This is a genomic window from Inquilinus limosus DSM 16000, assembly GCF_000423185.1.
In the GTDB taxonomy this organism is placed as follows: Bacteria; Pseudomonadota; Alphaproteobacteria; order DSM-16000; family Inquilinaceae; genus Inquilinus; species Inquilinus limosus.
The window spans coordinates 1-226,385 of the sequence record NZ_AUHM01000010.1 but is presented as its reverse complement, the minus strand read 5'-3'; the positions used below and the strand labels follow the sequence as shown (position 1 = coordinate 226,385).

At 69.0% G+C, this 226,385-nt stretch carries 207 protein-coding genes, 5 tRNA genes and 1 pseudogene; 137 read left to right on the top strand and 76 right to left on the bottom strand.

Going from position 1 to position 226,385, the window contains the following annotated elements:
• Positions 1–332: transposase (locus G537_RS0113340; RefSeq protein ID WP_026870550.1), on the top strand; the 332-nt coding region annotated here is incomplete at its 5' end.
• A gap of 12 nt (positions 333–344) precedes the next feature.
• On the opposite strand, the gene G537_RS0113335 is transcribed toward G537_RS0113340, so the two are convergent.
• Both G537_RS0113335 and G537_RS37790 read right to left on the bottom strand, forming a co-directional pair.
• The gene (locus G537_RS0113335; RefSeq protein WP_026870549.1) at positions 345–815 is read right to left on the bottom strand and encodes a peroxiredoxin; all 471 of its coding nucleotides are present in this window, start codon (positions 813–815) and stop codon (positions 345–347) included.
• 35 nt (positions 816–850) lie between these two features.
• A complete protein-coding gene (locus G537_RS37790) occupies positions 851–3,835 on the bottom strand; it encodes a bifunctional [glutamine synthetase] adenylyltransferase/[glutamine synthetase]-adenylyl-L-tyrosine phosphorylase (RefSeq protein WP_034851635.1) in 2,985 nt (994 codons plus the stop codon).
• A gap of 80 nt (positions 3,836–3,915) precedes the next feature.
• On the opposite strand from G537_RS37790, the gene G537_RS0113325 reads away from it, so the two are divergent.
• On the top strand, positions 3,916–7,128 hold the full coding sequence (locus G537_RS0113325) for a YhdP family protein (RefSeq protein ID WP_026870548.1): 3,213 nt from the start codon (positions 3,916–3,918) through the stop codon (positions 7,126–7,128).
• Here the strand turns inward: G537_RS0113325 and ggt are convergent, their stop codons facing one another.
• From ggt to G537_RS0113305, 4 genes are all read right to left on the bottom strand, one after another.
• Positions 7,129–8,898, bottom strand: a complete 1,770-nt coding sequence (gene ggt / locus G537_RS0113320) for a gamma-glutamyltransferase (protein ID WP_034851633.1) — start codon at positions 8,896–8,898, stop codon at positions 7,129–7,131.
• A 122-nt stretch (positions 8,899–9,020) separates the two neighbouring features.
• A complete protein-coding gene (gene tyrS / locus G537_RS0113315) occupies positions 9,021–10,265 on the bottom strand; it encodes a tyrosine--tRNA ligase (RefSeq protein ID WP_026870546.1) in 1,245 nt (414 codons plus the stop codon).
• A gap of 90 nt (positions 10,266–10,355) precedes the next feature.
• Positions 10,356–11,207 (bottom strand): class I SAM-dependent methyltransferase, encoded by an 852-nt coding sequence (locus G537_RS0113310; RefSeq protein ID WP_026870545.1) that lies wholly within the window; start codon positions 11,205–11,207, stop codon positions 10,356–10,358.
• Positions 11,208–11,243: 36 nt separating this feature from the next.
• Positions 11,244–11,906 (bottom strand): alpha/beta hydrolase, encoded by a 663-nt coding sequence (locus tag G537_RS0113305; protein ID WP_026870544.1) that lies wholly within the window; start codon positions 11,904–11,906, stop codon positions 11,244–11,246.
• Between the two features lie 401 nt (positions 11,907–12,307).
• Here G537_RS0113305 and G537_RS0113300 point away from each other — a divergent pair, with 401 nt between their 5' ends.
• Entirely contained in the window at positions 12,308–12,775 is a 468-nt protein-coding gene (locus G537_RS0113300; protein WP_026870543.1) for an Rrf2 family transcriptional regulator, read from the top strand.
• Positions 12,776–12,786: 11 nt separating this feature from the next.
• On the top strand, positions 12,787–13,884 hold the full coding sequence (locus G537_RS0113295) for a cysteine desulfurase family protein (protein ID WP_245579016.1): 1,098 nt from the start codon (positions 12,787–12,789) through the stop codon (positions 13,882–13,884).
• A 116-nt stretch (positions 13,885–14,000) separates the two neighbouring features.
• Here G537_RS0113295 and G537_RS0113290 read toward each other — a convergent pair whose 3' ends face one another.
• On the bottom strand, positions 14,001–15,488 hold the full coding sequence (locus tag G537_RS0113290) for a calcium-binding protein (RefSeq protein ID WP_026870541.1): 1,488 nt from the start codon (positions 15,486–15,488) through the stop codon (positions 14,001–14,003).
• A 250-nt stretch (positions 15,489–15,738) separates the two neighbouring features.
• On the opposite strand from G537_RS0113290, the gene G537_RS0113285 reads away from it, so the two are divergent.
• From G537_RS0113285 to G537_RS0113240, 10 genes are all read left to right on the top strand, one after another.
• The gene (locus G537_RS0113285) at positions 15,739–16,065 is read left to right on the top strand and encodes a ferredoxin family 2Fe-2S iron-sulfur cluster binding protein (RefSeq protein ID WP_026870540.1); all 327 of its coding nucleotides are present in this window, start codon (positions 15,739–15,741) and stop codon (positions 16,063–16,065) included.
• A 233-nt stretch (positions 16,066–16,298) separates the two neighbouring features.
• Positions 16,299–17,753 (top strand): Fe-S cluster assembly protein SufB, encoded by a 1,455-nt coding sequence (gene sufB / locus G537_RS0113280; protein WP_026870539.1) that lies wholly within the window; start codon positions 16,299–16,301, stop codon positions 17,751–17,753.
• A gap of 103 nt (positions 17,754–17,856) precedes the next feature.
• Positions 17,857–18,606, top strand: a complete 750-nt coding sequence (gene sufC, locus G537_RS0113275) for a Fe-S cluster assembly ATPase SufC (protein WP_026870538.1) — start codon at positions 17,857–17,859, stop codon at positions 18,604–18,606.
• A 7-nt stretch (positions 18,607–18,613) separates the two neighbouring features.
• Positions 18,614–19,945 carry a Fe-S cluster assembly protein SufD gene (gene sufD, locus G537_RS0113270; protein WP_026870537.1) on the top strand — a complete coding sequence of 444 codons (1,332 nt, stop codon included), beginning with the start codon at positions 18,614–18,616 and terminating at the stop codon, positions 19,943–19,945.
• Between the two features lie 5 nt (positions 19,946–19,950).
• Entirely contained in the window at positions 19,951–21,204 is a 1,254-nt protein-coding gene (locus G537_RS0113265) for a cysteine desulfurase (RefSeq protein WP_051248378.1), read from the top strand.
• A 2-nt stretch (positions 21,205–21,206) separates the two neighbouring features.
• Positions 21,207–21,659, top strand: coding sequence for a SufE family protein (locus G537_RS0113260; RefSeq protein WP_034851590.1), 453 nt, complete (start codon positions 21,207–21,209; stop codon positions 21,657–21,659).
• Entirely contained in the window at positions 21,656–22,093 is a 438-nt protein-coding gene (locus tag G537_RS0113255; protein WP_026870534.1) for an iron-sulfur cluster assembly protein, read from the top strand. The genes G537_RS0113260 and G537_RS0113255 overlap by 4 nt, the downstream gene beginning before the upstream one ends.
• A 234-nt stretch (positions 22,094–22,327) precedes the next feature.
• Positions 22,328–22,708: a HesB/IscA family protein gene (locus G537_RS0113250; RefSeq protein WP_034851588.1), complete on the top strand. Its 381-nt coding sequence runs from the start codon at positions 22,328–22,330 to the stop codon at positions 22,706–22,708.
• 18 nt (positions 22,709–22,726) lie between these two features.
• Positions 22,727–24,052 (top strand): chloride channel protein, encoded by a 1,326-nt coding sequence (locus G537_RS0113245; protein ID WP_034851586.1) that lies wholly within the window; start codon positions 22,727–22,729, stop codon positions 24,050–24,052.
• 43 nt (positions 24,053–24,095) lie between these two features.
• Complete coding sequence (locus tag G537_RS0113240) at positions 24,096–24,410, top strand: hypothetical protein (RefSeq protein WP_155888604.1); 315 nt, start codon at positions 24,096–24,098, stop codon at positions 24,408–24,410.
• 281 nt (positions 24,411–24,691) lie between these two features.
• Here the strand turns inward: G537_RS0113240 and G537_RS0113235 are convergent, their stop codons facing one another.
• Positions 24,692–25,078, bottom strand: a complete 387-nt coding sequence (locus G537_RS0113235) for a nuclear transport factor 2 family protein (RefSeq protein WP_051248376.1) — start codon at positions 25,076–25,078, stop codon at positions 24,692–24,694.
• 188 nt (positions 25,079–25,266) lie between these two features.
• On the opposite strand from G537_RS0113235, the gene G537_RS0113230 reads away from it, so the two are divergent.
• The 10 genes from G537_RS0113230 (at position 25,267) to G537_RS0113185 (ending at position 33,204) form a co-directional block, all read left to right on the top strand.
• Entirely contained in the window at positions 25,267–26,250 is a 984-nt protein-coding gene (locus tag G537_RS0113230; protein WP_026870529.1) for an aliphatic sulfonate ABC transporter substrate-binding protein, read from the top strand.
• On the top strand, positions 26,247–27,062 hold the full coding sequence (locus G537_RS0113225; protein WP_026870528.1) for an ABC transporter permease: 816 nt from the start codon (positions 26,247–26,249) through the stop codon (positions 27,060–27,062). The genes G537_RS0113230 and G537_RS0113225 overlap by 4 nt, the downstream gene beginning before the upstream one ends.
• Positions 27,059–27,859, top strand: coding sequence for an ABC transporter ATP-binding protein (locus G537_RS37785; RefSeq protein WP_064742125.1), 801 nt, complete (start codon positions 27,059–27,061; stop codon positions 27,857–27,859). Before G537_RS0113225 ends, G537_RS37785 begins: the two co-directional genes overlap by 4 nt.
• Positions 27,860–27,868: 9 nt before the next feature.
• Positions 27,869–28,378 (top strand): OsmC family protein, encoded by a 510-nt coding sequence (locus G537_RS0113215; protein ID WP_026870527.1) that lies wholly within the window; start codon positions 27,869–27,871, stop codon positions 28,376–28,378.
• A 215-nt stretch (positions 28,379–28,593) separates the two neighbouring features.
• The gene (locus tag G537_RS0113210; RefSeq protein WP_026870526.1) at positions 28,594–30,192 is read left to right on the top strand and encodes a flavin monoamine oxidase family protein; all 1,599 of its coding nucleotides are present in this window, start codon (positions 28,594–28,596) and stop codon (positions 30,190–30,192) included.
• A 26-nt stretch (positions 30,193–30,218) separates the two neighbouring features.
• Positions 30,219–30,614, top strand: coding sequence for a c-type cytochrome (locus G537_RS0113205; protein WP_026870525.1), 396 nt, complete (start codon positions 30,219–30,221; stop codon positions 30,612–30,614).
• A gap of 23 nt (positions 30,615–30,637) precedes the next feature.
• Complete coding sequence (locus G537_RS0113200; RefSeq protein WP_245579015.1) at positions 30,638–31,138, top strand: RidA family protein; 501 nt, start codon at positions 30,638–30,640, stop codon at positions 31,136–31,138.
• A gap of 89 nt (positions 31,139–31,227) precedes the next feature.
• The gene (locus G537_RS0113195; protein WP_034851583.1) at positions 31,228–32,346 is read left to right on the top strand and encodes a catalase family peroxidase; all 1,119 of its coding nucleotides are present in this window, start codon (positions 31,228–31,230) and stop codon (positions 32,344–32,346) included.
• Positions 32,343–32,843: a cytochrome b gene (locus G537_RS0113190; RefSeq protein WP_026870522.1), complete on the top strand. Its 501-nt coding sequence runs from the start codon at positions 32,343–32,345 to the stop codon at positions 32,841–32,843. Before G537_RS0113195 ends, G537_RS0113190 begins: the two co-directional genes overlap by 4 nt.
• Before the next feature lie 61 nt (positions 32,844–32,904).
• Complete coding sequence (locus G537_RS0113185) at positions 32,905–33,204, top strand: putative quinol monooxygenase (RefSeq protein WP_026870521.1); 300 nt, start codon at positions 32,905–32,907, stop codon at positions 33,202–33,204.
• A gap of 17 nt (positions 33,205–33,221) precedes the next feature.
• On the opposite strand, the gene cysW is transcribed toward G537_RS0113185, so the two are convergent.
• The 5 genes from cysW to G537_RS37775 all read right to left on the bottom strand — a co-directional run bounded on the left by cysW (position 33,222) and on the right by G537_RS37775 (position 37,460).
• Positions 33,222–34,121 (bottom strand): sulfate ABC transporter permease subunit CysW, encoded by a 900-nt coding sequence (gene cysW / locus G537_RS37780; RefSeq protein WP_081688781.1) that lies wholly within the window; start codon positions 34,119–34,121, stop codon positions 33,222–33,224.
• A complete protein-coding gene (gene cysT, locus G537_RS0113175) occupies positions 34,105–34,959 on the bottom strand; it encodes a sulfate ABC transporter permease subunit CysT (RefSeq protein ID WP_051248375.1) in 855 nt (284 codons plus the stop codon). The genes cysW and cysT overlap by 17 nt, the downstream gene beginning before the upstream one ends.
• Positions 34,960–34,961: 2 nt before the next feature.
• The gene (locus G537_RS0113170; protein ID WP_026870519.1) at positions 34,962–35,963 is read right to left on the bottom strand and encodes a sulfate ABC transporter substrate-binding protein; all 1,002 of its coding nucleotides are present in this window, start codon (positions 35,961–35,963) and stop codon (positions 34,962–34,964) included.
• Between the two features lie 22 nt (positions 35,964–35,985).
• Complete coding sequence (locus tag G537_RS0113165; protein WP_026870518.1) at positions 35,986–37,047, bottom strand: sulfate/molybdate ABC transporter ATP-binding protein; 1,062 nt, start codon at positions 37,045–37,047, stop codon at positions 35,986–35,988.
• 215 nt (positions 37,048–37,262) lie between these two features.
• Complete coding sequence (locus G537_RS37775) at positions 37,263–37,460, bottom strand: DUF3553 domain-containing protein (protein WP_245579014.1); 198 nt, start codon at positions 37,458–37,460, stop codon at positions 37,263–37,265.
• An 89-nt stretch (positions 37,461–37,549) separates the two neighbouring features.
• Between G537_RS37775 and G537_RS0113155 the strand changes: the two genes are divergently transcribed.
• The 3 genes from G537_RS0113155 (at position 37,550) to G537_RS0113145 (ending at position 40,605) form a co-directional block, all read left to right on the top strand.
• The gene (locus G537_RS0113155) at positions 37,550–38,695 is read left to right on the top strand and encodes a trans-sulfuration enzyme family protein (RefSeq protein ID WP_026870517.1); all 1,146 of its coding nucleotides are present in this window, start codon (positions 37,550–37,552) and stop codon (positions 38,693–38,695) included.
• A 172-nt stretch (positions 38,696–38,867) separates the two neighbouring features.
• Positions 38,868–39,962 (top strand): ABC transporter ATP-binding protein, encoded by a 1,095-nt coding sequence (locus G537_RS0113150; protein ID WP_026870516.1) that lies wholly within the window; start codon positions 38,868–38,870, stop codon positions 39,960–39,962.
• Between the two features lie 79 nt (positions 39,963–40,041).
• On the top strand, positions 40,042–40,605 hold the full coding sequence (locus G537_RS0113145; RefSeq protein ID WP_026870515.1) for a GNAT family N-acetyltransferase: 564 nt from the start codon (positions 40,042–40,044) through the stop codon (positions 40,603–40,605).
• Here the strand turns inward: G537_RS0113145 and G537_RS0113140 are convergent.
• From G537_RS0113140 to G537_RS0113130, 3 genes are all read right to left on the bottom strand, one after another.
• On the bottom strand, positions 40,597–41,877 hold the full coding sequence (locus G537_RS0113140) for a sensor histidine kinase (protein WP_026870514.1): 1,281 nt from the start codon (positions 41,875–41,877) through the stop codon (positions 40,597–40,599). The two genes, G537_RS0113145 and G537_RS0113140, sit on opposite strands and share 9 nt — an antisense overlap.
• On the bottom strand, positions 41,874–42,431 hold the full coding sequence (locus G537_RS42050; RefSeq protein ID WP_155888603.1) for a putative pterin-binding protein: 558 nt from the start codon (positions 42,429–42,431) through the stop codon (positions 41,874–41,876). The genes G537_RS0113140 and G537_RS42050 overlap by 4 nt, the downstream gene beginning before the upstream one ends.
• Before the next feature lie 88 nt (positions 42,432–42,519).
• Complete coding sequence (locus G537_RS0113130; RefSeq protein ID WP_026870513.1) at positions 42,520–43,164, bottom strand: response regulator transcription factor; 645 nt, start codon at positions 43,162–43,164, stop codon at positions 42,520–42,522.
• A gap of 340 nt (positions 43,165–43,504) precedes the next feature.
• Here G537_RS0113130 and G537_RS0113125 point away from each other — a divergent pair, with 340 nt between their 5' ends.
• Entirely contained in the window at positions 43,505–43,819 is a 315-nt protein-coding gene (locus G537_RS0113125) for a DUF736 domain-containing protein (RefSeq protein ID WP_026870512.1), read from the top strand.
• A gap of 39 nt (positions 43,820–43,858) precedes the next feature.
• Here G537_RS0113125 and G537_RS0113120 read toward each other — a convergent pair whose 3' ends face one another.
• Both G537_RS0113120 and G537_RS0113115 read right to left on the bottom strand, forming a co-directional pair.
• A complete protein-coding gene (locus G537_RS0113120; RefSeq protein WP_026870511.1) occupies positions 43,859–45,070 on the bottom strand; it encodes a lytic murein transglycosylase in 1,212 nt (403 codons plus the stop codon).
• A gap of 97 nt (positions 45,071–45,167) precedes the next feature.
• Positions 45,168–45,812 (bottom strand): flavodoxin family protein, encoded by a 645-nt coding sequence (locus tag G537_RS0113115; protein ID WP_026870510.1) that lies wholly within the window; start codon positions 45,810–45,812, stop codon positions 45,168–45,170.
• A 90-nt stretch (positions 45,813–45,902) separates the two neighbouring features.
• Here G537_RS0113115 and G537_RS0113110 point away from each other — a divergent pair, with 90 nt between their 5' ends.
• Positions 45,903–46,304, top strand: coding sequence for a winged helix-turn-helix transcriptional regulator (locus G537_RS0113110; RefSeq protein ID WP_051248373.1), 402 nt, complete (start codon positions 45,903–45,905; stop codon positions 46,302–46,304).
• 19 nt (positions 46,305–46,323) lie between these two features.
• Here the strand turns inward: G537_RS0113110 and G537_RS0113105 are convergent, their stop codons facing one another.
• On the bottom strand, positions 46,324–47,310 hold the full coding sequence (locus tag G537_RS0113105; RefSeq protein WP_026870508.1) for a D-2-hydroxyacid dehydrogenase: 987 nt from the start codon (positions 47,308–47,310) through the stop codon (positions 46,324–46,326).
• A 185-nt stretch (positions 47,311–47,495) separates the two neighbouring features.
• Between G537_RS0113105 and G537_RS0113100 the strand changes: the two genes are divergently transcribed.
• Both G537_RS0113100 and G537_RS0113095 read left to right on the top strand, forming a co-directional pair.
• Positions 47,496–50,006 carry a GcvT family protein gene (locus tag G537_RS0113100; RefSeq protein WP_026870507.1) on the top strand — a complete coding sequence of 837 codons (2,511 nt, stop codon included), beginning with the start codon at positions 47,496–47,498 and terminating at the stop codon, positions 50,004–50,006.
• Positions 50,007–50,302: 296 nt separating this feature from the next.
• The gene (locus G537_RS0113095) at positions 50,303–50,899 is read left to right on the top strand and encodes a PAS domain-containing protein (protein ID WP_026870506.1); all 597 of its coding nucleotides are present in this window, start codon (positions 50,303–50,305) and stop codon (positions 50,897–50,899) included.
• Positions 50,900–50,920: 21 nt separating this feature from the next.
• Here the strand turns inward: G537_RS0113095 and G537_RS43635 are convergent, their stop codons facing one another.
• Positions 50,921–51,076 carry a hypothetical protein gene (locus G537_RS43635; RefSeq protein WP_155888602.1) on the bottom strand — a complete coding sequence of 52 codons (156 nt, stop codon included), beginning with the start codon at positions 51,074–51,076 and terminating at the stop codon, positions 50,921–50,923.
• A gap of 413 nt (positions 51,077–51,489) precedes the next feature.
• Between G537_RS43635 and G537_RS0113085 the strand changes: the two genes are divergently transcribed.
• From G537_RS0113085 to G537_RS0113070, 4 genes are all read left to right on the top strand, one after another.
• The gene (locus G537_RS0113085) at positions 51,490–53,067 is read left to right on the top strand and encodes a DegQ family serine endoprotease (protein WP_026870505.1); all 1,578 of its coding nucleotides are present in this window, start codon (positions 51,490–51,492) and stop codon (positions 53,065–53,067) included.
• A gap of 131 nt (positions 53,068–53,198) precedes the next feature.
• Positions 53,199–55,331, top strand: a complete 2,133-nt coding sequence (bglX, locus tag G537_RS0113080; protein WP_026870504.1) for a beta-glucosidase BglX — start codon at positions 53,199–53,201, stop codon at positions 55,329–55,331.
• A 368-nt stretch (positions 55,332–55,699) separates the two neighbouring features.
• On the top strand, positions 55,700–56,881 hold the full coding sequence (locus G537_RS45405; protein WP_081688779.1) for a calcium-binding protein: 1,182 nt from the start codon (positions 55,700–55,702) through the stop codon (positions 56,879–56,881).
• A 108-nt stretch (positions 56,882–56,989) separates the two neighbouring features.
• Complete coding sequence (locus tag G537_RS0113070; protein ID WP_026870503.1) at positions 56,990–58,309, top strand: hypothetical protein; 1,320 nt, start codon at positions 56,990–56,992, stop codon at positions 58,307–58,309.
• Between the two features lie 195 nt (positions 58,310–58,504).
• Here G537_RS0113070 and G537_RS0113065 read toward each other — a convergent pair whose 3' ends face one another.
• Positions 58,505–59,413, bottom strand: coding sequence for an AraC family transcriptional regulator (locus G537_RS0113065; protein WP_026870502.1), 909 nt, complete (start codon positions 59,411–59,413; stop codon positions 58,505–58,507).
• A 105-nt stretch (positions 59,414–59,518) separates the two neighbouring features.
• Between G537_RS0113065 and melA the strand changes: the two genes are divergently transcribed.
• From melA to G537_RS0113035, 6 genes are all read left to right on the top strand, one after another.
• Positions 59,519–60,982, top strand: a complete 1,464-nt coding sequence (gene melA / locus G537_RS0113060; protein ID WP_026870501.1) for an alpha-glucosidase/alpha-galactosidase — start codon at positions 59,519–59,521, stop codon at positions 60,980–60,982.
• Positions 60,983–61,029: 47 nt separating this feature from the next.
• Positions 61,030–62,280: an ABC transporter substrate-binding protein gene (locus G537_RS37760; protein ID WP_034851576.1), complete on the top strand. Its 1,251-nt coding sequence runs from the start codon at positions 61,030–61,032 to the stop codon at positions 62,278–62,280.
• Positions 62,281–62,444: 164 nt separating this feature from the next.
• Positions 62,445–63,407: a carbohydrate ABC transporter permease gene (locus tag G537_RS0113050; RefSeq protein ID WP_081688778.1), complete on the top strand. Its 963-nt coding sequence runs from the start codon at positions 62,445–62,447 to the stop codon at positions 63,405–63,407.
• A 3-nt stretch (positions 63,408–63,410) separates the two neighbouring features.
• Positions 63,411–64,256, top strand: a complete 846-nt coding sequence (locus tag G537_RS0113045; RefSeq protein ID WP_026870499.1) for a carbohydrate ABC transporter permease — start codon at positions 63,411–63,413, stop codon at positions 64,254–64,256.
• Positions 64,257–64,382: 126 nt separating this feature from the next.
• Complete coding sequence (locus G537_RS0113040) at positions 64,383–64,715, top strand: ArsR/SmtB family transcription factor (RefSeq protein WP_026870498.1); 333 nt, start codon at positions 64,383–64,385, stop codon at positions 64,713–64,715.
• Entirely contained in the window at positions 64,712–65,188 is a 477-nt protein-coding gene (locus tag G537_RS0113035; RefSeq protein ID WP_026870497.1) for an SRPBCC family protein, read from the top strand. Before G537_RS0113040 ends, G537_RS0113035 begins: the two co-directional genes overlap by 4 nt.
• A gap of 4 nt (positions 65,189–65,192) precedes the next feature.
• Here G537_RS0113035 and G537_RS37755 read toward each other — a convergent pair whose 3' ends face one another.
• From G537_RS37755 to pepN, 6 genes are all read right to left on the bottom strand, one after another.
• The gene (locus tag G537_RS37755; RefSeq protein ID WP_155888601.1) at positions 65,193–66,644 is read right to left on the bottom strand and encodes a sensor histidine kinase; all 1,452 of its coding nucleotides are present in this window, start codon (positions 66,642–66,644) and stop codon (positions 65,193–65,195) included.
• Entirely contained in the window at positions 66,631–67,311 is a 681-nt protein-coding gene (locus tag G537_RS0113025; protein WP_026870496.1) for a response regulator transcription factor, read from the bottom strand. The genes G537_RS37755 and G537_RS0113025 overlap by 14 nt, the downstream gene beginning before the upstream one ends.
• Positions 67,312–67,381: 70 nt before the next feature.
• Positions 67,382–67,813: a YbaN family protein gene (locus tag G537_RS0113020; RefSeq protein WP_064742123.1), complete on the bottom strand. Its 432-nt coding sequence runs from the start codon at positions 67,811–67,813 to the stop codon at positions 67,382–67,384.
• Positions 67,800–69,548 (bottom strand): thiol reductant ABC exporter subunit CydC, encoded by a 1,749-nt coding sequence (cydC, locus tag G537_RS37750; RefSeq protein ID WP_034851573.1) that lies wholly within the window; start codon positions 69,546–69,548, stop codon positions 67,800–67,802. Before cydC ends, G537_RS0113020 begins: the two co-directional genes overlap by 14 nt.
• Complete coding sequence (cydD, locus tag G537_RS0113010) at positions 69,548–71,239, bottom strand: thiol reductant ABC exporter subunit CydD (protein ID WP_026870494.1); 1,692 nt, start codon at positions 71,237–71,239, stop codon at positions 69,548–69,550. Before cydD ends, cydC begins: the two co-directional genes overlap by 1 nt.
• 237 nt (positions 71,240–71,476) lie before the next feature.
• The gene (pepN, locus tag G537_RS0113005; protein ID WP_034851570.1) at positions 71,477–74,128 is read right to left on the bottom strand and encodes an aminopeptidase N; all 2,652 of its coding nucleotides are present in this window, start codon (positions 74,126–74,128) and stop codon (positions 71,477–71,479) included.
• A gap of 306 nt (positions 74,129–74,434) precedes the next feature.
• On the opposite strand from pepN, the gene G537_RS42045 reads away from it, so the two are divergent.
• Positions 74,435–76,231, top strand: coding sequence for a calcium-binding protein (locus G537_RS42045; protein WP_211230369.1), 1,797 nt, complete (start codon positions 74,435–74,437; stop codon positions 76,229–76,231).
• Positions 76,232–76,276: 45 nt separating this feature from the next.
• Here G537_RS42045 and G537_RS37740 read toward each other — a convergent pair whose 3' ends face one another.
• The 3 genes from G537_RS37740 to G537_RS0112985 all read right to left on the bottom strand — a co-directional run bounded on the left by G537_RS37740 (position 76,277) and on the right by G537_RS0112985 (position 82,308).
• The gene (locus G537_RS37740) at positions 76,277–79,174 is read right to left on the bottom strand and encodes a phosphoenolpyruvate carboxylase (RefSeq protein WP_051248371.1); all 2,898 of its coding nucleotides are present in this window, start codon (positions 79,172–79,174) and stop codon (positions 76,277–76,279) included.
• A 486-nt stretch (positions 79,175–79,660) separates the two neighbouring features.
• Positions 79,661–80,059: a hypothetical protein gene (locus G537_RS0112990; protein WP_026870491.1), complete on the bottom strand. Its 399-nt coding sequence runs from the start codon at positions 80,057–80,059 to the stop codon at positions 79,661–79,663.
• A 254-nt stretch (positions 80,060–80,313) separates the two neighbouring features.
• The gene (locus G537_RS0112985) at positions 80,314–82,308 is read right to left on the bottom strand and encodes a PhoX family protein (RefSeq protein WP_026870490.1); all 1,995 of its coding nucleotides are present in this window, start codon (positions 82,306–82,308) and stop codon (positions 80,314–80,316) included.
• A 235-nt stretch (positions 82,309–82,543) separates the two neighbouring features.
• On the opposite strand from G537_RS0112985, the gene G537_RS42040 reads away from it, so the two are divergent.
• Entirely contained in the window at positions 82,544–83,389 is an 846-nt protein-coding gene (locus G537_RS42040) for a peptidoglycan-binding domain-containing protein (RefSeq protein WP_051248370.1), read from the top strand.
• 39 nt (positions 83,390–83,428) lie between these two features.
• Here the strand turns inward: G537_RS42040 and G537_RS0112975 are convergent, their stop codons facing one another.
• From G537_RS0112975 to G537_RS0112965, 3 genes are all read right to left on the bottom strand, one after another.
• A complete protein-coding gene (locus G537_RS0112975) occupies positions 83,429–83,821 on the bottom strand; it encodes a PAS domain-containing protein (protein ID WP_026870489.1) in 393 nt (130 codons plus the stop codon).
• A 4-nt stretch (positions 83,822–83,825) separates the two neighbouring features.
• The gene (locus G537_RS0112970) at positions 83,826–84,800 is read right to left on the bottom strand and encodes a threonine ammonia-lyase (RefSeq protein ID WP_026870488.1); all 975 of its coding nucleotides are present in this window, start codon (positions 84,798–84,800) and stop codon (positions 83,826–83,828) included.
• Positions 84,801–84,926: 126 nt separating this feature from the next.
• The gene (locus tag G537_RS0112965; RefSeq protein ID WP_155888600.1) at positions 84,927–86,891 is read right to left on the bottom strand and encodes a lytic transglycosylase domain-containing protein; all 1,965 of its coding nucleotides are present in this window, start codon (positions 86,889–86,891) and stop codon (positions 84,927–84,929) included.
• 51 nt (positions 86,892–86,942) lie between these two features.
• Between G537_RS0112965 and dapA the strand changes: the two genes are divergently transcribed.
• Both dapA and smpB read left to right on the top strand, forming a co-directional pair.
• Positions 86,943–87,818, top strand: coding sequence for a 4-hydroxy-tetrahydrodipicolinate synthase (gene dapA / locus G537_RS0112960; RefSeq protein ID WP_026870486.1), 876 nt, complete (start codon positions 86,943–86,945; stop codon positions 87,816–87,818).
• 19 nt (positions 87,819–87,837) lie between these two features.
• Positions 87,838–88,308 (top strand): SsrA-binding protein SmpB, encoded by a 471-nt coding sequence (smpB, locus tag G537_RS0112955; RefSeq protein WP_026870485.1) that lies wholly within the window; start codon positions 87,838–87,840, stop codon positions 88,306–88,308.
• Positions 88,309–88,354: 46 nt separating this feature from the next.
• Here smpB and G537_RS37730 read toward each other — a convergent pair whose 3' ends face one another.
• Positions 88,355–88,978: a LabA-like NYN domain-containing protein gene (locus G537_RS37730; protein WP_051248368.1), complete on the bottom strand. Its 624-nt coding sequence runs from the start codon at positions 88,976–88,978 to the stop codon at positions 88,355–88,357.
• A 215-nt stretch (positions 88,979–89,193) separates the two neighbouring features.
• On the opposite strand from G537_RS37730, the gene rpoZ reads away from it, so the two are divergent.
• The 9 genes from rpoZ (at position 89,194) to G537_RS0112905 (ending at position 99,434) form a co-directional block, all read left to right on the top strand.
• Positions 89,194–89,634, top strand: coding sequence for a DNA-directed RNA polymerase subunit omega (rpoZ, locus tag G537_RS0112945; RefSeq protein ID WP_026870484.1), 441 nt, complete (start codon positions 89,194–89,196; stop codon positions 89,632–89,634).
• A 186-nt stretch (positions 89,635–89,820) separates the two neighbouring features.
• A complete protein-coding gene (locus G537_RS0112940) occupies positions 89,821–91,983 on the top strand; it encodes a RelA/SpoT family protein (RefSeq protein ID WP_026870483.1) in 2,163 nt (720 codons plus the stop codon).
• An 87-nt stretch (positions 91,984–92,070) separates the two neighbouring features.
• Positions 92,071–92,841 (top strand): signal peptidase I, encoded by a 771-nt coding sequence (lepB, locus tag G537_RS0112935; protein WP_026870482.1) that lies wholly within the window; start codon positions 92,071–92,073, stop codon positions 92,839–92,841.
• On the top strand, positions 92,793–93,533 hold the full coding sequence (rnc, locus tag G537_RS0112930; protein WP_081688776.1) for a ribonuclease III: 741 nt from the start codon (positions 92,793–92,795) through the stop codon (positions 93,531–93,533). Before lepB ends, rnc begins: the two co-directional genes overlap by 49 nt.
• Positions 93,530–94,435, top strand: a complete 906-nt coding sequence (gene era / locus G537_RS0112925; RefSeq protein ID WP_026870480.1) for a GTPase Era — start codon at positions 93,530–93,532, stop codon at positions 94,433–94,435. Before rnc ends, era begins: the two co-directional genes overlap by 4 nt.
• Before the next feature lie 64 nt (positions 94,436–94,499).
• Positions 94,500–95,234 carry a DNA repair protein RecO gene (gene recO / locus G537_RS0112920; protein ID WP_026870479.1) on the top strand — a complete coding sequence of 245 codons (735 nt, stop codon included), beginning with the start codon at positions 94,500–94,502 and terminating at the stop codon, positions 95,232–95,234.
• 10 nt (positions 95,235–95,244) lie between these two features.
• On the top strand, positions 95,245–97,461 hold the full coding sequence (parC, locus tag G537_RS0112915; RefSeq protein WP_026870478.1) for a DNA topoisomerase IV subunit A: 2,217 nt from the start codon (positions 95,245–95,247) through the stop codon (positions 97,459–97,461).
• Positions 97,462–97,613: 152 nt separating this feature from the next.
• Positions 97,614–98,195, top strand: coding sequence for a biotin transporter BioY (locus tag G537_RS37725; RefSeq protein ID WP_081688775.1), 582 nt, complete (start codon positions 97,614–97,616; stop codon positions 98,193–98,195).
• A gap of 147 nt (positions 98,196–98,342) precedes the next feature.
• A complete protein-coding gene (locus G537_RS0112905) occupies positions 98,343–99,434 on the top strand; it encodes a TRAP transporter substrate-binding protein (RefSeq protein ID WP_026870477.1) in 1,092 nt (363 codons plus the stop codon).
• Positions 99,435–99,494: 60 nt separating this feature from the next.
• Here the strand turns inward: G537_RS0112905 and G537_RS37720 are convergent, their stop codons facing one another.
• The 6 genes from G537_RS37720 to G537_RS37715 form a co-directional block, all read right to left on the bottom strand.
• Positions 99,495–101,075, bottom strand: coding sequence for a TRAP transporter large permease (locus G537_RS37720; protein ID WP_051248367.1), 1,581 nt, complete (start codon positions 101,073–101,075; stop codon positions 99,495–99,497).
• 32 nt (positions 101,076–101,107) lie between these two features.
• Positions 101,108–101,656 (bottom strand): TRAP transporter small permease subunit, encoded by a 549-nt coding sequence (locus G537_RS0112895; protein ID WP_026870476.1) that lies wholly within the window; start codon positions 101,654–101,656, stop codon positions 101,108–101,110.
• A 175-nt stretch (positions 101,657–101,831) separates the two neighbouring features.
• The gene (locus tag G537_RS0112890) at positions 101,832–102,566 is read right to left on the bottom strand and encodes an arginyltransferase (protein ID WP_026870475.1); all 735 of its coding nucleotides are present in this window, start codon (positions 102,564–102,566) and stop codon (positions 101,832–101,834) included.
• 124 nt (positions 102,567–102,690) lie between these two features.
• Complete coding sequence (locus G537_RS0112885; protein WP_026870474.1) at positions 102,691–103,179, bottom strand: AAA family ATPase; 489 nt, start codon at positions 103,177–103,179, stop codon at positions 102,691–102,693.
• 8 nt (positions 103,180–103,187) lie between these two features.
• Positions 103,188–104,420, bottom strand: a complete 1,233-nt coding sequence (locus G537_RS0112880) for a threonine ammonia-lyase (protein ID WP_245579013.1) — start codon at positions 104,418–104,420, stop codon at positions 103,188–103,190.
• Positions 104,421–104,439: 19 nt separating this feature from the next.
• Positions 104,440–106,818, bottom strand: a complete 2,379-nt coding sequence (locus tag G537_RS37715; protein ID WP_034851567.1) for a penicillin acylase family protein — start codon at positions 106,816–106,818, stop codon at positions 104,440–104,442.
• A gap of 218 nt (positions 106,819–107,036) precedes the next feature.
• Here G537_RS37715 and G537_RS0112870 point away from each other — a divergent pair, with 218 nt between their 5' ends.
• Together G537_RS0112870 and G537_RS0112865 are read left to right on the top strand one after the other, a co-directional pair.
• Positions 107,037–108,191: a type III PLP-dependent enzyme gene (locus G537_RS0112870; RefSeq protein ID WP_051248366.1), complete on the top strand. Its 1,155-nt coding sequence runs from the start codon at positions 107,037–107,039 to the stop codon at positions 108,189–108,191.
• A gap of 1 nt (position 108,192) precedes the next feature.
• Positions 108,193–109,038: an alpha/beta fold hydrolase gene (locus G537_RS0112865; RefSeq protein WP_026870471.1), complete on the top strand. Its 846-nt coding sequence runs from the start codon at positions 108,193–108,195 to the stop codon at positions 109,036–109,038.
• A gap of 1 nt (position 109,039) precedes the next feature.
• Here G537_RS0112865 and G537_RS0112860 read toward each other — a convergent pair whose 3' ends face one another.
• Positions 109,040–110,467 carry an alanine/glycine:cation symporter family protein gene (locus tag G537_RS0112860; RefSeq protein ID WP_026870470.1) on the bottom strand — a complete coding sequence of 476 codons (1,428 nt, stop codon included), beginning with the start codon at positions 110,465–110,467 and terminating at the stop codon, positions 109,040–109,042.
• A 118-nt stretch (positions 110,468–110,585) separates the two neighbouring features.
• Positions 110,586–111,587 (bottom strand): porphobilinogen synthase, encoded by a 1,002-nt coding sequence (gene hemB / locus G537_RS0112855; RefSeq protein WP_034851564.1) that lies wholly within the window; start codon positions 111,585–111,587, stop codon positions 110,586–110,588.
• A 335-nt stretch (positions 111,588–111,922) separates the two neighbouring features.
• On the opposite strand from hemB, the gene G537_RS0112850 reads away from it, so the two are divergent.
• Positions 111,923–112,399, top strand: coding sequence for a MarR family winged helix-turn-helix transcriptional regulator (locus G537_RS0112850; protein WP_026870468.1), 477 nt, complete (start codon positions 111,923–111,925; stop codon positions 112,397–112,399).
• Positions 112,400–112,481: 82 nt separating this feature from the next.
• Here G537_RS0112850 and G537_RS0112845 read toward each other — a convergent pair whose 3' ends face one another.
• Both G537_RS0112845 and G537_RS0112840 read right to left on the bottom strand, forming a co-directional pair.
• Positions 112,482–113,696, bottom strand: a complete 1,215-nt coding sequence (locus G537_RS0112845; RefSeq protein WP_026870467.1) for an acyl-CoA dehydrogenase — start codon at positions 113,694–113,696, stop codon at positions 112,482–112,484.
• Positions 113,697–113,814: 118 nt separating this feature from the next.
• A complete protein-coding gene (locus tag G537_RS0112840) occupies positions 113,815–114,192 on the bottom strand; it encodes a Ros/MucR family transcriptional regulator (protein WP_281171471.1) in 378 nt (125 codons plus the stop codon).
• 268 nt (positions 114,193–114,460) lie between these two features.
• On the opposite strand from G537_RS0112840, the gene rpiB reads away from it, so the two are divergent.
• The 9 genes from rpiB (at position 114,461) to G537_RS0112795 (ending at position 122,949) form a co-directional block, all read left to right on the top strand.
• Positions 114,461–114,913 carry a ribose 5-phosphate isomerase B gene (gene rpiB, locus G537_RS0112835; protein ID WP_026870465.1) on the top strand — a complete coding sequence of 151 codons (453 nt, stop codon included), beginning with the start codon at positions 114,461–114,463 and terminating at the stop codon, positions 114,911–114,913.
• A gap of 43 nt (positions 114,914–114,956) precedes the next feature.
• On the top strand, positions 114,957–116,240 hold the full coding sequence (gene glyA, locus G537_RS0112830) for a serine hydroxymethyltransferase (RefSeq protein ID WP_026870464.1): 1,284 nt from the start codon (positions 114,957–114,959) through the stop codon (positions 116,238–116,240).
• Positions 116,241–116,347: 107 nt separating this feature from the next.
• The gene (gene nrdR, locus G537_RS0112825) at positions 116,348–116,806 is read left to right on the top strand and encodes a transcriptional regulator NrdR (protein WP_026870463.1); all 459 of its coding nucleotides are present in this window, start codon (positions 116,348–116,350) and stop codon (positions 116,804–116,806) included.
• A gap of 124 nt (positions 116,807–116,930) precedes the next feature.
• Positions 116,931–117,545: a riboflavin synthase gene (locus tag G537_RS0112820; protein WP_026870462.1), complete on the top strand. Its 615-nt coding sequence runs from the start codon at positions 116,931–116,933 to the stop codon at positions 117,543–117,545.
• Positions 117,542–118,675 (top strand): 3,4-dihydroxy-2-butanone-4-phosphate synthase, encoded by a 1,134-nt coding sequence (ribB, locus tag G537_RS0112815; RefSeq protein ID WP_026870461.1) that lies wholly within the window; start codon positions 117,542–117,544, stop codon positions 118,673–118,675. The genes G537_RS0112820 and ribB overlap by 4 nt, the downstream gene beginning before the upstream one ends.
• A 1-nt stretch (position 118,676) precedes the next feature.
• On the top strand, positions 118,677–119,159 hold the full coding sequence (locus tag G537_RS0112810) for a 6,7-dimethyl-8-ribityllumazine synthase (protein ID WP_051248365.1): 483 nt from the start codon (positions 118,677–118,679) through the stop codon (positions 119,157–119,159).
• Between the two features lie 3 nt (positions 119,160–119,162).
• Positions 119,163–119,639 (top strand): transcription antitermination factor NusB, encoded by a 477-nt coding sequence (nusB, locus tag G537_RS37710; RefSeq protein WP_034851561.1) that lies wholly within the window; start codon positions 119,163–119,165, stop codon positions 119,637–119,639.
• 25 nt (positions 119,640–119,664) lie between these two features.
• Positions 119,665–120,639 (top strand): thiamine-phosphate kinase, encoded by a 975-nt coding sequence (thiL, locus tag G537_RS0112800; RefSeq protein ID WP_026870459.1) that lies wholly within the window; start codon positions 119,665–119,667, stop codon positions 120,637–120,639.
• A gap of 195 nt (positions 120,640–120,834) precedes the next feature.
• A complete protein-coding gene (locus tag G537_RS0112795; RefSeq protein ID WP_026870458.1) occupies positions 120,835–122,949 on the top strand; it encodes a sodium-translocating pyrophosphatase in 2,115 nt (704 codons plus the stop codon).
• A gap of 66 nt (positions 122,950–123,015) precedes the next feature.
• Here G537_RS0112795 and G537_RS37705 read toward each other — a convergent pair whose 3' ends face one another.
• A complete protein-coding gene (locus G537_RS37705) occupies positions 123,016–123,546 on the bottom strand; it encodes an outer membrane protein assembly factor BamE (protein WP_081688773.1) in 531 nt (176 codons plus the stop codon).
• 111 nt (positions 123,547–123,657) lie between these two features.
• Between G537_RS37705 and G537_RS0112785 the strand changes: the two genes are divergently transcribed.
• From G537_RS0112785 to G537_RS0112750, 7 genes are all read left to right on the top strand, one after another.
• Positions 123,658–124,209: a ubiquinol-cytochrome C chaperone family protein gene (locus G537_RS0112785; protein ID WP_034851559.1), complete on the top strand. Its 552-nt coding sequence runs from the start codon at positions 123,658–123,660 to the stop codon at positions 124,207–124,209.
• A complete protein-coding gene (locus G537_RS0112780) occupies positions 124,209–124,739 on the top strand; it encodes a YceD family protein (RefSeq protein ID WP_026870456.1) in 531 nt (176 codons plus the stop codon). The genes G537_RS0112785 and G537_RS0112780 overlap by 1 nt, the downstream gene beginning before the upstream one ends.
• Before the next feature lie 96 nt (positions 124,740–124,835).
• Complete coding sequence (gene rpmF, locus G537_RS0112775) at positions 124,836–125,024, top strand: 50S ribosomal protein L32 (protein ID WP_026870455.1); 189 nt, start codon at positions 124,836–124,838, stop codon at positions 125,022–125,024.
• A 21-nt stretch (positions 125,025–125,045) separates the two neighbouring features.
• A complete protein-coding gene (gene plsX / locus G537_RS0112765; protein ID WP_034851556.1) occupies positions 125,046–126,146 on the top strand; it encodes a phosphate acyltransferase PlsX in 1,101 nt (366 codons plus the stop codon).
• Positions 126,143–127,120 carry a beta-ketoacyl-ACP synthase III gene (locus tag G537_RS0112760; protein ID WP_026870453.1) on the top strand — a complete coding sequence of 326 codons (978 nt, stop codon included), beginning with the start codon at positions 126,143–126,145 and terminating at the stop codon, positions 127,118–127,120. Before plsX ends, G537_RS0112760 begins: the two co-directional genes overlap by 4 nt.
• Before the next feature lie 131 nt (positions 127,121–127,251).
• Positions 127,252–127,569: an integration host factor subunit alpha gene (locus G537_RS0112755; protein WP_026870452.1), complete on the top strand. Its 318-nt coding sequence runs from the start codon at positions 127,252–127,254 to the stop codon at positions 127,567–127,569.
• A 3-nt stretch (positions 127,570–127,572) separates the two neighbouring features.
• Positions 127,573–128,094, top strand: a complete 522-nt coding sequence (locus G537_RS0112750; RefSeq protein WP_051248364.1) for a MerR family transcriptional regulator — start codon at positions 127,573–127,575, stop codon at positions 128,092–128,094.
• Positions 128,095–128,155: 61 nt separating this feature from the next.
• Here the strand turns inward: G537_RS0112750 and rodA are convergent, their stop codons facing one another.
• The 3 genes from rodA to betA all read right to left on the bottom strand — a co-directional run bounded on the left by rodA (position 128,156) and on the right by betA (position 132,614).
• Positions 128,156–129,307 carry a rod shape-determining protein RodA gene (rodA, locus tag G537_RS0112745; RefSeq protein WP_034851553.1) on the bottom strand — a complete coding sequence of 384 codons (1,152 nt, stop codon included), beginning with the start codon at positions 129,305–129,307 and terminating at the stop codon, positions 128,156–128,158.
• A 170-nt stretch (positions 129,308–129,477) separates the two neighbouring features.
• Entirely contained in the window at positions 129,478–130,947 is a 1,470-nt protein-coding gene (betB, locus tag G537_RS0112740) for a betaine-aldehyde dehydrogenase (protein WP_051248363.1), read from the bottom strand.
• A 14-nt stretch (positions 130,948–130,961) separates the two neighbouring features.
• The gene (gene betA, locus G537_RS0112735) at positions 130,962–132,614 is read right to left on the bottom strand and encodes a choline dehydrogenase (protein WP_026870448.1); all 1,653 of its coding nucleotides are present in this window, start codon (positions 132,612–132,614) and stop codon (positions 130,962–130,964) included.
• 211 nt (positions 132,615–132,825) lie between these two features.
• Between betA and G537_RS0112730 the strand changes: the two genes are divergently transcribed.
• The 3 genes from G537_RS0112730 (at position 132,826) to choV (ending at position 135,879) form a co-directional block, all read left to right on the top strand.
• The gene (locus G537_RS0112730) at positions 132,826–133,767 is read left to right on the top strand and encodes a choline ABC transporter substrate-binding protein (RefSeq protein WP_026870447.1); all 942 of its coding nucleotides are present in this window, start codon (positions 132,826–132,828) and stop codon (positions 133,765–133,767) included.
• A 73-nt stretch (positions 133,768–133,840) separates the two neighbouring features.
• The gene (gene choW, locus G537_RS0112725) at positions 133,841–134,698 is read left to right on the top strand and encodes a choline ABC transporter permease subunit (RefSeq protein ID WP_026870446.1); all 858 of its coding nucleotides are present in this window, start codon (positions 133,841–133,843) and stop codon (positions 134,696–134,698) included.
• Positions 134,698–135,879, top strand: coding sequence for a choline ABC transporter ATP-binding protein (choV, locus tag G537_RS0112720; protein WP_026870445.1), 1,182 nt, complete (start codon positions 134,698–134,700; stop codon positions 135,877–135,879). The genes choW and choV overlap by 1 nt, the downstream gene beginning before the upstream one ends.
• Positions 135,880–136,097: 218 nt before the next feature.
• Here the strand turns inward: choV and G537_RS45010 are convergent, their stop codons facing one another.
• Positions 136,098–136,352, bottom strand: a complete 255-nt coding sequence (locus G537_RS45010; RefSeq protein ID WP_245579020.1) for a hypothetical protein — start codon at positions 136,350–136,352, stop codon at positions 136,098–136,100.
• 29 nt (positions 136,353–136,381) lie between these two features.
• On the opposite strand from G537_RS45010, the pseudogene G537_RS37700 reads away from it, so the two are divergent.
• A pseudogene (locus tag G537_RS37700) lies at positions 136,382–136,870 on the top strand (sugar transferase); the annotation flags it as partial.
• Positions 136,871–137,028: 158 nt separating this feature from the next.
• Complete coding sequence (gene dacB, locus G537_RS37695) at positions 137,029–138,465, top strand: D-alanyl-D-alanine carboxypeptidase/D-alanyl-D-alanine endopeptidase (protein WP_051248361.1); 1,437 nt, start codon at positions 137,029–137,031, stop codon at positions 138,463–138,465.
• 9 nt (positions 138,466–138,474) lie between these two features.
• Here dacB and G537_RS0112705 read toward each other — a convergent pair whose 3' ends face one another.
• Positions 138,475–139,764 carry an NAD(P)/FAD-dependent oxidoreductase gene (locus tag G537_RS0112705; protein WP_026870444.1) on the bottom strand — a complete coding sequence of 430 codons (1,290 nt, stop codon included), beginning with the start codon at positions 139,762–139,764 and terminating at the stop codon, positions 138,475–138,477.
• Between the two features lie 207 nt (positions 139,765–139,971).
• On the opposite strand from G537_RS0112705, the gene G537_RS42035 reads away from it, so the two are divergent.
• Positions 139,972–141,762: a sensor domain-containing diguanylate cyclase gene (locus G537_RS42035; RefSeq protein ID WP_162146103.1), complete on the top strand. Its 1,791-nt coding sequence runs from the start codon at positions 139,972–139,974 to the stop codon at positions 141,760–141,762.
• Here G537_RS42035 and zigA read toward each other — a convergent pair.
• From zigA to G537_RS0112685, 3 genes are all read right to left on the bottom strand, one after another.
• Positions 141,759–142,973, bottom strand: coding sequence for a zinc metallochaperone GTPase ZigA (gene zigA, locus G537_RS0112695; RefSeq protein ID WP_026870442.1), 1,215 nt, complete (start codon positions 142,971–142,973; stop codon positions 141,759–141,761). The two genes, G537_RS42035 and zigA, sit on opposite strands and share 4 nt — an antisense overlap.
• A gap of 2 nt (positions 142,974–142,975) precedes the next feature.
• Positions 142,976–143,260 (bottom strand): hypothetical protein, encoded by a 285-nt coding sequence (locus tag G537_RS0112690; protein ID WP_026870441.1) that lies wholly within the window; start codon positions 143,258–143,260, stop codon positions 142,976–142,978.
• A 111-nt stretch (positions 143,261–143,371) separates the two neighbouring features.
• Positions 143,372–143,623, bottom strand: coding sequence for a DUF1272 domain-containing protein (locus tag G537_RS0112685; protein WP_026870440.1), 252 nt, complete (start codon positions 143,621–143,623; stop codon positions 143,372–143,374).
• A gap of 187 nt (positions 143,624–143,810) precedes the next feature.
• Here G537_RS0112685 and G537_RS37685 point away from each other — a divergent pair, with 187 nt between their 5' ends.
• On the top strand, positions 143,811–144,338 hold the full coding sequence (locus G537_RS37685; protein ID WP_162146102.1) for an AP2/ERF family transcription factor: 528 nt from the start codon (positions 143,811–143,813) through the stop codon (positions 144,336–144,338).
• 137 nt (positions 144,339–144,475) lie between these two features.
• A complete protein-coding gene (locus G537_RS42030; protein ID WP_026870439.1) occupies positions 144,476–145,213 on the top strand; it encodes a class I SAM-dependent methyltransferase in 738 nt (245 codons plus the stop codon).
• A 129-nt stretch (positions 145,214–145,342) separates the two neighbouring features.
• Here the strand turns inward: G537_RS42030 and G537_RS0112670 are convergent, their stop codons facing one another.
• Positions 145,343–146,713: a glutamine synthetase family protein gene (locus tag G537_RS0112670; protein ID WP_051248359.1), complete on the bottom strand. Its 1,371-nt coding sequence runs from the start codon at positions 146,711–146,713 to the stop codon at positions 145,343–145,345.
• A gap of 184 nt (positions 146,714–146,897) precedes the next feature.
• Between G537_RS0112670 and G537_RS0112665 the strand changes: the two genes are divergently transcribed.
• From G537_RS0112665 to G537_RS0112640, 6 genes are all read left to right on the top strand, one after another.
• On the top strand, positions 146,898–148,238 hold the full coding sequence (locus G537_RS0112665) for a glutamine synthetase family protein (RefSeq protein WP_026870437.1): 1,341 nt from the start codon (positions 146,898–146,900) through the stop codon (positions 148,236–148,238).
• A gap of 60 nt (positions 148,239–148,298) precedes the next feature.
• On the top strand, positions 148,299–149,270 hold the full coding sequence (speB, locus tag G537_RS0112660) for an agmatinase (protein ID WP_425402291.1): 972 nt from the start codon (positions 148,299–148,301) through the stop codon (positions 149,268–149,270).
• Between the two features lie 46 nt (positions 149,271–149,316).
• Complete coding sequence (gene cutA / locus G537_RS0112655; protein WP_026870435.1) at positions 149,317–149,664, top strand: divalent-cation tolerance protein CutA; 348 nt, start codon at positions 149,317–149,319, stop codon at positions 149,662–149,664.
• Positions 149,665–149,740: 76 nt separating this feature from the next.
• Entirely contained in the window at positions 149,741–150,760 is a 1,020-nt protein-coding gene (locus tag G537_RS0112650) for an LLM class flavin-dependent oxidoreductase (RefSeq protein ID WP_026870434.1), read from the top strand.
• Between the two features lie 127 nt (positions 150,761–150,887).
• Positions 150,888–154,244: an adenylate/guanylate cyclase domain-containing protein gene (locus G537_RS0112645; RefSeq protein ID WP_026870433.1), complete on the top strand. Its 3,357-nt coding sequence runs from the start codon at positions 150,888–150,890 to the stop codon at positions 154,242–154,244.
• A gap of 115 nt (positions 154,245–154,359) precedes the next feature.
• A complete protein-coding gene (locus G537_RS0112640; RefSeq protein WP_026870432.1) occupies positions 154,360–155,613 on the top strand; it encodes an Hsp70 family protein in 1,254 nt (417 codons plus the stop codon).
• Here G537_RS0112640 and G537_RS0112635 read toward each other — a convergent pair.
• From G537_RS0112635 to G537_RS37670, 3 genes are read right to left on the bottom strand one after another with little or no spacing between them, the layout of a single operon-like run.
• On the bottom strand, positions 155,601–156,188 hold the full coding sequence (locus G537_RS0112635) for a cytochrome b (protein WP_051248358.1): 588 nt from the start codon (positions 156,186–156,188) through the stop codon (positions 155,601–155,603). The genes G537_RS0112640 and G537_RS0112635 overlap by 13 nt on opposite strands.
• Complete coding sequence (locus G537_RS37675) at positions 156,185–159,394, bottom strand: efflux RND transporter permease subunit (RefSeq protein ID WP_064742120.1); 3,210 nt, start codon at positions 159,392–159,394, stop codon at positions 156,185–156,187. The genes G537_RS0112635 and G537_RS37675 overlap by 4 nt, the downstream gene beginning before the upstream one ends.
• Before the next feature lie 13 nt (positions 159,395–159,407).
• Complete coding sequence (locus G537_RS37670; RefSeq protein WP_034851548.1) at positions 159,408–160,595, bottom strand: efflux RND transporter periplasmic adaptor subunit; 1,188 nt, start codon at positions 160,593–160,595, stop codon at positions 159,408–159,410.
• 271 nt (positions 160,596–160,866) lie between these two features.
• Here G537_RS37670 and G537_RS37665 point away from each other — a divergent pair, with 271 nt between their 5' ends.
• The 7 genes from G537_RS37665 to aguA all read left to right on the top strand — a co-directional run bounded on the left by G537_RS37665 (position 160,867) and on the right by aguA (position 169,066).
• Complete coding sequence (locus G537_RS37665) at positions 160,867–161,712, top strand: phosphodiester glycosidase family protein (RefSeq protein WP_051248356.1); 846 nt, start codon at positions 160,867–160,869, stop codon at positions 161,710–161,712.
• A 206-nt stretch (positions 161,713–161,918) separates the two neighbouring features.
• Complete coding sequence (locus G537_RS0112615; RefSeq protein WP_026870430.1) at positions 161,919–163,304, top strand: aspartate aminotransferase family protein; 1,386 nt, start codon at positions 161,919–161,921, stop codon at positions 163,302–163,304.
• Positions 163,305–163,514: 210 nt separating this feature from the next.
• Positions 163,515–164,612, top strand: a complete 1,098-nt coding sequence (locus G537_RS0112610; protein ID WP_026870429.1) for a polyamine ABC transporter substrate-binding protein — start codon at positions 163,515–163,517, stop codon at positions 164,610–164,612.
• A gap of 68 nt (positions 164,613–164,680) precedes the next feature.
• A complete protein-coding gene (locus tag G537_RS0112605) occupies positions 164,681–165,826 on the top strand; it encodes an ABC transporter ATP-binding protein (RefSeq protein WP_026870428.1) in 1,146 nt (381 codons plus the stop codon).
• A complete protein-coding gene (locus G537_RS0112600) occupies positions 165,823–166,791 on the top strand; it encodes an ABC transporter permease subunit (RefSeq protein ID WP_026870427.1) in 969 nt (322 codons plus the stop codon). The genes G537_RS0112605 and G537_RS0112600 overlap by 4 nt, the downstream gene beginning before the upstream one ends.
• A complete protein-coding gene (locus G537_RS0112595; protein WP_026870426.1) occupies positions 166,788–167,624 on the top strand; it encodes an ABC transporter permease subunit in 837 nt (278 codons plus the stop codon). The genes G537_RS0112600 and G537_RS0112595 overlap by 4 nt, the downstream gene beginning before the upstream one ends.
• 422 nt (positions 167,625–168,046) lie before the next feature.
• Positions 168,047–169,066 (top strand): agmatine deiminase, encoded by a 1,020-nt coding sequence (gene aguA, locus G537_RS0112590; RefSeq protein WP_026870425.1) that lies wholly within the window; start codon positions 168,047–168,049, stop codon positions 169,064–169,066.
• A 21-nt stretch (positions 169,067–169,087) separates the two neighbouring features.
• Here aguA and G537_RS0112585 read toward each other — a convergent pair whose 3' ends face one another.
• The 12 genes from G537_RS0112585 to G537_RS0112530 all read right to left on the bottom strand — a co-directional run bounded on the left by G537_RS0112585 (position 169,088) and on the right by G537_RS0112530 (position 180,104).
• Entirely contained in the window at positions 169,088–169,507 is a 420-nt protein-coding gene (locus G537_RS0112585; protein ID WP_026870424.1) for a DoxX family protein, read from the bottom strand.
• 251 nt (positions 169,508–169,758) lie between these two features.
• Positions 169,759–170,373 carry an NAD(P)-dependent oxidoreductase gene (locus tag G537_RS0112580; RefSeq protein ID WP_026870423.1) on the bottom strand — a complete coding sequence of 205 codons (615 nt, stop codon included), beginning with the start codon at positions 170,371–170,373 and terminating at the stop codon, positions 169,759–169,761.
• A gap of 127 nt (positions 170,374–170,500) precedes the next feature.
• Positions 170,501–171,064 (bottom strand): YcbK family protein, encoded by a 564-nt coding sequence (locus G537_RS0112575; RefSeq protein ID WP_026870422.1) that lies wholly within the window; start codon positions 171,062–171,064, stop codon positions 170,501–170,503.
• Positions 171,054–171,689 carry an ATP-dependent Clp protease proteolytic subunit gene (locus G537_RS0112570; protein WP_026870421.1) on the bottom strand — a complete coding sequence of 212 codons (636 nt, stop codon included), beginning with the start codon at positions 171,687–171,689 and terminating at the stop codon, positions 171,054–171,056. Before G537_RS0112570 ends, G537_RS0112575 begins: the two co-directional genes overlap by 11 nt.
• 120 nt (positions 171,690–171,809) lie before the next feature.
• Positions 171,810–172,862, bottom strand: coding sequence for an extracellular solute-binding protein (locus G537_RS0112565; RefSeq protein ID WP_026870420.1), 1,053 nt, complete (start codon positions 172,860–172,862; stop codon positions 171,810–171,812).
• Between the two features lie 70 nt (positions 172,863–172,932).
• The gene (locus G537_RS0112560; protein ID WP_245579017.1) at positions 172,933–173,928 is read right to left on the bottom strand and encodes an extracellular solute-binding protein; all 996 of its coding nucleotides are present in this window, start codon (positions 173,926–173,928) and stop codon (positions 172,933–172,935) included.
• Positions 173,929–173,991: 63 nt separating this feature from the next.
• On the bottom strand, positions 173,992–174,780 hold the full coding sequence (locus G537_RS0112555; protein WP_026870418.1) for an ABC transporter permease: 789 nt from the start codon (positions 174,778–174,780) through the stop codon (positions 173,992–173,994).
• Complete coding sequence (locus G537_RS0112550; protein WP_026870417.1) at positions 174,777–175,667, bottom strand: ABC transporter permease; 891 nt, start codon at positions 175,665–175,667, stop codon at positions 174,777–174,779. Before G537_RS0112550 ends, G537_RS0112555 begins: the two co-directional genes overlap by 4 nt.
• Positions 175,668–175,678: 11 nt before the next feature.
• The gene (locus tag G537_RS0112545; RefSeq protein WP_245579010.1) at positions 175,679–176,707 is read right to left on the bottom strand and encodes an ABC transporter ATP-binding protein; all 1,029 of its coding nucleotides are present in this window, start codon (positions 176,705–176,707) and stop codon (positions 175,679–175,681) included.
• Between the two features lie 232 nt (positions 176,708–176,939).
• Positions 176,940–178,352 (bottom strand): type I glutamate--ammonia ligase, encoded by a 1,413-nt coding sequence (glnA, locus tag G537_RS0112540; RefSeq protein ID WP_026870415.1) that lies wholly within the window; start codon positions 178,350–178,352, stop codon positions 176,940–176,942.
• Between the two features lie 73 nt (positions 178,353–178,425).
• A complete protein-coding gene (locus G537_RS0112535) occupies positions 178,426–178,764 on the bottom strand; it encodes a P-II family nitrogen regulator (protein WP_026870414.1) in 339 nt (112 codons plus the stop codon).
• A 158-nt stretch (positions 178,765–178,922) separates the two neighbouring features.
• Positions 178,923–180,104 carry a pyridoxal phosphate-dependent aminotransferase gene (locus tag G537_RS0112530; RefSeq protein WP_026870413.1) on the bottom strand — a complete coding sequence of 394 codons (1,182 nt, stop codon included), beginning with the start codon at positions 180,102–180,104 and terminating at the stop codon, positions 178,923–178,925.
• A 151-nt stretch (positions 180,105–180,255) separates the two neighbouring features.
• Between G537_RS0112530 and G537_RS0112525 the strand changes: the two genes are divergently transcribed.
• From G537_RS0112525 to G537_RS0112470, 12 genes are all read left to right on the top strand, one after another.
• Positions 180,256–180,331 (top strand) — tRNA-His (locus G537_RS0112525).
• 57 nt (positions 180,332–180,388) lie between these two features.
• Positions 180,389–181,174 carry an HpcH/HpaI aldolase family protein gene (locus G537_RS0112520; RefSeq protein ID WP_026870412.1) on the top strand — a complete coding sequence of 262 codons (786 nt, stop codon included), beginning with the start codon at positions 180,389–180,391 and terminating at the stop codon, positions 181,172–181,174.
• Positions 181,171–182,622 carry a bifunctional ADP-dependent NAD(P)H-hydrate dehydratase/NAD(P)H-hydrate epimerase gene (locus G537_RS0112515; RefSeq protein ID WP_026870411.1) on the top strand — a complete coding sequence of 484 codons (1,452 nt, stop codon included), beginning with the start codon at positions 181,171–181,173 and terminating at the stop codon, positions 182,620–182,622. The genes G537_RS0112520 and G537_RS0112515 overlap by 4 nt, the downstream gene beginning before the upstream one ends.
• A 134-nt stretch (positions 182,623–182,756) precedes the next feature.
• A tRNA-Leu gene (locus G537_RS0112510) sits at positions 182,757–182,841 on the top strand.
• A 61-nt stretch (positions 182,842–182,902) separates the two neighbouring features.
• On the top strand, positions 182,903–184,360 hold the full coding sequence (gene tig, locus G537_RS0112505; RefSeq protein WP_026870410.1) for a trigger factor: 1,458 nt from the start codon (positions 182,903–182,905) through the stop codon (positions 184,358–184,360).
• Between the two features lie 84 nt (positions 184,361–184,444).
• Positions 184,445–185,062 (top strand): ATP-dependent Clp endopeptidase proteolytic subunit ClpP, encoded by a 618-nt coding sequence (gene clpP / locus G537_RS0112500; RefSeq protein ID WP_026870409.1) that lies wholly within the window; start codon positions 184,445–184,447, stop codon positions 185,060–185,062.
• 192 nt (positions 185,063–185,254) lie between these two features.
• The gene (gene clpX, locus G537_RS0112495; protein ID WP_026870408.1) at positions 185,255–186,520 is read left to right on the top strand and encodes an ATP-dependent Clp protease ATP-binding subunit ClpX; all 1,266 of its coding nucleotides are present in this window, start codon (positions 185,255–185,257) and stop codon (positions 186,518–186,520) included.
• A 272-nt stretch (positions 186,521–186,792) separates the two neighbouring features.
• Positions 186,793–189,198 carry an endopeptidase La gene (gene lon / locus G537_RS0112490; RefSeq protein WP_026870407.1) on the top strand — a complete coding sequence of 802 codons (2,406 nt, stop codon included), beginning with the start codon at positions 186,793–186,795 and terminating at the stop codon, positions 189,196–189,198.
• Positions 189,199–189,405: 207 nt separating this feature from the next.
• A complete protein-coding gene (locus G537_RS0112485) occupies positions 189,406–189,699 on the top strand; it encodes an HU family DNA-binding protein (RefSeq protein ID WP_026870406.1) in 294 nt (97 codons plus the stop codon).
• Positions 189,700–189,795: 96 nt separating this feature from the next.
• Positions 189,796–189,871, top strand: a tRNA-Val gene (locus G537_RS0112480).
• A 150-nt stretch (positions 189,872–190,021) separates the two neighbouring features.
• Positions 190,022–190,098, top strand: a tRNA-Asp gene (locus G537_RS0112475).
• Between the two features lie 72 nt (positions 190,099–190,170).
• A tRNA-Asp gene (locus tag G537_RS0112470) sits at positions 190,171–190,247 on the top strand.
• Between the two features lie 74 nt (positions 190,248–190,321).
• Here G537_RS0112470 and G537_RS37660 read toward each other — a convergent pair.
• The 4 genes from G537_RS37660 to G537_RS44270 form a co-directional block, all read right to left on the bottom strand.
• Complete coding sequence (locus G537_RS37660) at positions 190,322–190,948, bottom strand: SCO family protein (protein ID WP_211230368.1); 627 nt, start codon at positions 190,946–190,948, stop codon at positions 190,322–190,324.
• Positions 190,949–191,076: 128 nt separating this feature from the next.
• Positions 191,077–191,322, bottom strand: a complete 246-nt coding sequence (locus G537_RS37655) for a hypothetical protein (protein ID WP_034851543.1) — start codon at positions 191,320–191,322, stop codon at positions 191,077–191,079.
• Positions 191,323–191,356: 34 nt separating this feature from the next.
• Positions 191,357–191,797 (bottom strand): DUF411 domain-containing protein, encoded by a 441-nt coding sequence (locus G537_RS0112455; protein ID WP_026870405.1) that lies wholly within the window; start codon positions 191,795–191,797, stop codon positions 191,357–191,359.
• Positions 191,798–191,905: 108 nt separating this feature from the next.
• On the bottom strand, positions 191,906–192,271 hold the full coding sequence (locus G537_RS44270) for a hypothetical protein (RefSeq protein WP_026870404.1): 366 nt from the start codon (positions 192,269–192,271) through the stop codon (positions 191,906–191,908).
• Between the two features lie 132 nt (positions 192,272–192,403).
• Between G537_RS44270 and G537_RS0112445 the strand changes: the two genes are divergently transcribed.
• From G537_RS0112445 to G537_RS0112325, 25 genes are all read left to right on the top strand, one after another.
• Positions 192,404–192,727: a BufA1 family periplasmic bufferin-type metallophore gene (locus tag G537_RS0112445; RefSeq protein WP_026870403.1), complete on the top strand. Its 324-nt coding sequence runs from the start codon at positions 192,404–192,406 to the stop codon at positions 192,725–192,727.
• 31 nt (positions 192,728–192,758) lie between these two features.
• Positions 192,759–193,685: an MNIO family bufferin maturase gene (gene bufB, locus G537_RS0112440; protein WP_026870402.1), complete on the top strand. Its 927-nt coding sequence runs from the start codon at positions 192,759–192,761 to the stop codon at positions 193,683–193,685.
• A gap of 7 nt (positions 193,686–193,692) precedes the next feature.
• Complete coding sequence (locus G537_RS0112435) at positions 193,693–194,508, top strand: HvfC/BufC N-terminal domain-containing protein (RefSeq protein ID WP_026870401.1); 816 nt, start codon at positions 193,693–193,695, stop codon at positions 194,506–194,508.
• Positions 194,477–194,977, top strand: a complete 501-nt coding sequence (locus G537_RS0112430) for a DoxX family protein (RefSeq protein ID WP_034851542.1) — start codon at positions 194,477–194,479, stop codon at positions 194,975–194,977. Before G537_RS0112435 ends, G537_RS0112430 begins: the two co-directional genes overlap by 32 nt.
• A 265-nt stretch (positions 194,978–195,242) precedes the next feature.
• Positions 195,243–195,611: an NADH-quinone oxidoreductase subunit A gene (locus G537_RS0112425; protein WP_026870399.1), complete on the top strand. Its 369-nt coding sequence runs from the start codon at positions 195,243–195,245 to the stop codon at positions 195,609–195,611.
• A complete protein-coding gene (locus G537_RS0112420; RefSeq protein ID WP_026870398.1) occupies positions 195,602–196,162 on the top strand; it encodes a NuoB/complex I 20 kDa subunit family protein in 561 nt (186 codons plus the stop codon). Before G537_RS0112425 ends, G537_RS0112420 begins: the two co-directional genes overlap by 10 nt.
• A gap of 18 nt (positions 196,163–196,180) precedes the next feature.
• A complete protein-coding gene (locus G537_RS0112415) occupies positions 196,181–196,816 on the top strand; it encodes an NADH-quinone oxidoreductase subunit C (RefSeq protein ID WP_034851539.1) in 636 nt (211 codons plus the stop codon).
• A 5-nt stretch (positions 196,817–196,821) separates the two neighbouring features.
• On the top strand, positions 196,822–198,003 hold the full coding sequence (locus tag G537_RS0112410; RefSeq protein WP_026870396.1) for an NADH-quinone oxidoreductase subunit D: 1,182 nt from the start codon (positions 196,822–196,824) through the stop codon (positions 198,001–198,003).
• Entirely contained in the window at positions 198,000–198,860 is an 861-nt protein-coding gene (gene nuoE, locus G537_RS45560) for an NADH-quinone oxidoreductase subunit NuoE (protein WP_064742119.1), read from the top strand. Before G537_RS0112410 ends, nuoE begins: the two co-directional genes overlap by 4 nt.
• Positions 198,860–200,158, top strand: coding sequence for an NADH-quinone oxidoreductase subunit NuoF (gene nuoF / locus G537_RS0112400; protein ID WP_026870395.1), 1,299 nt, complete (start codon positions 198,860–198,862; stop codon positions 200,156–200,158). Before nuoE ends, nuoF begins: the two co-directional genes overlap by 1 nt.
• A 10-nt stretch (positions 200,159–200,168) precedes the next feature.
• Positions 200,169–202,223 (top strand): NADH-quinone oxidoreductase subunit NuoG, encoded by a 2,055-nt coding sequence (gene nuoG / locus G537_RS0112395; RefSeq protein ID WP_026870394.1) that lies wholly within the window; start codon positions 200,169–200,171, stop codon positions 202,221–202,223.
• 7 nt (positions 202,224–202,230) lie between these two features.
• Positions 202,231–203,238, top strand: a complete 1,008-nt coding sequence (gene nuoH, locus G537_RS0112390; protein WP_026870393.1) for an NADH-quinone oxidoreductase subunit NuoH — start codon at positions 202,231–202,233, stop codon at positions 203,236–203,238.
• A 13-nt stretch (positions 203,239–203,251) separates the two neighbouring features.
• Entirely contained in the window at positions 203,252–203,740 is a 489-nt protein-coding gene (nuoI, locus tag G537_RS0112385) for an NADH-quinone oxidoreductase subunit NuoI (RefSeq protein WP_026870392.1), read from the top strand.
• 185 nt (positions 203,741–203,925) lie between these two features.
• Positions 203,926–204,522, top strand: a complete 597-nt coding sequence (locus G537_RS0112380; RefSeq protein WP_026870391.1) for an NADH-quinone oxidoreductase subunit J — start codon at positions 203,926–203,928, stop codon at positions 204,520–204,522.
• A 4-nt stretch (positions 204,523–204,526) separates the two neighbouring features.
• Positions 204,527–204,838, top strand: coding sequence for an NADH-quinone oxidoreductase subunit NuoK (gene nuoK / locus G537_RS0112375; protein ID WP_026870390.1), 312 nt, complete (start codon positions 204,527–204,529; stop codon positions 204,836–204,838).
• Positions 204,839–204,848: 10 nt separating this feature from the next.
• Complete coding sequence (gene nuoL / locus G537_RS0112370) at positions 204,849–206,795, top strand: NADH-quinone oxidoreductase subunit L (RefSeq protein WP_026870389.1); 1,947 nt, start codon at positions 204,849–204,851, stop codon at positions 206,793–206,795.
• A gap of 9 nt (positions 206,796–206,804) precedes the next feature.
• On the top strand, positions 206,805–208,325 hold the full coding sequence (locus G537_RS0112365; RefSeq protein WP_026870388.1) for an NADH-quinone oxidoreductase subunit M: 1,521 nt from the start codon (positions 206,805–206,807) through the stop codon (positions 208,323–208,325).
• Positions 208,326–208,343: 18 nt separating this feature from the next.
• Positions 208,344–209,819 (top strand): NADH-quinone oxidoreductase subunit NuoN, encoded by a 1,476-nt coding sequence (gene nuoN, locus G537_RS0112360; RefSeq protein WP_026870387.1) that lies wholly within the window; start codon positions 208,344–208,346, stop codon positions 209,817–209,819.
• Entirely contained in the window at positions 209,819–210,577 is a 759-nt protein-coding gene (locus tag G537_RS0112355) for a biotin--[acetyl-CoA-carboxylase] ligase (RefSeq protein WP_026870386.1), read from the top strand. The genes nuoN and G537_RS0112355 overlap by 1 nt, the downstream gene beginning before the upstream one ends.
• A 1-nt stretch (position 210,578) precedes the next feature.
• Positions 210,579–211,364: a type III pantothenate kinase gene (locus G537_RS0112350; protein ID WP_026870385.1), complete on the top strand. Its 786-nt coding sequence runs from the start codon at positions 210,579–210,581 to the stop codon at positions 211,362–211,364.
• Positions 211,361–213,037 carry a ribonuclease J gene (locus G537_RS0112345; RefSeq protein WP_026870384.1) on the top strand — a complete coding sequence of 559 codons (1,677 nt, stop codon included), beginning with the start codon at positions 211,361–211,363 and terminating at the stop codon, positions 213,035–213,037. Before G537_RS0112350 ends, G537_RS0112345 begins: the two co-directional genes overlap by 4 nt.
• Position 213,038: 1 nt before the next feature.
• Positions 213,039–213,443, top strand: a complete 405-nt coding sequence (gene mce / locus G537_RS0112340; RefSeq protein WP_026870383.1) for a methylmalonyl-CoA epimerase — start codon at positions 213,039–213,041, stop codon at positions 213,441–213,443.
• A gap of 78 nt (positions 213,444–213,521) precedes the next feature.
• On the top strand, positions 213,522–213,788 hold the full coding sequence (locus G537_RS0112335) for a DUF1467 family protein (RefSeq protein ID WP_026870382.1): 267 nt from the start codon (positions 213,522–213,524) through the stop codon (positions 213,786–213,788).
• Positions 213,767–214,342, top strand: coding sequence for a DNA-3-methyladenine glycosylase I (locus G537_RS0112330; RefSeq protein WP_051248354.1), 576 nt, complete (start codon positions 213,767–213,769; stop codon positions 214,340–214,342). Before G537_RS0112335 ends, G537_RS0112330 begins: the two co-directional genes overlap by 22 nt.
• A gap of 95 nt (positions 214,343–214,437) precedes the next feature.
• Positions 214,438–214,935, top strand: coding sequence for a twin-arginine translocation signal domain-containing protein (locus G537_RS0112325; RefSeq protein WP_162146101.1), 498 nt, complete (start codon positions 214,438–214,440; stop codon positions 214,933–214,935).
• A gap of 320 nt (positions 214,936–215,255) precedes the next feature.
• Here G537_RS0112325 and G537_RS0112320 read toward each other — a convergent pair whose 3' ends face one another.
• Positions 215,256–216,545, bottom strand: a complete 1,290-nt coding sequence (locus G537_RS0112320) for an NCS2 family permease (protein WP_026870379.1) — start codon at positions 216,543–216,545, stop codon at positions 215,256–215,258.
• Positions 216,546–216,695: 150 nt separating this feature from the next.
• Here G537_RS0112320 and proS point away from each other — a divergent pair, with 150 nt between their 5' ends.
• The 4 genes from proS (at position 216,696) to G537_RS0112300 (ending at position 221,389) form a co-directional block, all read left to right on the top strand.
• The gene (gene proS / locus G537_RS0112315; RefSeq protein WP_026870378.1) at positions 216,696–218,009 is read left to right on the top strand and encodes a proline--tRNA ligase; all 1,314 of its coding nucleotides are present in this window, start codon (positions 216,696–216,698) and stop codon (positions 218,007–218,009) included.
• Between the two features lie 172 nt (positions 218,010–218,181).
• Entirely contained in the window at positions 218,182–219,444 is a 1,263-nt protein-coding gene (locus G537_RS0112310) for a lipoprotein-releasing ABC transporter permease subunit (RefSeq protein ID WP_026870377.1), read from the top strand.
• Positions 219,437–220,138: an ABC transporter ATP-binding protein gene (locus tag G537_RS0112305; protein WP_026870376.1), complete on the top strand. Its 702-nt coding sequence runs from the start codon at positions 219,437–219,439 to the stop codon at positions 220,136–220,138. Before G537_RS0112310 ends, G537_RS0112305 begins: the two co-directional genes overlap by 8 nt.
• Before the next feature lie 3 nt (positions 220,139–220,141).
• Positions 220,142–221,389: a lipoprotein-releasing ABC transporter permease subunit gene (locus G537_RS0112300; RefSeq protein WP_026870375.1), complete on the top strand. Its 1,248-nt coding sequence runs from the start codon at positions 220,142–220,144 to the stop codon at positions 221,387–221,389.
• 25 nt (positions 221,390–221,414) lie between these two features.
• Here G537_RS0112300 and G537_RS0112295 read toward each other — a convergent pair whose 3' ends face one another.
• Positions 221,415–222,641: an MFS transporter gene (locus G537_RS0112295; protein ID WP_026870374.1), complete on the bottom strand. Its 1,227-nt coding sequence runs from the start codon at positions 222,639–222,641 to the stop codon at positions 221,415–221,417.
• Between the two features lie 122 nt (positions 222,642–222,763).
• Between G537_RS0112295 and G537_RS0112290 the strand changes: the two genes are divergently transcribed.
• On the top strand, positions 222,764–223,576 hold the full coding sequence (locus G537_RS0112290; protein WP_026870373.1) for an AraC family transcriptional regulator: 813 nt from the start codon (positions 222,764–222,766) through the stop codon (positions 223,574–223,576).
• Positions 223,577–223,940: 364 nt separating this feature from the next.
• On the opposite strand, the gene G537_RS0112285 is transcribed toward G537_RS0112290, so the two are convergent.
• Positions 223,941–224,867: an SDR family oxidoreductase gene (locus G537_RS0112285; RefSeq protein WP_245579007.1), complete on the bottom strand. Its 927-nt coding sequence runs from the start codon at positions 224,865–224,867 to the stop codon at positions 223,941–223,943.
• 916 nt (positions 224,868–225,783) lie between these two features.
• Here G537_RS0112285 and G537_RS37645 point away from each other — a divergent pair.
• Positions 225,784–226,385, top strand: a 602-nt coding sequence (locus tag G537_RS37645; protein ID WP_026873051.1) for a hypothetical protein, incomplete at its 3' end; no start/stop codon positions are given.

Sequence of the window (226,385 nt, the reverse complement as noted above, 5' to 3'; positions counted from 1 at the left end):
ACGGCCCCGCCTTCCTGGCCTATGTCGAGCAGGTCCTGGTCCCGACGCTGAACCCGGGCGACATCGTCGTCATGGACAACCTGCCCGCCCACAAACCTGCTGCCGTGCGCAGCGCCATCGAAGGCACCGGCGCCAAGCTGCGCTTCCTGCCGGCCTATAGCCCAGACTTCAACCCGATCGAGATGGCCTTCTCCAAACTCAAGGCCTTCCTCAAGAAGCTCGCCCCCAGGACCGTCGACGACCTCTGGCAGGCGATCGCACTGGCCGTCGACGCCTTCACACCTGACGATTGCCAGAACTACTTTACTGCTGCCGGATATGACCGCGACTGATCGGAAAATGCTCTAGCTCGACCGGCCCTGCGTCGCGGCCAGCACGGCCTCGACATGGCCCGGCACCCGGACGCCGCGCCACAGGCCGCGGACGATGCCCTGTTCGTCGACCAGCACGGTCGAGCGGTCGATACCCATGTATTTCCGGCCGTACATCGACTTCTCGACCCAGGCGCCGTAGCGCTCGACCGTGTCGTCGTCCTTGGCCGAGGCCAGGGTGAAGGTGAGGCCGTATTTCGCGGCGAAACGCTCCAGCGCCGGCACCGGGTCCTTGGAGATGCCGATCACCGTGGCGTCGACGTGCTCGAATTCCGGCAGCGCGTCGTTGAAGCCGCAGGCCTCCTTGGTGCAGCCGGAGGTGTCGGCCTTCGGATAGAAGTAGACGATCACCTTCCGGCCCCGCAGGGCCGACAGCGAGACGGTCCCGCCGCCGGCCTTGGGCAGGGTGAAATCCGGGGCGGGCTTGCCGATCTCGACGGTCATTCGGGTCTCTCCACGCGCGGTTCTCTGCGTTCTGCCTAAGACGCCGCGGCCTCGGGGGCAAGGGGCGGCGACCCGATCAGCCGGTCGAACACCGCCATGACTTCGGCCGCCTGCCGCCGCATCCCGGCCGCGGCGGCGTCGAGGTCGTCCGGCGGGGCGGCGGCATCCTCGCCGACGGCGCGGAGCAGGCCGCGGATCATCGCGTCGGAAGCCTCTGCCGGGTCGAACCGGTCTTCGACGGCGAAGCGCAGGAAGGCCTGCACTCGCTGCCAGGTCGCCAGCGCCCGCAGCAGTGAGTCCGCCTCCGCCGCAGGCAGCAGGCCGGCGGCGGCGGCCCGGCGCAGCACTTCGGCCGTGGCCTGGTGCAGGATCTGCGGGTGATCGGCGGCGTGCCGCAACTGCAGGTACTGGGCGATGAACTCGACATTGACCAGCCCGCCGCGGAAGTGCTTGATGTTCCAGATGTCGGCAGTGTCGCGCTGGCGCGCCATCCGGCTGCGCATCTCGGCGATATCGCGCCGCAGCTTGTCGGGATCGCGCGGCAGGCACAGCACGGCACGGATCTCGGCCTCGATCCGCTCGCGCAGCGGCCCGGACGCGTGGATCACCCGGGCCCGGGTCAGGGCCATGTGCTCCCAGGTCCAGGCGTCGCTGTGCTGATAGGCACGGAAGGCCTCCAGGCTGGTCGCGAGCGGCCCGGCATTGCCGGAGGGCCGGAGCCGCATGTCGACCTCGAACAGCGCGCCCTGCGCCGTCGGCGCGGTGATCGCCGAGACCAGGCGCTGGATCAGCCGGGTGTAGTAGACCATCGGCCCGATCGGCTTCTCGCCATCCGACATCTGATCGGCGCCGGCGTCGTGGATCATGATCAGATCGAGGTCGGAGCGGATGGTCATCTCGCGGCCGCCGAGCTTGCCCATGGCGAGCAGGGCCAGCCCGCCCTCCGGGAAGCGGCCGTGCCGCCGCGCGAATTCCTCCTCCACCCGGGGCACCAGGGCCTGCAGCGCCACCTCGGTGACGTCGGACAGGAAGGTGGCGCAGGACGGCGTCTCCGACAGCCGGCGCAGGATGTGCACCGCGGCGCGGAAACGCTGGTCGTTGGTCCAGCGCCGCAGCAGATCGAGCGTGTCCTCGAAGTCCCGCGCGGTCGCCAGCTCCGCCGCCAGCCGCTCCTGCAGCCGCTCACGCCCCGGCAGGGTGCTGAAGAAGCCCGGCGCCAGCACCGCTTCGAGCTGGCCGGCATGGGCCGTCAGATAATCCGCGATCCGGCCGCCGAATCCGAGTATATCGATAAGCAGATCAAGGAGATCGGGGTTGACGTTAAACAAGGAGAAGAGCTGGACGCCCGCCGGCAGCCGGGCCAGGAACCCGTCCAGCCGCTGCAGCGTCGCGTCCGGGTCGGCGGTGCCGCCGACGATCGACAGCAGCCGCGGCACCAGCCCGGTGATCAGGCTGCGCGCCCGTTCGCTGCGCAGGGCCCGGTAGCGGCCGTGCAGCCAGCCGCGGACTACGCCGATCGCCTCGGACGGGCGGGCGAAGCCCAGACGCTGCAGCGTCTCGACCGTGCCGGGATGGTCGTCGACGCCGGCGAAGACCAGGGTGATGCTGCCCTCCGGCGGTCGGTCCTCCTGGAACAGCTCGGCGTAGCGGCCTTCGACCAGCCGCAGCGTGTCGGTCAGCGTGGCGCGGAACGAGGCCGGGTCCGGGAAGCCGAGGAAGCGGCCCAGTGCGTCGACCTCCCGCGGATCCTCCGGCAGCGCGTGGGTCTGATGGTCCTCCAGCATCTGGATGCGGTGCTCGACCCGGCGCAGGAAGCGGTAGCATTCGGCCAGGCTGACGGCGGTGCCGCGGTCGACCCGGCCGGCCTCGGCCAGCGCGTCCAGCCCGGCGACGGTGCCGCGCAGGCGCAGCTTCGGCTCGCGGCCGCCGAAGATCAGCTGCTGCATCTGCACGAAGAACTCGATCTCGCGGATGCCGCCGCGGCCGAGCTTCAGGTCGTGGCCCTCGATCGCGACCGTGCCATGGCCGTGATGATGATGGATCTGCCGCTTGATCGCGTGGATGTCCTGGATCGCCGCGAAGTCCAGGTTGCGGCGCCAGATGAAGGGCGTCAGGAAGTCGAGGAAGGCGTCGCCGGCGGCGCGGTCGCCCGCCACCGGCCGCGCCTTGATCATCGCCGCGCGCTCCCAGCTCTGTGCCAGGCTGGTGTAGTAGCTCTCGGCCGCCGCCAGCGACACGGCGGGCGGCGTCGCGCCGGGGTCCGGCCGCAGCCGCAGATCGGTGCGGAAGACATAGCCGTCGACCGTCCGCTCCTCCATGATCCGCACCAGGTCGCGGGCCATCCGGGTGAAGGTCTGGCCGAGGTCGTCCGGCCGGTCGGTCGGCACCTTGTCGGCGTCGTAGAAGATGATCAGGTCGACGTCGCTGGAGTAGTTGAGCTCGCGCGCGCCCAGCTTGCCCATGCCCAGCACGATCAGCCCGGACGCATCCGGCGCCGCCACGGCCTCGGGCCGCAGGAGGCCGCGCGCCGCGGCGCGGGCCAGGAGATGGGCGGTGGCGAGATCGAGGGTCGTCTCGGCGAGGTCGGAAAGGGCGCCGGTCACCCGCTCCAGCGGCCACAGCCCGCCGATATCGGCCAGCGCGATCAGGAGGGCGACGCGCCGCTTGGCCAGGCGGAAGGCCTGCATCAGCCGGGTGGTGTCGGCCTCGGCCGCGGTGTCGGCGCGCAGGGCCGCCAGCTCCGCCGCGACGGCGGCGTCGGGGCCTTCGGCGAGGAAGCGCCGGACGGTCGCCGGGGTCCGCAGCGCCAGCTCGGTCAGATAGGGGCTGCCGCCGAACACGGCGTCGAGCAGGGCGCGTCCCTGCAGGTCGTCGGGCAGCGCCGCGATGAAATCGCGAAGCCCGGGATCGGATTGCTCGGTCGCGCGTTCAAGCCACCGTTCGACTCCGCGCCGGGCACGGTCGGGATCGCCCGCGCGGGGCCAGACGGCTTCTGTCTGATTGGCTTCGGAACGTGGCATCGCGCTGTCCATGTGCCTAAGGTGCGGGCGCAGCATCGGAGTCCCGTGGGGACGGGTCAAGCGAGGGTGAAACGTTCGGGATGAGGGCGCTGAAGATCCTGGCCGAGATCGTCGGGCTGGCGGTCGCCGGCGTCGCCCTTGCCGCCGTCGTGCTGGCTTGGCGGCTTTCCTCCGGGCCGATGGAGATCGATTTCCTCACCCCCTATGTCGAGCAGGCGATCTCCGACAACGAGGCCTCGGTCGAGATCGGCGCGCTCGCCCTGCGCTGGGAGGGGTTCGACCGGCCGGTGGTGCTGGCCGCGCGCAACGTGCGGGTGCGGCAGAAGGACGGGGCGCTGATCGCGATCGTTCCGGAGAGCTCGGCCAATGTCAGCATGCCGAAGCTGCTGCGCGGGGTGGTGGCGCCGTCGCGGATCGACCTGATCCGGCCGCATCTGCGGGTGACCCGGACCGAGGCGGGCGAGTTCAGCTTCGGCCTGGAGGCGAGCGAGAGCGGGGAGGGTGGAGCCTCGACCCCGGCCGAAGGGGCGCCGACCCGCGACGTGGTCAAGGACCTGCTGGCCGCGCTGGACGCCCGGATCGGCAGCGAGGACAGCCCGATCGCCTCGCTCACCCGCCTCACCCTGGTCGACGGCAGCGTCCGCATCGACGACCGCCTGCTGGGGCGAAGCTGGCTCGCGCCCAAGGCCTCGGCCGACCTTCGCCGCACCCCGACCGGCGTCGACGGCCGGGCATCGCTCGCCGTCGTCTCCGGTGGCGGCACGGCGCAGTTCGGCGCCGAGATCCACTATCTGCGGGCCAGCCGCAGCGGCCGGGCGACCGTGACCTTCGCCAATGTGGTTCCGGCGGCCCTGACCCGGATCTCGCCGGTTCTGGCGCCGCTGGAGGCGATCGAAAGCCCGGTGTCCGGCCGGGTCGAAGCCGATTTCGACTCCCGCTTCCAGCCGACGGGCGGCCGGTTCTCGCTGACCAGCATCAACACGACGCTCCGGCTGCCGCCGCTGTGGACCGCGCCGTTCAGCGTCGCCCGGACCAGCCTGTCGGGCACGGTCGACCTGCCGAAGCGGCGGCTGACGCTCGATGATTTCAGCATCGATTTCGGCGGGCCGAAGATCTCCCTGTCCGGCCAGGTCGACGCGGTCGGCGACACCATCGAGCTGGTGACGGCCGGAACCGTCGCCGGCGTGCCGGTCGATCTGCTGGACAGCCTGTGGCCCCCCGGCCTGCCCAGCGGCGCCCGCGCCTGGATCACCACCAATCTCCGCGACGGCGTGATCGACCGCACCGAGTTCAGCCTGCATGCGCGGGCGCCCATCTCAGATCCTGAGGCGGTGACCCTGGTGTCGGCCGACGGCACGATCCAGGCGCGCGACATGACGGTGCACTATTTCGACGGGCTGCCGCCGATCACCGGCCTCAACGCCGCGGCCAGCTTCAACCAGTCGACCATGCGCATCGCCACGGCCGGCGGGCGGCTGCAGGATGTCGAGGTACAGCCTTCCGAGATCACCATCACCGGCCTCGACCTGCGCGACCAGGTGATCGATATCGACGCCCGGGTCGAAGGGCCGGTGAAGGCGATCATGTCGGTGCTCGACGTGCCGCGGCTCGGCTACGCCCGGAAGATGGACCTCGTGCCCGACCGCATGTCCGGTCGGGCGTCGGCGCGGCTGCACTTCGGCTTCTCGCTGCTGGCCGACCTGCCGTTCGAGGCGGTCCGCATGGCCGTGGAGGGCCAGCTCAGCAATGTCGGCATCGCCGCCGCCAAGCCGGGCTACGACCTGACCGGCACCGACGCCAGGCTGACGCTCGACAAATCCGGCATGACGCTGCAGGGCAAGGGGCAGGTGAACGCCGTGCCGCTCACCTTCTCCTGGCGCGAAGCCTTCGATGACTCGGCGATCGAGACCAGGGTGTCGGCCCAGGCGACCTTGAACGCGGAGGCGCGGGCGGCGCTGCGCCTGCCCGAATTCGAGCCGGTCGGCGGCACCATCGGCGCCGATCTCGACTACGCCAGACGCTCCGGCGGGGCGGCGACGCTCGACGCCAAGCTCGACCTCACCGACACCCGGCTCGCCATCGACCCGATCGGCTGGGTCAAGCCGCCGGGCGGCAGGGCGAATGCGACGGTCAGCCTGGCCCTGGCCGGCGACCGCGTCACCAAGGTCTCGCAGTTCAGCGTCTCGGGCGGCGACATCACCGCTTCCGGCAGCGCCGACTTCGCCCGCGACGGATCGCTGGCCCAGCTCTCCATCGCCTCGTTCCGGCAGGGTCCGAACGACGTGAAGGGCCAGGTCGAGGTGCTGGGGCCGGACCATTATCGCCTGGCGCTCAGCGGCACGCATCTCGACGTCTCGGGCATCCTGGGACAGCGGCGCACCGCCGCGGGGCAGGGGGGCGCGTCGTCCGATAGATCGGCGACCGACCCGGCGCCGGGCCCGCGGATCGACGCCACCTTCGACGTCGCGGAACTGTCCTTCGGGGACAACCGGTCGCTGCGCTCGGTGCACGGCCGGGCGATCGGCCGCACCACCAACCTGCAGGACGTGACCCTGGCGGCGCAGCTGCCGGGCGGGCGGCCGATCGACCTGCGGCTGACGCCGCAGCAGGGGCAGCCGGACCGGCAGATCCTGACCCTGCGCAGCGAGGATGCGGGCGAAGCCCTGCGCGTGCTCGACATCGCCGAGAACATCACTGGCGGCAGCCTGCTGGCCACCGGCACCCGGAACGGCGTCACCGGCGCGATCGACGGCCGGGTGGACGCCCGCGGCTTCGTGCTGCGCGAGGCGCCGGGCATGGCGCGGCTGCTGGCCGCCACCTCGCCCTCCGGCCTGCAGGACCTGTTCGGCACCAGCGGGCTGACCTTCAACCGGCTCGACGCCGACTTCACCTACGCCGCGGCGCAGCGGCGGATCACGCTGAAGCAGGGGCGGGGGGCCGGCGGCGACCTGGGGCTGGCATTCGACGGCGTGATCGACCTCAGGGCCGAGACCATCGACCTCGCCGGCACCATCGTGCCGATCTACCACATCAACAGCGTGATCAGCTCGATCCCGCTGATCGGCGACATCCTCACCGGCGGCGAGGGCGGTGGGCTGTTCGCCTTCACCTACACGATCCGCGGCTCCTTCGCCGACCCCTCGGTCTCGGTCAATCCGCTGTCGGTGCTGGCGCCGGGCTTCCTGCGCCGGCTGTTCTTCGAGGAGACGCCCTCGGCGGACGGCGCCGCGCCGCGGCCGCCGGCGCAGCCGCGGCCGCAGCAACCGCCGCGCGAGCGCAGCGGCGGCCGATAGCTACTCGCCCACCGCCAGCCCGGCCGGGCGGCGGTTGTCGTTGGCGCCGTAGACGAAGCCGGGCCGCATCTTGCCACCGAAGGCGCGGTCATTGCCGGAGGAGGCGACGCCGGATCCCGCCGCGGCAGCCGAGGGCTGCAGCGCGATCAGCTCGGCCGCGCCCCAGGGCGACTGCACCGTCACCTTGTGGCCCATCTGCTCCAGCAGCTTCACCGTGTCGGGCGACAGAGCGCGGGGCTCCGCGAAGATCTCGTCCGGCAGCCACTGGTGGTGGATGCGCGGCGCATCCACCGCCTCCTGCGGCTGCATGCCGAAATCGATCATGTTGAGAGCCGCCTGCAGCGTGATGGTGATAATGCGCGCCCCGCCGGGGCTGCCCAGCACCAGCACGACCTCGCCGTCCCTGGTCACCAGCGTCGGCGCCATCGAGGACAGCGGCCGCTTGCCGGGCGCGATGGCATTGGCCTCGCCCTGCACCAGGCCGAACAGGTTCGGCACGCCGGGCTTGGCCGTGAAGTCGTCCATCTCGTCGTTCAGCAGGAAGCCGGTGCCGGGCGCGATCACCCCGGCGCCGAACAGCCCGTTGATGGTGTAGGTGACCGAGACCGCGTTGCCGTCCTTGTCGACCACGGAGTAGTGCGTCGTCTCCGGCTTCTCGTGGGGCGGCACGCCCGGCTGCACCTCCTTCGACGGTGTCGCCTTGTCGGGCAGGATCTTCGACCGGATCTGGGCCGCGTACTCCTTGCTCAGCAGCCGGTCGAGCGGGTTCTTCACGAAGGCCGGGTCGCCGAGATAGGTGTTGCGGTCCATATAGGCGTGGCGCATCGCCTCGACCATCAGATGGACGCCTGCGGCCGAATGCCAGCCCAGCGCATTCAGGTCGTAGCCCTCGAGGATGTTCAGGATCTCGCACATCGTCGTGCCGCCGGAGGAGGGTGGCGGCGAGGACACGAAGACGTAGCCGCGATAGCTGCAGGTGACGGGATCCGTCTCGGTCACGGTGTAGTCGGCGAAGTCCCGGGCGGTCATGATGCCGCCATTGGCCTCCATCGCCGCCGCGACCTTCTGCGCGACCGGGCCCTTGTAGAACGCGTCCGGCCCGCTCTTGGCGATGGCTTCGAGGGTGTCGGCCAGGTCCGCCTGCACCAGCCGGTCGCCCGGCTGCAGCGCCGAGCCGTCGGGGCGGAAGAAGATCTTAGACGCCACCGGGTCCTTCTTCAGCAGGGCGGCGCCGGCGTCGAGGATATCGGTGTCGCCGCGGGTCAGGACGAAGCCCTCGCGGGCCAGCCGGATCGCGGGCGCCATCACCTGCTCGCGCGGCAGGGTGCCGTAGCGCTGCAGCGCGGTGTCGAGGCCCAGCACGCTGCCGGGCACGCCGACCGCGAGATAGCCGTACAGGCTGGCGCCCTTGATCGGGTTGCCCTCGGCGTCGAGATACATCGTCCTGGTCGCGGCGGCCGGCGCGGTCTCGCGGAAGTTCAGGAAGGTGTCGCGCTTCTCCTTGGCCAGGTGGATGACCATGAAGCCGCCGCCGCCGATATTGGCGCAGCAGGGGTTGGTCACCGCCTGGGCGTAGCCGACGGCGACGGCGGCGTCGACCGCATTGCCGCCGGCCCGCAGGATCTCGGCCCCGGCGTCGGAGGCGAGGTGCTGGGACGATACCACCATGCCGTCCGGCGCCTCGACCGCGGGCGGCGACGCGGCCTGTGCCCCGGTCGCGCCCAGCGCGCAGGCCGCCACTGCCAACCATGCCCATGCATGCCGGATCATCATGCCCCTCCTGTCTGACTGGCCGCGCGGTCTTCGCGGCGCGGGCGAGAGGAGGTCATGCTGCCCGGAGCTGTGATCCCTCGCAATGGTGGCACTTTGCCACCATTGCGAGGGATCCATCCTCAGGCAGGCCGCACCAGCACGTGCTTCTTGCGGCCCGCGGAGAGCTTGATCACGCCGTCGGCGCCGATGTCGCGGTCGCCGACCGGCTGCTCCGGATCGGCGATGGCGACGTCGTTGACGCGGCCGCCGCCGCCCTGGATCAGCCGCCGGGCCTCGCCGTTCGAGGTGGCGAGGCCGGCCCGGGCGAACAGCCGGAAGGCCTGGATGCCGGCCGCCAGCTCGGCCCGCGGCACCTCGATCGACGGCAGCCCCTCGGCCGACACGCCCTGCTCGAAGGCCTGGCGGGCGGTCTCGGCCGCCGCCTCGGCCTTGTCGCGGCCATGCACCAGCGCGGTCGCCTCGGTCGCCAGGATCTTCTTGGCCTCGTTGATCTCGGCTCCGCCCAGCGCCGCCAGCCGCTCGATTTCGTCCAGCGGCAGCTCGGTGAACAGCTTGAGGAAGCGGCCGACATCTGCGTCCTCGGTGTTCCGCCAGTACTGCCAGTAGTCGTAGACCGGCAGCCTGTCCTCGTTCAGCCAGACGGCGCCGGCCGCGGTCTTGCCCATCTTGGCGCCGGAGGCGGTGGTGAGCAGCGGCGAGGTCAGGCCGTACAGCTCGCGCCCGGCGATGCGGCGCGCCAGGTCGATGCCGTTGACGATGTTGCCCCACTGGTCCGAGCCGCCCATCTGCAGCACGCAGTCGTAGCGCCGCGACAGCTCCAGGAAGTCGTAGCCCTGCAGGATCATGTAGTTGAATTCGAGGAAGGTCAGCGGCTGCTCGCGGTCCAGCCGCAGCTTCACCGAATCGAAGGTCAGCATGCGGTTGATGGTGAAGTGCCGCCCGATCTCGCGCAGGAACGGGATGTAGGCCAGGCCGTCCAGCCAGTCGGCGTTGTTGGCCATGATCGCGCCGCGCTCGAAATCGAGGAAGCGCGCGAACACCCGGCGGATCGAGGCGATGTTGGCCGCGATCGTGGCGTCGTCGAGCAGCGGCCGCTGGTCGTCGCGGAAGGACGGGTCGCCGATCTTGGTGGTGCCGCCGCCCATCAGCGCGATCGGCCGACCGCCGGTCTTCTGCAGCCAGCGCAGCATCATGATCTGCACCAGATGCCCGACATGCAGGCTGTCCGCCGTGGCGTCGTAGCCGATATAGGCCGTGACCGGTCCCTTGGCCGCCAGGGCGTCCAGGCCCTCGGCATCCGTCACCTGATGGATGAAGCCGCGCGCCTCGAGGGTGCGCAGGAAGTCGGAGCGGAATCCGGTCATGGTCGGTCGAACGTCGATCAAAGGTCGGGAGCAGGGCTGTAGCATGCCGGCCGCCCCGGCCTCAAATCGAACCTCCCATGCGCCGGCGGATCACGCCGCGGCGGTGACGATCCAGGTGGCGGCATCGAACTGCACGCCTGCCGCCGTCTCGTAAGGCGCCAGCGCCTTGCGGACGGCCGGGGCGACGACCTCCCGCTTGTCGGGGTTCTGGCGCAGCAGGGCGCCGAGCGGGCCGCTGCGAAGCGTCAGGGCCAGCGTCTCCTCGAGACCGCCGACCCCGGTCTTGGTGTCGAGCGGCTTGACCTCGATCCGCCCGAAGCCGGCGCGTCCAAGGATGTCGCGGATCCGGTCGGCATCGGCGAGGGCGAACGGACCCGGCGCGCCCGGAGCCGGCGGTTCCGGCGCCGGCAGGTAGGGCAGCCCCGCCTGCAGCGGCACGGTCGCCCAAGTGTTCTCGGCGAGCGGGCGCCAGCAGACGAAGGCGAGCCGGCCGCCGGGCTTGAGCGCGCCGCGCAGATTGGCGAAGGCCGCGGCCGGATCGGCGAAGAACATCACGCCGAAGCGGGAGAACAGCCCGTCGAAGCGGCCGGGCTCGAAATCGGCGGTCTGCGCATCCGCCTCGCGGAAACGGGCATTGGCCAGGCCGGCCTCGGCCGCACGGCGCCGCGCGACCTCCAGCATCGGCGCCGAGACGTCGACGCCGAGGACGGCGCCGTCCGGGCCGACGCGCCGCGCCAGCTCCAGCGTGCTGCCGCCGCAGCCGCAGCCGATATCGAGCAGATGCTCGCCCGGCCGCGGCGCCAGCGTCTCGATCGCGTGCCGGCCGATCGGGGCGGTCAGGCGGTCGAGCGGCTCCTGCAGTTCCACCCAGGTCGGCCCGACGGCCTCGTTCCAATAGGCGATCTGGTCGGCGTTCGGCGTCTCGGGTCCGGTCGTCGCCATCGCGTCCTCCCCTGGTCCGGCCGCGAGGCCGCGCGGTCAGTCCGCGGGCTGCTGCGGCGACAGTTTCACCATCTTGCTCAGATAGTCGTCCATATGGGCCAGCAGCTGGTCGTTGTGCAGCGTGAAGTAGTGGTTCGCCCCCGGGATCAGCCGGTAGTCGATCTTGATGTCCTTCTGCTGCGACAGCTTGTTGACCAGCTTCTGCACCGAGTCATGCGGTACGAGGTCGTCCTTGTCGCCCTGGATGATCAGGCCGGAGGACGGGCAGGGCGCCAGGAAGGTGAAGTCGTATTTGTTGGCCGGCGGCGACACCGAGATGAAGCCGTCGATCTCCGGTCGGCGCATCAGCAGCTGCATGCCGATCCAGGCGCCGAAGGAGAAGCCGCCGACCCAGCAGGCCTCGGCGTTCGGGTTCAGCGCCTGTAGCCAGTCCAGCGCCGAGGCGGCGTCGGACAGCTCGCCCTCGCCGCGGTCGTGCACGCCCTGGCTGCGGCCGACGCCGCGGAAGTTGAAGCGCAGCACGGTGAATTCGTGCTTCTTGAAGGCCTGGTACAGCGTGTGCACCACCTTGTTGAACATCGTCCCGCCGCCAAGCGGGTCCGGGTGCAGGAGGAGCGCGATCGGCGCGTTGGTGCGCTTGCTCGGGGTGTAACGGCCTTCGAGGCGTCCCTCGGATCCGTTGAAGATGACATCCGGCATCGGCCGTTAAGCTCCTCGAAGTTGCGACGGGGCGGGCCAGATCATCGGCACCGCATCCGGCGATGCCGACGGGCGGCGCGTGGGGGCGGCTTTCTTGACCATGACACTCGGATATCTATATCTAAGCGGTCACTCTTGAGCGGTCACTCACCCTGCCATGGCGCGGACCGTGCCGGCCACCGCCGTCCACACGATCCACGCGAAATGTTCGTATAGCATCGGGACGGGCTTCGTGTTCAAGCGTCTTCGCGATGATCGAGGCACGCCGGTCGGGCAAGGGTGAGGATCGCGTATGGCGCCGCAGGTCCGGCCGCCGGATCTGTCCGGCATCCGGTCCGCGGTGCGGGCAGCAGTTGCAATTCCGGTCCGGCGGGCAGGCCGGGCCGTTGGGGGCGCAGAAGATGCGTTTGAGCACCAAGGGACGCTACGCCGTCATGGCGATGGTCGACCTGGCGCGGCACGGAGCCGAAGGCCCGGTGGCGCTCGCCGACATCGCCCTCCGCCAGGAAATCTCCCTCCCGTATCTGGAGCAGCTCTTCGCCAAGCTGCGCCGCGGCGGCCTGGTCCGCAGCGTGCGCGGGCCCGGCGGCGGCTATCTCATGGCCCGACCCTGCGGCACGGTGCGGATCTCGGACATCATCTTCGCGGTGGACGAGCCGATCCAGGCGACCCGCTGCGAGAAGCACAGCCCGCTCGGCTGCCACAGCGACAAGAGCCGCTGCCTGACCCACGACCTGTGGGAGGAGCTGGGCAACCAGATCCATCTCTACCTGTCCTCGGTCACGGTCGAGGACGTGGTCAACCGCCGGGTGCTCGGCTCCAGCCATCTGTTCCCCTCCGGGCAGGGCGTGACCGTCGCCGCCGAATGAGGGGAGGGGCCGTGACCCCCGTCTATCTCGACCACAACGCCACCGCGCCGCTGCTGCCGGAGGCGCGCGACGCCATGCTCGCGGCGCTCGGGATCGTTGGCAATCCGTCCTCCGTGCACCGCTTCGGCCGCGAGGCCCGGCGCCTGGTCGAGGCCGGCCGCGCCCGGGTCGCGGCCCTGGCCGGCGTCGCGCCGGCCCAGATCGTCTTCACTGGCGGCGCCACCGAGGCCAACGCCCTGGCGCTGACCGGGCTCGGCCGCCGCCGCGTCCTGGCCTCCGCCATCGAGCATGACAGCGCCCTGGCCTGGGCCACGGAGCGCATCCCGGTCGACGGCGCCGGCCGGGTCGACCTCGACGCGCTCGACCGCCTGCTGGCGGCCGGTGCCGAGCCCGCGGTCGTCTCGGTCATGGCGGTGAACAACGAGACCGGCGTGATCCAGCCGGTGGCCGAGGCCGCGGCCATCGCCCGCCGCCACGGCGCGCTGGTGCATTGCGACGCGGTCCAGGCTGCCGGGCGGATTGCGCTGCCCTCGGTCGGGGTCGATGTCGATACGCTCAGCCTCTCCGCCCACAAGCTGGGCGGGCCGCAGGGCATCGGCGTCCTGGTCCTGCGCGACGGGCTGCCGCTGGCGCCGCTGCTGCGTGGTGGGGCGCAGGAGGGGCGGCGCCGCGCCGGGACCGAGAACGTCGCCGGCATCGCCGGCTTCGGCGCCGCGGCCGCCGTGGTGGCCGACCGCGCCGACCAGCCGCGGATCGCGGCGCTGCGCGATGGGTTGGAGGCGCGGCTTGTCGACGCCGGGGCCGTCGTAATCGGCGCCGCCGCGCCGCGCGTCGCCAACACCAGCTGCGTCGCCATGCCCGGCGTCACCGCCGAGACCCAGGTCGCGGCGCTCGACCTCGCCGGGATCGCGGTCAGCGCCGGCTCGGCCTGCAGCTCGGGCAAGGTCCGGCGCAGCCACGTGCTGGAGGCGATGGGCCTGCCGGCCGAGCTGGCCGAAAGCGCGATCCGGATCAGCCTGGGGCCGACGACCGACGCCGCGGCGGTCGACCGCTGCGTCGCCGCCTGGATCGCGCTGGCCGAGCGGAAGCGCGGACGCGCGGTGGCCTGAGAATTCTGGGCCACCAACGATGTGAGGCATCCCCCTCCTGGTGAACCCTGAGCGGGCTCGCCCGTCCAGCATCTCAGACGCCTGGATCGCCGCGAATGCCGGCCGGTCCTTCTCCCCTACAGCACGAAGTCCGTCGCCTGCAGGGTGATGGCGCCGGTCAGGATGATGTGGAAGTCGGACGTGCCGTCGCCGTCGACGTCGCCGGCGACGGTGGTCTGGCCGTTGCTGATGGCGAAGCGCAGTTCGCCGGCATGGTGGGTGTACGAGCCGGAGCCGATGAAGGTGAAAGTCTGATTGCCCGATGCTCCGGCGTCGGCGTCGATCGCCGACAGGTCGATCTTGTCCCGTTGGGTTTGGCTGAAGTCGGCGATCCGGTCGGCATTGGCGCCGGCGGCCAGGCTGTCACCAACCGGGTCATAGCTGTCGTCGACCGAGCGATAGACGAAATGGTCGATGCCATCGCCGCCGCGCATGGCGTCTTTCCCGGCGCCGCCGACCAGCCGGTCATGACCGACGCCGCCGATGAGGGTATCATTGCCGTCGCCGCCCTCGATAATGTCGGCGTGAGCGTGGCCGTCCAGGACGTCGTCGCCGTTGCCGCCTTCGAGGACATCATTGCCGGAGAAGCCGACAATCCTGTTGGCTCCGGCGTCGCCGATGAGGTGGTCGCGCTCGGAGCTGCCATAGATATTCTCGATGCCGATCAAGGTGTCGCCTTGGGCATCGCCGCCGCGGCCTGTGCCGGTAGAGAGGTCCACGGTGACCCCGACCGCCGGCCGATACGGGGTGGGGGAGAACCAGTAGTTGGCGAGGTCGGTGCCGCCACCGCCGTCGAGGCTGTCGGCGCCCTCGCCGCCGTCGAGCACATCGTTGCCGTCGCGGCCGGCGAGAGCATCGTTGTCGCCAAGCCCTCGCAACACGTTGCTGCCACGATCCCCTCGAACGGTGTCGTCGTAGCTCGTGCCGTCGACATTCTCGACATTGGTGTATTCACCGAACTGGAGATCTGCCGAGAAACCCCAGTGAACGAAATCGTTGCCCAGGATGACGGTATCGACCCCGGCGCCGCCGTCGACCCGGACACCCTGGTAGATGCGGTCGTCGCCGCCACCGCCGAAGACAACATCGTTGCCGTTGCCGCCGTCGATCCATTCGTTGCCGTTGCCGCCGAACAGGGCATCGTCGAACGTCGTGCCATTGACAGAGCGCGGAGTGGTGGAGGTGTCGAAGACGAAGTCGTCGGCGCTCAGGCTGTCCAACGAGACGTTCTTGAGACGGATGACCTCATTGTTGGGCCATGGCGGATCTGGGGGAATGGCCTCCATCATGCCGTAGCCGAAGGTGATGACGACATCGTCGCCGTCCTGCTTCATGAAGTGCTTCAGCGTGTCGAAATCGGTGATGTAAAGAGGCGACAGGTCGATCTTGTCGCCGTCGTTGAAGTCGGTGATGGTGTCCTGGCCGAACGCGCGCGCGTCGAAGACGAAGATGTCGTTGCCGCCGCCACCCGTCAGCGTATCGTCGCCGCCCCGGCCGAAGAACCGGTCGTTTCCGGCGCCGCCGACGAGGGTGTCCTTCCCATCGGTGCCAACATAGTCGGTCATCGTTTCCCCCTCCGTGATGCTGCGGTTCAATGAGTGCTGCCTTGAGGATCCCATACCTCGGTATTAGGAGGCCAATTGTCGCGGCCGGATGCCTCGACCTTCTATTCGCTATTTGTTTCAAATGGGACCATATCGAGGCCATCCTCCGGCCGGTGGTTCCGGCGGCTTCTCGTGGGAATCGACATCGCCATTGCCCCCTTTTTCGAGCTTGCGTAGAACACCTCGTTTCGAGCAGGAGCACGGGTCCGGAATGCCCAGGATCATCTTCATCGAGCCGGACGGGAACCGGCGCGAGATCGACGCCCCGGCCGGGCTGTCGATCATGGAGATCGCGCACAAATACGACGTCGATCTGGAAGGCGCCTGCGAGGGCTCGCTGGCCTGTTCGACCTGCCATGTGATCGTCGAGCCGGAATGGTACGACCGGCTGCTGCCGGCGCGCGAGGACGAGGAGGATATGCTCGACCTCGCCTGGGGCCTGACCAAGACCTCGCGCCTCGGCTGCCAGATCATCATGAGCGACGAGCTCGACGGGCTGACGGTGCGGCTGCCCGCCGGCACCAACAACATGATGTGATACAAGGGGCCCCGGCATGAGCGGTCCGCATGCCGGGGTCCAGCGGAGCGCGGCTGAGAACGACTCTCGCAGTCGGGTTTTCGCTGGCATTCGCCGCCGAAACGCCTATCTATGGCGAAAGAAGGGCGGCAGCACAGGCCTCCCAAGGGAACGTCCTTGGGGCCTTCCGCATCGGAGTACCCGACTAGCCCACTCGGTTAATCGGTTCTGGCACAGGGGTTGAGGAGCGAGGCATGGCGGCGGTCCAGGAGACGGTCCGGCAGGTCGAAGAGATCACGAACAGCCGCTACAAGCACGGCTTCTTCTCGGTCATCGAGACGGAGACCGCGCCCAAGGGGCTGACCGAGGACACCGTCCGCTTCATCTCCGCGAAGAAGAACGAGCCCGAATGGCTGCTCGAATGGCGGCTGCGCGCCTTCCGTCTGTGGCAGACCATGGAGGAGCCGAACTGGGCGCGGATCAGCCACCCGCCGATCGACTATCAGGACGCCTACTACTACGCCGCGCCGAAGAAGAAGCCCAAGCTCGGCAGCCTGGACGAGGTCGACCCCGAGATCCTGGCCGTCTACGAGAAGCTGGGCATCCCGCTGCGCGAGCAGGAGAAGCTGGCCGGCGTCGCCGTCGACGCCGTGTTCGACAGCGTCTCCGTTGCCACCACCTTCAAGGAGGCGCTGGAGAAGGAGGGCGTGATCTTCTGCTCCATCTCCGAGGCGGTGCAGAAGTACCCCGAGCTGGTGCGCCAGTATCTCGGCTCGGTGGTGCCTTATTCCGACAACTTCTTCGCCACGCTGAACTCGGCCGTCTTCACCGACGGTTCGTTCGTCTACATCCCCAAGGGCGTGCGCTGCCCGATGGAGCTGTCGACCTATTTCCGCATCAATGCGGAGAATACGGGCCAGTTCGAGCGCACCCTGATCATCGCCGACGAGGGCAGCTACGTCTCCTATCTGGAGGGCTGCACCGCGCCGCAGCGCGACGAGAACCAGCTGCACGCCGCGGTGGTCGAGCTGGTGGCGCTGGACGACGCCGAGATCAAGTACTCCACCGTCCAGAACTGGTATCCGGGCGACGAGGAAGGCAGGGGCGGCATCTACAACTTCGTTACCAAGCGCGCCGCCTGCCGCGGCCGCAACTCCAAGGTCAGCTGGACCCAGGTCGAGACCGGCTCGGCCATCACCTGGAAGTACCCGAGCTGCATCCTGCAGGGCGACAACTCGGTCGGCGAGTTCTACTCGGTGGCGATCACCAACAACCGCCAGCAGGCCGACACCGGCACCAAGATGATCCATATCGGGAAGAACACCAGCTCCCGGATCATCTCCAAGGGCATCTCGGCCGGGAAGTCGGACAACACCTATCGCGGGCTGGTGCGGATCCTGCCTGGCGCCGACGGGGCGCGCAACTTCACCCAGTGCGACAGCCTCCTGATCGGTGACAAGTGCGGCGCCCACACGGTGCCCTATATCGAGAGCCGCAACCCGACGGCGCAGGTGGAGCACGAGGCGACGACCAGCAAGGTCAGCGAGGACGTGCTGTTCTACTGCCGCCAGCGCGGCATCGGCGAGGAAGAGGCGCTGGGCCTGATCGTCAACGGCTTCTGCCGCGAGGTGCTGCAGGCGCTGCCGATGGAGTTCGCGGTCGAGGCGCAGAAGCTGGTCGGGATCAGCCTGGAAGGCTCGGTCGGGTGAGACCCCGCCGCGCTTGCGCGGCGAGATCGTGACGAGATTGCCGCCGTCGCGCGGCCGCATGGTTTCGAGGACAGGCCGCGGTGAAGCGGCGAGGGAACGCGGAATGCTGGAGATCAAGGACCTGCACGTTGCCGTCGACGGCAAGGAGATCCTCAAGGGGCTCTCGCTCACGGTGAACAAGGGCGAGATTCACGCCATCATGGGGCCGAACGGCTCCGGCAAGTCGACGCTCAGCTACGTCATCGCCGGCCGCGAGGGCTATGACATCACCGAAGGGTCGATCACCTTCAACGGCGAGGACCTGCTGGAGCTGGAGCCGGAGGATCGGTCGCGCGCCGGCCTGTTCCTGGCCTTCCAGTACCCGCTCGAGGTCGCCGGCGTCGGCACCGTCACCTTCCTGCGCACCGCCTACAACGCCCATCGCAAGCATCGCGGCGAGGCCGAGCTGGACCCGATGCAGTTCACCAAGTTGCTGCGCGAGAAGGCCAAGGGCCTGGGCATCGACACCGAGATGCTGAAGCGCTCGGTCAATGTCGGCTTCTCCGGCGGCGAGAAGAAGCGCAACGAGGCGCTGCAGATGGCGCTGCTCGAGCCCAGCCTCGCGGTGATGGACGAGACCGACAGCGGCCTCGACATCGACGCGCTCAAGGTGGTGGCCGAGAGCGTGAACAAGCTGCGCTCGCCCGACCGCGCCTTCCTGGTGATCACCCACTACCAGCGCCTGCTCAGCCACATCATCCCCGACCACGTCCACATCATGGCCGACGGCCGGATCGTCCGCTCCGGCGGCAAGGAGCTGGCGCTGGAGCTGGAGGAGAAGGGCTACGCCGGCATCGTTCCGGCCGCCGCGTGAGGCCGCGATGAGCGAAGGGATCACCATCTCGCCCGTCGTCGCCGCCCAGCGCGACCGTTTCGCCGCCAGCCGTGCGGCGCTCCCCGGCGTCGGCCGCAACGCCGTCGCCCGCCGCCGCGAGGCGGGCATCGCCCGGTTCGAGAGCCTGGGCCTGCCGACGCGCAAGCTGGAGGCCTGGAAATACACCGACCTGCGGCGGCTGGAGAAGCTGGGCCTCAACGGTGCCACGGCGCCCGCCGACGTCGCGCTGCCCGAGGCGCTGCGCGCCTTCGTGCCGGCGCAGGGCCCGTCCATGGTCTTCGTCAACGGCCGGCTGCGGCCGGAGCTGTCGCATCTCGACAGCCTGCCCAAGGGGCTGCGCCTCGACGGCTACGCCGCGGCGCTGGAATCGGGTGATGCCGAGGTCGAATCCCGCTTCGCCGGGGCCGCGGATGCGGCGCCGCTGGTCGAGCTGAACACGGCGCTGGTCGAGGACGGCGCGGTGCTGCGCATCGCCCCCGGCGCGGTGATCGAGACGCCGGTCCGCCTGGTCTTCCTGACCGCGCCCGGCGCGGCGCCGGTCGCGAGCCATCCGCGCATCTTGATCCTGGCCGGCGCGAACAGCCAGGCGACGGTGATCGAGGCCTATCACGGCGCCGACGGCACAGGCTACTTCACCAATGCGGTGGTCGAGGCCGAGGTCGGCGACGGCGCCCGGCTGCGCCACTACCGGCGGCAGAGCGAGGGGCTGCATGCGGTGCATCTGCTGAACGGCACCGCCCGGATCGGCCGCGACGCCACCTATGACAGCTTCACCCTCAGCCTCGGTGCCGACCTGGCGCGGACCGAGGTGGTCGCGACCTTCACCGGCCGCGGCGGCAACGGCCACGTCACCGGCGCCTATCTGGCCGACGGCACCCGCCACATCGACACCACCACGCTGATCGACCATGCCGTGCCGGACTGCCGGTCGCGCGAGGTGTTCAAGGGCGTGCTGGACGGCAAGGGCCGGGGCGTGTTCCAGGGCAAGATCATCGTCCGGCGCGACGCCCAGCGCACCGACGGCTACCAGCTGAACCGGGCGCTGATGCTGTCGAAGACGGCCGAGATCGACAGCAAGCCCGAGCTCGAGATCTATGCCGACGACGTCAAGTGCAGCCACGGCGCCACGGTCGGCGAGATCGACGCCGAGGCGTTGTTCTACCTGCGCAGCCGCGGCATCGAGGAGCGCGCGGCCCGGGCCATGCTGGTCGAGGCCTTCCTGCGCGAGGCGCTTGAGGAGGTCGCCGACGAGGCGATCCGTGAGGAGTTCGGATCCGCGGTCGAGCACTGGCTCGCCACACGGCACCAGGAGGGTTGAAGCCGATGGACACGCGGCTGCATTCGAGCGGCATCAACGCCTATGACGTGAACGCCGTGCGGGCGGATTTCCCGATCCTGTCCCGCACCGTCTACGGCAAGCCGCTGATCTATCTCGACAACGCCGCCTCGGCCCAGAAGCCGCGCGCGGTGATCGACGCCGAGCGCCGCGTCTATGAGGAAGAATACGCCAACGTCCATCGCGGCCTGCATTATCTCAGCGGCGCCGCGACCGACGCCTTCGAGGCGACGCGCGAGGCGGTGAAGCGCTTCATCAACGCCGCCTCGATCAAGGAGATCATCTACACCCGCGGCACCACCGAGGCGATCAACCTGGTGGCCCAGAGCTATGGCCGCGCCTTCCTGAAGGAAGGGGACGAGATCATCGTCTCGGTGATGGAGCACCATTCCAACATCGTGCCCTGGCAGCTGCTGGCGCAGGAGAAGGGGCTGGTGCTCAAGGTCGCCCCGATCGACGACGACGGCAACTTCCTGCTCGAGGAGTTCGAGAAGCTGCTGTCGCCGTGGACCCGGCTGGTCTCGGTCACCTACATGTCGAACGCGCTGGGCACCATCGTCCCGGTCAAGGCGGTGATCGAGCGGGCGCATGCGGTCGGCGCCAAGGTGCTGCTGGATGCGGCCCAGGCGGTCACCCACATGCCGGTCGACGTGCAGGCGCTGGGCTGCGACTTCCTCGCCTTCTCCGGCCACAAGCTGTACGGCCCGACCGGCATCGGCATCCTCTACGGCCGGGAGGCGCTGCTGGAGGCGATGCCGCCCTGGCAGGGCGGCGGCGAGATGATCCGCACCGTCAGCTTCGCCGGCACCACCTTCGCCGACCTGCCGGCGAAGTTCGAGGCCGGCACCCCGGCCATCGCCCAGGCGATCGCGCTGAAGGCGGCGATCGACTACGTCACCGCGCTCGGGCTCGACACCATCGCCGCGCATGAGCGCGAGCTGCTGGACTATGGCGTCGAGCGGCTGTCGCACGTGCCGGGCCTGACCATCGTCGGCCGGGCGCAGGAGCGCGCCTCGATCATCTCCTTCACCATGGATGGCGCCCATCCGCACGACATCGGCACCATCATCGACCACCACGGCGTTGCGGTGCGGGCGGGCCATCACTGCGCCCAGCCGCTGATGGAACGGCTGAACCTGCCGGCCACGGCGCGCGCCTCCTTCGGCCTTTACAACACCAAGGCGGAGATCGATGTGATGGCCGAGGCGTTGGACAAGGTGGTCAAGCTGTTCGCGAAATGACGATGCCCCCCTCCCAAGCACGACTGTCCCCGGAAGAGCTCGAGGAGAACTTCTCCCTGCTGGACGACTGGGAGGAGCGCTACGCCTATATCATCAGCCTGGGCGACGCCCTGCCGCCGTTCCCGGAGGCCGAGCGGATCGAGGCCAACAAGGTGCATGGCTGCCAGAGCCAGGTCTGGCTGATCGCCCGGCCCGAGGACCAGGCGCCGGACCGGATCGTGTTCCAGGGCGACAGCGACGCCCGCATCGTCAAGGGGCTGATCGCCATCGTCACCGGCGTGTTCTCCGGCCGGCGGCCGGAGGAGGTGGCGGCGATGGACCTGCGCGGACTGTTCAACCGGCTCGGCCTCGACACCCATCTGACCAGCGGCCGCCGCAACGGCCTGGCCTCGATGGTCGAGCGGATCAAGGAGATCGCGCGGCGCCACATCGCCGCGCCGGAGGCGACATCATGAACCGTCCCGCCTATTTCCCCGATGACGGCCTCGGCCTGAACGACTTCATGCGCGCCGGCACGCTGGACGTGCCGGAGCCGGACTGGATCCATGTCCGCACCCCGCTGTCGAAGATCGAGTATCCGCTCGATGTCGAGGCGACGCGGTCGGCCATCCTCGACAACCTGACCCTGGTCTTCGACCCGGAGCTGCCGGTCAACATCGTCGAGCTCGGACTGATCTACCGGATCGAGGTGTCGCCGGAGGGCAAGGCCGAGATCGACATGACCCTGACCGCGCCGAACTGCCCGGTGGCGGGCTCGATGCCCGCGATCGTGGAGAAGGGCGTGCTGGCCGTGCCGGGCGTGACCGAGGCCAAGGTCAGCCTGACCTGGGATCCGCCCTGGTCGATCGAGCGCGCCAGCGAGGATGCCCGGCTGGCGCTGGGGATGTAGCGAGCCGTACTCGGCCGTCTTCCGGCCACCTCCATTGTCATCCTCGGGCTTGACCCGAGGATCCAGGGGCTTCCAGAGCGGCTCTCCGTGGCCCCTGGATTGCCGGGTCAAGCCCGGCAATGACAGAAAAGGGAAAGGGTGAGGTCGCCGGAGAACGTCTGCGTTGCACCGCAGGCCGTTGAAGTCTTTTCCGGATCGGCCCATCTTGTGGGTCGAGGACAAGAGGTGAACAGGATGCGCGCCCTACCGCCGCCGATTACGCTGACCGACCGCGCCGCCGACCGCGTGCGCGAGCTGATCGCGAAGTCGCCCAAGCCGATCCTCGGCCTGCGGGTCGGGGTGAAGGCCCGCGGCTGCTCCGGCCTCAGCTACTTCATGGAATACGCCGAGGAGCGGAAGAAGTTCGAGGACGTGGTCGAGAGCAAGGGCGTCACCGTCCTGATCGACCCCTCGGCGATCATGTTCCTGCTCGGCACCGAGATGGACTACGTCCAGGAAGAGTTCGGGGCCCGCTTCGTGTTCAACAACCCGAACGAAGTCGATCGCTGCGGCTGCGGCGAGAGCTTCCGGGTGGCCCAGCCCGAGGGCAAGGAACCCGCCCCCGCTGGTGTCTGACACCGCCCGGCGGTCGCCATGGCGCATCCAGCCGGCGACGCGCCGGACCTGACCCTTCGAACTCTCCGCCGCCTGCTGTCGCCGCCACGCCTGCGACGGATGGTGCGCTTTGCCATCGGCGGCATCCTGGTTGGCTGCATGGCCGTCGCCTTCGCCCGCGCTGCGGATGAGGCGCAGCAGTTCTTCTTCTGGCTGACCGATGGCCGGCTGTGGCTGGCGCCGATCCTGGGCGCCGTCGGCTTCGGCGTCTCGGCCCTGGCGGCGCAGCGGCTGTTCCCGGCGGCGCCGGGCAGCGGCATTCCGCAATGCATCGCGGCGATGCGCCGGCCGCTGGAGCTGGTGCCGAGCCAGCTGAACGCCCGCACCGGCATCGGCAAGATCCTGCTCTGCCTGTTCGGCCTCGCCTGCGGCGCCTCGATCGGGCGCGAGGGGCCGACCGTGCAGGTTGGGGCCGTGATCCTCGCCGGCCTGACGCCACGCGCCAACCCGGCGCGGCTCAGGCGGGTGATCACCGCCGGCGGCGCGGCGGGCCTGGCCGGCGCCTTCAACACGCCGCTCGCCGGCATCGTCTTCGCGCTGGAGGAGCTGGTCGGCGGCTTCGACATCCGCAACCGCATGGCGGTGCTGGCCGCGATCTTCCTGTCCTCCGCCGTCGCCATCGCCGTGCTCGGCGACTACACCTATTTCGGCCGCCATCCACTGGACGCTACGGCGCAGGCGGTCCCGATCTTCCTCCTGGTCGCGCTTCTGGCCGGGATCCTCGGCGGCGTGTTCGGCCGCTGCGTCCTGGCGCTGACCCGGCTGCTGCCGCTTCTGTTCGGCCGTTTCGGCCGCTGGTCGGTGCTGATCGCAGCCGCCAGCTGCGGCCTTCTCGCCGGGCTGATCGGCCTCGCGGCCGGCGGCGCCACCTTCGGCACGGGCTACGAGCCGACGCGCCTTGCCCTCGAAGGCGGCCAAACCCTGGCCTGGTGGTTCTTCCCGGCCAAGTTCGCCGCCACCGCCCTGGCGTCCTCCGCCGGCATCCCGGGCGGGCTGTTCGCGCCCTCGCTGTCGGTCGGCGCCGGATTCGGCGCGATCTTCGCGCCGCTGGTCGGCCCCGACCTCGTGCCGTCGCTGATGCTGGTCGGCATGGCCGCCTATCTGACCGGCGTCACGCATTCGCCGGTTACCGCCCTGGTGCTGCTGACCGAGATGACCGGCGAGGCCCGCGGCCTCGCCATCCTGATCCCGGCGGTCGGCCTGGCCTGGGCCGGATCGCGGCTGGTGCTGCGGCACGGCCTCTATCACCTGCTGGCCGAGCGAATTCTTGCGCGTGCCGGCTGGAATCCTTCAGCGACAACCTGATATCGTCTGCCCACAAAGGAATAAAGGCCTTGTGGGGGTTCAGGTGAGATACGGTCTCCCGGCGCTTGCTGCGCTGGCGCTTCTCGGCTGTGCGCAGAAGCCGCCGCCGAGCGAGCCGCCCGCCGTGTTGTCGCGGACGGTGACGGTGAACGGCCTCAATATCGGCGTGACCCGGCTGACGGAGTCGAGCTGGGGGGCCTGGCTGGTGGGGCCGAGCCTGATCGGCCCGTCCCCGGCGAAGGTCCGCGCCGCCGAGCGCAAGGCGATCGAGCAGGTGTCGGCCTGCAAGATCACCTCGGTCACCCCGCGCGACAACCCGATGCGGGCGGAGTATGTCGAGCTGACGGTGGCGTGCTGAAGCGGATGAGCTTAGGCCAGATCGATCATCCGATTGAACGGAAACGCTGTTTTTGCCTCTCCCGCTTGCGGGAGAGGTCGGAGACGCGAAGCGGCTCCGGGTGAGGGGAGTTTGTCGAGGCCTGGGCCAGCCCTCACCCGGTCTCGCTGCGCGAGCCCGACCTCTCCCGCGTCCGGCGGGAGAGGCAATGCGTGAAGACGCTCGACATTCTATGAACCCTGCCCGAGGGCACCGAAGTGACCTGACCTCAATTCATGAGCAGGCTTCGCGGCGCTCCTGCCTCACCCGGTCGGCAGCTTCAGCTCGTAGCGTTCGGCCCAGCGGCTGCGGTCGTAGGGTGGCTCGCCCGCATCGGCGAAGACTTCCACCGCCTCCGTGATCTGGCCGTCGCGCAGGCGGTACAGCGAGACCGCATGCACGATGTCGTTGCCATTGGTGATCAGCACGCGGGAGACCGCGCGCTCGCCCGCCGGGATCAGCTCTTGCAGATGGCAGCGCCAGCGGCCGGGATAATTGGCGTTCAGGGCAATGAAGGCATCGGCGCCACGGATGCGCTCGCAGGTCTGCGGCCAATCCGCCACAAAGTCATCGGACAGCAAACCGAGGGCGCTGGCCCAGTCGCGCGCATCGAAGGCGCGCCACAGGGCGGCGACGATGTGGACGTCCATGGCATTTCGGTCAATTTGTTCCTAATTTGTTCATTATGCCGAAGCGATTGCCGGCTGTCGAGTGGCCTATTATAAACAACAAAAGTGAGTAAATTAAGTCATTTGACATATCCGATCCCTGAAATATCGTATTTAACTGACAATCAACGGGTCGGCGTCGTGGATCCTGCCGGCCGAAAGGACCGATCATGATCACCCTGTCGCGCCGCCTGCTGCTCGCGGGCTCGATCGCCGCCGCGGTCTCTCTGCCGGCGCCCGGCCGGGCCGCCGAGCCGGTCTCCGGCATCACCCTCGACTGGGCCTATTACAACCCGGTCAGCCTGGTGCTGAAGGAGAAGGGCTGGCTGGAGGAGGCGCTGACGCCGCAGGGCGTGTCGGTGACCTGGGTGCAGAGCGCCGGCAGCAACAAGGCGATCGAGTTCCTGAACTCCGGCAGCGTCCAGTTCGGCTCCACCGCCGGGGCTGCGGCTCTCCTTGCGCGGATCAACGGCAGCCCGATCAAGGCCGTCTATTCCTACTCCCGGCCGGAGTGGACGGCGCTGGTGACCAACGGCGACAGCCCGATCCAGTCGGTCGAGGAGCTGAAGGGCAAGCGCGTCGCCGTCACCCGCGGCACCGATCCCTACATCTTCCTGCTGCGCGCCCTGGCCGATCACGGCCTGACCGAGCAGGACATCGAGGTGGTGCTGCTGCAGCATGCGGACGGCCGTAACGCCCTGATCGGCCGCCAGGTCGACGCCTGGGCCGGGCTGGACCCGATGATGGCGCAGGCGGAGCTGGAGCAGGGCGCGCGGCTGTTCTGCCGCAAGCCCGAGCTGAACACCTATGGCGTGCTGAACGTCAACGAACAGTTCGCGGCCGACCACCCGGAGATCGTTGAGACCGTGATCCGCGCCTATGAACGGGCTCGGCGCTACGCGCTCGAGCATCCGGAGGATCTGCGCGCCGCCCTGGTCCAGGCGGCCGGCCTGACCGAGGCGGTGGCGGCGAAGCAGCTGGAGCGCACCGACCTGTCCGGCCCGGCGATCGACGCGCCGAAGCGCGACACCATCCTGAATGCCGGGCTGGCGCTGCAGCTGGCAGGCGCGATCGACGCCGGGGTTGACGTCGCGGCCACCGTCGACGCGCTGCTCGATGCCCGCTTCAAGACCGCGCTCGCCGCCCAGCCATGACCAGCGCCGCCGAAGCCGCCGTCCGGGAACCGCGCGCTGCCAACGCGCTCGGCACCGTCGCGGTCGGGCTGATCTTGCCGGTCGGGCTGGCCCTGGGCTGGGAGGTGCTGGCGGCGCTGGGGCTGGTCTCGACCCGCCTGCTGCCGCCGCCCTCGCAGATCCTGCGCACGCTCGGCGACCTGACGGCGCGCGGCGTGCTGCTCGATCATGTGCTGGCGACGCTGTGGCGGGTGTGGTGGGGCTTCCTGCTGGGCGCCGCCGCCGGCACGGTGTTCGGCGCCGCGACCGGCGTCTGGCCGCTGGCCTGCCGCCTGCTGGACCCGACCATCCAGGCGCTGCGCAGCATCCCGTCGATCGCCTGGACGCCGCTGTTCATCCTGTGGTTCGGCATCTTCGAGACGCCGAAGGTGCTGCTGATCGCGGTCGGCGTGTTCTTCCCGGTCTACCTGACGCTGGCCGGCGCCATCGCCTCGGTCGACCGCAAGCTGGTCGAGGTCGGGCGGATCTACCGCTTCGGCACCTGGGACCTGGTTCGCCGCATCCTGCTGCCGGCGGCGCTGCCGACCTACATCACGGGCCTGCGCGGCGGGCTCGGTCTCGGCTGGATGTTCGTGGTGGCGGCGGAGTTCATGGGCGCCAGCAAGGGGCTGGGCTATCTGCTGGTCGACGGGCAGATGACAGGCCGCCCGGCCACCATCCTGGCCGCGATCCTGCTCTTCGCCGTGCTCGGCAAGCTCAGCGACCTGGCCCTGGCCTCGCTCGGCGCCCGGCTGGTGCGCTGGCAGGACGGCTTCAGGCCGGAGGGGGCATGACCATGCTGTCGCTGAAGGGCATTGCCAAGCGCTACCCGAACGGGCTCGACGCCCTGTCCGGCATCGACCTGGAGGTGGAGGCCGGTGCCGTCGTCGCCGTGGTCGGCGCCAGCGGCTGCGGCAAGAGCACGCTCTTGCGCCTGATCGCCGGGCTGGAGCGGGCGACGGCCGGCACGCTCTCGGTCGCCGGCCATCTGGTGGACGGGCCGGGCGAGGATGTCGGCGTGGTGTTCCAGGAGCCGCGGCTGATGCCCTGGCTGACGGTCGAGGCCAATGTCCGCTTCGGCCTCGGCCGGCTGCCGCGGGCCGAGGCGGCGCGGCTGGCGGCCGAGGCGATCGCCCGGGTCGGCCTCACCGGCTTCGCCCGGGCCTGGCCGCGCCAGCTCTCCGGCGGCATGGCCCAGCGCGTGGCCATCGCCCGGGCTTTGGTCGCCAGGCCCAAGGTGCTGTTGCTGGACGAGCCGTTCAGCGCGCTCGACACCTTCACCCGGCGCGACCTGCACCGGCATCTGCTGGAGATCCGCGACTGGCTCGAGCCCACCCTGATGCTGGTGACGCACGACATCGACGAGGCGCTGGCGCTGGCCGACCGCGTGGTGGTGCTGGCCGGCCGCCCGGGCCGGATCGCCGCCGATATCGCCGTGCCGGTGCCGCGGGCGGAGCGGGATGGGGCACCGGAGCTGCTGCGGCTGCGCGAGGCCGTGCTATCCTCGCTGGCGCCGCCGCGCGACGCGGCGGTCGGCCGCGATGCGGGCGCCGCAGGGGCCCGGGCTTCGGCCGTGCCCGTCACGATCTGAGAGACGACGATGGATGCCGAGATGCTGCGCGCCCTGCAGGCGCCGCTGAAGGACAAGTATCGCGAGGCGCCGGACGCGGCCCTGATCACCCTGCGCGCCAAGGGGCGGCTGGGCGAGGAGGGCGTGACCTGCAAGGTCGAGACCGGCCGCGCCCTGGCCGAGGCCGGGCTGCACCCTGCGACCGGCGGCGACGGCCTGTCGCTGTGCTCCGGCGACATGCTGCTGGAGGCGCTAGTCGCCTGCGCCGGGGTGACGCTGAAGGCGGTGGCGACGGCGCTTGCTCTGCCGATCACCGGCGGCACCGTCTCGGCCGAGGGCGATCTCGACTTTCGCGGCACGCTCGGCGTGGCCAAGGACGCCCCGGTCGGCTTCCGCGCCATCCGCCTGCGCTTCACGGTCGAGGGCGACCTGACCGAGGAGCAACGCGCCACCCTCTTGAAGCTGACCGAGCGCTACTGCGTCGTCTACCAGACGCTGCGCCGGCCGGCGGAGTTCTCGGTCGATCTGGCAAATGCTTGAATCGTTATCGATTTGGCGAAAATTCGTGCCGAATCCTTGAATTGATTGCTGCCTAATATTTGCCTGACCCGGTGCCTTTTGCTTCGGCACCGGGCGGCAGCCTGATCGGCCCCGCGGTGCCGGGAGACGCGGCTTTCCCGTTCTGGCATCGTTCTTGCTGCTGTCGCCATCCGCGGCCGGATCGCTCCGCCGCGACTGTCGAAGGGGCACGATCGATGCAAGAGGAACAGGGGGACGGCGTCACCCGCCGCGGCCTGCTGTCGCTGATCGGGATGGCGGCGGGCAGCGCCGCCATGTACCAGGCGATGACCAGCCTCGGCCTGGCGGCGGAGTCCGGCTACAACGGGCCGGTCGATCTCAGCGGCGATCCCAGGGGCGCTTCGGTGCTGGTGCTCGGCGCCGGCCTCGCCGGGCTGACCGCGGCGCTGGAGCTGCGCCAGGCCGGCTACAAGGTCCAGCTGCTGGAGTTCAACGACCGGCCGGGCGGGCGGAACTGGACCCTGCGCGGCGGCGACCGATACGCCGAGCTGGGCGGCGCCGCCCAGACCTGCGAGTTCGACGAGGGGCTGTACCTCAACCCTGGCCCCTGGCGCCTCCCGTACCACCATCACGGCGTGCTGGCCTATTGCCGGCGCCTGGGCGTGGCGCTGGAGCCGTTCCAGCAGCTCAACCACAACGCCTTCCTGCACAACAGCAAGGCCTTCGGCGGCAAGCCGCAGCGCGTGCGCGACATCAAGACGGATTTCCAGGGCCACGTCTCCGAGCTGCTGGCCAAGGCGACGCAGCAGGGCAGGCTGGACGAGGCGGTGTCGAAGGAGGATCGCGAGATCCTGCTGCAGGCGCTGAAATCCTGGGGCGCCCTCGACAAGGACTACGCCTACAAGGCCGGCGAGATCTCGGCCGAGTTCCGAGGCTACGCCAAGGACGCCGGCGGCGGGCTGGGGGCCGAGCCGGTGCCCGGCGAGCCGATCGGCCTGTCCGACATCCTCAGCTCGCGGCTGTGGCGCAGCCTGCAGAGCTTCGCCCTCTACGAGTTCCAGACCACCATGTTCCAGCCGGTCGGCGGCATGGACATGATCGGCAAGGCCTTCGCCGGGCAGCTCGGCGATCTGATCCGCTACAACTCGAAGGTGACCCGCATCCAGCAGGGCGAGGGCGGGGTGACCGTGACCTATGAGGACACCAAGAGCCGAGGCAGCGCGCTGCAGGCCAAGGCCGACTGGTGCGTCTGCACCATCCCGCTGACGGTCCTCAGCCAGATCCCGATCGATGTCGGCCCGAGGATGCAGGCGGCGATCGAGGCCGTGCCCTACGCCTCCTCGGTCAAGGTCGGGCTGCAGTTCAAGCGCCGCTTTTGGGAGGAGGACGAGGCGATCTACGGCGGCATCAGCTACACCGACCTGCCGATCCGCCAGATCTCCTACCCCAGCACCGGCTACAACCTCGGCGGCAAGGGCGTGCTGCTCGGCGCCTATAGCTGGAACGGCCCGAACTCCTACGAGTTCACGGCCATGGACCCGGCCGAGCGGGTGCGCCGCGCGGTCGAATACGGCAAGCAGATCCACCCGCAGTACGAGACGGAGTTCGAGACCGGGATCTCCGTGGCATGGCATCGCGTGCCCTTCAGCCTGGGCTGCGCCGGCGACTGGACCGACGAGGCTCGGGCGCAGCACTACAACAACCTGTGCCAGATCGACGGCCGCATCGTGCTGGCCGGCGAGCACGCCTCCTACATCCCGGCCTGGCAGGAGGGGGCGATCCTCTCGGCGCTGGACGCGATCGAGCGGCTGCACCGCCGGGTGATCGCCGCATGACCGCCCTGTCGATGAGGAGCCCCGCCATGATCCTCCGTCCCGTGGCCGCGATCCTGTTCGCCCTGCTGCCGGCCGCGGCCGGCGCCCAGGACGCGCCGTCGCCGATGCTCAGCCCGGCCTCGAGCTTCGCCGAGACCGACGGCGCCGCGCTGTTCGCCAATGTCTGCCAGGCCTGCCACATGCCGGCGGGGCAGGGGGCGGCCGGCGCCGGCCATTACCCGGCCCTGGCCAAGAATGCGAATCTCGAGACCGGGGCCTATCCGGTCTATGTCGTCGTCCACGGCCTGAAGGGCATGCCGCCGGTCGGGAAGATGATGACCGACGACCAGGTGGCCGCCGTGGTGAACTACCTGCGCACCCATTTCGGCAATTCCTACGCCGATCCGGTGACGGCGAAAGACGTCGCCGACGCCCGCAACTGATTGACCTCGAGGGGGAGAGACCCGTGAACAGGACGACGATGACCACCGCCATCGGCCTGGCGGCGCTGCTGACGACCGGCCCGGCCGCGGCGCAGGACGTGATCCGCCACAAGATCCCGAACTCCGACTTCCCGATCGCGCGGGCGGTGGAGATCCCGGCCGGCAAGACCACGGTCTATGTCAGCGGCGCGGTGCCGCCGGTCGCCGATCCGAACGCGGCCAAGAACACGGTCGCCGCCTATGGCGACACCAAGACGCAGACCGTCGCGGTGCTGACGTCGATCGAGAAGACCTTGAAGGATCTCGGCCTCGGCCTGGGCGACGTGGTGAAGATGCAGGTGTTCCTGGTCGGCGACCCTGGCAAGGACGGGAAGATGGACTTCGCCGGCTTCATGGAAGGCTACCGCCAGTTCTACGGCACGGCGGAGCAGCCGAACCTGCCGGCGCGCTCGGCCATGCAGGTCGCCGCCCTGGTCAATCCCGGCTACCTGGTCGAGATCGAGGTAACCGCCGTGCGGCCATAGGCGAACGGAAGGGCGGGGCTCGCGACAGCGCCCCCGCCGGTCCGCATCGGTCCGGTGGCATTCCCCGAATCCCAACGGCCGAGGAGCGGATGGTGTCCGGCAATCCTGAATCGTCGACGGGGCAGGCGCCGCCGCCCCTGGGCCCCGTCGCGGCGCTGGTCCGGCTCGGCGCAATCGGCGCCGTGCTGCTGGTCGCCGCAGGCGGTTTCGCCTATGCCGGCGGCTGGCTGTCGCCCGGCCGCCTGACCCAGGACCGGGTGATCGACGCGTTCGAACGACAGAACGGAGCCCATCCGGGATTCCGGCGCAATCATTCCAAGGGCGTCTGCATCGCCGGGTCCTTCGACAGCAACGGGCAGGGCGCCCAACTGTCCAAGGCCGTGGTGTTCGCGCCCGGCCGCGTCCCGGTGACCGGGCGCTTCGCCCTTGCCGGCGGCATGCCCTACGCCGTCGACAGCGCCGCCTCGGTGCTCAGCATGGCCCTGCGCTTCGCGCTGCCGGACGGCGAGGAGTGGCGGACCGGGATGAACGACATCCCGGTCTTCCCGGTCGACACGCCGCGGGGCTTCTACGACCTGCTGGTGGCCTCGACGCCCGATCCGGCCACCCATCAGCCCGACCCGGCGAAGATGCAGGCGTTTTTCGCCGCCCATCCCGAGACGCCGCCGGCCCTGGCCCTGATCAAGGCCAAGCCGCCTGTCTCCGACTTCGCCGGCGCCACCTACAACAGCCTCAACGCCTTCCGCTTCGTCGACGCCGCCGGCGCCTCCACCCCGGTGCGCTGGGCCATGGTGCCGGACCAGTCCCCGGCCGCCCCGGATCCCGGCCAGGCGGCCCCGACCGACAAGAACTACCTGTTCGACACCCTGGCCGCCCAGGTCGGCAAGGGGCCGCTGAGCTGGCGGCTGGTGATCACCGTCGGGCAGCCGGGGGACCCGACCGCCGACGCCACGATTGCCTGGCCCGCGGACCGGCGGCAGGTCGAGGTCGGCACCTTGACGATCGACCGCGTCGAGGCCGAGGCGGCAGGCAATTGCCGGGACATCAACTTCGACCCGCTGGTGTTGCCGTCGGGCATCGAGCCGTCCGACGATCCGCTGCTCAGCGCCCGGTCGGCGGCCTATGCCGAATCCTTCCGGCGCCGTGCCGGCGAGCCGAAATCGCCCAGCGCCGTCCAGGTCGATGCCGGGCAGGAGTCGGGATCATGACCGACGGGCCGCGCTTCACCGTCGTATCGCGGATCCTGCACTGGGGGATGGCGGTGCTGATCCTGGCGATGCTGTTCATCGGCATCGGCATGGTGGCCACCGTGTCCGAGCGCTACGAGCTGCTGGTGGTGGTGGTCCGCATCGCCAACCGGCTGTTCAACCCGCCGCCGCCGCTGCCGCGCCACTTGCCGGCCTGGCAGAAGCTGGCGGCGAAGGCGAGCCATTTCGTGCTGTACGCCCTGATGCTGACGATGCCGCTGGTCGGATGGGGGATGCTGTCGGCGGCAGGCTACCCGATCGTGCTGTACGGGCCGCTGCACCTGCCGCCGATCCTGCCGCACGACGCGGCGCTCTATGCCGCGCTGCGGTCGGCGCACACGCTGCTCGCCTATCTGCTGTTCGCGACCATCCTCGCCCATCTCGGCGCGGCGCTGATGCATGCGCTGATCCATCGCGACGGCGTCTTCGCCAGCATGGCGTCGTGGAAAAGACCGTAGCGAAAGCTGGCGGTCCGGCGGATCAGGGCGATAAGATCGGACAAAACGACGGAGTCTCGACGTGATCCATGTCATCGCCCTGATCACCGCCAAGCCGGGGAAGCGCGCCGCCTTGCTGGAGGAGTTCCGGAAGATCGTCCCGGAGGTCCATGCCGAGCAGGGCTGCATCGAATATGGGCCCGCGGTGGACGCCGAGGGCAGCCCCGACCGCTTCGGCGACGACACCTTCGTCGTGGTCGAGAAGTGGGAGAGCCCGGAGGCGCTGAAGGCGCATTCGGTCGCCCCGCATATGAAGGCCTATGGCGAGCGCACCAGGGACCTGGTCGCCGGCCGGGCCATCCACGTCCTGACGCCGGCCTGAAGGCGACCGGCCGGGGCTCAGTGTCCCGGCCGTCCCGTCCTGCGGCTGTGGCGCTCCACCAGCGCCTTGGCCGCCAGCGTCACCAGGGCCAGCAGGGTCAGGGTCGAGGCGGCGGCGAAGGCGCCGACGGCGTTGTAGTCGTTGTAGAGCAGCTCGATCTGCAGCGGCAGCGTGTTGGTCTGGCCGCGGATGTGGCCGGAGACGACCGAGACGGCGCCGAACTCGCCCATCACCCGGGCGTTGCACAGCACCACGCCGTACAGCAGCGCCCATTTGATGTTCGGCAGGGTGACGCGGAAGAAGGTCTGCCAGCCATTGGCGCCCAGCGTCGCCGCCGCCTCCTCCTCCTCGCGCCCCTGCGCCTGCATCAGCGGGATCAGCTCGCGTGCCACATAGGGCGAGGTGACGAACAGGCTGACCAGCACGATCGCCGCGGGGGTGAACATGATGCGGATGTCGTGCTCCTGCAGCCAGGGGCCGAACAGGCCGTTGGCGCCGTAGAGGAACAGGTACACGACGCCGGCCACGATCGGCGACACCGAGAACGGGATCTCGACCAGCGTGGTCAGCAGGCGCCGGCCGCGGAACTGGAACTTGGCGATGGCCCAGGCGGCCATGATGCCGAACACGGTGTTGACCGGCACCACGATCAGCGCCGTGGTCACGGTCAGGCCGATGGCGTGCAGCGTCTCGCGCTCGCCGATGTTGCGGGCGAAGACGGCGATGCCGGCAGAGAAGGCCTGGGCGAAGATCACCACGATCGGCGCCACCAGCACCAACGCGGCAGCCAGCAAGGCGAGGCCGATCAGGATGCGGCGGGTCCAACGTCCCTCGCCGATGCGCGGCGACCGCAGCGGGCGGGCTCCGGCCGGGGCGGCCTGCGCGGCCGGCGGCGCGCTGTCAACGGCGATCGACATGGCGCAGGAACCGGGCTTGCAGCAGGTTGGTGGCGAGCAGCAGGACGAAGGCGGCGGCCAGGATGGTCATCGCCAGCGCCGCGGCGGCGGCGTAGTCGTATTCCTCCAGCCGGATGAAGACCAGCAGTGCCGTGATCTCTGTCTGCATCGGCCGGTTGCCGGCGATGAAGATGACGGCGCCGAACTCGCCGAGGGAGCGGGCGAAGGCCAAGCTGCAGCCGGCCAGGAAGGCGGGCAGGATCGCCGGCCAGACCACATGGCGCAGCGTCGACCAGTCGCCGGCGCCCAGCGTGCGCGCCGCCTCCTCGACGCCCTCGTCGAGATCCTCCAGCACCGGTTGCACGCTGCGCACCACGAAGGGCAGGCTGGTGAAGGCCATGGCCACAGCGATGCCGATCGGGGTGTAGGCGACGGGGATGCCGATCGCGGCCAGCGGTGCGCCGAACCAGCCGTTCCTGGCGAACAGCGCGGTCAAGGCGATGCCGGCCACCGCGGTCGGCAGGGCGAAGGGCAGGTCGACCATGGCGTCCAGCAGCCGCCGTCCGGGGAAGCGGTAGCGCACCAGCACCCAGGCCAGCAGCAGCCCGACGACCCCGTTGAACAGCGTCGCCGCCAGCGCCATGCCGAGCGTCACCTCATAGCTGGCGAGGGCGCGGGGCGAGGTGACGATGGCCAGGAACTGGGCCGGCGACAGGCTGGCCGCCTTCAGCGCCAGGGCGCCGAGCGGCAGCAGCACGATCAGCACCAGGTAGACCAGCGTGCAGCCCAGCGTCAGCCGGAATCCCGGCAGCACCCGGCGCCGGGCCGGGCGGGGGGCGGCGAGGGCGGCGGCGGTCATGCTCACCGGTTCACGAACACGGTGTCGAGGATGCCGCCCGACGCGAAATGCTCGGCATTGACCTTGTCCCAGCCGCCGAACACCTCGTCGACCGTGGCCAGCGTCACCGCCGGGAACCGGTCGGCATGCTTGGCCGCGACATCGGCCGAGGTCGGGCGGTAGAAATGCTCGGCCAGGATCTCCTGCGCCGCCGGCTGGTACAGGAAGTCGAGATAGCCCTTGGCGACCTCCGCCGTGCCGCGGGCCTCGACGACCTTGTCGACCACCGCCACCGGGAAATCGGCCTTCAGGCTGGTCGGCGGCACCACCACCTCGAAGCCCCGGTCGCCGTATTCCTTCTGGATGCCGCGGGTCTCGGCCTCGAAGGTGATCAGCACGTCGCCGGTCTCGCGCTCGACGAAGGTGGTGGTGGCGCCGCGGCCGCCGGTGTCGAACACCGGCACATGCGACAGCACGGTCTTGACGAAGTCCTGTGCCTTCTCCTGGTCGCCGCCATTGGCCTTCAGCGCCCAGGCATAGGCGGCGAGATAGGTGTAGCGGGCGTTGCCGGAGGTCTTCGGGTTGGGGAACACGACCTGCACGTCGTCGCGCGCCAGGTCGCCCCAGTCCTTGATCCCCTTCGGGTTGCCCTTGCGCACCAGGAAGGCGGGGAAGGAGTAGTAGGGCGAGGCGCCGTTCGGGAACGCCGACTGCCAGCCCGGCTTGACCGCTCCGCCCTTCTCCAGCGCCGTGATATCGGTCGCCTGGTTGAAGGTCACGACATCGGCCTGCAGCCCCTCCAGGATCGAGCGCGCCTGCTTCGAGGTGCCGGCATGCGACTGCTCGACCGTCACCTCCTGGCCGGACTTGTCCTTCCAGTAGGTCTGGAAGGCCGGGTTGATATCGGCATAGAGCTCGCGCCCGACATCGAAGGAGGCGTTGAGGATGGTGGTCTGGGCCTGCGCCGCGGCGGCGACGCCGAACAGGCCGGCCGCGACCGCCAGCGCCAGGAGGGAACGCTTCATCGGAAACTCCACGGAGAACTTGTCAGGCCGCGCGTGCCGGGAACAGGCCGAACTGGGCGGCGGCGACGCGCAGCGTCTCGCCCGGGGCGGGCAGGCGGGTGGCGAGCTGGCGCCGGTGCCACTCCAGGTCGATCGGGATGGCGCCGTGCTGGGTCACCGCCTCGACCCGCACCAGCGGTCCGATGACGTTGACGGCGCGGACAGCGACCGGAAAGGCGCCGGCGGCGCCATCGTGCGGCAGCAGGTCGTGCGGCCGGACGAAGATCTCGCCTTCGCCCTCGGGACCGGCATAGAAGGCCGGGCGCGGCAGCACCGCGCCCTCGACATCGACCCGGTCGGGGCCGATACGGCAGGGCAGGCGCACGGCCTGGCCCAGGAACTCGTAGACGAAGGGCGTCGCCGGCCGCTCATAGACCTCGGCCGGGCTGCCGATCTGCTCGATCCGGCCGTGGTCCATCACCACCACTTGGTCGGCCAGCTCCAGCGCCTCCTCCTGGTCGTGGGTGACGAAGACGGTGGTCAGCTTCAGCGTCTGGTGCAGCTCGCGCAGCCAGCGGCGCAGATCCTTGCGCACCCGGGCATCGAGCGCGCCGAAGGGTTCGTCCAGCAGCAGGATGCGCGGCTCGATCGCCAGCGCCCGCGCCAGGGCCACGCGCTGGCGCTGGCCGCCGGACAGCTGGTCCGGGTAGCGGTCGCCGAACTTCTCGAGCTGCACCAGGGCCAGCAGCTCCTTCGCCCGGGCGCGGATCGCCTCCGCCTCCGGCCGGGTCTGGCGCGGCCGGACCTTCAGGCCGAAGCCGATATTGTCCAGCACGCTCATGTGCCGGAACAGGGCGTAGTGCTGGAACACGAAGCCGACCTGGCGGTCGCGAACATCGACCGCCGACATGTCGGTGCCGCCGATCCTGAGCGTGCCGGCATCGGCATGGTCGAGCCCGGCGATGATGCGCAGCAGCGTCGTCTTGCCCGAGCCGGAGGGGCCGAGCAGGGCGCAGAGATGCCCCGCCTCGATGTCGAGGCCGATCCCCGACAGGGCGGTGAACTCCTGAAACCGCTTCTCGATCCCGCGAAGCTCGACGCGCATCGATTTTGCTCGTGATTAATGTAAATAATGGGCTTCCATCATAGCGAAGCGTAGAAACTGCGCCAGCGGAAAATCCGGAATTTCTCGGATAGGACTGTAGGATTGAACTGAAGAGTTTTGTCATTGCCAGGCTTGACCCGGCAATCCAGTGGGTTTCGACGCTCTCTGGCTGCCCGGGTCAAGCCCGGGCATGGCAGCGAGGCAGGGATAGCCCGCTATTCGTCCTCGGCCGGCTCCAGCCGGATGACCGAGCCGTCGATCAGCACCTTGCCGCGGTTCTCGAAATTCACCGTGATCCGGCTGCCGATCACCGACTGCACCTGGCCGGGGCCCCAGTCGGGCTGGTCGGGGTGCCGCACCCACATGCCGGGCGCCAATCCCAGATCAATCCCGAATCCATTCTCGATCATCATCGATGTGCTCCCGCGGCCTTCCGGCACGTTGCCATGGATTGCAGGGCCGCGTCAGGGGAGTTACACCCGGAAGGCACCTCGGAGTTCCCATGGTCGATCGGCCGCCCTGCCGCCCCGAAACCCTCGCCGCCCGCCTCGACGGCTATCTCTGCGGCGACACCGGTGCGATCGTGCCGCCGATCCACCCGTCCTCGACCTATGCCCGCGACGCCGCCTACGCCCAGGTCGGCGGCCGCGGCTACAGCCGCGACGACAACCCGACCTATCTCCAGGCCGAGGCGCTGCTGGCGCGGCTGGAGGGCGGAGCCGGGGCGATGCTGTTCGCCTCCGGCATGGCGGCGATCGCGGCCCTGTTCCAGGCGCTGGCGCCGGGCGACCATGTCGTGGTCTCCCGCGACATGTATTTCGGCACCGGCAAGCTGCTGCGGGAGGTGCTGATCCCCTGGGGCCTCGCCTGCGAGATGGTCGACACGACCGACCCCGACGCCCTGCGCGCCGCGGTCCGGCCAGGGAAGACGAAGCTGGTCTTCGTCGAGACCCCGGCAAACCCCACCTGGTCGGTGACCGACATCGCCGGCGCCGCGGCCATCGCCCATGCCGCCGGGGCGCTGCTGGCGGTCGACAACACCGCGGCCTCGCCGGTTCTGTGCCGGCCGATCGCGCATGGCGCCGACCTCGTCGTCCACTCCGCCACCAAATACCTGAACGGCCATTCCGACGTGGTCGCCGGCGCGGTCGTGACCGCGGCCGACGGCCCGCTGTGGCAGCGCATCGGCCGCATCCGCTTCCTGGCCGGCCCGGTGCTGGGGCCGTTCGAGGCCTGGCTGCTGCTGCGCGGCATGCGCACGCTGTTCGTGCGGGTGCGCGCCGCCAGCGCCAACGCCCAGCGCATCGCCGAGCATTTCGACGGCCACCCCGCGGTGGCGCAGGTCTGCTACCCCGGCCTGCCCGGCTTTCCCGGCCACGCCGTCGCGGCGCGCCAGATGGAGGGTGGCTTCGGCGGCATGCTGTCGCTGCGCCTGGCCGGCGGCCGCGACGCCGCGCTGCGCGCCGTCTCCCGGGTCCGGATCTTCATCCGCGCCACCTCGCTGGGCGGGGTCGAGAGCCTGATCGAGCACCGCGCCACAATCGAGAAGGAGGACGGCACGGTTCCGGACGACCTGCTGCGCCTGTCGGTCGGCATCGAGGCGGCCGAGGACCTGATCGCGGATCTGGGGCACGCGCTGGTGGGGTAGGGCTGCGGCAAGCCGAAGCTTGACCCGAACGTTTCTTCCTTCTGTCATGCCCGGGCTTGACCCGGGCATCCAGAGAGCGTCAACACCTTCTGGATTGCCGGGTCAAGCCCGGCAATGAGAGCTGGAGAGCTGTCATCGAGCCGGTCAAAACCGAACGAAGAACAGGGACGGCATGACGGACAGGGAAGCGGAGGCCTTCGTCGAATTCGTCGACGTGGCCAAGACCTATGACGGCGAGACGTTGGTGGTGCGGGGGCTCGACCTCGCCATCCGCAGGGGCGAGTTCCTGACCCTGCTCGGCCCTTCCGGCTCGGGCAAGACCACGACGCTGATGATGCTGGCCGGCTTCGAGACGCCAACCCGTGGCCGCATCCTGCTGGAAGGCAAGGCGATAGATGCGCTGCCGCCCTGGCGCCGCGACATCGGCATGGTGTTCCAGAACTACGCCCTGTTCCCGCACATGACCGTGCGCGAGAACGTGGCCTTTCCCTTGACCGTGCGCGGGATCAGGGGGGCGGAGGCCGAGGGGCGGGTCGAGCGCGCGCTCGACATGGTCAAGCTGGGCGGCTTCGGCGGCCGCCGGCCGGCGCAGCTCTCCGGAGGTCAGCAGCAGCGCGTGGCGCTGGCCCGGGCGCTGGTGTTCGAACCACGCCTGGTGCTGATGGACGAGCCACTCGGCGCGCTCGACAAGCAGTTGCGCGAGCACATGCAGCTCGAGATCAAGCATCTGCACCGCTCGCTCGGCGTCACCGTGGTCTATGTCACCCACGACCAGGGCGAGGCGCTGACCATGTCCGACCGCATCGCCGTGTTCCACGAAGGCGCCATCGACCAGCTGGCCGCGCCGGACGACCTGTACGACCGGCCGGAGACCGCCTTCGTCGCCCAGTTCATCGGCGAGAACAACCGCCTGGCGGGCACGGTCGAAGCGCTGGCGGAAGGGCGGTGCACGGTCACGGTCGACGGCGGCGGCACCGTGCTGGCGACGCCGGTCGGCCGGGCCGGGCAGGGCGTCCGCGCCACCCTGTCGATCCGGCCGGAGCGGGTGCGCCTGTCGCCGGGCGACGAAGCCGGGCCGAACCGCTTCCCGGCCCGGATCGAGGAGCTGATCTTCCACGGCGACCACACCCGGGCCCGGCTGTCGCTGCTCGGCCGCGACGACTTCGTGCTCAAGCTGCCGAACGCCGACGGCCGCCCGGCCGTGGCGCAGGGCGAGGCGGTGACCGTCGGCTGGTCCGCCGCCGACTGCCGGGCGCTGACCGCGTGACTTGCTCGAAATTATTGGGTGTCCGGCCGTTCCGGTTGTAGGACGGATCATTCCCGCCGAATCATCCAGGGACGCCGCGATGCCGGACCCGATCGTGCCGGTCGAGACCGAGAGGCTGCTTCTCCGCCGCTTCACGCCGGAGGATTTCGAGGCCTTCCACGGCTATCACCGCCTGCCGGAGGTCGCCCGGTACCTGTACCGGAATCCCCGCACCCCGGAGCAGTCGCGGGCGGCGCTGGAGCGGATCGGCACGCTGAAGTTCGAAGGCGAGGGCGACGAGCTGGTTCTGGCGGTCGAGGCCCGCGACGGCGGCGCCCTGCTCGGCGAGGTGCTGCTGAAATGGGTCAGCCGCGAGGCCCGGCAGGCGGAGATCGGCTACATCTTCGCGCCGGAGGCCGGCGGGCGCGGCTACGCCACCGAGGCGGCGCGGGCGATGCTCGCCCTCGGCTTCGGCCGGTTCGGCTTCCACCGCATCTTCGCCCGCTGCGACGCGCTGAACGCCGGGTCGATCAACGTGCTGCGGCGGCTCGGCATGCGGCAGGAGGCGCATCTGATCCAGAACGACCGCTTCAACGGCGTCTGGGGCGACGAGCTGATCTTCGCCATGCTGCAGGAGGAATGGGCCCGGCGGGTCTCAGGCTGACGCCCGCCCGGTCCCCGTTGCCTTCCGGCGGAGCGGGTAGAGGATCCGCACCGAGGTCCCGCGGCCTTCCGCGGAGTCGATCCGGAAGCGGCCGCCCAGCGCCTTCACCATCTCGGCGCAGCCGGTCAGCCCGAGCCCGACATGGCTGCCGGCCCGCATCGAGAAGAACGGCTCCGCCGCCTTGGCGCGCACGGCGGGCGCCATGCCGACGCCGTTGTCGATGACCTCGAGCACCAGCCGACGCCCGAACGGGAAGCGCCGCGTCAGCCGGGCGCGGAGGACGACCTGCGGGTCCGGCTTCCCGGCGGCGGCGACCGCCTGCTCGGCATTGCGGATCAGCTCGTCCAGGATCAGGTGGAACTGCGGCGACGCCACCAGCGCCGCCCGGGCCTCCTCCGGGACGTCGAACCGGATCCGACCGTCATGGTCCTGCGACAGCGCGTCCAGGATGCTCTGCAGCGCCACGTTCCGCGACGGCTTCGCCGAATAGGCGATCTTCAGCAGCCCGTCATTGATGGTGTCGAGTTCCTTCGCCGCCCGCGTGGCCGCGGCGACCATCTCCGGATCGGGTGCTTCCCCGTCGCGCAGGCTGCTGATGAACAGCGACAGCGCCGCGACCCGCGATCGCGTCATATGCGCGAACAGCGACGCGAAGGATCGGATCTGCTGATCCTTCCGCCGGACCATCAGCGACTGCTGGTGGATGATCACGCCGACCACGATGACGGCCGCGAGCGCCAGCACGAAGATCGCGATGTTGCGCAGCGCATTCTCGGCGATCAGCGCGGTCTCGTTCAGCGTGCGGCTGTGGGAGCCCGTGGTGCCCGAGACCTGGAACATGTCCTGCTGGATGCCGGTCAGCAGCGACAGCGTCTCCTGGTCGTTCGCCGGGGAACCGAGATTCGGCAGGATCCGGGTCCGGATCGTCTGGATGCTGCGGTCGAGCCGGGCGAAGTCCTGCGGGTCGAGGAAATGGTCGATGTATTGCAGGTTGCGCAGCGCCACCATGTTGAACTGCAGCAGGCCGACCTCCTGCGCCAGCTGCGGCTCGCGCTCGCCCGTGGCCATCGACAGCCGCAGCAGCCCGACGATGTTGGCCAGCCTCTCGCGGATCTGCGAGCCCCGCCACTGCACCTCGTAGGACTGCATGAGGAGGATGTCGGTCTCCTCGCGGTAGTGCTCGGACCGCATGAACGACCAGGAGCCGAGCAGGATGGCGACGACCAGCCCGAGATAGGGCACGAGGTCCAGCCAGCGTCGCCAGCGCTTCATCGGCCGGGCCGGAGCGCCACCACGAACCAGACCCAGATCGCGTTGCGCCCGGCCGCATAGGATTTGGGCAGCTGGTCGAGCGGCCAGATGATCGAATAGGGCCCGGAATCCGCCAGCTCGAGCGGCCTGAACTCCTGACCGTCCGTGCACCGGCCGCTCTTGTGGTCCGCAGGCGAGCAGGCCTGCTCGATGGCGAGGATCGGCTGGTAGTCCCTGATCTCGTCCATCCGGAGGGTGGTGATGAAATCGTCATAGGCGAAGACGTCGATCGAGGCGGCGTCGTCCAGACCGCTTCGCGCCAGGACCTCCTTCAGGTCCGGGCCGCGGTAGCGGATCTTCTCGCCGCCTTCGCTCCACGGCGTGTCGGTCTCGATCTCCCGCTGCGGGAAATCGGCCTTGATCTGCTCCGGCGTGTAGGTCGCGATCGCATGGCCCGGCGAGCTCTCGATCCGGAGGATGTGCGGGTCCTCGTAGCCGACCGGGGCCGCGGCCGCGCCGCAGATGCTGGCCAGCATGGCGGCGGCGGTCATCGCCATGCGGAGGGGGCGGAGCATCAGTCCGGCCGATGCCGGGACGGCCGGGCGGCCTGGGCTGCCGATGGCCGGGCAGGGAGGGAAGGGCGGTCGGGCGGGACGGTCATCCTCAGGCGCCTTTCGGGAAAAGGCCGTTCTTCAGCAGCTTGGCGCGCGCCTGCTTGTAGTATTTTTCCACCGTATACGGGTCGATGCCGAACCGGTCGCCCATCTTTTCGTAGATCTCCTTGCGCTTGACCCCCTTCGGCCGGCTCCGCATGAAATCGATGATCTCCTGCTCCCGCGGCGTCAGGCCGGAATAGTAGAATTCCGGCGTCACGGCCTTGACGGCGGAGAGCGACAGCGAGAACCGCGTGTCCGAGATCTTGTCGATGATGCTGGCGAGCGTGTCCCGGTCGAGGCCGGTCTTGCCGACATAGGCGTTGGCCCCAAGCATCCGGCAGGCCTCGCCCTCCTCGACCGAGTCCGACCCGGTGACGACGATGTGCAGGGCGTTGGGCGAGGCGTCGATGACCGCCTTCACCACGGCGAGCCGGTGCTGCGGCGAGGTCGGGTCGAAGCCGGGCAGGCCCGGGTCGATGATCACCAGATCGAAAGTCTGCTCCCGCAACAGGCCGGCCGCAATCTCCCAGGTCGCGGCGCCCTGGACGATGCAGTTCCGCAGGGCGGCCTTCAGCTCGTTGATCAGGGCCAGGCGCATCAGATCCTGGTCCTCGATCACCAGCGCCCGTGAAGTCTGTTCACCAGCCGTCATGGCCAAATCTTCCACGATGGAAACGGCATGAATCCTAGACCGGCTGTCCACCGCGCGCTAGGCCAGGGTTTGGCTCGAATGCCATTGAATGCGCCACCGAAAAAGGGGTGGCCTCACCCCTTTCTTTGACTCCGGAATCGGTCCTGAAGTGTTCAACTGATCGCGGTCCCGATTCCGCATGTTCATCGTCTGTGGAAGTGTCACGCGGATGCAAAATTTACTAAAAAATCCGACATCTTTTGTCAACTGGAACCTTGGGGCGGAGGCGGAGTTCCTGAGTGGCGTCTTGCGCCCGCAGCCGGACCGGCCGGACGCGCAGTTCTGCCACTGAGGACCTGTCATGACCACGATCGGCATCGGCACGCTGTACCGCAACCGCGACGTCATCGAAGGTCCGGTCAAGACGCTGCTGTTCCAGGACCGCATCCGGCTGGTTCCGAACCCAAGGGCCGCGGACAGCCCGAAGGCGCCCGATCTCCTCGTCCTGTCGTCGGGAGAGGACGAGATCGGCGGCGCCTGGGCCTGCCGGCGGGAGGACCGGTCCGTGTCCTACAACGTGCAGATCCATGATCCGCACATCTCCCGGCCGATCCATGCGACGCTGTGCCAGTCGGAACAGGACGGGGACCGGTTCGACCTCTACTGGTCGCACTGAGGGGGCCGGCTCCGCGCCGGCCCCGGCGCCCCGCCGCGGCTACTGCCCGCCCAGGGCGCGATAGATCCTCGAGCCCGCCCGGCCGGTCTGCGGCAGTCCGAGGCGCTGCTCGGCGGCCGAGATGGCGGCGCGGGTGGCCGGGCCGATCTTGCCGTCCGCCTGGCCGCCGATGTCGTAGCCCTGGGCCAGCAGCAACTGCTGCAGCCGGAAGCGCTGGGCGCGCGACAGGCCGGGATCGTCGGTCGGCCAGGGCGTGCGCAGTGCGGGCCGGCCGGCCAGCCGGTCGGCGAGATAGGAGATCGCGATCGCGTAGGATTCGGCCGCGTTATACGAGTAGATCGCGTCGAAGTTGCGGAACACCAGGAAGCCCGGCCCCTGCGGCCCGGCCGGCAGCAGCAGGCCGGTCTGGGCGTCGCCCGACAGCGGCGCGCCGTCCGCCCGGGTCACGCCCCGCCGGGCCCAGGCCGACAGCGGCTCCTTCTCCTTGCGTCCGGTCGGTCCGCTGTAGCCGGCCGGCACCTTGACTTCGATCATCCAGGGCTGGCCCTGCCGCCAGCCGGAGCGCTTCAGGTAGTTGGCAGTGGAGCCGAGCGCGTCGGCCACGGAATTGACCAGGTCGCGCCGCCCGTCGCCGTCGAAATCGACCGCCAGGCGCTGATAGGTCGAGGGGATGAACTGGGTCTGGCCGAAGGCGCCGGCCCAGGAGCCGTACAGCTCGTCCAGCCGCAGGTCGCCGGCGCTGACCAGCTTCAGCGCCGCCATCAGCTCGCCGCGCCAGAAATCGGTGCGCCGCTCGCCGGCGCAGACCAGCGTGGCCAGGGCGTGCGGCAGGAAGTAGCCGCCGCGCTCCTTGCCGTAGTCGCTCTCGACGCCCCAGACCGCGGCGATCACCGTGCGATCGACGCCATAGCGCTGCTCCGCCTGCCGCAGAACGCGGTCGTATTTCGCCATCATCGCCCGGCCGTCGGCGATGCGCTGGTCGTCGACCAGGAAGGCGAGATAGTCCCAGATCGGCGTCACGAATTCCGGCTGGGCCTGCGAGAAGCGCAGCACCTTCTCGTCCGGCTGGGTCAGCCCGTCGAAGGCACGGGCGGCGACGTCGCGGCCGACCCCGGCCTTCACCGCGGAATCGGCCAGGCCGGCGACGCAGGAGTCGAAATCGGCCAGGGCCGGGCCCGCGGCCAGGAGCGGGAGGAGCCCGAGCAGCGCCGCCCCGACATTCCGGCCGGATCCGAACAGGCGAGACGTCATCTGTACCCTTCCTCCACGCGATGGAACCGCTGCGCCCCGATGCGGCGCGGCGCGATCCTGTCCCATCCGGGCGCCGGGGACAACCCGGGCGTCGGACTCAGACCGCCTCCGGCAGCGGCCAGACGCGGGCCGGGCGGTCGGTGTCGATCTCGTAATCCGTGGCGTAGCGGTCGAAGAAGCCGTGCCCCAGCCGGCGGGCCTCGGCCAGCGGGTCCAGCGGGTCGCGGCGCACCTCGCCCCGGGCATTGCCGTGGCCGTGCACCACCCCGACGAAGCGCGACCGGGTGTAGCGGCTGTATTCCCGGATCTGCTGGACGATCGCCGCCGAGACGGTGGGGTAGGCCTCCTCGGAGCTGAGGACGAGACCGATCCGCTTGCCGGTCATTCGCGCCTTCACCGTTTCGGACTCCGGGTAGGAGGCGGCCACGTAGCAGAACATCCGGTCGAAGAAGGCCTTGAGCTGGGCCGACATGCCGTACCAGTAGATCGGCGTCGCCAGGACGATGCCGTCGGCGGCGAGGAACCGGTCGAGGAACAGGGGCCGATATCCGTCGTCGATGGCGCAGCTGCCGTCGGGCCGGCGGCACTGTCGGCAATCGCGCAGGAAGCCGCCGACCGCGTCGGCCAGATGGACCGTCTCGGCGGCATGGCCACCCTCGGCCAGGCCGGCCGCGACCGCCTCGGCAAGGACGGCGGAGTTTCCCTCGCGCCGGGGGCTGGAGCTGAGGATGAGGACCTTCATCTCGTTTCCTCGATGGGCTTGCAATCCGCGATACGATTCCATGTATCGGGAATGGGGCTGCGGCCCGCAATTACGCACCTCGAGGTAACCATGGCGCCTCCGGACCGGCCCGAACCGGCCCCGGCCTCCGTGCCGGATGTCTTCGACGAGACCTGCTCGGCCCGGCACGCGCTGGAACTGATCGCGTCGAAATGGTCGGTGCTGATCCTCTCGGCGCTTGCGGATGGGCCGGTCCGCAACGCCGAACTGCTGTGCCGGATCGGCGGCATCTCGCAGAAGATGCTGACCCAGACCCTGCGCGACCTGGAGCGCAACGGCCTGGTGCTGCGCCGCGACTTCCACACCGCCCGGCCCTGCGTCGAATACCGGCTCAGCCCGCTCGGCGAATCGCTGAGCGAGACCCTCACGGCCCTGGACCGCTGGGCCGAGCGCAACTTCCCGGCGCTGGATGCGGCGCGGGAGGCGTTCGATGCGCGGGAGAAGGAGCGGTAGGGAAGGGCGCGGCCCTTGATCAGGCGGCCTTCGCCCCCGCCACCAGGTTGAACGGATTGCCCTGCTGGAAGGCGTCGATGATGTCGATCAGCTGGTCGGCCAGGGTCTGCATCGCGCCGCGGCCGGCCCAGGCGACATGCGGGGTCAGGATGAAGTTCGGCAGGTCCAGCAGCCGCATCAGCGGCGCGTCGGCCGGCGGCGGCTCCGGCATCGCCACGTCGAAGCCGGCGCCGCCGATGCGGCCCGACCGCAGCGCCTCGGTCAGCGCCGCCTCGTCCACCAGCCCGCCGCGGGCGGTGTTGATCAACAGGGCCTCCGGCTTCATCCGGGCGAACTCCGCGGCGCCGATCAGGCCGCGCGTCTCCGGCCGCAGCGGGCAATGCAGCGAGATCACGTCGCTGGTCGCGATCACCTCGTCGAACGGCACACGGCCGCCGGCCGGGGCGGCCTCGCCCTTGCGGCCGGCGAAGACCACGTCCATGCCGAAGGCCCGGCCGATCGTCGCCACCGCGCTGCCCAGCGACCCGCCGCCGATCAGCCCCAGCCGGGCGCCGTGCAGGTCGAGGATCGGGTGGTCGAAGAAACAGAACTGCCTGGCCTCCTGCCAGCGGCCGGCCTCGACCGAACGGCGATAGGGCAGGAGCGACCGGCGCAGCGCCAGGATCAGGGCGAAGACATGCTCCGGCACCGTGTGCACGGCATAGCCGCGGATGTTGCAGACCGCGACGCCGTGCCGGTCGCACCAGGCGGTGTCGACGCAGTCCGTGCCGGTGGCGGCGACCGCGATCAGCCGCAGCTCCGGCAGCTGCTCCAGCACCGGCTCGCGCAGCGGCACCTTGTTGATCACGGCGACGCTGGCGCCGCGCAGCCGGTCCAGCACCTGCTCCGGCGCGGTCCGCTGATGCTCCTCCCAGCGGTGCGGGAAGGCGGGCGGGCGCAGGCGCACCGAGGGCGCCAGGGTCTCGCGGTCGAGGAAGACGATCTTGGGGTCGGGCGGCAGCGTCATGGTCGGCCTCGCAGGAATCCGTCGCCAGCATGCCGATCCGGACGCGGCCGGCCAGTCCGATTGCGACATGGCAGATGTTTGGCGGGCCTGCGACATCTCAGGTCGCGGCTGGGTTAGCCGGGAGCCGGCCCCGCCCGGACACTTCGCCAGGATGGCCGTGTGGGCCGGCAGGGAGCGGTTCGAAGATGAAGTCGACAGCGCGCGTGGTGGTGATCGGCGGCGGCGTGGTGGGCGTAGGCACGCTCTATCACCTGGCCAAGAAGGGCTGGTCGGACGTCGTCCTGATCGAGCGCAGGGAGCTGACCTCGGGCTCGACCTGGCATGCCGCCGGGCTGCTGCCGCTGTTCAACATGAGCTACTCGGTCGGCCAGATCCACAAATACTCGGTCAAGCTCTACAACTCGCTCGAGGCCGAGACCGGCCAGCATGTCGGCTTCCGCCAGGTCTCCAACATCCGCCTCGCCCGGACGAAGGACCGCTGGGACGAGTTCATGTATTACAAGGGCGTGGCCGACACGATCGGGGTCAAGGTCAACGTCCTGACCCCGGCCCAGGTCAAGGAGATCTGGCCGCTCTGCGAGACCGACGGCATCATCGGCGCGATCCAGCACCCGGATGACGGCTACATCCAGCCGGCCGACCTGACCCAGGCCTTCGCCAAGGGCGCCCGGGCGATGGGGGCGGAGATCCACCGCTTCACCACCGTCCTCGGGATCGAGCAGACCCCGTCCGGCGAATGGAAGGTGAAGACCGACAAGGGCGACATCACCTGCGAGCACGTGGTCTCGGCCTCAGGCAACTTCGCCCGCCGCACCGGCGCCATGGTCGGGCTCGACGTGCCGGTGATCCCGGTCGAGCACCAGTACATCGTCACCGAGCCGCACCCGCTGGTGCAGGAGCGGCATCGCCAGGGCCTGCCGGAGATGGGCGTGCTGCGCGAGGCCGACAGCTCCTGGTACCTGCGCGAGGAGGCCGGCGGCTTCATCCTCGGCCCCTACGAGCCGGGCGCGCCCTGCTGCTATGTCGACGGCCCCGACGATCAGTCGGAATACGAGCTGTTCCAGGAGGATCTGGAGCGGCTGGCGCCGCATATCGAGACCGCGATCGCCCGCGTGCCGGCCTTCGGCGAGGTCGGGGTGAAGAAGGTCTACAACGGCGCCATCGCCTATACCCCGGACGGCAGCCCGATCATCGGCCCGGCCTGGGGCTTGCGGAACTTCTGGCTGAACGAGGGCCACAGCTTCGGCGTCACCGCCGCCGGCGGCGCCGGCTGGCAGCTGGCGGAGTGGATCGTCGAGGGCGAGCCCTCGATCGACATGATGGGCGTCGACCCGCGCCGCTTCGGCCCCTACGCCTCGCGCGGCTATCTGCGGGTCAAGAACGAGGAGGCCTACGCCAACGTCTTCACCGTGCACTACCCGGACGAGGAGCGGGCGGCGGCGCGGCCGCTGAAGCGGGCGCCCTGCTACGACCGGATGAAGGCGCTCGGCGCCGTGTTCGGCACCGTCTATGGCTGGGAGCGGCCGAACTGGTTCGCGCCCGAGGGCTACGGGCTGGGCGAGGCGGAGCTCGCCAAGCCGGACACGCTGCTGCACGAGAACCACCCGCCGGTCGCGCCGGGCGAGAAGCCGCGCGAGAAGTGGAGCTTCCGCCGCTCCAACTACTTCGAGTTCGTCGGCCGCGAGGCCCGGCACGTGCACGAGGCGGTCGGCCTGCTCGACATGTCGGCCTTCGCCAAATACGAGGTCAGCGGGCCGGGCGCCGCCGCCTGGCTGGACGGCCTCGTCGCCAACCGGGTGCCGAAGAAGCCGGGCCGCATGGCGCTGGCGCATCTGCTGTCGCGGAACGGCGGCGTGCGGTCGGAGTTCACCATCTACTGCGAGGCGCCGAACCAGTACTATCTCGTCGGCGCCGGCGCCTTCGAGCGGCACGACTGGGACACGCTGCAAAAGCTGCGGCCGCGCGACGGCTCGGTCGACCTGCAGAAGGTCACGACGCAGCACGGCGTCTTCGTGCTGGCGGGGCCGCGCTCGCGCGACCTGCTGCAGAAGCTGACCGACGCCGACCTGTCGAACGGCGCCTTCCCCTGGCTGTCCGGGCAGGCGATCAATATCGGCATCGCCCAGGCCCGGGCGCTGCGCGTCAACTTCGTCGGCGAGCTGGGGTGGGAGCTGCATCACCCGATCGAGATGCAGAACACCATCTTCGACCTGCTGATGGATGCCGGCCGGGAGTTCGACCTGAAGCCCTTCGGCATCCGCGCCATGGACTCGCTGCGGCTGGAGAAGTCCTACCGCCTGATCCCGCGCGAGCTGTCGATCGAATACGCGGCGCTGGAATCCGGGCTCGACCGCTTCGTCCACCCGAACAAGGGCGACTTCATCGGCCGCGACGCGCTGGTGGCCTGGCGCGAGCGCGGCTTCCGGAACCGTTTCGTGACGCTGGAGGTGCTCGACGTCGGCGATGCCGATGCCCGCGGCAACGAGCCGATCACCAGGGACGGCGAGCTGGTCGGCCGCTGCACCTCGGGCGGCTATGGCTGGCGCCTGGGCAAGTCCCTGGCCCTGGCGATGGTCCGGCCGGATCTCGGCGGGATCGGCACCGAGCTGGACGTCACCATCCTGGGCAAGCCGCACCGTGCCGTGGTGATCGAGGAATCGCCCTTCGACCCGAACAACGAACGGTTGCGGGCCTGACGGGCCTCTGAGCCGCGGTCGATCTCCCCCGCCACCCGGGTCTGCGCGCGCCACGGAGCGAGCGCCGCAGACCCGGAATCCGTGGCAGCGGCGCCGCGTCAAAATCCGGAAACGCCAAGTGAACGATAGCCGGTGCCGTCACGCCGCCGTTGCGCGGCGGTGACGGTTCCGGCGAATCGTCGTCGCCGATCCGAAAACTTTCGATGTCATCCTCCAATTGGGGGATGCATAGTTTAGGATGTGAGGGCAAATTTTTCTCGCGTGTGCGGCGAGCTTCCTGTGGGGGGATGGTTAGCGTGGCGTTCGACGAGGCGATCGCGGACCGGCAGCTTCGGACGGTCTACCGGATATGGGCCCAGCTCGCGGCGAAAGGCGGGCGCCTTCCGGCTTGTGACGACATGATCTTCGCCAGCCTCAGCCGGCTTCCGCCGCCGATCCTGCTGTGGGCGTGGATGCCGTGCGAGGGAACGTTCCGCTTCGCCCTGGACGCCCAGGGCGCCGGGCTGGCGTCGGACCGCAACCTGCCCGGACGGCCGCTGGAGGATCTGTGCGGCGGCGAGCGGTATGAGGCGCTGCGCCGGGCGCTGATGTCGGTCCAGCTCTCCGAACGGCCGCTCTATGCCGAATTCGCGCTGTCCGACGGTCTCGACAGCGTCCGCAAGCGGACCCTGCTGCTGCCGCTCTCCGACGCGACGGACGATCTCGCCTTCGTGCTGATGCTGGTGGCGACGGTCTGGCCGGTCGACGCCGCGGTGCAGCAGCGGATCGACGGCTGCCCCGACGTCAGGGTGCATGTCCTGAACCAGGTGTCGGACGAGGTGCCGGTGTATTGGGGCGATCCTCAGCCGGAGATCGATCCGGCCGAGCTGCAATCCCTTCTGACCATCCTCTGACGGCGCGGCCGGCGGTCCGGCTCAGCGCACGCCCAGCGACGGCTCTGTGGGCGGCAATGCATGGCGGGCGGCGAGGCGCACCGGTTCCTCCCGCTCCCGGCTGCACCACCAGGCGCCGGCGGCCAAGCCGACGGAAGGGCCGATCACGGCCCAGACGACCAGGAACGTTGTCAGCATCGCATCTCTCTCCCGCCACCGATCGGCAGCGTCGGGACCAGTCCTCGACTGTCGTTCTCTACAATTCGGCAGGCCGGGGCCGGCGGAACGAAGACGATCCGCTTTGGTGCCCCAGTCGCCGGCTGGAACGGCACTTGGCAGTGCCATCTCCTGGTGGCCGGTTTCTGACGACGCCGGCGGGCGCAGCCACGGGCTCTCGCCGAAACCATGCTCTGGTTCTGCTCTTCAGGGTCGAGGCCGGCAACATACTTTTCGTTAAGCTTCGGGACAGGATCCCGACAGCTGCGGCCGCAGCTTCAGATTAAATCGAATTAACCGCGGCGAAACAGCAGTTTAAACGCCGGCACTCCATCTTCGTCAGCATACGCCGACCGATTGCGGCGGCGCTTTGGACAGTGGTGGAGATGATGCAGATGAAGACCCCCCTCGGTTCCGACGATCGCGGCCCGCGGACCGGCCTCCGCCGGATGACGGCGGCGCTGCTGCTCGGCACGGCCCTGATCGGCGTGCCGGTCGGGGCTGTCCTGACCTTCGACCGTCCTGCCGTGGCCCAGAACCAGGCCGAGGCGCCGACCTCGATCGTCCCGGCCGCCCCCGGTTCCTTCGCCGGCCTGGTGCGCCAGGTCATCCCGGCCGTGGTCAATGTCTCGACCACCGAGCACCCGTCGGCGGCGCAGATGGCCGACGAGGATGAGGGCGGCGGCCGGATGCGCCAGTTCCCGCCCGGCTCGCCCTTCGACGAGTTCTTCAAGCGCTTCTTCGACGAGCAGCAGCCCGGCCGCCGTGGGCCTCGTGGTGGTGGGGGCGGCGGCGACAGCGACCAGGTGATCCATGGCGCCGGCTCCGGCTTCATCATCGACCCGGCCGGCTACATCGTCACCAACAACCATGTGGTGAAGGACGCCGACAACATCACCGTCACCCTCAACGACGGCACCGTGATCCCGGCCAAGGTCGTGGGCACCGACGAGAAGACCGACCTCGCCCTGCTCAAGGTCGACACCGACAAGAAGCTGACCGCCGTCGAATGGGGCGACAGCGACGCCGCCCAGGTCGGCGACTGGGTGATCGCCGTCGGCAACCCCTTCGGCCTCGGCGGCAGCGTTACGGCCGGCATCGTCTCGGCCCGCGGCCGCGACCTGCATTCCGGCCCGTTCGACGACTTCCTGCAGATCGACGCGCCGATCAACCGCGGCAATTCGGGCGGCCCCAGCTTCGACATCAGCGGCAAGGTGATCGGCATCAACAGCGCGATCTATTCGCCCTCGGGCGGCTCGGTCGGCATCGGCTTCGCCATCCCGTCGAACCTGGCCAAGACCGTGATCGCCCAGATCCGCGAGCACGGCAGCGTCCAGCGCGGCTGGCTCGGCGTGCAGATCCAGCAGGTGACGCCGGAGATGGCCGACGCCCTCGGCCTCGACAAGGCCCGGGGCGCGCTCGTCGCCGACGTCCAGGACGACAGCCCGGCGCTGAAGGCCGGCCTGCATCAGGGCGACGTGATCACCTCCTATGACGGCAAGCCGGTGAACCAGCTGTCGGACCTGCCGCGCCTGGTCGCCGACACCGCCGCCGGCAAGACCGTGCCGGTCGAGGTGATGCGTAACGGCAAGACCGAGACCATCTCGGTCGACATCGCCAAGCTGCCGGATTCGCAGCAGGTCGCCAGCGCCGAGGAGAGCGGCCCGGCGGTCGACGACCAGCTCGGCCTGTCGCTCTCGGCCCTGACGCCGAAGGTGCGCCGCGAATACAGCGTGCCGGACGATGTCGAGGGCGTGCTGGTCACCGGCATCCGTGAGGACGGACCGGCGCGCGAGACCGGGGTCGGCCCCGGCGACGTCATCGTCCGGGTCGGCAGCGAGGCGGTGAAGACCCCGTCCGAGGTCGCCAAGCAGGTCAAGGCGGCCAAGGAGGCGGACCGCAACGCCGTGATGCTGCTGATCAACCGCCAGGGCGACCAGCGCTTCGTCGCGCTGAAGCTGCCGAAGGCCTGATCCTACCCCTCGAGCCTTCTTCATCCCTTCCCTCAACTCGGGCGCCGGTTTCCCCTTTCCGGCGCCCGTTTTTTTTGCCTTCATCCCGGGCGGGCCTCCCGGGGAGGCGGCAGGCAAAGGCGGAATCGGCTGTGGATCGGATCGAGACCCTGCTCGCGGCGATGACGCTCGACGAGAAGATCGGCCAGCTCACCATGATGTCCTCGACGCTGGCGGTGACCGGGCCGGTGCTGCCGGGCGACGTCACCGAGGGCATCCGCGCCGGCCGCATCGGCAGCCTGTTCAATCATTGGGGGCCGGATCGGGTGCGCGAGACCCAGCGCATGGCGGTGGAGGAGACGCGGTTGAAGATCCCGCTACTCTTCGCCTTCGACGTCATCCACGGCCACCGCACCGTCTTCCCGATTCCGCTGGCCGAGGCGGCGCTGTTCTCGCCCGAGCTGTGGGAGCACACGGCGCGAGAGGCGGCGATGGAGGCGGCGGAGGACGGGCTCGACCTCGTCTTCTCGCCGATGCTCGACATCGCCCGCGACCCGCGCTGGGGCCGCATCTCCGAGGGGCCGGGCGAGGATCCCTGGCTCGGCTCCCGCATCGCCGAAGCCAAGGTCCGTGGCTACCAGACCGCCGACCTCTCGGCGCCCGACGCGGTGGCGGCCTGCGCCAAGCACTACCTGGCCTATGGCGCGGCGCTCGCCGGGCGGGACTACAACTCGGCCGAGGTGTCGGACCGGGCGATCCGCGAGGTCTACCTGCCGCCCTTCGCCGCCGCCGTCACCGCCGGGGCGGCCACGGTCATGCCGGCCTTCAACGACATCGCCGGCGTGCCGATGACCGCCAGCGTCCGTCTGCTGCGCGGCACGCTGTTCGGCGAGCTCGGCTTCGCGGGCGCGGTGATCAGCGACTACAACGCGATCATGGAGCTGCTGGCCCATGGCGTCGCCGCCGATGCGGTCGAGGCCGCGGCGCTGGCGCTGAAGGCCGGCGTCGACATGGACATGATGAGCGGCGCCTACGCCGCCGGCCTGCCGACGGCGCTGCAGCGCGGCCTGGTTACGCAAGCGGAGATCGACGACGCGGTCCGCCGCGTGCTGCGGCTGAAGGAGCGGCTCGGCCTGTTCGACGACCCGTATCGCCGCGTCGTCGCCGTGCCCGACGCCTTTCACGCGGCGGAGCGGCGGCGCCTGGCGCGGGAGGTGGCGGCGAAGTCGATCGTGCTGCTGACCAACACGGGGGTGCTGCCGCTGGCGCCGTCCGTCAGGCGCATCGCCGTGATCGGTCCGCTCGCCGATGCTCGGACGGAGATGCTCGGCTCCTGGGCCGGCGCGGGGCGGTGGGAGGAGGCGGTGACGATCCTCGAGGGCATCAAGGCGGCCTTGCCGCAGGCCGAGATCACCTATGTCCCCGGCACCGAGATCGAGACCGGCGGCGACGCCGGCATCGCCGCGGCGGTCGAGGCCGCGCGGGGTGCCGAGGTGGTTCTGCTGTGCCTCGGCGAGGCGGCGATCATGAGCGGCGAGGCGGCCAGCCGGGCCCGGCCCGAGCTGCCGGGCCGCCAGCGCAACCTGGCCGAGGCGGTGCTCGACCTCGGCGTGCCGGTGGTGGCGCTGCTGACCTCCGGCCGGCCGCTGACGCTGCCCTGGCTGTTCGAGCGCGCGGCGGCCGTCGCCGCCACCTGGTTCCTCGGGCACGAGGCCGGCCACGCCGTCGCCGATGTGCTGACCGGCGCGGTCAACCCCTCCGGCCGGCTGCCGGTGACCTGGCCGCGCGATGTCGGCCAGGTGCCGATCTTCTTCGGCGAGCGCAACACCGGCCGGCCGACCGACCCGAACCAGCACTACACCAGCAAATACATCGACATCCCGGCCACGCCGCAATTCCCCTTCGGCCACGGCATGTCCTACAGCCGCTTCGACCTCGGCGACCTGCGCGTCTCCGCCCCGGTGCTGCGCCCGGGCGAGACGCTGATCGTCGAGGTGGCGGTGACCAACACCGGGACGGTGGCGGGTGAGGAGACGGTGTTCCTGTTCATCCGCGACCCGGTGGCCAGCGTGGCCCGGCCGCTGCTGGAGCTGAAGGGCATGGCCAAGGCGGCGCTGGCGCCCGGCCGGAAGCTGGTGCTGCGCCTGCCGCTCGCCGCCGAGGCGCTGATGTTCCCGGGCCTCGACCTCAAGCCGGTGCTGGAGGCGGGTGAGATCGAGATCCTGGTCGGGACGAAGGCCGATCGGAAGGAACTACTGTCGACAAGGATCCGGGTCGAGGTCTGAGGCCGCCCTGCAGAATCGCCATCGCGAGCCCGCAGGGGCGTGGCGATCAGGACACTAGCCGATGGCCTCCACGTTGCTCTTCGTAACCGTTACGTACCCTCCGTCATAGGCACTTCTAACCCATAACGGTATCGCCTAGCCCGGTCTGGTGTCCCGAGCCAGGAGCTCGGCGGCTGGCCTGGACCGGCAGACGGTCGGCGATCGGTGCCGACGCTTCGTCGAGGATCGACTGGAGGAGGTGACGCGGGACGAGCCGGTCGTGGCGCGCGGCGCCGACGAGGTAGGAGTCCTGTCTCCGCCCATCTTGGCTCTTCCGCCAGCCACCGTCACTGCATCCCGTTCCGATATCTGACTGGAGGCTGATCACCATGGCTGCCATTAACGGAACATCAGGTGACGACAATCTCGTAGGCACGCCTGACGACGATGAGATCAATGGCCAGCCAGGGAACGACACCATGGAAGGCTTGGCGGGTGCCGACCACTTCAATGGCGGGCCGGACACAGACACGGTGGTCTATTCCCTCTCGCCCGGTGCCGTCTCGGTCGATCTCGCCGCCGGTACGGGCGGTAGAAGCGATGCGGCCGCAGACACCTATGTCGGCGTCGAGAATGCAACCGGGTCGGCCTTCGACGACTACCTGGCGGGCGACACCGGCACGAACGTCCTATCCGGCGGCCTCGGAAGCGACAACCTGGTCGGCGGAGCAGGCGCCGATGTCCTGGACGGCGGCGGCGGCACCCAGGACATGGCGGACTACATCCTCTCGGGCGCCGGGGTGACGGTCAGTCTCGTCACCGGCAGCGGCACCGGCGGCGACGCCGAGGGCGACTCCCTGGCCGATATCGAGTGGCTGCGCGGCGGTGCCTTCAGCGACAGTTTGACCGGCAACGGCGGCGACAACCGTCTATCGGGCCTAGCCGGCATCGATACGCTGGTTGGCGGAGCTGGCGATGATCAACTGATCGGCGGCGCCGGGGCCGATGTCCTGACCGGCGGCACCGGCTTCGATACCACCCTGTACGACAATGCGTCCACCGGCGTGACGGCGAGGCTGGCCAATCCCTCGGCGAACACCGGGGACGCCGCCAATGATATCCACAGCAGCATCGAGAATCTCGTCGGCAGCCCGTTCGATGATGTCCTGACCGGCGACAGCGGCTCCAACTATCTGGTCGGCTGGGGTGGCGACGACACACTCAACGGTGGCGGCAGTGGAGACATCCTGGAAGGCGGTGCCGGTGCGGATACCTTCGTCATCTCCACCGTCGCAGACACCTTCTCCCTCGTCGGCTCCGTCAAGGCGCTCGACCGGATCAATGACTTCTCGCGGGGCCAGGGCGACAGGATTGACCTGTCGGGGATCACTCACGGCGCCGGCAGCTTCATTGGCACGGGTGACTTCACCCATCACGCCGGCGAAGTCCGCATCCTCGTGGGCGTGACCCAGACCGCCGTCTACATCGACACCAATGGCGACGGCACGGCCGATGCGCAGTTCCGCCTCCTCGGTGCCATCACACTGACGGAAGGCGATTTCGTCCTGTAGCGGCAGGGCCCATCGAAGGGCTGTGCCTCTGGGGCAGCCTCGTTGTTGTTTCTCGGTGTTATGATATAACATAAATTGAAATCACGGATTTCCCACGAGGCCGCCCATATGACCGGAACCCGATTGTCCGCCGCGGCGCTGCTGGCCGCGCTTTCCGCCGACGCTTCCGCCCATGAGCATGTGTCGCGTGGCCGACTGGTCTTCGCCGATCACGAGAAGCCCGTCGTCGGCGTGCTCGACCTGGACACGGCGAAGGTGACCCACAGTTTCGATGTTTCGAGGCCCGATCCGACCCTGATCGCCACCGAAGGCGGGCGGTTCGTCGTGATCCGCACGGGCGACGACGCGGGCACCATCCGGGTCCTGGACAGCGGGCTGTTCTATGAGTCCCATGAGGACCATTTCGACATCGAGAAGGGCGAGGTGAAACTGCTCGACCTGGTCCTCACGGGCGACAGGCCGTCCCATGTCGTCTCGGATCACGGCTGGCTGACCGTCTTCTACGACGGGCAGCGGCCCTGGCTCGGCAGAAGCGACCCGAAGACGGTCGTGATCCGGCTCGACGACCTGGACGACGGCACGGCCGAGCCGACCGTCTGGCCGGCGCCCGCGCCGCAGCACGGCATCGCCGTGCCGCTCGGCGACGACCGGTTCCTGATCTCGGTCTCGAAGGAGGCCTATGCCAGGGGCGACGACAAGTCGGTCTCGTCGCGGCCGAACGGCTTTCAGATCCTCGACAAGGCCGAGGGATGGAAGACCATCGCCAGCTTCAACGACACCGCGGACCCGGACCGCTCCTGCAAGGAATTCCACGGCCACGCCTCGCTGCAGGATGTCCATGTCTTCGGGTGCCATGTCAGGATCGAGAACGACCCCGCCGGCGACGGCGGGGTCCTGGTCGTGGGCAAGGGGCCGGACGGGGCCTGGGGTTCGCGCAAGCTCGCCTATCCCGACGGCCGCCGTGCGAGCACGATCAAGGCCGGCCCGGCCGGCCGGTATCTGATCGCCAACTACGGCGGCGACCACGGCCGCCCCTATGACGCGCTGCTCCGGATCGATCCGGCGGCCGAGGCCCTGACAGCCGGAGACGTGTTCCAGATCCCCGACGGTCAGTCGGTCTGCCAGTACGAGGTGACCGGGGACGGCAAGCGCGTCGTCAACCTGACCCAGGACGGCAGGCTGCGTGTCTACGACATCGCGCCGGAATGGAAGGTCGTGGCCACCTTCGATGCGGTCCCGGCCTTCGACTGCGCCTGGGACGCGGCAACGCCGGCCCCGACCGTCGCGATCATCGGCAACAGCGCCTTCGTCAGCGACCCGGAGAACGGCCGCATCCGCGAGTTCTACCTGAACAGCCTGAAGCAGGGGCTCGACATCCCGGTCGGCGGCAAGCCCTCCGCCATCGCCGGCGGCGGCAACGCCGGGTAGCTTATCGGCGCTGGGACAAGCGGCCGGGCTGGAGCCGCCCCTCCCCCGAAATCGCTGCGCGATTTCGACCTCTCCCCAAGGAGAGGTGTAGGAAGGCGCGGCTCGTATTCCCCTTTCCTCGGGGAGAGGGAGGGGCCCGGCGCCGCAGGCGACGGGAGGGTGAGGGGGACGGCCGCGCCGTCGCGCCGGTGTCGTTCAGGCGTCGGCCCGGCCGGCCCGCACCGCTCCGGCATACATGCCGCTGCGCCGGAAGTCGCGCGGCCCGATGCCGTAGAAGCGGCGGAACACCTTGGCGAAGTAGTTGGCGTCGTCGAAGCCGCAGCGCTGGGCGATCACCTTGACCGGCGCCTCCTCGACATGCAGCAGCCGCGCCGCCTCCTCCATGCGCAGGCGCAGCAGGTAGCGGGCCGGCGTCGTGCCCTCATGCGCGGCGAAGACCCGGCTGAAATGATAGCGGCTGTAGCCTGCGGCCCTGGCCATGCGGGCGACGTCGATCCGCTCGGCCGGCTGGCCCGTGCACAGCGAGACGGCGCGCTCGATCGCGGCCGGCCTCGGCGAGGCCGCCGGCATCTCGCCCCAGGGCAGCAGATCGTCCGCCACCGTCATTGACGCGGCATAGGCGAGGGCGGAGGCGCGGGCCGGGCTGCCGGCCTCGCCGCGCAGCGCCGACAGGCAGAGGCCCGCCAGCCGCTCGACCGCGGCCTCCGGCAGCGCCACCACCGGGCCATGGACCGCCGTCACCTCGCGCCACACCCGCAGCACCTCGCGGCCGTTCAGGCACAGCCAGAAGAACTCCCATTCCGGGTTGCGGCCCAGCCAGTAGCGGTTGTCCTGCGGGAAGCGCAGCAGCATGGTCTGGCCCGGCCGCAGCTCCCAGCGCTTGCGCTCGACCCGCAGATGGCCGCGGCCGCCGATCGTGTGCTGCAGCAGCACGAAAGGCGCGTCGCCGCGCTTCAGCCCGTGCCAGTCGTAGCCGGGGTCGGTGCAGCGGTCGTAGCCGGCGCTGGTGACCATGGCGTGCAGCCGGTAGCGGTCCTTCGGGAAGACGACCGAGACCCCGCCGGGAGTCCGGTCGCGCAGCGCCGACAGCATGGAATGCCCCATGATCGCACGAAATTCCTCTTTCGCCGGTTTTCCCGGCTTCTTAGACCATAGCACGAAACTGCTTGCCGAGGGGGCCGGGCGGGAACGGGCTCCGGGGAGGATGCGATGAAGGTTGCCGTGATCGGCGCGGGCAGCGTCGGCTTCACCCGGAAGCTGGTGCGCGACATGCTGAAGGTGCCCGAGCTGCAGGACACCGTATTCGCGCTGCACGACATCAACCCGGACAATCTCGACATGGTGGCGCAGATCCTGCGCCGCGACATCGAGGCCAACCGCCTGCCGGCGAAGGTCACCACCTCGCTGGAGCGGCGTCGGGCCTTGGAGGGCGCGCGCTACGTCATCAGCTGCGTCCGCATCGGCGGCCTGCGGGCCTTCTCGAGCGATATCGAGATCCCGCTGAAATACGGCGTCGACCAATGCGTCGGCGACACCATCTGTGCCGGTGGCATCCTGTACGGCCAGCGCAACATCCCGCAGATCCTCGATTTCTGCCGCGACATCCGGGCGGAGGCGGAGGAGGGGGCGTGGTTCCTGAACTACGCCAACCCGATGGCGATGAACACCTGGGCCGCGATCGAACACGGCGGCGTCGCCAACACCATCGGCCTGTGCCACGGCGTGCAGCACGGCTGGCACCAGATCGCCGAGGTGCTGGGGGCGGAGGACCCGCGCGAGGTCGACTATATCTGCGCCGGCATCAATCACCAGACCTGGTACATCGACATCCGCTTCCGCGGGCGGAAGATCGAGGCGGCGGAGCTGCTGGAGGCGTTCGAGCGCCACCCCCGCTACAGCCGGGAGGAGAAGGTCCGGATCGACGTGCTGCGCCGCTTCGGCTGCTATTCGACCGAGAGCAACGGCCATCTCAGCGAATACCTGCCCTGGTACCGGAAGCGGCCGGACGAGATCAACCGCTGGATCGACCTGTCGAACTGGATCAACGGCGAGACCGGCGGCTATCTGCGCCACTGCACCGAGCAGCGGAACTGGTTCGAGACCGACTTCCCGCGCTGGCTGTCCGAGGCCGGGGCGCCGCTGTCCGAGTACCGCCGCTCCGAGGAGCACGGCAGCTACATCATCGAGGCGCTGGAGACGGGGCGGGTCTATCGCGGCCATTTCAACCGGCGCAACGAGGGGCTGATCACGAACCTGCCGCAGGACTGCATCGTCGAGACGCCGGGCTTCGTCGACCGCTTCGGCCTGAACATGACGGCGGGGCTGGAGCTGCCGCTGGGCTGCGCCGCGACCTGCAGCGCCTCGGTCAACGTCCAGCGCATGGCGGTGCAGGCGGCGGTCACCGGCGACCTCGACCTGCTGCGCCTGGCGGTGCTGCACGACCCGCTGGTCGGCGCCGTCTGCAATCCGGACGAAGTCTGGCAGATGGTCGACGAGCTGCTGGTGGCCCAGGCCGAATGGCTGCCGCAATACGCCCACGCCGTCGACGGCGCGCGGCAACGCCTGGCCCGCGGCGGCGTCGCGACGCGCGACTGGGGCGGCGCCGCGCGCCTCTCGGTGCGCAGCGTCGACGAGCTGCGCGAGGCACGGGCCCAGGCTAAGGCCGCGAACTGACCCGGGCGGTCAACGCCCCGGCGGACCACACTCGAGGGGAGGCGACCATGAGGTTGACGAAGATCGCACTCGTATTGGCGGGGCTGCTGCTGGCGCTGCCCGCCATGGCCGAGCCGGTGACCCTGCGCTTCTGGGTGGCGTGGGACCCGGCCCAGCCCGACGCCAAGGCGATGCAGGCGCAGATCGCCGCCTTCGAGCAGGCGCATCCGGACATCAGGATCGAGACCCAGAACATCTCCTACGGCGCCCTGCACGACAAGCTGATCACGGCCGTGGCCGGCGGCGACGCGCCCGACATCTCCTGGGGCCTGCCTGAGTGGTTCGGCGAGCTGTACCGGATGGGCGCGCTGCTCGACGTCACGCCCTACGCCGCCGACTGGCCGGACCGGGAGCAGGTCTACCCGAACGTGCTGGAGGCGCTGACCATCGACGGCAAGCTGATGGCGATGCCGCACTATCTCGGCATCCGGGCGCTGCTCTATCACGAGGAGACGCTGAAGAAGGCCGGGATCGCGGAACCGCCCAAGACCTGGGACGAGCTGATCGCGGCCGCCCAGAAGGTCAAGGCGGCGACCGGGCAATACGGCTTCGGCATCGCCGGCACCGGGGTGCGGGCGCCGCAGGAGCTGATCATGTACCTGGCCCAGAACGACGTCGCCATCGCCCGGCGCCAGCCGGACGGCGGCTACAAGAACAGCTGGGCCGACAATTCGGCGGAGCTGGCGCGGGCGGCCGAGGTGTTCGCCTTCTACCGCCGCCTGCTGGACGAGGGCGCGATCGCGCCCGAAGCCGCCGGCTGGGGTTGGGAGGAGGAGGACAGCAACTTCGCCCTCGGCAAATACGCCATGGTGATCGACGGCGCCTGGATGCAGTCGCGCTCCCAGCAGAACCCGCAGACCATGGCCGATGTGAAGGTGGCGCCGCCGCCCTTCAAGCTGAAGCCCGCGACCTTCTTCGAGATCAACCCGATCTACCTGTTCAAGGCGACCCAGCATCCGAAGGAGGTCTGGACTTTCGCCGCCTTTATCGCCGGCCGCGACTACCAGGCGGCGGGGCGGCCGACGACCTCGGTGCGCAAGGACGTGGTCAGCCCCGGCGTCTGGGGCGAGGGCTTCACCTCGCTGGCCCCGACCGGCGTGGTCTTCCCGCCGGTGGCGCTGGGCCAGATCACCCGGGCGATGGAGGAATCGATCGGCCGGGTGCTGCTGAAGAAGGAGGATCCGGCGGAGGTCGCCGCCTGGCTCGGCAAGCAGGTCAACCGCGCCCTGCGCCAATCCGGCGAGCTGAGCTCGTCGTGAGGATATGCAAGGAGGGGGGCGAGTGTCTCAGCCCACTCCCTGTCATGCCCGGGCTTGACCCGGGCATCCAGGAGATGTCGAGGCCCTCTGGATTGCCGGGTCAAGCCCGGCAATGACAGTGAAATGAGGCGAGCCCGTTACCAGTGTCGACGGTGGGGAAGGGAATGGCATCGATGAAGGCCGCCGCCGAAGCCGCAGCGCGGGCGCCGATCCTCCCCGTCCGGGCCGCGGGCCGGGTGCCGACCCGCGCCGCCCGGATCCGGCGCACCGCGCTGGTCTTCCTGGCGCCGGCCGGGATCCTGTTCCTGGTGCTGGTCGCCTATCCGCTGCTGCGGGTGCTGTGGGACAGTCTGCACACCGTCAACCTGGTGAACCCCTCGGCCACAGGCTTCGCCGGCTGGGACAACTACTTGACCGTCTGGGAGGATGGGGACTTCCTGCCCGCCCTGTGGAACACCGCGGTCTGGACCGGGCTGTCGGTGACCGGGGAATACGCGCTCGGCCTCGCCTCCGCCATCGCGCTGGCCCAGCCGGTGCGGTTCCGGGCGGTGTTCCGCGGCCTGATCATCATCCCCTGGGTGATCCCGATCGCCGTCGCCGGGCTGAACTGGACCTGGATGCTGACGCCGGATTACGGGATCCTGAACATCTGGATGGTGAAGCTGGGCCTGCTCGACGCGCCCTATCCCTGGCTCGGCCAGATGGACACGGCGCTGCTGACCGTCACCTTCGTCAACATCTGGCGCAGCTATCCCTTCTACACCCTCAGCCTCTTGGCCGCGCTGCAGGCGATCCCGCGCGAGTTGCACGAGGCCGCGGCGGTGGACGGGGCAGGGGCCTGGCGGCGCTTTTGGGTGATCACCCTGCCGCATCTGCGTGCCGTGTCGCTGACGCTGATCTTCATCCACATCGTCTGGACCGCGATCAATTTCGACTTCATCTGGGTGATGACCGAAGGCGGCCCGCTGAACGCGTCGGAGACGCTGCCGATCATGATCTACCAGTATGCGATGCAGGATTTCGACGTCGGCGCCGCCTGCGCCGTGGCCTCGATGTCGATGGCGTTCCTGGCGACCCTGTTCTTCGTCTACCACTACGGCGTTGCCCGGCGCCGGCGGGAGGGCTGAGCCATGGTCGTCGGCGCCTCCCAGCGGTCGCTGCGCAGCATCCTGACTTACGGCACGCTGGTCCTGTTCGCCGTCTACAGCCTGTTTCCCTTCCTGTGGATGGTCGACACGGCCTTGAAGCCGGTGGAGGAGGTGCGAAGCGCCGATCCCGGCTTCTGGATCGCCAACCCGACCCTGTCGAACTTCTCCCGGGTGCTGCTGGACAGCGAGTTCCTGACCTATGTCCGCAACAGCCTGATCGTCGCCGCCGGATCGACCATCCTGACGATCACGATCTCGGTGTTCTGCAGCTACGCGCTCAGCCGCTGGGCCTATCTGCCGCTGTCGCGCCTGGTCGGGGGCGCGCTGCTGCTGTCGCAGATGATCCCGGGCGTGCTGCTGCTGGTGCCGCTCTACATCCTGATGCAGCGCCTCGGCCTGCTGTCGACCTATGCGGCGCTGATCATCGTCTACTGCACCTTCACCATCCCGCTCTGCACCTTCATGCTGAAGGGCTTCTTCGACGCCGTGCCGCGCGAGCTGGAGGACGCGTCGGAGATCGACGGCTGCTCCCGCACCGGCTTCATCCTCAAGGTGCTGCTGCCGGTCTCGGCGCCCGGCATCTTCGCCACCGCCGTCTTCGCCTTCGTGACGGCGTGGAACGAGTTCATGTTCGGCTATGTGCTGATCAACAGCGACGCCCGGCGGACGCTGACCCCCGGCATCATGCTGTTCAAGGGCGCGCATCTGACCGACTGGGGCGGGCTGATGGCCGCCTCGGTGCTCGCCGTGGTGCCGATCGCGCTCGGCTTCGTCTACCTCCAGCGCTTCCTGGTGGAGGGGCTGTCGGCCGGGGCGGTGAAGGGCTGACGGTTTCCGAGAGCGGAAACTGTTGTTGTCATCAGCGTCGGCTTCGGATAGTTTCCGCATAAGGAAACTGTTTGAGCGGGACGATGGCCCTGATCCTTCCTTCGCGACGAGCCGGAGGCCTGAGGCATGCAGGCCCTTGACCGCATCTTCGTCGCGCTGTCGGATCCGAACCGGCGGCGCATGGCCGAGCGCCTGAGCCGCGGCCCGGCCACCGTCAAGCAGCTGGCCGAGCCGGTGGAGATGCGGCTGCCTTCGGCCGTCAAGCACCTCAAGGTCCTGGAGGACAGCGGCATCGTCGTGTCGCGGAAGGATGGCCGCGCGCGCACCTACAGCCTGCAGCCCGCCGCCCTGATGCTGATCGCCGACTGGGTGCGGGACCGCGAAGCCGCCCTGAACGCCGCCTTCGACCGCCTGGAGGCGGCGATGCGCGAGATCCCCGAAGAGGAGACCGGGCCATGATCCCGACCATCGACCACTCCACCTTCGTCGTCGAGCGCGAGCTGCCCGGCGGTCCGGCGCACGCCTTCCGCTTCTGGGCGGAGCCGGAGCTCAAGCGGCGCTGGACCGACTGCCACCCCGACTGGGCCGTGCTGGAGGACCTGTTCGACTTCCGGGTCGGCGGCGTGGAAGCCAAGCGCTGGCGGACGCCCGAGGGGCACGAACAGACCTTCCGGGCCCATTACCTCGACATCTTGCCCGGCCGACGGGTCATCTACGCCTATGAGATGGGCTTCCGCGGCCAGCGGGTCTCGGCCTCGCTGGCGACGGTCGAGCTGTTCCCGGAAGGCGACCGGACCCGGATGAAGTTCACCGAACAGGCGGCGTTCCTCGGCGGCGGCGATGATGCGCGCCGCCAGCGCGTCGGCGGCACCGAGGCTGCCTTCGACGGGCTGGCCGACGTGATCCGGAAGGATCTTGCCGGCCTGCTGTAGCCGCTCAGGACGACGCGATCCTGCCCGCCGGGCCGGAGTTCGGAGCGGCGCCTTGCTGCGCGTCCCGATGACCGGCCGGCACCGTCTGCGGGAAGCGCATCGCGATGTGCAGGCCCGGCGCGTTGTCGGTCAGCGTCAGCGTCGCCCGGTGCAGCCGGGCCACGGCCGAGACCAGGGCCAGGCCGAGCCCGGCGCCCGGGGCGCTGCGGCTGGCGTCGAGCCGGACGAAGCGGTCCAGCACCCGGCCGCGCGCCTCCGCCGGAATGCCGGGGCCGGTGTCGCGGATGCTGAGGATCGCGCCGTCGCCGTCGCGCCGGACAGCCAGCGTGATCCGCCCGCCCTCCGGCGTGTACTTGGTCGCGTTGTCCAGCAGATTGGCCGTGGCCTGGGCCAGCAGGTGGCTGTTGCCGGGCACGGTGATGCCCGGCTCGATCTCGGTCGCCAGCGTCTGGCCCTTCTCCTCCGCCACCGGGCCGTACAGCTCGCCGGCATCGGCGGCCAGCGCCGACAGGTCGATCGGGCTGAAGCGGTCGCGCACCGCCCCGGCTTCGGCCAGTGCGATCTCCAGCAGCGCGTTGAAGGTGGCGAGGATGCCGTCGGCCTCGCGGATCGCGTCCTCCATCGCCCGGCGATAGCCGTCGGCGTCGGTCTCGCTCATCATCGAGACCTCCAGCCGGCTGCGCAGCCGCGAGATCGGGCTGCGCAGGTCGTGCGCGATGTTGTCGGCGACACCGCGCATCCCGGTCATCAGCCCGTCGATCTGGTCGAGCATGGCGTTCAGGCTGGTGGCCAGGCGGTCGAACTCGTCGCGGTTGCCGCGCACCGGCATGCGCCGGGTCAGGTCGCCCTGCAGGATGCCCTCGGTGCCGCGGTTGATGCCCTCGATCCGGGCCAGAAGGCTGCGGCTCATCAGGATGCCGCCGGCGATGCCCAGCGCCGCGGTCAGGATCAGGCCGCCGATCAGCGCATCCGTCATCAGCTTGGTGAAGTCGGTGCGCTCGGTCATGTCGCGCCCGACCAACAGGTTGAAGCCGCCGGGCACGGCGAGGGTGCGGGCCCGCGCCACCTGGGGCTTGGCGTCGCCGCCGACCTCGGTCGCGACCAGGAAGTCGATCGTGCTTTCAGGGGCACCGCGCGCGATCGGCGGCCAGGAGGACAGGTTGCCCTCGATCCGGTTGTAGTTTCGGTCGGCCAGGAGATAGAGGCCGCGCCGCCCCGGGACGGCCTGGCTGCGCTCGCGGATGATGCGCACCAGGCCGATCAGGCCGAACTGGCGGTACTGCTCGGCCAGGCCGATGATCTCGGCCTGGATGGTGTCGTCGGTCTGCGAGCCGATCACCCGCACCGTCTGCCAGTAGACGAATCCCAGCACGCCGGCGACGGACACCCCGAACACCAGCATGTAGATGATCGCGTAGCGGAAGGTGGAGCTGCGAAGGACCCTAATCAGGTGCACGGAGGCAATATCCCGCACCACGCACGGTCTGCAGCAGCGGCGTGTCGAAGTCCCGGTCGATCTTCTGCCGCAGCCGGCTGATGTGGACGTCGATCACGTTGGTCTGCGGATCGAAGTGATAGTTCCAGACATTCTCCAGCAGCATGGTCCGGGTGACCACCTGGCCGGAATGGCGCATCAGATACTCCAGGATCTGGAACTCGCGCTGCTGCAGGTCGATCTTGCGGCCGGACCGGGTGACCGAACGCGACAGCAGGTCCATCCTCAGGTCGCCGATCTGCAGCTCGGTCTGCGCCGCCGCGGGCGCGGCGCCGCGGCGCAGCAGCGCCTCCAGCCGGGCCAGCAGCTCGGTGAAGGCATAGGGCTTGGTCAGATAGTCGTCGCCGCCGGCGCGCAGGCCGCGGACACGGTCGTCGACCTGGCCCATGGCGCTGAGGAACAGCACCGGCGTCTGGTTGCCGTTGCGCCGGATGGTCTCGACGATCAAGAGGCCGTCCATGCCCGGCAGCATGCGGTCGACGATCATCGCGTCGTAGGTCTCGCTGGTCGCCAGGAACAGGCCCTGCGGCCCGTCCGGGGCGTGGTCCACGACGAATCCGCTCTCCCGCAGCCCCTTGGTCAGGTACTGCGCGGCCTGGGCGTCGTCTTCGATCACAAGGATTCGCATGATCGTAACTTTAAGCGGAGCAGGGGCGGTTCGGAAATGACAAGCGTGTCATGGCGCGCCCATGCCGTCGTTAGGATTTGTCGCCCGGCGCGGCGTTCGGGCGGGTCAGGATGTAGAGGATCAGGACCGCGAACAGCGCCGCGACGATCCCGACCACGATGCGCGAATGCACCGCGATCACCACGAGCGCCAGGCTGGCGCCGAGGCTGACCACCGCCAGCAGCTTGGCCCAGGGCGGGATCGCGCCGTGCCGCTCCCACGCCTGCAGCGGCGGCCCGAAACGCCGATGGGTCAGAAGCCAGTTGTGCAGCCGCGGCGAGGAGCGGGCGAAGGCCCACAGCGCCAGGATCATGAAGATCGTGGTCGGCCACAGCGGCACGAACAGGCCGATGATGCCGGCGACGACGCAGAGCGTGCCGAACAGCTGCAAGGCCAGGCGCAGCGTCGTCGGGCCCAGCACGCCGATGCGGCGCAGGCCGATGCGGGGCTCAGACCGCGGCATGGCGCTTCGGCCGCCCCGGCAGGGCGGCGTCGAGGATGTCGGCCGGCACACCCTGGACGGCGATCCGGCCTTCGGCCATCAGCACGGCGCTGTCGGCGAGGCGCAGCAGCGCCGGGCGGTGGGTGATCACCAGCGTGGTGCGGCCGGCGGTCAGCCGCTCCAGCGCGTCGATGATCTGGGCCTCGGTGTCGGCGTCCAGCCCTTCGGTCGGCTCGTCCAGCACCAGGATCGGGGCATCCTTCAGGATGCAGCGGGCCAGCGCGATGCGCCGGGCCTGGCCGCCGGAGACCTGGACCCCGGCCTCGCCGACCCAGGTGTCGAGGCCGCGCGGCAGGGCGGCCACCCAGGCGCCGAGGCCGGCGGCGTCGACCGCCGCGGCCAGCCGGTCGTCGCCGGCCTCCGGATCGCCGATCAAGAGGTTGTCGCGGATCGTCCCGGCGAAGATCTGGCTGCGCTGCGACAGATAGGCGATGCGGCGCCAGATCTCGGCCTGCGGCAGGCGGCGCAGCTCGACGCCGCCGAGCGCGACCGTGCCCGCATCCGGGTCGCGGAAGCGCAGGATCAGCGCGGCCAGCGTGCTCTTGCCGCTGCCGCTGGGGCCGACCAGGGCCAGCCGCTGGCCCTCCGGCAGCTCCAGGTCGATGTCGTGCACCGCCGGCCGGTCGCCGGCCCGGTAGCGATAGGACACGCCGGACAGGGTGATGGTGTTGCCGGCCGGCGCCGGGGCCGGCGCCTCCGGATCACGGACCAGCGGCGCCAGCCCGGCGAAGTCGAGCAGCCGGCGGGCGGCGGCGCGGGTGCGTCCGAGATTCTGGAAGGCGAGGGGCAGCGGCACCAGCGCGTCGAACAGAGCCAGGGCGCCCAGCATCATCAGCGCCACGGCCGGCCCCGGCAGGGCGCCGGCGGCCACACCGGCCACGCCCAGCGCCAGGATCGCCAGCGCCGCCAGCTGCCCGGCCAGGCCGGACAGCGCGGTCGAGATGCCGGACAGCCGGGCCATGCGCCGCTGCGCCGCCATCAGCTCCTCGTTCTCGGCCAGCACCGCCTCGGCGTGGCGGCTGTCGGCCTGGTAGACCTTCAGCTCGGCCAGGCCCTGCACGCCCTCGACAATGCGGGTGCGCAGCCGCGCCGTCGCCAGCGCGATCGCCCGGCCGGCGGGGGCGCCGATCCGGCCCATCGTCCAGGGCAGGGCGAGGCCGACCAGCAGCGCCAGCGCCACCACGATCGCCGCCGCCGTCGGGTCCAGCCACAGCAGCACGCCGCCGACCAGCAGCACCGCGACCACGGCGACGACGGCGGGCACGATCACCCGCAGATAGACGGCGTCGAGCGAATCGACATCGGCGGTCATGCGGTTCAGCAGGTCGCCGCCGCGCTGCTCCTCCAGCCGCGCCGGGGCCAGCGGAATGGCGGCGCGGAACAGCCAGACGCGCAAGCCCGCCAGGAAGCGGAAGGTGGCGTCGTGGGTCACCAGCCGCTCGGCGTAACGCGACCCGGTGCGCAGCACGGCGAGGCCGCGGATGCCGGCCGACGGGCTGGCGAAGTTGAAGGCCACGGCGGTCGCCGCCGCAGCGCCGGCCACGGCCGAGGCGGCGATGAACCAGCCGGACAGCACCAAGAGGCCGAGGCCGGCGAGGGCGGTGACGACGGCGAGCAGCAGGCCCAGCGCCATCTTCCGCCGCTGCGGCCGCGCCAGGCGCAGGATGGCGAGGAGGGGCCGATCGCGCCGATCCATCACGCCGCCTCCGCCTGCACCCGGCCCTGCTCCAGCAGGATCCGGCGGTCGGCGATCGCCATCGCGGCCGGGCTGTGGGTGGCGACGATCACGGTGCGGCCGCGGGCCAGGCGGCGGATCGAGTCCAGGATCTCCGCCTCGGTGTCGCGGTCGAGCGAGGCGGTCGGCTCGTCCAGCAGCACCAGCGGCGCGTCCTTCAGGAAGGCGCGGGCCAGGGCGACGCGCTGGGCCTGGCCGCCGGACAGGCCGACGCCGCGCTCGCCGACCGGCGTGTCCAGCCCTTGCGGCAGCGCCGCCGCGAACTCCGTCACCCGCGCCTCGGCCGCGGCGCGCTCGACCGCCGCGTCGTCCGCTTCGGGCCGGCCCAGCCGGATGTTGTCGCGCAGCGTGCCGTGGAACAGCACCGGCGCCTGGCCGATCCAGGCGATGCGGCGACGCAGCTCCTCGGGATCGATCTCCGCCAGGTCGACTCCGTTGACCAGGACGCGGCCGGCATCCGGCCGGCGGAAGCCCAGCAGCAGCGACAGCAGCGTCGATTTGCCGGCGCCGCTCATGCCGACCAGCGCCACATGGTCGCCCGGGCCAATCCGCAGGCTGGCGTTGCGGATGGCGCTGCGGGCGCCGCCCTCGAAGGCGACCGAGACATTGTCGAAGACGATGTCGAGATCACCCTCCGGCATCCGCCGGGAGCCGCCGGAGGCCGCCTCCGGCGCATCCAGCACCTCGGCCAGGCCCTCGGCGGCGCCGATCGCCGCCACCCGGTCGTGGTAATAGGCCGCCAGCATGCGCAACGGCTGGAAGAAGTCGGGCGCCATCAGCAGCACGAAGAGGCCGCTGAACAGGGTCAGATGGGGCGCGGTGCCCCAGCCGATATGGCCGAGCAGCCCCAGCCCGACATAGGTGGCGACGATGGCGACCGCGACCGAGGCGAAGAACTCCAGGCTGGCCGAGGACAGGAAGGCGATGCGCAGCACCCGCATGGTGCGGTCGCGGAAGGCGTCGGCGGCCAGCGCGATACCCTCGACCTCGGCCTCGGCCCGGCCGAACAGCCGCAGCGTCGCCAGGCCCTGCAGCCGGTCGAGGAAATAGGCGCTCATCCGCGCCAGGGTGCGGAACTGGCGGCGGCTCTCATCCGCCGCCTTCATGCCGATCAGCGCCATCAGCAGCGGCACGAAGGGCCCGGCGATGGTCAGGATCACGCCCGACACCCAGTCGACCGGATAGACCGCGGCCAGGATCAGGATCGGCAGGATCGCCGCCACCCGGCTCTGCGGCAGGAAGCGGGCATAGTAGCCGTCCAGCGCCTCGATTCGCTCGATCAGGGTCACGGCCAGGTCGCCGGTCTGCCGCTCCGCCCGCCAGGCGGGGCCGAGGGTGTGGACACGGTCGAGGATCTGCCGCCGCAGCCGGGTCTTGACCTGCGTCGCCGCCACGGCGCCCAGCGCCTCCCAGGCCCAGGCGGCGCCGGCGCGCAGCAGGATCGCCGCCAGCAGCGCCGCGAACAGCGGCCAGAAGGCGGAGAGTGCCGCCCCCTCCATCACCGCGCGCTGCAGGATCCAGGCGATCAGCCCGGCCTGGGCGACGCCGCACAGGCCCTGGGCGATCCCGGCCGCCGCGGTCAGCCCGATCGGCCCGCGCGCCAGCCCGGCCTGCCGCTTCAGCCAGCGGCCGGCGGTGCGGTCGTCGTCCAAACCAGATGGGGCCGGACCGGACGAGGGCGAGCGGGGCGGGGTCGGGGCCAAGGGCTCAGTGCTCCAGAAGCTGCCAAGGCGAGGTAGGCCGGCGATCCGGTCCGGTCAACGGCACGAAATGAAGCAGCACTTTCGCACCGGCGCGAAGGACCGACCCGCAGACGATAGCGTCATCCCGACCTTCCTCCCCCTGTTCCTTCGGCCGAATTCCCGGCCGGCGCTACCGCGGGCGTCGCCTCACGCCCGGCTCTTGGCCGCGATCTCGTAGACGTCGCGCGACAGGTCGGGCGCCGCCAGGATGCGGTCGAGCTGGGCCTTCATCGCCGCCTGCCGGCCGGCATCGTGCCGCTGCCAGCGGCCGAGCGGCACCAGGATGCGCGCCGCCAGCTGCGGGTTGGGGCCGTTCAGCGCCAGCACCTGGTCGGCCAGGAAGGCGTAGCCGGAACCGTCCGCGGCGTGGAAGTGCAGCGGGTTGCTCATCGCTAAGCTGGAGATCAGTGCCCGCGCCCGGTTCGGGTTGCGCAGGGTGAAGGCCGGGTGGCGGGTCAGCGCCTTGACCGCGTCGAGCGTGCCGGGGAGGGCGGAGGTCGCCTGCAGCGCGAACCACTTGTCGACCACCAGCGGCTCGTCCCGCCATTTGTCGTAGAACGCGTCCAGCGCCTGCTTCCGCTCCGGCATGTCGCGGTCGCGCAGCACGGTCAGCGCCGCCAGCACGTCGGTCATGGTGCCGTCGGTCCGGGCCTGGGCCAGGACTAGGCCGGTGGCCTCGGCGTCGTCCTCCAGCAGGCCGAGAGCGGCCAGGCAGGCGTTCTTCAGCGCCCGCCGGCCCATCGCGGCGGCGGAGACGTCGAACGGCCCGCGGTCGTCATTGGCCCGGTAGACCGCCAGCAGCCGGTCGCGCAGCGCCGCGGCGATCGCCTGCCGCGCCGCCTCGCGCACCGCATGGATGCCCTCGACATCGATCACCGCCATCTGGTCGGCGAGGAAGGATTCGCTCGGCAGCGCCATCGCCTCGGCAATGAAGGCGGCGTCGAGCGCCGGGTCGTCCAGCAGCCGGCCGACGGCGGCGACGAAGTCCGGGTCCAGCCGCCACTCCCGCCCGGCCTTGCGGGCGGCGACGCCCTCCAGCAGCAGCTGGGTCGCCAGCTGCTGGCCGGCCTCCCAGCGGTTGAACGGGTCGCTGTCATGGGCGAACAGGAAGGCCAGCCGCTCGCGCGGCTGCGGCGCCAGCTTGATCGGGGCGGAGAAGCCGCGGAACAGCGACGGCACCGGCCGCTCGGACAGGCCCTCGAACACGAAGGTCTGGCGCGCCTCGGTCAGCGACAGCACCCGGGTGCCGGGCGCGACCTCGGCGTCGCCGGCGAGGCGCACCGGCAGGTCGCGCCCCTGCGCGTCGAGCAGGCCGAGCGCGACCGGGATGTGCAGCGGCTGCTTGTCGGGCTGGCCCGGGGTCGGCGGGGTCGACTGGCCGAGGGTCAGGCTGTAGCGGCCGGCGGCGGCGTCCCAGCTCTCCTCGACGGTGATCTCGGGCGTGCCGGCCTGGGAGTACCAGCGGCGGAACAGCTTGAGGTCGACGCCGCTGGCATCCTCCATCGCCGCGACGAAGTTCTCGCAGGTCGCGGCCTGGCCGTCATGGCGCTTCACATAGAGGTCGATGCCCTTCCGGTACCGCTCCGGCCCGATCAGGGTGTGGATCATGCGGATGACCTCCGCCCCCTTCTCGTACACCGTCGGCGTGTAGAAGTTGTTGATCTCGATATAGCTCTCCGGCCGGATCGGATGGGCGATCGGGCCGGCATCCTCCGGGAACTGGATGGCGCGCAGGCGTCGGACATCGGCGATGCGCTGCACCGGCCGGCTGTTCATGTCGGCCGAGAATTCCTGGTCGCGGAAGACGGTCAGGCCCTCCTTCAGCGACAGCTGGAACCAGTCGCGGCAGGTGATGCGGTTGCCGGTCCAGTTGTGGAAGTACTCGTGCGCCACCACGGATTCGACGCGCTGGAAGTCGCCGTCAGTCGCGGTCTCGCGGCTGGCCAGGACGAGGGCCGTGTTGAAGATGTTGAGGCCCTTGTTCTCCATCGCCCCCATGTTGAAGTCGGAGACCGCGACGATCATGAACAGGTCGAGGTCGTATTCCAGGCCGTAGACCTGCTCGTCCCAGGCCATCGACGCCTTCAGCGACCGCATGGCATGGCCGACCTTGGTCTCGTCGCCCCGGCGGGTGAAGATCCTGAGCGCGACCTCGCGGCCGGAGCGGGTGGTGAAGCTGTCCTCGACCGCCACCAGGTCGCCCGCCACCAGGGCGAAGAGGTAGGACGGCTTGGGGAAGGGGTCCTCCCATTTCGCCCAGTGCCGGCCGCCTTCGGCCTCGCCGGCACCCACCGGATTGCCGTTCGACAGCAGCACCGGGACTTTCGCCTTGTCGGCGACGATGGTGGTGGTGTAGCGGGCCAGCACGTCCGGCCGGTCGAGATAATAGGTGATGTGGCGGAAGCCCTCGGCCTCGCACTGGGTGCAGAAATTGCCGCCGGAGGTGTAGAGCCCCTGCAGCGAGGTGTTCTTCTGCGGCTCGATCTCGGTGGTGATCTCGAGGGTGAAGGCGTCCGGCAGGCCGGGCAGGGTCAGGTGCTCGGCATCCACCGAGTAGCGGTTGTCGCCCAGCGGCTCGCCGTCGAGGGCGATCGCGGTCAGCTTCAGCCCCTGGCCATCCAGCACCAGCGGCGCCGCGGGATCGGAGACCGCCGGGTTGCGCCGCATGGTCAGGCGCGACCGCACCGTCGCCCCGTCTTCGCGCAGGTCGAAGACCAGGTCGACCGTGTCGATCAGGAAGTCCGGCAGCCGGTAGTCGGCGAGGCGGATGGTGCGCGGGGCGCTGGTGGAATCGGCCATGATCTCGATCGGTCGCTGAGGCGGTTGATCCCGTTCTAAAGGGTTCCGGCCCCTGGTGAAAGGAAGGGATGGCGCACGCTCCGACGCCACAACACAGATCCGATCGTCCGACTGGAATAGGTTGGTATGTCGAGACTGGCATCCATGACGGACCAGGATTATTGTCGGAGAGTTGGTTTCGAGATCGGCGGCGCGCGACCCCGGTTCGGCCGGGCGGCGTCAGCATGCATGCTGATAGCGCTGTGGGATCTGATAGATAAAAGAAGATCTGTTTACGCATAAAAATATCGATTGAGGAGAATGGATGTGTCCAGCCCGATTCCACCAGATCTCGATCTCAGCGACTATATCATCGGCCCGGATGGGGTCGGCGTGACCATATTCTGGAGCGAGGATAGAATCGCAGCGAACATTATCATCGAGCTTCTCAATTACAGCCAATACCTGACGTTTCAGGGAAAGACCACGAATATCGGATTCTATAGCGAGTGGTTCAGCACCTACGACGGCTCGTACGGGGTCACTGACGCGGGGAAGTACGATCTCATCCTGACGAACGGGAGCGATCGTGTCGACGGGGGGTATCGCTGGCCCCATAGCGTGTACGGCCTGGGCGGCGACGACGTCCTGATCGCCACGACCTTCCTGGACGGCGGGGACGGCAACGACACGCTGACTGCGGCCAGCACCATGATCGGCGGCGCTGGCGACGACGTGCTGAGGGGACCCGGCGTCATGATCGGGGGCGATGGCAATGACCGGCTCAGCGGCGGCATCGGCGCCCAGACGCTCGACGGCGGCAGCGGCGTCGATGTGCTCAACGGCGACGGCGACAACGATGTGCTCACCGGCGGCAGCGGCGCCGACCGGATCGATGGCGGCGACGGCATCGACCGGGCGGATTACCTGGGCTCCGCGGCCGGTGTCACGGTCAACCTCGCCACCAACGCCAACAGCGGTGGCGACGCGGTCGGCGATGTGCTGACCGGGATCGAGACGGTCGGCGGGTCGGATTTCGCCGACAGCCTGACCGGCGACGCCGGTGCCAACAAGTTGTGGGGCCGGGCCGGGAATGATGTGCTCGCCGGCGGCGCGGGCGACGATTCCCTCTATGGCGAGGCCGGGGCCGATACCCTGCAAGGCGGCGATGGCCAGGACTGGCTGATCGGCGGCGCCGGCGGTGACGTGCTGAATGGCGGCGGCGGGACTGATACGGCCAACTATGCCGAGGCGACCGGCGCGGTCGCGCTCAGCCTTCTGGATGGTGCCGGGACCGGCGGAGACGCGGCCGGGGACGGCTTTGTCAGCGTCGAGAACGTGCTCGGTTCGGCCTTCGGCGACCAGATCAAGGGCGATGCCGGCGCCAACGGGCTCTGGGGCATGGCCGGGGCGGACCGGCTGTACGGCGCCGGAGGTAACGATGCGCTCAGCGGCGGCGACAATGACGACGCCCTTTATGGCGAAGCCGGCGCCGACACCCTGACCGGCGGCGAAGGGAATGATTCCCTGACCGGTGGGGCCGGGGCGGACGCGCTGTCCGGCGGCAACGGCATCGATATCGCCCTGTACGATTCGGCGACAGGGGCGGTGACGGTCAATCTGGCGACCGGCGCGGGAACGGCCGGCGATGCCGCCGGCGATACCTACAACAGCATCGAGAACGTGCTGGGCTCGGCCTACAACGACACGACCACCGGCAATGCCGGGGCGAATGCCTTCTGGGGCATGGCCGGGAATGATGTGCTCACCGGGGGCGGCGGGGCCGATGCGCTGAAGGGTGGCGCCGGGGCCGACCGCTTCGTCTATCAGGCGGTCTCCGACAGCACCGCCTCGGCCCGGGACGGAATCAACGACTTCTCCCACGCCGACGGTGACCGGATCGATCTTTCGGCCATCGACGCCGACGGCAATGCCGGCAACGGCAACACCGCCTTCACCTTCCTCGGCACTGGCGCCTTCACCGGCGCCGGGCACGAGCTGCGGGTGACGGTCAGCGGCGGCGTTCAGATCGTGCTGGCCGACCTGAACGGCGACAAGGTGGCCGACATGGCCCTCGGCGTCGTCAGCGCCACCACCCTGGTGGCCGGCGATTTCGTGCTCTGACGAAGGAACGCCGGGCGAAGGAGACGCCTCTCGCCCGGCCTTCTCTCACCCGAAGAACCCGACCCGGTGCACCACCGCGGCCGAGACCCGGCGCAGCAGGCCGTAGAGCTGCCGCATCGGCCGGAAGATCCGTTCGTTCTCGAACTGGTAGTTCTGGCTCTCGTCCGAGCGGTAGGTCGCGGCCTCGCCGAAATCGGCCACGGCGATGGTGTCCTCGGTCAGCGGGAAGATCTCCTCCAGCGACTGCACGGCCGACAGCACGTCGAGATGCAGGATGCGGGCGATCACCTGCTTCAGCGTCAGGTTGTGCCGGCTGGAGAATTCCGGGATCCGCATCGCCAGCAGGAAGATCTCCTGGATCAGCGCCAGGCGCACCGCGTGCAGCACGGCCAGCGCGTCGCGGCTGGCGGGGTCGACGAACGGCGCCTGGTTGTCGATGCCCTCGAGGCCGTCGCGCAGCAGGATGAAATCCTTGTGCAGAGCGCGGAACACCCGGCTCTGCCGCTCCCACACCGGCATCGGCTCGAGATGGCCGGACAGGGCCACCATCCGGTCGGCCTGCTCGCGGTCGGCGGTGGCGGCGGCGCGGGTGATCCAGGCGCCGGGGTCGAGCGCGTCGATATAGGCCTTCATCGCCGCCGGGCTGCTGGCCGAGGCGCCGTAGGTGACGATGCCGAGCAGCTGCCGGAACCGCGGCGAGGCGGCGTAGAGCTGGCGGAACCGTTCCGGGTCCTTGGCAATGGCGGCGCCGGCGCCACCGACGCTGTTGGCCAGCAGGCCGAGCTGCATCAGCACCGCATTGTGCGGGATGGCGCGCAGCTGCGACGGCATGGCGTGGTCCAGCTCGCTCGGGTCCTCGTGCTGCCGCTTGGTGGCGCGGCTGCCGGAGGGGAACAGCAGGTTCGGGCCCAGCGCCTGCAGCAGCACGCCGTAGTCGCGGTCCTGCATCAGCCGGACCTGGAACTCCTTCACCGTGGTGAAGAACTCGCGGATATAGGCGGCCTCGTCGTAGAACGGGTCGTCCCTGGTGTCGTCGATCTCGGGCAGGATGTGCTCGAGGATCCGCGTGACCACGGCGTACGCCATGTCGGGATGGGCGAAGTACAGGTACCCGTCGCCGCCCTGGAAGCTGACCTCCTGCTTAAAGCCGACGCCCTGGCTGGCCATGAAGGCCCGGGTCGCCGGCGGGTCGACATAGGACAACCGGTCGGCGATGCCGCCGGGATGGCAGCCGCGGCCGATCGACTCGCCATGGGTGTCGAAGATCAGCAGCTGCACGTCCGGCAGCCCGGCCTTGGCCATCACCCGGATCAGCCTGAGCCGCAGCCGCTCGATCGAGGCGCCGGCCGGGGTCTGGCCGAGATAGCGCCCGGCATCGGAATAGCCGGTCTGGACGCAGACCCGGCCGCGCCGCTGCACATAGGCGCGGTAGTGCGGGTTCTCCAGCAGCTGCTCGATGATCCGGCTGCCGTTCTCCAGCGCCTTCTCGGTCTCGAACAGGGGCGAGATGTCGACCATCCCGTCGACCCCGAACAGCCGGGCGTAGTACAGCGCGGTCAGGCAGGTGAAGGCGCTCTCGCTCTCGGCGATCAGGAAGCGGATCGGCGCCGAGCGGTCATTGTATTTCAGCATCTGCGCCAGCAGCATGAACAGGCGCTTGACCGAGGTGCGCTCCGCCAGCAGCGAGCCGAAATTCACCGTCACCGGCTCGACCGCGTCGAGCAGGGCGTTCAGCCGGTCGAGATAGGATTGCCGGTAGCGCGGATCGTTCGGGTCGGACACCATGCCGACCGCCTTGCGGATCGCGTTGTGCACCTGGGTGGCGTTGATCCGCACATGGGTGTGGGCGGCGCCCAGCCCGTGCGTCGCCAGCTCGGCCCGCAACAGGCAGAAGCGGCGCGACAGGTCGGGATCGTCGGTGCGCTCCAGAGCGCGGTCGACGATCGCGATCAGGCTGGCGGATTCGGTCAGGCGCAGCGCCTGGCCGGCATGGATTCGCTGGCTGATGACGCGGATCTGCTCGCGCCCCGCGGCGGAGGCAGGGTCGGCGACGGCGAAGGCAGCGACCTCGTCCCGGATCTGGGCGATGGCCAGCGCGATCCGGCTCTCCAGCAGGTCCAGCGTCTCCAGCAGGTCCAAGGCGCTGCGCGGCACGCCGGACCGGATCGCCCGCACCTCGGACAGGTAGTGGTCCAGCTGCGCCGCCTGGACCAGCAGGCGCTTGTGCAGCGTGTCGGTCCAGCGGATGTCGGAGCGGCCGTCGAGGTCGTAGCCGACCCAGGAGGCCAGCGTGACCAGCCGCGGGGTCAGGCTGCGCCAATCCTCGGGATAAGCCTCGCGGGCGACGTCCAGCAGGATGCCCCAGGCACGGGCCAGGGCGGTGCGCGCATTGGCGATGGCCTCGAGCGACAGGGCGTGCTCGCGCGCCAGGCTCAGATCCTCGTCCGGCCGGTGCTCGACCGCGGCGGCGCGGGCCAGCAGGGCGGCCCTGGCGTCATCGTCCAGCGGGGCGCCGTCGGCGCTGCGGCCGACCGCCAGCGCCGCCAGGTCCGCCATCAGCGCGCCGGACAGGTTGAAGGTCGGATGGGCGGTGAAGACGGCGCCGAAGGTCTCGCTCTCGACCCGGCGGCGGAAGGCGGCAAAGGGCAGGGGGCCGCCCCCGGCATCCTGGGTCAGGCCCTGGAACAGGGCGCGCAGCCGCGCGTCGTTGGCCTCGGGCGCGGTCTCGCCGAGATAGTGGCCCAGCCGGGCGGCGCGGTGGCCGAAGCCCTCGACCGTCAGATGGCCGATCAGCGCCTCGACGTCGCGATAGTCCAGCTTGCCGTCGGCCAGCCGCCGCGACAGCTCCAGCGCCAGATGCTGGATCGGGTTGGCGAAGGGATCCTCGCGCTGGGACTTCTCGTAGCGCTTGAGCAGCTGCGTCAGTTCACGGGCGAGGGGCATCGTCCGATCCTCCGGCCGAGGCGTGGCTTGACGCGTATCCGGCATGGTGCCTCCCCGTGCGGCAGCCGCGAATGCTGCAACTGCGTGACGCATCCATGTTGCGCTGCAATGGGCTTGTCAATCGCTTTGGCGAAGCATTCCGGTCCAAGAGCGACAGAAACGAAAGCGGAGCGTCTCTGCGCAATGCGGTGGATTTTGCCAAAAGCCGTTGCTATTCAATGGCCTGGAATGCGATCCCGAACCGGAAAAGAAGTGGCCCCGACGCGGGGGGAAGCGCCGGGGCCTTTCTTCGCCTGGGTCCGATCCGCTCGGAGGGGAGGGAGCGTCCGGCCCGGCTGACGGCTAATTCGATCCCATCGGAAGGATCTTGGCGATGGCTGGGGGGACGAACCATCGCCGGCCGCACTATGGATTTGGGGGCGAACTCGAAATTGTCAAGCAAGCACATGCCGGAAGTTGTGCCGCGACCGTCCGTCGCATAGCCGGCTAATGCGCGTCGGCATGGTCCCGGGTGCGGCTGCGGTCGATCAGGTCGTAGCCCCGTTTCAGGGCGGCGCCGGCGCCGATGACGCTGATCACGAACACGCCCAGCCCGACGCGGTACAACCCCGGCGCCGTCGCCGCGACCAGGCCGATCACGGCCAGGAGGCCGAGCAGGAAGGTCACGGCGAAGCAGGAGTCCGGCTCGGTCGGCAGGAAGGCGCGGCTCGGCCGCTCCTCGCGGGCGTCGAAATGCTGCTTGATCAGCAGCATGACGATGCCGATGCAGGCGATAAACAGAGCGATGCCAAGCACATAGAGGTCGTTGCTCTGCGCCCGGGCGGCGCTGACCAGCCCCAGCAGGGCGATGATGGCGGCCGCGGCGGCCGCATTCAGGCGTCTCATGATCCGTGGTCCGATCGTCTCGCGAACTGCGGGTCACTATCGATATGGCCCCGCCCGGCCGCAAGACGGAGCGCAGGGCGGCGACAAAAAAACCTCCCCGAGGAGCAAGGAGGTTCGGGGCCACACCGTCATTGCGAGGAGGCGAAGCCGACGAAGCAATCCAGGGCGGCTCGCACTGGTCCCTGGATTGCTTCGCTGCGCTCGCAATGATGCCTGTGTAAATTTATCAGTCAGTTACACGTTCTTCTTGAACCTCAAGCTCCAATCTTTCCGCCGCCCTGCTTGGTGATCACCACGACCGAGGGCCGCGGCGGCACGCCGTCCTGGAAGTCGGGCCAGCGGGTCGACGGGTCGGCGAAGGTGCTGGCGCGGCCGAATTCCGGCCACTCCTTGCCGCCTTCGCCCGGATGCTGCACCGCGACGAAGAAGGTGGCCATGTCCGGAGTGATCTTCGGGCCGCACATCTCGGCACCGACCGGGACGCGGAAGAACAGCTTGCCGGTGCCGCGGGCCTCGCCTTCGGTCTCCAGGCCCCAGATGCCGTCGGCGCGGCCGCTGTATTTGAAGTTGTTGCCGTCGGTCGAGATCCACAGCCGGCCGTCAGCATCGATCTCGCAGTTGTCGGGCGACCCGAACCAGCCGTTCTTGCTGGTCGCGGGGTTGAAGGTGGCCCCGACCTCGGCGACGCTCGGATCGCCGCACTTCACCAGCAGGTCCCAGGCCGAGGCGGTGGCGGCGTGGTCGCCGTCCGCCGGCGTGATCTCGATGATGTGGCCGAACTTGTTCTCCGGCCGCGGGTTGGCGGCGTCGACCTGGTCGGCCTTGCGCCGGTCGTTGTTGGTCAGGATGACATAGACCTTGCCGTTCACCGGGTTCGGCTGCACGTCCTCCGGCCGGTCCATCTTGGTGGCGCCGAGAAGGTCGGCGGCCCGGCGGGTCTCGATCAGCACATCGGCCTGGCTCTTGAAGCCATTCGCCTCGGTCAGCGGGCCTTGGCCGAACACCAGCGGCATCCAGGCGACCTTGCCGTCGGCGTCGAACTTGGCGACGTACAGCGTGCCCTCGTCCAGCAGTTCCATGTTCGCCGCGCGGTTGTTCGGGTCGAACTTGCCGGCGGTGACGAACTTGTACAGGTAGTCGAAGCGCTGGTCGTCGCCCATGTAGACGACCACGCGGCCATCCTTGTTGACGATGCTCTCGGCGCCCTCGTGCTTGAAACGGCCCAGGGCGGTGCGCTTCTTCGGCACGGAGTTCGGGTCGGTCGGGTCGATCTCGACGATCCAGCCGAAGCGGTTCGGCTCGTTCGGCTCCTTGGTCAGGTCGAAGCGGTCATGGTGCAGGCTCCAGGCGTACTCCGCCTCGCCCAGGCCGTAGCGCTTGTAGTTGCGCGCCTCCGGATGGTCGTCCTTCAGCTCGCCGCCGAAATAGCCGTTGAAGTTCTCCTCGGCATGCACCGTGGTGCCCCAGGGGGTGGTGCCGCCGGCGCAGTTGTTGAGGGTGCCGATCACCTTGGTGCCGGTCGGGTCGGCCTTGGTCTTCAGCCGGTCGTGGCCGGCCGCCGGGCCGGTGACCAGGAACTCGGTCGAGCGTGCGGTGATGCGGCGGTTGTAGGGGCTGTCCGCCACCACCGCCCATTTGCCGTCGGCGCCGCGCTTGACCTCGATCACCGACTGGCCGTGCGCGGCCATCTCGATCTCGACCTGCTCGCGGGTCAGCTGCGACAGCTCGAACTCGCCCTTCTCGTCGGCGAGGCCGGGGAACATCAGGTTGGCGTCGGTGTATTCGTGGTTGATCACCAGCAGGCCGTGATCGCTGCTGGTCGAGCCGAGCGGCAGCGGCACATAGCCGATGTAGTCGTTGTTGTAGCCGAACTGCTTCTCCTGCGCGTCGGCGGTCTGGTTCCGCACGTCGAAGGCGGGGGCGCCCTTGACCACCGGGTCGCCCCAGCGGATCAGGATGTCGGCGTCATAGCCCTGGGCGACGTGGTGCTTGGCGTCGACGCCGGCCTCCAGCTCGTCGAAGGCGAAGCGCGTCGGCGCGGTCGCCTGCGCCGGGCGGCTGGACAGGAACGCCGCCGGGCCGACCACGGCACTGATCGCCGAGACCGCCAGAGCGCCGCGCAGCATGCCGCGCCGGCCGAAGCGGGCGTTGATCATGTCGCCCATCGTGGGGTTGTCGGAGAGGTTGCTGCTGCGGTCGTCCTGCTGCTCGAAGCGCTGAACGCGCGACAGGGTGGAATCCTGGTCCATCTCGATCCCCTCTGGGCTGGCTGCCGTGGCGGCGGGCATGAAATCCGGCGGGACCTTACCGATCGGTAATGTTGGATTTGTTTCTGTTAAGTGACGCTTCGATGACAGCCGGCGCCGGCGCGACGGCGGCCGATGCCCGCCGACAAAATTCCCGGTTCCGGCCCCGTCCCGGCCATGATCCGGGCGGATGATGCCGCCCAGGCCCGCGATGCGGCGCTGAGAAGGGGAGGGGCTGATGGGCAGATTGCTCACGATCGGATCGCAAGGGGCCGACGTCCGCGCCGTTCAGGACGTCCTGAACTTCCATCTCCGCAACACGGTCCCGCTGCAGCTCGACGGGATCTTCGGTTCGAAGACGAAGGCGCGGGTGGAGCAGTTCCAGCGCGTCAACAAGCTGAAGGTGGACGGCATCGTCGGCCCGAAGACCTCCGCCCTGCTGTTCGAGGTGTCGGTGGTGAAGGCGCAGCTGCTGCTCGTGCCGCGAAGCCTGACCCTGCCGGTGATCGGCGCCCGGCCCGGACTCCAGCCGCCGCGGCTGATCCCGCCGCTGCAATGGCCGGCGCCGCCCGGCCGGCTGGTGACGCCGCCGCTGATCCTGGGGCCGCGGCTGACCCTGACCAGCGGAGGGACGGCGCCGCTGCCGGATCTCAACCGCCCGAACGTCTTCGACTTCACCCTGACGGTGCCGACGCGGCAGGACCCGGAAGACCCCTTCGTCCGGTCCAGGAAGGCCATCCTCGGCCTGATCGACGACCTGCCGGTCAACTCCAGGTTCCGGGCCTTCCTGGGCTCGCTGGTCCCGGATCCGGTGACGAAGATCAGCAACCCCGAAACCGGCTTCAAATGGGGCGTGGGGATTCCGAGCTTCAACCCGTTCGACCCGAACAAGATCAGCGACACCGCCGAGGCCGCCTTCACCATCCGGGTGACGGGCCGGGAAGGATCGCCGCTGCCTTTCGTGACCTTCGGCGCCTGGGGCGACGGCAAGGCCGAGCTCAACTACGGCTCCCGGAACGGGCGGGCCGGTTTCACCGTGCAGCTCGAAGGCAGCTTCGGCCTCGGCTTCCAGGGCACCTTCTAGCCGGTCCCGCCAGCCGCCGCATGTCGCGGCGGATCCGTGTCAGGGATCCGTCGGGGCCAGGCCGACCAGCGCAGCCGCGACGGCCTGGCCGTCGTCGAGGAGCGGGCACAGCAGCGCCGGCCGGCCGCCCAGCACGGCCTCCACCGGCCGTGCCTCCGCGATCATCCGGGCGATCGCGGCCTCGGCCTCGGGCCCGCCGAGCGGCGTGCGGTCGAGCGGCTGGTCGCCCGGATTGCCGCCCAGCGTCTCCTTCACCGCGGTGCCGGCCCACAGCACTCGCGCCGGGCCGGCGAGATCGAGCATCAGCAGATGCGGCAGCATCGGCATGATCTCGATCGGGCTCAGCGCGTCGCGATGCGGCGGCCGGCCGCCTTCGGCACGGCCGTCCCACCAGCCCTGCAGGCGGTCGAAGAAGGCGGGCCGTCCGGTCATCGGCTCAGAGGGTGGCGAGCGCGTCGCGGAAGGTCGCGGCGTCGACATTGCCGCCGGAGCAGACGATGACGATGCTGCGGATGTCGTCCGGGATCCGGTTCTCCAGCGTCGCCGCCAGGCCGACGGCGCCGCCGGGCTCGACCACCAGCTTCAGCGTGTCGAAGGCGACCGCCATCGCCCGCAGCGCCGCGTCGTCCGGGGCGGTGACGCCGCCCGACAGCGTCTCGCGCGCGATCGAGAAGGTGATCTCGCCGGGGGTGGGCGACTGCAGCGCGTCGCAGATCGACCGTGCCTCGGGATCGTTGCGGACGCGCTCGCCGGCGGCCAGCGACCGCCGCATGTCGTCCAGCGCTTCCGGCTCGGCCGAATAGATCCGCACGCCCGGCATCCGCGCCTTGACCGCCACCGAGATGCCGGAGACCAAGCCGCCGCCGCTGCAGCTCACCAGCACCGCGTCCGGGCGCACGCCCAGCTCGGCGCATTGCTCGGCGATCTCCAGGCCGATCGTGCCCTGGCCGGCGATGATGCGGGGATCGTCATAGGGCTTCACCAGCGTGGCGCCGGTCTCGGCCACGATCTTCGCCGCCACCGCCTCGCGGTCCTCGCCGAAGCGGTCATAGGGCACCACGGTGGCGCCGTAGGCCTCGGTGTTGCGCCGCTTGATCACCGGGGCGTCGGCCGGCATCACGATCGTCGCCTTGATGCCGAACAGCCTGGCCGCCGCGGCCACGCCCTGGGCGTGGTTGCCGCTGGAGAAGGCGACCACGCCCTTCGCCCGGTCGGCTTCCGGGATCAACGCGATCCGGTTGTAGGCGCCGCGGAACTTGAACGACCCGGTGCGCTGCAGCGGCTCGGCCTTGACCAGCACCTCGCGCCCGGCCCGGGCGTCCAGCAGCGGTGACCGCAGCAGCGGCGTGCGCACCGCTTGGCCGCGCAGGCGTCCGGCAGCGGCCTCGATGTCGGTGACGGAGACGATCATCGTTCATTCTCAGATGGATGGAGAAGATTTTTGAACTTATCTGTAGCGCGCGCGTCCCAACATATTGATCCGTCATGGCGAGGAAGGGGCCGGAGAGCCGAAAGATGGCCGGAACGGCAGCCTTCCTCACCGCAGCAGATCCGCCTCCAGGGCTCCGGGCTTCGGCGCCTCGCCCAGGCGCAGGCGGTAGACCTGGGTGTTCTCCAGCACGCGCTGGACATAGCTGCGGGTCTCCGGCAGCGGGATGGACTCGATCCAGTCCACCACCTGCTCCGGCGACTTGGACGGCGTCGGCGCCCAGCCGTCGACCCGGCCGAAGCCGGCATTGTAGGCGGCGATCGCCCGCGGCCAGTTGCCGTCGTAGCGCCGGATCAGGTCGGCCAGGTAGCGGCTGCCGAGGCGCAGATTGTGCACCGGATCGCCGCTGAGCATTCCGGTGGTGTGCTCGATGCCGAGCGATTGGGCGACGTCGCGGGCCGTGCCGGGGCGCAGCTGCATCAGCCCGATCGCCCCGGCACTGGACTCGGCGCTGGGGTTGAACTCGCTTTCCTGCCGCGCCAGGCCCAGCACCAGGGCCGGCGGCAGGCCGCTCAGATCGTCCGGCATCGCCACCAGCGGATAGGCGGCATCGATCACCACGCTGCCGTCCCGCGCCGCGGCCTTGGCGGCGCGGACGGCGACGAAGGAGTATTTCATCGAGTTCGCCAGCATCGCCAGCAGCCGGTTCTTCTCCGGCGTGTCGGCGTCGACCATCAGCTTGCGCAGGAACAGATCGGCCCGGTCGCGCTGGCCGACGGCGTCGAGCAGCCGGGCGGCGCGGGCCAGATCGCCGCCATAGGAGGCCAGCACCTGGGCGCTCGGCGTCGCCGACACCGGCAGCGCCGCGATCGTGGGCTGGCCGAGCTTGTCGGCGGCGAGCTGGCCGTAGAAGGTCAGCGGCTGCTTCGCCGCCAGCCGGTACCAGTCGGCCGCCTTCTGCTTGTGGCCCGCCGCCTCGTGCGCCCGGCCGGCCCAATAGGCGCCGCGGGCCAGGCTGATCGGCATGCTGACATCGCCATACAGCTTCTCGAAATGCTCGATCGCGTCGTTCGGCCGGTCGAGGAAGCGCAGCGCCAGCCAGCCGGCCAGGAAGTCCTTGTCGGCCCGGTCGACCGGGTCGCTCTGCTCGCGCGCGGTGATCAGCCGATAGGCCTGGCGGTAGGATTTCTCGTCGAACAGCCGGCGGGCAATGATGTGCCGCTCCAGCCACCAGGCGCGGGCGTGCTGTGTGGTCCGTGGCTGCTGCGACAGCATCTCGATGGTGCCGGCATTGTCGTCGTTGCGCCGCCGCCAGCGGGCACGCTCGTACAGGATGCCCTCGTCCTGCAGCAGCTTCGCCGGCAAAGCCCGCACCGCGGCCGAGGCGTCCGGCGTGCGCAGCATCAGCTTCAGCCGGGCATCGGCCAGGAGCCGCCGGTCGCCGGAGACGCGGGGCAGCATGCGGCGCGCCTCGTCCGTCCGCTCGGCCCAGAGCAGCGCGTCCAGCCGCGCCCAATGGTCGTCCGGCTCCAGCAGGCTGCCGAAACTCTGCAGGAACTGGCTCTCCTGCCCGGCGGTCAGCGACAGGCTGCGCCAGGTGTCGCGGGCCCAGATCCGCGCGCGGATCGGATCCGTGGTCTGCAGCGCCGTGCCGAAATGCAGCGCGCCCTCGACGGTCAGCGGGGCGAAAGCGTCGAACCACGCCACCACCGCATCGGCCGGCAGCCCGTCCGGCATCGCCCGCTCGGCGCGGCGGCGCAGGGCCTGGACGTTCGGCCAGTCCGGGTTGCGGACGATGAAGGCCGCCAGCTCCTCGAAGCCGGCGGTGCTGTCGGGGCGCGACAGGTCGGCCCAGATCGCCAGCCGGCCGACCAGCGTGTCGCCCATCTGGCCCTTGACCGTCCGCACCACGTCCCAGGCGTTGCGGTCGGCGGCGGAGAACAGGGCCTGCGCGGCCTTGATCTCGGCCGGCGTGGCCGGCTGGGCGAGGGCCGGGACGGTGGTGCCGAGCAGCAGCGCCCCCCAAGTCGTTAGAAAGGCCGCCGCCAAAGCCATGCGCTTGCCGGCCCGCACCACAGCCGCTATGACACTGCGTTCACCACCCCAACGCCCACGGAAGCTTCCATGTTCAAGGGATCGATCGTCGCCCTGATTACGCCTTTCACCGAGAGCGGGGTGGACGACAAAGCCTTCCAGAGCTTCGTCGACTGGCAGATCCGCGAGGGCACCCAGGGCGTGGTGCCCTGCGGCACCACCGGCGAGTCCCCGACGCTGAGCCACCCCGAGCACGAGCGGGTGGTCGAGCTGTGCATCGAGGTGGCCAAGGGCCGCGTCCCGGTGATCGCGGGCACCGGCTCGAACTCGACCGAAGAGGCGATCTCCCTGACCCGGCACGCGCAGAAGGCGGGCGCGGACGCCGCGCTGGTCGTCACGCCCTACTACAACAAGCCGACGCAGGAAGGTCTCTACCAGCATTACAGGGCCATCCATGACGCGGTCGATCTGCCGATCGTGATCTACAACATTCCGGGCCGCAGCGTGATCGACATGTCGATCGACACCATGGCCCGCCTGGCCGAGCTGCCGCGCATCGTCGGGGTCAAGGATGCGACCGCCGACCTGGTGCGGCCGCTGGCCACGCGGCTTCGGATCGGTCCGGAGTTCTGCCAGCTTTCGGGCGAGGACGCCACTGCCACGGCGTTCCTGGCGCAGGGCGGCCATGGCTGCATCTCGGTCACCGCCAATCTCGCGCCGCGGCTGTGCGCCGAGATGCACGACGCCTGGGCCGCGGGCGACCTCGCGCGCATGGTGGAGATCCGCGACCGGCTGATGCCGCTGCACCGGGCGCTGTTCCTGGAGACCAGCCCGGGGCCGGTGAAGTACGGGGCGAAGCTGCTCGGCCTCGCCGACGACCGCCTCCGGCTGCCGCTGGTGCCGCCGGGCGAGGCGACGCGGACGGCCGTGCGCGAGGCGATGGCCTTCGCCGGGCTGCTCAACTGACCGGAGCGGATTCAGGGATATGGCACAGCCGCGGACACCCGGCCGCATCGTCGCGCAGAACCGGCGGGCCCGGCACGACTATTTCATCGAGGAGAACGTCGAGGCCGGCATCATGCTGGCCGGGACCGAGGTGAAGGCGCTGCGCGAGGGGCGCGGCAACCTGCAGGACGCCTATGCCGGCGAGATGCAGGGCGAGCTGTACCTGTTCAACGCCCATATCCCGGAATACGGGCCGGCCAACCGCTTCAACCACGAGCTGAAGCGGCCGCGCAAACTGCTGGTGCACCGGCGCGAGCGGGACAAGCTGCTGGGCAGGGTGAAGCGGGAGGGCGTGACCCTGATCCCGCTGTCGATCTATTTCAACGACCGAGGCATCGCCAAGGTCGATCTCGGTCTCGCCCGCGGCAAGAAGGCGCACGACAAGCGCGAGACCATCAAGGCGCGGGACTGGCAGCGCGAAAAGGCGCGGGTCCTGCGCGACCGCGGCTGACGCCGCTCGACGGCAGGCCGGCCCCCACGAGCCGGCCTGATCCGGATCAGGCAGAGCGGGCGTAGGCCCCGGCCTGCTGCACCGGTTCCTCGACGGTGCCGTCCTCGCCCTCGGCCGGCACGGCCTGGGTGCGATTCGGCGCATTCATCCGCTGGATGTGCGGCGCCAGTTCCATCAGCTCGACGAAGTTGTCGGCCTGGCGGCGCAACTCGTCCGACACCATCGGCGGGCTCGACTTGATGGTCGAAACCACGGTGACGCGGACGCCCTTGCGCTGAATCGCCTCGACCAGGCGCTTGAAGTCGCCGTCGCCCGAGAACAGCAGGATGTGGTCGGCCCGATCGGCCATCTCCAGCGCGTCGATCGCGAGGTCGATGTCGACATTGCCCTTCACGCGGCGCCGGCCCTGGCTGTCGGTGTACTCGCGCAACGGCTTGGTCACCATGCTGTAGCCGTTGTAGTCCAGCCAGTCGATCAGCGGCCGGATGGGAGAGTATTCCTGATCCTCGATCAGCGTGGTGTAGTAGAAGGCGCGGATCAGGCGACCCTTCTTGGCGAACAGGTCGAGCAGCCGGCGATAATCGATATCGAAGCCAAGCGAACGGGCGGCACCGTAGAGATTGGCACCGTCAATGAATATTGCGAGCCGTTCTTCCTTATAGAAAATCATGTGCGTTCCTTTGCGGCAGGGGACAGGTTGACAGATTGGGTTCGCTACCCAGTTTGCAAGGAGCGGTCAACGGTGCGCGACGAGGCTTGCGCATTCGCCGCATCTGCGCTACGTGGTCCGCCCTTCGGTATAACAAAGATGCGGCCGTTGCGTTGCATCCATCCTGTCACGATTTTATGGTCGTGACAGTTTTCGTGTGTAGGAGCGGTTAGCCCATGGCTCGCGTCACCGTCGAGGATTGCGTCCTCAAGGTTCCCAACCGGTTCGATCTCGTCCTGATGGCGGCTCAGCGCGCCCGCGACATTTCGTCCGGCGCTTCGCTGACCGTCGACCGCGACGACGACAAGAACCCGGTGGTGGCGCTGCGCGAGATCGCCGATGAGACGGTCCCGCTCGAAGGCCTCCGGGAAGCCCTGGTCAAGGGCCATCAGAAGCTGGCCGAGATCGACGAGGCCGATGAGGAGATCATCGAGCTGATGGCCGGCGAGGAGGAGTGGCTCAAGGCCGGCGTGGCGCCGCAGACCGCCGTCGGCTCGGACCAGGAATCGACCTACGGGATCGAATCCGCCGACGAGGAAGAGGAGGCGGAGGGCGAGTCCGGGGAGGAGGACGGCCGCAGCGACCTGGAAATCGGCGCCTCCGACGACGACATCTGATCCGAGCGGAACTGCCCGGCATGGTGTCAGGCCGCCAGCCGGGAGATCGATGATGCGGTTTGGCATGGCTGCCGCGCGCCTGCCGATTTTGATCCACAATACAACGGATTGTGGTTCAGCATATTATCCGGATGGGCGCTCGGTCGCCCATTCGGGAGAACGGCTTATGGATCGGTGGCGCGCGGCATGATCCGCCAATATGAGCTGGTCGAGCGTGTCAAGGCTTACGACCCCTCGGCGGACGAGGATCTGATCAACCGCGCCTACGTCTATTCGATGAAGGCGCACGGGTCGCAGAAGCGCGCCTCGGGCGACCCCTATTTCGTCCATCCGATCGAGGTCGCCGGCATACTCGCCGGCATGAAGCTCGACACCGGCTCGATCGTCACCGGCCTCCTGCACGACACGGTGGAGGACACCGGGGCGACGCTGAGCGAGCTCGAGGCCCTGTTCGGGCGCGAGACGGCGCAGCTGGTCGACGGCGTCACCAAGCTGTCGAAGCTGGAGCTGCAGAGCGACCAGTCCAAGCAGGCGGAGAACTTCCGCAAGCTGGTGCTGGCGATGTCGAAGGACATCCGCGTGCTGCTGGTCAAGCTGGCGGACCGGCTGCACAACATGCGCACCCTCGGCGCCTTCAACAACGAGGAGAAGCGCCGCCGGATCGCGCGCGAGACGCTGGAGATCTACGCGCCGCTGGCCGAGCGCATCGGCATGCACGGCATGCAGGAGGAGCTGGAGGACCTGGCCTTCGCCCAGCTCCATCCCGACGCGCGCGAGAGCATCGTCCGCCGCCTGGCCCAGCTGCGCGAGGAAGGCCACGACGTCGTCTCGAAGATCATCGCCGAGCTGCAGCGGGTGCTGGAGGAGGGGGGGCTCAAGGCCAACGTGCTCGGCCGCGAGAAGCGGCCCTATTCGATCTGGCGCAAGATGCAGCGCAAGAACATGGCGTTCGAGCAGCTGACCGACATCATGGCGTTCCGTATCGTGGTCGACACCGAGGGCGACTGCTACCACGCGCTCGGCCTGATCCATGGCCGCTACGCCTCGCTGCCCGGCCGCTTCAAGGACTACATCTCGACCCCGAAGCCGAACGGCTACCGGTCGCTGCACACCGCCGTGATCGGGCCGATGCGGCAGCGCATCGAGGTCCAGATCCGCACCCGCGACATGCAGGAGATCGCGGAGCTCGGCGTCGCCGCGCACTGGGCCTACAAGCAGGGCGAGCAGAACCCGGACGGCACCCAGTACCGCTGGCTGCGCGACCTGCTCGACATCCTCGAGCAGGCCCAGAAGCCCGAGGAGTTCCTGGAGCACACCAAGCTGGCCCTGTTCCAGGACCAAGTGTTCTGCTTCACCCCGAAGGGCGCGGTCATCGCCCTGCCGCAAGGCGCGACGCCGGTCGATTTCGCCTATGCCGTGCACAGCGAGATCGGCAACACCTGCGTCGGCGCCCGGGTCAACGGCCGGATGGTGACGCTGCGCCATCTGCTGCAGAACGGCGACCAGGTCGAGATCATCACCTCGAAGACCTCGACGCCGTCGCCGGAATGGGAGCGCTTCGTCGCCACCGGCAAGGCGCGGGCCTGCATCCGGCGCTTCATCCGCGCCCAGCAGCACGACGAGCACGCCAAGCTCGGCCGCTCCATGCTGCAGGGGGTGTTCCGGCAGGAGGGCTACGAGTTCTCCGACAAGGCGCTGGAAGGCGTCCTCAAGATCTTCAAGGCCAGTGAGCCCGACGACATCCTGGCCAATGTCGGCGCCGGGGTGCTGGGCGCGCGCGACGTGTTCCACGCCGTGTTCCCGGGCCATCGCGCCCAGGTCCAGCAGGAGAAGGAGCGCTCGGGCAAGGTCGTGCCGCTCAGCCGGGCGCGCAAGGCCGCCTCGGGCGGCCCGGGCGCGATCCCGATCCGCGGCCTGATCCCGAACCTCGCGGTGCACTATGCCCGCTGCTGCCACCCGATCCCGGGCGACCGCATCGTCGGCATCGTCACCACCGGCAAGGGCGTGACCATCCACACCATCGACTGCGACACGCTGGAGAGCTTCTACAACGCGCCGGAGCGCTGGCTCGACGTCAGCTGGGACGCCGGCGTCGACGCGGCGGAGGACCATGTCGGCCGGATCCAGGTGACGATCAGCAACGAGCCGGGCAGCCTCGGCACGCTGACCACGGTGATCGGCAAGAACGGCGGCAACATCACCAATCTCAAGATCACCAGCCGCTCGGTCGACTTCTTCGAGATCCTGATCGACATCGACGTCAAGGACGTCAAGCACCTCACCAACATCATCGCGGCCCTCCGCGCCATGCCGGTGATCAGCGCGGTGGACCGTGCGCGCAGCCGCTGACCGCCGTCCCGGATCGACCGGGCTGCGACCAAAGTCGCCCTTGCCGGCGATTGATTTCCCTCCGTCGCCGGACCATACAGGGGCGCCATGAGCCAGAACCAGAAGACGATCGAGATGTCGAAGAAGAAAGGTGGGGTGGTCGAGACCATCCTGACCGTGGTCTATGCGATCGCGATCGCCTTCGGCATCCGCACGGTCGCCTTCGAGCCGTTCAACATCCCGTCCGGCTCGATGATCCCGACGCTCCTGGTCGGCGACTATCTGTTCGTGTCGAAATTCTCCTACGGCTACAGCAACCAGACGATCGCCTTCGGCCTGCCGCTGTTCGACGGCCGGATCCTCGGCAGCCCGCCGGAGCGCGGCGACGTCGCCGTGTTCCGCCTGCCGAAGGACACCTCGGTCGACTACGTCAAGCGCGTGATCGGCCTGCCCGGCGACCGGGTCAAGGTCACCGGCGGCCGGCTCTACATCAATGGCCAGATGGTCGAGCGCCGTGAGATCGAGCCTTACGCGATGACCGCCCAGTTCGGCCAGCGCATCGTCTATCACCAGTATATCGAGACGCTGCCGGGCTCGGACGGCAACTCGCCGGTCGAGCACCGGATCCTGGAGGTCGGCGACAACCAGCCCTATGACGACACGCCGGAATATCTCGTGCCGCCGGGCCATTACTTCATGATGGGCGACAACCGGGACAACAGCTTGGACAGCCGGGCCGATGTCGGCTACGTCCCGGTCGAGAATTTCGTCGGCCGCGCCGAGTTCCTGTGGTTCAGCCTCGAAGACGCCAGCTTCTGGCAGGTCTGGAAATGGCCGTTCGCGCTCCGCTTCAGCCGCATGTTCACGGGGATCCACTGATCGCCGGGACCGACGAGAGCCTCGACGCGTTCGCCCGGCGGCTCGGCCACGAGTTCCGTGAGCCGATGCTGCTGGTCGAGGCGCTGACGCATCCGAGCGTCAGCGGCCAGAAGCGGCGCATCGCCCGGCACGGCTACGAGCGGCTGGAGTTCCTGGGCGACCGGGTGCTCGGCCTAGTCATCGCCGAATGGTTGCTCGAGCGCTTCCCGAAGGAGAACGAGGGCGCCATCGCCAAGCGCCACGTCGCCCTGGTGCGGCGCGAGGCGCTGGTCGAGGTGGCGGCGGCGATCGGCCTCGGCCGCCATCTCGTCCTGTCGCCGGGCGAGGAGGTGGTCGGCCGCGAGAACCCGACCATCCTGGCCGATGCCTGCGAGGCGGTGATCGGCGCGCTCTACCGTGACGGCGGGCTGCCGGCCGCGACCCGCTTCATCCGTGGCGCCTGGTCCGCCTTCATCGACCGCCACGCGGCCCCGCCGCAGGACCCGAAATCGGCGCTGCAGCAATGGGCGCTGGCCCGCGGCCTGAAGCTGCCGCGCTATGTCGAGGTGTCACGCGGCGGCAGCGACCACCTGCCGGTCTTTGAGATCCGGGTCGAGATCGAAGGCCAACCCAGCGCCACCGCCCGCGGCCCGTCGAAACGGGTGGCGGAGCGGGACGCCGCCGCCGCCCTTCTGCAAAGGCTTTCGTCATGACCGAAGACGCGACGCGCTGCGGCTTCGTCGCCCTGATCGGCGCCCCAAACGCCGGCAAGTCGACCCTGCTCAACACCCTCGTCGGCACCAAGGTGGCGATCGTCTCGCCGAAGGTGCAGACCACGCGCAGCCGTGTGCTCGGCATCCTGACCGAGGGCCGGACCCAGATCGTGTTCGTCGACACGCCCGGCATCTTCAGGCCGCGCCGGCGCCTCGATCGCGCCATGGTCGCGGCGGCCTGGGGCGGGGCGGCGGAGGCCGACCTGGTGGTGCTGCTGGTCGACGCCGCGCTGAAATCCGTGCGCGAGGACACCCGCGGCATCATCGAGAAGCTGGGCGAGTCCGGGCGCCAGGCGATTCTGGTCCTCAACAAGGTCGACGCCGTGCCGCACGAGAAGCTGCTGGTGCTGGCCGCCGACCTCAACGCCACCGGCGTGTTCACCGACACGTTCATGATCTCGGCCCTGACCGGCGACGGGGTCGACGACCTGCGCCGGGTCGTGGCCGAACGGCTGCCGGAAGGGCCGTGGCTGTTCCCGGAGGACCAGGTCTCCGACATGCCGATGCGCCTCCTGGCGGCGGAGATCACGCGCGAGAAGCTGTTCCTGCGGCTGCAGCAGGAACTGCCCTATGCGGTTGCGGTCGAGACCGAGAGCTGGGAGGAGCAGAAGGACGGCAGCGTCCGCATCTCGCAGGTGATCTATGTCCAGCGCGACGGCCAGAAGGCGATCGTGCTGGGCCGCGGCGGCCAGATGATCAAGGCGATCGGCACCGCCGCCCGGCTGGAGCTGGAGGAGATCACCGAACAGCGGGTGCATCTGTCGCTGTTCGTCAAGGTGCGCGAGAACTGGCTCGACGACCCGGCCCGCTACGCGATCTGGGGCCTGGACTTCGAGGCGTAGACGGGAGTCCTTGGCGTTCCTGTTTCGTGCTATAGGGACAGGATGAACGCGGACAGGGCATGACGTGGACTGGCGCGACGACGGTATCGTCCTGAGCGTCCGCCCGCATGGCGAGGCGGCGCTGATCGTCGGGCTGCTGACCCGCGAGCATGGCCGCCATCTCGGAATCGTCCACGGCCAGCGCCGGCGCGCGCAGCTGCCGCCGGGCACGCTGGTCTCGGCGTTGTGGCGCGGCCGGCTGGCCGAGCATCTCGGCACCTGGACGCTCGAGGTCGACCGCACCCCGGCCGCCGCGATCATGGACCAGCCGCTGCGGCTGCTGGCCCTGGTGTCGGCCTGCGCCGTGCTCGACGCCGCCTTGGCCGAGCGGCAGCCGCTGCCGCCCGTGTTCGACGGCACGCTGGCCTTCCTCGACACGCTGCCGACGCCGCATTGGGACGCCGCCGTTGTGCAGTGGGAGGTCGGGCTGCTCGGCACCCTCGGCTTCGGCCTCGACGTCTCGCGCTGCGCCGTCACCGGCACCAACGACCGGCTCGCCTTCATCAGCCCGCGGACGGGAAGGGCGGTGTCGCTGTCCGCGGCCGGGCCGTATCGCGACCGGCTGCTGCCGCTGCCCGGCTTCCTGATCGGGCAGGAGCCGGCGACGCCGGCCGCGGTGGCCGATGGCCTGACCTTGACCGGGCATTTCATCGAGCGCCACTTGTTCGCCCAGGCCGGGAAGACGCCCCCCGAGGCGCGGGCGCGATTTGTCGAGGCCTACCGCCGAAGCGCGCTTCGGTCAGCCGCGCCGTTGCGCTAGACTCTTCGTTATGACCAGCATGCCTTCCGAGTCGATCCTGCCGGTGCCGCTGCACGACGCGCTGAGCACCCGTTATCTCAACTACGCGCTCTCGACCATCACCTCGCGCTCGCTGCCCGATGTCCGCGACGGGCTGAAGCCGGTGCATCGCCGGCTGCTCTACGCCATGCGGCAGCTGCGCCTGGCCTCGACCACGCCGCCGAAGAAGTCGGCCCGCGTCGTCGGCGACGTCATCGGCCAGTACCATCCGCATGGCGACGCCTCGATCTACGACGCGCTGGTGCGCATGGCCCAGGATTTCGCCCAGCGCTACCCGCTGGTCGACGGCCAGGGCAATTTCGGGAACATCGACGGCGATAACGCCGCGGCGATGCGGTACACCGAGGCCCGGCTGACCGCCGTCGCCGAGGCGCTGCTGGAAGGCATCGACGACGATGCGGTCGATTTCCGCGAGACCTATGACGGCGAGGGGCGCGAGCCGGTGGTGCTGCCGGCCGCCTTCCCGAACCTGCTGGCCAATGGCAGCCAGGGCATCGCGGTCGGCATGGCGACCTCGATCCCGCCGCACAATGTCGGCGAGATTTGCGACGCCCTGCAGATGCTGATCAAGCGGCCCGCGGCCACGGTCGACGACCTGCTGACCGTGGTCCAGGGGCCGGACTTCCCGACCGGCGGCGAGCTGGTCGAATCCGCCGCGGCGATCCGCGAGGCCTACGCCACCGGTCGCGGCGCCTTCCGCGTCCGGGCGCGCTGGGAGATCGAGAAGCTGCCGCTCGGCCTGTACCAGATCGTGGTCACCGAGATTCCGTACCAGGTGCAGAAGTCGCGGCTGATCGAGAAGCTGGCCGACATCGTCACCTCGAAGAAGCTGTCGACGCTGGAGGATGTCCGCGACGAATCGGCCGAGGACGTGCGCATCGTCCTGGTGCCGAAGAGCCGCAACGTCGAAGCCGACATGCTGATGGAGCAGCTGTTCCGGCTGACCGAACTGGAGACCCGCTTCAGCCTGAACATGAACGTGCTGGACGCCGCGAACGTCCCGCGCGTCATGGGCCTGAAGGACGTCTGCCGCGCCTTCCTCGACCATCGGCACGAGGTGCTGGAGCGGCGGTCGCGCCATCGCCTCGGCAAGATCGAGCGGCGGCTGGAGATCCTCGGCGGCTACCTGATCGTCTTCCTCGATCTCGACGAGGTGATCCGGATCATCCGCGAGGAGGACGAGCCGAAGCCGGCGCTGATGGCGCGCTTCAGCCTGACCGAGGTGCAGGCCGACGCCATCCTCGACATGCGGCTGCGCAGCTTGCGCAAGCTCGAGGAGATGGAGATCAGGCGCGAGTTCGACGGGCTGTCGGCCGAGCGCGACGATCTGCTGGCCCTCCTCGCCGACGAGGGCAAGCGCTGGAAGGCGATCTCGGCCGAGATCGCGCAGATCAAGAAGCGCTTCGGCCCGGACACCGAGCTGGGCCGCCGCCGCACCAAGATCGGCGAGCCGCCCTCGGCGGTGGTGGTGTCGATCGAGCCGCAGATCGAGCGCGAGCCGATCACCGTCTTCCTGTCGGAGAAGGGCTGGATCCGGGCCCTGCGCGGCCACGGCCACGACCCAGCCGAGATCAAGTACAAGGACGGCGACGCCGAAGGCTTCGTGCTGCAGGCCGAGACCACCGACAAGATCCTGCTGTTCGGCAGCGACGGTCGCTTCTACACGATCGGGGCGGACAAGCTGCCGCGCGGCCGCGGCTTCGGCGAGCCGGTGCGGATGATGGTCGACCTCGCCAACGACGCCGACATCGTCGCCCTCCTGGCCCATGTGCCAGGCCGCAAGTTGGTGCTGGCCTCAACCGACGGCCGCGGCTTCGTGGTGCCGGAGAGCGACGTGGTCGCCCAGACCCGGGCGGGCAAGCAGGTGCTGAACCTGAACGAGGGCGCCAAGGCCGCGGTGTGCCGCCCGGTCACCGGCGACACCGTCGCGGTGGTCGGCACCAACCGGCGCCTCCTGTGCTTCCCGCTGTTCGAGCTACCGGAGATGTCGCGCGGGAAGGGCGTGATGCTGCAGAAGTACCACGGCGCACAGCTGTCGGACCTGACCACGTTCAAGCGCGAGGAGGGGCTGACCTGGCAGATGGGCGGCGGCCGCACCCGGACCGAGCCGGAGATCCCGGTCACCGCCCGCGGCCGCAGCGGCAACCTGCCGCCGCGCGGCTTCCCGCAGAACAACAAGTTTTCGTGACCATGTCAGGTCTCCCCGTCTGTCATGCCCGGGCTTGACCCGGACATCCAGAGGGCGGCGGCATCTTCCGGATTGCCGGGTCAAGCCCGGCAATGACATGAAGGGGGCCGGAAACGGCCGGAGACCGGCAAGCAAGCAGATGGAGTCCTGAGATGACCACCCGCACCCTTCCCCCGATGCTCTCGCTGTGGCGCGCTGACGGCCAGCCCGGCCTGCTGCGTGCCGCCGTGCTGGTGGTGCTGGGCACGGCGCTGATGGCGCTGTCGGCCAAAGTCCAAGTGCCGTTCTTCCCGGTGCCGATGACGATGCAGACCGCGGTCGTGCTGCTGATCGGCGGCGCCTATGGCTGGCGCCTGGGCGGGCTGACCATGCTGGCTTATCTGGCGGAGGGTCTCGTCGGCCTGCCGGTCTTCGCCGGCCTCGCCGCCGGCCCGGCCTATTTCGCCGGCCCGACCGCTGGCTACCTGGTCGGCTTCGTTGCCTCCGCCGCGGTGATGGGCTTGGCGGTGGAGCGTGGCTGGACCCGCAGCCTGGCGGGGATGGCCGCGGCCGTGGCGGTCGCCTCGCTGATCCCCTTCGTCACCGGCGTGGCCTGGCTCGCGGTGCTGGTCGGCCCGACGGCGGCGATCTCCGGCGGCCTGGTGCCCTTCATCCCGGCGGCGATCCTCAAGGGCGCACTGGCCGGCGTGCTGCTGGCCAAGATCGACGGTGCCGCCCAACGCCGCGAGGCCTGAGCGCAAAGGACGCGGCGGCGCAGCAGCGCCGTTGCGTCCCGCGCCTGAGTTTCATTAGATGGCAGCAGCGCCGCGGCGGGCGAATCCCGCCGCGGCGTCATGCGGAAACCATGCTCCACGATGCGAACAGGGGGGAGAGCCCGAGAGATGAAGCGGCGGAACTTTATCGCGACCGCGGGTGTCGGCCTGGCGGCCGCGCCGCTGGCGGCGCCGGCGATCGCGCAGGACAGGCCCGAGATCAAATGGCGCCTGGCCTCGAGCTTCCCGAAATCGCTCGACACCATCTATGGCGGCGCCGACGTGCTGTCGAAGACGCTGTCCGACCTGACCGACGGCAAGTTCCAGATCCAGGTCTTCCCGTCGGGCGAGCTGGTGCCCGGCCTGCAGGCCCTGGATGCGGCGCAGAACGGCACGGTCGAGGCGGCGCACACCGTCGCCTACTACTATGTCGGCAAGGATCCGACCTTCGCCATCGGCTCGTCGATCCCGTTCGGCCTCAACGCCCGCCAGCAGAACGCCTGGCTGTATCACGGCGGCGGCAATGAGCTGCTGAACACCTTCTTCGCCAACTACAACGTGGTCGGCTTCCCCGGCGGCAACACCGGGGTGCAGATGGGCGGCTGGTTCCGCAACGAGGTCAAGTCGCTGGCCGACCTCAAGGGGCTGAAGATGCGCATCGCCGGCCTCGCCGGCCGGGTGGTGGAGCGGATCGGGGTGGTGCCGCAGCAGATCGCCGGCGGCGACATCTACCCGGCGCTGGAGCGGGGCACGATCGACGCCACCGAATGGGTCGGCCCCTATGACGACGAGAAGCTCGGCTTCTACCAGGTCGCCAAGTTCTACTACTACCCGGCCTTCTGGGAGGGCGGCCCGACCGTGCATTTCCTGTTCAACAAGGAGAAGTACGAGGCGCTGCCGGAGGCCTACAAGAAGGCGCTGGCCGTGGCGACGGAGTTCGCCAACTTCAACATGCTGGCGCTCTACGACGTGAAGAACATCGCGGCGATCCGCAGCTTGGTCGGCAAGGGCGTGCAGCTGCGCCCGCTGCCGCGCGACGTGCTCGACGCCGCCTACACCGAATCCTTCAAGCTCTACGACGAACTGTCGGCCTCGAACGCCAACTGGAAGGCGATCTACGAGCCGTGGAAGAAGTTCCGCGGCGAGGCCTATCAGTGGTTCCGCGTGGCGGAATACACCTATGACAGCTACGTCTACGCCCAGCAGGCGGCCGGCAAGTAGGCCGGTCGTTCGTTGAGACGATAAGGGCCGGTCCTCCGCGGGACCGGCCCTTTTTATTGCCTATTTGAACTCGGGCGGGGGCAGAGGATCGCCGGGCTGCGGGGCGGGCGCCGGCGCGGGCTGGCCGCCGCCCGGGGCCGGCGGGGCGCCGAAATCCGGCGGCGGCGGCGTGCCGAAGTCGGGCGCGGCCGGGGTGCCGAACGGATTGGCGCCGTCGGCCCCCGGCATCGGCACGTTGATGTTGATCGAGGCGGGATCGACCTCGACCTGGCCCGACTTGTAGTGCGTCACCAGCTCCGGGAAGGCGATGACGATCGCCACCATCAGGATCTGGATCGCCACGAAGGGGATCGCGCCCATGTAGATCTGGCCGGTCGTCACCGGCGCGATCGTCTTCCCCGTCACCTTGTCGCGATAGGCCCGCGTCGGCGCCACCGAGCGCAGGTAGAACAGCGAGAAGCCGAAGGGAGGGTGCATGAAGGAGGTCTGCATGTTGGCCGCCAGCAACACGCCGAACCAGATCAGGTCGATGCCCAGGGCGGCGGCGACCGGCCCCAGCAGCGGCACGATGATGAAGGCAAGCTCGAAATAGTCGAGGAAGAAGGCCAGGACGAAGACCAGGATGTTGGCGACGATCAGGAAGCCCAGCACGCCGCCCGGGATCGAGGTCATCAGATGCTCGACCCAGACATGGCCGTCGACGCCGTAGAAGGTCAGCGAGAAGACGCGGGCGCCGAGCAGGATGAAGATGACGAAGGCGGACAGCTTGGTCGTGGTGTCCAGCGCCTGGCGGATCATCGTCCAGTTCAGGCGCCGGTTGATCGCCGCCAGCACCAGCGACCCGACCGCGCCCATGGCGCCGCCTTCGGTCGGCGTGGCGATGCCGAGGAAGATCGTGCCCAGCACCAGGAAGATCAGCACCAGCGGCGGGATCAGCGAGGTGACCACCTTGCCGGCCAGAGCCAGGCCGCGCAGCGACCGCGCTTCCAGCGGCAGGGCCGGGGCGGCGTTCGGCCGGACGATCGACATGATCAGGATGTAGCCGGCATAGAGGCCGGTCAGCACCAGCCCGGGCAGCAGCGCGCCCTGATACATGTCGCCGACCGAGCGGCCGAGCTGGTCGGCCATGATGATCAGCACCAGGCTGGGCGGGATGATCTGGGCCAGCGTGCCCGAGGCGGCGATGGTCCCGGCCGCGAGCGACCGGTCATAGCCGTAGCGCAGCATGATCGGCAGCGAGATCAGCCCCATCGAGATCACCGATGCCGCCACCACGCCGGTGGTGGCGGCCAGGAGCGCGCCGACGAAGATCACCGCATAGGCCAGGCCGCCGCGGATCGGGCCGAACAGCTGCCCGATGGTGTCGAGCAGATCCTCCGCCATGCCGCTGCGCTCGAGGATCAGCCCCATGAAGGTGAAGAACGGGACGGCGAGCAGCGTCTCGTTCGACATCTGGCCGAAGAACCGGTCCGGGATCGCGCCGAACAGGCTGGCCGGCAACAGGCCGAGCTCGATGCCCAGCAGGCCGTAGCCGAAGCCGACGGCCGCCAGCGAGAAGGCCACCGGGTAACCGAGCAGAAGCACGATCACCAGCGAGGCGAACATGATCGGCGCCATGTTCTCGATCAGGAACTGCGTCATGCGGACGGACCTTCAGGTGCGGAGTGGCCGGCTCAGAGCGGGTCGGCTTCGTGGCCGTGCGCTTCGACGATGTCGGGGATGCGGCCCGACAGGATGGCGATCCGCTTGATCAGCTCCGACAGGCCCTGCAGCGCGAGCAGAACGAACCCGGCCGGGATCAGGGCCCAGACCGGCCACCGGATCAGGCCGCCGGCGTCCCCCGACATCTCGCCGCTGACGTATTTGCCCGCCACCACCGGCCAGGTGAACAGGATGGTCACGACGCAGAAGGGCAGCAGGAAGAAGACGATGCCGAAGATCTCGATCCAGATCTGGGTGCGGCGCGACCGGCGGCTGTAGAGGATGTCGACCTTGACATGCTCGCCCCGCAGCAGAGTGTAGCCGGCGGCCAGCAGGAACACGGCGGAGAACAGGTACCATTGCAGCTCCAGCCAAGCGTTGGAGCTGATCGAAAAGGCCTTGCGGATGATGGCGTTGCCGGCGCTGACCAGGACGGCGATCAGGACGAGCCAGGAGACGGTCCGTCCGACCCAGCCGTTGACGGCGTCGATGACGCGGCTGGCACCCAGCAAAGCCCCCATATGACCTCCCCGTACTTTCCGTTTCTGCGTTGCGGATTGGATCGATGCAATTGGTCGAATTCGCCGCCGCGAAATATCAGTTTTCGCGCGCCAGACCAACAGGCGATTGGCTTCGGCCCGCCTTCGCGCGGGCCGAGGGTGCGATTCTTGCTGCGGCGCGGCAGAGGCGGGCGGCTCACCCGGCCGGGTCGAGCGGCATCCAGCCGTTGTCGGTGAGGGCTTCGAGCGGCTGGAAGCGAGCCTTGTAGGCCATCTTCCGGCTCTGTGCGATCCAGTAGCCGAGATAGACGTGGTCGAGGCCGTTGCGGCGGGCCTCGTCGACCAGGGCCAGGATCACATAGGTGCCGAGGCTGCGCTCCGGCACGTCGGGGTCGTAGAAGCTGTAGACGGCGGACAGGCCGTCCTCCAGCACGTCGACCAGCGCCGCCGCGCGCAGCGCGCCGGCCGGGTCGCGGAACTCGATCAGCGCGGCGCTGCCGCTGCCCTCCTCGATCATGGCGCCGTAATCGGCGCGCGACATCCGCGCCATGTCGCTGTCGCCGTGCCGGTGCCGCTGGTAGTGCAGGAACAGGGCGTACTGCTCGTCGGTGCCGATCGGCAGCATCGACCGGCGGGCGAGGTCGAGATTGGCGTTCCAGGCCCGGCGCATGCTGCGCCCCGGCGTGAAGCGCGCCACCGGGATGCGCACCGGCACGCAGGCGCGGCAGCCGGGGCAGACCGGCCGGTAGACGATGTCGTGGCTGCGCCGGAACCCGGCCTGGGACAGGGTGGTGTTCAGCGCCCGGGCGTCGCCGCCGTTCAGCCGGGTGAACAGCTTGCGCTCGACACGGCCGGAGATGTAGGGGCAGGGCAGGGGGCCCGACCGGTAGAAATGCTGCAGACGACCGAGCGTGCCGTCGATGACGGACATCCAGTGCTCCTGGGCCGAGGCACCAACCTCACTTCCCATACTGCACCACAGTGCCGAACCGTCGGCAAGCGACTCGGACGGCATCTGTCCGCTGCGAGGCATGCGGACAGATGCTATCGCGGCCTCATGTCAGCCGGAGGATTTCGTCGACGGTGGCGGCGACCGGCCGTCGCGTGTCGATCTCGTGGTCGGCGGATTCGCGCAGCAGCGGCTCGATGGACGCGACCAGCTCGACCACCTTGCGCCGCTCCTCCTCGGTGTGGCCGTAGCCGTCGGGCCCCCGCGCCGCCAGCCGCTCCAGCAGCGTCCCGACCGGGGCGGAGAGCAGGATCACGACGTCGATCAGGGGCAGAAACCGGCCCATGGTCTCGCAGGTGCCGCTGACGAACAGCGGCCTGTCGCGCGGCGCGGACAGCAGCGCGCGGACGCGGTCCTCGCGCCAGACCCAGTCCTGGCCCTCGCCGGGGGTCAGCGTGTCGGACGGATCGGCGTCGACCCATTCGGACCATTCGGGCGTGTCGAGGTCGCAGGCGTCGTGCCCCCGCGCCGCCAGCTCGCGGACCACCGCGGACTTCCCGGTCCCGGACATGCCGGTGATCAGGATGCGCTTCATGTGTCGCGTCACGCGCCGACGTCGCTCAGCAGCGTCGCCGGATAGCCGGCCTCCATCAGCTTGCCGAGGATGGCGTCGACATGGGCGCGGTCGCGGGTCTCGACCACCACGTCGATATCGGCGCGCTTCACCGGGATCTGGAAGAACAGGCGCTGGTGGTAGGTCTCGATGATGTTGCCGCCGGTCGCGCCGATGATGCCGGCGATGCGGCTCAGCACCCCCGGCACGTCCTCGATCTCGATGCGGAGGCGGGCGATCTGGCCGTTGCGCACCAGGCCGCGCATCAGGATCGAGGCCAGGATGCGCGGGTCGATGTTGCCGCCGCACACCACGACGCCGACCCGCCGCCCGGCGAAGCGCTCCTGATTCGCCAGGATGCCGGCGATGCCGGCGGCGCCGGCGCCCTCGGCCACCAGCTTCTGCTGGGTCATCAGCTGGTGCACGCCCTGCTCCAGCACAGTCTCCTCGACCGCGACGATGTCGTCGACCAGCTCGGCGATGACCTGCCGGGTCAGCACGCCCGGGCTCTTCACCGCGATGCCCTCGGCGATGGTGGCGCCGCCGTAGACGCCGGTGCGGCCGGCGACGGCGTCGCGCATCGAGGCGTAGAGCTCGGCCTCGACCCCGGTGATCCGGATCGACGGCTTGATCGCCCGGGCGGCGATAGCGATGCCGGAGATCAGCCCGCCGCCGCCGATCGGCACCACCAGGTCGTCCAGATCCGGCACGTCGGCCAGGATCTCGAGGCCGATCGTGCCCTGGCCGGCGATAATGTGCGGGTCGTCATAGGGATGGATCAGGGTCAGCCCCTGCTCGTCCACCAGCCGGCGGGCATGGCCCATGCTGTCGTCGAGGGTCTGGCCGACCAGCTCCACCTTGGCGCCGTAGCCCTCGGTCTTCGCTACCTTGGTGAAGGGGGTGAAGGTCGGCATCACGATGGTCGAGGGGATGCCGAGGCGCGTGGCGTGATAGGCCACGCCCTGGGCGTGGTTGCCGGCCGACATGGCCACCACGCCGCGCTTGCGCTCCGCCTTGCCCAGCGAACGCAGCTTGTTGTAGGCGCCGCGGTCCTTGAACGACCCGGTGCGCTGCAGCGTCTCCAGCTTCAGCGCCAGCTCGCAGCCGAGGACGCCCGAGAGCTGCGGCGCCGGGATGGTCGGCGTCCGCGCCACCTGGCCTTCCAGGGCGGCGGCGGCGGCGCGGATGTCGTCGATGGTGACCGGCAGCGGGGCGGAGCTCATCTGGGCGTGTTCCGGAATGTTATTGTTGGCGCGGTTGCAGGGTCGTCAGCGACGCCCCGGCGGCAGCGAGATCAGCCTCGCCACCGGACAACGTCAAGTATCGTCCGTCTCGCCAATCCGCGACCAGGTCGCCCCAATGCGGCGACAGGGGATGGCCGGACTGGCCGGTGGCGATCATGAAACGCGAGCGGCCGCGGTCGGCCAGGTCGTAGACGGCGCGGTAGCCGGCGCCGTGCCGGTCGGCGAAGGGCGCCTCCGCATCGCGGGTGTTGGTCGCGGCGCGGTTGAGGGTATAGGGGCCGCCGTCGGTCGGGACCGCCAGCGAGATCAGGTCGCCGATCACCGGCACGCGCGACAGCACCTGGGCGGTCAGCGGCGCGACATGCTCGGCGCCCCAGCGCCAGGTCGTCATGTCCGCGCCTTGGCGCTGCGCCAGCGCGTCCAGCGCCTCGCCCAGGGTCCGGCGCAGCAGGGCCTTGCAGTCCGGGGGCGGAGCCGCGGCGTCGCCGCACCAGGACGGGTCGCGGGTCAGAATCGTGGTCAGCACCGCCGGGTGCAGCCCGAGATAGTCCTCGGCCAGGGGGCCGAGCGGCGGATCGAACACGGCATGGGCGAAGCGCCGCAGCCATTCCATGTAGATCAGCGGCTCCGACCGGTTGCGGTCCATCCGCAGGTTCCAGCCGCGCAGCAGCGTCAGCGCCCCCGCCATGCGGTCGTCCGCCGGATCGATGTCCGCCATCAGCGGCAGCAGGTCGCGCGCTTCCGGGGTCAGCGTGTCGGCCTGCATCGCCTGGCTGCGCTCCACGGTGTGCGGCCCGTCGGCCTCCAGCAGCTCGACGATTCGGCGGGCGCGGTAGGGCTCGTCGTAGCCGTCGCCGAGATAATAGGGATAGCCGGGCCCGACCACCGGGTTGTTGGCGTTGGCGATGAAGCCACCGCGCGGGTTCAAGGCCTGGGGCAGGCCCTCGAAGGGGATGGTGCCGGTCCAGTCCTGGGCGCCCGACGCGCCGTCCGCCGGCAGTTCGCCATGGCCGGAGCGGCGGATCGGGATCGCTCCCGGCGTCAGGAAGCCGATATTGCCGTCGCCGTCGGCATAGGCGACGTTCTGGATCGGGGCGCGGTACTGCCGCATCGCCGCCAGGAACTCCTGCCAGTTGCCGGCCCGGTTCAGTCGGTACACGGCTTCGGCCGAGGTGTCGCCGGGCGCCAGCGCGGCGAAGGCGAGGGCGACGACCTTGCCGTCGCCGGCCAGCTTGGCCATCCCCGGGTCGAGGTCGGACAGCACCGGCCCGTGCCGGGTGCTGCGGATGGTCCAGGTCACCGGATCGCCGCCGGAGACGGCGATGGTTTCCGTCCGGGTCTCGAAGGCGGCGCTGCCCTCCGGTGTCCGGTAGCGGTTCGGATCGGCCGGGTCGACGGTCTCCACGAACAGGTCCTGGACGTCGGCCCCGGTGGTGGTGAAGCCCCAGGCGATCCGCCGGTTCTGGCCCAAGAGGGTCAGCGGCACGCCGGGCACGGTGGCGCCGGCGATCGACAGGGTCGGCGTCTCGATCCGCGCCAGGTACCACAGGATCGGTGCGCTCAGCCCCAGATGCGGGTCGTTGGCCAGGATCGGGGCGCCGGTGCCGGTGCGGCCGGGCCCGACCACCCATTCATTCGACGCGGTGCGCGGGCCGAGCGGCGGCGGCAGCGCCTCGGCCAGCGCCGTCAGCATCGGCGCGGCGCGGTCGAGGGCGGAGAGAGTGGCGGGCGGCAGGGCGCCGAGGTCCGGGAACAGGGTGCGGGCGCGGTCCGGCCCCAGCCGCGCGATCACCTGGGTGCGCAGGATCTCGTCGCGGTAATTGGCCGAGAGCTGCAGCGCCATCAGCTTGCTCCAGACCAGCGTGTCGGCCGGGCGCCATGGCTCCGGCCGGGCTCCCAGCAGGTAGAATTCCGGCGGCAGCGCGCCGTCATGGCCGGCGATCCAGGCATTGACCCCGGCGGCGTAGCGGTCGAGCGCCGCGCGCGTCTCCGCCGACAGGCCGGCGACGTCGGCCTCGGCCAGGCGGTAGATGCCCAGCGTCCGCATGAACTTGTCCATCCGCAGCCCGGATTCGCCGACCAGCTCGGCCAGCCGGCCGGCGCCGACCCGGCGCTGCAGCTCCATCTGCCACAGTCGGTCCTGGGCGTGCAGCCAGCCGAGGGCGAAATAGGCGTCGCCGTCGGTCTCGGCGAAGATGGTCGGGATGCCGTGGCCGTCGCGATAGATCCGGACCGGGGCGGAGAGGTCGTCGAGCGCGACGGTGCCGGATTCGGCCGGCACGCCGGTGCGCAGCCACCACAGGCCGGCGCCTGCCAGAACCAGGAGCAGCAGCACGAGGCAGGCCAGCGCGATGGCGCCGCGGCGAAGCCATGTCATCGGTCGTGTCTCCATGCCGTGCCGGGTTGGCCCGCGGCGGTGCTGTTATAATAATCTGTCCAATCCGAAGCGAGGCGCCATGGAGGCGCAGGGGGGGCGAACCGCGATGTCGCGCGCGCTTCGGTCTAGTTGCGTGGGGGGCTAGCCAAGCGGCTGGCTCTGCCGCGATGATGAGATGGTGCCGCGTCTCCGGTGGCGGCTCGAGCCTGGAGCGATCGATGGAGTCCTTCGCCGACGCCCTCGCCATGGTCACCGCCCTCCGCCCCGAGGAGCCGGTCTACTGCCTGCGGCCGCAAGTGCTGCGGGACTCGGCGGCGCAGTTCCTGCGGCAATTCCCCGGCACCGTGATGTACGCGGTCAAGTGCAACGACCATCCGGAGGTGCTGGCCGGGCTGCATGCCGGGGGCGTGCGCCATTTCGACGTCGCCTCGCTCAGCGAGATCGTGGCCGCGTCCCTGCTGCCCGGCGCGGTCTCGCACTACATGCACCCGGTGAAGAACCGACAGGCGGTGGAACTGGCCTATCACCGCCACGGCGTCCGCACCTTCGCCCTCGACCATGAGGAGGAGCTGGACAAGATCCTCGCGGTCACCGGCGGGGCGCGCGACCTGACCCTGGTGCTGCGCGTCGCCATGCCCCGCTTCGATTCGGTCGTCTGCGACCTCAGCGGCAAGTTCGGGGCGGAGGTCGAAGCCGCGCCGGCGCTGCTGCGCCGGATCGCCGCCACCGGCAACCGCGCCGGCCTGACCTTCCATGTCGGCTCGCAATGCCTGGATCCGGTGGTCTATGAGCGCGCGCTCGAGATCTGCGCCGGCGTCCTCGCCCAGGCCGGAGTGCCGGTGCCGGTGATCGATGTCGGCGGCGGCTTCCCCGCCGCCTATGTCGACACCGAGCCGCCGCCGCTCTCCGCCTTCGTCGCCGCGATCCGTGCCGGCCTGGCCCGGCTGCCGGCCGATTCCGGCCGCACGGTGTTCTGCGAGCCGGGGCGGGCGCTGGTGGCCGAGGCCTGTTCGCTGGTGGTGAAGGTCGAGTTCCGGCGCGGCCACCGCCTGTATCTCAACGACGGCGCCTATGGCAGCCTGGCCGACATGAAGCTGTTCGGCACCGTCTATCCGGTCCGGCTGCTGCGGCCGGGCGGGGCCGGGGGGCGGCCGGCCGGCTTCGCCCTGTTCGGCCCGACCTGCGACAGCTACGACAGCCTGCCCGGAACCTCGCTGCTGCCGGAGGATGTGCGCGAGGGCGACTGGATCGAGTTCGGCCAGATCGGCGCCTATTCCAACGTGCTGCAGACCCGGTTCAACGGCTTCGAGGCCCGGCGCTTCGTCGCCGTCGATGACCGCGCCCTGCGCCCGGCCAGCGCCCGGGCGGCGTGAGATGGAGCCGGTCGAGCATTACTTCCTCGGTCTCGGCCTCGGCGGCTTCCACCGCCTGGCCTATGCCGCCTGGGGCCATGACCGCTCGCAGCCGCCGGTGCTGTGTGTGCACGGGCTGACCCGCAACGGCCGGGACTTCGACGCGCTGGCCGCGGATCTCGCCTGGTCCGGCCGCGCCGTCATCTGCCCGGACGTGGTCGGCCGCGGCCGCAGCGGCTGGCTCGCCAACCCCGCCCTCTACGGCTATCCGCAATACCTCGCCGACGCGGCGGCGCTGATCGCCCGGCTCGACGTCCCGGCGGTCGACTGGGTCGGCACCTCGATGGGCGGGCTGATCGGCATGATGCTGGCGGCCCAGCCGAACACGCCGATCCGGCGGCTGGTGCTGAACGATGTCGGCCCGTTCATACCGCAGGCGGCGCTGCAGCGCATCGGTTCCTATGTCGGGCAGGACCCGGTCTTCGCCGACATCGACGGGCTGGAGGCCTATCTGCGGCGCGTGCACGCGCCCTTCGGGCCCCTGACCGACGCCCAGTGGCGGCACCTCGCCACCCACAGCGCCCGGCGGCGCAACGACGGGACGCTGGGCCTGGCCTACGACCCCGGCATCGCCGCCGCCTTCGCCGGCCCGATCGCGGATGTCGACCTGTGGATGGTCTGGGACCAGATCCGCTGCCCGGTGCTGGTGGTCCGCGGCGCGGAATCGGACCTGCTGACCGCGGCGACGGCCGAACGCATGGCGGCGCGGCCGGACACGGTGCTGATCACCGTCGCCGGCTGCGGCCACGCCCCGGCGCTGATGGCGCCGGGGCAGATCGCACCGATCCGGGACTGGCTGGCCGGTTAGCCTACCAGACGTCCCGCGGCAGCCGGCGATCCAGCTCGGGGTAGGATTTGCGGTCGAAGACCGGCTCGGCGGCGCCGAGGCGCAGCTGGCCGCGATAGTCCTTCGCCAGCACGAAGACCCAGCGCGACAGCAGCAGGATCGCCACCAGGTTGACGATCGCCATCAGGCCCATGCTGAGGTCGGCCATGTTCCAGACCAGCTTGACCTCCTGCACCGAGCCGAAGAACACCATCGCCAGCACGGCCAGCCGGAACACCAGCAGCACCGGGCGGCTGTTGCGGATGAATTCGACATTGCCCTCGGCATAGGCGTAGTTGCCGATGATCGAGGAGTAGGCGAACAGGAACATCGCGACGGCCAGGAACACGCTGCCCCAGTCGCCGACCTGCGAGACGATGGCGGCCTGGGTCAGCTGCACTCCGCCCATGCCGTTGCCGGGCTGATAGACGCCGGACAGCAGGATAATCGCGGCGGTGCAACTGCAGACGATGATGGTGTCGATGAAGACGCCCAGCATCTGCATCAGCCCCTGCGTCGCCGGATGCCGGGTGGTCGCCGTGGCCGCGGCGTTCGGGGCCGAGCCCATGCCAGCCTCGTTCGAGAACAGGCCGCGCCGGATGCCCTGCATCATGGCCTGCGACACCGCATAGCCGGCGAAACCGCCCGCCGCCTGCTGCAGGCCGAAGGCGCTCTTGAAGATGGTCGCGACGACCTCGGGCAGCACGCCGATGTTGGCGACGGTGATGTACAGCGCCATCAGGAGGTAGAGACCGGCCATCACCGGCACCATCAGCTCCGCCACCCGGGCGACGGAACGAACGCCGCCGAAGATGATCGGCGCGGTGATGACGACCAGCACCAGGCCGATCCATTCCGGCGACACGGCGCCGTCTCCCGCAGCGCCGGCGATCGCGGCCACGATCGAATTGGCCTGCACGGCGTTGAACACCAGGCCGAAGGTCAGGATCAGCAGGAGGGCGAAGACGATGCCCAGCCAGCGCTGGCCGAGGCCGCGCTCGATGTAATAGGCCGGGCCGCCGCGGAAGGTGTCGTCGCGATGGTTGACTTTGAACAGCTGCGCCAGCGTCGATTCGGCGAAGGCGCTGGACATGCCCAGCAGCGCCGTCGCCCACATCCAGAACACCGCGCCCGGCCCGCCGGCGGTGATGGCGATGGCGACGCCGGCGATGTTGCCGGTTCCGACCCGGCTGGCGAGGCCGGTCGCGAAGGCCTGGAACGGCGAGATGTCGCCGGGGCTGCGGTGGCGCCGGCTGCCCAGCATCGTGGCCAAGCTCGGGCCGAACAGCCGGAACTGGATGAAGCCGGACCGGAGCGTGAAGAACAGGCCGGTGGCGATCAGAAGATAGATCAGGACATGGCCCCAGACGATGTCGTTGCCGACATCGACGATGGACTCGAGCACACCCATAGGCTTGTTTCCCCCTTCCGCGTGATTGGGCCGGGGAATCATCCCCGGCCGGTCGGGGGGCTGCACATAACAGCGGATCGAGCCGAGGCAAAATCCTTTGTTGTTGGGACGCTGGTCCTCAGCGGCCGATCAGCTCCGCCGCTTCGATGGCGCCATAGGTCAGGACTCCGGCAGTTCCGGCGCGCTTGAACGCGGTCAGCACCTCGATCAGCGCCTTCTCGTAGTCCAGCCAGCCGTTCTGCGCCGCCGCCTTCAGCATCGCGTATTCGCCGCTGACCTGATAGGCGAAGGTCGGCACGCCGAAGCCGTCGCGCACCCGGCGGATGATGTCGAGATAGGGCAGGCCCGGCTTCACCATCACCATGTCGGCGCCTTCGCGCAGGTCCAACTCGACCTCGCGGAGAGCCTCGTCGCTGTTGGCCGGGTTCATCTGATAGGTCTTCTTGTCGCCGATCAGCACGCCGGTCGACCCGACCGCGTCGCGGAACGGGCCGTAGAAGGCCGAGGCGTATTTCGCCGCATAGGCCATGATCTTGACGTCCTGCCGCCCGGCGCCGTCCAGGGCCGCTCGGATCGCTCCGATGCGCCCGTCCATCATGTCCGACGGCGCCACGATGTCGGCCCCGGCCTCGGCCTGGACCAGCGCCTGCCGGACCAGGATCTCGATCGTCTCGTCGTTCAGGATGCGGCCGTCGCGGATCAGCCCGTCATGGCCGTGGCTGGTGAAGGGGTCGAGGGCGACGTCGACGACGACGCCGAGATCGGGCACCGCCGCCTTGATCGCGGCGATGGCGCGGCACACCAGGTTGCCGGCGCGGCAGGCCTCGGCCCCGTCCTCGCTGCGCAGGGCGCGGTCGATCATCGGGAACAGCGCGACCGCGGGGATGCCGAGCCCGCGGGCGCGGCGGCAGGCCTCGACGGCGCCGGCGAGATCGTGGCGCTCAACCCCCGGCAGCGATTCGACCGGCTGCCGGCGGTCGCCCTCGACCACGAAGATCGGCCAGATCAGGTCCGACGGCGAGAGCCGGGTCTCCGCCACCAGCTCGCGAATCCAGCCGTCGGTGCGCAGGCGTCGCATCCGCGTGGTCGGGTAGGAACCGGGGAAGGGCAGGCGGGACATGGGACTCTCGATATTCCTGGAAGGCGGCCGAACTTTAGGACGGAGCCGCGGCGGGAAACAACCAGGTGCGGCGGCCCGCCACGCGCCACCGCGCAAAGGGACCGGCCATTGCACGCAAAGGGTTGATAAGTCTGGGCGAGAGGATCAAAAATGTCTTTTGTGGCAACCGAAAGCATCGATCTAGCGCGAATTCGTCCTGAATGCGGTGCAAATTGCAGTGAACACCTGTCCTGCTCACAACACTTTCGTTTTGGATGATTTTGTCTAAAGTGGCTTTCTCAGTGGTAGAACGGCGGTCTAGATAGTACAAAAGTGCCAGTGGGTCGGAGGTCTGAATGCATCATCCCTATTACCGCATGACCGCGCTGATCGAGCGGCTCCATCGCTGCTTCCTGGATGTGGTAAAGGTGGAGCTGGACCGTTTTGGCGTCCAAGACATCAACAACGTCCAGAGTTTGATTCTGTACAATATCGGCATGGACGAGCTGACCATCGGCGAATTGACCGCCCGTGGCTACTATCTGGGCTCGAACGTCTCGTACAACGTCAAGAAGATGGTCGAGAACGGCTACTTGACGCAGGAGCGGTCGCAGCACGACCGGCGCTCCACACGGGTCCGGCTGACCAGCAAGGGTCAGGCGCTGCGGGCCAAGCTGGAGACGATGTTCAGCCGCCAGGCGGACGCGCTGGAGGGCACCGGGCTGCGGGTCGGAGACGTCGAGACGCTGAACGCGACGCTGCGGCGGCTCGAAGGCTTCTGGTCCGGCAACCTCGCCTATACCACCGACCAGCCGGTGACCAGCGCGGCCTGAGGCCGCCCTCCGGCCGGTCACGAAAAAGGCGCATCCCGAGGGACGCGCCTTTCGTTTATCCGGCAACGACCGGCGAGGCGGTTCAGAACGCCGCCAGCCCGGTCTGCGCCCGGCCGAGGATCAGGGCGTGCACGTCATGCGTGCCCTCATAGGTGTTGACCGCCTCGAGATTCATCACGTGGCGGATGACGTGGAACTCGTCGGCGATGCCGTTGCCGCCGAGCATGTCGCGGGCCTGGCGGGCGATGTCGAGCGACTTGCCGCAGTTGTTGCGCTTCAGGAGACTGATCGCCTCCGGCGCCGCCTTGCCCTCGTCCTTGAGCTGGCCCAGGCGATGCGCCGCGATCAGGCCGAGGGTGATCTCGGTCTGCATGTCGGCCAGCTTCTTCTGGATCAGCTGGTTGGCGGCCAGGGGACGGCCGAACATCTTGCGGTCCAGCGTGTACTGCCGGGCGGTGTGCCAGCAGAACTCGGCCGCGCCGAGGGCGCCCCAGGCGATGCCGTAGCGGGCGTTGTTCAGGCAACCGAACGGACCCTTCAGCCCCTTGACGTTGGGCAGCAGGTTCTCTTCCGGGACGAACACCTCGTCCATCACGATCTCGCCGGTGGCCGAGGCGCGCAGCGAGAATTTGCCCTCGATCTTCGGCGCCGACAGGCCCTTCATGCCGCGCTCCAGCACGAAGCCGCGGATCTCGCCGGCATCGTCCTTGGCCCAGACCACGAAGACGTCGGCGATCGGCGAGTTGGTGATCCACATCTTGGCGCCGGACAGGCTGTAGCCGCCGGAGACGCTGCGTGCCCGGGTCTTCATCGAGCCGGGGTCGGAGCCGGCGTCGGGCTCGGTCAGGCCGAAGCAGCCGACGATCTCGCCGCTGGCGAGCCGGGGCAGGTACCTCTGGCGCTGTTCCTCGGTGCCGTAGGCCCAGATCGGGTACATCACCAGGCTCGACTGCACCGACATGGCGGAACGGTAGCCGCTGTCGACGCGCTCGACCTCGCGCGCGATCAGGCCGTAGCAGATCGAGTTCACGCCGGCGCAGCCGTAGCCCTCGATGGTCGAGCCGAGGAAGCCGAGCTCGCCCATCTCGTTCATGATCTCGCGATGGAAGATCTCGTGCCGGTTGGCCTCGCGCACCCGCGGCAGCAGCTTCTCCTGGCAGTAGGCGCGCGCCGCGTCGCGCACCATGCGCTCCTCCTCGGTCAGAAGCTCCTCGAGCAGGAGCGGGTCCTCCCAGTGGAAGGCGGCGCGGCCGGTCTGGGCCGGCTTGGCGGCCGCAACGGCGGCGGAGGAAGTCATGACGAACTCCGGACTGTCACAAATGGGTGGCGCATAACAGCACAGGGGCCGGGGCGCCGCCAGCCCAGCCCGACATGCGGGCTGACGCTGCCGGCGCCCCGGCCCCCAGTGCCGACGATCAGCCGCGGCGGGCCTTGCCCAGGCCGATCTTCTTGGCGAAGGCGGAGCGCTGCTCGGCATAGTTCGGCGCGACCATGGGATAGTCGGCCGCCAGGCCCCATTTGGCCCGGTATTCCTCCGGCGACATGTTGTAGGTCGTCCGCAGGTGCCGCTTCAGCATCTTCAGCTTCTTGCCGTCCTCAAGGCACACGATGTAGTCGGGCTGCACCGACCGCCGGATCGGCACCGCCGGCTTCGCCGGTGCCGCGGCCGCCGCGGCCGCCGGTGCCGACCCGACGTTCCGCAACGCATCGTGGATGGACTGGATCACCGCCCCGAGCTGATCGGTCGGGACGGTGTTGCGCGAAATATAGGACGTGACGATCTGGGTGGTCATCTGCACCAGATTATCGTTGCTTCGTCCGCCCGTGCTTGCTGCATCCTCCATTGTTCAATTCCTTTTCTTTTAGTGTCGTCAACAGCGACAACGAGGTCGCATTTGATATCGCGTGTGTCAACGGCAATGGGAAAATGCCATCTATTCTGCAACTGCAAGCTGCGGCGGGATGAGGCCGGGCTCGCGCAGAGAAATTGGGCCAAGTTACGGCTCTCTCTCAACCGCAAAATATGCGAAGGTCGCCCGCACCCCATCCGACCGGAACACCATGACCGACGCCACGAAGACTGTCGCCATCGCCGCCGATCACGCCGGCTACGCCCTCAAGGACCAGCTCAAGTCGGTCATCGAGGAGCAGGGGCTGGCGGTGCTGGATCTCGGCACCAACAGCCCGGACCGGGTCGACTATCCGGATTACGGCCGCGCCGTGGCGCAGGCGGTCCGGGACGGGCGGGCGGCGCGCGGCGTCCTGGTGTGCGGCACCGGCATCGGCATCTCGATCGCGGCCAACCGCCATCGCGGCATCCGTGCGGCGCTTTGCCACGACGTCACCACCGCCCGGCTGTGCCGGCGGCACAACGACGCCAACGTGCTCGCGCTTGGCGCCCGAATCATCGGTTTCGAGACCGCCCGCGATTGCCTTGCCGTGTTCCTGTCCACCGACTACGAAGGCGGTCGGCACGGCGACCGCATCGCCAAGCTCGACGTGCCCTCCGCCTGACCAGGATGACTGCCCCATGAGTTCCCCCGATCCCGCCGCCCAGATGACCGCCGCCAGCTCCCTGTTCACCGCCCGCCTCGAAGACACTGACCCGGCCGTGCTGCGCGGCATCCGGGACGAGCTGAAGCGTCAGCAGTCGCAGATCGAGCTGATCGCCAGCGAGAACATCGTCTCCCGCGCCGTGCTCGAGGCCCAGGGATCGGTCCTGACCAACAAATACGCCGAGGGCTATCCGAACCGCCGCTACTACGGCGGCTGCGAATATGTCGACGTGGCGGAATCGCTGGCGATCGAACGGGCGTGCAAGCTGTTCGACTGCGCCTTCGCCAATGTCCAGCCGCATTCCGGCGCCCAGGCCAACCAGGCGGTGTTCTTCGCCCTGCTGCAGCCGGGCGACACCGTGCTCGGCATGTCGCTGGCCGCCGGCGGCCACCTGACCCACGGCGCCGCGCCGAACCAGTCGGGCAAGTGGTTCAACGCGGTGCAGTACGGCGTCCGCCGCGACGACGCCCGGATCGACTATGACGAGCTGCAGCGCCTGGCCGACGAGCACAAGCCGAAGCTGATCATCGCCGGCGGTTCGGCCTATCCGCGGATCATCGACTTCGCCCGGTTCCGCCAGATCGCGGATTCGGTCGGCGCCTATCTGATGGTCGACATGGCGCATTTCGCCGGCCTGGTCGCCGGCGGCGTGCATCCGAGCCCGCTGCCGCACGCCCATGTCGTCACCACCACGACGCACAAGACCCTGCGCGGGCCGCGCGGCGGCATGGTGCTGTCGAACGACCCGGAGCTCGGCAGGAAGATCAACTCCTCGGTCTTCCCGGGCCTGCAGGGCGGTCCGCTGATGCATGTCATCGCCGCCAAGGCGGTGGCCTTCGGCGAGGCGCTGCGGCCCGAGTTCAAGCTCTACGCCAAGGCGGTGGTGGAGAACGCCAAGGTCCTGGCCGAGACGGTGCGCGCCGGTGGGCTCGACATCGTCTCCGGCGGCACCGACACGCATCTGATGCTGGTCGACCTACGGCCGAAGAAGCTGACCGGCAAGGCGGCCGAAGCCAGCCTCGAGCATGCCGGCATGACCTGCAACAAGAACGGCGTGCCGTTCGACCCGGAGAAGCCGACCATCACCTCCGGCGTTCGCCTGGGCAGCCCGGCCGCGACCTCGCGCGGCTTCGGCCTGGCCGAGTTCCGCCAGGTCGGCGAGATGGCGGTCGAGGTGCTGGACGGGCTCGTCGCCAACCCCGAGGACAACTCGGCGGTGGAGAAGGCGGTGCGGGCCCGGGTCGAGGCGCTCTGCACCCGCTTCCCGATCTACCCGGATCTCTGACAGTCGTCCGCGGGCCGGAAACGGCCCGCCGATGACGCGATAGATTGTGGTTCGCCCACAACGGATGGTATCCATTCGTTGTGGGCGAACCATTTCCGGGGGAACCGATGCGCTGCCCGTTCTGTGGCCACGACGACACCCAGGTGAAGGACTCCCGTCCCACCGAGGACAATTCGGCCATCCGGCGGCGGCGCTTCTGCCCGGCCTGCGGCGCCCGCTTCACCACCTTCGAGCGGATCCAGCTGCGCGAGCTGACCGTGATCAAGTCGACCGGCCAGCGCGAGCCCTTCGACCGCGAGAAGCTGCTGCGCTCGATGCGCATCGCCCTGCGCAAGCGCGACATCGACATCGAGCGGCTGGAGCGCATCGTCAATTCGCTGGTCCGCCAGCTCGAGAGCTCGGGCGAGAGCGAGATCCCGTCCAAGGCGATCGGCGAGATGGTGATGAAGGCGCTGAGCGGCGTCGACAAGGTGGCCTATATCCGCTACGCGTCGGTCTACCGCGACTTCCAGGAGCCGGGCGCGTTCAGCGACTTCGTGGACCAGCTTCGCGGCGAGCGCCCCTGACCCGCCCCCGCGGCGAGCGCCTCTGACCCGCCTGCGCGGCGAGCGCCTCTGACAGGGAGGGGCTGCGTCGCGCGCAATGTGGTTTCGCTGGAAACCACACCGCACTCGTCATAGGGTGCCCGCCATGTTCAGCGGCATCATCACCGATGTGGGACGCGTCGCGGCGGTCGAGCGGCGAGGCGATACCCGCTATATCATCGAGACGGCGTACGACACGGCGACGATCGAGATCGGCGCCTCGGTCGCGCACAACGGCGTCTGCCTGACCGTGATCGAGACCTGGCCGGGCCGCTATGCGGTCGAGGCCTCGGCCGAGACGCTGTCGCGCAGCACCCTGGGCGACTGGGCGGTCGGCACCGAGGTCAATCTCGAGCGCTCGCTCAAGCTCGGCGACGAGATCGGCGGGCATCTGGTCTACGGCCATGTCGACGGCGTCGGCACCATCGTCGACCGCCGGCCGGAGGGCGACAGCGTCCGCTTCACCATCGAGGCCCCGGCCGAGCTGGCGGACTATATCGCTTCCAAAGGCTCGGTCGCGATCGAAGGCGTCTCCCTGACCGTCAACGAGGTCGCCGACACCCCCTCCGGCACCTGCCGCTTCGGCGTCAACATCATTCCGCACACGCAGTCATGCACGACCTTTCGAAGCTTAAGCACGGCTCGCCGCGTGAACTTGGAGATCGACATGCTGGCGCGCTACACGGCGCGCCTGCTGCGGGATCGCAAGACGGCCGGCTGAGCCCCGAGGACCAGGCGTTCCTCTCGCCGATCTCCGAGATCATCGAGGAGGCGCGGCAGGGTCGCATGTTCATCCTGGTCGACGACGAGGACCGGGAGAACGAGGGCGACCTGGTGATCCCGGCGCAGATGGCGGATGCCGAGGCGATCAACTTCATGGCGCGCTACGGCCGCGGGCTGATCTGCCTGGCCATGGAGCGCAAGCGGATCGACGAGCTGGGGCTGCAGCTCATGACCCGCAGCAACGCCTCGCGCCACCAGACCGCCTTCACCGTCTCGATCGAGGCGCGCGAAGGCGTGACCACGGGCATCTCGGCGGCCGACCGGGCGCGCACCGTCGCGGTCGCGATCGACCCCGCCTGCGGCCCGGCCGACATCGCCACGCCCGGCCACATCTTCCCGCTGGTGGCGCGCGACGGCGGCGTGCTGGAGCGCACCGGCCACACCGAGGCCGCGGTCGACATCGCCCGCCTGGCCGGGCTGTACCCGGCCGGCGTGATCTGCGAGATCATGAACGACGACGGCACCATGGCCCGGCTGCCGGACCTGGTGAAGTTCGCCCAGTTCCACAACGTCAAGATCGGCACCATCGCCGACCTGATCGCCTATCGCCGCTGCCAGGAATCGCTGGTCGAGCGCAAGCTCGAGACCACGATCGAGAGCCGCTTCGGCGGCGATTGGCGGATGCTGGTCTATGTCAACAAGGCGCGCTACGCCGAGCATGTCGTGCTGGTGAAGGGCGACATCTCGGGCGACGAGCCGGTGCCGGTGCGGATGCATGCGCTGAACGTGCTGGACGACGTGCTCGGCGACGTCCATGGCGGCAATGCCGGTATCCTGCACGGCGCCATGGAGGCGATCGGCCGCGAGGGCCGGGGCGTCGTCGTCCTGATCCGCGAGCCGCAGCCCGACAGCCTGAGCGAGCGGCTGAAGCGGCGGCTGGAGGGCATGCCGGCGAAGGAGAGCGGGCACGAGCTGCGCGACTACGGCGTCGGCGCCCAGATCCTGCTCGACCTCGGCGTGCGCAAGCTGATCGTGCTGTCCAACCACCCCCGCACCATCGTCGGCATCGACGGCTACGGCCTGACCGTGGTCGAGCAGCGCGCGATCACCGGAATCCAAGAGGACTGAAATGGTCGCCAAGACCGAACAGCGGCCCGTGTCCTTCGCCGGCCCGGCGCCGCACATCCTGATCGTCGAGGCCCGCTTCTACGAGGACTTCGCCGACGAGCTGGCGCGCGGCGCCGTCGCGGTGCTGGACGAGATCGGCGCCACCTATGAGCGCATCGCCGTGCCGGGGGCGCTGGAGATCCCCGCCGCGGTGCAGATCGCCTCGACCTCGGCGCGCCGCTTCGACGGCTATGTCGCGCTCGGCTGCGTCATCCGCGGCGAGACCTCGCATTACGACATCGTCTGCAACGAGAGCGCCCGCGGCCTGCAGGAGCTGTCCCTGCGTCACGGCCTCGCCATCGGCAACGGCATCCTGACCGTGGAGAACGAGGCGCAGGCCTGGGCCCGCGCCAAGGTCGAGGAGATGGACAAGGGCGGCGGTGCCGCCCGCGCCGCCCTGGCGATGATCGAGCTCAAGCGGCATTTCAAGCAGCTGACGGCCTGATCGATGGCGACCCAGAAACCTTCCGCCAAGGCCCGCCGCAGCGCCGCCCGCCTGGCGGCCGTCCAGGCGCTGTACCAGATGGAGCAGTCAGGCACGCCGCTCGAGACGGTGATCGCCGAATTCGTCCGCCACCGCTTCGGCGAGCCGGTCGAGGGCGAGGCGATGGTCGAACCCGACGCCGAGCTGTTCGGCGACATCGTGCGCGGCACCCGGATCCGCGGCGACGAGGTCGACGCCCTCGTCGCCGGCGCGCTCGACGCGCAGCTGACGCTGCCCCGGCTCGACCTGCTGCTGCGCTGCGTGATGCGGGCCGGAGCGTGGGAGCTGCTGGCCAATCTGCACGTCCCGGCGCCGATCGTGATCTCGGAATATGTCAATGTCACCCGCGCCTTCTTCGGCGGCAAGGAGCCGGCGATGGTGAACGCGGTGCTCGACCGCATCGCCCGCGAGCAGCGGCCGGGCGAGAGTCGCGCCGGCTGACCCTAGGGCGACGGAAGGCGGCATCATGGGCCTCGGCGAATTCGAGCGCATCGACCGCTACTTCCGGCCTCTGGCCCGTGGCACGGCCGGGGCGCTCGGCCTCGCCGACGACGCGGCGCTGCTCGACCCCGGCGAAGGCCGGGACCTGGTGGTCACCACCGATGCCATGGTCGAGACGGTCCATTACCTGCCGGACGAGGATCCGGCGCGGGTGGCGCGGAAGCTGCTGCGTTCCAACCTGTCGGATCTGGCGGCCAAGGGCGCGGCGCCGCTGGCCTATACCCTGACGCTGGCGCTGCCGGCGCAGCCGGACGAGAGCTGGATCGAGCGCTTCGTCGAAGGGCTGGCGGCCGACCAGGCGCTGTACGGCATTGGCCTGCTCGGCGGCGATTCGGTGCGGACGCCCGGGACCGCGGTGCTGTCGGTCACCGCCTTCGGCACGGTGCCGCAGGGCGCGATGCTGCGCCGCTCCGGCGCCCGGCCGGGCGACGACCTCTATGTCAGCGGCGCGCTCGGCGACGCCGCGCTCGGGCTGCGCTGCATCCTCGGCCGGCTTCCGGGCCTGGCGCCGGACGCGGCCGGGGCGCTGGCGCAGCGCCACCGGGTGCCGGAACCGCGGATGGCGCTGGGCCGCGCGCTGCTCGGCCTCGCCCATGCGGCGATGGACGTGTCGGACGGGCTGCCGGGCGACCTGCCGCATCTCTGCGACGCCTCCGGTGTCGCGGCGGAGGTCGAGCTGGCCCGGCTGCCTCTGTCCGAGGCCGCCCGGGCCGCCATCGCGCTCGACCCGGCCCTGCAGGAGACGGCCTGGGCCGGCGGCGAGGATTACGAGCTGCTGTTCACCGCCCCGGCCTCGGCGCGCGTCGCCGTCGAGGCGGCCGCCCAGGCCGCGGGCACCCCGGTCGCGCGGATCGGCCGGATCGCGGCGGGGCAGGGGGCGCGCCTGCTCGATCCGCAGGGCCGTCCCGTCGAGTCGCTGACCGGCTGGCGGCACTTCTGACCGCGGCGCCGGCTCCGGCCGCCATCAAACGGCCCGAATCGCTGCCCTGTAAGCCCTCCCGGCCGTCACAAAGCAAAAATATTTCACGCTGATTGCCCTGGTCTTCCCGCTCTGGCATCGTTTCCGCGCAAAAGAAGCGGAGCCGGCCTGAACCAGGCCGGTACGTCATCAACAGGGGCGAGGGACTCAAGAATGATGTCAGCGGTCCTTGTCTTCGTGCTGGCCTGCGGCCTGGGTGCGTTGGTTTATGGCGTGTGGGCTTCACGAAGCGTGCTGTCGGCCAGTCCGGGCGATGCCCGAATGCAGGCCATCGCCGCCGCGATCCAGGAGGGCGCGGGCGCTTACCTGAACCGGCAATATCTCACCATCGCCATGGTCGGCGTGGTCATCGCCATCATCGTGTCGCTGCTTCTCGGGATCTCGGTCGGCATCGGCTTCATCATCGGCGCCGTGCTCTCCGGCGCCGCCGGCTACATCGGCATGAACATCTCGGTCCGGGCCAATGTCCGCACCGCCGAAGCCGCCCGCCAGGGCCTGGCCGCCGGCCTCGCCATCGCCTTCCGCTCCGGCGCCGTGACCGGCCTGCTGGTGGCCGGCCTGGCGCTGATCGCCGTCTCCGGCTACTACACCATCCTGCTCGCCTCCGGCGCCACCGGCCGCGGCCTGATCGATCCGCTGGTGGCGCTCGGCTTCGGCGCCTCGCTGATCTCGATCTTCGCCCGTCTCGGCGGCGGCATCTTCACCAAGGGCGCCGATGTCGGCGCCGACCTCGTCGGCAAGGTCGAGGCCGGCATCCCCGAGGATGATCCGCGCAACCCCGCCGTGATCGCCGACAATGTCGGCGACAATGTCGGCGACTGCGCCGGCATGGCCGCGGACCTGTTCGAGACCTATGCGGTCACCACCGTCGCCACCATGGTCCTGGCGTCGATCTTCTTCGCCGGGGCCGGCGAGCTGATGTCGTGGATGATGCTCTACCCGCTCGCGATCGGCGCGGTCTGCATCCTGGCCTCGATCGCCGGCACCTTCTTCGTCAAGCTCGGCGCCAACAACAACATCATGGGCGCGCTCTACCGCGGCTTCGTGGTGTCGGCGGTGCTGTCGCTGGTCGGCATCCTCCTGATCACCTGGGTGGTGATCGGCTTCGGCGGCACCTACAGCGTCGGCGGCGGCAGCTTCAGCGGCCTGTCGCTGTTCCTGTGCGGCATCGCCGGGCTGGTCGTCACCGGCCTCGTGATCTGGACCACGGAATACTACACCGGCACGAATTTCCGCCCGGTGCGGTCGGTCGCGCTGGCCTCGACCACCGGCCACGGCACCAACGTGATCCAGGGCCTCGCCGTGTCGATGGAGGCGACGGCGATCCCGGCGCTGATCATCTGCGTCGCCATCATCGTCACCTATCTTGTGGCCGGTCTGTTCGGCATCGCCATCGCGGTCACCAGCATGCTGGCCCTGGCCGGCATGGTCGTGGCGCTCGACGCCTACGGCCCCGTGACCGACAACGCCGGCGGCATCGCCGAGATGTCGGACCTGCCGCCCGAGGTCCGGGTCACCACCGACGCCCTGGACGCCGTCGGAAACACCACCAAGGCGGTGACCAAGGGCTATGCCATCGGCTCCGCCGGCCTCGGCGCGCTGGTGCTGTTCTCGGCCTACACCTCGGACCTGAGCTACTTCATCGGCAATTCGGCCCAGTACCCCTATTTCCAGGGCCTCACGCTCGATTTCTCCCTGGCCAACCCCTATGTCGTCGTCGGCCTGCTGATCGGCGGTCTGCTGCCCTATCTGTTCGGCGCGCTCGGCATGACCGCGGTCGGCCGCGCCGCCGGATCGGTGGTGGAGGAGGTTCGCCGCCAGTTCCGCGAGAACGCCGGCATCATGGAGGGCACCAGCCGGCCGGACTACAAGCGCGCGGTCGACATGCTGACCAAGGCCGCGATCCGCGAGATGATCGTGCCGTCGCTGCTGCCGGTGCTGGCGCCGGTGGTGCTGTACTTCGTGATCGAGGCGATCGCCGGCCGTTCCGCCGCCTTCTCTGCGCTCGGGGCGATGCTGCTCGGCGTCATCGTCACCGGGCTGTTCGTCGCCATCTCGATGACCTCGGGCGGCGGCGCCTGGGACAACGCCAAGAAATACATCGAGGAGGGCAACCACGGCGGCAAGGGGTCGGACGCGCATAAGGCGGCCGTCACCGGCGACACCGTCGGTGACCCCTACAAGGACACCGCCGGCCCGGCGGTCAACCCGATGATCAAGATCACCAACATCGTGGCCCTGCTGCTGCTGGCGATCCTCGCCCACGGATAGAGGAGCGGTGACGGCAGAAACCCCGGCGCTTGTGGCGCCGGGGTTTTCTCATGTCCTTCGGCGGGGTTAGTAGTTCCCGCCGGCGACCGAGCTGGCGACGCCGCCGGTCCCGACCGGGCGACCCCGGGCGGTGGGCGCCGTACTGGTGCCGTCGGTGTTGAACCGTCCGATATTGCCCAGGAACTGCTCCAGGATGCCGATGCGGCGGCCCAGCGTCGGCGTCTCCCGCGACACCAGCGCCACCTGCTCGCCGTCCTGCAGGCTCAGCTCCTTCATGTCGGTCAGCGTGCCGGAGGTCGGGTCGAACTGCATGCGCAGGACCCGGCGTTTGGTCACCTCCGGCTCGAAGAACGCCACCGTCTCGACCCGCTGGCCGATGTAGTACCAGACGTTGTCGTCGAAGGTGGACACCGTGGTCGGGGTGCCCAGGATCGTCGCCACATCCGACTTGGTGCTGGTGCCGGTGTGGACCTGCTCGAGCCGGTAGTCCTCGACGAGGTTGCCGCGCGTCGCCACCCGCGGCGAGCAGGCCGCCAGCGCCGCCACCGCGAGCAGGCAGGCCGCCATGGTCCGGACGACCCTTGCTCTTTCCGTCATCGCCTCATGTCTCCGCGCCCCGAAGGGCTCCCAATTGAAGCCTTCCCTCTAGCACACCACCTGGAGTTCGACCAATATCGCCGCGTCCTTTGCGCAAAACCGATCGGTCCCGTGCTGTCCAAGCTGTTTGCCCGCCATCGTCGAGAGCGTGTCGCCGCCGAGCTTTATGTCAAGCTGGTCGAACAGGCGCGCAGCCCGGCCTTCTATACCGCCTGCGGCGTGCCCGATACGCTGGATGGACGGTTCGAGGCGCTGGCCCTGCACGCCTTCCTGGTGTTCCACCGGCTGAAGCGGGAGGCGCCGCCGGCTCCGGATTTCGCCCAGGCCCTGTTCGACCATATGTTCAACGACATGGACCTCAGCCTGCGCGAGATCGGCGTGACCGATTTCAGCATCGGCAAGAAGGTGAAGGCGATGGGACGCGGCTTCTACGGCCGCATCGTCGCCTATGATCGCGGGCTGGCCGCCGCCGATCCGGCGGAACTGGAGTCGGCCCTGCGGCGTAACCTCTACGGCACGGTCGAGCCCGAGCCGGGGCAGGTGAGGGCGGTTGCCGCCTATATGCGCCGCGAGGCGGCCGGCCTGGCGGCGCAGCCGGTGGAGGCGCTCCTGGCCGGAGAGGTCCGGTTCGGCGCGGCGCCCGAGATGGTGGAGGCAGCCTGATGACCCCGACTCCGGAATTCAGCCGCATGGTCGGCGTCAACACGCTGCCGCGGGGCGGCCGGACCATCGCCATCGAGGCCGACGAGGCGGAGCGGGCGGCGCTGGCCCGGCGCTTCGACCTGCTGGCGCTCGACGAACTCAGCGCACGCTTCACCCTGACGCCGGGCCGCGGCGACACCGTGGTCGTGGCTGGCACGCTGAACGCCGCCGTGGTGCAGCGCTGCGTCGTCACCCTCGATCCCGTGCCCGCCACGGTGGAGGACGAGGTCGAGGCGGTCTTCGCCGACGCGGCGGGACGGGACGAGGCGGAGGTCGAGGTCGACCCGCTGGCGGCGGAGGTCGAGCCGATGGTCGGCGGCCGCATCGACCTGGGCGAGCTGGCGGCGCAGCACCTGTCGCTCGCGCTCGACCCCTACCCGCGCTCGCCCGATGCGCCGGAGCCCGTGGACGAGCCGGCGGAGGGGGAGGCGGAGACGCGCCGTCCCTTCGCGGTGCTCAAGGGCGGCGGAACGGGCAGGGCAGACGAGTAATCGCTTTTCCTTGCCCCGCCGGGCCTTTTCCATTAAGTAACGCCCGTCCGAGGCGGCCCCCCTGGTGCCGCCTTTTCGTATCGAGAGTTCAAGCAAATGGCTGTTCCGAAGAAGAAGACGTCGAAGTCGCGGCGCGACATGCGGCGTTCGCACCACGCCCTGGCCGGCGCCTCCTATGTCGAATGCGCGAACTGCGGCGAGCTGACCCGTCCGCACCATGTCTGCGACGCCTGCGGCCACTATCACGGCCGTGAGGTCGTCAGCGAGACGACGGCGACCGCCTGATCGACTGCGCCCGCATAGGGAATGTCCGACCCGGCGGCCTCTGGCCCAGTGACGATCGCGCTCGACGCCATGGGGGGCGATCGGGCGCCAGCGATGGTGCTCGAAGGGGCGGAGATCGCCCGCACGCACCATCCGGACGTGCATTTCCTGATCGTCGGTGACGAGGCCAACATCGCGCCTCTCCTGGCGAAGCGGCCGGCGCTGGCCGCGGTGTCGTCGATTCGGCACACCGCCGACCGGATCACCAACGAGGACAAGCCGTCCACCGCCCTGCGCAGCGGGCGCAACTCCAGCATGCGCCTGGCGATCGACGCCGTGGCCGCGGGCGAGGCGCAATGCGTCGTCTCCGCCGGCAACACCGGCGCGCTGATGGCGATGGCGAAGATGGTGTTCAAGACGCTGCCGGGCATCGACCGGCCGGCGATCGCATCGTTTTTTCCGACGCTGCGCGGCGAAAGCGTCATGCTGGACCTCGGCGCCAACATCGAATGCGACGCCGAGAACCTGGTCCAGTTCGCCATCATGGGCTCGGTCTTCGCCAGGGCGGTGCTGGGTCTGGTCGACCCGACGGTCGGCCTGCTGAACGTCGGCTCCGAGGCGCTGAAGGGCCCGGATGCGGTGCGCGACGCCGCCGCGCGGCTGCGCGAGCTGGAGTTCCCCGGCCGGTTCGAAGGCTTCGTCGAGGGCGACGATATCCCCGCCGGCAAGGTCGACGTGGTCGTGACCGACGGCTTCTCCGGCAACATCGCGCTCAAGACCGCCGAAGGCACGGCCAAGCTCTACGCCACCTGGCTGCGCCACACCTTCCGGTCGTCCTGGCTCGCTTCGCTGGGCTATCTGTTCGCGCGCGGCGCCTTCCGGCGGCTGCGGCACCGGACCGACCCGCGCCAGTACAACGGTGCGCTGTTCCTCGGCCTCAACGGCATCTGCGTGAAGAGCCATGGCGGCACCGACGGCGAGGGCTTCGCCCATGCCATCGATGTCGGGGTCGATCTGGTCATCCACGGTTTCAATGATAAGGTTAAGCAGGAGTTCAGCCGCTTCGAAGGTAATCGAAACGGCGACGACGCTGCTTCGACGGCTCCACCGACTGCCCCGATCGGGATCGAACAACCGCAATGACCGTTCGCCGCGCGCGCATCATCGGATGCGGTTCTGCCCTGCCTGACCGCATCGTCACCAACGCCGACCTGGCCCGGACGGTCGACACCTCGGACGAGTGGATCGTCCAGCGCACCGGCATCAACATCCGCCACATCGCGGCGCCGGAGGAGAAGACCTCCGACCTGGCGCTGGCCGCGGCCCGCAAGGCGCTGGCCATGGCCAAGGTCGAGGGCAGCGACCTTGACCTGATCGTGCTGGCCACGACCACCCCGGACCAGACCTTCCCGGCGACCGCGGTGCGGGTCCAGGCCGCGCTCGGCATGACCCGCGGCGCCGCCTTCGACATCCAGGCCGTCTGCTCCGGCTTCATCTACGCCCTGTCCGTCGCCGACAACATGATCCGGCTGGGCCAGGCGCGCACCGCGCTGGTGATCGGCGCCGAGACCTTCTCGCGCCTGCTGGACTGGAGCGACCGCAGCACCTGCGTGTTGTTCGGCGACGGCGCCGGGGCCGTGGTGCTGCGCGCGGTCGAAGGCGGCGGCACCACCGACGACCCCGGCATCCTGTCGACCCATCTGCATTCCGACGGCCGCCACGAGGACAAGCTCTATGTCGATGGCGGACCGTCCTCGACCGGCACCGTCGGCCATGTCCGGATGGAAGGGCGGGAGGTGTTCAAGCACGCGGTCATCAACCTGGCCGAGGTGGTCGAGGAGGCCCTGGCGGCCAACAACCTGACCCCGGCCGACATCGACTGGCTGGTGCCGCACCAGGCGAACAAGCGCATCATTGACGCCACCGCCCGCAAGCTCGACCTGCCGCCGGAGAAGGTGGTGCTGACGGTGCAGAAGCACGCCAACACCTCCGCCGCCTCGATCCCGCTGGCGCTGGCCGAGGCCGTGACCGACGGCCGCATCCGGCCCGGCGATCTGGTGCTGCTCGAGGCCATGGGCGGCGGCCTGACCTGGGGCGCTGCCCTGGTGCGCTGGTAAGGAGTTAGCGAGCCTCGTCTTCGGGGCTCGTTAGGAAATCCGCCCAACGCTTTGGAATTGACGGATTATTTTGCGAGGGGTACCGTCCACTGATGGTCTTCCTTCGCAATGGCCCGTCAGGGGGAGGCGGCATGGCGGAAACGGTGACGCGAGCTCAGCTCAGTGAGTCGCTCTATCAGGAAATCGGCTTGTCTCGCAATGAGTCCGCCGATCTTGTTGAGACAGTGCTTGAAGAAATCTCCGGTGCGCTCGAACGCGGCGAGACGGTGAAGATCTCGTCCTTCGGCACCTTCGGCGTGCGCCAGAAGGGGCAGCGAATCGGGCGCAACCCGAAGACGGGGCAGGAGGTGCCGATCCTGCCGCGCCGGGTGCTGGTGTTCCGTGCCTCGCATGTGCTGAAGGGGCGGATCAACGGCACCAACCCCGCTCCCGTGGACGACGACGAGTAAGCCATGGCCGGAATGGGAGGATCGGAAGCGAAGCCCGCGCCGCTGCGCAAGTCGGCGACGGCCTATCGCACGATCAGCGAGGTGTCCGACGACCTCGCCGTGCCGCAGCACGTGCTGCGCTTCTGGGAGACGAAGTTCTCCCAGGTCCGCCCGCTGAAGCGCGGCGGCGGCCGTCGGTACTACCGTCCCGAAGATGTCCAACTGCTGCGCCGGATCCAGCGCCTTCTCTATGAGGAGGGCTACACCATCAAGGGCGTGCAGCGCCTGCTGAAGGAGGGCAAGTCGGCCGAGGCCGACGCGCCGGCGGCGGCGGGCGAAGCCGCTCCTCCGTCCGGGCCGGCCCATCCCCTCCCGGTCACCCGGACCAGGCCCGCCAAGCCGCGCGACGAGATGCAGCTCTCGCTCCTGGCCGGTGCCGGGCGCGACGGCCGCGGCCAGGGCCTGTCGGCCGAGCTGCGCGACGAACTGACCGTGCTGCTGGCCGAGCTGAAGCGCCTGCAGGCGGCCCTGCGAGGCGACGCCTGAGACGGAGCGGTCGGGTCCGCGGGTCACGACGGACCGCTCTCCTTCGCCCCTTCGGTAGATCTCAGTAGTCGGTGATGCCGCTGCGCGGGATCCGCACCTCACGGTGGATCCAGACGCTGAGCAGGATGCCGCAGCCCATCAGCAGGGTCAGCATCGCCGTGCCGCCGTAGGACACCAGGGGCAGGGGGATGCCCACCACCGGAATCAGCCCGGTCACCATCGCCACGTTGACGAAGACGTAGAGAAAGAAGGTCGTGGTCAGGCCGATGCCGATCAGCCGGCCGAAATGGCTGCGGGCGCTCAGCGCGATCATAAGCCCGTAGACGAACAGCATGGTGTAGAGGAACAGCAGGATCAGCGCCCCGACCATGCCGAACTCCTCGGCCAGGACCACGAAGATGAAGTCGGTGTGCTTCTCCGGCAGGAACATCAGCTGGCTCTGCGTCCCGGCGGTGAAGCCCTTGCCGAACAGGGCGCCGGAGCCGAGCGCGATCTTCGACTGCATGATGTTGTAGCCGGCGCCCAGCGGGTCGCGCTCCGGCTCCAGGAAGGTGTAGACGCGGTTCTTCTGGTAGTCGTGCAGGAACTCCCAGCCGATCGGAATCGCCGACAGGCCGAGCGCGATGGCGACGGCGAACTTCCACAGCCGCACCCCCGTGGCGAACAGCACCGCGCCGCCGGTCAGGATCAGCAGCATGGCGGTGCCGAGATTGGGCTGCATCAGCACCAGGCCGACCGGCGCCAGGATCAGCAGCAGCGGCACGATCAGCACCAGCGGGTTGCGCACCTCGACCAGGGAGAAGCCGTGGAAGTATCGGGCGAGGGCGAGCACCAGGGCGATCTTCATCAGCTCCGAGGGCTGGATCACCAGGGGGCCCAGATTGATCCAGCGTTCGGCGCCCATGCCGACATGGCCCATGAACTCGACCACGATCAGCAGCGCGAAGACGATCGCGTAGACCGGATAGGCGATCTTCATCCACACCCGGATATCGACCAGCGCCAGCAGCAGCATGACGACGAAGCCGGTGGCGAAGCGGGTCAGCTGCCGGCTGGCCCAAGGCTCCCAGGAGCCACCGCCGGCGGAATAGAGCAGCATGACCCCGACCGCGGCGATGGCGCAGACCAGCACCACCAGGCCCCAGCTCATCAGCTGCAGCTTGGTCAGGATGGTGTAGTGCGGGGCGTCGTCGCGAATCCGGAAGCTGCTCATGGACAAAGTCGATCCGCCGTCGCCGTGACGGCGGCCGGACTATGCTCCGGACGGCCGGAGCGGGCAAGGATGCAGGCCGGCGACGAAATGACCGGAGCGCCGCATGTCGCCTCACTGCCCAGATACGCAAGGCAGAACAGTGTGTTATTCGTCGATCCTAAAGCGGTGATTCAATACGGGCAGTCGACGTCGCCGGTCTCGACATAGACGCTCTTGAGCTGGGTGTAGTGCTCCAGCGCCGCGAGGCCGTTTTCCCGGCCCAGGCCGGACTGCTTGTACCCGCCGAAGGGAATCTCCACCGGCGTGATGTTGTAGTTGTTGATCCAGCAGGTGCCGGCCTGCAGACGGGCGACGACGCGGTGGCCGCGCGCCAGGTCGCGGGTGAACACGCCGGCGGCCAGGCCGTATTCGGTGGCGTTGGCGCGCCGCACCACCTCGTCCTCGTCGGTGAAGGTCAGCACCGTCATCACCGGGCCGAAGATCTCCTCCTGCACGATCGTCATGTCGTCGTGGCAGGCGTCGAAGATCGCGGGCTCGACGAAATAGCCACCGGCCAGCGCCGGGTCCGCCGGGGCGCGGCCGCCGCAGACCAGGCGAGCGCCCGCCTTCACCCCGGCCTCGACATAGCCCAGAACCTTGGCCCGATGGTCGGCCGAGATCAGGGCACCGACCTGGGTCTCCGGGTCCATCGGGTCGCCGATCCGCATCTTCTGCGTGCGGGCCACCAGCGCATCCATGAAGCGGTTGTGCAGCGACGCCTCGACGAACACCCGGGTGCCGTTCGAGCAGATCTCGCCCTGGGTGTAGAAGTTGGCCATCATCGCCGCCTTCACCGCGTTCTCGACATCGGCGTCGGCGAAGATGATCAGCGGCGACTTGCCGCCCAGCTCCATCGTCACGTGCTTCATCGCCCCGGCGGCGGCCGCGGCGACCTTGCGGCCGGTGGGCACCGACCCGGTCAGCGACACCTTGGCGACGTCGGGATGGCTGATCAGGGCCTGGCCGACATCGCCCTTGCCCTGGACCACGTTGAACACGCCGGGCGGCAGGCCGGCCTCGGCGAAGATCTGGGCCAGCGCCACCGCGGTCATCGGCGTCAGCTCCGACGGCTTGAACACCATGGTGTTGCCGCAGGCCAGCGCCGGGCCGGACTTCCAGCAGGCGATCTGCAGCGGGTAGTTCCAGGCGCCGATGCCGGCGACCACGCCCAGCGGCTCGCGCCGCGTATAGGCGAAGGCGCGGCCGAAATCGTGGTGCGTGCCGTGCAGCGACGGCGCCAGCCCGGCGAAGTACTCGATCGCGTCGGCGCCGGAATCGATGTCGACCGCCAGCGCCTCGGCGATCGGCTTGCCGGTGTCCTCGACCTCCATCCGCGCCAGCCGGTCGCGGTTGGCGCGGAGCAGGCGCACCGCCTCGCGCAGGATGCGGCCGCGCTGGGTGCCGGTCATCCCGGCCCAGCCGTCGAAGGCGGCTTTGGCCGCGGCGACGGCGCGGTCGACATCGGCGGGGGAGGCGGCGGCGACCCGGCCGATCGCCTGGCCGGTCGCCGGGTTGATGGAGTCGAAGGGCGTGCCGCCGCCCTCGACCGCCTGTCCGCCGATATGCAGCCCGCCAACGTATTGCTCGGGGGTGCCGGCCATGGTTCTCTCCTGTGTCAGCGCTGCGACGTCTGCCAGTTCGGCGCTTCGTAGACCGGGGCGTTGGAGGGCGGCAACGGCTCGCGGCCCAGGATCATGTCGGCCGCCTTCTCGCCGATCATGATGGTGGGCGCGTTCAGGTTGCCGCTGACGATCGACGGCATGATTGAGGCGTCGACCACCCGCAGCCCCTCCAGCCCGCGCACCCGGGTCTCGGGATCGACCACCGCCATCTCGTCGACGCCCATCTTGCAGGTGCAGGACGGGTGATAGGCGCTGTCCGCCTTGGCGCGGACGAAGGCATCGATCTCGTCGTCGGTGCGCACCGCGGCGCCGGGCGCGATCTCGGGCCCGCGATAGGGGGCGAAGGCCGGCTGGGCGAAGATCTCGCGGGTCAGCTTGACGCAGGCCCGCATGTCCTCGCGGTCGTCCTCCGTGGTCAGGTAGTTCGGCTGCAGGATCGGCTTGGCGCGCGGGTCGGCCGAGCGCAGCTCGATCCAGCCGCGCGAGGTGGCGCGCATGGTGCCGGCATGCACCTGGAAGGCGTGCCGGTCGCCCGGCTTGCGGCCGTGGTCGTTCACCACCGAAGGCAGGAAATGGTACTGGATGTCCGGGTGCCGGATGCCCGCGCGCGAGCGGATGAAGCCGCCGGCCTCGAGATGGGCCGAGGTGCAGAGGCCGCTGCGGAACATGAACCACTCCACCCCGACCTTCGCCTTGAACAGCGGATTCTCGACGCTGTAGAGCGTGATCGGCTGGGTGCATTCATGCTGGATGTACATCTCCAGATGGTCCTGGAGATTGCGGCCGACGCCCGGCAGGTCGTGGACCACGGCGATGCCGTGCCGGCGCAATTGGTCGGCCGGGCCGACCCCGGACAGCATCAAGAGCTGCGGCGAGTTGATGGCGCCGCCGCACAGGATCACCTCGCGCGCCGCGCGGGCGACCCGGACCTGGGGGCCTTGAGCGTATTCGACGCCGACGGCGCGGCGGCCCTCGAACAGGATCCGGGTGCTCAGCGCCCCGGTCTCGATGGTCAGGTTCGGCCGCGACCGGATCGGCTTCAGATAGGCCTTGGCGGCCGACCAGCGCTCGCCCTGATGGATCGTCATGTCCATCTTGCCGAAGCCTTCCTGCTGGTAGCCGTTCATGTCCGTGGTGAACGGATATCCCGCCTGCCGGCCGGCCTCGATGAAGGCGTCGAAGAGGGGATTCGGCTGGCTGCCGGTCGACACCCGCAGGGGGCCGTCGGAACCGCGATAATCGTCGCCGCCCTTGGCCCGGGTCTCGGCGCGGCGGAAATAGGGCAGCACCTCGGCATAGGACCAGCCGGCGGCGCCTTCATCGGCCCAGCGGTCGTAGTCATAGGCGTGGCCGCGGACATAGACCATGGCGTTGAGCGAGGAGGAGCCGCCGAGCACCCGCCCGCGCGGCCAGTACATGCGGCGGTTGTCCATCGCCGCCTGCGGCTCGGTCTCGTAGTACCAGTTGTACTTGTCGTCGCAGAGATTGTAGGTCAGCGCCGCCGGCATGTGGATCTTCCAGGTCCGGTCCTCGGGGCCGGCCTCCAGCACCAGCACGCGGATGCCGGACTCGGCCGACAGCCGGTTGGCGAGGACGCAGCCGGCCGAGCCGGCGCCGACGATCACATAGTCGAATTCTGCCGTCATGGGTTCCGCTCCTCGGGCTGGCGCGGCATGCTAGCGGGGCCGAGCCGGGCGATGAGGCCGGTTTGCGTCACGCCATGCCGGAAATCGGCCAGCGGCGACGCCCGGGCCGTCGTTAGACTCGCGCAGACGCGCTCCGCCGCAGATCCTGCGCCGGATGCCGCGCTGCAACGAACGAAAATGTGAAGAACAGGCGGGCAAACAGGAGAGTCGCATGATGTCGAGGCGTTTGATCGGGCTGGCGCTGGGCCTGGCCCTGGCCGCCGGGGCGGCACAGGCGGCCGATCCGGCGAGCTGCAAGAAGGTGCGGTTCTCCGATGTCGGCTGGACCGACATCACCGCCACCACGGCGCTGGCCTCGGCGGTGCTCAAGGGGCTGGGCTACGAGCCGTCGGCCGAGCTGCTGTCGGTGCCGGTCACCTACGTCTCGCTGAAGAACAAGAACATCGACGTGTTCCTCGGCAACTGGATGCCGTCACAGGCCGGCGATGCGCAGCCCTATTTCGACGACAAGTCGGTGGAGGACGTCCGGACCAATCTGGAAGGGGCGAAATACACCCTCGCCGTGCCGGACTACGTGTACGAGGGCGGGGTCAAGGATTTCGCCGACCTGGCCAAGAACGCCGACAAGTTCGGCAGCAAGATCTACGGCATCGAACCGGGCAACGACGGCAACCGGCTGGTGCAGAGCATGATCGACAAGGACGCCTTCGGCCTGAAGGGCTGGCAGCTGGTCGAATCGAGCGAGCAGGGCATGCTGTCCCAGGTCGACCGCGCCGTCCGGCGCAAGGAATGGATCGTGTTCCTCGGCTGGGCGCCGCATCCGATGAACAAGAACTACCCGCTGCAGTACCTGTCCGGCGGCGACGACTATTTCGGCCCGAATTTCGGCGGTGCGACGGTCCACACCAACGTCCGGGCCGGTTATCTCGGCGAATGCCCCAATGTCGGCAAGCTGCTGCAGAACCTGGTCTTCAACCTCGACATGGAGGCGACGGTGATGGAGGCGATCACCACCGGCGGCGAGGAGAGCGGCAAGGCGGCGACCGACTATCTCAAGGCCAACCCGGATGTGCTGACCCCCTGGCTGGCCGGCGTGACCACCTTCGACGGCAAGGACGGCCTCGCCGCGGTGAAGGCGTCGCTCGGCCTCTGATTCCTTCCGACAGGCGCGCCGCCGCCCCGTTGGCGGCGCGTCGTCCAAACGGCCGGAACACAAAGGACGCCGCATGGACGAACTGAGCGCGCTGTTGTCCCAGAAGATCCCGCTCGGGCTGTGGATCAAGCAGCTGACGGATTTCCTGACCGACAATTTCGCCAGCGTCTTCGACGCCATCTCGATCGGCCTCGGCACCGCCATCGAATGGCTGATCGACCTGTTCCTGTGGCCGCCGCCGCTGGTCTTCATCGCGATCGTCGCCGGGCTCGCCTACATCCTGCACCGGCGCTGGCAGCTGGTGGCGCTGGTCGCGATCGGCTTCCTCCTGATCCTCAATCTCGGCTACTGGACCGAGACCATGCAGACCCTGGCGCTGGTGATCAGCGCCACGATCCTGTCGCTGGCGATCGGCATCCCGATCGGCATCCTCTGCGCCCACCGGCCGCTGGTCTACGCCGTGGTGCGGCCGATCCTCGATCTGATGCAGACGCTGCCGACCTTCGTCTATCTGATCCCGACCCTGATCCTGTTCGGGCTCGGCGTCGCGCCGGGCCTGATCTCGACCGTGGTCTTCGCCGTGGCCGCGCCGATCCGGCTGACCTATCTCGGCATCCACGGCGTGCCCAGCCCGCTGCTCGAGGCCGGCGAGGCCTTCGGCGCCACCAAGCGGCAGCTGCTGTTCAAGGTCGAGCTGCCGCACGCCCTGCCGACGATCATGGCCGGGCTGACCCAATGCATCATGCTGTCGCTGTCGATGGTGGTGATCGCCGCGCTGGTCGGGGCCGACGGCCTGGGCAAGCCGGTGGTGCGCGCCCTCAATTCCGTCAACGTGCCCATGGGGTTCGAGGCCGGCCTGTGCATCGTCATCCTGGCCGTGATCCTCGATCGTCTGGTGAAGAGCGAACGGCCCGTCGGAGGGGCGCATTGATGTCGAGCCTTCCCGCCGTTCATTTCAACGCCATCGACGTGATCTTCGGGTCGACGCCGAAGCGGGCCCTGGCGCTCCTGGACCAGGGCCGCAGCCGCGCCGAGATCCTGGCCGAGACCGGCGACACCCTGGCCGTGGCCGGCGCCGAGCTGGCGATCCCGCCGGGCGAGCTCTGCGTGCTCATGGGCCTGTCCGGCTCCGGCAAGTCCTCGCTGCTGCGCTGTGTCAATGGCCTCAACAAGGTCACCCGCGGCCGCATGGTCGTGCGCTGCGACGGCCAGGAGGTCGACGTCGCCGCCTGCGACGAGACGACCCTGCGCCGGCTCCGGGCCGACTGGGTCTCGATGGTGTTCCAGCAATTCGCGCTGATGCCCTGGCGCACCATCCGCGACAATGTCGGCCTCGGGCTCGAGCTGCGCGGCGTGCCGAAGGCCCAGCGCGACCGGGTGGTCGACGAGAAGCTGGCGCTGGTCCATCTCGACAAATGGGCCGGGAAGTATCCGCGCGAGCTGTCGGGCGGCATGCAGCAGCGCGTCGGCCTGGCCCGCGCCTTCGCCACCGACGCCGACATCCTCCTGATGGACGAGCCGTTCTCGGCGCTCGATCCGCTGATCCGCACCCATCTGCAGGACGAGCTGCTGGAGCTGCAGCGCCGGCTGAAGAAGACCATCATCTTCGTCAGCCACGACCTCGACGAGGCGCTGAAGATCGGCAACCGCATCGTGATCATGGAGTCCGGCCGGATCGTCCAGGTCGGCACGCCGGAGGAGATCGTCACCCGGCCGGCCGACGACTACGTCGCCAACTTCGTCGCCCATGTGAACCCCCTCAACGTACTGCGGGCCGAGGCGCTGATGACGCCGCTCGACCTCTTGCCGCGCGACGGCGATTCGATCCTGGTCGACAAGGCCCGGACCTGCCGCTGCCGGATCGACGACCTCGGCCGGCCGATCGCGGTGACCCAGGAGGACCGGCCGCTGGAGATCGCCGACGGGATCATCAACGGCGTGGTACCGGGCCAGATCGCGACGATGCCGGTTCATGCATCGATGCGTCGTTTCATCGCCGCGCATGAGGCGACGCGGCAGCCGATCCTGGTGCTCGACGACGACGGCCGGCTGATCGGCAAGGTCGGGGAGAGCGAGCTGGTGGCTCGGCTTCTTCGCGGAAAGGATGCTTAAAAACAACGACTTAAATAACACTTCTCAGATTTTGGTTTATCTGTCCCGCCTCTCGCATTGATCCGATTATGGTCGGTAACGGCAATAAATGGATTGTTTCCCGTGGCAGCTTTGGATATACATAGATGGCACGTTCCATGTCGGCAGATCACGCCAAAAAATGCCGTGTTCTAGACAATAACGGTGTGCCAATACCCTAGTGACTAGGGGGCGGGGAGTCAGACAAAATTCAAATGTGGGGTGTTCTGCCGAATGCGGCGGCAGGACATGTCTTGCTCCTTTGTTTTAGTTTTCTGGGGGTACAAGAATATGCAGTCCGACAGCCTCGTCGATACTGCCGCAGTCGACATTTCTGCAGAGGCGCCGATCCGGACGGCTCGGGCCGGTATGGCGGCGAAGCGGTTGATGGATATCGTTTTGTCGATCGTCTTTCTGATTCTGTTTTCGCCTTTGTTTCTGGTCTGCGCGATCATGATCCGGCGCTCCGGCCGGGGGGGTCTTCTACAGCGACCGTCGGGTCGGGCGCCACGGCAAGATCTTCTACTGCCACAAGTTCAGGACGATGGTTCCCAACGCAAACAAGCTGTTGGCGGATCTTCTTCAGAAGGACCCTGAGCTGCGGCGCGAATGGGAAGCCGGCTTCAAGCTGAAGAAGGACCCGCGGGTGACCGCTATCGGCCGTTTCCTGCGCAAGACCAGCCTCGACGAGCTGCCGCAGCTCTTCAACGTGCTGAAGGGCGACATGAGCCTGGTCGGCCCGCGGCCGATGTATGAGGAGGAGCAGGAACGCTGGGGCCCGGCGATCCGCTACTATCACAGCACCCGGCCCGGCATGACCGGCGTCTGGCAGATCTCCGGCCGCAACGACACCAGCTACGAGACGAAGATCCGCCTCAACGTCGACTATGTCCGGAACTGGACCCTCTGGCGCGACATCGTGATCCTGTTCAAGACGCCGAAGGTGTTCCTCCCCGGCGCCGGCGCCTATTAGCCGAACCCGCCGGGCCGGCTGCCTTTCCGCCTGGAGGACGACGGACACGGCCCCCGCTCGGGGGCCGCATTCGTTTCGGCATCGTGGCCGCTTCCGACTCGTTCCGCCCGAGGCTATAGGGAGGCGCGACGCGATGCGGAGGATGCCGGCCCGTGCCCATGACCAGTTTGTTTCGCCTGTTCCTGCTGCTGGTCCTGGCCGCGGGCGTGCCGGGCAGCCCGGCCCGGGCCGAGGCCGGCGCGGCAGCGGCCCGCAACGGCCTTCCGGCCGAGGATATCGCCTATATCCTGTTCGATGCGCAGAGCGGCCAGCTGATCGACACGTCCCAGCCGGCGCGGCCGATGATCCCGGCCTCGACCTTGAAGGTCCCTGCGATGCTGGCGGCGATCGAGATCCTCGGCGCCGACCACCGCTTCTCCACCACCGTCACCGCCAGCGGCTCCATCGCCGGCGGCGTGCTGAACGGCGACCTGGCCCTGATCGGCGGCGGCGATCCCACGCTCGACATCAACGACCTGGCCGATCTCGTGCGCCAGGTCCGGCAGGCCGGCATCACCAGGGTGGCCGGCCGCTTCATCGTCGACGACACGGTGCTGCAGACGCTGCCGTATCTCGATCCGCTGCAGCCCCTGGCTGCCTCCTACAACCCGGGGCTCTCCGGCCTCGCCGTCAACTTCAACGCCCTGCGGGTGAGCTGGCAGACGCGGCAGGGGCGCCTGGACGCCCGCGCCGATGCGGTGGCGGAGGGGCGCAACGTCACGCTGCCCTGGGTCGATGTCAGCGAGGGGGCGGCCACGCCCTACCGTCCGGTCGACGGCCATGAGGGCTGGATCCTGTCGTCGCGGCTGCCGGACAAGGGCTCCGACCTGCTGCCGATCCGCTATCCGACGGCGACCGCGGCCGAGATCTTCCGCTCCTTCGCACGCGATGCCGGGATCACCCTGCCGGGGCCGGTGATCGGGCCGCACGCGGCCGAGGGGACGATCATCGCCCGGCACGACAGCGAGCCGCTGCCGGCGATCGTCGCCCGCGTGCTGAAATACAGCAACAATTTGTCAGCCGAGATGATCGGGATGATGGCGGCCCGGCAGCTCCTGGGCCGCAGCACCGTGACCCAGGGGGAAGCGGGCCGGGCGCTGGCCGCCTGGTGGGCGCAGAAGCTGCCGCAGGTGGACTGGAGCGGGCTGTCGATCCCCGGGGGCTCGGGCCTCAGCACCGCCGCGCGGATCTCGCCGGTGCAGATGGCCGCTGTGCTGATCGAAGGCAACCGCGTCGGCCTGCCGGCGCTGATGCCGGAGCGGCCCGACGGCGGAGCCGAGGCCGGCGCCGGCGAGCCGCCGCCGCTCGCGGCCGGCCGGCTGCGGGCGAAGACCGGGACCATGGGCTATGTCCGCGGCCTGGCCGGCTATCTCTCGGCCAACAGCGGCCGGCAGCTCGGCTTCGCCATCTTCATCGTCGACGAGGCGCAGCGGGCCGCGGCCGACGCGGCGACCGACCCTTATGTCCTCGCCGTATCGCAGCCGGCCCGGCGCTGGCTCGGCCGGGCGCGGGCGGCCGAACGGGAATTGCTGCGCCAGTGGGCCGCGGCCTACTGACGGGAGCCGCTACAGAAGGTCGCGCAGCCGGTACCAGGCCATCGCCAGGACCAGAGCCGGCATCCGGAACAGCCGGCCGCCCGGGAAGGGCTGGTGCGGGATCCGGGCGAAGACGTCGAATCGGTCGGCCTGGCCGCGGATCGCCTCGGCGATCACCCGGCCGGCCATGCCGGTCAGCAGCACGCCGTGGCCGGAGAAGCCCTGGGCGAAGAAGATGTGCGGCGCCACCCGGCCGAAATGCGGCGTGCGGTTCATGGTGATGCCGACATGGCCGCCCCAGCAGAACTCGACCTTCTTGTCGGCCAGGCGGGGCAGGGTGCGCACCATGGTCCGCCGCATGGTCTCGGCCAGGCGCCGCGGCTCGTAGCCGGAATAGCTGACGCCGCCGCCGAACAGCATCCGGGTATCGTGCCCCAGCCGGTAGTAGTTCAGCACGAAGTTGACGTCGGCGACGGCGAAGCCCGACGGGATGGTCTGCTGCGCCAGCGCCTCGCCGAGCGGCTCGGTGGCGATGATGTAGGTGCCGACCGGCATCACCCGGGACCGGATGGTGCGATCGACCTCGGCCGACAGCGCCGGCAGATAGGCGTTGCCGCACAGCGCCACGAAATCGGCAGTGATCCGACCCTTCGGCGTCTCCGCCACGGCCGGAACGCCCTGGTCCAGCCGGGTGACCGGCGTGTCCTCGAAGATCCGCACGCCGAGCTTGCGCGCCGCTTCGGCCAGGCCGAGCGCATAGTTCAGCGGGTGCAGCTGGCCGCTGCCGCTGTCGAGCAGGCCGCCGACATAGCCGGGTGCATCGACCAGCGCCCGGACCTCGGCCCGCGACAGCATCCGCCCCTGGTGATAGCCCAGCCCGTCCCATTCGGCGAGAAGCGCCTCCAGCTCCTCGACGTGCCGCCGCTTCAGCGCCCCCAGCACGTAGCCCCAGCGCAGGTCGCAATCGATGCCGTACTGCCCGACGCGCTGCCGCAGGATCGTCTTGGCCTCCTCCGACATCTCCCACAGCTTGCGGGCGTCGTCGTGGCCGACCCAGCCGGCGATGGTGCCGATCCCCTTGTTGAAGCCAGTCACCGCCTGGCCGCCGTTGCGGCCGGAGGCGCCCCAGCCGACCTGCCTGGCCTCGACCAGCACGACGTCGAGGCCGCGCTCCCTCAGCTCGATCGCGGTGCTGAGGCCGGTATAGCCGCCGCCGACCACCAGCGCATGGCAGCGCAGATCCTCCTCGAGCGGGGGGAAGCGGAGGTCGCGGTTGGCGGTGGCGGCGTACCAGGAGCGGACATGGCCGGTTAATGTCATGACACGATGATGATGGCCTCGGATGCCGCCCTGAATAGCTTGCGCCGGGCCGGGCCGGCCAGCCGGGCGGACGCCCGGTCCGTCATGTCCTGCCCGCATGACGCCCGCCGGCGGCTGCCCGGCGGGCTGTCCGCTTGTCCCGGCCGGGGCGACGGGCGAGAATAGGACGATATGCCGTGACCCCGGGGTGGGCCCTTGCCGGTGCGCATGCAGATTCGCGACGTGGTGGAGGCGACGGTCCTGACCTTCGTGCTGGCGGTGCTCGGCATCGCCACGAAGGGGCTGGAGCCGCTCGCCCTGTTCTGGCCGGCGAACGGCGTCCTGATCGGCTGGTTCCTGCGCCGCCCCGCGCGCTGGCATCCGCTCTGCTGGGCCGGCGTCGTCGTTGCCTTCGTTGCCGCCGATCTCTGCTACGGACGCAGCATCGAGCTCGCGGCGGTGCTGCTGCTGTCCAACCTCGTCGAGATCGCGGTGGGGCTGGGCGTGCTGGCGTCGTTGGGGGCGGAGGGCCGGGAGCTGGCCCATCCCCCCGCAGTGCTGCGCGTCGGCTTCGCCTGCATCCTGTCGGCCCTGGCCGGCGGCGTCGTCTCGGCACTCGGCTTCGCCCTGCTCGGCGATCCGGCGGTCCTGCTGAACACCGCGACCTGGTGGATGTCGGAGATCGCCAGCCTGGCGGCGGTGCTGCCGGTCGCGCTGACCTTTCCGGCGGGGCCCTGGCGTTCGGGCTGGCTGTCGCGGGCGGTCCGCCACGATTTGCCGGAGCTGGCGGGACCGGTGGCCCTGCTGGTGCTGATGGCGGCGCTGGGGGTCGCCACCGGCGGCATCGGCACCACCGGATATCTGCTGCTGCCGCTGATCTGGTCGGCGATGCGCGCCGGCATCTTCGCGACCACGGTGCTGGCCGCGCTGGCCGGGCTCTGGATCTTCGCGGCGCTCGGCCTCGGCCTCGACAGGCTGCCTTCGCAGACCGTGACCGAGGATCCGCTGCGGGTTCTGCTGTCGGTCCGCCTCTCGGTGGCCCTGACCTCCCTGGCCGCCGTCCTGGTCGCCAGCATCATGGCGACGCGCCGGCGGATAGAGGAGCGGCTGGCCGAGAGCGAGCGTCGGCTGGCCCTGGCGTTCGAAGGCACCACGGACGGCATCTGGGATCTCGATGTGCCGTCCCGCCAGCTCTCCGCCCTCGACTCCGGCTCGCTGGCGGCACGGCCCGAGGCTGCGCCGCGCCGACCTCTCGACGATTACCTGCGCCGGATCCATCCTGACGACCGCGAGCGGGCGTCGACGGTGCTGGAGGAGCATCTGACCGGCCGGTCCCCGGACTGCGTCGTGGAATATCGCTGGCCGGCGCCGGATGGCGGCTGGATCTGGCAGCTGGCGCGGGGTCGGGCGGTGGAGCACGACGCCGAGGGGCGCCCGCTGCGCATCGTCGGCTCCTTTATGGATGTCTCGGCCCGCAAGGCGCTGGAGCAGAAGATCGAGTACATGGCGAATCACGACGCCCTGACCGGGCTGGCCAACCGCCATGCGCTCGATGCCGCGCTGCGCGAGCGGATCCTGGCCTATCGCAGCCGGTCAGCCGGCGCGGTGCTGATGGTGATCGATCTCGACGGCTTCAAGGCGGTCAATGACGGCCACGGCCATCTGGCCGGCGATACCGTTCTGCGCGCCCTGGCGCAGCGCCTGAGCGAGGTTCTGCCCGAGGGGGTGATGGCGGCGCGGGTGGGCGGCGACGAATTCGCCCTGCTCGGCGGCGAGCTGAGCGCCGCGGAGGTCGAGGCTCTCGCCGACCGGATCGGGGCGGCCCTGGCCGTTCCGATCCCGGTCGGCGCCGGGATGGTGTCGGTCGGCGCCAGCGTCGGCTGGGCCTTCCTGCCCGGGGATGCCGAGGACGAGCAGGGGCTGTCCGCGGTGGCCGACGCCCGGCTTTATGCGGCGAAGCAGCAGCAGCTCCGGCGGCGCGGCGCCGCGCCGGGGCAGCCGTCGCGCGCCTCGGCCTAGGCCGCCCGGCGCCAGGCGGGGAAGGGGTCGGGCAGGTCCGCCCAGGCCCCAGGGTCGAAATCCGCGGCCAGGGTCGGGTCCACCAGGCAGGCGTCGAGCTCGCGCCGGATCGCCGCCTGGTCCATGCCGATGCCGATGAACACCAGCTCCTGCCGCCGGTCGCCGAACACCGGGTCCCAGCGCGCCTCGATCATCCGGCGCATCTCCGGATCCCGGGGCCAGCGGTCCCGCGGCACCGCCGCCCACCAGAAGCCGATCGCCTCGTGCCGCAGGAAGGCGCCGGCCTGGCTCATCTCGCCGACCCAGCCGGGCCGGGTTGCCAGCCAGAAATGGCCCTTGGACCGGATCACGCCGGGCCAGGTCCTCCGGAAGGCGGCGTGCAGGCGGGCCGGATGGAAGGGGCGGCGGGCCCGATAGACGAAGCTCTCGACGCCGTATTCCAGCGTCTCCGGCCGGTGATCCGCGAACTGGTACAGCTCCTTGTACCAGAGCGGATGCTCGCGGGCCCGCTCGAAGTCGAAGCGACCGGTGCCGAGGATCGAATCGAGGGGGACGACGCCGAAATTCGCTTCGACGATCGCGGCCTCCGGATTCAGCCCGGCGACGATGCTGCGGACCATCCGGCGCTGTTCCGGCGTCGCCAGATCGATCTTGTTGATCACCACCACGTCGGCGAATTCGATCTGGTCGACCAGCAGGTCGACCAGGGTGCGGCCGTCCTCGTCGCCGGCCGTCTCGCCGCGGTCGCGCAGGAAGTCGGTGGAGCCGAAATCGGCCAGCAGATTGGCGGCGTCGACCACCGTCACCATGGTGTCGATGCGGGCGGCGTCGCCGAGCGAGGCGCCGGCCTCGTCCCGGAAGTCGAAGGTCGCGGCCACCGGCAGCGGCTCGGAGATGCCGGTCGATTCGATCACCAGGCAGTCGAAGCGGCCCTGCTCGGCCAGGCGCCGGACCTCGCGAAGCAGGTCGTCGCGCAGGGTGCAGCAGATGCAGCCATTGGTCATCTCGACCAGGGTCTCGCTGGTGCGGCTGAGATCGGCGCCGCCGTTGCGGACCAGCTCGGCGTCGATGTTCACCTCGCTCATGTCGTTGACGATCACGGCGACCCGGCGGCCCTCGCGGTTGCGCAGGATGTGGTTCAGCAGCGTCGTCTTGCCGGCGCCGAGGAAGCCGGACAGGACGGTGACGGGGAGGCGGGCGTCCGGCCGCATGGTCACGACACCAGCCGGCGCGGGGCGGGTTCGGCCGCTTCAGGGTCGAAGCGCAGCTCGAGCGCGAGCGAGCCGAGCAGCTCGGCGCAGCGCGACGCGCCGTGCACCGCGACCAGGCGCGGCATCGCTTCGGTCAGCAGTGCCGACGACAGGGCGGCCGCGGACAGGCCGGCGGCCTCCAGCTCGGCCATGAGGCGGCGGATCTCGCCGATCGCCCGGGTGAAGCCGGCCGGGCTGTGTATGCCCGGGGCGATGCGTTCGACGGTGTGGTGCGGCTGGTCTGGCATGGCTCTCATCCGGTTTATTTAACGTTATATCATAACATCAAATGGATGAAGACAAGCCTCCTCTGGCGGCGCAGGTGACCTCAGCGGGAACGTCCGATGCCGAAGGCGGCTTCAGCCGGTGGCCGGGCGGCATCCCTCCGGCTTGAGCACCCGGACGGTCGAGGCGGGGTGGCGGGCCAGCGCCGCCGGAGGCCGGATCGGCCGCGGCGCGAAGCCGCCGCCGCAGTTCGGGCAGCGGCCGCCCAGCACCGTCCCGGCGCAGCTCGTGCAGAATGTGCATTCGAAGCTGCAGATCACCGCCTCCCGCGAATCGGGCGACAGATCCTTGTCGCAGCATTCGCAATTCGGGCGCAGCTCCAGCATTCGATCCCTCCTCGACGGTTTCAGGCCGGCCGGCCCGCTCCGGCGGCGTCAGGCCCGCGGACTGAATCTTACAATTCCTTCATGGGTGGACAATCGCTGCAAAACGGCTGCAGCCTGTGCCAGTATCCGCTTGATCAAGCTGGAGATCTCGATGCGCGTCAGCCGAATTGACAATCCCGCGAAGCGAATGCTCGGTTGGCTCGTACGGTATTCGGTCGCCGGACGGCACACGCGCAAGTTCTTTTCCGACCTGGCCCACGGTTCATCGGCGAAGGCGAAGGCCGCCGCCGAGGCTTTCGCGCTGGAGCATCTGCAGGAGCATCACGAGATCCGCTCGCTGCGGACGCGGCTGCTGCCGCGCAGGAACACGCCGCACGGGGTGCCGGGGGTCGCGCGCTATGTCCGTCCCGGCGGGACCTCGGCGTTCTGGACGGCCTATTGGACCCAGGACGGCGTGCGCCGCCAGAAGAAGTACTCGGTCACCCAGCTCGGCGAGCACGAGGCGCGGGAGCTGGCTTTCGCGACCCGGGCGGAGATGACCGCCGGCAACGAAGAGCGGCTGGCCGAGCTGCTCGACATCCACGTGCCCGACCGCAAGACGGCGAGCAAGCGGCAGCGCCGGGCGGAATCATCCGCCCCCGCCCAGCCGAAGGACGCGCCGAAGCGGCGTTCCGGGCAGGCGCCTGCCGCGCCGGAGCGCCGGCCACGGGCCTGACCCTTGCCGCTCCAGCGGCCGACAATCGGGCGATCATCCGGCTCGGGGACCTGAAGGCGCGCACCGTCGTTTCTTGACGCAAGACATGCTCCAGCCTCATCTTGCGCCTGCAGTAGCGCGCAGCTTCGGGGGGAACGATGCGCGACACCGACGCCGATTGGCGCCATTTTGGCGAGACGAAGCCGTATTTCGCGGTTCTTACTGACCCAAAATTCCTGCCCGAGAATCTGACTGCAGAGCGGGTGGAAGAGTTCTTCGCCTCGGGCGATTGGGATATCTCGCGCGTCGTCTCCACCATACGTGATAAGCTGACATCCGAATTCCGGCCGACGCATGCCGTGGATTTCGGCTGCGGCGTCGGCCGTCTGGCTCTCGCTATGGCCAAGATTGCGGAGCGCGTCACCGGCGTAGACATATCACCGGCCATGCTGGCGGAGGCGGGTAGACAATCTGCGATGCGCAACGTCGCGACCGCGACGTTCCAATCAGAGATCCCGGAAGGACCCTACGACTGGGTCAACACCTACATCGTGCTCCAGCACATCCCGCCGGAGCGCGGCTATGAAATTATTGACCGGTTGCTGAGCGGCCTGTCCTCCGGCGGCGTAGCTTCGCTCCACGTCACCACGCATCGTGAGCCGCAGGCCGTTGCCGGTCCGGTCGCGGGCCTCATCGATGTGCGCTACGACGGACGGAACATCGAGATTCTGTCGGCTCACAACCCGACCGGCGTCGGCCACATGATGATGTACGACTATGACCTAGGCCGGGTGGTCTCCATCTTCATTCGGCACGGCATGGACGGGCTATGGCTGCAGCACATGGACCACGGCGGCGGCTATCACGGCGCCTATCTCTTCGGACGCAAGGGCTGAAGCGAAAGAGGCCGGCCCCGAAGGGACCGGCCCTGTGCTCGAAATTCACCCCCAGGTGATGGGGCGAGCATCCAGCGTCGCAATCGCAACGCCACCGATTCTGCATCGACCCATATCCTGGAAGACCATCTACACTTTATTTAAATACCAGTCGTATTCGAGCTGGCTGATCTGGGAGAAGAACTTGTCCCGCTCGGCCCATTTCAGAGCCAGATAGACGTCGAGGAAGCGGCGGCCGAAATACTCGTTGAAGAAGGCCGAGCCGTCGAGCTGCTCCAGCGCCACGATCCAGGACGAGGTCAGGGTCGGCTCGATCTTGTCATAGGCGTTGCCCTGGATCGGCGGACCCGGATCGATCTGCCGCTTCAGACCGTGATGCGCCCCCGCCAGCACCGCCGCGACCACCAGATAGGGGTTGCTGTCGGCGCCGGCGACGCGGTGCTCGACCCGGCGGTCCTCCGGCTTGCCCGGCGGGATGCGCAGCGACACGCTGCGGTTGTTGGCCGCCCAGGTCGGGGCATGCGGCACGTAGGAGTTCGGCTGGAACCGGCGGAAGGCGTTCTGGTTCTGCGCGAACACGGCCATGCCCTCGGCCATGGTGGCGCCGAGGCCGCCGATGGCGTGGCGCAGGGCGGGGCTGCCGTGCGGATCCTCGTCGGCGAAGATGTTCCGGCCGGCGTCGTCCAGCAGGCTCATATGGATGTGGAAGCCGCTGCCGGCCTGGTCGGGATAGGGCTTGGCCATGAAGGTAGCCTCGACCCCGTGCTTGGCCGCGACCGACCGGACCACGCGCTTGAACAGGATGGCGTCGTCGCAGGCCTCCAGCGGGTCGGCGACGTGGCGCAGATTGATCTCGTACTGCCCGGGCGCGTATTCCGAGACCAGGCTGTCCACCGGGATGCCCTGCGCCACCGCGGTGTCGTAGATCTCGTGCAGCAGCTCGTTGAAGTCGTACAGCTCGTCGATGCCGTAGACCTGCGTGGTGTCCTGCCGCTTGCCGCTGATCGGCGACATCGGAGGGCGGGGCCGCCCGTCCTCGCCGCGCTTGCGGTCGACCAGGTAGAACTCCAGCTCCACCGCCACCACCGGATGCAGCCCGTCGGCCTTCATCCGCTGCACCACATTGGCCAGGACGGTGCGCGGATCGGCGAAGAAGGGGGAGCCGTCGAGGTCCCGCATCGCCAGCAGCACCTGGCCGGTCGGGCGCGACAGCCAGGGCACCGGATCGAGCGTGTGCGGGACGGGAAGGCAGTCACGGTCGGCGTCGCCGTCGGCGAAGCCGAGGCCGGTCTCTTCGACCGTCTCGCCGGTGATGTCGGTGGCGAAGAGGGAGCCGGGGAAGGTCAGGCCGTCGCGGAAGATCTTGTCGAGCGTGCCGACCGGGACCTTCTTGCCGCGCAGGACGCCGCACATGTCGCAGACCAGGGCGTCGATGTGCGTGATGTCGGGATATTGCGCGCGGAAGTTCCTTACGATGTCGTTCGATGTGCGTTCATGCATTTGGTCACGCAATTGTTGCCACGAAGCCTCCATCCTCGCAGCCGGCCTGGAACTGTCAAGCCGGGCCGGGGCGGAGCGGCCATGATGCCGTTCTTCTCTTCCCACCCCCCCGGGGGGCTCGGCTATGGTGGGTGGCGCAGAAACGAGAAGCGGGGCCCGCCTAAAGGGGCAGGGCCATGATTTTATGTCAAAACTGGAAGACTTCATTCACGAGCATGGCGTGACCGAAGTCGAATGCCTGGTCCCGGACATCAACGGGATCGCCCGGGGCAAGATCCTGCCCGACGACAAGTTCATCAAGGGCCTGAAGACCCGCGGGATGCGGATCCCGGAATCGATCTTCATGCAGACGGTGACCGGGGAATACCCCGACGACGACGTCACCAACCCGGCCGATATCGACATCTACATGGTGCCGGACCCGGACAGCGTCCGCATCGTGCCCTGGTACGAGGAGCCGACGGCGCAGGTGATCTGCGACGGCGAATATGTCGACGGCAGCCCCTGCGAGATCTCCAGCCGCCACGTGCTGCGGCGGGTGCTGAAGCTGTACGAGGAGAAGGGCTGGAAGCCCCTGGTGGCGCCCGAGCTGGAATTCTACCTGGTCAAGAAGAACATCGACCCGGACTATCCGCTGGAGCCGCCGATCGGCCGGTCGGGCCGGCCGGAGACCGGGCGTCAGTCCTACGGCATCGACGCGGTCAACGAATTCGACCCGATCTTCGAAGAGATCTACGACCATTGCGAGGCGATGGGCCTCGATGTCGACACCCTGGCGCATGAAGCCGGGGCGGCACAGATCGAGATCAACTTCAACCATGGCGACCCGCTCGACCTCGCCGACCAGGTGCTGATCTTCAAGCGCACGGTGCGCGAGACGGCGATGCGCCACGACGTCTACGCCACCTTCATGGCCAAGCCGCTGAAGGACGAGCCGGGCAGCGCCATGCATCTGCACCAGAGCGTGAACGACGCCAGGACCGGCCGGAACCTGTTCGCGGCCGAGGACGGCGGGAACAGCGAGATGTTCCTGGCCTATATCGCGGGCCTTCAGAAATTCGTGCCGGCGGCGATGCCGCTGTTCGCGCCGAACGTCAACTCCTACCGCCGCCTCGACCCTGAGAGCGACGCGCCGATCAACGTCCATTGGGGCATGGACAACCGCACGGTCGGCTTCCGCGTGCCGATCGACGAGCCGCAGGCCAAGCGGGTCGAGAACCGGGTCGCCGGCGCCGACTGCAACCCGTATCTGATGTTCGCGGCCTCGCTGGCCTGCGGCTATCTCGGCATCGTCAACGAGATGCAGCCGTCGAACCCGATCGAGGGGTCGGCCAAGCGCCTGGCCTTCACCCTGCCGCGCCACCTCTACGACAGCCTGAACAAGTTCTCCGCCTCACGCCCGTTGCGCGAGGTGCTGGGCGACAAGCTGGTCGATGCGGTGTGGTGGGTGAAGAACAAGGAGTATGATGCCTATCACCGCGTCATCAGCTCCTGGGAACGCGAGAACCTGCTGCTGAACGTCTGAGCCGGCCGGCCCGCTCCGGACGAGCGCCGGAGCGGGCTGTTCGGCGGGGATGATCGGGAGGTGGCCTTGGCAGGCAAGTTCGAGCCGCTGGATTCCGGCCGGGTGCCGCGCTTCGCCGGCATCCCGACCTTCATGCGCCTGCCGGTGGCCGACCCGGCCGAGGTGGATGTCGCGCTGGTCGGCGTGCCCTTCGACGGCGGCGTCACCAACCGCGCCGGGACGCGGCACGGGCCGCGCGAGCTGCGCAACCAGTCCAGCCTGATGCGCCGCGTCCACCACGTCACCGGCGTCTCGCCCTATGATCTCGTTCGCGTCGGCGATTGCGGCGATGTCCCGGTCGATCCGATCAGCCTGCCGAAGTCGCTGGAGGCGATCGGGGCCTTCTACGCCGACCTGCGCCGGTCCGGCGCGACGCCCATCTCCGCCGGCGGCGACCATCTGGTCTCGCTGCCGGTCCTGCGCGGCCTGGTCGCCGACGGCCCGGTGGGGCTGATCCAGTTCGACGCCCATTCCGACACCTATGACAGCTTCTTCGGTAATCCCTACAACCACGGCACGCCGTTCCGCCGGGCCATCGAGGAGGGGCTGGTCGACCCCAAGCGGATGGTCCAGATCGGACTGCGCGGCTCGATCTCCGATGCCGGCAACTACGACTTCGCCAAGGCCTGCGGCATCCGCATGATCTTCATCGAGGAGTTCGACCGCCGCGGCCCCGACGACGTGATGGACGAGGCGCTGGAGATCCTCGGCTCGGGGCCGGCCTACGCGACCTTCGACATCGACGCCATCGACCCCTCGATGGCGCCGGGCACCGGCACCCCCGAGATCGGCGGCATCACCACCCGCGAGGCGCAGCGGATGGTGCGCCGCCTGGCCGGGCTGGACCTGATCGGGGCCGACCTCGTCGAGGTCTCGCCGCCCTTCGACCCGTCCGGCCTCACCGCCCTGACCGGGGCGACCCTGATGTTCGAGCTGCTCTGCGCGGTCGCGCCGGGCGTGGCGGCGCGCTGCGCCGCGCGTGCGGGCGCCTGACGCGTCCGACGAGGAACGCCCCCGCGGCAAGTCCCTGGAGGAGACCATGGCTGTCGTCTTCGCCTATGTCACCGCCGGTTCTGAGGCCGAGGCCGCCCGCATCGGCCGGGCGCTGGTCGAGGAGCGTCTGGCCGCCTCGGTCAACATCCTGCCCGGCGCGCGGTCGATCTACCGTTGGCGGGGCAGGGTGGAGGAGGCGGCGGAGACGGTGCTGATCGCCAAGACCCGCGCCGACCGCTTCACCGCCCTGTCCGCCCGGGTGCGCGAGCTGCACGGCTACGAGCTGCCCTGCATCGTCGCCCTCAGGATCGAGGGCGGTGACGCCGGCTATCTCGACTGGATCCGACACGAGTCGCTGCCGAGTCCAGCGCCGGGTGCCGCCGGACGCGGATGACGGCCATGCCCGGGCCGCAGCCGTGCCGGGCGGCGCCGCGCCTTGAACCCTGGGCGGGGCTGCCAAAGTTCAGGACATGACACTGCCGCTCTCGGTCCTCGACCTCGCGCCGATCGCCGCCGGCTCCCCGCCCGGCCAGGCCGTCCGCAACTCGCTCGATCTCGCCCGGCTGACGGATCGGCTGGGCTTCACCCGCTACTGGGTGGCCGAGCACCATTCGATCCCCGGCGTGGCCTCGACCGTGCCGGAGGTGCTGATCGGCCATCTGGCCCAGGTGACGCAGCGCATCCGCGTCGGCTCCGGCGGCGTGATGCTGCCGAACCACGCGCCGCTGCGGGTGGTCGAGGCGTTCAAGATGCTGGAATCGCTGCATCCCGGCCGGATCGACCTCGGCCTCGGCCGCGCTCCCGGCTCGGACCAGCTGACGGCGCTGGCGATGCGCCGGTCGCGCGACGCCGTCGTCGCCGACGACTTCACCGACCAGTATGCCGAGCTGCGCGCTTTCGCCGACGGCACCTTCCCGGCCGACCACGCCTTCCGGTCCGTCCGCGCGGTGCCGGAGGACGTGCCCCTGCCGCCGGTCTGGATGCTGGGCTCCAGCGATTTCGGCGCCCGCTTCGCCGCCCATCTCGGCGTCGGCTTCGCCTTCGCGCATCACTTCAGCCCGCAATACACGATGCCGGCGATGCATCTTTACCGCAGCAACTTCCGCCCCTCGGCGGCGATGCGCGAGCCGCATGCGATCCTGACCGTCTCGGTCTACTGCGCCGAGGACGCGGCGGAGGCCGAGCGGCTGGCCGCGCCGCACCAGCTGTCCTGGGTGCGGCTGCGGACCAACCGGCCCAGCGTCCTGCCGAGCCCGGAGGAGGCGCTGTCCTACCCCTACACGCCGGAGGAGAAGCGCGTGGCCGAGAGCGCCCGGCGCAACCAGATCGTCGGCACGCCGGAGACGGTGAAGGCCGAGATCGAGCGCCTGGCCGGCGAGACCGTGGCCAGCGAGGTGATGATCACCAGCATGATCCACGACCACGCGGCCCGGCTGCGCTCCTATGAGCTGGTGGCGCAGGTGTTCGGGCTGTCCGGCGCAGCAGCTTGAGGTCTGTAGACATTCGGGTGTTTGCAGGGGACCGAGCGGCCGGTTTTCAGTCAGGGCCGGTCAAACGAATGTCTACAGGCCCCCCGGCATCCGCGGTAAAATTCCCTGGGCATGCTCAGGAGACGGCATGGCGCGCGAGCTGAAGAGATGGCTCGAAGATCTCGGGCTCGGCCTCTATGCAGAGGCGTTCGCCGAGAATGGCGTCGATTTCGACCTGTTGCCTGAGCTCACCAATGAGGATCTGAAAGACCTCGGTATCATCCGCCTGGCTGACCGCAAGCGGCTGCTCAAGGCGATCGCCGATCTCGCACCGGCCGAAAGTTCCGTCCGCAGCGTTGCGACCGTGATGCCGGCGGCTTCCGGGGACCAGGCGGAACGGCGTCAGCTGACAGTGATGTTCTGCGACCTGGTCGGCTCTACGGCTCTCTCCGGCTCTCTCGATCCTGAAGAGCTTCGCGAGGTCCTGCGCGCCTACCAGGCGGCCTGCACCAGCATCATTGAACGGTACGATGGCCATGTCGCGAAATACATCGGCGACGGCTTGTTGGCCTATTTCGGCATTCCTCGTGCCCATGAGGACGATGCTCAGCGCGCGGTGAGCGCCGGCCTTGGTATCGTCGAGGCTGTCAGGCAACTGAGCGAGCGGCTCGAGCGGGAGATGGGCATCGAGCTTGGCGTCCGCCTCGGTGTCCACACCGGGCTGGTCGTCGCTGGCGCGATGGGCTTCGGCGCGGCACGCGAGGAGATGGCGATCGTCGGCGAGACCCCGAATATCGCCGCCCGACTACAGGCGCTGGCATCCCCCAATGCTTTGGTGATCAGCCCGAGCACCAAGCAACTGGTTGCTGGGCTTTTTTCGTATGAAGACCTCGGCGTCCATCAGCTGAGGGGCGTCGCAAGGCCGATGCAGATCTGGCGCGTGATCGGTGAACGCCCGACCGAGAGCCGCTTCGAAGCGCTGCATGCCGCTGGGTTGGTCCCGTTGGTCGGCCGCGACGCGGAGATAGACCTGCTGATGCGCCGCTGGGAGCAGGCGAAGCAGGGGGAAGGGCAGGTGGTGCTGCTATGCGGCGAACCCGGCATCGGCAAGTCGCGCCTCTCCGAGGCGTTGCGCGAGTGCATTGCCGAGGACCCGCATGTGCGGCTGCGCTGCCAATGCTCGGCGCATTTCACGAACAGCGCGCTGTACCCCTTTGTGCGCCAGCTGGAGCAGGCGGCCAGGTTGCTGAGAACCGATCCGCCGGACGCCAAATTGGACAAGCTGGAGCAGCTGCTGGCCGAGTCTGGACAGGCAGTGCCGGAAGTCGCCTCGTTGTTTGCGGCCCTGTTGTCGATTCCTGTCGGCGGGCGCTATCCGGCGCTCGACCTGACGCCGCAGCGCCTGAAGGAGAAGACGTTGGCGGTGCTCGTCGATCGACTGCTGGGCCTCGCCGCGCGGCAGCCCGTGCTGTTCGTCATCGAGGACGCGCATTGGATCGATCCGTCGAGCGACGAGCTGATCTCGGCTTCGATTGATCGCCTGCAGGATGCTCGCGTCCTGATGGTGGTGACCTGTCGGCCGGATTACACGCCATCCTGGAGCCGTCGCGCACATGTAACCGTGCTGATGCTGAACCGGCTGAGCAGAACGCAGGCGGCGGCCATGGTCGGCGAGTTGACCGCTGCCACGACCCTGCCGCCGGGGACCATCGACCAGATCGTTGTGAAGGCGGACGGCGTGCCGCTGTTTGTCGAGGAGCTGACCAAGGCCGTACTGGAATCCGGCTTCTCGGCCGTTCGCGCAGGCGGTCTTGTCCGTGATGGCCCGCCACAGTTGTCCGTTCCGGCAACGCTGCAGGACACGCTGATGGCACGGCTCGACCGGACGGCTGCGATGAAGGAGGTCGCGCAAACCGCGTCGGTACTGGGCCGGGAGTTCAGCGAAGCTCTGCTAGCGGAGGTCTCGTCGCTGGATGGAGATATATTGACCCGAGCTCTGGACGAGCTCGTGCAGGCAGGACTGATATTCCGCCGAGGCTCGCCGCCTCAGACACATTATGTCTTCAAGCACGCTCTGGTGCAGGACGCCGCTTACGAGACCTTGTTGGTGAGCGTCCGGCAGCAACTGCATGCACGGACCGCCGAAGCGCTGGAGCAGGAATTCGCGGAGATCACGGAGGAGCAGCCTGAGCTGCTTGCGCATCACTATGAGGCCGCAGGACTGTGGGAGCGTGCGATTGCCTGTTGGCAGCGCGCTGGTGCGAGAGCGAGCGAGCGTTCCAACTATGTCGAGGCAGAGCTCCATTTGACTCGGGCTGTCGCGCTGATGCCCGAACTGCCGGACGACCGGCGAAAACATGCCGAACTCGGCCTGCAGATGTCATTGGGCGCAATATACCGGGCAATCCGTGGGACAGGGTCATCGCAGACCGAGGAGGCCTACAGACGCGCCCGGGCGCTGTGCGAGCAGGCCGGCGACGCCGATCGGCTGTTGGAGGTGGTTTATGGGCAGTTCATCTGCGCTTTTAACCGTCCGAAGCTGCACGACGCCGAAGGCTACGCGACGGAATTCCTGGAGATTGCGCAGCGTGGTCGCAATGCTTCAGCGCTGACGGTGGCGTACCAGCTGATCGGGGCCACGGCCTTCCTGCTGGGCGATCTCGTGCGCAGCCGCCGGTTTCTGGAAGAGTGTCTTCGTGTTGGTGGTGCCGACCGCGCGCTTGTCGATCTGTACTCGCACCGACAGTACCCCACCTTCGCGTTGACATATCTCGCCTGGGCGCTTTTCGCGCTGGGCTATCCCGAGCAGGCCCATGCCCGTGCCAGGGAGGCGATAGCGGCCTCCGAAGGCATGCCCGCGTTTCTCTACGCAATGGCGCTCGGAAACGGCTGCTACCTGTATCACTTCTGCGGCGACTGCGCGGCCGTGGAGGCAAACGTCACGGCGCTGCTTGGCCTCGCTGCGGACAAGGGCATCGTCGTCTTCCATGAGGTCGCGCGCGTGTTTCAAGGCTGGACGCGCGCCCGTCGGGGTGCGGTGGACGACGGCATAGAATTGATGCGCGACGCGCTGGCAAAGCTTGCCGCGACGGAACAGAAGGTCGAGCAGCCCTACACGATCTCGATTCTGGCCGAGATCTATCTCCAGGAAGGACGATGGCCGGAGGCGCAGGAGCAGCTCGACGAGGCGTTGCGCCTGGTGCGGGCCACTGACGAGCGTTGGTACGAAGCAGAGCTGTATCGACTTGCGGGCGAGGTCGCGCTTGCCCGGGGCGACGCGGCGAATGCCGAGGTGCAGTTCGATCGCGCCCTTAGGACTGCCAGGGCGCAATCGGCGCGCATGTGGGAGCTGCGTGCGGCGAAGAGGCTGGCCCGCCTCTGGCACGAAGCAGGCAAGGTCGCTGAGGCACGCGCGATGCTCGCGTCGGTCATCGACGCCTTCACTGAGGGATTCGAGACCGCCGACTTGATAAGCGGAAAGGCCCTGCTCAACGAGCTGGCGTAAGGACGGGCACTGGGCCGCAGCCTCTTCCCTCCGCCTCCTGCCCGGGTTACAACCCGCGCCCTTCAGCCCCGTCCGACCGGATCCGGGGCTTTTCGGCGTTGGAGCGGAGGCGGTGATGGCGGTCTGCGGCCTGGATTTCGGCACCTCGAACTCGACCCTCGGCATCGTCGACTCCGGCGGCGCGCGGCTGCTGCCGCTGGAGGGCGCGGCGACGACGCTGCCCAGCGCGATCTGGTTCGACATGGTCGGCGGCGCGCCGCGCTTCGGCCGCTCGGCGATCGACTCCTATGTCGACAGCCTGGAGGGCCGGCTGATGCGGTCGATCAAATCCGTGCTCGGCACCCCGCTGATCGAGGAGGAGACCTGGGTCGGGCGCGAGCGCATCGGCTTCAAGCAGGTGATCGCGATGTTCCTGGCCGAGATGAAGGCCAGGGCCGAGGCGGCCTGCGGCCATGCGCTGGAGCGGGTGGTGCACGGCCGGCCGGTGCATTTCGTCGACGACGACCCGGCCGGCGACAGCAAAGCCCAGGACACGCTGCAGGCGATCGCGCGCGAGGCCGGCTTCTCCGAGGTGTCCTTCGAATACGAGCCGATCGCCGCGGCCCGCACCTACGAGGCCGGGCTGGGGCGGGAGGAGGTGGCGCTGATCGTCGATATCGGCGGCGGCACGTCCGACGTCTCGATCGTCCGGCTCGGGCCGCAGCGCAGGGACCTGCCGGACCGCGCGGCGGACATCCTGGCCAATGACGGCATCCGGCTGGGCGGCACCGATGTGGACCGGCTGTTCAGCCTGGCCACGGTGATGCCGGCGCTCGGCCTCGGCGCGAAGATGAAGCGCCCGGGCGCGGTGACGCCCAGCCGCTACTTCCACATGCTGGCGACCTGGAGCCGGATCAACGCGCTCTATTCCCCGAAGGTGGTGGCGGAGGTGCGCGAGGTGCGGCGGGAATCGCGCGAGCCGCAGAAGATCGACCGGCTGCTGCGGGTGCTGGAGGGCAATCTCGGCCACAGCCTGGCGCTGCGGGTCGAGGCGGCGAAGATCGCGCTCGGCAGCAAGGATCCGACCGTGATCGACCTGCGCCTGGTCGAGCCGAAGCTGGGGCTGCGCGCCGGCCGGGCGGCGCTGGATGCGGCAATCCGCGACGCGGTCGGCCGGCTGTCGGCGCTGATCCGCCGCTGCGTTCAGGCGGCCGACCTCAGCCCGGACCGTCTCGACGCGGTGTTCCTGACCGGCGGCTCGGCCTTGCTGCCGGCCTTCCGCGCCGCCGCACTGGCCGAGGCACCGGCCGCCCGGGTGGTGGAGGGGGATAGTTTCGGTGCGGTCGGCGTCGGCCTGGCGATCGAGGCACGGCGGCGCTACGGGCCGTAAGTCTCGGCGGCGGTCTGCTCCGGCAGCATCCGGTCCAGCGTGCCGTCCCGCCGGACGGCCACGTGCCAAACCGCGGCGGCGACATGCAGCACGACCAGGGCGTAGAGCGCCCATTGCCCGACCGCATGCACGGTGCTGCCGATCCGCCAGATCGCATCGGTCGGCGGCGTCAGCAGCGGCACGTCGAACAGGTTGAAATACGGGATGGCGCGTCCGCGGCCGGCGGACATCAGATAGCCGCTGATCGGCATCGCCAGCAGCACGAGGTAGAGCAGCCAATGGCTGGCCGTGGCGGCCGCGGACTCCCAGGCCGCCCGTCGCGCCGAAGGGGGCGGCGGATGGATCGCCCGCCACGCCAGCCGCACGGCGGTCAGGGCCAGGATCGTCAGCCCGACCGATTTGTGCAGCATGATCACGGTGGCGCGCGAGGCGTCGCCGTTCGGAAGGCTCTCCATCACCCAGGCCAGGACCAGGACGGCGAGGATCAGGGCCGCCGTGACCCAGTGCAGCCATTGTGCGGTGGCGGTGTAGCGCCGGGAGGCCTCGAGGGGAATGGTCATCACATCCGTGGTCATTCGTGACCTTTCTGCATCGATGGAGACGCTGCGGTGGGCGCCGTTGTCAGGGGCTTGGCGCGGCCGGCGAGCCGTCGGGCCGCGTGCTCCAGCCCTCGGCAGGCGACATAGAAGACGGGCGTGAAGACCAGGCCGAAGGCGGTCACGCCGGCCATCCCGAAGAACACCACCACGCCGAGCGACTGGCGCATTTCCGCCCCGGCGCCTGCGGCAACCACCAGCGGCACCACGCCGAGGATGAAGGCGAGGGAGGTCATCACGATCGGGCGCAGGCGGACGCGGGCGGCGTCGATCGCCGCCTCGAAGCGGTCGGCGCCGGCGGCCTCGGCCTGCCGCGCGAACTCCACGATCAGGATGGCGTTCTTGGCGGCGAGGCCGATCAGCACCACGAAACCGATCTGCGCCAGGATGTTCACGTCCATGGCGGAGGCGAGGAGCCCGGTCAGGGCCGCCAGCAGGCACATCGGCACGATCAGGATCACCGACAGCGGCAGGGTCCAGCTCTCGTACAGGGCGGCGAGCAGCAGGAACACGAACACCGCCGAGGCCGCGAAGACGAGGAGGGCGCTGGTGCCGGCCAGACGCTCCTGCAGCGCGACCTCGGTCCATTCGAAGCCGTAGCCGTCGGGCAGCGTTTCGGCCGCGATCTGTTCCATCCGGTCGAGGGCGGTGCCGGTCGACACGCCCGCGGCCGGCGCGCCCTGCACCTCGGCCGCGGGATAGAGGTTGTATCGCGGGATGCGGTATGGACCGGTCCGCTCCTCGAAGGTCGTGACCGAGCCGATCGGGACCATGGCGCCGGATTCGCTGCGGGTCTTCAGCGCCTCCAGCGCCGCCGGGTCCTGACGGAACCGGCTGTCCGCCTGCGCCCGGACCTGGAAGGTGCGGCCGAGCAGGTTGAAGTCGTTCACATAGGCCGAGCCGAGATAGATCTCGAGCGTCTCGAACACGCGGCTGGCGGGCACGCCCAGCATCTCGGCCTTCACCCGGTCGATGTCGGCGTAGAGCTTCGGCGTGGCGGTGTTGAAGGGCGAGAAGACATTGGCGAATTCTGGCGACTGGCCGGCCGCGGCGACCACCTGCCGGACGGCGGCTTCCAGCTCCTCCGCCGTGCCGCCGATGCGGTCCTCGATCATCATCTTGAAGCCGCCGGTGTTGCCCATGCCGCGGACCGAGGGCGGTTTGATCGGCACGACCCGGGCCTCGGGGACGTCGGCCAGCTGCGTCGTCAGGGCGGCGATGATCCGGTCGACGTCGAGGCCGCGCTCCGCCCGCTCCTCATAGGGATCCAGGATCGCGAAGACGACGCCGCTGTTCGAGGCATTGGTGAAGGTGGCGCCGTCGACGCCGGCGATCGCGACCGTATGGGCGACGCCGTCGGTCGCCGCCAGCCGGTCGGACACGGCCTTCATCACAGCGTCGGTGCGGGCCAGGGCGGCGCCGGGCGGCAGCTGGACCGCCGTCAGGAAATAGCCCTGATCCATCACCGGGATGAAGCCGGTCGGCGCCCGGCTGAACTGCCAGCCGGTCACGCCGAGCAGACCGGCATAGGCGACAAGGACCAGGAAGCCGACGCGCAGCAGCCGCCGGGTCAGCCCGCCATAGCCGAGGGACAGCCGGTCGAAACCGGCGTTGAAACCGCGGGCGCCGGCGGCGAGCCCGCGCAGCAGGACGTTGCGGGGCATGGCCGCGTGGTCGCCATGCGGCCGCAGCAGCAGGGCGCACAGCGCCGGGCTGAGCGTCAGCGACACGAAGGCGGAGATCGCCGTGGCGGCGGCGATCGTCACCGCGAACTGGCGGAAGAACCGGCCGGAGATGCCGGCCATCATCGCGGCCGGGACGAACACCGCGCACAGCACCAGGGCGATGGCGATCAGCGCCCCGCTGATCTCGTCCATCGAGCGGTGCGCCGCCTCCTTCGGCGACAGCCCGGCGCGCAGATGCCGCTCGACGTTCTCGACCACGACGATCGCGTCGTCGACGACGATGCCGATGGCCAGGACCAGCCCCAGGAGAGAGAGGTTGTTGAATGAGTAGCCGAGCCCCGCCATGACGGCGAAGGTGCCGACCAGCGAGATCGGGATGGCCAGGATCGGGATGATGGCCGCGCGCCAGCTGTGCAGGAACAGGATCACCACCAGCACGACCAGCGCGATCGCTTCGAATATGGCCTTGTAGACCTCGCTGACGGATTCGGCGATGAACCGGGTCGGGTTGAACGGGATGGCGTATTCGACCCCGGCCGCCAGGTTCCGGCCCAGCTCCGCCATCGCCGCGGCAACGCGGTCGGCCGTCTCCAGCGCGTTCGAGCCGGGCTGTTGAAAGATCTGGATCGGCTGCGAGCCGCGCCCGTCGAAATAGGCCGAGCCGCGGAAGCTCTGCGCCGTCAACTCGACCCGGGCGATGTCCCGGATCCGGGTGACCCGGCCATCGGCATCGGTCTTGACGATGATGGCCTCGAACTCGGCCGGATCGGACAGTCGCCCCAGCGTCTCGACATTCAGCTCGAAGGCGCCGTCGGACGACACCGGCGGCTGGTTCACCACCCCGGCGGCGACCTGGACGTTCTGGGCCCGCAGCGCCGCGAGAACCTCTCCGGCCGTCAGGTTGCGGGCGGCGACCGCGTCCGGGTCGAGCCACACCTGGATCGCGTAGTCGCGGGCCGTGGGCAGGCGCACATCCCCGACGCCCTCGACGCGCAGCAGCGCGTCGCGGATCTGCAGGGTGGCATAGTTGGAGAGGTAGAGAGGCGAGCGCGAGCCATCCGGCGAGAACAGCTGGATCACCATCAGGATGTCCGGCGAGGCCTTCCGGACGGTCACGCCGAGGCGGCGGACATCCTCCGGCAGCCGCGGCTCCGCGACCGCCACTCGGTTCTGCACCAGCACCTGCGCGTCGTCGAGATCGGTGCCCAGCGCAAAGGTGACGGTAATGGTGAGCTGGCCGTCGCCCGTGGCCTGCGAGGACATGTACAGCATGTTCTCGACGCCGTTGATCTCCTGCTCGATCGGGACGGCCACGGTGCTGCTGACGACCTCGGCCGAGGCACCCGGATACTGGGCGCGGACCACCACGGTCGGCGGCGTGATCTCGGGATACTGCGCCAGCGGCAGCGTGACGTAGCCGGCGATCCCGACCAGGACGACGAGGACCGAGAGAACCGTCGCCAGGATCGGCCGCTCGATGCAGAGATGGGCCAGGCGCATGATCGGCCCCGCGTCAGTTGATCATCGCCGCCGCAGCCGGCGCGATCTCGCCGGCCTCCGGCACCACCTTCTGGCCGGCTCGGGCGCGCAGCAGGCCGTTGATGACCACCCGGTCCTCCGGCCGCAGCCCGCTCTCGACCACGCGCAGGCCGCCCGGCTGCCGCGGCCCGAGCCGGACCGGGACGGCGCGCAGCGTGTCGTCGTCCCCCACTGTCAGGACGATGCGGCTCGCCTGGTCGGTCAGCAGCGCCGCTTCGGGGATGAGCAGGGCGTCGTGCGCGCCGGACGAGGCCAGGCGCAGGCGGCCGAACTGCCCGGGTGTGATGAAGAAGTCCGCATTCGCCAGCACCGCGCGGGCGCGGATGGTGCCGGCGCCCGTCTCGAGCCGGTTGTCGACGAAGCTCATCGTGCCGCGATAGGGCCAGCCGTCGTCGTCGTGCAGGCGGGCCTCGATCGGCACGTCCTTGTCCCGGATCGGCCGCAGCTCTCCCGACTTGACCGCCCGCTCATAGGCGACGAAGTCGCGCTCGCTCATGTCGAAGACGAAATAGATCGGGTCGAGGGCGACGACGGTGGTCAGCAGGGTGCCGCTGTCCGACACCAGGCTGCCGAGGTCGACCCGCCGGTTCGACACGCGTCCGCTGATCGGGGCGCGGATCTCGGTGAACTCCAGGTCGAGCTGCGCGCGCGTCAGCCCTGCCTGGGCGAGCTCGAAGGCCGCATCGGCCGCCTGCTTCTGTTGCCGGCGCTGGTCGAGCGTGGCGCGGGAGACCGCGGAGGTGCCGACCAGTTGCTCGGCCCGGCGGAGCTCCAGATCGGCGAGGTCGCGCTGCGCCCGGGCGCTGGACAGCTGTGCCTGCGCTTCGGCGACCGCGGCCTGATAGGGGCGGGGATCGATCGTGAACAGGACCTGGCCGGCCTGGACGATCTGGCCGTCATCGAAGTTGATCGACTGCAGATAGCCCGAGACCCGCGCCCGGATCTCCACGCTCGCGGTGGGCTCGAAGCGGCCGGCATATTCCCGCTGATCGACGATCCGCCGGACCAGCGGCTGGGACACGATCACGGTGGGGGCCGGCCGCGCCGCGGCCTGACCGGTCGCCGCGGTGCTCCGCGACGCCTGCCATCCCAGCCCTGCCAGCCCCCCGATCAGGGTCAGTGCGACAACTCCCGCCAACGTCCGAGTGACCGGGCGTCCCATGTCTGCGCTCCTATGGCGTCGAGCCGATGGGCGGAGGAAGCCCCGCCTTCCCGACACCGCCGCAGCTTGCCGGCCGGATGTCTCAGAACTGTGTCGGGCCGGATCGGGAATTGTCGCGAAATATCTCAGGATTGCTGCATTGCACAATTCGATACGAAGGCCAGGGCCGAGGCTGGTTGCGCCGCACCCCGGCATCCTGAATCTTGCCGTACTGCCCGGCCACGCTGCTATGTAGAACCGCCCCGCCATCCGATGACGTGAGCGCTACCTGATGAGCCGCACCCGGCCGTTTCTGCCCATGCTCGCCCTTCTCGCCACCGCGGCCTGTGGCACGGGCGTCGGCACGCCCCGGCCGGGAAGCGTGGCCGAGCCGGCCCCGCCGGCGCCCGCCGCCCCGGTGACGGCCCCGGCACCCCGGGCGGCTGCCGCGCCGCTGTGCCGGCCGCTGTCCTTTGAGAGCGTCGACTACACTGTCTGCGAGATCGACTTGCGCCGCCACCGCCTCGGCCTGTTCTGGCAGGGCCGGGACGGCCAGCCCTACGGCTCGCTCTATGCCTTCAAGCGGGCGATGACGGCCGCGGGCGACCCGCCGCTCGTTGCGATGAACGCCGGCATGTACCACCCGGACCTGTCGCCGGTCGGGCTCTTCGTCTCCGGCGGGCGGGAGCTGCATCCGGCCAATCTGGCGGATGGCGACGGCAACTTCTTCATGAAGCCGAACGGCGTCTTCTACGCCGGCGACGACGGCGCCGGCATCCTGGAGACCGAGGCCTATCTGCGGCAGGCTCCTTCGGCCCGGATCGCCACCCAGTCCGGCCCGATGCTGGTGATCGACGGCGCCCTGCACCCGCTGTTCAGCGACGACGGCGCGTCGCGCAAGATCCGCAACGGCGTCGGCGTGCGCGACGGCCACACCGTGGTCTTCGCCATCTCGCGCGACGGGGTCAGCTTCGGCAGCTTCGCCCGGCTGTTCCGCGACGCGCTGGGCTGCCGCGACGCGCTCTATCTCGACGGCTCGATCTCGGCCCTGTCGGCGCCGGACGGGCTGTCGGTCGGCTGGGGCATCCGGGTCGGCCCGATCCTCGCCGTGTTCGATCGCGCCGCGCCGGTCAGCTGACTAGTGACGCCGCGGATCGGCGGCGGTATCTTTATGAAATCATGACGCGGCCATGGCCCCATCGCAGTCGCCGATCGCGCAAGCAGGAGCTGATGCTGCTGTGCGCCCGCATCGGCTACAATCCGCCGCGCGCCTGACCTGCTTGGGCCGCGCGAATGCGGCCCGGTTTCCGCCTTTTTCCGATCGGATTCGCGCGAGGTCGCGTCATGAACAGCTTTGCCGCCAGCCGCTCCACCGCCGAGTGGAAGGCGATCGACACCGCCCATCACCTGCACCCCTTCACCGACTACAAGTCGCTGGCCAGCGAGGGCGGCAGCCGCATCATCACCCGGGCCGAAGGCGTCTGGCTGTGGGATTCCGAAGGCCGCCAGCTGGTCGACGGCATGGCCGGGCTGTGGTGCGTCAATGTCGGCTACGGCCGCAAGGAGCTGGCCGACGTCGCCCATGAGCAGATGCTCGAGCTGCCCTTCTACAACACCTTCTTCAAGACCACGACGCCGGCCGCGGCCGAGCTGTCGGCCAAGCTGGCCGAGATCACGCCCGCCGGCCTCAACCACGTCTTCTACGCCAACAGCGGGTCGGAGGCGAACGACACCATCGTCCGCATGGTCCGGCACTATTGGGACCTCAAGGGCAAGCACCGCAAGAAGGCGATCATCGGCCGGCAATACGGCTATCACGGCTCGACCATGGCGGCCGTGTCGCTCTGCGGCATGGGGGCGATGCACCGCCAGGCCGACCTGCCGTTCCCGGGCTTCCATCACGTCATGGCGCCCTACTGGTACGACAACGGCGGTGACCTCGAGCCCGAGGCCTTCGGCAAGCTGGCCGCCAAGGCGGTCGAGGACCGGATCAGGGAGCTCGGCGCCGACAGCGTCGCCGCGGTGATCGCCGAGCCGATCCAGGGTGCGGGCGGCGTCATCATCCCGCCGGCGAGCTACTTCCCCGAGCTGCAGCGCATCTGCCGGGACTACGACGTGCTGCTGATCGCCGACGAGGTGATCTGCGGCTTCGGCCGTACCGGCGAGTGGTTCGGCTCCGACCTGTTCGGCATCAAGCCCGACCTGATGACGCTGGCCAAGGGCATCACCTCGGGCTACCTGCCGCTCTCCGCCGTCATGGTCGGCGATCGGGTGGCCGAGACGCTGATCGAGCAGGGCGGCGAGTTCTATCACGGCTTCACCTATTCCGGTCATCCGGTGGCCTGCGCGGTCGCGCTGGCCAACATCCGGATCATGGAGCGGGAAGGGCTGGTCGACCGCACCCGGACCGATATCGGCCCCTACTTCCAGGACAAGCTGCGCGAGGCCTTCGCCGACCATCCGATCGTCGGCGAGGTGCGCGGCGTCGGCCTGATCGCCGGGATCGAGCTGGTCCAGGACAAGGCCACGCGCCGCCGCTTCCCGAACTACGGGGCCGTGGGCACCACCTGCCGCAACCACTGCTTCGACAACGACCTGGTGATGCGCGCGGTGCGCGACACGATGGTGCTGGCGCCGCCGCTGGTGATCTCGCGCGACGAGGTCGACGAGCTGGTGCGGCGGGCCAGGATCGCGATCGACGCCACGGCGCGGGACGTCGGCAAGATGTGAGGGCGGGGCGGCCGCGATACGGCCGCCCTTCTTCGTTGCGGACGGGGTTGCAAATGTCACGAAGCCAGGGCACAGGAGGGCGGTTCGAGCACCGCCTTGTGCACTGCGCCATCGCCGTGATTGACAGGTATCCCGGCGGCGGGTTGCATGAATCAGAAGGGGGAGCCGGCTCGACGGGTCTCGACCAGATCACAGACAGGGAACGGTGACATGAAGCGTCTCGTGCAAAGCCTTCTCGCGACCGTGGCGCTGTGCGCCGCCGCGGCGCCGGCGCTGGCCCAGGAGAAGGTCGTCAACATCTACAACTGGTCGGACTATATCGGCGAGACCACGCTCGACGACTTCACCAAGGCGACCGGCATCAAGACGGTCTACGACACCTACGACAACAACGAGGTGCTGGAAGCCAAGCTGCTGACCGGCAATTCCGGCTACGACCTGGTGGTGCCGACGGCGCAGCCCTTCCTGGCCCGGCAGATCAAGGCCGGGGTCTATGGCGAGCTCGACCGCTCCAAGATCCCGAACTGGAAGAACCTGGATCCGGAGCTGATGAAGCTGGTCGAGACCGCCGATCCCGGCAACAAGCATGCGATCATCTACCAGTGGGGCACGGTCGGCATCGGCTACAATGTCGACGAGGTGAAGAAGCGCCTGGGCGACGTGCCGCTGGACAGCTGGAACCTGGTGTTCAATCCGGAGAACGCGAAGAAGCTGGCGGATTGCGGCATCACCGCGCTGGACAGCCCGACCGACATCCTGCCGGTGGCGCTGAACTACCTGAAGCTCGACCCGAACAGCGAGAAGCCGGAGGATCTGAAGGCCGCCGAAGAGGCGATCATGAAGTTCCGGCCGTACCTCAAGTACCTGCACTCCTCGCAGTACATCAACGACCTGGCGGGCGGCAACGTCTGCGTCTCGATCGGCTGGTCGGGCGACGTCAACATCGCCAAGAGCCGGGCCGAGGAGGCGAAGAACAACGTCAACATCGACTACATCATCCCCAAGGAAGGGACGCTGATCTGGTTCGACATGATGGCGATGCCGAAGGATGCGCCGCATCCGGACGAGGCCTACGCCTTCATGAACTTCATCCTCGAGCCGAAGGTGATGGCGGGGATCGACGACTATGTCGGCTACGCCAACGCGGTGAAGGGCAGCCGGGAGCTGATGGACCCCGAGGTCGCCAACAACCCGAACGTCTTCCCGCCGGAGGACGTGATGAAGCGGCTGTTCGCGGCCAAGGAGGCGTCGTCCAGCTATGAGCGGCTGCGCACGCGCACCTGGACACGCATCCGCACCGGCCAGTAGCAAGGGCGGCCGCCGCACCGGACACGGGCGGCGGCCGTTTCACATGGGAGACAGGGCCGGAGACGGGGATGGCTCAAGTCAAGCCGAAGCAGCAGATCGCGCCGCAGCCGTGGCGCAATCCGGACGAGAAGCCCTATGTCCGGATCGAGAAGGTGACCAAGAAGTTCGGCGACTTCACCGCCGTCGACGATGTCAGCCTGTCGATCTATCGCGGCGAGTTCTTCGCCCTCCTGGGCGGGTCGGGCTGCGGCAAGACCACGCTGTTGCGCATGATGGCGGGGTTCGAGCGGCCGACCGAGGGCAAGATCTACATCGACGGCGTCGACATGACCGCCGTGCCGCCCTATGAGCGGCCGGTCAACATGATGTTCCAGTCCTACGCCCTGTTCCCCCACATGACGGTCGAACAGAACGTGGCCTTCGGCCTGCGCCAGGACCGGGTGCCGTCGGCCGAGATCAGGACCCGCGTCGCCGAGGTGCTGGACCTGGTCCAGCTCGGCCGCTTCGCCAAGCGCAAGCCGCACCAGCTGTCGGGCGGCCAGCGCCAGCGCGTCGCCCTGGCGCGCAGCCTGGTCAAGCGGCCGAAGCTGCTGCTGCTGGACGAGCCGCTGGGCGCGCTCGACAAGAAGCTGCGCGAGCAGACCCAGTTCGAGCTGGTGAACATCCAGGAGAAGGTCGGCATCACCTTCGTGGTCGTGACCCACGACCAGGAGGAGGCGATGACGATGTCCAGCCGCATCGCCGTGATGAACTCCGGCTACATCTCCCAGCTCGGCACCCCGGCCGAGATCTACGAATACCCGCAGTCGAAATTCGTCGCCGACTTCATCGGTTCGGTGAACCTGTTCGAAGGCCGGGTGGCCGAGGACCACCCGGAGCATGTCATCATTGACAGCCCCGAAGCCGGCTGCCAGCTCCATGTCAGCCACGGCCTGCCGGTGCCGGTCGGGACCCAGGTCTGGGTCGCGGTGCGGCCGGAGAAGATCGCGATCTCCAAGCAGCGCGGCGACGGCGCCTACAACGGCACCGCCGGCGTGGTGAAGGAGATCGCCTATCTCGGCAACCTCTCGATCTATCTGATCGCGCTGCCGAACGGGAAGACGGTGCGGGTGACGGCGCCGAACGTCTCGCGCCTGACCGAGATGCCGATCACCTGGGAGGACGAGGTCTGGCTGTCCTGGCAGCCTTTCGCCGGCGTGGTGCTGACGCAATGACGGCGGTGACTGCGAGCGACGCAGTGGACGGCTCGGCGCCGCGGGTCGCGGCGGGCCCATCGCTCCTGCGGCGGCTGGGCGGCCGGCTCGGCCGCACCCTGGTGGTCGCGGTCCCCTATGTCTGGCTGTTCCTGTTCTTCCTGATCCCCTTCGTCATCGTCCTGAAGATCGCCTTCGCCGACAAGGTGATCGGGATGCCGCCCTACACGGCGCTGCTCGACTGGGTCGACGAGACCCATCTCGGCGTCACGCTCAGCCTCGGCAACTTCCAGTTCCTGCTGGACGATCCGCTCTACGTCACCGCCTATCTCAGCTCGCTGAAGATCGCGGCGATCTCGACGGTGCTCAGCCTCCTGGTCGGCTATCCGATGGCCTATGCGATCGCCCGGTCGAGCCAGCAGTGGCGGGTGCCGCTGCTGATGCTGGTGATCCTGCCGTTCTGGACCTCGTTCCTGATCCGGGTCTACGCCTGGATCGGCATCCTGCAGAGCCAGGGGCTGCTCAACAACCTGCTGCTCTGGCTCGGCATCATCGACCAGCCACTGGAGATCCTGCACACCGACGTCGCCGTCTATATCGGCATCGTCTATTCCTACCTGCCGTTCATGATCCTGCCGCTCTACGCGACGCTGGAGAAGCTCGATGTCACCCTGCTCGAGGCGGCGGAGGATCTCGGCTGCCGGCCGTGGAAGGCGTTCCTGGTGATCACCCTGCCGCTGTCGATGCCCGGCATCATCGCCGGCTCGCTGCTGGTGTTCATCCCGGCGGTCGGCGAATACGTCATCCCCGAGCTGCTCGGCGGCATCGACACGCTGATGATCGGCAAGGTGCTGTCGAACGAGTTCTTCCAGAACACCGACTGGCCGGTGGCCTCGGCGGTCGCGATCGTGCTGCTGCTGGTGCTGGTGATCCCGATCATGGTCTTCCAGTACGTCCAGGCGAAGCAGCAGGAGGCGGAGCGATGAGGCGGCCCTGGTTCCTGTTCACCGCCCTGGTGTTCGGCTACGCCTTCCTCTACGTGCCGATCATCCTCCTGATGATCTACTCCTTCAACGACAGCCGGCTGGTCACGATCTGGGGCGGCTTCTCCACCAAGTGGTACGGCACGCTGCTGGAGAACGCCCAGATGCTCGACGCGGCGCGGCGGTCGCTGGAGATCGCCGCGATCGCCGCCACCGTCGCCTGCGTGCTGGGCACCGTGGCCGGGCTGGTGCTGGCCCGCTTCGGCCGGTTCCGCGGCCGCACGCTGTTCTCCGGCATGGTCACGGCGCCGCTGGTGATGCCGGAGGTGATCACCGGCCTGTCGATGCTGCTGCTGTTCGTGGCCATGGAAAGCCTGTTCGGCTTCCCGCAGGGCCGCGGCATGCTGACCATCACCATCGCCCACATCACCTTCTGCCTGGCCTATGTCGCGGTGATCGTGCAGTCGCGCCTGGTCAGCCTCGACGAATCGATCGAGGAGGCAGCGATGGACCTCGGCGCCCGGCCGCTGACGGTGTTCTTCTGGATCACCCTGCCGATCATCTCGCCGGCGGTGATCGCCGGCTGGCTCCTCGCCTTCACCCTGTCGCTGGACACGCTGGTGATCACCAGCTTCGTCTCCGGCCCCGGCTCGACCACGCTGCCGGTCTACATCTTCTCCAAGGTGAAGCTCGGGGTGACGCCGGAGATCAACGCGCTGGCCACCATCATCGTGGTGGTCGTCACCATCGGCGTCGTGATCGCCGGCGGCCTCCTGGTGCGGCACGAGAAGAAGCGGCGGCGGGACGAGCATCTGGCCTTCGCCGCAGGAAGCTGAGGTCGGAGCGGGCCAAAACGGCGTTTCCTTGCGAATTTCCGCTGCGCCGCGCAGCACTCTGAGTCATGCGTGGCGCGCATGCGGCCCTCGGCGCCGGCCGCTGAGCAAAAGTCATGTTCGATCGACTATATCTGTGGTGTTCGAAAACAATGCATGAGCTTTTCATGTCGTTTCTGTCGATCTTTGGAACCATTCGTCTGGGCCCGTTCGGGCGCCATCTGGCGAAGGGGGAAAAGTCGATCTCTCGGCGCCGCATTTGATTGCTGCGCTGTCATCATAGTCCTTCGGGACGATCGGTTTCTCGGGCCTGGCCTCGCGGTCGGGCCCGTTCCATATCGGTAAGCCGAAAAGCGGCTCTTTCATCCGGGCGCGGCGGACGCTAGCCTCTGGCGCTTGAGCGTCAACCACCTCGGAACACCATTGTGACCGTCCCTGCATCCCTCGGTTACGTCATGCCAGCGGAATGGGAATCCCACAGCCGCTGCTGGATGGCTTGGCCCTGCCGTGAGGAGGTTTGGGGCGAGAACCTGGATGCAGCCCGCACCGCCTATGCCGACGTTGCCCGGGCCATCGCCGATTTCGAGCCGGTGACGATGGTCTGCAACCCGGCGGACGTCGCCGAGGCGTCGCTGACGCTGGGCAACGGCACGGCGATCGACGTGGTGTCGATGGAGATCGACGACAGCTGGCTGCGCGATTCGGGGCCGACCTTCCTGCTCGACCGCAACGGCCACCTGGCCGGCGCGCATTGGCGCTTCAACGCCTGGGGCCAGAAGTACCAGCCCTACAGCCGCGACGCGGTGGTGGCGAAGCGGATCCTGAAGCATGTCGGCGCCCGCCGCTTCCGCGCGCCCTTCGTGCTCGAGGGCGGCGCCATCCATGTCGACGGCGAAGGCACGGTGCTGACCACCGAGCAATGCCTGCTCAACCAGAACCGCAACCCGGACGTGACCAAGGCCCAGGTCGAGCAGAACCTGCGCGACTGGCTGGGCGTCTCCACCGTGATCTGGCTGCCCGAGGGGCTCGAGGACGACGAGACCGACGGCCATATCGACGAGATCGCCTGCTTCGTGCGGCCGGGCGTGGTGCTGGCGCTGTCGACCGACGACAAGAGCGACGGCAATTTCGACGTGCTGCAGACCAATCTCGACATCCTGCGCTCGGCAAAGGATGCCAAGGGCCGGCCGCTGCAGGTGATCGAGGTGCCGCAGCCGGCGCGGCAGGAGCACAAGGGCAAGCGGCTGAGCCTGTCCTACATCAACTTCTACATCGCCAATGGCGGCGTGGTGATGCCGGCCTTCGACGTGGCCGAGGACGAGCGCGCCTTCCGCATCATCCGCGACGCCTTCCCGAACCGCCGCGTCGTCCAGGTCCATGCCCGCGACATCTTCCTCGGCGGCGGCGGCATCCACTGCATCACCCAGCAGCAGCCGGCTCCGTAGCACCGGCTGCTGCTGCGAGTATCAGGCGCTGGTCAGGCGCGGGTTGCGGACCGCGTCCAGGCTCCAGGCCCCGCCGCCGGCGGCGGCCAGGTACAGGAAGACGAAGCTGTACAGCGCCGCCAGCTCGCCGTTGTTCAGGATCGGGAAGAAGCTCTGCGGCGCGTGGGCCATGAAATAGGCCACCGCCATCTCGCCGGACAGGATGAAGGCGACCGGGCGGGTGAACAGCCCGATCAGCAACAGCACGCCGCCGACGAGCTCCAGCACGCCGGCCAGCCCGATCAGCGAGAAGAGCTGCACGCCATCGAACATCGGCACATGCGGGAAGCCGAGCAGCTTGGCGGTGCCGTGCTGCAGGAAGAACAGGCTGGTGGCGATGCGCAGGATGCTGAGCACGCGCGGCGCCCAGGTGTGGTCGAGCTGCTCGTTCAGATCGGCCATGACTATCTCCAGAATGGTCGAGAGGGCAGGGAGGCGCCGCGGTTTCCGGGAAGCCCCGGCGGCGCTACGAATAAGTTGTTTCGGGACCGCACCGTCAAGCGCCGGGCCGGCAACAATCCGTCGCGCCGCCGGAGACAATCGTCCGGTGGGCTCATACCAGCGGTCGGCAATATTGACCCGTCATGGCCACGCCCCTTCGGGGCTCGCCATGACGGGAAGGGACGAAGAGTCGGTCTCAAGGACCGCTGGTATCAGTAGCCGACGGTGAAGCGCCGCCGGATATGGGCCGGCTTCTCCAGCTCGTCGATCATGGCGATCGCATAGTCCTCCTGGCTGATCCGGCTCTGCCCGTCCGCGCCGACCAGGAGCTGGTCGTCGCCCAGCCGGAACGTGCCGGTGCGCTCGCCCGGCGCGATGACGGCCGAGGGCGACAGGAATGTCCACTCCAGCTCCGTCTCGCCGCGCAGCAGGTTCAGGAAGTCGCGGCCCTTGGACGCCTCTTCCTTGTAGATCGCCGGGAACTCCGGCGTGTCGACCAGCTGCACGCCCGGCGCCACCTCCAGGCTGCCGGCGCCGCCGACCACGAGGTAGCGCCCGACCCCGGAGGCCTTGACCGCGCGCAGCAGCACGGCGGGGTCGGAGGCGGTGAAATGCACCGCGCTGATCACCGCATCGTGCCCGGCCAGCAGCTTGGCGAGGCCGTCGGCGTCGAACACGTCGCCGCGTTTGGCGGTCAGCTTCGGATGCTGCGGCAGCTTCTCGGGGTTGCGGACGATGCCGGTGACCTCGTGGCCGCGGTTCAGCGCTTCGGCCAGGATCTTGGAGCCGACATTGCCGGTGGCGCCGATCAGGGCGAGCTTCGCCATGGAATTCTCCGAACTTGGTTACGAATAGGCACCGGCGGCAAGTTCGGCATTCCCGCCAAACGGCGCAAGAAGGGTGTTGAAAGTAACCGAGGCACTGGCGAATGACCGGCCGGGCGCGGTCCTGGGCCTAGAAGCGCTTGTACCAGACGCGCCTGGGCCCGGTGTCGAGATGGACGAAATCGGAGCGCCAGTAGAGGCCGAGGCCGCCGCTGGCGACGGCGCGGGCGTGGTTCGCCAGGAACACCATGCCGTAGCCCTGCACCGACAGGTCCACCGCTTTGCCCTGCATGTGCAGGCTGTTCCGGGCGGCGCCTTCGGGGCGCAGCTTCTCGTTGGTCTCGGGGGTGCGGTAGCCGGAATGCAGGTTGATCGTCACCCGCCGGCCCCTGGCGACCTGGTAGCGCCGGGACATCAGCCACAGCAGGTCGAAGACTCCCGGATCCATCTCGGTCGCCTTGTCGACATGATGGTCGCGCAGCAGCCAGTTCAGCCGTTGCCGGGCGTCGGCCACATAGGCGCCGTCGACGGCGTAGACGTCGTCGAAGCGCTCATCGGTGTGCGGGTTGTAGAGCTTGAGGCGCCGTTCGCCCGCCTGGTCGGTGGCCGGGGCGGCCGCGGCGCAGAAGGGAAGGGCGGCGAGCCCGAGCAGGACCCGCCGCCGCGTCGTCGGTCGGCTGGGCTCAGCCGACATCCTTCATGCTGCTGATGATCTTGCCGACGAGGCCGTAGTCCTTCGCCTCCTCGGCCGACATCCAGTAGTTGCGGTCGGTGTCGCGCTCGACCTTCTCCAGTGGCTGGCCGGTCTCGCGGGCGATGATCTCGTTCAGGCGGCGGCGCATCTTGATGATCTCGCGCGCTTCGATGTCGATATCGACCGCCCGGCCGCCGGCCCCGCCCATCGGCTGATGCAGCAGGAAGCGGGTGTTGGGCAGGCAGAGCCGGTTCTCTTTCTTCGCCCCCAGATAGATATGGGCGCCGGCGCTGGCCACCCAGCCGGTGCCGATCACCTGCACCGTTGCGCCGATAAAGCGGATCATGTCGTGGATGGTGTCGCCGGCCTCGACATGGCCGCCCGGCGAGTTGATCACCAGCCGGATCGGCTTCTTCTCGTCCTCGGCGGCGAGCGCCAGCAGCTGCGCGCTGATCCCCTGCGCCAGCTTCATGTTGATTTCACCGAACAGCAGCACGGTCCGGTTCTTGAAGAGGATGTTGCCGATCTGCGGGCCGAGCTCCTCCTTCTTCTCCTTCTCGGGGCGCTCTTCCTCTTCTTCCTCCTCCTCGTCGTCGAGACGCGGCGGGAACGGGCGGTCGACCATGGGGGATCCTGTTCGCTTAAGAGATCTGTCTGACCTGCAAGAGGTAGCGTGCCGGCCCCCGCTTCGCAACCTGCGCCTTCCGGCGACGGCCGCGAAGAGGGGGCGGGAGGCGGCTGACGCCTACGACTTCAGCCGGGTCCAGACCCGGTCGCGCAGCTCGACCGCGGCCGGGGAGCAGTTCTTGGCGGGCACGAGCCGGCTCAGCAGCTCCTGCGGCGTGTTCACCGCCGGATCGTCGCGCAGCTTGGCGTCCATGAACTCGGCCGACGCCGCGACCGCGTTGTTGTAGCCGGTGAAGTTGGTGGCGGCGGCGATGTTCTCGGGCTTCATCATCCAGTCGATGAAGGTCTTGGCGTTCTCGACGTTCCGGGCCCCCTTCGGGATGGTGAAGTTGTCGGCCCAGAAGGAGACGCCCTCCTTGGGGTAGACATAGGCGACGGTCGGCCGGCCTTCCTTGGTGCGGTGCGCGGCGCCGTTCCACTGCATGTGGGCGACCACCTCGCCGGCGATCATGCGCTCGATCGTGCCGTCGGAGTTGTACAGGGCGACGGCCGGCTTCTGCGCCTCCAGCAGCTTGAAGATCTTGCCCGCGTCCTCGTTGCTCTCGGTGCAGTAGTCCAGGCCGAGATACATCGACGCGGCCTTGTAGACCTCGACCGGGTCGTTGAGCATCGCCAGCCTGCCCTTGAACGGCCCGTCGGGGTTGAAGACGGTCCACCAGCTGTCGTCGACCTTGCCGCCTTCGACCTTGGCGGTGTCGTAGCTGAAGCCGGTGGTGCCCCACATATAGGGCGCGGAATACTTCCGCTCCGGGTCGTACCAGGGCTTATCGTGCGGCGCGCCGACATTCTTGAAGTTCGGCATCTGGCCGGCGTCGATCTCCTGCAGCAGGCCCTGCTTGGTCATGATGTCGACCATGTAGTCGGACGGCACCACGACGTCGTAGCCGGCCGCTCCGGCCTGCAGCTTGGCCAGCAGGGTCTCGTTCGAATCATAGACGTCGAGCGTGACCTTGATGCCGGTCTCCTTCTCGAACTTGGCCAGCAGCTCCGGCGGATAGTAGTTCGACCAGTTGTAGAAATAAAGCTCGCCGGCGGCCTGCGCGGCCGACGCCGCGGTCAGCGCCCCGGCGGCCGCGACGGCGGCGAGAAGAAGCTGTCTTGCTGATCCCATCTCAACCTCTCTGTTGTCGTCGGATTGTGATGTCGCGCCCCGCCGACGCCCGGGACGACGGCCCGGCCGCTCAGGATTTGAGGCGGGTCCAGACCCGGTCGCGCAACTCGACCGCAGCGGGAGAGCAGTTCCTGGCCGGCCGCAGCCGGCCGGCGTAATCCGGCGGCATATTGATCGCCGGGTCCTCGCTCAGGGCCTTGTCCATGAAGGCCTCGGAGCCCTTGATCGCGTTCATGTAGGTGGTGAAGTTGGAGGCGGCGGCGATGTTCTCCGGCTTCAGCATCCAGGCGATGAAGGTCTTGGCGTTCTCCGGGTTCTTCGCGCCCTTCGGCACCACCAGGTTGTCGGCCCAGAGGTTCAGCCCCTCCTTCGGATAGACGAAGACCGCGCTGGGCCGCTGCAGCTTGGTGCGGTGCGCGGCGCCGTTCCACTGCATGTGGGCGACCACCTCGCCAGCCGCCATCCGGTCGACCGAGCCGTCGGAGTTGTAGAGGGCGACGGCCGGCTTCTGCGTCTCCAGCAGCTTGAAGATCTTGCCGGCGTCCTCGCTGCTCTCGGTGCAGCGGTCGATGCCGAGATAGAAGGCGGCGGCGGTGAACACCTCGACCGAATCGTTCATCATCGCCAGGCTGCCCTTGAACGGGCCGTCGGGGTTGAAGATCGACCACCAGCTGTCGTCGACCGGGCCCTGCACCTTGGCGCTGTCATAGGTGAAGCCGGTGGTGCCCCACATGTACGGCGCGGAGTATTTCCGCTCCGGGTCGTACCAGGGCTTGTCGTGCGGTGCGACGACATTGCCGAAGCCGGGCATGGCCGCCGCGTCGATCTCCTGCAGCAGCCCCTCCTTGATCATGATGTCGACCATGTAGTCGGACGGCACCACCACGTCGTAGCTGGCGCCGCCGGCCTGCATCTTGGCCAGCAGGGTCTCGTTCGAATCATAGACATCGAGCGTGACCTTGATCCCGGTCTCGGCCTCGAACTTCTTCAAAAGGTCGGGCGGGGTGTAGTTGGTCCAGTTGAACAGGAACAGGTCGCCGGCCGCCCAGGCGGCGGGGCCGGTCAGCAGGGCCGCGGCGAAGGCGGCGGCCAGGCAGGTGCGTCGGATCGGAATTTCGGGCCTCCCTGGTTAGCTCCGCGCCCGTCCCACCACCCAGGACAGGGCGACGAAGACGATCGAGATCAGCAGCATCAGCGCGGAGATGGCGTTGACCTCCGGCGTCACGCCGATGCGGATCATGCCGTAGATGTAGATCGGCAGGGTGGTCGCCCCGGCGCCGGAGACGAAGAAGGTGATGACGAAGTCGTCGAGCGAGATGATGAAGGCCAGCATCAGTCCGGACAGGATGCCCGGCCACAGCAGCGGCAGCGTCACCCGGCGGAAGGCCTGCCAGGGCGTGGCGTAGAGGTCGGCCGCGGCCTCGCCCAGGCTCGCATCCATCCCCTCCAGCCGAGCCCGGATCGGCAGATAGGCGAAGGGGATGCAGAAGACGATATGCGCCAGGATGATGGTGAACAGGCCGAGCGGCAGGGCGATCGCGGTGAAGAACAGCAGCGTCGCGACGGCCGTCACCACCTCCGGCACCACCAGCGGCAGGGCGATCAGGGCGCTGACCGCGGTCTGGCCGCGGAAGCGCCGCCGGGCCATGCCGATCGCCGCCGGCACCGCCATCATCGTCGCGACCACCGCGGCGACGGCGGCGACGATCAGCGAGTTCCGCGCCGCCCGCAGGATGTCCGGATTGCCCAGCACCACGCCGAACCAGCGGGTGCTGAAGCCCTCCCAGATCGTCGCCGAGCTGCCGGCGTTGAAGGCCAGCACCAGCAGCACGACGATCGGGATGTAGAGATAGGCGAAGAAGAACCAGGCGGCGGCGCGGACGCCGGGGAAGCGGCGCAGGTTGGACGGCGCACTCATTTCGCCACCTGCGGGGCGCGGCGGAAGCGGATCAGGTACAGCATCATCGCCAGCAGCACCACAGCCAGCAGGGCGAAGGACAGGGCGGCCCCGAACGGCCAGTTGCGGGAGGAGCCGAACTGGTTCTGGATCAGGTTGCCGATCATCATCGACTTCGACCCGCCCAGCAGGTCCGGCGTCACATAAGCGCCGAGGCAGGGGATGAACACCAGGATGGCGCCGGCGGCGATGCCCGGCATGGCCAGCGGGATGACGATCCGGCGCAGCGACCGCCACTTGTCGGCGCCCAGGTCGTAGGCGGCCTCGACCAGCCGGAAATCCAGCTTCTCCAGGCTGGAATAGATCGGCAGCACCATGAAGGGCAGGAAGGAGTAGGTGAGGCCGATGGCGATCGCCGTCTCGGTGTACATCAGGTTCAGCGACCCGGTGGTCAGCCCCAGCCCCTGCAGCGCCGAATCGATCAGCCCGCCGGAGCGCAGCATCAGGATCCAGGCGTAGTTGCGGACCAAGAGGTTGGTCCAGAACGGGATGGTGACCAGGAAGATCAGCAGGTTGCGCCGCGGCGGCGGCTGCATCGCCATGTGCAGCGCGGTCGGGAAGCCGATCAGCACGCACAGCACGGTGGTCAGCAGCGACAGCCAGACCGAGCGCAGCAGGATCTGGGCATAGGCCGGGTTCCAGATCAGGCTGTCGTCGAAGTCGCGCTCATACAGGAAGCGGACATAGGCGTCGGTGGAGAAGGTGTTCCACTGCACCCCGCCGAACTGGCCGCGCTCGGCGACCGAGACGACCGCCATGATCGCCAGCGGGATGATGAAGAAGACCAGGATGAAGCCGACCGGAACCCCGATCAGCCCGGTGATCTGCAAACGGCTCGCCCGTGCCATCGCCGCCGCCCTCAATCGACCAGGGCGTGGCCGGCGCCGGCCGGCACGGCGACCCCGACCCGGTCGCCGGGCTGGAAGCTCTGCTGCGCCCCGCTGCGGTTCTGCAGCCGGGCGGTGACCAGCGGCCCGCCTTCGGCCAGGCGGACATGATAGGTGGTGTCGGTGCCGACATAGACCACCGTCTCCACCGTTCCCGCCAGGCTGTCCGGGCCGGGCTCGGCCGACAGCAGGATCCGCTCCGGCCGCACCGCCAGGGTCGCTCCGTCGGCGCAGCCCAGCCGGGCGGCGAGCGGGCCCTCGAAGAAGTTGGTCTCGCCGATGAAATGGGCGACGAAGCGCCTGGTCGGCCGGTCGTAGATGTCGCGCGGGCCGCCGATCTGCAGGATCTCGCCCTGGCTCATCACCGCGATCCGGTCCGACATCGTCAGCGCCTCCTCCTGGTCGTGGGTGACGAAGATGAAGGTGATGCCGGTCTCGGTCTGCAGCCGCTTCAGCTCGATCTGCATCTCCTTGCGCAGCTTGAGGTCGAGGGCCGAGAGCGGCTCGTCCAGCAGCAGCACCTGCGGCTCGCTGGCCAGCGCCCGGGCCAGGGCGACGCGCTGCTGCTGGCCGCCTGACAGCTGCGCCGGCTTGCGGTTCTCCATCCCGCCCAGCTTGACCAGGGCGATCATCTCGGCGACGCGGGCCTCGGCCCGGGCGCGGTCGATACCCTTCATCTCCAGGCCGAAGCGGATGTTCTCGCGCACCGTCATATGCGGGAACAGGGCGTAGCTCTGGAACACCGTGTTCACCGGCCGCTTGTGCGGCGGCAGCCCCTCGATCGGCTTGCCGTGCAGCAGGATCCGGCCCGTGGTCGGCTCCTCGAAGCCCGCGATCATGCGGAGGAGGGTGGTCTTGCCGCAGCCCGAGGGGCCGAGGAGGGTGAAGAACTCGTTGTCCCGGATCTGGACCGATACCCCGTTCAAGGCCCTGACGGCGCCGCCCTGGTCGCCGCCGAACACTTTGGTCACGTCGACAATGTCGATTGCCGTCCCTGTCAAGATGGCCTCGTTTCTTGTTCCGGCAGGGCGCGAGGCGGGGGCGGACCGTCGGGGACCCCTGGCGCCGTCACGCCTGGCCGACCGGGCTTCGATGACCCGGTTCGAGCCGCTGCGTCGATGGGAACGATATCAGCAGGTGCCGCGGGCAATCGCAAGCCCATCCGACCCGCCATGCGCGCAAGAAAAAACCCCGCCGTCTCCGGCGGGGTTTCGCGGTCCGGTGAGGCGTGCCTCAGACCGAATAGTACATCTGGAACTCGATCGGGTGCGGGGTGTGCTCGAAGGCGTACACCTCTTCCCACTTCAGCTCGATATAGGCCTCGAGCATGTCGCGGCTGAACACGTCGCCCTTCGTCAGGAAGGCGTGGTCGGCCTCGAGCGCCAGCAGCGCCTCGCGCAGCGAGCCGCAGACGGTCGGGACGTTCTTCAGCTCCTCCGGCGGCAGGTCGTACAGGTTCTTGTCCATCGCCTCGCCGGGATGGATCTTGTTCTGGATGCCGTCGAGGCCGGCCATCAGCATCGCCGAGAAGGCGAGGTAGGGGTTGGCGGTCGGATCCGGGAACCGCACCTCGACGCGCTTGCCCTTCGGCGAGGCGACATAGGGGATGCGGCAGGAGGCCGAACGGTTGCGGGCCGAATAGGCCAGCAGCACCGGCGCCTCGAAGCCCGGGATCAGGCGCTTGTAGCTGTTGGTCGACGGGTTGGTCAGGGCGTTCAGCGCCTTGGCGTGCTTGATGATGCCGCCGATGTAGTAGAGCGCGGTGTCCGACAGGTCGGCATAGCCCGAGCCGGCGAAGGTCGGCTTGCCTTCCTTCCAGATCGACTGGTGGACATGCATGCCCGAGCCGTTGTCGCCCTTGACCGGCTTCGGCATGAAGGTCGCGGTCTTGCCGTAGGCGTCGGCGACGTTGTGGACGACGTACTTGAACGCCTGCAGGGCGTCGGCGCTCTTGATCAGGGTCTCGAACTTGATGCCCAGCTCATGCTGCGAGGCGGCGACCTCGTGGTGGTGCTTCTCGACCGTGACGCCCATCTCGGCCAGGGTCGACAGCATCTCGGCGCGCAGGTCGTGCGCGGCGTCCAGCGGCGGCACCGGGAAGTAGCCGCCCTTCGGCTGCACGCGGTGGCCGCGGTTGCCGTCCGGATAGACCTTGCCGGTGTTCTCCGACGCGTCCTCGCTGTCGAGGTAGTAGAAGCCCGAGGTGGTGTTCTGGGCGTAGCGCACGTCGTCGAAGATGAAGAACTCGGCCTCGGGGCCGAAATAGGCGGTGTCGCCGACGCCGAGCGATGCCATGTAGCGCTCCGCCGCCTTGGCGATCGAGCGCGGGTCGCGGCTGTAGGGCTGGCCGGTGGCCGGCTCCAGGATGTCGCAGGTGATGTTCAGCTGCGCCTGGGCGGCGAAGGGGTCCATGACCGCGGTGTCGACGTCCGGCTTCAGGATCATGTCGGACTCGTTGATCGCCTTCCAGCCGGCGATCGACGAGCCGTCGAACATGACGCCGTCGGTCAGCATGTCCTCGTCCACCGTCGAGACGTGCTGGCTGACGTGATGCACCTTCCCGCGGAAGTCGGTGAAGCGGAAATCGACGTATTTGACGTCGTTCTCTTTGATCAGATCGAGGACCTTGGTCACACCGTCGGCCATGATGCTTTTTCCTGTGTTTACGCGAGTGTTTTTGATGAGAGACGTTCTTGGGCGGCAGGGCGGCGGCCGACGCTCAGATGGCGTCGGCGCCCTTCTCTCCGGTACGGATGCGGATGACCTCCTCCACCGGGGTGACGAAGATCTTGCCGTCGCCGATCCGGCCGGTCTGGGCAGCCTGCTGGATGGCCTCGATCGCACGCTCGACGAGACCGTCCTCCATGACCACCTCGACCTTCACCTTGGGCAGGAAGTCGACCACGTACTCCGCGCCGCGATAGAGTTCGGTGTGGCCCTTCTGGCGGCCGAACCCCTTCGCCTCGGTGACGGTGATCCCCTTGATCCCGACCTCGTGAAGGGCCTCCTTCACCTCGTCGAGCTTGAACGGCTTGATGATGGCTTCGACTTTCTTCATGGGTTCGGAACCGTTCCCTGGATCGTTTGCGCGCCACCGCCGGGTGCGGAACGCTCTCGCGGACGATGAGAAGCAAGCCCTGTGCCAGACGCCGACTCCGCAATGTCGACCAAGGATGGAAAGAGGGTTGCCTGGAATTTAGGCATGGTGCTGCTTCTTTAGGCTTTGATCAAGTCGGAGAGGGCTTCGGCCATGCGCGCCACGGCCCGCTCGATGGCCTCGACGCTGTTGGCGTAGGACAGGCGCAGGAATCCCTCGCCCATGGCGCCGAAGCTGGTGCCGGCGATGGTGGCGACGCCGCACTCCTCCAGCAGCCTGGTCTGCAGCTCCTTGGCCGACAGGCCGGTGCCGGTGATGTTGGGGAAGGCGTAGAAGGCGCCGCCCGGCTCGACGCAGCGCACGCCCGGCAGCCGGTTCAGCGCGTCGACCACGACCCGCCGGCGCTCGGCGAAGGCGGCGCACATCGCGTCGACCGCGTCCTGCGGCCCCTGCAGCGCGGCGATGCCGGCATATTGGGCGGCGGCGTTGACGCAGGAGTGGGAGTTCACGGCCAGCCGCGTCGCGCCCTCGCGCAGGCTCTTCGGCCAGACGCTCCAGCCCAGGCGCCAGCCGGTCATGGCATAGGTCTTGGACCAGCCGTCCAGCAGGATCACCCGGTCGCGCAGGGCGGGGTAGGAGAGGAAGCAGCTGTGCTCCGCCCCGTCATAGAGGATGCGGCTGTAGATCTCGTCGCTCAGCACCGCCACATGCGGATGCCGCTCCAGCCCCTCGGCCAGACGGTCCAGCTCCGCCTTCGGCACCACCCCGCCGGTCGGGTTGGCCGGGCTGTTGATGATCAGGAGGCGGGTGCGCGGCGTGATCTGGGCCAGCACCTCCTCGGCCGAGAAGGCGAATCCGTTCTCCTCGCGCAGCCGCACCGGCACCGGCGTCGCCCCGGTGAAGCGGATGGCGGATTCGTAGATCGGGAATCCGGGATTCGGGTACAGGATCTCGGCCCCGGGCTCGCCGAACATCAGGATGGCGAACCACATCGTCACCTTGCCGCCCGGCATGATCACCACGTCGTCCGGATCGACCGCGACGCCGCGCCGGGCCTCGAGGTCGTCGGCCACCGCCCGGCGCAGCGCCGGGATGCCGCCGGCCGGGGTGTAGCCGTGATGGCCGTCGCGCAGCGCCTTCACCGCCGCCTCGACGATATGGTCGGGGGTGCGGAAATCCGGCTGGCCGATGCCGAGATTGATGATGTCGCGGCCCTGCGCCGCCAGTGCCTGGGCCCGCGCCAGGACGTCGAACGCGGTTTCGGTGCCGAGATTGGCCATGGCGGCCGCCTGGATCAGCATCGTGCCTTCCCCTGCTGAAGATGTGTCGCGGCGGACTATGCCGGCTTGCGCTGCCCCGGTCATGCCCCGCAGCGCCCTTGATCGACGGGAATGCGTCTTGCGCTTGACGCCGCCGCGGCGATGCCGCATATGAGCCGCCGCAAATGCCGTGGCGGCCGTAGCTCAGTTGGTAGAGCCCTCGGTTGTGGTCCGAGTTGTCGTGGGTTCGAGTCCCATCGGTCGCCCCATTTCCCTTCCCGCCATCGTCTGATACGCCTGTTCCGACCGCATCGGAGGAGGCTGCCTTGTACCGACCCAACGCCGCGAAACGGAAGCTGCGCGCGGGCGAGCCCGTCTATGGCTGCTGGCAGGGCCTCGGGAATTCCCTTGTGTCCGAGCTGCTCGGACTCGCCGGCTACGACATCGTGCTGCTCGACCACGAGCACGGGCCGGCCTCGGTCGCCGACGCGGTGCCCTGCCTGCAGGCCCTGGCCGGCACCCCGGCCACCGGCATCGTCCGCATGCCCTGGAACGACCCGGTCTACGCCAAGCGCATCCTCGACATCGGCGCCGAGGGGGTGATGGTGCCGCAGGTCGGCTCGAAGGCGGAGGCCGAGGCCGCGGTCGCCGCCTGCCGCTATCCGCCGGCCGGCACCCGCGGCGTCGCCTACGGCATCGCCCGCGGCGCCGATTTCGGCCTGGCGCCCGACTACCGCGAGACCGTCGACGACAACCTGCTGATCCTGTGCCAGATCGAGACCCGCCAGGGGGTGGAGGCGATTCCCGACATCGCCGCGGTCGACGGCGTCGACGCGCTGTTCATCGGCCCCTGGGACCTGTCCGGCAGCCTCGGCAAGCTCGGCCGCTTCGACGACCCGGAGGTGCGCGACACGATTCGCCGGGCCGAGCGCGCCGTGCTCGACAGCGGCAAATGGCTCGGGGCGCTGCCCTCGCTCGGCCGCTCGCCCGCCGAGATGGTCCGCGACGGCTGCCGGATCGTGATCGCCCCGGCCGACATCACCCTGCTGCGCGACGCCGCCCGGGCCGATATCGCCGCCTTCCGGGAGGCGACCGGGAAGGCGGGGCGGTGACCGCATCGGACCTGGCGCTGCTGACCGCGGCGGAGATGGGCGAGGCCGATCGCCGCACCATCGCCGCCGGCACCCCCGGCATCGTGCTGATGGAGCGGGCGGGGGCGGCGGTGGCGCGGGCGATCCGCGCCCGCTGGTCGCCGCGACCGGTCGCGGTGCTGTGCGGCCCCGGCAACAATGGCGGCGACGGCTACGTCGTCGCCCGGCTGCTGGCGGAGCGGGGCTGGCCGGTGCGGCTGGCCTCGCTGGTCCCGGTCAGATCCCTGCGCGGCGATGCGGCCGAGGCGGCGGCGCAGTGGCGGGGCAGGGTGGAGGCCCCCGACCCGGCGGTGCTGGACGGCGCCGGGCTGGTCGTCGACGCCCTGTTCGGCGCCGGGCTGAACCGGGCGCCGGAAGGCAAGGCCGCGGCGCTGGTCGAGGCGGCGGCGCGCTCCAGGCTGCCGGTCGCGGCAGTGGACGTGCCGAGCGGGCTGTTCGGCGACGACGGCGCCGCCCCCGGCCCGGTGGCGCCCGCCGCCCTGACCGTCACCTTCTTCCGCCGCAAGCCCGGCCATCTGCTGCTGCCCGGCCGGGCGCTGTGCGGCGAGACCCGGGTGGCCGATATCGGCATCGACGCCGCGGTGCTCGGAGAGATCGGCCCACGCCTGTCCGAGAACGGACCGGCGTTGTGGCGCTCGGTCTTTCCGCGGGTCGGACCGGCGCAGCACAAATACGACCGCGGCCACCCGCTGATCCTGGGCGGCGGCAGCCTGACCGGCGCCGCCCGCCTCGCGGCCCGGGCGGCGCGGCGGATCGGCGCCGGCCTCCTGACCGTGGTGGCGCCGGAAGCGGCGCTGCCGGCCTACCGCGCCGACTGGCCGGGGGCGATGGCGCTGCCGATGGAGCGCTGGGACGGGCTGCTGGCCGACCGCCGCCTCGGCCCCGTGCTGATCGGGCCGGGGGCCGGGGCCGGGCCGGCGCTGCGCGAGACGGTCGCGGCGGTCCGCGCCGCCGGCAAGTCGCTGGTGCTCGACGCCGACGGACTCGCCAGCTTCACCGGCGAGCCGCAGGCGCTGGCCGGGCTGCTCGACGCCGACTGCGTGCTGACGCCGCATCAGGGCGAATTCGACCGGCTGTTCGGCAAGGAGGAGGCGCCGCGCCTGGTCCGGGCGCAGCGGGCCGCGGCCGCGATCGGCGCCGTGGTGGTGCTGAAGGGGGCGGACACCATCATCGCGGCGCCGGACGGGCGGGCCGCGATCAACGCCAACGCCCCGCCGACCCTCGCCACCGGCGGCACCGGCGACGTCCTGGCCGGAATGGTGCTGGGGCTGAAGGCGCAGGGCATGCCGGGCTTCGAGGCCGCCTGCGCCGCCGTGTGGCTGCACGGCGCCGCGGCGCAGCGGGTCGGCGCCGGGCTGATCGCCGAGGACGTGATCGACGCGCTGCCCGGGACGCTCGACCGGTTCTAGCCCGATCCGGCCCCGCGTTTTGCCTGTCGCCCGCAAAAACCCTGTGCTATAGACCGGCGCTTCGCAGGGCCGACTCCCTTCGCTGCCCGCCTTTTTGTGCGCGTTTTCGGGGGCGGGCGGGGGTGGGGGTCTTCGCGGGCGTGGCGGAATTGGTAGACGCACTGGATTTAGGTTCCAGCGGCGAAAGCCGTGGGGGTTCAAATCCCTCCGCCCGCACCAATGAACATCCGACAGGGCACAGCACGACCGACCTGTCACATCGACGGATTCCTGAAGACCGATGCAAGTGATCGAAACCAGCACCGAGGGTCTGCGGCACGAGTTCAAGATCGTCGTGCCGGCGGCCGACATCGAACAGCGCGTCCAGACGGAGCTCGTCAAGCTCGCTGGCCGTGTCAAGCTCCCGGGCTTCCGCCCCGGCAAGGTGCCGGTGTCGCTGATGAAGCAGCGCTACGGCAAGTCGGTCATGGGCGAGGTCCTGGAAGGCGCCGTCGACGAGGGCGTGCGGCAGGCGCTGGACGAGCGCAAGCTGCGCCCGGCCCTGCGCCCGAAGGTCGAGGTGACCAGCTTCGACGAGGGCAAGGACCTGGAATACAAGGTCGATGTCGAGGTGCTGCCGGACATCGCCGCGCCGGCCTTCGAGAGCGTCGAGATCGAGCGTCCGGTCGCCGAGGTGACCGAAGAGCAGGTCGATGCCGGGCTGAAGCGGATCGCCGAGACCCGCCGCAAGTTCGAGGCGCTGGCCGAGGAGCGCGGCCTCGAGTCCGGCGACGTCGCCGTGATCGACTTCGAGGGCAGCCTCGACGGCGCCGCCCCGAGCGAGGAGATGTCCGGCAAGGACTTCCGCCTCGAGATCGGTTCGAACCGCTTCATCCCGGGCTTCGAGGACCAGCTGATCGGCAAGAAGGCGGGCGAGCACGTCACCGTCTCGCTGAGCTTCCCGGAGGAGTATCCGAGCGCCGAGCACGCCGGCAAGCCGGCGAAGTTCGAGGTCGACGTCAAGGCGATCGAGACGCCGGTCGTGCCCGAGGTGAACGAGGACTTCGCCAAGGAGCTGGGCTTCGAGGACCTCGAGGGCCTGCGCAACGCGGTGAAGAGCCAGACCGAGCAGGAGTTCGGCCGGGTGTCGCGCCTGCGGGCCAAGCGCAAGCTGCTCGACAAGCTGGCCGAGATCGTCGACTTCGCCGTGCCGCAGGGCATGGTCGACCTGGAGTTCGACCAGATCTGGAAGCAGGTGCAGCAATCGCTCGAGACCGGCGGCGACGACAATCCGGACAAGGACAAGCCGGAGGACGAGCTGAAGGCCGAGTACCGCGCCATCGCCGAGCGCCGCGTCCGCCTCGGCCTGCTCTTCGCCGAGATCGGCCGCGCCGAGAACGTCGAGGTGACGCAGGAGGAGCTGAACCGCGCCCTGATCGCCGAGGCCCGCCGCTATCCGGGCCAGGAGCAGCAGGTGGTCGACTTCTTCCGCCAGAACCCGCAGGCGATCGAGAATCTGCGCGCCCCGCTGTTCGAGGAGAAGGTCGTCGACGTCATCCTCGGCAAGATCAAGGTCAACGACACCACCGTGACGCCGGAGGAGCTGGCGCGCGACCCGGACGAGGACGAGGCGGTCGAAGCGAAGCCGGCCGAGGCCAAGCCCGCCAAGAAGAAGGCCGCCAAATCCAAGGCTGCCGCCGCCGAGACCGAGGACGCCGACGCCAAGTCCGGCGACACCGATCCCGCCACCGGCGCTTGATTGGTTGAAGGGTGCCGCGGCCCTCCCCTAATGTAGGGGCGAGCCGCGGCGCCCTGCCGGCCCGCGCGAGCCTTCGAGGACCCTATGCCTCCGTATGAGCCGAGCATGAACGCCCTGATCCCGATGGTCGTGGAGCAGACCAACCGTGGCGAAAGGGCGTATGACATCTACTCCCGCCTCCTGAAGGAGCGGATCATCTTTCTGACCGGGCCGATCTACGACGAGCTCGCCAGCCTCGTCTGCGCCCAGCTGCTGTTTCTCGAATCCGAGAACCCGAAGAAGGACATCGCCTTCTACATCAACTCGCCGGGCGGGGTGATCACGGCGGGCATGGCGATCTACGACACCATGCAGTACATCCAGCCCGAGATCATGACCGTCTGCATCGGCCAGGCGGCGTCGATGGGCTCGCTGCTGCTGGCCGCCGGCGCCAAGGGCAAGCGCTTCGCCCTGCCGAACAGCCGGATCATGGTGCACCAGCCCTCGGGCGGCGCCCGCGGCCAGGCCTCGGACATCGAGATCCAGGCGCAGGAGATCCTGAAGCTGCGCCAGCGGCTGAACGAGGTCTACGTCAAGCACACCGGCCAGAGCCTCGAGGAAATCGAGCGCTCGATGGACCGCGACAAGTTCATGTCGGCCGATGAAGCCAAGGGTTTCGGCATCGTCGACGAGGTCGTCGAGCGGCGTCCGACCGTTGAATAATCGATCTTCGTGCCCGCGGCCCTACCGATCCGGGTCGAAGGGCGCTATCTTGATTCGTGATGATGCGGATCTGCCCTGCACCAAGCCAATCTTGTCGCAGGGTGGAGCCGCCGCCATCTGGAGGCAGCCGCATCCCGGCCCGCGGGCCTGGAGTTCGTGGATCGGTAGCGCGGATGCGGAAGTGAGGCAGTGATGGGCAAGACCGCAGGCGGTGATTCGAAGAACACGCTCTACTGCTCGTTCTGCGGCAAGAGCCAGCACGAGGTCCGCAAGCTGATTGCGGGCCCGACTGTGTTCATCTGCGACGAGTGCGTCGAGCTGTGCACCGACATCATCCGCGAGGAGAACAAGACCACGCTGGTCAAGAACCGCGACGGGGTCCCGACACCGAAGGACATCCGCAAGGTTCTCGACGACTACGTGATCGGTCAGGAGCACGCCAAGAAGGTCCTCTCGGTCGCCGTGCACAACCACTACAAGCGGTTGGCGCACGGGCAGAAGGGCGGCGAGGTCGAGCTCGCCAAGTCCAACATCCTGCTGATCGGGCCGACCGGCTGCGGCAAGACCCTCCTGGCCCAGACCCTGGCCCGCATCCTCGACGTGCCGTTCACCATGGCCGACGCCACGACGCTGACCGAGGCGGGCTATGTCGGCGAGGACGTCGAGAACATCATCCTCAAGCTGCTGCAGGCCGCCGACTACAATGTCGAGCGGGCGCAGCGCGGCATCGTCTACATCGACGAGGTCGATAAGATCAGCCGCAAGTCGGACAACCCCTCGATCACCCGGGACGTCTCGGGCGAGGGGGTGCAGCAGGCCCTGCTGAAGATCATGGAGGGCACCATCGCCTCGGTGCCGCCGCAGGGCGGGCGCAAGCACCCGCAGCAGGAGTTCCTGCAGGTCGACACCACCAACATCCTGTTCATCTGCGGCGGTGCCTTCTCCGGGCTGGAGAAGATCATCTCCCAGCGTGGCCGCGGCAGCTCGCTCGGCTTCGGCGCCGACGTGCGCGGGCCGGATGAGCGGACGACCGGCGAGATCTTCAGCGAGGTCGAGCCCGAGGATCTGCTGAAGTTCGGCCTGATCCCCGAATTCGTCGGCCGTCTGCCGGTGGTGGCGACGCTCGAAGATCTCGACTCGGACGCGCTGATCGAAATCCTGTCCAAGCCGAAGAACGCGCTGGTGAAGCAGTATCAGCGGCTGTTCGAGATGGAGGACGTGCATCTGTCGCTGACCGACGATGCGCTGAAGGGCATCGCGAACCGGGCGATCCAGCGCAAGACCGGCGCGCGCGGCCTGCGCTCGATCATGGAGAGCATCCTGCTCGAGCCGATGTACGACCTGCCGAGCATGAACGGCGTGGTCGAGATCGTGATCAACCGCGAGGTGGTCGAGGGGCGGGCCAAGCCGCTCCTGATCTACGCCGAGAAACAGCAGGAACGCGCCCCCAGCGCCTGAGACGCAGGGGCGGACAGATCCTGACCGACGTGACAGCCGATGTCTCCGGACATCGGCTGTTTTCTTTCGTAATTGCCGCACCCGCCGCCTTGCGGCTTGCCTGTGTGGCAGGTTTGCGCTCTTGTGGCCGGAATACGAGGGCTTGCAGCATGTCCGTCTCTTGAACGGCCTCCGGTCATCGCCACGTCTATTGGGCGCGCCGGGTCTCCACCGTCCGGCGCCGGCACGGCGCCACTTCCCGGGCCGCTGCCCACCCCTTTAAGGCAGAACGCATGTTGAATCTGAACAAAGACACGCTGTACCCGGTGTTGCCTCTGAGGGACATCGTGGTCTTCCCGCACATGATCGTGCCCTTGTTCGTCGGTCGCGAGAAGTCGGTCCGTGCGCTCGAGGATGTGATGAAGGAGGACAAGCAGATCCTCCTGGTCACCCAGCGCAACGCCTCGCAGGACGACCCGTCGCCGACGGAGATCTTCGAGGTCGGCACGATCGGGACGGTGCTGCAGCTGCTGAAGCTGCCCGACGGCACCGTCAAGGTGCTGGTCGAAGGCGTGAAGCGTGCGCGCATCGTGCGCTACGCCGATAATCCGGAATTCTTCCAGGCCCAGGTCGAGCCGCTCGACGACGTCGCCAACGACCCGCAGGAGATCGAGGCGCTGGGCCGGGCCGCGGTCGCCCAGTTCGAGCAGTACATCAAGCTCAACAAGAAGATCCCGCCGGAGGTGCTGGTCTCGGTCAACCAGATCGAGGACGGCGCCAAGCTGGCCGACACCATCGCCGCGCATCTGTCGCTGAAGATCCCCGAGAAGCAGCAGATCCTCGAGATCGCCTCGATCACCGAGCGGCTGGAGAAGGTCTACGGCTTCATGGAGGGCGAGATCGGCGTCCTCCAGGTCGAGAAGCGCATCCGCAGCCGCGTCAAGCGGCAGATGGAGAAGACCCAGCGCGAGTACTACCTGAACGAGCAGCTCAAGGCGATCCAGAAGGAGCTGGGCGAGGGCGAGGACGGCCGTGACGAGGCGGCGGAGCTCGAGGAGCGGATCAACAAGGTCAAGCTGACCAAGGAGGCCCGCGACAAGGCCATGGCCGAGCTGAAGAAGCTGCGGTCGATGAGCCCGATGTCGGCCGAGGCCACGGTGGTCCGCAACTACCTCGACTGGATGTTGTCGATTCCCTGGAAGCAGCGGACTCGGATCAAGAAGGACCTGCTGCACGCCGAGCAGGTGCTGAACGACGACCACTACGGCCTGGAGAAGGTCAAGGAGCGCGTGCTGGAGTACCTGGCCGTGCAGCAGCGGACCAGCAAGATCCGCGGCTCGATCCTGTGCCTGGTCGGCCCGCCGGGCGTCGGCAAGACCTCGCTGGGCAAGTCGATCGCCAAGGCCACCGGCCGCAACTTCGTGCGCATGTCGCTCGGCGGCGTCCGCGACGAGGCGGAGATCCGCGGCCATCGGCGGACCTATATCGGCTCCATGCCCGGCAAGATCATCCAGGGCATGAAGAAGGCGAAGTCGTCGAACCCGCTGTTCCTGCTCGACGAGATCGACAAGCTGGGCGCCGATTACCGCGGCGACCCGTCCTCGGCGCTGCTCGAGGTGCTGGATCCGGAGCAGAACTCGAGCTTCAACGACCACTATCTCGAGGTCGATTACGACCTGTCGGACGTGATGTTCATCTGCACGGCCAACAGCCTGCGCATGCCGCAGCCGCTGATGGACCGCATGGAGATCATCCGCATCCCCGGCTACACCGAGGATGAGAAGGTCGAGATCGCCAAGCGCCACCTGATCCAGAAGCAGGCCGAGGCCAACGGCCTGAAGAAGGGCGAGTGGACGCTGACCGAGGAAGCGCTGCGCGACCTGATTCGCTACTACACCCGCGAAGCGGGCGTCCGCAGCCTGGAGCGCGAGATCGCGAGCCTGGCGCGCAAGGCGGTGCGCGAGATCCTGTCGACCGACGTCAAGAAGATCGTCGTCCGGCCGGACGACCTCGAGAAATACGCCGGCGTGCGCAAGTTCCGCTTCGGCGAGGCGGAGCTGGAGGACATGGTCGGCGTCGTCACCGGCCTGGCCTGGACCGAGGTCGGCGGCGAGATCCTGTCGATCGAGGCGGTGCCGGTCCCCGGCCGCGGCCGCGTGGTCGCCACCGGCAAGCTGGGCGACGTGATGAAGGAATCGGTGCAGGCGGCGGAGAGCTTCGCCAAGGCGCGCGCCGTGTCCTTCGGCATCAAGCCGACTCTGTTCGGCAAGCGCGACATCCACGTCCACGTGCCGGAGGGGGCGACCCCGAAGGACGGGCCGTCCGCAGGCGTCGCCATGGTCACCGCCATCGTCTCGGCCCTGACCGGAAACCCGGTCCGCCGCGACGTGGCGATGACCGGCGAGGTCACCTTGCGCGGGCGCGTCCTGCCGATCGGCGGGCTCAAGGAGAAGCTGTTGGCGGCCGTCCGGGCGGGCATCAAGACCGTGATTATTCCGAAGGAGAATGAAAAAGACCTTGCGGATATTCCGGATTCGGTGAAGAAGGCCCTGGCAATCCTGCCGACGACCAATGTCGAGGAGGTTCTGAAGAACGCCCTGGTGCGTCCTCTGGAGCCGATCGAATGGAAGGATACGGATGTGGACGACATCGCCCCCGTCGCCGCCGATGGTGACGACGAAGCGGTGATCCGCCACTGACGGATCGTAGCGGCCCTGGAACTTGGCGGATTTCCGTGCGTTTCAGGGCCGCCGACGATTGACCGTGTTTCCGCGATACGCTTACATTTCGTGACGTTTCGGTGTCGGGAAAAGGCGCATCGAACGGTTGTCGGTTTGGAATGTACCTAGCCTGCATCCGGCGAACCCGCCGGAACGACCAACACAGAGCCTAAAGGAGGCCGACACGTGAACAAGAACGATCTCGTCGCACACGTCGCGGAAAGCACCGGTCTGTCGCGTGCCGATGCTGGCAACGCCATCGACAGCTTCATCGACGGCGTTACCAAGACGTTGACGAAGGGGGGGGAAGTCCGCCTCGTTGGGTTCGGCACCTTCGGTGTCGCGGCGCGCGCCGCGTCCGAGGGCCGCAATCCGCGGACCGGCGAGACCATCAAGATCGCCGCCTCCAAGCAGGTCAAGTTCAAGGCCGGCAAGGGCCTGAAGGATGCCGTCAACAACGCCGGCGGCAAGAAGAAGTAAGCCCCCGCGCTTGTGCCCGAACCGGCCGGTCGGCGCCTTGGCCCGACCGGCCGCTTCACGTCTGGACCTGGCGGGTTCGGCCCCGCCGGTCCGCCCGGGCGATTAGCTCAGTCGGTAGAGCATCGGTTTTACACACCGAGTGTCGGCGGTTCGAGCCCGTCATCGCCCACCAGTTTCCGGCGGCGTCCGCCGCCCGAGCGGCCCTCCGAATCCGCTGATACGGAAGCCGCGAAAATCCCGCTTCGCCTGCTGGCAATTCAAGTTGACAGCCCCCGGTGCAGCGGGTATCTCAAGCGCCTCGCCGCGACGAGCGGCCAGATGCGCGGGTGTAGCTCAGTTGGTTAGAGCGCCGGCCTGTCACGCCGGAGGCCGCGGGTTCAAGTCCCGTCACTCGCGCCACTTCCTGTTTTCCGGTCTCGTTCCGGGGTTCGGCTTCACGTCGGGCGCCCCGCAGACGCGCCGGCACCCTGCGCGGGTGTAGCTCAGTTGGTTAGAGCGCCGGCCTGTCACGCCGGAGGCCGCGGGTTCAAGTCCCGTCACTCGCGCCACTTCCCCACGACTCACCGATATTTCCGCCGTACCGGTCTGATCCTGCCCGAACCCGGGAGCTCAGGCATCGTCGTCAGAGCCAGCTCCGCAGCCGGTCCCAGAAGGTCGGCTCCGGCTCGGGATTTGCTTCGTTCATCAGCGCATTCGCATAGACGACGAGGTTGACCGGATCGAAGGCGAGCCCGTGGAAATTGGCCCGCAGGTTGCCCTCGCGGTCGATGACATGGGTGACGACGCCGTGGATCTCGACCCCGTCCCCGATCTCCTTGAACTGATGGCCGAAGCGCTTCACCAGGTTGCGGGTGTCCTCGGGGCGGTCGGGGCCGCTGGTCAGGAACACCCAGTTCACCGGGTCGAGATTGTGGGCGCGGCCGTAGTCCGTCATCACCTCGGGCGTGTCGCGGACCGCATCGGTGGTGATGGTGACGAACTGCACCCGGTCGCGCATCGGCGTCTCGTTCACCTTCTCCTGGATGCGGGCGATCAGGTCGGCATGCAGCGGGCATTCATCCGTGCAGCTGGCATAGATGAAATGCAGCACCACGACCTTGCCCCTGAGATCCGCCAGGGAGACCGGGTGGCCGTCGGCGTCCTGCAGCGTGAAGCCGACCGACCGCCAGCCATCCTTCGGCTCGAAGTACTTCTCCTGCTCGCGGAGGCGATCCTCGACATCGTGCAGGGAGTGAGCCGCCGCGGCCACGGGAAGCGGCACTCAGCAGCAAGCCCAGCAGCGCCGGCCGGGCACGCATCGGCAAGATCATTGCCTCATTCCGTTCGCTCGAAATGCGGAAGGCGGGCCGGGACCCGAAGACCCCGGCCCGATCGGGCTCAGCCGCCCTGCTTCTGCGGCGTGGTGCCCTGCTCCTGAGGCTGCGCCCTGGACTGCATCATCCTGGTGCAGCTCTCCATCATCTCGCTCATCTGGGACATCATCTTCATCATCGGCATCATGCCCTCCATCGGCTGCTGGGGCGTCGCCGGCGGCTGTTGCCCTTGCTGCTGGGCGAAGACGGTGCCGGTCAGCCCGGCGACGAGGATCATGGCGGCAAGCAAGGTGCTGAAACGACTGCGCATGGTCTTTCCTCCTTGATCGGCTGTTTCTCCTCGATCACTCCACGGCGTAGACCGTGGGCGCCGCGCCATCCTTGGTGACGGCATGGATCGTGAACGGCTCGGTCTTCTCCCCGGTCATGCCGGGCGACCCCATCGGCATGCCGGGCAGGGTGATGCCGGCGATCTTCGGCCGCTCCGACAGCAGCTTGCGGATCACGCCGGCCGGGACATGCCCGCCGACGACATAGCCGTCGACGAACATGGTGTGGCAGCCCTCGAAATCGGCGGGCACGCCGGCATCGGCGCTGATCCGGGCCAGATCGTTCGTCGGCTTGACGTCGACCGTGAAGCCGTTGTCGCGCAGATAGGCGGCATAGCCGTCGCAGCAGCCGCAGTCCGGGCTCTTGTACAGGGTCGCGGCAACCGGCTCGGCCAGAATCGGCAGCGGCAGGGCGAGGATTGCGAGAATGGCGGCCACGCGGGACATGTGGCTCATCACGGACCTCCTGATCGAAAGGGATGTTCAGGCGACGCGCGGCTTCGCGGCGTCCTGCCGGTCGGGCCGAAAGCGTCAGAAAACGGCCCGCACGAGGCGGGGCGCGGCTCAGGCGCGGACGGTGGGTCTGGGCGGGAGGGGATCGGGGGCGGTGAGGCGGCCGGCACGGACCAGCGTCGACGCCGGGTCATGTGCGACGCGGCCATGGTCGACAGGCCCGGCAACCTGGGGCGGAACCGCCGGAACCGGCGCACAGGCCATGGCGCAGGGCGTACCGATCGCCGCCTTCAGCGGCATGCCGGCATCATCGCCGCAGGGCGGCATCGATCCATGATCCATTTCGGCATGGGCCGCGGCGCAGCCGGCCATGGGCGCTCCCAGGCTCGCCTGCATCGGCAGGGCGAGTGCGAAGACCAGCAAGGCCAGAAGCCCGACCAGCCGGCGCAGGGAAAGTGACCTCATGCCCAAGACCATACTGCCGCTGGAGGCCCCTGGCAAACGACCCGGCTCGAGCGGCCAGGCTGCGCGGCAGGTCGGATGTAACGACTCCGCCCTCCCCATCGTATTCGAAGTCGGGGGCCGGCAAACCATCCAGGGAGAGACGTCATGTCCACAACGGCGAAGATCAGCACGGCCGTCCTGGCCGGTGCCGTCGCGACCGCGCTCGCGTCGATGGCGACGGCGGCGCCGCTGACCGAGGCGCAGGTCAAGGCGGCGATGGATGCAGGCAAGGAGAAGTGCTACGGGGTCGCGCTCAAGGGACAGAATGATTGCGCTGCGGGCCCGGGCACGACCTGCCAGGGCACATCGACCGTCGACTACCAGGGCAATGCCTGGAAATTCGTCGATGGCGGGACCTGCACCACGATGGAACTGCCCGGCGGCCGCCACGGCTCGCCGCAACCCTTGACCCGGGACGTGCCGTCGTAAGCAACGAAGGCGCCGGAAGGCGGAGACCGCGATGAACGACCTGGCGAAACCGCCGGCTGCTCGGACGTCGGATGCGCTTCGCTTTCCGGCCCATCCCGTCGCGGGGCTCGCGGGCACCAGCTTCAAGCCCCAGCATCTGCCCGCGATCCTGGCCGACACGGGATGGGCGGGCTTCTTCGAGATCCATGCCGAGAACTACATGGGCGCCGGCGGCCCGCCGCATGACGCGCTGACCCGGATCCGCCGCGACCATCCGGTGTCGCTCCACGGCGTGTGCCTGTCGATCGGCGGTCCGCAGCCCCTGGATCCGGCGCATCTCGCGCGCTTCAAGGCGCTCGTCGACCGCTACGAGCCGGCGCTGGTGTCCGAGCATCTCGCCTGGTCGACCCATGGCGGCACCTTCTTCAACGATCTGCTGCCTCTGCCCTATACGCCGGCGACGCTGGCCCGGGTCGTCGACCATGTCGACGAGGTGCAGGAGGCGATCGGCCGTCCGATCCTGATCGAGAACCCGTCGACCTATGTCCTGTTCCGGGACTCGACCATGGGCGAGACGGATTTCCTCCGCGCGCTAGTCCGGCGCACCGGATGCGGCCTGCTGCTCGACGTCAACAACGTCTTCGTCTCCGCCACCAATCACGGCACCTCGGCGTTGGCCTATCTCGCCGAGTTCCCGCTCGGCCCTGTCGGCGAGATCCATCTGGCCGGGCATGCCGAGCAGGCGGACGACGAGGGCGATCCGCTGCTGATCGACAGCCATGACCGGCCGGTCGCCGGTGCGGTCTGGACCCTGTTCGAGGCCGTGATCGCCCGCGCCGGGCCGGTCCCGACGCTGATCGAATGGGACAGCGGGATTCCCGACTGGCCGGTGCTCAAGGCCGAGGCGATCGCGGCGCAGGCGGTCCTCGACCGTCATGCCCGCGGCTTCGCGCCGGGCAGGATCCATGCGTCCCGCTGAGCCTCGCATGCGGGATGGCGACGATCGGCCGTCTTACGCGGCCGTGTTCGCCGCGGGCCTGCTCGATCCCGATCGCGCCGCGCCCGCTGCGGTCTCCGGGCCGAACGGCAAGTCTGCGGGCAGGCGCTACGACGTCTATCGCAACAACGTCACGGTCAGCCTCATCGACGCGCTGGCCGCGGTGTTTCCGGCGACGATGCGCATCACCGGCGCGGATTTCTTCCGTGCGATGGCGCGCTTCCACCTGCGCGCCTGCCCGCCGACCTCGCCGCTGCTGTTCGACTACGGCCGCGACTTTCCCGATTTCATCGAACGCTACGACCATGCGCGGCCGATGCCGTGGCTGGCGGATGTGGCGCGGATCGAGCGGGCCTGGCTCGACGCCTATCACGCCGCCGATGCGGATCCGCTGCCGCCGCAGGCTCTGGGCGCCGTCCCGGCGGAGCAACTGGCCGGCACGGTCCTGGTGGTCCATCCCGCGGCGCGGATCGTTCGATCACGCTTTCCGGCCGTCACCATCTTCGCGGCCAATCGGAGCTATGATTCGGTCGGCCGGATCGAGGCGACGGAGCCGGAGGATGCCCTCGTGACCAGGCCCGGGCTGGAGGTCGCCATCCGGCGCCTCCCGCCCGGCGCTGCGGACTTCCTGGCCCGCCTGATCGCGGGCCAGCCGTTCGGCGCGGCCGCCGGCGCCGCGTCTTCGGCCAGCCCGGGCTTCGATCTGCCCGGCGCCATCGCCGGGATGCTCGAGGCGGGCGCCTTCACCGCGATCCAGCAGGGATGTGATCACGATGAGCCTCAATCGACCGGCCGCCGCCGATGACGCGCGGCGCGAAGTCGGCGGCGTCGTCGAACGGGTGAACGCCGCCGTCCGGGCCGTTGCGCAGCCGTCCCTGACGCAACTCGTCCTGCGCTGCGGCCTCGCCGTCCCGTTCTGGCTGTCCGGCGTCAAGAAATGGGACGGCTTCCTGCAGCTGAACGACGTGGCCGTGCTGCTGTTCAGCGCGGAGTTCCAACTGCATCTCCCGGGCGGTCCCTATCCTTTCCCGGCCCCCGAGGTCGTGGCCTTCGCCGTCGGCTCGGCGGAGATCCTGCTGCCGATCCTGCTCGTCCTCGGGCTCGCGACGCGGCTGGCCGCGCTGGGGCTGCTGGTGATGACGCTCGTGATCCAGCTGACCGTGCCGGACGGCTGGCCGATCCATCTGACCTGGGCGGCGATGGCGCTCGCCGTGATGCGATGGGGCCCGGGGCGGCTCTCGCTCGATCACTGGCTCGGCGGACGCCGGATCTGAACGCCGGTCGATCACCGCGAGGCGGCAAGTCGATGACGGTGCCGCCCGGTCAGAGTGGCTGAAGATCCCTGGAAAATCATGCAGTTGAGAAGCATTCGCAATTACGAAATGTGGCGGAAATTCGCTTCTCTCGTCCGACATGGCGGCCTATAAAGGCCGCGCCGAAAGGGCGCCGGGACGGACGACCCTCTCGACGAGAAAAGAGATTTGGGGTGGAGCGCCTGCCGATCGTGATCGCGCAGGCTCCACGTGTGACGGGTGAGCGATGACGACCTCTCTTGTATCGGAGTACTTTCCGATCCTCGTCTTCCTGGCGATCGCGATCGTGATCGCCGGAGCGGCGGTCGGTGCGTCCCTCATCGTCGGCAAGCAGAATCCGGACAGCGAGAAGCTCTCGGCCTATGAGTGCGGCTTCGACGCCTTCGCCGACGCCCGCTCGAAGTTCGACGTCCGGTTCTACCTGGTCTCGATCCTGTTCATCATCTTCGACCTGGAAGTGGCCTTCCTGTTCCCCTGGGCCGTGGCGCTCAAGGACATCGGGATGTTCGGCTTCTGGTCGATGATGGTGTTCCTCGGCGTCCTGACCGTCGGCTTCATCTACGAGTGGAAGAAGGGAGCGCTGGAATGGGAGTGAGCGCGACGCAGCCGAGCCCCGTGGGTGTCGGCACGCCGATCCCGCCGGGCGCCGGACAGGACGCGGTGATCCGTGCCGCCAATGCCGAGATCCAGGACAAGGGCTTCCTGCTGACCCAGTTCGACGCGCTGCTCGACTGGGCGCGCACCGGGTCGCTGTGGCCGATGACCTTCGGCCTGGCCTGCTGCGCGGTGGAGATGATCCACGCCTACATGCCGCGCTACGACCTCGACCGACTCGGGGTGATCCCGCGGCCCAGCCCGCGCCAGTCCGACGTCATGATCGTCGCCGGCACGCTGACCAACAAGATGGCGCCGGCCCTGCGCAAGGTCTATGACCAGATGCCGGAGCCGCGCTGGGTCATCTCGATGGGCTCCTGCGCCAATGGCGGGGGCTACTACCACTACTCCTACTCCGTGGTGCGCGGCTGCGACCGCATCGTGCCGGTCGACATCTACGTCCCGGGCTGCCCGCCGACCGCCGAGGCGCTGGTCTACGGCATCATGCAGCTGCAGAAGAAGATCCGGCGCGGCAACCGGATCGTCCGCTGAGGGATCGGGAAGCAAGGAATGGCATCGATCCAGGAACTGACCGATCTCGGCGCGGCCATCGCGGCGGCGCTGGGCGGGGACGTGCTCGATCACGCGGTGTCGCCGACGGCCGAGCTGACCCTGACCGTCCGGCGCGAGTCGATCGTCCGGGTGCTGACGCATCTGCGCGATGCGCCCGAGACCCTGTTCGAGCAGCTGACCGACATCTGCGGCGCCGACTATCCGAGCCGGCCGGAGCGACTCGAGGTCGTCTACCACCTGCTCAGCTTCAAGCATAACCGCCGGATCCGGGTGAAGGTGACGACCGACGAGGACACGCCGGTGCCCTCCGCCGCCGGCGTCTTCCCCGCCGCGACCTGGTTCGAGCGCGAGGCCTGGGACCTGTATGGCATCTTCTTCGCCGACAACCCGGACCTGCGCCGCATCCTCACCGACTACGGCTTCGAGGGGCATCCGCTGCGCAAGGACTTCCCGCTGACCGGCTATGTCGAGGTCCGCTACGACACCGAGCAGAAGCGGGTGGTCTACGAGCCGGTGAAGCTGACCCAGGATTTCCGCACCTTCGACTTCCTCAGCCCGTGGGAGGGCATGACGCGGCAGGGCCCGGTGCTTCCGGGCGACGAGAAGGCCGCGCTGAACGAGCCCAAGGCGTAAGCACCATGGCCGAGACCCAGATCAAGCCCTACACCATGAATTTCGGGCCGCAGCACCCGGCGGCGCACGGCGTGCTGCGCCTGGTGCTCGAGCTCGACGGCGAGGTGGTGGAGCGGGCCGATCCGCATATCGGGCTGCTGCACCGCGGCACCGAGAAGCTGATCGAATACAAGACCTATATGCAGGCGACGCCGTATTTCGATCGCCTGGACTACGTCGCCCCGATGAACCAGGAGCACGCCTTCGCCCTGGCGGTGGAGCGGCTGCTCGGCATCACCCCGCCGGAGCGCGGCCAGTACATCCGCGTGCTGTTCGCCGAGATCGGGCGCGTCCTCAACCATCTTCTCAACATCACGACCTATGCCCTTGATGTCGGGGCGGTTACCCCGTCGCTGTGGGGTTTCGAGGAACGCGAGCTCCTGATGGAGTTCTACGAGCGCGTCTCGGGCGCCCGGCTGCACGCCAACTACTTCCGCCCGGGCGGCGTCGCCCAGGACATGCCGGCCGGCCTGGCCGACGACATCTGGGCCTATACCGAGCGGTTCCCGAAATTCGTCGACGACCTCGAGAACCTGCTGACCGAGAACCGGATCTTCAAGCAGCGCCTGGTCGACATCGGCGTGGTGACGGCCGAGCAGGCCAAGGCCTGGGGCTTCTCCGGCCCGATGCTGCGCGCCTCCAACATCGCCTGGGACCTGCGCAAGGCGCAGCCCTACGACGTCTATGACCGGATGGAGTTCGACGTCCCGGTCGGCCTGACCGGCGACTGCTATGCCCGCTACCTGCTGCGGGTCGAGGAGATGCGCCAGTCCAACCGCATCATCCGGCAGTGCCTGGAGCAGATGCCGAAGGACGGTCCGGTGAAGACCACCGACCGCAAGGTGTCGCCGCCGCCGCGGGCCGAGATGAAGCGCTCGATGGAAGCGCTGATCCACCACTTCAAGCTCTACACCGAGGGCTACCACGTCCCGGCCGGCGAGACCTATGCCGCGGTCGAGGCGCCGAAGGGCGAGTTCGGCGTCTATCTGGTGTCGGACGGGACCAACCGGCCGTACCGCTGCCGCATCCGCGCCCCGGGCTTCGCCCATCTGCAGGGGCTCGATTTCATGAGCCGGGGACACATGCTGGCCGATGCGGTCGCGATCATCGGCAGCCAGGACATCGTGTTCGGGGAGATCGACCGATGACGGCCGCAGGGATTGCGCCGGAGGCGGATCAGCCGAAGGAATTCGCCTTCACGCCCGAGAATCTCGATCGGGCGAAGCGCATCATCGCCAAGTACCCCGAGGGCCGGCAGCAGAGCGCGGTGATCCCGCTGCTCGACCTCGCCCAGCGCCAGCACCACAACTGGCTGCCGCGCGCGGCGATGGATTACGTCGCCGACCTGCTGGAGGTGCCGCGGATCCGGGTGTACGAGGTCGCCAGCTTCTACACCATGTTCAACAAGGCGCCGGTCGGCCGCCACTTCTTCCAGGTCTGCACCACCACCCCGTGCTGGCTGCGCGGCTCGGGCGAGGTGATGCGGGCGCTGAAGGACAAGGCCGGCTGCGGCAATCACGAGACCAGCGAGGACGGCCAGTTCACCGTGCTCGAGGTCGAATGCCTGGGCGCCTGCGTGAACGCCCCGATGGTCCAGATCAACGACGATTTCTACGAGGATCTGGACTACGACAAGACGGTCGAGATCATCGAGGCACTGAAGGCCGGCCGGCCGACCACGCCGGGCCCGCAGAACGGCCGCACCCACTCCGAGGCTCTGTCCGGCGCCACCACGCTGCTGGACCGCAAGCCGGGCCATCGCCCGGCCGTGCCGTCCTCGGCGGCCGGACAGCCGGTGCCTCCGTCCGCGCAGCCGGCCCATACCCCGGCCAAGCCGGATGAGGTGACCAGCGACGCGCCGCCGGCCGAGACCGTGGCCAAGCAGGGTGAGGCCTCTCCCGGCGCCCATCGCGGCGACGCGACGCCGGAGAAGAAGGCGCGGACCCAGGAGAAGATCGATCCGCCCGGCCGCCAGACCGGCACCACGGATACGGGAGAGAAGTGATGCTGCGCGACGAAGACCGCATCTTCACCAATCTCTACGGCTGGGACGACTGGGGCCTGGAAGGCGCCCGCCGCCGCGGCATCTGGAGCGACACCAAGGCGCTGGTCGATCTGGGCCGCGAGAAGATCATCGAGGAGATCAAGGCGTCGGGCCTGCGCGGCCGCGGCGGCGCCGGCTTCCCGACCGGCATGAAGTGGTCCTTCATGCCGAAGGAGAGCAAGGACGGCCGCCCGAGCTACCTCGTCATCAACGCCGACGAGTCGGAGCCGGGCACCTGCAAGGACCGCGAGATCCTGCGCTTCGACCCGCACCGGCTGATCGAGGGCGCGCTGCTGGCCTCCTTCGCCATGGGGGCGCACGCCTGCTACATCTACATCCGGGGCGAGTTCTACGGCGAAGCCTCGAACATGCAGGCCGCGATCGACCAGGCCTATGACGCGGGCCTGCTCGGCAAGAACGCGGCCGGCACCGGCTGGGACTTCGACCTCTACCTGCACCGCGGCGCCGGCGCCTATATCTGCGGCGAGGAGACCGCGCTGCTGGAGAGCCTGGAGGGCAAGAAGGGCCAGCCGCGCAACAAGCCGCCGTTCCCGGCCGGCGCCGGCCTCTACGGCTGTCCGACCACGGTCAACAACGTCGAGACCATCGCGGTCGTCGGCGAGATCCTGCGCCGCGGCAGCGGCTGGTTCGCCGGCATCGGCCGGCCGAAGAACCAGGGCACCAAGCTGTTCTGCATCTCCGGCCATGTGAACCAGCCCTGCAACGTCGAGGAGGAGCTCGGCATCCCGATGCGGGAGCTGATCGAGCGCCATGCCGGCGGCGTCCGCGGTGGCTGGGACAACCTGAAGGCGGTGATCCCCGGCGGCTCCTCGGCCCCGATCCTGCCGAAGGACATCTGCGACACCGTCCTGATGGACTTCGACGCGCTGCGCGAGGTCAAGTCGGCGCTCGGCACCGCCGGGCTGATCGTCATGGACAAGTCGACCGACGTGGTTTACGCGGTCGCCCGTCTGTCGCGCTTCTACATGCATGAGAGCTGCGGCCAGTGCACGCCGTGCCGCGAGGGCACGGGCTGGCTGTACCGGGTGATGCAGCGCATGGTCACCGGCGACGCGCGGTCGGACGAGATCGACATGCTGCTCGAGGTGACGAAGCAGATCGAAGGCCACACGATCTGCGCCCTGGGCGACGCGGCCGCCTGGCCGGTCCAGGCGCTGATCCGGCATTTCCGCGACGAGATGGAGCAGCGGATCCGCGACTACCGCGACCGCGCCTATCGCCGCGAAGCCGCGGAATAGGAAGGCACCGATGCCCAAGCTGACGATTGACGGGATCGAGATCGAGGTCGAGCCGGGCACGTCGGTGCTGCAGGCCTGCGAGCGCCTCGGCATCGAGGTGCCGCGATTCTGCTACCACGACCGGCTGTCGGTTCCGGCCAACTGCCGGATGTGCCTGGTCGAGATGGAGAAGTCGCCGAAGCCGATCGCGTCCTGCGCGATGCCGGCCGGCGACGGCATGGTGATCAAGACCAACACCGAGGTGGTGCGCAAGGCGCGCCACGGGGTGATGGAGTTCCTGCTGATCAACCACCCGCTCGACTGCCCGATCTGCGACCAGGGCGGCGAGTGCGACCTGCAGGACCAGGCCGTGGCCTACGGCTTCGACCGCGGCCGCTACACCGAAGGCAAGCGGGCGGTGACCGACAAGTATCTCGGCCCGCTGATCGAGACCTTCATGACCCGGTGCATCCAGTGCACCCGCTGCATCCGCTTCATCGACGAGATCGCCGGCGTGCCGGTGCTCGGCGGCGTGAACCGCGGCGAGCACATGGAGATCACGACCTATGTCGAGCAGGCGATCGCGTCGGAGCTTTCGGGCAACCTGATCGATGTCTGCCCGGTCGGCGCGCTGACCTCCAAGCCCTACGCCTTCAGCGCCCGGCCGTGGGAGCTGCGCAAGACCGAGACCATCGACGTGCTCGACGCCATCGGCTCGAACATCCGCGTCGACGCCCGCGGCGGCGAGGTGATGCGCGTGCTGCCGCGGCTGCACGAGGACGTCAACGAGGAATGGATCAGCGACAAGACCCGCTTCGCGGTCGACGGGCTGAAGCGCCGCCGCCTCGACCGGCCCTATGTCCGGCGTGACGGCAGGCTGCAGCCGGCCAGCTGGGCCGAGGCCTTCCAGGCCATCGCCGACAAGGTCAAGGAGCTGGACGGCAAGCGCATGGCGGCGATCGCCGGCGACACCGTCGACGCCGAGGCCATGGTGGCGCTGAAGGACTTGATGGCCGCCTTCGGGTCGCCGAACCTCGACTGCCGCCAGGACGGGGCGAAGCTGCCGGCCGGGCCGCGCGGCGCCTATCTGTTCAACAGCGGCATCGCCGGGATCGAGCAGGCCGACGTCATCCTTCTGGTCGGCACCAACCCGCGCTCCGAGGCCGCGATCGTCAACGCCCGCATCCGCAAGCGCTGGCTGAAGATGGGGCTGACGGTCGGCGTGGTCGGGCCGGATGTCGACCTGACCTACCGCACCCGCCATCTCGGTGCCGGGCCGGAGACGCTGGCGGCCATCGCCGACGGCAGCAACGACTTCGCCGAGGTGCTGCGCAACGCCAAGGCGCCGCTGCTGATCGTGGGGCAGGGGGCTCTGGCCCGCGAGGACGGCGCCCAGGTTCTGGCCGCCTGCCGCCGGATCGCCGAGACCTACGGCCTGGTCCGCGACGGCTGGAACGGCTTCAACGTGCTGCACACCGCGGCGGCGCGGGTCGGCGGCCTTGACCTCGGCTTCGTGCCGGGGCAGGGCGGCCGCGACGTCGCCGGCATCCTCGACGGCGCCCAGAAGGGCGAGATCGACTTCGTCTGGCTGCTCGCGGCCGACGAGATCGACACCGGCCGGCTGGGCAAGGCCTTCGTGGTCTATCAGGGCCATCACGGCGACCGCGGCGCCCACCGCGCCGACGTGATCCTGCCGGGCGCGGCCTACACCGAGAAGAACGCGACCTACGTCAACACCGAAGGCCGCGTGCAGCAGGCCCGCATGGCGGTGTTCCCGCCGGGCGAGGCGCGCGAGGACTGGAAGATCCTGCGCGCCGCCAGCGAGGTCATGGGCCGCAAGCTGCCCTATGACAGCCTGCGCGACGTGCGCCAGCGCCTGGTCGCGGTGAACCCGGTCTTCGGGTCGATCGACACCCAGGCGCCGGGCGAGTGGGGGGCGTTCGGCGCCGAGGGCCCGATGGGCTCGGCGCCCTTCGCCTCGGCGGTCGAGAACTTCTACATGACGGACCCGATCACGCGCGCCTCGGAGACGATGGCGCAGTGCATCGACGAGATCCTGGGCCAGCACAAGGCGGCGGCGGAGTAACGCGGCGATGGACTTCTGGAGCGGATACGCCTGGCCGACGGTTCTCGTCGTCCTTCAGATCATCGCGATCGTCCTGCCGCTGATCATCGCAGTGGCCTACCTGACCTATGCCGAGCGCAAGGTCATGGCGGCGATGCAGCTGCGCCAGGGCCCGATGGTGGTCGGCCCCTTCGGCCTGCTGCAGCCGATCGCCGACGGCCTCAAGCTGCTGAGCAAGGAGACGATTATCCCCTCCGGCGCCAACCGGATGCTGTTCATCCTGGCGCCGATGATCACCTTCTTCCTCAGCCTCGTGGCCTGGGCGGTGATCCCGTTCGACGAGGGCTGGGTGCTGGCCGACATCAATGTCGGCGTGCTGTACCTGTTCGCGATCTCCTCGCTCGGCGTCTACGGCATCATCATCGCCGGCTGGTCGTCGAACTCGAAATACGCCTTCCTCGGCGGCCTGCGCTCCGCGGCGCAGATGGTGTCCTACGAGGTCTCGATCGGCTTCGTCATGATCACCGTGCTGCTCTGCGTCGGCTCGCTCCGGATCTCCGACATCGTCCACGCGCAGGAGACCATCTGGTTCGCGATCCCGCTGCTGCCGATGTTCGTGATCTTCTTCATCTCGGCCCTGGCCGAGACGAACCGGGCGCCGTTCGACCTGCCCGAGGGCGAATCCGAGATCACCGGCGGCTTCATGGTCGAATACTCGTCCATGACCTACGCGCTGTTCTTCCTCGGCGAGTACGCCAACATGATCCTGATGAGCGGGATGACCTCGATCCTGTTCCTCGGCGGTTGGCTGCCGCCCTTCGGCGTGGCGCCGTTCACCTGGATCCCCGGCGTGATCTGGTTCGTGCTGAAGATCCTCTTCTGCCTGTTCGTCTTCATCTGGGTCCGGGCGACGCTGCCGCGCTTCCGCTACGACCAGCTGATGCGCCTGGGCTGGAAGGTGTTCCTGCCGTTCTCGCTGGCCTGGGTGGTCATCACCGCCGGCGTGCTCACCGCCTTCGGCTGGCTGCCGAACTAAGAGGCCGAGACCCATGGCGTTCATCGACCGCACCGCCCGCAGCCTCCTGCTCAAGGAAATCCTGGGCGGCCTGGCGCTGACCTTCCGCTACATGTTCAAGCAGAAGGCGACGCTGAACTATCCGTTCGAGAAGGGGCCGCTCAGCCCGCGCTTCCGCGGCGAGCACGCGCTGCGCCGCTATCCCAGCGGCGAGGAGCGCTGCATCGCCTGCAAGCTGTGCGAGGCGATCTGCCCGGCCCAGGCCATCACCATCGAGGCCGAGCCGCGCGCCGACGGCAGCCGCCGCACGACGCGCTACGACATCGACATGACCAAGTGCATCTATTGCGGCCTGTGCCAGGAGGCCTGCCCGGTGGATGCGATCGTCGAGGGGCCGAATTTCGAGTTCGCCACCGAGACGCGCGAGGAGCTTTTCTACAACAAGGAGAAGCTGCTGCAGAACGGGGACCGCTGGGAAGCGCAGCTGGCCGCGAACATCGCGGCCGACGCGCCGTACCGGTGAGGCAAGGGAACGATCGTGAGGGAAGAAAGACTGTCATTGCCGTCCTCGGACTTGATCCGAGGATTGACCCGGCAATCCAGAGGGTCTCGACAGCTTCTGGATGCCCGGGTCAAGCCCGGGCATGACAGATGGGGGGATAGCACCTCCCTGCCGCCAACGACCCTGACCGCAGGGAGCACCGTGAGATGACCATTCAGGCCTTGGCCTTCTATCTTTTCGCTCTGATCACCGTCATCGCTGGCGGGATGGTGATCACGGCCCGCAACTCGGTGCACTCGGTGCTGTTCCTGATCCTCGCCTTCTTCAACGCGGCGGCGCTGTTCGTGCTGATCGGGGCGGAGTTCCTGGCGATGATCCTGGTCGTCGTCTATGTCGGCGCGGTCGCGGTGCTGTTCCTGTTCGTGGTGATGATGCTCGACATCAACTTCGCCGAACTGCGCGCCGGCTTCCTGCGCTACCTGCCGGTCGGCGCGCTGATCGGCGTGGTGCTGCTGATCGAGCTGTTCCTGCTCTACGGCTCGGTCGGCGGCCCGTCGATTCTGGCTACGGCGGCGCCGTCGGGCCCGACCAACACCGCGGCGCTCGGCCAGCTGATCTACACGCATTACGCCTTTCCGTTCCAGGCCGCGGGCCTGATCCTCCTGGTCGCGATGATCGGGGCGATCGTGCTGACCCTGCGGCACCGCGCCGGCGTCCGCCGCCAGGTGATTTCGCAGCAGCTCGCGCGCCGGCGCGAGGAGGTGATGGTGATCAAGAAGATCGGCACCGGGGAAGGGGCGTGACGCCATGTGGACGATCGGAGTCGGACACTATCTCGGTCTCGCGGCGATCCTGTTCACGCTCGGCATCTTCGGCGTGTTCCTGAACCGCAAGAACGTCATCGTCATCCTGATGTCGGTCGAGCTGATGCTGCTCGCCGTCAACATCAACCTCGTCGCCTTCTCGGTCGCGCTCGGCGATCTGGTGGGGCAGGTGTTCGCGCTGTTCGTGCTGACCGTCGCCGCCGCCGAAGCCGCGATCGGCCTCGCGATCCTCGTCGTCTACTTCCGGAACCGCGGCTCGATCGCGGTCGAGGACATCAACATGATGAAGGGCTGAGGCGCCCCCGATGGACATCGCCGCAATCTTCCTGCCGCTGGCCGGCTTCCTGATCGCAGGACTGTTCGGCCGCCTCATCGGCGACCGCGCCTCGATGGCCGTGACGACGCTCGCCGTCTGTGTCGCCTGCGTCCTCTCCTGGTGGCTCTTCTTCGACGTCGCCATCGAGGGCAACGTCCGCACCCATTCGCTGCTGCTGTGGATCAGCAGCGGCACCTTCGTCGCCGACTGGGCGCTGAAGTTCGACACGCTGACCGCCGTGATGCTGATCGTGGTGAACACCGTCTCCGCGATGGTGCACATCTACTCGATCGGCTACATGTCGCACGACCATTCCAAGCCGCGCTTCTTCGCCTATCTCAGCCTGTTCACCTTCGCCATGCTGATGCTGGTGACGGCGGACAACCTGGTCCAGCTGTTCTTCGGCTGGGAAGGCGTCGGCCTGGCCTCCTACCTCCTGATCGGCTTCTGGCATGAGAAGGAGAGCGCCCGGGCCGCCGCGGTGAAGGCGTTCCTGGTCAACCGCGTCGGCGACTTCGGCTTCGCCCTCGGCATCTTCGCCGTCTACAAGATCTTCGGCACGGTGCGGTATGAGGAGATCTTCGCCGCCGCGCCGAGCCTGGTGGATGCGCGGATCAACTTCCTCGGCATGGACCTGCCGGCCCTGACCACCGCCTGTCTGCTGCTGTTCGTCGGCGCCATGGGCAAGTCGGCCCAGCTGGGCCTGCACACTTGGCTGCCGGACGCGATGGAGGGCCCGACCCCGGTCTCGGCCCTGATCCACGCCGCCACCATGGTCACCGCCGGGGTGTTCATGCTGGCGCGCATGTCGCCGCTGTTCGAATACGCCCCCGACGCGCTGGCCGTGGTCTGCGTCGTCGGCGCGCTGACCGCCTTCGTCGCCGCGACGATCGGCCTGACCCAGTTCGACATCAAGCGGGTCATCGCCTATTCGACGATGAGCCAGCTCGGCTACATGTTCTTCGCCATCGGCGTCTCGGCCTACCAGGCGGCGATCTTCCACCTGATGACGCACGCCTTCTTCAAGGCCCTGCTGTTCCTCGGCGCCGGCTCGGTGATCCACGCCATGGGCGGCGAGCAGGACATGCGCAAGATGGGCGGGATCTGGAAGCTGATCCCCTGGACCTACGCCCTGATGTGGATCGGCAGCCTGGCGCTGGCCGGCATCGGCATCCCCGGCGTGTTCGGCTTCGCCGGCTTCTACTCGAAGGACATGATCCTGGAGGCGTCCTGGGCCGCCCATTCCGGCGTCGGCGCCTTCGCCTACTGGCTCGGCATCCTGGCGGCGGTGATGACCGCCTTCTACAGCGGCCGCCTGCTGTTCATGACCTTCCACGGCACGCCGCGCGCCGACCATCACACCATGGACCATGTCCATGAATCCCCGCCGGTGATGATGGTGCCGCTGATCATCCTCGGCGTCGGCGCGGTGCTGGCCGGCCTGATCGGCTACGACGTCTTCGTCGGCGAGGGGCGTGAGCACTTCTGGCGCGAGGCGGTCCTGGTGCTGCACAGCCAGGACAGCATCGAGGAGGCGCACCACGTCGCCCTCTGGGTCAAGCTGCTGCCGCTCTTCGCCGGGCTGATCGGTCTCGCCGCCTCCTGGGTCTTCTACATCCAGGCGCCGGGGCTGCCGGGCGCGGCGGTGCGGGCGTTCAAGCCGATCCACCAGCTGTTCTTCCGCAAGTGGTACTTCGACGAGATCTACGACGCGCTGTTCGTGAAGCCGGCCTTCGTCCTGGGCCGCGCCTTCTGGAAGGGCGGCGACGGCGCGATCATCGACCGGCTCGGGCCGGACGGCGTCGCTGCCACCTCGGTCGGCATCGCCCGCCGGGCCAGCCGGCTCGAGAGCGGCTATGTCTACCATTATGCCTTCGCCATGGTGATCGGCGTGGTCGCGCTGGTCACCTGGTATGTCTTCGGCGGCCGGATGTGAGAGTGACTCATGGGTAATTGGCCGATCCTCTCGCTCGCCACCTTCCTGCCGCTGGTCGGGGCCGCGCTAATCCTGCTGCTGGCCCGCGGCAGCGAGGCCGCCGTGGCCGCCACCTCGCGCTGGGTGGCGCTGTGGACCACGCTCGTCACCTTCGCCCTCTCGATCGCCATCTGGCTCGGCTTCGACCCGACCGTGGTCGGCTTCCAGATGGAAGAGAAGGTGGCCTGGTTCCCGGACCTCAACATCGCCTACCACATGGGCGTGGACGGCATCTCGGTGCTGTTCGTCGTCCTGTCGGCCTTCCTGATGCCGATCTGCATCCTCGCCAGCTGGGAGAGCATCCACAGCCGGGTGAAGGAGTACATGGTCTCGTTCCTGATCCTCGAGACCATGATGATCGGCATGTTCTGCGCGCTCGACTACGTGCTGTTCTACGTCTTCTTCGAAGGCGTGCTGATCCCGATGTTCGTGATCATCGGCATCTGGGGCTCGGGCGAGCGCCGCATCTATGCCGCCTTCAAGCTGTTCCTGTTCACGCTGCTCGGCTCGGTGCTGATGCTGGTGGCACTGCTGGCGATGTACGTCCAGGCCGGCACCACCGACATCCCCACCCTGCTGGCGACGGATTTCGGCTACAGCATGCAGGTCTGGCTGTGGCTGGCCATGTTCGCCTCCTTCGCCGTGAAGGTGCCGATGTGGCCGGTGCACACCTGGCTGCCGGACGCCCATGTCGAGGCGCCGACCGCGGGGTCGGTGATCCTGGCCGGCGTGCTGCTGAAGATGGGCGGCTACGGCTTCCTGCGCTTCTCGATCCCGATGCTGCCGGAAGCGACGGAACTGCTGACGCCGCTGGTCTACGGCCTGTCGATCGTCGCGGTCATCTACACCTCCCTCGTCGCCCTGGCGCAGGAGGACATGAAGAAGATGATCGCCTATTCCTCGATCGCGCATATGGGCTTCGTCACCGCCGGCATGTTCTCGCTGACCCAGCAGGGCGTCGAGGGTTCGATCTTCCAGATGCTCAGCCACGGCGTGGTCTCGTCGGCGCTCTTCCTCTGCGTCGGCGTGGTCTATGACCGGCTGCACACCCGCGAGATCGCGCGCTACGGCGGCCTGGCCACCAACATGCCGAAATACGCCGTGTTCTTCATGATCATGCTGCTCGGCTCGGTCGGCCTGCCCGCGACCTCGGGCTTCGTCGGCGAGTTCATGATCCTGCTCGGCATCTTCCAGGTGAACACCTGGGTCGCGACCCTGACCGCGACCGGCCTAGTGCTCGGCGCCACCTATATGCTGCTGCTGTACCGCAAGGTCATCTTCGGCGAGATCACGCGCGAGGATGTGCGGCGGATGACCGATCTGACCCCGCGGGAGATCGCCATCTTCGTGCCGCTGGCCCTGGTGGTGCTGTGGATGGGCATCTATCCGTCCAGCTTCCTGAACGTGATGTCGGTCTCGGTCGACCATCTCATCACCCAATACCACGCCGATCTCGGCCGCGCCGGCGCGGTCGCGATGGCCGTCCGCTGAGCCGGGGATCCGATCGCCATGGTGTCTTTTCCCGATCTGATGCCGGCCCTGCCGGAGATCTTCCTGGCCTGCGCCGGCATGGCGCTGCTGCTGATCGGCGTGTTCCTGGGCGAGCGGTCGACCCGGATCGTCGCCTCGCTCGCGGTGCTGTCCTTCCTCATCACCGGCGCCCTGCTGCTGATGGGGCCGGACGGGCGGGTCGTGACCTTCAGCGGCATGTTCGTCGCCGACGGCTTCGCCGTGTTCATGAAGATCCTGGTGCTGATCGGCTCGGCCCTCGCGCTCATCCTGTCGCTCGACTATCTCGAGCATGAGGGGATGTCGCGCTTCGAGTATCCGGTGCTGTTCGTGCTGGCGACTGTCGGCATGCTGCTGATGGTCAGCGCCAACAACCTGATCTCGCTCTATCTCGGCCTCGAGCTGCAGAGCCTGTCGCTCTACGTCGTCGCCGCCTTCAACCGGGATTCGGAGCGGTCGAGCGAGGCCGGGCTGAAGTACTTCGTGCTCGGCGCCCTGTCCTCGGGCCTGCTGCTCTACGGCGCCTCGCTGATCTACGGCTTCCTCGGCACCACCGGCTTCGAGGCGCTGGCCCAGGCCCTGTCCGGCCAGGCCGCGGCGGGTACGGCGGGCGGCGCGCTCGGCGGCACCTCGATGGGCGTGATCATCGGCCTGGTCTTCGTCTGCGCCGCCTTGGCCTTCAAGGTCTCGGCCGTGCCGTTCCACATGTGGACGCCGGACGTCTACGAGGGCGCGCCGACGCCGGTCACCGCCTTCTTCGCGGTCGCCCCGAAGGTGGCGGCCATGGCCCTGTTCGTCCGGGTGCTGGTCGAGCCCTTCGGCCAGCTCACCGACCAGTGGCAGCAGATCATCGTCGTCGCCTCGGCCCTGTCGATGATCCTCGGCGCCTATGCCGCGATCGCGCAGACCAACATCAAGCGGCTGATGGCCTATTCCTCGATCGGCCATGTCGGCTTCGCCCTTCTGGGCCTCGCCGCCGGCACGCAGCAGGGCATCACCGGCGTGATCGTCTACATGGCGATCTACATCCCGATGAGCCTCGGCGCGTTCGCCGTGATCCTGTCGATGCGGATCAACGGCAAGCAGGTGGAGGGGATCCAGGACCTGGCCGGCCTCGGCAAGACCAGCCCGGGCCTGGCCTTCGCCCTCGTCATCATGATGTTCTCGATGGCCGGCATCCCGCCGCTGGCCGGCTTCTTCGCCAAGCTCTACGTGTTCCGCGCGGTGATCGAGCAGCAGTTCTACGTGCTGGCGGTGATCGGCGTGCTGGCGAGCGTGGTGTCGGCGGTCTACTACCTGAAGATCATCCGGGTGATGTATTTCGACGAACCGAAGGTCGCCTTCGACAAGCCGGAAGGCGCGGCGATCCCGGCGATCCTGGCGGTCTCGACCCTGTTCATCGTCGTGTTCTGGCTGCTGCCGGCGCCGCTGACCGGGGCAGCCCAGGCGGCTGCGGCCAGCCTGTTCGGGGGCTGATGACCATCGCCCTGTCGCAGGACGCCCTGCCGCAGGGCTGGCGGCTCGACGCGCGCGACCGCGTCGGCAGCACCAATGACGAGGCGCGGGCGCTCGCGGTGGCCGGCGCCCCGCACGGCACCATCGTCTGGGCCCGGCGGCAGGAGGCGGGCAGGGGCCGCCGCGGCCGCGCCTGGTCCTCGCCGGAAGGCAACCTGTTCTGCTCGGCCATCCTGCGGCCGGAGCTTCCTTTCGCCCGCGCCGGGGAGCTGACTTTCGTGGTCGGCGTCGCCCTGGCCGACGCGGCGGCCAGCTTCGGGGTCGAGCCGAAGCTGAAATGGCCGAACGACCTGCAGATCGCCGGCGACAAGCTGGCCGGCATCCTGCTGGAGGCCGCGGTCGCGCCGGACCGGACCGTCGACTGGATCGTCGCCGGCACCGGCATGAACATCGCCCATCACCCGCAGCTGGCCGACTACCGCGCCACCGACCTGCACGCCGCCGGTGCGCGGGACGCCACCGTCGAGACGGTGCTGGAACGCTATGCGGCGGCGCTGGACCGCCGTCTCCGTGAATGGCGGGAGGAGGGCTTCGACGCCATCCGTGCCGCTTGGCTGGGCCGCGCCGTCGGCCTCGGCGCCCGCATCACGGTGCGGCTGGAGACCGAGACGCTGGAAGGCGTGTTCGAGCACATCGACCCCAGCGGCGCTCTGATCTTGCGCACCGACACCGGCCGGCACAGCATCACCGCAGGCGACGTCTTCTTCGGGAGGGGCTGAGATGCTTCTCGCCATCGATGCGGGCAACACCAACATCGTCTTCGCCGTGTTCGATGGGGCGCAGCAGAAGGGCCAGTGGCGGATCGCCACCGACAGCCGGCGCACTTCGGACGAATACGCCGTCTGGCTGGTCTCGCTGATGGCGATGCGGGGGCTGCGGCCGATGGACGTCACCCGCTCGATCCTGTCCAGCGTGGTGCCGGCCGCGACCTTCAACCTGGCGAAGCTGTGCCGCGACCATTTCGGCACCGATCCGATGCGGGTCGGCGACCCGTCGGTCGAGCTCGGCATCAGGAACCTGCTGCTGAACCCGCGCGAGGCCGGGGCCGACCGGCTGGTCAACGCCGTCTCCGCCGGCGCCAGCTATCCCAAGCCGCTGATCGTGGTCGACATCGGCACCGGCACCACCTTCGACGTGGTCAACGCCGATGGCGACTTCGTCGGCGGCATCATCGCCCCGGGACCCCAGCTGGCCCTCGACGCGTTGCACAAGGTGGCGGCCCAGTTGCCCAAGGTCGAGATCGTGCGGCCGGAGCGCGTGATCGGCCCCGGCACCATCCCGGCCATGCAGTCCGGCATGTTCTGGGGGTATCTCAGCATGATCGAGGGGCTGATCACCCGCATCAAGAACGAGCTGTCGCCGACCGGCACGCCGCCGGTGACGGTGATTACCACGGGCGGCCTCGGTAGCGTTTTCGCCCAGGCGACCGATATGATCGACCACATCGACAGCGAACTGACCCTGCGCGGACTGCGCCTCATTTACGAGCGAAACGCCACCACATGAATCTCTCCCCCGCGGCCAACGGCCCCGACGACGCCCTCTACTTCCTGCCGCTCGGCGGCGCCGGGGAGATCGGGATGAACCTGTATCTCTACGGCCACGACGGCGCGTGGCTGATGGTCGATTGCGGGGTCACCTTCGCCGACGAATCGGTGCCGGGCGTCGACCTGATCGTGCCCGACCCGGTCTTCATCGAGCAGCGGCGCAAGGCCCTGCTGGGGCTCGTGGTCACCCATGCGCATGAGGACCATATCGGCGCCATCACCCTCCTGTGGCCCGACCTGCGCTGCCCGATCTACGCCACGCCCTTCACCGCCGCGGTGCTGCGGATCAAGCTGCGCGAGACCGATTTCGCCGACCAGGTGCCGATCATCGAGGTGCCGCTGGGCGGCGATGTCGAGATCGGCCCCTTCGGCGTCGGCTTCATCACCATGACCCATTCGGTGCCGGAGCCGAACGCCCTGGTGATCCGGACCCGGCACGGCGCCGTGATCCACACCGGCGACTGGAAGCTGGACCCGGCGCCGCAGGTCGGCGCGGTGACCGACGAGGCGACGCTGCGCCAGCTCGGCGACAAGGGCGTGATCGCGGTGATGGGCGACAGCACCAACGCCCTGACCCCCGGCCGCTCCGGCTCGGAGGAGGAGGTGCGCGAGGGCCTGGCCCGCGTGATCGCGGCCCAGCCGAACCGCGTCGTCGTCACCTGCTTCTCCTCCAATGTCGCGCGCATCCGCAGCGTGGCGCTGGCGGCGCAGCAGGCCGGGCGACAATGCGCCCTGGTCGGCCGGTCGCTGTGGAAGATCATGGAGGCGGCGCAGAGCACCGGCTACATGACCGACCTGCCAGAGCCGTTCCTGCGCGAGGACGAGGCCGGCTACATCCCGCGGGACAAGATCGTGCTGGTCTGCACCGGCAGCCAGGGAGAGGCGCGCTCGGCCCTGTCGCGCATCGCCGGCGACAGCCACCCGCACATCACGCTCGAGGCCGGCGACACGGTGATCTTCTCGGCCCGCGAGATCCCGGGCAACGAGAAGGCGATCGGCCGGGTGCAGAACGCGCTGGTGGCCCAGGGCGTCACGCTGATCACGCCGGACGACGCCAATGTCCATTGCTCGGGCCACCCGGCGCGGGACGAGCTGACCACCCTCTACCAATGGCTCAAGCCCCAGGCGGTGGTGCCGGTGCATGGCGAGGAGCGGCACATGCGCGCCCATGCGGCGCTGGCCGAGGCGGGGCAGGTGGCGCAGACGCTGGTGCCGCGCAACGGCGCCCTGATCCGCCTGGCGCCCGGGCCGCTGGAGATCGTCGACAATGTCGAGCACGGAAGGCTGGCGCTGGACGGGCACCATCTGGTGCCGCTGGGGGGCGAGGCGATCCGCGACCGCCAGCGCATCATCCACAACGGCGCCGCGGTGGTGACCCTGGTGCTCGACCGCGACGGCCGCATGGCGGCGGACCCGAAGGTGGCGCTGCTGGGCATCGAGGACGCCGAGGACCAGGCCGACAGCGAGGCCGAGGTGGCGGAGGAGGTGCGCTCCGCGATCGAGAGCTTGCCACGGGCCCAGCGCAACGACGACGCCGCGATCAGCGAGACGGCGCGGGTGACGGTGCGGCGCACGATCCGCAGCTGGCACGGCAAGAAGCCGGTCACCGAAGTGCATCTGATCAGGCTGTGACATGATCGGCCGGCTCAACCACGTCGCCATCGCCGTGCCGGATCTGGCGGCGGCGTCGCGCCTCTACCGCGAGACGCTCGGGGCGGAGGTGTCGGCGCCGGTCGACCTGCCGGAGCACGGCGTGACCACCGTCTTCGTTGCCCTGCCCAACACCAAGATCGAGCTGCTGCACCCGCTGGGCGAGGGTTCGCCGGTCGCCAAGTTCCTGGAGCGCAACCCGAAGGGCGGCATCCATCACCTCTGCTACGAGGTCGAGGACATCCTGGCGGCGCGCGACCGGCTGATCGCGGCGGGGCTGCGCGTGCTCGGCAACGGCGAGCCGAAGATCGGCGCGCATGGCAAGCCGGTGCTGTTCCTGCACCCGGCCGATGTCGCCGGCACCCTGACCGAGATCGAGCAGGTGTAGGGTCCGCAGGGACGAAAAGACCCATGCATCCCGCCCGCTTGGACGGGTAAGGAGGGGGGGACAGTCCGGAGGGAACGCATGGGCCTGGTCAGCGGCATCGTCGTCTTCGTCATCATCTGGTGGACCGTGATCTTCGCGGTCCTGCCCTGGGGCGTGCGGCCCCAGGTCGACGATGCGCAGCCCGGCCATCAGGTCGGGGCCCCGGCCAATCCGCGGATGGGCCGCAAGGTGCTGATCACCACCGCGATCAGCATCGTGCTATGGCTGGTGATCTATGTTCTGATCAGCGAGAACGTCTTCTCCTTCCGGGACTGGGCCGAATCATGGACGAAGGGGCGATACTGACCACACCGGCGCCGGCGAAGACCTACTGCGCCTTCGCCGAGGGCGACCCGCTGCACAAGGCCTATCACGACACCGAATACGGCTTCCCGGCCCGCGACGATTCGGTGCTGTTCGAGCGGCTGATCCTCGAGATCAACCAGGCCGGCCTGTCCTGGGACCTGATGCTGAAGAAGCGCGAGAGCTTCCGCCGCGCCTATGCCGGCTTCGACATCGACAAGGTGGCGGCCTTCGGCGACGCCGACCGCGCCCGCCTGCTGACCGATCCCGGCGTCATCCGCAACCGGCTGAAGGTCGACGCGGCGATCGAGAACGCCAAACGGCTGCAGGCGATCCGCGACAGCCACGGCAGCTTCGCCGCCTGGCTCGACGCCCATCACCCGCTGACCAAGGCGGAATGGGTGAAGCTGTTCAAGAAGACCTTCCGCTTCACCGGCGGCGAGATCGTCGGCGAATTCCTGATGAGCCTCGGCTACTTGCCCGGGACCCACCATCCGGGCTGCCCGGTCTACGCCACGATCCTGAAGCTCGACCCGCCCTGGCGGCGCGGGGGCTGAAACGGGCGGTCCCGCCCTGAAGACCGGATCTCCAAAAAGACACGAGTCTCTGTCAATCATGGCTCTCGTCTGGAGCAATGCGGCGCAGGGGATTCATGATCGGCCTTCGTTCCACGGCCTCTCGAAGGGCCGCTCTGGTGTTGACCGCCGCGGCGGCCGTGGCGTTGGTGGTCGGCCTCGTATGGGATCGCTCGCCGCCGTCCGAGCTCAGCCTGCCGCCCTGGCCGGCGGGCGTCGGACGGTCGGACGAGTACGCCTTCGGGGACGCCGTCGGCGCGCGTGACCTGCGTGCCTGGGGACCGGTCTTCGACGCGCTGGCGGAGCGGTACGGCGGCAAGGCCAGGCTGAGGCTCATCCGTCTCACCCTGCCGGCGGATGCCGATCTCGCGGCGCTGCGGCGCCGTTTCGACGAGGAGATGGTCGACCACCGCCGCTGGCGGGCGGTGACACAGGAGATTCCGCACGGCGACGCGTGGGCGCACGGCTATGAAAGCCCGGACGGCCGCGACGTCTTCATGCTGGTGGGGATCGATCCGCGGCCGGGCGAGACGCTCGTGCCGCTCAATGTCCTGACGACGATCCCCGGCGGATGAAGGGAGGGGCGATCACGGACAGGACGGCGCGTGCGGACTTCGGGACGACCATCACGAGCCTCGCGGATCGTCAATGAGAGTGCCGGCAATGATCGGGGAGCCGCATGGGTGCCCGCGCACAAAAAAACGGCAGGGCCGAAGCACCTGCCGGTCGAAAATCTGTCCTTATAGTTGTGTCGGCGGACTTTAGTCCTGCCAGCACCCCCGACAGTTTCCTCCCTAAACTCGAGCCTGCCCTTGTCGCTTTTATTGTTCAGGCGAGGCGGACCTTAGCGAGGATTCATGCGGCTGTCACGCAGAATCGCATGCCCCCCATGCGGTCAGATCAGAGCGAATTTCAGCACGAACAGCACGGCCAGGATCGCCACCGCCGGATGGATGTCCCGCACGCGGCCGGCGAGCAGCTTGACGCCGGCATAGGTGATGAAGCCGAAGGCTATTCCATGGGCGATTGAGTAAGTCAGCGGCATCGCCACCGCACAGACCACGGCGGGCACGAATTCCGTCGTGTCCTCCCAGTCGATCTCGGCCAGGCCGCGCACCATCAGGCAGGCGACGAACAGCAGGGCGGGGGCCGTGGCGAAGGCCGGGATGCTGGTGGCCAGCGGCGCCAGGAACAGGCACAGCAGGAACAGCACCGCGACCACCACGGCGGTCAGCCCGGTGCGGCCGCCGGCATTCACCCCGGCCGCGCTCTCGATGTAGCTGGTCACGGTCGAGGTGCCGAGCGCCGAGCCCAGGCAGGCCATGGTGCTGTCGGCCAGCAGCGCCTTGCGCAGCCGCGGCAGCCGGCCCCGCGCGTCCAGGAGGCCGGCGCGGTGGGCGACGCCGATCAGCGTGCCGGCATTGTCGAACAGGTCGACGAACAGGAAGGCGAAGACGATGCTGATCAGGCCGACATGCACCGCGCCCGACAGGTCGAGCTGCAGGAAGGTCGGGGCGAGGGACGGCGGCAGGGCGACGATGCCGTTGAACTGCGACACGCCGAGCAGGATGCCGGCGACCGCGACGCCGAGGATGCCTATGATGATCGCCCCGGTGACCCGCAGCGCCACCAGCGCCGCCATGACGACGAAGCCGACCGCGGCCAGGATCGTCGGCACGGCGTGCAGGTTGCCGATGCCGACCATGGTCGCCGGGTTGGCGACGATGACGCCGGCGTTCTGCAGCGCGATGATGCCCAGGAAGAAGCCGATGCCGGCCGAGATCGCCATCTTCAGCGACCGCGGGATGCTGTTCACGATCGCTTCCCGGATCGGCAGGACGCTGATCACCAGGAACAGCAGGCCGGACAGGAACACGGCGCCCAGCGCCACCTGCCAGGAATAGCCCATCTGCCCGACCACGGTGTAGGCGAAATAGGCGTTCAGCCCCATGCCCGGCGCCATCGCGATCGGGTAGTTGGCGTAGAGGCCCATGAAGGCCGAGGCGACCGCCGAGGCCAGGCAGGTGGCCACGAACACGGCGCCGTGGTCCATTCCGGTCGAGGCCAGGATCTGCGGGTTGACGAAGATGATGTAGGCCATCGTCAGGAAGGTGGTCACACCCGCGAGGACCTCGGTGCGCAGGGTGGTGCCATGTTCGGACAGTCCGAACAGCCGTTCGAGCATGGTGGGGACCTCGGGTCGCCGTGCGTGAAGGAATTGGGGCATTTATGGGGAGATTCGAGGTGGCGCGGAACCCTGCATGGACAGGCCGCCGGTCCTTCCCTAAAGTCGCGCGCCTGACGTTCTCAACGGTTCCAGACGGAAGCCCGCTCGATGCGCCTGTCCCAGTTCTTCCTGCCCACCCTGAAGGAGACTCCCAGCGAGGCGCAGATCGTGTCGCATCGCCTGATGCTGCGCGCCGGCATGATCCGGCAGCAGGCGGCCGGCATCTATTCGTGGCTGCCGCTGGGCTTCCGGGTGCTGAAGAAGATCGAGCAGATCGTGCGTGAGGAGCAGGACCGCTTCGGCTGCCAGGAGATCCTGATGCCGACGATCCAGTCGGCCGATCTGTGGCGCGAGAGCGGCCGCTACGACGATTACGGCAAGGAGATGCTGCGGATCCGCGACCGCGGCGACCGCGACCTGCTGTACGGGCCGACCAACGAGGAGGTGGTCACCGACATCTTCCGGTCGGCGGTGAAGAGCTACAAGCAGCTGCCGCAGCTGCTGTACCACATCCAGTGGAAGTTCCGGGACGAGGTGCGCCCCCGCTTCGGCGTGATGCGCGGCCGCGAGTTCCTGATGAAGGACGCGTACAGCTTCGACATCGACTACGAGGCCGCGCGGAGGTCGTACAACAAATTCTTCGTCTGCTATCTCAGCACCTTCGCCCGGATGGGGCTGAAGGCGGTGCCGGTGAAGGCCGACACCGGCCCGATCGGCGGCGACCTGAGCCACGAGTTCCAGATCCTCGCCGACACCGGCGAGAGCCAGCTCTATGTCGATCCGCGCGTGCTGGAGCTCGACACCGAGGCGCGGCAGCTCGGCCCCGAGGACGACCTGGCCGCCTTCGTCGAGCGCGTCACCAGCCTCTACGCCGCGGCGGACGAGCTGCACGACCCGGCCAAGTGCCCGATCCCCGAATCCGAGCTGCAGACCCGGCGCGGCATCGAGGTCGGCCACATCTTCTATTTCGGCGCCAAGTACTCGGAGCCGATGGGCGCGATGGTGACGGGGCCGGACGGCGTGCAGCGGCCGGTCGAGGGCGGCAGCTACGGCATCGGCGTGTCGCGCCTGGTCGGCGCCATCATCGAGGCCAGCCATGACGAGGCCGGCATCATCTGGCCGGATTCGGTGGCGCCCTTCGATGTCGGGCTGATCAACCTGAAGCCGGACGACGCCGCCTGCGACGCGGCAGCCCAGGACCTGTACCAGCGCTTCCGCAACGCCGGCCTCGACCCGCTCTACGACGACCGCGACGAGCGGGCGGGGGCGAAATTCGCCGAGATGGACCTGATCGGCCTGCCCTGGCAGGTGGTGATCGGGCCGCGCGGCGCCGCCTCCGGCACGGCCGAGATCAAGCGCCGGGCCACCGGCGAGAAGATCGAGCTGCCGCTCGACGCGGTGGTGGCGCGGATCAAGGGCTGAGGCGGGAACGGTTCATGCCCCAGGCTCTTATCGTCATGGCGAGCCCCGAAGGGGCGTGGCCATCCAGGGCGGCTCGCACCGGCCCCTGGATGGCCACGGCGCTGCGCGCCTCGCCATGGCGGTGAGATGATGGCGATGACGCTCCCCCACCCCGCTGCCTGATCGCAGCCGCATGTTCAACGCCTTCGAACGGAAAGTCGCCTTCCGCTACCTGCGGGCCCGCAGGAAGGAAGGCTTCATCTCCGTCATCGCCGGCTTCTCCTTCCTCGGCATCCTGCTGGGCGTGGCGACGCTGATCATCGTCATGTCGGTGATGAACGGCTTCCGCGCCCAGCTGGTGCAGCGCGTGCTGGGCCTCGACGCCCATCTCAAGGTCAGCGCCGCGGCCGGCGCCGGCCTGCCGGACTACGGTCCGCTGGCAGACAAGCTGCGGCAGGTGCCGGGCGTGGTGCGGGTGACGCCGGTGATCGAGGACCAGGCGCTGGTCAGCCGCGATTCCGACTTCACCACGCTGCAGGGTGCGCCCGTCGAGGTCCAAGGGGTCGAGCCGGCGGATTTTCTGGGCCGCCCGGCGATAGCCCGGTCGCTGCTGATCGACAGGCCGGAGGATTTCTCCGGCACCGACGTGATCGCCATCGGCAGCGGCTTGGCCGCCCAGTTCGGCGTCCGCCTGGGCGACGAGCTGACGCTGGTTACGCCGCGGTTCAACCGCACCGCCTTCGGCTCGGTGCCGCGGGCCAAGACCTACGCCGTGGCCGCGATCTTCACCACCGGCCTGCAGGAGGCCGACAGCCTGACCGTCTACATGCCGCTGGAGGCGGCGCAGCAGCTGTTCCAGATGAAGGGCCAGGCCGGCGGGCTCGACATCTTCACCGCCGATCCGGAGCGGCTCGACGCCGTGCGGGCGCGGGTGGCCGACGCGGTCGGGTCCGAGCTGAAGGTATCGGACTGGCGCGACGCCAACGCCACAATCTTCACGGCGTTGCAGGTCGAGCGCAGCGTCATGTTCATCATCCTGACCCTGATCATCCTGGTGGCGGCGTTCAACATCATCTCCAGCCTGGTGATGCTGGTGAAGGACAAGGGCGGCGACATCGCGATCCTGCGCACCATGGGCGCCTCGCGCGGCGCCATCCTGCGCATCTTCTTCCTGACCGGCGCCACCATCGGCGTGGTCGGCACCCTGGCCGGCCTCGCCCTCGGCCTGGGACTCGCCGCCAATGTCGACGCCATCCGCGAATGGCTGCAGGGCCTGCTGGGGCCCGGCACCTTCGCCGCCGAGTTCAGCTTCCTGGCCTCGCTGCCGGCGCTGGTCGATCCGGGCCAGGTGGTCGCGGTCTGCCTCCTCGCCATCGGCCTGACCTTCCTGGCCTCGATCTTCCCGGCCTGGCGGGCGGCCCGGCTCGATCCGGTGGAGGCCCTGCGCTATGAGTGACGCCCCCATGACCACCACCGCGGAGGTCCTCCGCCTCGAAGGCATCCGCCGCAGCTTCCGGCAGGGCGAGACCCGGCTCGACGTGCTGCGCGGCGCCGACCTGTCGCTGGCCGGGGGGCAGATCGTGGCCCTGGTCGGCCCCAGCGGCGCCGGCAAGTCGACCCTGCTGCACATCGCCGGCCTGCTGGAGCAGCCGGACGGCGGCGCCATCACCATCGCCGGCCAGCGCTGCGACGGTCTCGGCGACGGGCCGCGCACGGCGCTGCGCCGCTCGGCCATCGGCTTCGTCTACCAGTTCCACCACCTGCTGCCGGAGTTCAGCGCCATCGAGAACGTGGTGCTGCCGCAGATGATCGCCGGACGTTCGCGCGGCGAGGCCCGCCAGCGGGGGCGGGAGCTGCTGGCCCGGGTCGGCCTCGCCGGCCGGCTGGAGCATCGCCCGGCCCAGCTCTCGGGCGGCGAGCAGCAGCGCGTCGCCATCGCCCGGGCGCTGGCCAACGCGCCGAAGGTGCTGATCGCCGACGAGCCGACCGGCAATCTCGACCATGCCACCTCGGACTCGGTGTTCGAGATGCTGGTCGAGGTGGTGCGCTCGACCGGCGTCGGCGCCCTGATCGCCACCCACAACCTGGAGCTGGCCGCGCGCATGGACCGGGTGGTGGAGATGCATGACGGCGTGCTGGTCGAGCGCTAGGCCATGTTCAACGCCTTCGAGCGCAAAGTCGCCTTCCGCTATCTGCGGTCCCGCCGCGGCCAGGGCTTCGTCTCCCTGATCGCCGGCTTCTCACTGCTCGGCATCGTCATCGGCGTCGCCACGCTGATCACCGTCACCTCGGTGATGAACGGCTTCCAGACCGAGCTGCTGGCCCGGTTCCTCGGCCTCAACGCCCATGTCAGCGTTGCGCCGCTGGGCGGCCGCGCCATCGCCGATTACGAGGCGGTGGCGGGGCGGCTGCGCGGGGTCGACGGCGTCACCCGGGTGGTGCCGGTGGTCCAGGGCATGGCGCTGGCCAGCGCCGGCAAGGCCTCGGCCGGGGTCGAGATCCGCGGCGAGCGGCCGGAGGATTTCCTGGCCCGGCCGCTGATCGCGCAGGCCCTGCAGTTGCAGTCGCCCGACGCCCTCGCCGGCGGCGATGCCGTCGCGATCGGCAAGGGCCTGGCCGAGAAGCTCGGCCTCTCCCTCGGCGGGAAGCTGACGCTGCTGGCGCCGGGCGCCGCGGGGCAGGGGGAGCAATCCGCCGGCCCGACGGCGCGCGCCTTCACCGTGGCCGCGATCTTCGACGCCGGCCTTTACCAGTTCGACACCGGCGTCGCCGTTCTGCCGCTGGAGACGGCGCAGTCCTTCCTCGGCCTCCAGGGCGTGTCCCGGCTCGACCTCTACGTCCGCGATCCGGACCGGATCGCCGAGATCGGCCCGGCCCTGCAGCGGGCCGCCGGCCCCGGCGTCCGCTTCTTCGACTGGAAGCAGGCGCTGAGCGGCTATCTCGACATCGTCGCCGGTCAGCGGAACGTGATCTTCGTGATCCTGTCGCTGATCGTGCTGGTGGCCGCCTTCAACATCATCTCCAGCCTGATCATGCTGGTGAAGGAGAAGGGCGGCGACATCGCCATCCTGCGCACCATGGGCGCCTCGCGCGGGTCGATCCTGCGCATCTTCTTCCTGGCCGGCGCCACCATCGGCGTCATCGGCACCCTGGCCGGGCTCGGCCTCGGCATCGCCCTGGCAGACAGCCTGGAGACGCTGCGACAGTGGCTGCAGCAGTTGACCGGCACGCCGATCTTCGACCCCCGGCAGTACTCCTTGACCCGGATCCCGACCGAGATCGACGCGGGCGAGGTCGTGCTGGTCTGCGGCATGGCGCTGGTGCTGTCGCTTCTGGCCTCGGCCTACCCCGCTTGGCGGGCCGCGCGGCTCGATCCTGTCGAGGCCTTGCGGTACGAGTGAGCGCTTTGCAGACGATCGGCGCGCTTCAGCCGATCGCACGGCCGGGGCGAGGGGCGGCGGCAAGCGCGACGACGGCCACGGCGAGAGGGGCGAAGGACAGCCAGAGGACCGTGGCCCACCCATAGGACGTCAGCAGGCCGCCGGACAGGAAGGACCCGAAGGCCATGGTCCCGAACACGACGAAGTCGTTCAGCGACTGCACCCGCGCCTTTTCCTCGGGGGCGTGGCATTCGAGCACCATGGCCGAAGCGCCCACGAAGCCGAAGTTCCAGCCGAGGCCGAGCAGGATCAGCGTCAGCCAGAAATGCGCGACATCCACGCCCGTCAGCCCGACCGCGGCGGACGCGGCGGTCAGGACCAGCCCGGCCGTGACCACGCGGGCCGCACCGAAGCGCGTGATCAGCCGTCCGGTGAAGAAGCTGGGCGCATACATCGCGATCACGTGCCACTGCAGCCCGAGATTGGACGATTCCTGCGACAGGCCGCACATCTGCATGGCCAGGGGTGCGGCCGTCATCAGGAAGTTCATGAGCAGATAGGACACGACCCCGCAGATCACGGCGGTGATGAAGCGCGGCTGGCGCATGATGGCGCCGAGCGGGCGGCCGCCGGCTTTCCCCGTTGCCGCCGTCGGCGCGGGAAGCCGGACGCCGAGCAGGATCAGGGCGGACACCGCGGCCACGGCGGCCTGCGCCAGGAAGGTGGCGGCGAACAGGTGCGGCGGCCACAGGTTCATGGTGGTGGTGACGAGCTGCGGCCCGATCACCCCGGCGGCCACCCCGCCGGCCATGACGGCGGACAGCGCCCGCGGGCGCCGCTCCGGCGGCGCGCAGTCGGCGGCCGCGAAGCGGAAGGACAGCACCACGGCTGCGTAGGCGCCGCCGAAGAACGTCGCCAGGCAGAACAGCCAGAAGGAGCCCAGCACCACCGCCAGGGCCGCCAGCAGGCCGACGAGCAACCCGCATCCCGTTCCCGCCAGGAAGGCGGCGCGGCGGCCGTGACGCTGCGCGATCGTGCCGGCGGGCAGGGTGCAGGCGGCCATCCCCACCACGAAGATGGAGATGGGCAGGGTCGCCAGCGGCTTGCTGGGCGCGAGCATGTTGCCGACGATCGCTCCCGTCGCGTAGACGACCGTCGAATTCGCTCCGGCGAGCGCCTGCGCGACGGCCAGCCTGAGGACGTTGCCGCGCTCGTGTTCATAGAGGGCAGCGGCTGAAAGCCCGGCCGCGGTGCCGGCGTTGACATGCGACATGATGGTCCTCAGGCCGGAAGAAGGGCGTGCCCGCCTGCGCCGAAACTATCCCTTCACGCCGTGGCCGTCTTTCGACGGACTGACAATCTATGTAGATTAGCGGACAAATCCGGAGGCCGCCCATGACCTGGGAGACGATCACGGCGCCGCCTGACGCGGCTCCCCCGACGCCGATGACGGTCCGGGCGCAGTCCATTCCGGCGCGCCACCACTTCCCGGAGCACGAGCACCGCTGGAACCAGGTGGTCTACGCCATCTCCGGGGTGCTGACGGTGGCGGTGACGGGCCGCTCCTTCGTGATCTCGCCGGAGCAGGCGGTATGGCTGCCGACCGGCACGCCGCACCGGGTCGGATCGCTGCTCGGAGCGGAGTTCCGCAGCCTCTGGATCGCCCACGAGGCCGGAGCCGGCCTCCCGGAGAGCCCCACGATCTTCGGCGTCTCGCCCCTGCTGCAGGCCCTGATCGTCGAGGCCGCGGAGATCGAAGGGCAGGAGGATCCGGACGGCTACTCGGGCCGTGTCGTCGGCCTGATCCTCGATCAGCTCCGGCGCGCGCAGCCCCTCCCGGGCGCGCTGCCCTGGCCGCGGGAAGGGGCGCTGGCCACCATATGCGAGACCCTCTATGCCGACCCGGCCGATCCGCGCGGTCCTGAGGAATGGGGCCGGGAGCTCGGAATGTCGGCGCGGACGCTGGCCCGGCGCTTCGAGGCGGGGCTGGGCATGAGCCTGCGCTCCTGGCGGCGGCGCCTGCGGCTGTTCAAGGCAATCGAGCTGCTGGGCGGCGGCCTGGGTGTGACGCAGACGGCGATGGAGCTCGGCTACGGTTCGACCTCCGCCTTCGTCTACGCGTTCCGGACCGACATGGGCTGCAGCCCCCAGGCCTATATGCGCAGGCGCCTGCCGGACCGGGGCGTCCTCGCGTCGTCTCGTGCGTAAGGAGAGACTTCGGCGCGCCGAACCGTCGCTTTTGGGTGAGGGGCGGACCTTTGGGCCACGATCGATGAACGTCCGCACCGGGCCGCGGGCGGTCATCCCGCCTCCGCGGCGGACCTCAACAGCGAGTCAGGCGGCGCCTATTCTTCCCGATCATGATCATGTGGTTCGGCGTCGGACCGGGCTCCAGGGTTGCGACGGGCGCGCCGTCGTCCTTCTTCCCCGTCGCGATCGGCGTTGCCGGAGCGATGCGCGAAAACGGGCCGCGCCCGGCGACCATGATCCTTCGATCGAGCAAGGTGCATCGGCGGGATGACCGTGCCGTTCCGGCCAGCACCGTCGGCCCGAGCCTCGGCGCCCCGCCTCCTCAATGCGCTGTGAAACCGCCGTCGACCGCGAGGGCGTGACCGATCACGAAGCTGGAGCCGGAACTGCACAGCCACAGGACGGCGTCGGCGATCTCCTGGGCACGCCCGAGCCGCCCGATCGGCTGATCGCGGAGGATCTCCTTCATCGCATCCGCCTGCGTCGCGAGCATGCCGGAGACCATGGGCGTTTCGATCACGCCGGGGCAGACCGCATTGATGCGAATGCCGCGCGGCGCGTATTCCAGGGCGGCGCTCCGGGTCAGCCCGATCACGCCGTGCTTGGAGGCGTGATAGGCGGCCCGGCTCGGCAGCCCGACCAGCCCTCCGAGCGACGAACAATTCACGATCGCGCCGCTGCCCTGGTCCCGCATCTGGCGCAGCTCATGCTTCATGCAGGCCCAGACGCCGCGCAGATTGACGGCATTGACCCGCTCGAAGTCCTCCAGCGGCTCGTCGGCGGCGTCGCTCGGCGGCACCTGGATGCCCGCATTGTTGAACGCGGCGTCGAGGCGCCCGAACGTCGCCACGGTCTCCCGCACCATGGCCGCGACTTGCGCCTCGTCCGAGACGTCGCAGACCACCGCCAAGGCCTTGCGGCCCGCCGCCTCGAGCGCCTCCGCGGCGCCGCGAACCGCATCCGCGTCCAGGTCGGACAGGACCACGGCCGCTCCGGCTGCCGCGAAAGCCCGGGCCGTGGCGAGGCCCATGCCCGACGCCGCGCCGGTGACCAGCGCCACCTGCCCCGTGAAATCATAGGTCACAGACATCACAATTTTCTCCTCGGGAAAGTGCCGGGGCATAGCAAGAAGCCGCCCGAGCCCGCGTCCTTTCTCGGACCGGACTCTCAACGACGCGGGCCCGCCAGCAGCCTCCTTCGAGATCAGGAACTCCTGCGAGGAGGCGACGCTGACGCCGTCGACGGCCAAGATATAGAAACCAGGGCGGAAACGATTAGCGCCACGAAACCGCATGAGCTTATTAGGCTGTCTTCTGAATGACGAGCATCGTCACCCAGCGGCAACGTCCGCATCTCCGGTCAGGCGTTCCCAGTTCTCGTGGACAAACTTCGCCTTGTCGGCCTCGGCGAGCGCCAGGCCTTCCAGGAAACGGCGCGCGTCGCCGAGAGGGCGATCTGCAAAGGGGCGCGATACCGGTCACATCGATCTCCATGCCAAAGCGTCCGCAACGAGCCGGATGCGGAAGTTTCTGTGCAAGCGTCCGGTTTGGCACGGCTATCGGCGAGGAGACGAGCATCACCGGCACCAGGTCGCCCACACACGTCTTGCCGGCGCGGAGCAAACGCCAACGTGCAGGTGATGCCTTGGCTGCACGAGTTTATCGCCAAGAAGCGTATGCGTCGCGCCAGAGACCGGAGTCTCGCATCGGAAGGCACCTCGGACAGCGCAACGCAATCGGCCTTGTCGGGCACCTGGCATCCACCTTCGGTTTCGGCTTTACCGCCGTCGGCTGAGTCGCCACTGGGCGGCTCGTCTGCTTATTCTGTCTCCCTCTCCGGCGGGAGCAGCTTTTTCATGGGCGATGTTTCCAAGATCTCGCAGTACGAGCAGTCAGCAGCTTGCCGTTCGGGTGATTGCCGTGGCGGCTGGCGCCGAACATGCTGATCGTGGCGGAGTCGCAGAAGCGATGACGATCGTGGGCGCGCCACGTTCCACCTGACCCGAACTGCCGCCCTGGCTGCCGAGGCTGACTGTGATTGAAGATGTTTCGCCGATCTGGCCGCTCGGCAGCAGTATCCGGCAAAGGGCGGGCTTCCAGGTCGCGCTGCATCGAACAGCGATCCGATCTGTCAGTGGGATGGCGCTTCGGCGTCACGCAGCAGCGATGATCATCAAGCGCCTCATCTGTGCCGCGCTCCTCCTGGCGTGTTCAGCGGCGGCCGCCCACCAGGACGCGCCCTCGGCCGCAAGTCCGGCCAGGTGGCTCGCCGAATCCCGGTTCGTCGTCTCGTCGCTGGAAACCGGCCCGGTCGGCTATCTCGAAGCATGGGGCGGCTCGGAATTCGGCTACGCCTACACCTACGCGATCTCGGGCGCGCCCGCCGGCGTGACCGTGGATGCCGACACCGGCATGCTGTCGATCGGGACGCCGCTCGCCGTCGGCACCCATGGTTTCAGGACATCCGTGCGGAATCGAGGGGACACCTCGAGGGTCGCGGAGTTCCCGGTCACACTCGAGGTGGTGGCCGGGGCCGCCGCCAATCGCACCAGGGGCGCCGTTCTTCACAGGGACTATGTGGTCGATTCCGGCGAGTACGGCATGCCGGCCGGTTCCGACTACACCGAAGTCCTGATGAAGATTCGACGCGCCATCGTTCTCGACCAGAAGGCGGTGGGCGACGGCAATCTGCGGGCGACGATCATCTTTCAGGGCGGTCGCCAGTACGACTATGCGAACAATCGCTGGACCTTCGGCATCCAGTACCT

Excerpts from the sequence above, each read along its gene's own strand:
- G537_RS0112300 (WP_026870375.1), top strand. The coding sequence starts at position 220,142 with ATGTTCAACGCCTTCGAGCGCAAAGTCGCCTTCCGCTATCTGCGGTCC.
- G537_RS0112705 (WP_026870444.1), bottom strand. The coding sequence starts at position 139,764 with ATGACATTAACCGGCCATGTCCGCTCCTGGTACGCCGCCACCGCCAAC.
- G537_RS0113210 (WP_026870526.1), top strand. The coding sequence starts at position 28,594 with ATGCAAGAGGAACAGGGGGACGGCGTCACCCGCCGCGGCCTGCTGTCG.
- G537_RS0113195 (WP_034851583.1), top strand. The coding sequence starts at position 31,228 with ATGGTGTCCGGCAATCCTGAATCGTCGACGGGGCAGGCGCCGCCGCCC.
- G537_RS37685 (WP_162146102.1), top strand. The coding sequence starts at position 143,811 with ATGCTCGGTTGGCTCGTACGGTATTCGGTCGCCGGACGGCACACGCGC.
- choW (WP_026870446.1), top strand. The coding sequence starts at position 133,841 with ATGGACGAACTGAGCGCGCTGTTGTCCCAGAAGATCCCGCTCGGGCTG.
- G537_RS0112635 (WP_051248358.1), bottom strand. The coding sequence starts at position 156,188 with ATGACCACGGATGTGATGACCATTCCCCTCGAGGCCTCCCGGCGCTAC.
- G537_RS0112445 (WP_026870403.1), top strand. The coding sequence starts at position 192,404 with ATGTCCACAACGGCGAAGATCAGCACGGCCGTCCTGGCCGGTGCCGTC.
- cydC (WP_034851573.1), bottom strand. The coding sequence starts at position 69,548 with ATGGATCGGCGCGATCGGCCCCTCCTCGCCATCCTGCGCCTGGCGCGG.
- nuoH (WP_026870393.1), top strand. The coding sequence starts at position 202,231 with ATGGACTTCTGGAGCGGATACGCCTGGCCGACGGTTCTCGTCGTCCTT.
- G537_RS37730 (WP_051248368.1), bottom strand. The coding sequence starts at position 88,978 with ATGATTTTCTATAAGGAAGAACGGCTCGCAATATTCATTGACGGTGCC.
- G537_RS0112380 (WP_026870391.1), top strand. The coding sequence starts at position 203,926 with ATGACCATTCAGGCCTTGGCCTTCTATCTTTTCGCTCTGATCACCGTC.
- G537_RS0112365 (WP_026870388.1), top strand. The coding sequence starts at position 206,805 with ATGGGTAATTGGCCGATCCTCTCGCTCGCCACCTTCCTGCCGCTGGTC.
- G537_RS42050 (WP_155888603.1), bottom strand. The coding sequence starts at position 42,431 with ATGCTCCGCCCCCTCCGCATGGCGATGACCGCCGCCGCCATGCTGGCC.
- glnA (WP_026870415.1), bottom strand. The coding sequence starts at position 178,352 with ATGGCCGACGGTGTGACCAAGGTCCTCGATCTGATCAAAGAGAACGAC.
- G537_RS0112760 (WP_026870453.1), top strand. The coding sequence starts at position 126,143 with ATGACCGTTCGCCGCGCGCGCATCATCGGATGCGGTTCTGCCCTGCCT.
- G537_RS0112865 (WP_026870471.1), top strand. The coding sequence starts at position 108,193 with ATGGAGCCGGTCGAGCATTACTTCCTCGGTCTCGGCCTCGGCGGCTTC.
- G537_RS0113115 (WP_026870510.1), bottom strand. The coding sequence starts at position 45,812 with ATGAAGGTCCTCATCCTCAGCTCCAGCCCCCGGCGCGAGGGAAACTCC.
- G537_RS43635 (WP_155888602.1), bottom strand. The coding sequence starts at position 51,076 with ATGCTGACAACGTTCCTGGTCGTCTGGGCCGTGATCGGCCCTTCCGTC.
- nuoK (WP_026870390.1), top strand. The coding sequence starts at position 204,527 with ATGTGGACGATCGGAGTCGGACACTATCTCGGTCTCGCGGCGATCCTG.
- clpX (WP_026870408.1), top strand. The coding sequence starts at position 185,255 with ATGGGCAAGACCGCAGGCGGTGATTCGAAGAACACGCTCTACTGCTCG.
- nuoI (WP_026870392.1), top strand. The coding sequence starts at position 203,252 with ATGGCGTTCATCGACCGCACCGCCCGCAGCCTCCTGCTCAAGGAAATC.
- G537_RS0112410 (WP_026870396.1), top strand. The coding sequence starts at position 196,822 with ATGGCCGAGACCCAGATCAAGCCCTACACCATGAATTTCGGGCCGCAG.
- G537_RS37670 (WP_034851548.1), bottom strand. The coding sequence starts at position 160,595 with ATGGGACGCCCGGTCACTCGGACGTTGGCGGGAGTTGTCGCACTGACC.
- G537_RS0112295 (WP_026870374.1), bottom strand. The coding sequence starts at position 222,641 with ATGTCGCATGTCAACGCCGGCACCGCGGCCGGGCTTTCAGCCGCTGCC.
- smpB (WP_026870485.1), top strand. The coding sequence starts at position 87,838 with ATGGCACAGCCGCGGACACCCGGCCGCATCGTCGCGCAGAACCGGCGG.
- G537_RS0113335 (WP_026870549.1), bottom strand. The coding sequence starts at position 815 with ATGACCGTCGAGATCGGCAAGCCCGCCCCGGATTTCACCCTGCCCAAG.
- proS (WP_026870378.1), top strand. The coding sequence starts at position 216,696 with ATGCGCCTGTCCCAGTTCTTCCTGCCCACCCTGAAGGAGACTCCCAGC.
- G537_RS0113235 (WP_051248376.1), bottom strand. The coding sequence starts at position 25,078 with ATGGACGTCCACATCGTCGCCGCCCTGTGGCGCGCCTTCGATGCGCGC.
- G537_RS0113215 (WP_026870527.1), top strand. The coding sequence starts at position 27,869 with ATGGATGCCGAGATGCTGCGCGCCCTGCAGGCGCCGCTGAAGGACAAG.
- G537_RS0112575 (WP_026870422.1), bottom strand. The coding sequence starts at position 171,064 with ATGTCGGCTGAGCCCAGCCGACCGACGACGCGGCGGCGGGTCCTGCTC.
- nuoN (WP_026870387.1), top strand. The coding sequence starts at position 208,344 with ATGGTGTCTTTTCCCGATCTGATGCCGGCCCTGCCGGAGATCTTCCTG.
- G537_RS0112615 (WP_026870430.1), top strand. The coding sequence starts at position 161,919 with ATGAACAGCTTTGCCGCCAGCCGCTCCACCGCCGAGTGGAAGGCGATC.
- G537_RS0112895 (WP_026870476.1), bottom strand. The coding sequence starts at position 101,656 with ATGGGGGCTTTGCTGGGTGCCAGCCGCGTCATCGACGCCGTCAACGGC.
- dapA (WP_026870486.1), top strand. The coding sequence starts at position 86,943 with ATGTTCAAGGGATCGATCGTCGCCCTGATTACGCCTTTCACCGAGAGC.
- G537_RS0112345 (WP_026870384.1), top strand. The coding sequence starts at position 211,361 with ATGAATCTCTCCCCCGCGGCCAACGGCCCCGACGACGCCCTCTACTTC.
- nuoE (WP_064742119.1), top strand. The coding sequence starts at position 198,000 with ATGACGGCCGCAGGGATTGCGCCGGAGGCGGATCAGCCGAAGGAATTC.
- G537_RS0112780 (WP_026870456.1), top strand. The coding sequence starts at position 124,209 with ATGACCCCGACTCCGGAATTCAGCCGCATGGTCGGCGTCAACACGCTG.
- G537_RS0112585 (WP_026870424.1), bottom strand. The coding sequence starts at position 169,507 with ATGGCCGATCTGAACGAGCAGCTCGACCACACCTGGGCGCCGCGCGTG.
- G537_RS37665 (WP_051248356.1), top strand. The coding sequence starts at position 160,867 with ATGAGCCGCACCCGGCCGTTTCTGCCCATGCTCGCCCTTCTCGCCACC.
- cysW (WP_081688781.1), bottom strand. The coding sequence starts at position 34,121 with ATGTCGATCGCCGTTGACAGCGCGCCGCCGGCCGCGCAGGCCGCCCCG.
- G537_RS0112550 (WP_026870417.1), bottom strand. The coding sequence starts at position 175,667 with ATGGCACGGGCGAGCCGTTTGCAGATCACCGGGCTGATCGGGGTTCCG.
- G537_RS0113025 (WP_026870496.1), bottom strand. The coding sequence starts at position 67,311 with ATGCGAATCCTTGTGATCGAAGACGACGCCCAGGCCGCGCAGTACCTG.
- G537_RS0113155 (WP_026870517.1), top strand. The coding sequence starts at position 37,550 with ATGGTCGATCGGCCGCCCTGCCGCCCCGAAACCCTCGCCGCCCGCCTC.
- G537_RS45405 (WP_081688779.1), top strand. The coding sequence starts at position 55,700 with ATGGCTGCCATTAACGGAACATCAGGTGACGACAATCTCGTAGGCACG.
- G537_RS0112645 (WP_026870433.1), top strand. The coding sequence starts at position 150,888 with ATGGCGCGCGAGCTGAAGAGATGGCTCGAAGATCTCGGGCTCGGCCTC.
- G537_RS0112870 (WP_051248366.1), top strand. The coding sequence starts at position 107,037 with ATGGAGTCCTTCGCCGACGCCCTCGCCATGGTCACCGCCCTCCGCCCC.
- choV (WP_026870445.1), top strand. The coding sequence starts at position 134,698 with ATGTCGAGCCTTCCCGCCGTTCATTTCAACGCCATCGACGTGATCTTC.
- cysT (WP_051248375.1), bottom strand. The coding sequence starts at position 34,959 with ATGACCGCCGCCGCCCTCGCCGCCCCCCGCCCGGCCCGGCGCCGGGTG.
- parC (WP_026870478.1), top strand. The coding sequence starts at position 95,245 with ATGACCAGCATGCCTTCCGAGTCGATCCTGCCGGTGCCGCTGCACGAC.
- G537_RS0113150 (WP_026870516.1), top strand. The coding sequence starts at position 38,868 with ATGACGGACAGGGAAGCGGAGGCCTTCGTCGAATTCGTCGACGTGGCC.
- sufC (WP_026870538.1), top strand. The coding sequence starts at position 17,857 with ATGCTGGAGATCAAGGACCTGCACGTTGCCGTCGACGGCAAGGAGATC.
- G537_RS0112320 (WP_026870379.1), bottom strand. The coding sequence starts at position 216,545 with ATGCTCGAACGGCTGTTCGGACTGTCCGAACATGGCACCACCCTGCGC.
- G537_RS0113230 (WP_026870529.1), top strand. The coding sequence starts at position 25,267 with ATGATCACCCTGTCGCGCCGCCTGCTGCTCGCGGGCTCGATCGCCGCC.
- G537_RS0112290 (WP_026870373.1), top strand. The coding sequence starts at position 222,764 with ATGACCTGGGAGACGATCACGGCGCCGCCTGACGCGGCTCCCCCGACG.
- G537_RS0113250 (WP_034851588.1), top strand. The coding sequence starts at position 22,328 with ATGCGCGCCCTACCGCCGCCGATTACGCTGACCGACCGCGCCGCCGAC.
- G537_RS0112530 (WP_026870413.1), bottom strand. The coding sequence starts at position 180,104 with ATGCTGATCCAGGCGGCCGCCATGGCCAATCTCGGCACCGAAACCGCG.
- G537_RS0113105 (WP_026870508.1), bottom strand. The coding sequence starts at position 47,310 with ATGACGCTGCCGCCCGACCCCAAGATCGTCTTCCTCGACCGCGAGACC.
- G537_RS0113125 (WP_026870512.1), top strand. The coding sequence starts at position 43,505 with ATGACCACGATCGGCATCGGCACGCTGTACCGCAACCGCGACGTCATC.
- G537_RS0113110 (WP_051248373.1), top strand. The coding sequence starts at position 45,903 with ATGGCGCCTCCGGACCGGCCCGAACCGGCCCCGGCCTCCGTGCCGGAT.
- G537_RS0113065 (WP_026870502.1), bottom strand. The coding sequence starts at position 59,413 with ATGGGGCATTCCATGCTGTCGGCGCTGCGCGACCGGACTCCCGGCGGG.
- sufD (WP_026870537.1), top strand. The coding sequence starts at position 18,614 with ATGAGCGAAGGGATCACCATCTCGCCCGTCGTCGCCGCCCAGCGCGAC.
- G537_RS0112730 (WP_026870447.1), top strand. The coding sequence starts at position 132,826 with ATGATGTCGAGGCGTTTGATCGGGCTGGCGCTGGGCCTGGCCCTGGCC.
- G537_RS0112335 (WP_026870382.1), top strand. The coding sequence starts at position 213,522 with ATGGGCCTGGTCAGCGGCATCGTCGTCTTCGTCATCATCTGGTGGACC.
- G537_RS0113260 (WP_034851590.1), top strand. The coding sequence starts at position 21,207 with ATGCCCCCCTCCCAAGCACGACTGTCCCCGGAAGAGCTCGAGGAGAAC.
- G537_RS0112555 (WP_026870418.1), bottom strand. The coding sequence starts at position 174,780 with ATGAGTGCGCCGTCCAACCTGCGCCGCTTCCCCGGCGTCCGCGCCGCC.
- G537_RS42030 (WP_026870439.1), top strand. The coding sequence starts at position 144,476 with ATGCGCGACACCGACGCCGATTGGCGCCATTTTGGCGAGACGAAGCCG.
- G537_RS0113255 (WP_026870534.1), top strand. The coding sequence starts at position 21,656 with ATGAACCGTCCCGCCTATTTCCCCGATGACGGCCTCGGCCTGAACGAC.
- G537_RS0113265 (WP_051248378.1), top strand. The coding sequence starts at position 19,951 with ATGGACACGCGGCTGCATTCGAGCGGCATCAACGCCTATGACGTGAAC.
- G537_RS0112880 (WP_245579013.1), bottom strand. The coding sequence starts at position 104,420 with ATGAGCTCCGCCCCGCTGCCGGTCACCATCGACGACATCCGCGCCGCC.
- G537_RS0112670 (WP_051248359.1), bottom strand. The coding sequence starts at position 146,713 with ATGCATGAACGCACATCGAACGACATCGTAAGGAACTTCCGCGCGCAA.
- G537_RS0112885 (WP_026870474.1), bottom strand. The coding sequence starts at position 103,179 with ATGAAGCGCATCCTGATCACCGGCATGTCCGGGACCGGGAAGTCCGCG.
- G537_RS0112570 (WP_026870421.1), bottom strand. The coding sequence starts at position 171,689 with ATGGTCGACCGCCCGTTCCCGCCGCGTCTCGACGACGAGGAGGAGGAA.
- G537_RS0113020 (WP_064742123.1), bottom strand. The coding sequence starts at position 67,813 with ATGCCGCGGTCTGAGCCCCGCATCGGCCTGCGCCGCATCGGCGTGCTG.
- G537_RS0112605 (WP_026870428.1), top strand. The coding sequence starts at position 164,681 with ATGGCTCAAGTCAAGCCGAAGCAGCAGATCGCGCCGCAGCCGTGGCGC.
- G537_RS0112685 (WP_026870440.1), bottom strand. The coding sequence starts at position 143,623 with ATGCTGGAGCTGCGCCCGAATTGCGAATGCTGCGACAAGGATCTGTCG.
- G537_RS0112435 (WP_026870401.1), top strand. The coding sequence starts at position 193,693 with ATGCGGGATGGCGACGATCGGCCGTCTTACGCGGCCGTGTTCGCCGCG.
- G537_RS0112975 (WP_026870489.1), bottom strand. The coding sequence starts at position 83,821 with ATGACCGGACGGCCCGCCTTCTTCGACCGCCTGCAGGGCTGGTGGGAC.
- zigA (WP_026870442.1), bottom strand. The coding sequence starts at position 142,973 with ATGCGGCCGGACGCCCGCCTCCCCGTCACCGTCCTGTCCGGCTTCCTC.
- rpoZ (WP_026870484.1), top strand. The coding sequence starts at position 89,194 with ATGGCTCGCGTCACCGTCGAGGATTGCGTCCTCAAGGTTCCCAACCGG.
- G537_RS0113035 (WP_026870497.1), top strand. The coding sequence starts at position 64,712 with ATGATCCCGACCATCGACCACTCCACCTTCGTCGTCGAGCGCGAGCTG.
- G537_RS0112650 (WP_026870434.1), top strand. The coding sequence starts at position 149,741 with ATGACACTGCCGCTCTCGGTCCTCGACCTCGCGCCGATCGCCGCCGGC.
- G537_RS0112890 (WP_026870475.1), bottom strand. The coding sequence starts at position 102,566 with ATGTCCGTCATCGACGGCACGCTCGGTCGTCTGCAGCATTTCTACCGG.
- G537_RS0112905 (WP_026870477.1), top strand. The coding sequence starts at position 98,343 with ATGAAGCGGCGGAACTTTATCGCGACCGCGGGTGTCGGCCTGGCGGCC.
- G537_RS0113285 (WP_026870540.1), top strand. The coding sequence starts at position 15,739 with ATGCCCAGGATCATCTTCATCGAGCCGGACGGGAACCGGCGCGAGATC.
- G537_RS0113290 (WP_026870541.1), bottom strand. The coding sequence starts at position 15,488 with ATGACCGACTATGTTGGCACCGATGGGAAGGACACCCTCGTCGGCGGC.
- nuoF (WP_026870395.1), top strand. The coding sequence starts at position 198,860 with ATGCTGCGCGACGAAGACCGCATCTTCACCAATCTCTACGGCTGGGAC.
- G537_RS0112420 (WP_026870398.1), top strand. The coding sequence starts at position 195,602 with ATGGGAGTGAGCGCGACGCAGCCGAGCCCCGTGGGTGTCGGCACGCCG.
- rnc (WP_081688776.1), top strand. The coding sequence starts at position 92,793 with ATGGCCGTTCGCGCTCCGCTTCAGCCGCATGTTCACGGGGATCCACTG.
- nuoG (WP_026870394.1), top strand. The coding sequence starts at position 200,169 with ATGCCCAAGCTGACGATTGACGGGATCGAGATCGAGGTCGAGCCGGGC.
- rpiB (WP_026870465.1), top strand. The coding sequence starts at position 114,461 with ATGACCGACGCCACGAAGACTGTCGCCATCGCCGCCGATCACGCCGGC.
- G537_RS0112755 (WP_026870452.1), top strand. The coding sequence starts at position 127,252 with ATGGCGGAAACGGTGACGCGAGCTCAGCTCAGTGAGTCGCTCTATCAG.
- G537_RS37705 (WP_081688773.1), bottom strand. The coding sequence starts at position 123,546 with ATGACGGAAAGAGCAAGGGTCGTCCGGACCATGGCGGCCTGCCTGCTC.
- G537_RS0112665 (WP_026870437.1), top strand. The coding sequence starts at position 146,898 with ATGTCAAAACTGGAAGACTTCATTCACGAGCATGGCGTGACCGAAGTC.
- ggt (WP_034851633.1), bottom strand. The coding sequence starts at position 8,898 with ATGATCCGGCATGCATGGGCATGGTTGGCAGTGGCGGCCTGCGCGCTG.
- G537_RS0113070 (WP_026870503.1), top strand. The coding sequence starts at position 56,990 with ATGACCGGAACCCGATTGTCCGCCGCGGCGCTGCTGGCCGCGCTTTCC.
- G537_RS0112795 (WP_026870458.1), top strand. The coding sequence starts at position 120,835 with ATGTCAGCGGTCCTTGTCTTCGTGCTGGCCTGCGGCCTGGGTGCGTTG.
- G537_RS0112355 (WP_026870386.1), top strand. The coding sequence starts at position 209,819 with ATGACCATCGCCCTGTCGCAGGACGCCCTGCCGCAGGGCTGGCGGCTC.
- G537_RS0112600 (WP_026870427.1), top strand. The coding sequence starts at position 165,823 with ATGACGGCGGTGACTGCGAGCGACGCAGTGGACGGCTCGGCGCCGCGG.
- G537_RS0113145 (WP_026870515.1), top strand. The coding sequence starts at position 40,042 with ATGCCGGACCCGATCGTGCCGGTCGAGACCGAGAGGCTGCTTCTCCGC.
- G537_RS37775 (WP_245579014.1), bottom strand. The coding sequence starts at position 37,460 with ATGATGATCGAGAATGGATTCGGGATTGATCTGGGATTGGCGCCCGGC.
- G537_RS0112985 (WP_026870490.1), bottom strand. The coding sequence starts at position 82,308 with ATGGACCAGGATTCCACCCTGTCGCGCGTTCAGCGCTTCGAGCAGCAG.
- G537_RS0113165 (WP_026870518.1), bottom strand. The coding sequence starts at position 37,047 with ATGCGCGTCGAGCTTCGCGGGATCGAGAAGCGGTTTCAGGAGTTCACC.
- plsX (WP_034851556.1), top strand. The coding sequence starts at position 125,046 with ATGTCCGACCCGGCGGCCTCTGGCCCAGTGACGATCGCGCTCGACGCC.
- G537_RS0113170 (WP_026870519.1), bottom strand. The coding sequence starts at position 35,963 with ATGAAGCGTTCCCTCCTGGCGCTGGCGGTCGCGGCCGGCCTGTTCGGC.
- G537_RS0112610 (WP_026870429.1), top strand. The coding sequence starts at position 163,515 with ATGAAGCGTCTCGTGCAAAGCCTTCTCGCGACCGTGGCGCTGTGCGCC.
- mce (WP_026870383.1), top strand. The coding sequence starts at position 213,039 with ATGATCGGCCGGCTCAACCACGTCGCCATCGCCGTGCCGGATCTGGCG.
- G537_RS0112860 (WP_026870470.1), bottom strand. The coding sequence starts at position 110,467 with ATGGGTGTGCTCGAGTCCATCGTCGATGTCGGCAACGACATCGTCTGG.
- G537_RS0112325 (WP_162146101.1), top strand. The coding sequence starts at position 214,438 with ATGATCGGCCTTCGTTCCACGGCCTCTCGAAGGGCCGCTCTGGTGTTG.
- G537_RS0112690 (WP_026870441.1), bottom strand. The coding sequence starts at position 143,260 with ATGCCAGACCAGCCGCACCACACCGTCGAACGCATCGCCCCGGGCATA.
- G537_RS44270 (WP_026870404.1), bottom strand. The coding sequence starts at position 192,271 with ATGGTCTTGGGCATGAGGTCACTTTCCCTGCGCCGGCTGGTCGGGCTT.
- G537_RS45010 (WP_245579020.1), bottom strand. The coding sequence starts at position 136,352 with ATGATCGCGCAGACCAGAAACAAAGGCGAAAACAGAATCAGAAAGACG.
- glyA (WP_026870464.1), top strand. The coding sequence starts at position 114,957 with ATGACCGCCGCCAGCTCCCTGTTCACCGCCCGCCTCGAAGACACTGAC.
- G537_RS0112970 (WP_026870488.1), bottom strand. The coding sequence starts at position 84,800 with ATGATCGTCTCCGTCACCGACATCGAGGCCGCTGCCGGACGCCTGCGC.
- G537_RS37785 (WP_064742125.1), top strand. The coding sequence starts at position 27,059 with ATGACCATGCTGTCGCTGAAGGGCATTGCCAAGCGCTACCCGAACGGG.
- bufB (WP_026870402.1), top strand. The coding sequence starts at position 192,759 with ATGAACGACCTGGCGAAACCGCCGGCTGCTCGGACGTCGGATGCGCTT.
- tyrS (WP_026870546.1), bottom strand. The coding sequence starts at position 10,265 with ATGACCGGATTCCGCTCCGACTTCCTGCGCACCCTCGAGGCGCGCGGC.
- G537_RS0113040 (WP_026870498.1), top strand. The coding sequence starts at position 64,383 with ATGCAGGCCCTTGACCGCATCTTCGTCGCGCTGTCGGATCCGAACCGG.
- tig (WP_026870410.1), top strand. The coding sequence starts at position 182,903 with ATGCAAGTGATCGAAACCAGCACCGAGGGTCTGCGGCACGAGTTCAAG.
- G537_RS37790 (WP_034851635.1), bottom strand. The coding sequence starts at position 3,835 with ATGCCACGTTCCGAAGCCAATCAGACAGAAGCCGTCTGGCCCCGCGCG.
- betA (WP_026870448.1), bottom strand. The coding sequence starts at position 132,614 with ATGACGGCAGAATTCGACTATGTGATCGTCGGCGCCGGCTCGGCCGGC.
- G537_RS0112940 (WP_026870483.1), top strand. The coding sequence starts at position 89,821 with ATGATCCGCCAATATGAGCTGGTCGAGCGTGTCAAGGCTTACGACCCC.
- G537_RS0112750 (WP_051248364.1), top strand. The coding sequence starts at position 127,573 with ATGGCCGGAATGGGAGGATCGGAAGCGAAGCCCGCGCCGCTGCGCAAG.
- G537_RS0113085 (WP_026870505.1), top strand. The coding sequence starts at position 51,490 with ATGAAGACCCCCCTCGGTTCCGACGATCGCGGCCCGCGGACCGGCCTC.
- G537_RS0112415 (WP_034851539.1), top strand. The coding sequence starts at position 196,181 with ATGGCATCGATCCAGGAACTGACCGATCTCGGCGCGGCCATCGCGGCG.
- G537_RS37760 (WP_034851576.1), top strand. The coding sequence starts at position 61,030 with ATGAGGTTGACGAAGATCGCACTCGTATTGGCGGGGCTGCTGCTGGCG.
- G537_RS0113300 (WP_026870543.1), top strand. The coding sequence starts at position 12,308 with ATGCGTTTGAGCACCAAGGGACGCTACGCCGTCATGGCGATGGTCGAC.
- G537_RS0112425 (WP_026870399.1), top strand. The coding sequence starts at position 195,243 with ATGACGACCTCTCTTGTATCGGAGTACTTTCCGATCCTCGTCTTCCTG.
- G537_RS0112820 (WP_026870462.1), top strand. The coding sequence starts at position 116,931 with ATGTTCAGCGGCATCATCACCGATGTGGGACGCGTCGCGGCGGTCGAG.
- G537_RS37715 (WP_034851567.1), bottom strand. The coding sequence starts at position 106,818 with ATGACATGGCTTCGCCGCGGCGCCATCGCGCTGGCCTGCCTCGTGCTG.
- betB (WP_051248363.1), bottom strand. The coding sequence starts at position 130,947 with ATGGCCGGCACCCCCGAGCAATACGTTGGCGGGCTGCATATCGGCGGA.
- G537_RS37675 (WP_064742120.1), bottom strand. The coding sequence starts at position 159,394 with ATGCGCCTGGCCCATCTCTGCATCGAGCGGCCGATCCTGGCGACGGTT.
- G537_RS37725 (WP_081688775.1), top strand. The coding sequence starts at position 97,614 with ATGACCACCCGCACCCTTCCCCCGATGCTCTCGCTGTGGCGCGCTGAC.
- G537_RS0112845 (WP_026870467.1), bottom strand. The coding sequence starts at position 113,696 with ATGACTTCCTCCGCCGCCGTTGCGGCCGCCAAGCCGGCCCAGACCGGC.
- G537_RS0112535 (WP_026870414.1), bottom strand. The coding sequence starts at position 178,764 with ATGAAGAAAGTCGAAGCCATCATCAAGCCGTTCAAGCTCGACGAGGTG.
- G537_RS0112595 (WP_026870426.1), top strand. The coding sequence starts at position 166,788 with ATGAGGCGGCCCTGGTTCCTGTTCACCGCCCTGGTGTTCGGCTACGCC.
- G537_RS0112810 (WP_051248365.1), top strand. The coding sequence starts at position 118,677 with ATGGTCGCCAAGACCGAACAGCGGCCCGTGTCCTTCGCCGGCCCGGCG.
- G537_RS0113050 (WP_081688778.1), top strand. The coding sequence starts at position 62,445 with ATGGCATCGATGAAGGCCGCCGCCGAAGCCGCAGCGCGGGCGCCGATC.
- melA (WP_026870501.1), top strand. The coding sequence starts at position 59,519 with ATGAAGGTTGCCGTGATCGGCGCGGGCAGCGTCGGCTTCACCCGGAAG.
- rpmF (WP_026870455.1), top strand. The coding sequence starts at position 124,836 with ATGGCTGTTCCGAAGAAGAAGACGTCGAAGTCGCGGCGCGACATGCGG.
- G537_RS0112990 (WP_026870491.1), bottom strand. The coding sequence starts at position 80,059 with ATGAGACGCCTGAATGCGGCCGCCGCGGCCGCCATCATCGCCCTGCTG.
- G537_RS0112430 (WP_034851542.1), top strand. The coding sequence starts at position 194,477 with ATGAGCCTCAATCGACCGGCCGCCGCCGATGACGCGCGGCGCGAAGTC.
- G537_RS0113225 (WP_026870528.1), top strand. The coding sequence starts at position 26,247 with ATGACCAGCGCCGCCGAAGCCGCCGTCCGGGAACCGCGCGCTGCCAAC.
- G537_RS0113245 (WP_034851586.1), top strand. The coding sequence starts at position 22,727 with ATGGCGCATCCAGCCGGCGACGCGCCGGACCTGACCCTTCGAACTCTC.
- G537_RS0112580 (WP_026870423.1), bottom strand. The coding sequence starts at position 170,373 with ATGGCGAAGCTCGCCCTGATCGGCGCCACCGGCAATGTCGGCTCCAAG.
- lon (WP_026870407.1), top strand. The coding sequence starts at position 186,793 with ATGTTGAATCTGAACAAAGACACGCTGTACCCGGTGTTGCCTCTGAGG.
- G537_RS0113310 (WP_026870545.1), bottom strand. The coding sequence starts at position 11,207 with ATGGCGACGACCGGACCCGAGACGCCGAACGCCGACCAGATCGCCTAT.
- G537_RS0113140 (WP_026870514.1), bottom strand. The coding sequence starts at position 41,877 with ATGAAGCGCTGGCGACGCTGGCTGGACCTCGTGCCCTATCTCGGGCTG.
- sufB (WP_026870539.1), top strand. The coding sequence starts at position 16,299 with ATGGCGGCGGTCCAGGAGACGGTCCGGCAGGTCGAAGAGATCACGAAC.
- G537_RS0112310 (WP_026870377.1), top strand. The coding sequence starts at position 218,182 with ATGTTCAACGCCTTCGAACGGAAAGTCGCCTTCCGCTACCTGCGGGCC.
- G537_RS0113325 (WP_026870548.1), top strand. The coding sequence starts at position 3,916 with ATGAGGGCGCTGAAGATCCTGGCCGAGATCGTCGGGCTGGCGGTCGCC.
- lepB (WP_026870482.1), top strand. The coding sequence starts at position 92,071 with ATGAGCCAGAACCAGAAGACGATCGAGATGTCGAAGAAGAAAGGTGGG.
- cutA (WP_026870435.1), top strand. The coding sequence starts at position 149,317 with ATGGCTGTCGTCTTCGCCTATGTCACCGCCGGTTCTGAGGCCGAGGCC.
- thiL (WP_026870459.1), top strand. The coding sequence starts at position 119,665 with ATGGGCCTCGGCGAATTCGAGCGCATCGACCGCTACTTCCGGCCTCTG.
- G537_RS37655 (WP_034851543.1), bottom strand. The coding sequence starts at position 191,322 with ATGCGCAGTCGTTTCAGCACCTTGCTTGCCGCCATGATCCTCGTCGCC.
- G537_RS0112850 (WP_026870468.1), top strand. The coding sequence starts at position 111,923 with ATGCATCATCCCTATTACCGCATGACCGCGCTGATCGAGCGGCTCCAT.
- G537_RS0113120 (WP_026870511.1), bottom strand. The coding sequence starts at position 45,070 with ATGACGTCTCGCCTGTTCGGATCCGGCCGGAATGTCGGGGCGGCGCTG.
- G537_RS0113045 (WP_026870499.1), top strand. The coding sequence starts at position 63,411 with ATGGTCGTCGGCGCCTCCCAGCGGTCGCTGCGCAGCATCCTGACTTAC.
- nuoL (WP_026870389.1), top strand. The coding sequence starts at position 204,849 with ATGGACATCGCCGCAATCTTCCTGCCGCTGGCCGGCTTCCTGATCGCA.
- G537_RS0112330 (WP_051248354.1), top strand. The coding sequence starts at position 213,767 with ATGGACGAAGGGGCGATACTGACCACACCGGCGCCGGCGAAGACCTAC.
- clpP (WP_026870409.1), top strand. The coding sequence starts at position 184,445 with ATGCCTCCGTATGAGCCGAGCATGAACGCCCTGATCCCGATGGTCGTG.
- G537_RS0113190 (WP_026870522.1), top strand. The coding sequence starts at position 32,343 with ATGACCGACGGGCCGCGCTTCACCGTCGTATCGCGGATCCTGCACTGG.
- nusB (WP_034851561.1), top strand. The coding sequence starts at position 119,163 with ATGGCGACCCAGAAACCTTCCGCCAAGGCCCGCCGCAGCGCCGCCCGC.
- G537_RS0113130 (WP_026870513.1), bottom strand. The coding sequence starts at position 43,164 with ATGACGGCTGGTGAACAGACTTCACGGGCGCTGGTGATCGAGGACCAG.
- G537_RS42040 (WP_051248370.1), top strand. The coding sequence starts at position 82,544 with ATGGGCAGATTGCTCACGATCGGATCGCAAGGGGCCGACGTCCGCGCC.
- G537_RS0113100 (WP_026870507.1), top strand. The coding sequence starts at position 47,496 with ATGAAGTCGACAGCGCGCGTGGTGGTGATCGGCGGCGGCGTGGTGGGC.
- era (WP_026870480.1), top strand. The coding sequence starts at position 93,530 with ATGACCGAAGACGCGACGCGCTGCGGCTTCGTCGCCCTGATCGGCGCC.
- pepN (WP_034851570.1), bottom strand. The coding sequence starts at position 74,128 with ATGGCCGATTCCACCAGCGCCCCGCGCACCATCCGCCTCGCCGACTAC.
- G537_RS42035 (WP_162146103.1), top strand. The coding sequence starts at position 139,972 with ATGCAGATTCGCGACGTGGTGGAGGCGACGGTCCTGACCTTCGTGCTG.
- G537_RS0112350 (WP_026870385.1), top strand. The coding sequence starts at position 210,579 with ATGCTTCTCGCCATCGATGCGGGCAACACCAACATCGTCTTCGCCGTG.
- hemB (WP_034851564.1), bottom strand. The coding sequence starts at position 111,587 with ATGTCCCGCCTGCCCTTCCCCGGTTCCTACCCGACCACGCGGATGCGA.
- G537_RS37740 (WP_051248371.1), bottom strand. The coding sequence starts at position 79,174 with ATGCCCCTCGCCCGTGAACTGACGCAGCTGCTCAAGCGCTACGAGAAG.
- dacB (WP_051248361.1), top strand. The coding sequence starts at position 137,029 with ATGACCAGTTTGTTTCGCCTGTTCCTGCTGCTGGTCCTGGCCGCGGGC.
- G537_RS0112455 (WP_026870405.1), bottom strand. The coding sequence starts at position 191,797 with ATGAGCCACATGTCCCGCGTGGCCGCCATTCTCGCAATCCTCGCCCTG.
- G537_RS37720 (WP_051248367.1), bottom strand. The coding sequence starts at position 101,075 with ATGACGCAGTTCCTGATCGAGAACATGGCGCCGATCATGTTCGCCTCG.
- G537_RS0112840 (WP_281171471.1), bottom strand. The coding sequence starts at position 114,192 with ATGACCACCCAGATCGTCACGTCCTATATTTCGCGCAACACCGTCCCG.
- G537_RS0113305 (WP_026870544.1), bottom strand. The coding sequence starts at position 11,906 with ATGCCGGATGTCATCTTCAACGGATCCGAGGGACGCCTCGAAGGCCGT.
- rodA (WP_034851553.1), bottom strand. The coding sequence starts at position 129,307 with ATGAGCAGCTTCCGGATTCGCGACGACGCCCCGCACTACACCATCCTG.
- nrdR (WP_026870463.1), top strand. The coding sequence starts at position 116,348 with ATGCGCTGCCCGTTCTGTGGCCACGACGACACCCAGGTGAAGGACTCC.
- G537_RS0112305 (WP_026870376.1), top strand. The coding sequence starts at position 219,437 with ATGAGTGACGCCCCCATGACCACCACCGCGGAGGTCCTCCGCCTCGAA.
- G537_RS0112640 (WP_026870432.1), top strand. The coding sequence starts at position 154,360 with ATGGCGGTCTGCGGCCTGGATTTCGGCACCTCGAACTCGACCCTCGGC.
- G537_RS0113205 (WP_026870525.1), top strand. The coding sequence starts at position 30,219 with ATGATCCTCCGTCCCGTGGCCGCGATCCTGTTCGCCCTGCTGCCGGCC.
- G537_RS0112565 (WP_026870420.1), bottom strand. The coding sequence starts at position 172,862 with ATGGGATCAGCAAGACAGCTTCTTCTCGCCGCCGTCGCGGCCGCCGGG.